This is a genomic window from Rhizobium sp. CSW-27 (assembly GCF_018760785.1).
Classification (GTDB): domain Bacteria; phylum Pseudomonadota; class Alphaproteobacteria; order Rhizobiales; family Rhizobiaceae; genus Neorhizobium.
In genome coordinates this window covers 112,959-335,392 of record NZ_JAHHZO010000004.1, presented here as the reverse complement: position 1 = coordinate 335,392, position 222,434 = coordinate 112,959, and the positions used below count along the sequence as shown (strand labels likewise).

The 222,434-nt window shown below is 63.3% G+C and carries 237 protein-coding genes, 6 tRNA genes, 1 pseudogene and 1 riboswitch (2 of these 245 cut by a window edge); of the genes and pseudogenes, 162 read left to right on the top strand and 82 right to left on the bottom strand.

Features of this window, described 5'->3' with window-relative positions:
- The 13 genes from argS to KLP42_RS10625 all read left to right on the top strand — a co-directional run.
- Positions 1-387 carry the 3' portion of an arginine--tRNA ligase gene (gene argS, locus KLP42_RS10685; RefSeq protein ID WP_215566534.1) on the top strand. Its footprint begins 1,371 nt before the window's first position, so the window shows 387 of its 1,758 coding nt (coding positions 1,372-1,758); its start codon lies off the left edge, out of view; its stop codon occupies positions 385-387.
- A 68-nt stretch (positions 388-455) separates the two neighbouring features.
- A complete protein-coding gene (locus KLP42_RS10680) occupies positions 456-3,569 on the top strand; it encodes an SPOR domain-containing protein (protein ID WP_215566532.1) in 3,114 nt (1,037 codons plus the stop codon).
- A 118-nt stretch (positions 3,570-3,687) separates the two neighbouring features.
- Positions 3,688-4,704 (top strand): beta-N-acetylhexosaminidase, encoded by a 1,017-nt coding sequence (gene nagZ, locus KLP42_RS10675; RefSeq protein WP_215566530.1) that lies wholly within the window; start codon positions 3,688-3,690, stop codon positions 4,702-4,704.
- A gap of 62 nt (positions 4,705-4,766) precedes the next feature.
- Positions 4,767-5,594 (top strand): segregation and condensation protein A, encoded by an 828-nt coding sequence (locus tag KLP42_RS10670; RefSeq protein ID WP_215566528.1) that lies wholly within the window; start codon positions 4,767-4,769, stop codon positions 5,592-5,594.
- 39 nt (positions 5,595-5,633) lie between these two features.
- Positions 5,634-6,317: an SMC-Scp complex subunit ScpB gene (gene scpB / locus KLP42_RS10665; RefSeq protein ID WP_215566785.1), complete on the top strand. Its 684-nt coding sequence runs from the start codon at positions 5,634-5,636 to the stop codon at positions 6,315-6,317.
- A gap of 44 nt (positions 6,318-6,361) precedes the next feature.
- Positions 6,362-7,465 (top strand): ABC transporter ATP-binding protein, encoded by a 1,104-nt coding sequence (locus tag KLP42_RS10660; protein WP_215566526.1) that lies wholly within the window; start codon positions 6,362-6,364, stop codon positions 7,463-7,465.
- Between the two features lie 42 nt (positions 7,466-7,507).
- Positions 7,508-7,708 (top strand): twin-arginine translocase TatA/TatE family subunit, encoded by a 201-nt coding sequence (locus KLP42_RS10655; protein ID WP_215566524.1) that lies wholly within the window; start codon positions 7,508-7,510, stop codon positions 7,706-7,708.
- 50 nt (positions 7,709-7,758) lie between these two features.
- On the top strand, positions 7,759-8,550 hold the full coding sequence (tatB, locus tag KLP42_RS10650) for a Sec-independent protein translocase protein TatB (protein WP_215566522.1): 792 nt from the start codon (positions 7,759-7,761) through the stop codon (positions 8,548-8,550).
- Positions 8,547-9,377: a twin-arginine translocase subunit TatC gene (tatC, locus tag KLP42_RS10645; RefSeq protein WP_215566520.1), complete on the top strand. Its 831-nt coding sequence runs from the start codon at positions 8,547-8,549 to the stop codon at positions 9,375-9,377. Before tatB ends, tatC begins: the two co-directional genes overlap by 4 nt.
- Before the next feature lie 95 nt (positions 9,378-9,472).
- Positions 9,473-10,756, top strand: coding sequence for a serine--tRNA ligase (gene serS / locus KLP42_RS10640; RefSeq protein WP_215566518.1), 1,284 nt, complete (start codon positions 9,473-9,475; stop codon positions 10,754-10,756).
- Between the two features lie 7 nt (positions 10,757-10,763).
- On the top strand, positions 10,764-11,531 hold the full coding sequence (surE, locus tag KLP42_RS10635) for a 5'/3'-nucleotidase SurE (protein WP_215566516.1): 768 nt from the start codon (positions 10,764-10,766) through the stop codon (positions 11,529-11,531).
- 8 nt (positions 11,532-11,539) lie between these two features.
- Positions 11,540-12,181 (top strand): protein-L-isoaspartate(D-aspartate) O-methyltransferase, encoded by a 642-nt coding sequence (locus KLP42_RS10630; RefSeq protein WP_215566784.1) that lies wholly within the window; start codon positions 11,540-11,542, stop codon positions 12,179-12,181.
- 193 nt (positions 12,182-12,374) lie between these two features.
- Positions 12,375-13,928: a M23 family metallopeptidase gene (locus KLP42_RS10625; RefSeq protein ID WP_215566783.1), complete on the top strand. Its 1,554-nt coding sequence runs from the start codon at positions 12,375-12,377 to the stop codon at positions 13,926-13,928.
- Between the two features lie 98 nt (positions 13,929-14,026).
- Here the strand turns inward: KLP42_RS10625 and KLP42_RS10620 are convergent, their stop codons facing one another.
- Positions 14,027-14,899, bottom strand: a complete 873-nt coding sequence (locus KLP42_RS10620; protein ID WP_215566514.1) for an ATP-binding protein — start codon at positions 14,897-14,899, stop codon at positions 14,027-14,029.
- A gap of 200 nt (positions 14,900-15,099) precedes the next feature.
- Here KLP42_RS10620 and yajC point away from each other — a divergent pair, with 200 nt between their 5' ends.
- From yajC to KLP42_RS10595, 5 genes are all read left to right on the top strand, one after another.
- Entirely contained in the window at positions 15,100-15,450 is a 351-nt protein-coding gene (gene yajC / locus KLP42_RS10615; protein ID WP_215566512.1) for a preprotein translocase subunit YajC, read from the top strand.
- A gap of 67 nt (positions 15,451-15,517) precedes the next feature.
- A complete protein-coding gene (gene secDF, locus KLP42_RS10610; protein WP_215566510.1) occupies positions 15,518-18,085 on the top strand; it encodes a protein translocase subunit SecDF in 2,568 nt (855 codons plus the stop codon).
- Positions 18,086-18,107: 22 nt separating this feature from the next.
- Positions 18,108-18,473 carry an Mth938-like domain-containing protein gene (locus KLP42_RS10605; RefSeq protein WP_215566781.1) on the top strand — a complete coding sequence of 122 codons (366 nt, stop codon included), beginning with the start codon at positions 18,108-18,110 and terminating at the stop codon, positions 18,471-18,473.
- Positions 18,474-18,498: 25 nt separating this feature from the next.
- Positions 18,499-19,350 carry a phytoene/squalene synthase family protein gene (locus KLP42_RS10600; RefSeq protein ID WP_215566508.1) on the top strand — a complete coding sequence of 284 codons (852 nt, stop codon included), beginning with the start codon at positions 18,499-18,501 and terminating at the stop codon, positions 19,348-19,350.
- A 189-nt stretch (positions 19,351-19,539) separates the two neighbouring features.
- Positions 19,540-20,004: a hypothetical protein gene (locus tag KLP42_RS10595; protein WP_215566506.1), complete on the top strand. Its 465-nt coding sequence runs from the start codon at positions 19,540-19,542 to the stop codon at positions 20,002-20,004.
- Here the strand turns inward: KLP42_RS10595 and trmFO are convergent.
- The 4 genes from trmFO to KLP42_RS10575 all read right to left on the bottom strand — a co-directional run bounded on the left by trmFO (position 19,969) and on the right by KLP42_RS10575 (position 23,914).
- Positions 19,969-21,426 (bottom strand): methylenetetrahydrofolate--tRNA-(uracil(54)-C(5))-methyltransferase (FADH(2)-oxidizing) TrmFO, encoded by a 1,458-nt coding sequence (trmFO, locus tag KLP42_RS10590; protein WP_215566504.1) that lies wholly within the window; start codon positions 21,424-21,426, stop codon positions 19,969-19,971. The genes KLP42_RS10595 and trmFO overlap by 36 nt on opposite strands.
- A 77-nt stretch (positions 21,427-21,503) precedes the next feature.
- Positions 21,504-21,896 carry a VOC family protein gene (locus KLP42_RS10585; RefSeq protein WP_215566502.1) on the bottom strand — a complete coding sequence of 131 codons (393 nt, stop codon included), beginning with the start codon at positions 21,894-21,896 and terminating at the stop codon, positions 21,504-21,506.
- A 36-nt stretch (positions 21,897-21,932) separates the two neighbouring features.
- Positions 21,933-22,571: a glutathione S-transferase family protein gene (locus KLP42_RS10580; RefSeq protein ID WP_215566779.1), complete on the bottom strand. Its 639-nt coding sequence runs from the start codon at positions 22,569-22,571 to the stop codon at positions 21,933-21,935.
- Between the two features lie 128 nt (positions 22,572-22,699).
- The gene (locus KLP42_RS10575) at positions 22,700-23,914 is read right to left on the bottom strand and encodes an NADP-dependent isocitrate dehydrogenase (RefSeq protein ID WP_215566500.1); all 1,215 of its coding nucleotides are present in this window, start codon (positions 23,912-23,914) and stop codon (positions 22,700-22,702) included.
- 174 nt (positions 23,915-24,088) lie between these two features.
- Here KLP42_RS10575 and KLP42_RS10570 point away from each other — a divergent pair, with 174 nt between their 5' ends.
- The 9 genes from KLP42_RS10570 to KLP42_RS10530 all read left to right on the top strand — a co-directional run bounded on the left by KLP42_RS10570 (position 24,089) and on the right by KLP42_RS10530 (position 33,000).
- Entirely contained in the window at positions 24,089-24,619 is a 531-nt protein-coding gene (locus tag KLP42_RS10570; RefSeq protein ID WP_215566499.1) for a hypothetical protein, read from the top strand.
- Positions 24,620-24,687: 68 nt separating this feature from the next.
- Positions 24,688-26,685, top strand: coding sequence for an FUSC family protein (locus tag KLP42_RS10565; RefSeq protein WP_215566497.1), 1,998 nt, complete (start codon positions 24,688-24,690; stop codon positions 26,683-26,685).
- Positions 26,686-26,750: 65 nt separating this feature from the next.
- Positions 26,751-27,593 (top strand): RNA methyltransferase, encoded by an 843-nt coding sequence (locus KLP42_RS10560; RefSeq protein WP_215566495.1) that lies wholly within the window; start codon positions 26,751-26,753, stop codon positions 27,591-27,593.
- Positions 27,565-28,377, top strand: a complete 813-nt coding sequence (gene murI / locus KLP42_RS10555) for a glutamate racemase (protein ID WP_215566493.1) — start codon at positions 27,565-27,567, stop codon at positions 28,375-28,377. Before KLP42_RS10560 ends, murI begins: the two co-directional genes overlap by 29 nt.
- A gap of 405 nt (positions 28,378-28,782) precedes the next feature.
- A complete protein-coding gene (locus KLP42_RS10550; RefSeq protein ID WP_215566491.1) occupies positions 28,783-29,022 on the top strand; it encodes a hypothetical protein in 240 nt (79 codons plus the stop codon).
- A gap of 165 nt (positions 29,023-29,187) precedes the next feature.
- Positions 29,188-29,601 (top strand): GNAT family N-acetyltransferase, encoded by a 414-nt coding sequence (locus KLP42_RS10545; protein WP_252192899.1) that lies wholly within the window; start codon positions 29,188-29,190, stop codon positions 29,599-29,601.
- Positions 29,602-29,665: 64 nt separating this feature from the next.
- The gene (locus KLP42_RS10540) at positions 29,666-30,301 is read left to right on the top strand and encodes a LysE family translocator (RefSeq protein ID WP_215566488.1); all 636 of its coding nucleotides are present in this window, start codon (positions 29,666-29,668) and stop codon (positions 30,299-30,301) included.
- A gap of 119 nt (positions 30,302-30,420) precedes the next feature.
- Positions 30,421-31,947, top strand: coding sequence for a helicase HerA domain-containing protein (locus KLP42_RS10535; protein WP_215566486.1), 1,527 nt, complete (start codon positions 30,421-30,423; stop codon positions 31,945-31,947).
- A gap of 114 nt (positions 31,948-32,061) precedes the next feature.
- A complete protein-coding gene (locus KLP42_RS10530; RefSeq protein WP_215566484.1) occupies positions 32,062-33,000 on the top strand; it encodes an alpha/beta hydrolase in 939 nt (312 codons plus the stop codon).
- 25 nt (positions 33,001-33,025) lie between these two features.
- Here KLP42_RS10530 and pepT read toward each other — a convergent pair whose 3' ends face one another.
- The gene (gene pepT / locus KLP42_RS10525; RefSeq protein WP_215566482.1) at positions 33,026-34,267 is read right to left on the bottom strand and encodes a peptidase T; all 1,242 of its coding nucleotides are present in this window, start codon (positions 34,265-34,267) and stop codon (positions 33,026-33,028) included.
- Positions 34,268-34,389: 122 nt separating this feature from the next.
- Positions 34,390-35,382: a TerC family protein gene (locus tag KLP42_RS10520; RefSeq protein WP_215566480.1), complete on the bottom strand. Its 993-nt coding sequence runs from the start codon at positions 35,380-35,382 to the stop codon at positions 34,390-34,392.
- Positions 35,383-35,807: 425 nt separating this feature from the next.
- Between KLP42_RS10520 and rpsD the strand changes: the two genes are divergently transcribed.
- Entirely contained in the window at positions 35,808-36,425 is a 618-nt protein-coding gene (gene rpsD / locus KLP42_RS10515) for a 30S ribosomal protein S4 (protein ID WP_142881056.1), read from the top strand.
- Positions 36,426-36,497: 72 nt separating this feature from the next.
- Here the strand turns inward: rpsD and sthA are convergent, their stop codons facing one another.
- From sthA to KLP42_RS10490, 5 genes are all read right to left on the bottom strand, one after another.
- Positions 36,498-37,997 (bottom strand): Si-specific NAD(P)(+) transhydrogenase, encoded by a 1,500-nt coding sequence (gene sthA / locus KLP42_RS10510; RefSeq protein ID WP_215566478.1) that lies wholly within the window; start codon positions 37,995-37,997, stop codon positions 36,498-36,500.
- Between the two features lie 184 nt (positions 37,998-38,181).
- Positions 38,182-39,024, bottom strand: a complete 843-nt coding sequence (gene radC / locus KLP42_RS10505) for a RadC family protein (RefSeq protein ID WP_215566476.1) — start codon at positions 39,022-39,024, stop codon at positions 38,182-38,184.
- Positions 39,025-39,027: 3 nt separating this feature from the next.
- The gene (gene map / locus KLP42_RS10500; protein ID WP_215566474.1) at positions 39,028-39,867 is read right to left on the bottom strand and encodes a type I methionyl aminopeptidase; all 840 of its coding nucleotides are present in this window, start codon (positions 39,865-39,867) and stop codon (positions 39,028-39,030) included.
- Between the two features lie 30 nt (positions 39,868-39,897).
- Positions 39,898-40,614, bottom strand: coding sequence for a DNA/RNA nuclease SfsA (sfsA, locus tag KLP42_RS10495; RefSeq protein WP_215566472.1), 717 nt, complete (start codon positions 40,612-40,614; stop codon positions 39,898-39,900).
- Between the two features lie 18 nt (positions 40,615-40,632).
- The gene (locus tag KLP42_RS10490) at positions 40,633-42,474 is read right to left on the bottom strand and encodes a PHA/PHB synthase family protein (RefSeq protein ID WP_215566470.1); all 1,842 of its coding nucleotides are present in this window, start codon (positions 42,472-42,474) and stop codon (positions 40,633-40,635) included.
- A gap of 133 nt (positions 42,475-42,607) precedes the next feature.
- Between KLP42_RS10490 and KLP42_RS26905 the strand changes: the two genes are divergently transcribed.
- The 5 genes from KLP42_RS26905 (at position 42,608) to recJ (ending at position 48,240) form a co-directional block, all read left to right on the top strand.
- A complete protein-coding gene (locus KLP42_RS26905) occupies positions 42,608-43,006 on the top strand; it encodes an SHOCT domain-containing protein (protein WP_252192897.1) in 399 nt (132 codons plus the stop codon).
- A 96-nt stretch (positions 43,007-43,102) separates the two neighbouring features.
- Positions 43,103-44,326 carry an LL-diaminopimelate aminotransferase gene (locus tag KLP42_RS10480; RefSeq protein ID WP_215566777.1) on the top strand — a complete coding sequence of 408 codons (1,224 nt, stop codon included), beginning with the start codon at positions 43,103-43,105 and terminating at the stop codon, positions 44,324-44,326.
- 57 nt (positions 44,327-44,383) lie between these two features.
- A complete protein-coding gene (locus tag KLP42_RS10475; RefSeq protein WP_215566468.1) occupies positions 44,384-45,703 on the top strand; it encodes a homoserine dehydrogenase in 1,320 nt (439 codons plus the stop codon).
- A 107-nt stretch (positions 45,704-45,810) separates the two neighbouring features.
- Complete coding sequence (locus KLP42_RS10470) at positions 45,811-46,032, top strand: hypothetical protein (RefSeq protein WP_215566466.1); 222 nt, start codon at positions 45,811-45,813, stop codon at positions 46,030-46,032.
- Positions 46,033-46,437: 405 nt separating this feature from the next.
- The gene (gene recJ / locus KLP42_RS10465; RefSeq protein ID WP_215566464.1) at positions 46,438-48,240 is read left to right on the top strand and encodes a single-stranded-DNA-specific exonuclease RecJ; all 1,803 of its coding nucleotides are present in this window, start codon (positions 46,438-46,440) and stop codon (positions 48,238-48,240) included.
- A 133-nt stretch (positions 48,241-48,373) separates the two neighbouring features.
- On the opposite strand, the gene KLP42_RS10460 is transcribed toward recJ, so the two are convergent.
- The 5 genes from KLP42_RS10460 to gloA form a co-directional block, all read right to left on the bottom strand.
- A tRNA-Glu gene (locus KLP42_RS10460) sits at positions 48,374-48,448 on the bottom strand.
- Positions 48,449-48,653: 205 nt separating this feature from the next.
- Positions 48,654-48,728, bottom strand: a tRNA-Glu gene (locus tag KLP42_RS10455).
- A gap of 169 nt (positions 48,729-48,897) precedes the next feature.
- Positions 48,898-48,972: transfer RNA gene (locus KLP42_RS10450), tRNA-Glu, on the bottom strand.
- A 173-nt stretch (positions 48,973-49,145) separates the two neighbouring features.
- Positions 49,146-49,712 (bottom strand): hypothetical protein, encoded by a 567-nt coding sequence (locus KLP42_RS10445; protein WP_215566462.1) that lies wholly within the window; start codon positions 49,710-49,712, stop codon positions 49,146-49,148.
- Positions 49,713-49,875: 163 nt separating this feature from the next.
- The gene (gloA, locus tag KLP42_RS10440; RefSeq protein WP_215566460.1) at positions 49,876-50,316 is read right to left on the bottom strand and encodes a lactoylglutathione lyase; all 441 of its coding nucleotides are present in this window, start codon (positions 50,314-50,316) and stop codon (positions 49,876-49,878) included.
- Positions 50,317-50,527: 211 nt separating this feature from the next.
- On the opposite strand from gloA, the gene KLP42_RS10435 reads away from it, so the two are divergent.
- The 5 genes from KLP42_RS10435 to KLP42_RS10415 all read left to right on the top strand — a co-directional run bounded on the left by KLP42_RS10435 (position 50,528) and on the right by KLP42_RS10415 (position 52,332).
- Positions 50,528-51,106, top strand: a complete 579-nt coding sequence (locus KLP42_RS10435; RefSeq protein ID WP_215566457.1) for a cold-shock protein — start codon at positions 50,528-50,530, stop codon at positions 51,104-51,106.
- Complete coding sequence (locus tag KLP42_RS10430) at positions 51,106-51,582, top strand: DUF192 domain-containing protein (protein WP_215566455.1); 477 nt, start codon at positions 51,106-51,108, stop codon at positions 51,580-51,582. Before KLP42_RS10435 ends, KLP42_RS10430 begins: the two co-directional genes overlap by 1 nt.
- 146 nt (positions 51,583-51,728) lie before the next feature.
- A tRNA-Pro gene (locus tag KLP42_RS10425) sits at positions 51,729-51,805 on the top strand.
- A gap of 126 nt (positions 51,806-51,931) precedes the next feature.
- Positions 51,932-52,237: an ETC complex I subunit gene (locus KLP42_RS10420; RefSeq protein ID WP_215566453.1), complete on the top strand. Its 306-nt coding sequence runs from the start codon at positions 51,932-51,934 to the stop codon at positions 52,235-52,237.
- Between the two features lie 18 nt (positions 52,238-52,255).
- Positions 52,256-52,332, top strand: a tRNA-Arg gene (locus KLP42_RS10415).
- Between the two features lie 61 nt (positions 52,333-52,393).
- On the opposite strand, the gene KLP42_RS10410 is transcribed toward KLP42_RS10415, so the two are convergent.
- The 10 genes from KLP42_RS10410 to KLP42_RS10365 all read right to left on the bottom strand — a co-directional run bounded on the left by KLP42_RS10410 (position 52,394) and on the right by KLP42_RS10365 (position 57,079).
- Positions 52,394-53,431, bottom strand: a complete 1,038-nt coding sequence (locus tag KLP42_RS10410; protein WP_353844856.1) for a site-specific integrase — start codon at positions 53,429-53,431, stop codon at positions 52,394-52,396.
- Entirely contained in the window at positions 53,428-53,604 is a 177-nt protein-coding gene (locus KLP42_RS10405) for a hypothetical protein (RefSeq protein ID WP_215566451.1), read from the bottom strand. The genes KLP42_RS10410 and KLP42_RS10405 overlap by 4 nt, the downstream gene beginning before the upstream one ends.
- Complete coding sequence (locus KLP42_RS10400; protein ID WP_215566449.1) at positions 53,601-53,939, bottom strand: HNH endonuclease signature motif containing protein; 339 nt, start codon at positions 53,937-53,939, stop codon at positions 53,601-53,603. Before KLP42_RS10400 ends, KLP42_RS10405 begins: the two co-directional genes overlap by 4 nt.
- Positions 53,936-54,214, bottom strand: coding sequence for a hypothetical protein (locus tag KLP42_RS10395; RefSeq protein WP_215566446.1), 279 nt, complete (start codon positions 54,212-54,214; stop codon positions 53,936-53,938). The genes KLP42_RS10400 and KLP42_RS10395 overlap by 4 nt, the downstream gene beginning before the upstream one ends.
- A gap of 31 nt (positions 54,215-54,245) precedes the next feature.
- Positions 54,246-54,779 carry a hypothetical protein gene (locus tag KLP42_RS10390; RefSeq protein WP_215566444.1) on the bottom strand — a complete coding sequence of 178 codons (534 nt, stop codon included), beginning with the start codon at positions 54,777-54,779 and terminating at the stop codon, positions 54,246-54,248.
- Positions 54,779-55,945: a DNA polymerase III subunit beta gene (locus tag KLP42_RS10385; protein WP_215566442.1), complete on the bottom strand. Its 1,167-nt coding sequence runs from the start codon at positions 55,943-55,945 to the stop codon at positions 54,779-54,781. Before KLP42_RS10385 ends, KLP42_RS10390 begins: the two co-directional genes overlap by 1 nt.
- A gap of 17 nt (positions 55,946-55,962) precedes the next feature.
- Positions 55,963-56,127 (bottom strand): hypothetical protein, encoded by a 165-nt coding sequence (locus tag KLP42_RS10380; protein WP_215566440.1) that lies wholly within the window; start codon positions 56,125-56,127, stop codon positions 55,963-55,965.
- Positions 56,120-56,281, bottom strand: coding sequence for a hypothetical protein (locus KLP42_RS10375; protein WP_215566438.1), 162 nt, complete (start codon positions 56,279-56,281; stop codon positions 56,120-56,122). Before KLP42_RS10375 ends, KLP42_RS10380 begins: the two co-directional genes overlap by 8 nt.
- Positions 56,274-56,468 (bottom strand): hypothetical protein, encoded by a 195-nt coding sequence (locus KLP42_RS10370; RefSeq protein ID WP_215566436.1) that lies wholly within the window; start codon positions 56,466-56,468, stop codon positions 56,274-56,276. Before KLP42_RS10370 ends, KLP42_RS10375 begins: the two co-directional genes overlap by 8 nt.
- Positions 56,469-56,701: 233 nt before the next feature.
- Entirely contained in the window at positions 56,702-57,079 is a 378-nt protein-coding gene (locus tag KLP42_RS10365; RefSeq protein ID WP_215566434.1) for a hypothetical protein, read from the bottom strand.
- Here KLP42_RS10365 and KLP42_RS10360 point away from each other — a divergent pair.
- Positions 57,041-57,592 (top strand): hypothetical protein, encoded by a 552-nt coding sequence (locus tag KLP42_RS10360; protein WP_215566432.1) that lies wholly within the window; start codon positions 57,041-57,043, stop codon positions 57,590-57,592. The two genes, KLP42_RS10365 and KLP42_RS10360, sit on opposite strands and share 39 nt — an antisense overlap.
- Before the next feature lie 82 nt (positions 57,593-57,674).
- Here KLP42_RS10360 and KLP42_RS10355 read toward each other — a convergent pair whose 3' ends face one another.
- From KLP42_RS10355 to KLP42_RS10345, 3 genes are all read right to left on the bottom strand, one after another.
- Positions 57,675-57,866, bottom strand: a complete 192-nt coding sequence (locus tag KLP42_RS10355; protein WP_215566430.1) for a hypothetical protein — start codon at positions 57,864-57,866, stop codon at positions 57,675-57,677.
- 79 nt (positions 57,867-57,945) lie between these two features.
- Entirely contained in the window at positions 57,946-58,203 is a 258-nt protein-coding gene (locus tag KLP42_RS10350) for an Acb2/Tad1 domain-containing protein (RefSeq protein WP_215566427.1), read from the bottom strand.
- Between the two features lie 586 nt (positions 58,204-58,789).
- Positions 58,790-59,512, bottom strand: a complete 723-nt coding sequence (locus KLP42_RS10345) for a LexA family transcriptional regulator (protein WP_215566425.1) — start codon at positions 59,510-59,512, stop codon at positions 58,790-58,792.
- An 81-nt stretch (positions 59,513-59,593) separates the two neighbouring features.
- Here KLP42_RS10345 and KLP42_RS10340 point away from each other — a divergent pair, with 81 nt between their 5' ends.
- Entirely contained in the window at positions 59,594-59,815 is a 222-nt protein-coding gene (locus tag KLP42_RS10340) for a hypothetical protein (RefSeq protein WP_215566423.1), read from the top strand.
- A 14-nt stretch (positions 59,816-59,829) separates the two neighbouring features.
- On the opposite strand, the gene KLP42_RS10335 is transcribed toward KLP42_RS10340, so the two are convergent.
- On the bottom strand, positions 59,830-60,078 hold the full coding sequence (locus KLP42_RS10335; protein ID WP_215566421.1) for a hypothetical protein: 249 nt from the start codon (positions 60,076-60,078) through the stop codon (positions 59,830-59,832).
- A gap of 47 nt (positions 60,079-60,125) precedes the next feature.
- On the opposite strand from KLP42_RS10335, the gene KLP42_RS10330 reads away from it, so the two are divergent.
- A complete protein-coding gene (locus KLP42_RS10330; protein WP_215566420.1) occupies positions 60,126-60,491 on the top strand; it encodes a hypothetical protein in 366 nt (121 codons plus the stop codon).
- Here KLP42_RS10330 and KLP42_RS10325 read toward each other — a convergent pair.
- The gene (locus KLP42_RS10325) at positions 60,454-60,762 is read right to left on the bottom strand and encodes a hypothetical protein (protein ID WP_215566417.1); all 309 of its coding nucleotides are present in this window, start codon (positions 60,760-60,762) and stop codon (positions 60,454-60,456) included. The genes KLP42_RS10330 and KLP42_RS10325 overlap by 38 nt on opposite strands.
- Positions 60,763-61,070: 308 nt before the next feature.
- On the opposite strand from KLP42_RS10325, the gene KLP42_RS10320 reads away from it, so the two are divergent.
- The 35 genes and pseudogenes from KLP42_RS10320 (at position 61,071) to KLP42_RS10155 (ending at position 91,559) form a co-directional block, all read left to right on the top strand.
- Positions 61,071-61,565, top strand: coding sequence for a phage regulatory CII family protein (locus tag KLP42_RS10320; RefSeq protein WP_353844855.1), 495 nt, complete (start codon positions 61,071-61,073; stop codon positions 61,563-61,565).
- A 3-nt stretch (positions 61,566-61,568) separates the two neighbouring features.
- A complete protein-coding gene (locus KLP42_RS10315; RefSeq protein WP_215566415.1) occupies positions 61,569-61,898 on the top strand; it encodes a hypothetical protein in 330 nt (109 codons plus the stop codon).
- 86 nt (positions 61,899-61,984) lie between these two features.
- Positions 61,985-62,242: a DUF2312 domain-containing protein gene (locus KLP42_RS26900; RefSeq protein WP_353844865.1), complete on the top strand. Its 258-nt coding sequence runs from the start codon at positions 61,985-61,987 to the stop codon at positions 62,240-62,242.
- A gap of 12 nt (positions 62,243-62,254) precedes the next feature.
- Positions 62,255-63,793, top strand: coding sequence for an MT-A70 family methyltransferase (locus tag KLP42_RS10305; protein ID WP_215566412.1), 1,539 nt, complete (start codon positions 62,255-62,257; stop codon positions 63,791-63,793).
- Positions 63,793-64,023, top strand: coding sequence for a hypothetical protein (locus KLP42_RS10300; RefSeq protein ID WP_215566410.1), 231 nt, complete (start codon positions 63,793-63,795; stop codon positions 64,021-64,023). The genes KLP42_RS10305 and KLP42_RS10300 overlap by 1 nt, the downstream gene beginning before the upstream one ends.
- Positions 64,020-65,816, top strand: a complete 1,797-nt coding sequence (locus tag KLP42_RS10295; protein WP_215566408.1) for a DNA cytosine methyltransferase — start codon at positions 64,020-64,022, stop codon at positions 65,814-65,816. The genes KLP42_RS10300 and KLP42_RS10295 overlap by 4 nt, the downstream gene beginning before the upstream one ends.
- The gene (locus KLP42_RS10290) at positions 65,813-67,012 is read left to right on the top strand and encodes a helix-turn-helix domain-containing protein (protein WP_215566406.1); all 1,200 of its coding nucleotides are present in this window, start codon (positions 65,813-65,815) and stop codon (positions 67,010-67,012) included. The genes KLP42_RS10295 and KLP42_RS10290 overlap by 4 nt, the downstream gene beginning before the upstream one ends.
- Positions 66,999-67,625, top strand: coding sequence for a transcription termination/antitermination protein NusG (gene nusG, locus KLP42_RS10285; RefSeq protein WP_215566404.1), 627 nt, complete (start codon positions 66,999-67,001; stop codon positions 67,623-67,625). Before KLP42_RS10290 ends, nusG begins: the two co-directional genes overlap by 14 nt.
- Positions 67,626-67,900: 275 nt before the next feature.
- Entirely contained in the window at positions 67,901-68,152 is a 252-nt protein-coding gene (locus tag KLP42_RS10280; protein ID WP_215566402.1) for a hypothetical protein, read from the top strand.
- Positions 68,153-68,166: 14 nt separating this feature from the next.
- Positions 68,167-68,580 carry a hypothetical protein gene (locus tag KLP42_RS10275; protein ID WP_215566400.1) on the top strand — a complete coding sequence of 138 codons (414 nt, stop codon included), beginning with the start codon at positions 68,167-68,169 and terminating at the stop codon, positions 68,578-68,580.
- Between the two features lie 109 nt (positions 68,581-68,689).
- A complete protein-coding gene (locus tag KLP42_RS10270) occupies positions 68,690-69,307 on the top strand; it encodes a phage terminase small subunit P27 family (protein WP_215566398.1) in 618 nt (205 codons plus the stop codon).
- 109 nt (positions 69,308-69,416) lie between these two features.
- Positions 69,417-71,078 carry a terminase large subunit gene (locus KLP42_RS10265; protein WP_215566396.1) on the top strand — a complete coding sequence of 554 codons (1,662 nt, stop codon included), beginning with the start codon at positions 69,417-69,419 and terminating at the stop codon, positions 71,076-71,078.
- Complete coding sequence (locus KLP42_RS10260; RefSeq protein WP_215566394.1) at positions 71,075-72,334, top strand: phage portal protein; 1,260 nt, start codon at positions 71,075-71,077, stop codon at positions 72,332-72,334. Before KLP42_RS10265 ends, KLP42_RS10260 begins: the two co-directional genes overlap by 4 nt.
- Entirely contained in the window at positions 72,331-73,026 is a 696-nt protein-coding gene (locus KLP42_RS10255; protein ID WP_215566392.1) for an HK97 family phage prohead protease, read from the top strand. Before KLP42_RS10260 ends, KLP42_RS10255 begins: the two co-directional genes overlap by 4 nt.
- A gap of 22 nt (positions 73,027-73,048) precedes the next feature.
- Positions 73,049-74,359 (top strand): phage major capsid protein, encoded by a 1,311-nt coding sequence (locus tag KLP42_RS10250; RefSeq protein ID WP_502941289.1) that lies wholly within the window; start codon positions 73,049-73,051, stop codon positions 74,357-74,359.
- A 62-nt stretch (positions 74,360-74,421) separates the two neighbouring features.
- On the top strand, positions 74,422-74,646 hold the full coding sequence (locus KLP42_RS10245; RefSeq protein WP_215566390.1) for a hypothetical protein: 225 nt from the start codon (positions 74,422-74,424) through the stop codon (positions 74,644-74,646).
- Between the two features lie 30 nt (positions 74,647-74,676).
- Positions 74,677-75,048: a hypothetical protein gene (locus KLP42_RS10240; RefSeq protein ID WP_215566388.1), complete on the top strand. Its 372-nt coding sequence runs from the start codon at positions 74,677-74,679 to the stop codon at positions 75,046-75,048.
- An 8-nt stretch (positions 75,049-75,056) separates the two neighbouring features.
- Positions 75,057-75,665 carry a hypothetical protein gene (locus tag KLP42_RS10235; protein ID WP_215566386.1) on the top strand — a complete coding sequence of 203 codons (609 nt, stop codon included), beginning with the start codon at positions 75,057-75,059 and terminating at the stop codon, positions 75,663-75,665.
- A complete protein-coding gene (locus tag KLP42_RS10230) occupies positions 75,662-75,988 on the top strand; it encodes a hypothetical protein (RefSeq protein ID WP_215566385.1) in 327 nt (108 codons plus the stop codon). Before KLP42_RS10235 ends, KLP42_RS10230 begins: the two co-directional genes overlap by 4 nt.
- Positions 75,988-76,698: a hypothetical protein gene (locus tag KLP42_RS10225; RefSeq protein WP_215566383.1), complete on the top strand. Its 711-nt coding sequence runs from the start codon at positions 75,988-75,990 to the stop codon at positions 76,696-76,698. The genes KLP42_RS10230 and KLP42_RS10225 overlap by 1 nt, the downstream gene beginning before the upstream one ends.
- Positions 76,699-76,707: 9 nt before the next feature.
- On the top strand, positions 76,708-77,160 hold the full coding sequence (locus KLP42_RS10220) for a DUF4128 domain-containing protein (RefSeq protein WP_215566381.1): 453 nt from the start codon (positions 76,708-76,710) through the stop codon (positions 77,158-77,160).
- A 57-nt stretch (positions 77,161-77,217) separates the two neighbouring features.
- Positions 77,218-78,447 (top strand): phage tail tube protein, encoded by a 1,230-nt coding sequence (locus tag KLP42_RS10215; protein WP_215566379.1) that lies wholly within the window; start codon positions 77,218-77,220, stop codon positions 78,445-78,447.
- A gap of 20 nt (positions 78,448-78,467) precedes the next feature.
- On the top strand, positions 78,468-78,683 hold the full coding sequence (locus KLP42_RS10210; RefSeq protein WP_215566377.1) for a hypothetical protein: 216 nt from the start codon (positions 78,468-78,470) through the stop codon (positions 78,681-78,683).
- Positions 78,684-78,775: 92 nt separating this feature from the next.
- Positions 78,776-79,207, top strand: coding sequence for a hypothetical protein (locus KLP42_RS10205; RefSeq protein WP_215566376.1), 432 nt, complete (start codon positions 78,776-78,778; stop codon positions 79,205-79,207).
- A complete protein-coding gene (locus KLP42_RS27395) occupies positions 79,207-79,551 on the top strand; it encodes a phage tail assembly chaperone (RefSeq protein WP_215566374.1) in 345 nt (114 codons plus the stop codon). The genes KLP42_RS10205 and KLP42_RS27395 overlap by 1 nt, the downstream gene beginning before the upstream one ends.
- A gap of 48 nt (positions 79,552-79,599) precedes the next feature.
- Positions 79,600-80,322: pseudogene (locus KLP42_RS27390) on the top strand (phage tail length tape measure family protein); the annotation flags it as partial.
- 543 nt (positions 80,323-80,865) lie between these two features.
- A complete protein-coding gene (locus tag KLP42_RS26890) occupies positions 80,866-82,989 on the top strand; it encodes a C40 family peptidase (RefSeq protein ID WP_252192895.1) in 2,124 nt (707 codons plus the stop codon).
- Positions 82,986-83,408 carry a hypothetical protein gene (locus KLP42_RS10190; protein ID WP_215566370.1) on the top strand — a complete coding sequence of 141 codons (423 nt, stop codon included), beginning with the start codon at positions 82,986-82,988 and terminating at the stop codon, positions 83,406-83,408. Before KLP42_RS26890 ends, KLP42_RS10190 begins: the two co-directional genes overlap by 4 nt.
- A gap of 41 nt (positions 83,409-83,449) precedes the next feature.
- A complete protein-coding gene (locus KLP42_RS10185) occupies positions 83,450-83,929 on the top strand; it encodes a hypothetical protein (RefSeq protein ID WP_252192894.1) in 480 nt (159 codons plus the stop codon).
- Positions 83,926-84,348, top strand: a complete 423-nt coding sequence (locus KLP42_RS10180) for a C40 family peptidase (RefSeq protein ID WP_215566366.1) — start codon at positions 83,926-83,928, stop codon at positions 84,346-84,348. Before KLP42_RS10185 ends, KLP42_RS10180 begins: the two co-directional genes overlap by 4 nt.
- Complete coding sequence (locus KLP42_RS10175) at positions 84,348-87,716, top strand: TipJ family phage tail tip protein (RefSeq protein WP_215566364.1); 3,369 nt, start codon at positions 84,348-84,350, stop codon at positions 87,714-87,716. The genes KLP42_RS10180 and KLP42_RS10175 overlap by 1 nt, the downstream gene beginning before the upstream one ends.
- Positions 87,717-87,725: 9 nt before the next feature.
- A complete protein-coding gene (locus KLP42_RS10170; RefSeq protein WP_215566362.1) occupies positions 87,726-89,912 on the top strand; it encodes a hypothetical protein in 2,187 nt (728 codons plus the stop codon).
- Positions 89,913-89,935: 23 nt separating this feature from the next.
- Positions 89,936-90,211: a hypothetical protein gene (locus KLP42_RS10165; protein ID WP_215566360.1), complete on the top strand. Its 276-nt coding sequence runs from the start codon at positions 89,936-89,938 to the stop codon at positions 90,209-90,211.
- Entirely contained in the window at positions 90,208-91,215 is a 1,008-nt protein-coding gene (locus KLP42_RS10160; RefSeq protein WP_215566358.1) for a hypothetical protein, read from the top strand. The genes KLP42_RS10165 and KLP42_RS10160 overlap by 4 nt, the downstream gene beginning before the upstream one ends.
- Entirely contained in the window at positions 91,215-91,559 is a 345-nt protein-coding gene (locus tag KLP42_RS10155; RefSeq protein WP_215566356.1) for a hypothetical protein, read from the top strand. The genes KLP42_RS10160 and KLP42_RS10155 overlap by 1 nt, the downstream gene beginning before the upstream one ends.
- On the opposite strand, the gene KLP42_RS10150 is transcribed toward KLP42_RS10155, so the two are convergent.
- Positions 91,548-92,141 (bottom strand): hypothetical protein, encoded by a 594-nt coding sequence (locus tag KLP42_RS10150; protein WP_215566354.1) that lies wholly within the window; start codon positions 92,139-92,141, stop codon positions 91,548-91,550. The two genes, KLP42_RS10155 and KLP42_RS10150, sit on opposite strands and share 12 nt — an antisense overlap.
- Positions 92,142-92,253: 112 nt before the next feature.
- Here KLP42_RS10150 and KLP42_RS10145 point away from each other — a divergent pair, with 112 nt between their 5' ends.
- Genes KLP42_RS10145 through KLP42_RS10130 form a run of 4 tightly spaced genes read left to right on the top strand, consistent with a single transcriptional unit; the run spans position 92,254 to position 94,067 of the window.
- On the top strand, positions 92,254-92,967 hold the full coding sequence (locus KLP42_RS10145) for a peptidoglycan-binding protein (RefSeq protein WP_215566352.1): 714 nt from the start codon (positions 92,254-92,256) through the stop codon (positions 92,965-92,967).
- A 49-nt stretch (positions 92,968-93,016) separates the two neighbouring features.
- Complete coding sequence (locus tag KLP42_RS10140; protein ID WP_215566350.1) at positions 93,017-93,340, top strand: cell wall anchor protein; 324 nt, start codon at positions 93,017-93,019, stop codon at positions 93,338-93,340.
- A 25-nt stretch (positions 93,341-93,365) separates the two neighbouring features.
- Positions 93,366-93,722, top strand: a complete 357-nt coding sequence (locus KLP42_RS10135) for a hypothetical protein (RefSeq protein ID WP_215566348.1) — start codon at positions 93,366-93,368, stop codon at positions 93,720-93,722.
- Positions 93,723-93,740: 18 nt separating this feature from the next.
- The gene (locus tag KLP42_RS10130; protein ID WP_215566346.1) at positions 93,741-94,067 is read left to right on the top strand and encodes a phage holin family protein; all 327 of its coding nucleotides are present in this window, start codon (positions 93,741-93,743) and stop codon (positions 94,065-94,067) included.
- 6 nt (positions 94,068-94,073) lie between these two features.
- Here KLP42_RS10130 and KLP42_RS27130 read toward each other — a convergent pair whose 3' ends face one another.
- The gene (locus KLP42_RS27130; protein ID WP_286675455.1) at positions 94,074-94,208 is read right to left on the bottom strand and encodes a hypothetical protein; all 135 of its coding nucleotides are present in this window, start codon (positions 94,206-94,208) and stop codon (positions 94,074-94,076) included.
- A 187-nt stretch (positions 94,209-94,395) separates the two neighbouring features.
- Here KLP42_RS27130 and KLP42_RS10125 point away from each other — a divergent pair, with 187 nt between their 5' ends.
- The 3 genes from KLP42_RS10125 (at position 94,396) to KLP42_RS10115 (ending at position 96,167) form a co-directional block, all read left to right on the top strand.
- Complete coding sequence (locus KLP42_RS10125; protein WP_215566345.1) at positions 94,396-94,755, top strand: hypothetical protein; 360 nt, start codon at positions 94,396-94,398, stop codon at positions 94,753-94,755.
- A complete protein-coding gene (locus tag KLP42_RS10120; protein ID WP_215566343.1) occupies positions 94,752-95,240 on the top strand; it encodes a hypothetical protein in 489 nt (162 codons plus the stop codon). Before KLP42_RS10125 ends, KLP42_RS10120 begins: the two co-directional genes overlap by 4 nt.
- A 357-nt stretch (positions 95,241-95,597) precedes the next feature.
- Positions 95,598-96,167 carry an RES family NAD+ phosphorylase gene (locus KLP42_RS10115; protein WP_215566341.1) on the top strand — a complete coding sequence of 190 codons (570 nt, stop codon included), beginning with the start codon at positions 95,598-95,600 and terminating at the stop codon, positions 96,165-96,167.
- Between the two features lie 107 nt (positions 96,168-96,274).
- Here the strand turns inward: KLP42_RS10115 and KLP42_RS10110 are convergent, their stop codons facing one another.
- The 3 genes from KLP42_RS10110 to KLP42_RS10105 form a co-directional block, all read right to left on the bottom strand.
- Entirely contained in the window at positions 96,275-96,520 is a 246-nt protein-coding gene (locus tag KLP42_RS10110) for a DUF982 domain-containing protein (protein WP_215566339.1), read from the bottom strand.
- A 238-nt stretch (positions 96,521-96,758) separates the two neighbouring features.
- Positions 96,759-96,887: a hypothetical protein gene (locus KLP42_RS27125; RefSeq protein WP_286675454.1), complete on the bottom strand. Its 129-nt coding sequence runs from the start codon at positions 96,885-96,887 to the stop codon at positions 96,759-96,761.
- Positions 96,888-97,053: 166 nt separating this feature from the next.
- Positions 97,054-97,386 carry a hypothetical protein gene (locus KLP42_RS10105; RefSeq protein ID WP_215566337.1) on the bottom strand — a complete coding sequence of 111 codons (333 nt, stop codon included), beginning with the start codon at positions 97,384-97,386 and terminating at the stop codon, positions 97,054-97,056.
- A 709-nt stretch (positions 97,387-98,095) separates the two neighbouring features.
- Here KLP42_RS10105 and KLP42_RS10100 point away from each other — a divergent pair.
- The gene (locus KLP42_RS10100; RefSeq protein WP_215566335.1) at positions 98,096-98,746 is read left to right on the top strand and encodes a hypothetical protein; all 651 of its coding nucleotides are present in this window, start codon (positions 98,096-98,098) and stop codon (positions 98,744-98,746) included.
- A 119-nt stretch (positions 98,747-98,865) separates the two neighbouring features.
- Here the strand turns inward: KLP42_RS10100 and KLP42_RS10095 are convergent, their stop codons facing one another.
- The 4 genes from KLP42_RS10095 to KLP42_RS10080 all read right to left on the bottom strand — a co-directional run bounded on the left by KLP42_RS10095 (position 98,866) and on the right by KLP42_RS10080 (position 103,164).
- Positions 98,866-99,645, bottom strand: coding sequence for an amino acid ABC transporter ATP-binding protein (locus KLP42_RS10095; protein WP_286675453.1), 780 nt, complete (start codon positions 99,643-99,645; stop codon positions 98,866-98,868).
- 18 nt (positions 99,646-99,663) lie between these two features.
- The gene (locus KLP42_RS10090) at positions 99,664-100,818 is read right to left on the bottom strand and encodes an amino acid ABC transporter permease (RefSeq protein ID WP_215566334.1); all 1,155 of its coding nucleotides are present in this window, start codon (positions 100,816-100,818) and stop codon (positions 99,664-99,666) included.
- A gap of 1 nt (position 100,819) precedes the next feature.
- Positions 100,820-102,022, bottom strand: coding sequence for an amino acid ABC transporter permease (locus tag KLP42_RS10085; protein ID WP_215566332.1), 1,203 nt, complete (start codon positions 102,020-102,022; stop codon positions 100,820-100,822).
- 119 nt (positions 102,023-102,141) lie between these two features.
- On the bottom strand, positions 102,142-103,164 hold the full coding sequence (locus KLP42_RS10080; RefSeq protein ID WP_215566330.1) for an amino acid ABC transporter substrate-binding protein: 1,023 nt from the start codon (positions 103,162-103,164) through the stop codon (positions 102,142-102,144).
- 362 nt (positions 103,165-103,526) lie between these two features.
- Here KLP42_RS10080 and KLP42_RS10075 point away from each other — a divergent pair, with 362 nt between their 5' ends.
- A complete protein-coding gene (locus KLP42_RS10075; RefSeq protein ID WP_215566328.1) occupies positions 103,527-104,720 on the top strand; it encodes a cystathionine beta-lyase in 1,194 nt (397 codons plus the stop codon).
- On the opposite strand, the gene KLP42_RS10070 is transcribed toward KLP42_RS10075, so the two are convergent.
- Positions 104,721-105,887, bottom strand: a complete 1,167-nt coding sequence (locus KLP42_RS10070) for an FAD-dependent monooxygenase (RefSeq protein WP_215566326.1) — start codon at positions 105,885-105,887, stop codon at positions 104,721-104,723.
- Positions 105,888-105,901: 14 nt separating this feature from the next.
- Positions 105,902-106,150: a zinc-finger domain-containing protein gene (locus KLP42_RS10065; protein ID WP_215566324.1), complete on the bottom strand. Its 249-nt coding sequence runs from the start codon at positions 106,148-106,150 to the stop codon at positions 105,902-105,904.
- Between the two features lie 186 nt (positions 106,151-106,336).
- On the opposite strand from KLP42_RS10065, the gene KLP42_RS10060 reads away from it, so the two are divergent.
- The 8 genes from KLP42_RS10060 to KLP42_RS10025 all read left to right on the top strand — a co-directional run bounded on the left by KLP42_RS10060 (position 106,337) and on the right by KLP42_RS10025 (position 113,304).
- Entirely contained in the window at positions 106,337-107,122 is a 786-nt protein-coding gene (locus KLP42_RS10060; protein WP_215566321.1) for an alpha/beta fold hydrolase, read from the top strand.
- Between the two features lie 83 nt (positions 107,123-107,205).
- Complete coding sequence (gene cysE / locus KLP42_RS10055; protein WP_215566319.1) at positions 107,206-108,030, top strand: serine O-acetyltransferase; 825 nt, start codon at positions 107,206-107,208, stop codon at positions 108,028-108,030.
- Between the two features lie 177 nt (positions 108,031-108,207).
- Positions 108,208-108,411: a DUF3126 family protein gene (locus KLP42_RS10050; RefSeq protein ID WP_142881027.1), complete on the top strand. Its 204-nt coding sequence runs from the start codon at positions 108,208-108,210 to the stop codon at positions 108,409-108,411.
- Positions 108,412-108,620: 209 nt separating this feature from the next.
- Positions 108,621-108,971: a phasin family protein gene (locus tag KLP42_RS10045; protein ID WP_215566317.1), complete on the top strand. Its 351-nt coding sequence runs from the start codon at positions 108,621-108,623 to the stop codon at positions 108,969-108,971.
- Between the two features lie 258 nt (positions 108,972-109,229).
- Positions 109,230-109,583 carry an ATP-dependent Clp protease adapter ClpS gene (gene clpS, locus KLP42_RS10040; protein ID WP_215566315.1) on the top strand — a complete coding sequence of 118 codons (354 nt, stop codon included), beginning with the start codon at positions 109,230-109,232 and terminating at the stop codon, positions 109,581-109,583.
- A gap of 9 nt (positions 109,584-109,592) precedes the next feature.
- Positions 109,593-112,106, top strand: a complete 2,514-nt coding sequence (gene clpA / locus KLP42_RS10035) for an ATP-dependent Clp protease ATP-binding subunit ClpA (RefSeq protein ID WP_215566313.1) — start codon at positions 109,593-109,595, stop codon at positions 112,104-112,106.
- A gap of 92 nt (positions 112,107-112,198) precedes the next feature.
- Positions 112,199-112,972, top strand: a complete 774-nt coding sequence (locus KLP42_RS10030) for an AzlC family ABC transporter permease (protein WP_215566311.1) — start codon at positions 112,199-112,201, stop codon at positions 112,970-112,972.
- Complete coding sequence (locus KLP42_RS10025; RefSeq protein WP_215566309.1) at positions 112,969-113,304, top strand: AzlD domain-containing protein; 336 nt, start codon at positions 112,969-112,971, stop codon at positions 113,302-113,304. Before KLP42_RS10030 ends, KLP42_RS10025 begins: the two co-directional genes overlap by 4 nt.
- A gap of 24 nt (positions 113,305-113,328) precedes the next feature.
- Here KLP42_RS10025 and KLP42_RS10020 read toward each other — a convergent pair whose 3' ends face one another.
- From KLP42_RS10020 to KLP42_RS10000, 5 genes are all read right to left on the bottom strand, one after another.
- Positions 113,329-114,459, bottom strand: coding sequence for a GGDEF domain-containing protein (locus tag KLP42_RS10020; protein WP_215566307.1), 1,131 nt, complete (start codon positions 114,457-114,459; stop codon positions 113,329-113,331).
- A 150-nt stretch (positions 114,460-114,609) separates the two neighbouring features.
- Positions 114,610-115,035, bottom strand: coding sequence for an HIT family protein (locus KLP42_RS10015; protein ID WP_215566305.1), 426 nt, complete (start codon positions 115,033-115,035; stop codon positions 114,610-114,612).
- Positions 115,036-115,065: 30 nt separating this feature from the next.
- The gene (locus KLP42_RS10010) at positions 115,066-116,253 is read right to left on the bottom strand and encodes a GNAT family N-acetyltransferase (RefSeq protein WP_215566303.1); all 1,188 of its coding nucleotides are present in this window, start codon (positions 116,251-116,253) and stop codon (positions 115,066-115,068) included.
- Positions 116,250-116,987: a glycerophosphodiester phosphodiesterase gene (locus KLP42_RS10005; RefSeq protein ID WP_215566300.1), complete on the bottom strand. Its 738-nt coding sequence runs from the start codon at positions 116,985-116,987 to the stop codon at positions 116,250-116,252. The genes KLP42_RS10010 and KLP42_RS10005 overlap by 4 nt, the downstream gene beginning before the upstream one ends.
- The gene (locus KLP42_RS10000) at positions 116,984-117,454 is read right to left on the bottom strand and encodes a RidA family protein (RefSeq protein WP_215566298.1); all 471 of its coding nucleotides are present in this window, start codon (positions 117,452-117,454) and stop codon (positions 116,984-116,986) included. The genes KLP42_RS10005 and KLP42_RS10000 overlap by 4 nt, the downstream gene beginning before the upstream one ends.
- A 112-nt stretch (positions 117,455-117,566) precedes the next feature.
- Between KLP42_RS10000 and KLP42_RS09995 the strand changes: the two genes are divergently transcribed.
- The 14 genes from KLP42_RS09995 to lpxB all read left to right on the top strand — a co-directional run bounded on the left by KLP42_RS09995 (position 117,567) and on the right by lpxB (position 131,771).
- Positions 117,567-118,400 carry a cell envelope integrity EipB family protein gene (locus KLP42_RS09995; RefSeq protein ID WP_215566296.1) on the top strand — a complete coding sequence of 278 codons (834 nt, stop codon included), beginning with the start codon at positions 117,567-117,569 and terminating at the stop codon, positions 118,398-118,400.
- Between the two features lie 247 nt (positions 118,401-118,647).
- A complete protein-coding gene (gene rpsB, locus KLP42_RS09990; protein ID WP_215566294.1) occupies positions 118,648-119,415 on the top strand; it encodes a 30S ribosomal protein S2 in 768 nt (255 codons plus the stop codon).
- A gap of 232 nt (positions 119,416-119,647) precedes the next feature.
- On the top strand, positions 119,648-120,574 hold the full coding sequence (gene tsf / locus KLP42_RS09985; RefSeq protein WP_215566291.1) for a translation elongation factor Ts: 927 nt from the start codon (positions 119,648-119,650) through the stop codon (positions 120,572-120,574).
- A gap of 100 nt (positions 120,575-120,674) precedes the next feature.
- On the top strand, positions 120,675-121,400 hold the full coding sequence (pyrH, locus tag KLP42_RS09980; RefSeq protein ID WP_215566288.1) for a UMP kinase: 726 nt from the start codon (positions 120,675-120,677) through the stop codon (positions 121,398-121,400).
- A gap of 49 nt (positions 121,401-121,449) precedes the next feature.
- On the top strand, positions 121,450-122,010 hold the full coding sequence (gene frr / locus KLP42_RS09975) for a ribosome recycling factor (RefSeq protein ID WP_215566287.1): 561 nt from the start codon (positions 121,450-121,452) through the stop codon (positions 122,008-122,010).
- Between the two features lie 48 nt (positions 122,011-122,058).
- Positions 122,059-122,808 carry an isoprenyl transferase gene (locus KLP42_RS09970; protein WP_215566285.1) on the top strand — a complete coding sequence of 250 codons (750 nt, stop codon included), beginning with the start codon at positions 122,059-122,061 and terminating at the stop codon, positions 122,806-122,808.
- Positions 122,808-123,641 (top strand): phosphatidate cytidylyltransferase, encoded by an 834-nt coding sequence (locus KLP42_RS09965; protein WP_215566283.1) that lies wholly within the window; start codon positions 122,808-122,810, stop codon positions 123,639-123,641. The genes KLP42_RS09970 and KLP42_RS09965 overlap by 1 nt, the downstream gene beginning before the upstream one ends.
- Positions 123,642-123,665: 24 nt before the next feature.
- Complete coding sequence (rseP, locus tag KLP42_RS09960) at positions 123,666-124,790, top strand: RIP metalloprotease RseP (protein WP_215566281.1); 1,125 nt, start codon at positions 123,666-123,668, stop codon at positions 124,788-124,790.
- A 190-nt stretch (positions 124,791-124,980) separates the two neighbouring features.
- The gene (gene bamA, locus KLP42_RS09955; protein ID WP_215566280.1) at positions 124,981-127,302 is read left to right on the top strand and encodes an outer membrane protein assembly factor BamA; all 2,322 of its coding nucleotides are present in this window, start codon (positions 124,981-124,983) and stop codon (positions 127,300-127,302) included.
- A 50-nt stretch (positions 127,303-127,352) separates the two neighbouring features.
- Positions 127,353-128,414: a UDP-3-O-(3-hydroxymyristoyl)glucosamine N-acyltransferase gene (lpxD, locus tag KLP42_RS09950; RefSeq protein ID WP_215566768.1), complete on the top strand. Its 1,062-nt coding sequence runs from the start codon at positions 127,353-127,355 to the stop codon at positions 128,412-128,414.
- Entirely contained in the window at positions 128,407-128,874 is a 468-nt protein-coding gene (gene fabZ, locus KLP42_RS09945; protein WP_215566278.1) for a 3-hydroxyacyl-ACP dehydratase FabZ, read from the top strand. Before lpxD ends, fabZ begins: the two co-directional genes overlap by 8 nt.
- The gene (gene lpxA / locus KLP42_RS09940; protein ID WP_215566276.1) at positions 128,871-129,686 is read left to right on the top strand and encodes an acyl-ACP--UDP-N-acetylglucosamine O-acyltransferase; all 816 of its coding nucleotides are present in this window, start codon (positions 128,871-128,873) and stop codon (positions 129,684-129,686) included. The genes fabZ and lpxA overlap by 4 nt, the downstream gene beginning before the upstream one ends.
- Positions 129,687-129,690: 4 nt before the next feature.
- Entirely contained in the window at positions 129,691-130,575 is an 885-nt protein-coding gene (locus KLP42_RS09935; RefSeq protein ID WP_215566274.1) for an LpxI family protein, read from the top strand.
- Positions 130,575-131,771 carry a lipid-A-disaccharide synthase gene (gene lpxB / locus KLP42_RS09930; protein ID WP_215566273.1) on the top strand — a complete coding sequence of 399 codons (1,197 nt, stop codon included), beginning with the start codon at positions 130,575-130,577 and terminating at the stop codon, positions 131,769-131,771. Before KLP42_RS09935 ends, lpxB begins: the two co-directional genes overlap by 1 nt.
- Here lpxB and KLP42_RS09925 read toward each other — a convergent pair.
- Together KLP42_RS09925 and gltA are read right to left on the bottom strand one after the other, a co-directional pair.
- Entirely contained in the window at positions 131,744-132,127 is a 384-nt protein-coding gene (locus tag KLP42_RS09925) for a nuclear transport factor 2 family protein (RefSeq protein ID WP_215566271.1), read from the bottom strand. The two genes, lpxB and KLP42_RS09925, sit on opposite strands and share 28 nt — an antisense overlap.
- A 154-nt stretch (positions 132,128-132,281) precedes the next feature.
- Positions 132,282-133,571: a citrate synthase gene (gltA, locus tag KLP42_RS09920; protein WP_215566269.1), complete on the bottom strand. Its 1,290-nt coding sequence runs from the start codon at positions 133,569-133,571 to the stop codon at positions 132,282-132,284.
- A gap of 441 nt (positions 133,572-134,012) precedes the next feature.
- Here gltA and KLP42_RS09915 point away from each other — a divergent pair, with 441 nt between their 5' ends.
- Together KLP42_RS09915 and KLP42_RS26885 are read left to right on the top strand one after the other, a co-directional pair.
- Positions 134,013-135,941, top strand: coding sequence for a ComEC/Rec2 family competence protein (locus KLP42_RS09915; RefSeq protein ID WP_353844851.1), 1,929 nt, complete (start codon positions 134,013-134,015; stop codon positions 135,939-135,941).
- Positions 135,942-136,131: 190 nt separating this feature from the next.
- A complete protein-coding gene (locus tag KLP42_RS26885) occupies positions 136,132-136,437 on the top strand; it encodes a hypothetical protein (RefSeq protein WP_252192892.1) in 306 nt (101 codons plus the stop codon).
- On the opposite strand, the gene lexA is transcribed toward KLP42_RS26885, so the two are convergent.
- Entirely contained in the window at positions 136,418-137,137 is a 720-nt protein-coding gene (gene lexA / locus KLP42_RS09910) for a transcriptional repressor LexA (RefSeq protein ID WP_215566268.1), read from the bottom strand. The genes KLP42_RS26885 and lexA overlap by 20 nt on opposite strands.
- Positions 137,138-137,388: 251 nt before the next feature.
- Between lexA and KLP42_RS09905 the strand changes: the two genes are divergently transcribed.
- Complete coding sequence (locus KLP42_RS09905; RefSeq protein WP_502941288.1) at positions 137,389-138,072, top strand: hypothetical protein; 684 nt, start codon at positions 137,389-137,391, stop codon at positions 138,070-138,072.
- Between the two features lie 126 nt (positions 138,073-138,198).
- On the top strand, positions 138,199-139,044 hold the full coding sequence (gene kdsA / locus KLP42_RS09900; protein WP_215566266.1) for a 3-deoxy-8-phosphooctulonate synthase: 846 nt from the start codon (positions 138,199-138,201) through the stop codon (positions 139,042-139,044).
- Positions 139,045-139,129: 85 nt separating this feature from the next.
- Here kdsA and KLP42_RS09895 read toward each other — a convergent pair whose 3' ends face one another.
- Positions 139,130-140,947: a methyl-accepting chemotaxis protein gene (locus tag KLP42_RS09895; protein WP_215566264.1), complete on the bottom strand. Its 1,818-nt coding sequence runs from the start codon at positions 140,945-140,947 to the stop codon at positions 139,130-139,132.
- 302 nt (positions 140,948-141,249) lie between these two features.
- Here KLP42_RS09895 and eno point away from each other — a divergent pair, with 302 nt between their 5' ends.
- From eno to lipA, 10 genes are all read left to right on the top strand, one after another.
- Positions 141,250-142,524: a phosphopyruvate hydratase gene (gene eno / locus KLP42_RS09890; protein ID WP_215566262.1), complete on the top strand. Its 1,275-nt coding sequence runs from the start codon at positions 141,250-141,252 to the stop codon at positions 142,522-142,524.
- 157 nt (positions 142,525-142,681) lie between these two features.
- Entirely contained in the window at positions 142,682-142,999 is a 318-nt protein-coding gene (locus KLP42_RS09885) for an FtsB family cell division protein (RefSeq protein ID WP_215566260.1), read from the top strand.
- Between the two features lie 145 nt (positions 143,000-143,144).
- Positions 143,145-144,185 (top strand): pyruvate dehydrogenase (acetyl-transferring) E1 component subunit alpha, encoded by a 1,041-nt coding sequence (gene pdhA, locus KLP42_RS09880; protein ID WP_215566258.1) that lies wholly within the window; start codon positions 143,145-143,147, stop codon positions 144,183-144,185.
- Between the two features lie 15 nt (positions 144,186-144,200).
- Complete coding sequence (locus KLP42_RS09875; protein ID WP_215566256.1) at positions 144,201-145,622, top strand: pyruvate dehydrogenase complex E1 component subunit beta; 1,422 nt, start codon at positions 144,201-144,203, stop codon at positions 145,620-145,622.
- Positions 145,623-145,637: 15 nt separating this feature from the next.
- Positions 145,638-146,981 (top strand): pyruvate dehydrogenase complex dihydrolipoamide acetyltransferase, encoded by a 1,344-nt coding sequence (locus KLP42_RS09870; protein ID WP_215566254.1) that lies wholly within the window; start codon positions 145,638-145,640, stop codon positions 146,979-146,981.
- Positions 146,982-147,043: 62 nt separating this feature from the next.
- Entirely contained in the window at positions 147,044-147,682 is a 639-nt protein-coding gene (locus KLP42_RS09865; protein WP_215566252.1) for an SGNH/GDSL hydrolase family protein, read from the top strand.
- A gap of 89 nt (positions 147,683-147,771) precedes the next feature.
- Entirely contained in the window at positions 147,772-148,038 is a 267-nt protein-coding gene (locus tag KLP42_RS09860) for an HP1242/YdcH family protein (protein WP_215566250.1), read from the top strand.
- Between the two features lie 89 nt (positions 148,039-148,127).
- Complete coding sequence (lpdA, locus tag KLP42_RS09855; protein ID WP_215566248.1) at positions 148,128-149,573, top strand: dihydrolipoyl dehydrogenase; 1,446 nt, start codon at positions 148,128-148,130, stop codon at positions 149,571-149,573.
- 243 nt (positions 149,574-149,816) lie between these two features.
- A complete protein-coding gene (locus tag KLP42_RS09850) occupies positions 149,817-150,065 on the top strand; it encodes a GlsB/YeaQ/YmgE family stress response membrane protein (RefSeq protein WP_215566246.1) in 249 nt (82 codons plus the stop codon).
- A 36-nt stretch (positions 150,066-150,101) separates the two neighbouring features.
- Complete coding sequence (gene lipA, locus KLP42_RS09845) at positions 150,102-151,079, top strand: lipoyl synthase (protein ID WP_215566245.1); 978 nt, start codon at positions 150,102-150,104, stop codon at positions 151,077-151,079.
- Positions 151,080-151,091: 12 nt separating this feature from the next.
- Here the strand turns inward: lipA and KLP42_RS09840 are convergent, their stop codons facing one another.
- The gene (locus tag KLP42_RS09840; RefSeq protein WP_215566242.1) at positions 151,092-151,259 is read right to left on the bottom strand and encodes a hypothetical protein; all 168 of its coding nucleotides are present in this window, start codon (positions 151,257-151,259) and stop codon (positions 151,092-151,094) included.
- A gap of 207 nt (positions 151,260-151,466) precedes the next feature.
- Between KLP42_RS09840 and KLP42_RS09835 the strand changes: the two genes are divergently transcribed.
- Entirely contained in the window at positions 151,467-151,910 is a 444-nt protein-coding gene (locus KLP42_RS09835; protein ID WP_215566240.1) for a type II toxin-antitoxin system RatA family toxin, read from the top strand.
- On the opposite strand, the gene KLP42_RS09830 is transcribed toward KLP42_RS09835, so the two are convergent.
- Entirely contained in the window at positions 151,901-152,401 is a 501-nt protein-coding gene (locus KLP42_RS09830; protein WP_215566237.1) for a CinA family protein, read from the bottom strand. The genes KLP42_RS09835 and KLP42_RS09830 overlap by 10 nt on opposite strands.
- Positions 152,398-153,591 (bottom strand): bifunctional 2-C-methyl-D-erythritol 4-phosphate cytidylyltransferase/2-C-methyl-D-erythritol 2,4-cyclodiphosphate synthase, encoded by a 1,194-nt coding sequence (locus KLP42_RS09825; RefSeq protein WP_215566235.1) that lies wholly within the window; start codon positions 153,589-153,591, stop codon positions 152,398-152,400. The genes KLP42_RS09830 and KLP42_RS09825 overlap by 4 nt, the downstream gene beginning before the upstream one ends.
- 195 nt (positions 153,592-153,786) lie before the next feature.
- Here KLP42_RS09825 and dusB point away from each other — a divergent pair, with 195 nt between their 5' ends.
- From dusB to hflX, 8 genes are all read left to right on the top strand, one after another.
- Positions 153,787-154,809, top strand: a complete 1,023-nt coding sequence (gene dusB, locus KLP42_RS09820; protein WP_215566233.1) for a tRNA dihydrouridine synthase DusB — start codon at positions 153,787-153,789, stop codon at positions 154,807-154,809.
- A complete protein-coding gene (locus tag KLP42_RS09815) occupies positions 154,806-155,957 on the top strand; it encodes a two-component system sensor histidine kinase NtrB (protein WP_215566231.1) in 1,152 nt (383 codons plus the stop codon). The genes dusB and KLP42_RS09815 overlap by 4 nt, the downstream gene beginning before the upstream one ends.
- Positions 155,954-157,405 (top strand): nitrogen regulation protein NR(I), encoded by a 1,452-nt coding sequence (gene ntrC, locus KLP42_RS09810; protein ID WP_215566229.1) that lies wholly within the window; start codon positions 155,954-155,956, stop codon positions 157,403-157,405. The genes KLP42_RS09815 and ntrC overlap by 4 nt, the downstream gene beginning before the upstream one ends.
- A 193-nt stretch (positions 157,406-157,598) precedes the next feature.
- On the top strand, positions 157,599-159,869 hold the full coding sequence (locus tag KLP42_RS09805) for a sensor histidine kinase NtrY-like (RefSeq protein WP_215566227.1): 2,271 nt from the start codon (positions 157,599-157,601) through the stop codon (positions 159,867-159,869).
- Positions 159,859-161,223: a nitrogen assimilation response regulator NtrX gene (gene ntrX, locus KLP42_RS09800; protein WP_215566225.1), complete on the top strand. Its 1,365-nt coding sequence runs from the start codon at positions 159,859-159,861 to the stop codon at positions 161,221-161,223. The genes KLP42_RS09805 and ntrX overlap by 11 nt, the downstream gene beginning before the upstream one ends.
- A 51-nt stretch (positions 161,224-161,274) precedes the next feature.
- Positions 161,275-162,651, top strand: coding sequence for a Trk system potassium transporter TrkA (gene trkA, locus KLP42_RS09795; protein ID WP_215566222.1), 1,377 nt, complete (start codon positions 161,275-161,277; stop codon positions 162,649-162,651).
- Positions 162,652-163,002: 351 nt separating this feature from the next.
- Positions 163,003-163,245 carry an RNA chaperone Hfq gene (gene hfq / locus KLP42_RS09790; RefSeq protein ID WP_037155370.1) on the top strand — a complete coding sequence of 81 codons (243 nt, stop codon included), beginning with the start codon at positions 163,003-163,005 and terminating at the stop codon, positions 163,243-163,245.
- Positions 163,246-163,474: 229 nt separating this feature from the next.
- A complete protein-coding gene (gene hflX, locus KLP42_RS09785) occupies positions 163,475-164,836 on the top strand; it encodes a GTPase HflX (RefSeq protein ID WP_215566220.1) in 1,362 nt (453 codons plus the stop codon).
- A gap of 25 nt (positions 164,837-164,861) precedes the next feature.
- On the opposite strand, the gene KLP42_RS09780 is transcribed toward hflX, so the two are convergent.
- The 3 genes from KLP42_RS09780 to KLP42_RS09770 are packed head-to-tail and all read right to left on the bottom strand — an operon-like array spanning position 164,862 to position 166,932.
- Complete coding sequence (locus KLP42_RS09780; RefSeq protein WP_252192891.1) at positions 164,862-165,506, bottom strand: adenylate kinase family protein; 645 nt, start codon at positions 165,504-165,506, stop codon at positions 164,862-164,864.
- Positions 165,490-166,320: a nucleoside triphosphate pyrophosphohydrolase gene (gene mazG, locus KLP42_RS09775; RefSeq protein WP_215566218.1), complete on the bottom strand. Its 831-nt coding sequence runs from the start codon at positions 166,318-166,320 to the stop codon at positions 165,490-165,492. Before mazG ends, KLP42_RS09780 begins: the two co-directional genes overlap by 17 nt.
- Positions 166,321-166,344: 24 nt before the next feature.
- Complete coding sequence (locus KLP42_RS09770; protein WP_215566212.1) at positions 166,345-166,932, bottom strand: deaminase; 588 nt, start codon at positions 166,930-166,932, stop codon at positions 166,345-166,347.
- Positions 166,933-167,222: 290 nt separating this feature from the next.
- On the opposite strand from KLP42_RS09770, the gene KLP42_RS09765 reads away from it, so the two are divergent.
- The 4 genes from KLP42_RS09765 to KLP42_RS09750 all read left to right on the top strand — a co-directional run bounded on the left by KLP42_RS09765 (position 167,223) and on the right by KLP42_RS09750 (position 170,692).
- On the top strand, positions 167,223-167,537 hold the full coding sequence (locus tag KLP42_RS09765) for a DUF2849 domain-containing protein (protein WP_215566211.1): 315 nt from the start codon (positions 167,223-167,225) through the stop codon (positions 167,535-167,537).
- Between the two features lie 8 nt (positions 167,538-167,545).
- Positions 167,546-169,216, top strand: a complete 1,671-nt coding sequence (locus KLP42_RS09760; RefSeq protein ID WP_215566209.1) for a nitrite/sulfite reductase — start codon at positions 167,546-167,548, stop codon at positions 169,214-169,216.
- Between the two features lie 17 nt (positions 169,217-169,233).
- Entirely contained in the window at positions 169,234-169,737 is a 504-nt protein-coding gene (locus KLP42_RS09755) for a DUF934 domain-containing protein (protein ID WP_215566207.1), read from the top strand.
- Positions 169,738-169,867: 130 nt separating this feature from the next.
- Entirely contained in the window at positions 169,868-170,692 is an 825-nt protein-coding gene (locus KLP42_RS09750; protein WP_215566205.1) for a ferredoxin--NADP reductase, read from the top strand.
- A gap of 64 nt (positions 170,693-170,756) precedes the next feature.
- On the opposite strand, the gene KLP42_RS09745 is transcribed toward KLP42_RS09750, so the two are convergent.
- A complete protein-coding gene (locus tag KLP42_RS09745) occupies positions 170,757-171,371 on the bottom strand; it encodes a LysE family translocator (protein ID WP_215566762.1) in 615 nt (204 codons plus the stop codon).
- Between the two features lie 302 nt (positions 171,372-171,673).
- On the opposite strand from KLP42_RS09745, the gene KLP42_RS09740 reads away from it, so the two are divergent.
- Positions 171,674-172,018, top strand: a complete 345-nt coding sequence (locus KLP42_RS09740; RefSeq protein ID WP_215566203.1) for a hypothetical protein — start codon at positions 171,674-171,676, stop codon at positions 172,016-172,018.
- Positions 172,019-172,115: 97 nt separating this feature from the next.
- On the opposite strand, the gene KLP42_RS09735 is transcribed toward KLP42_RS09740, so the two are convergent.
- From KLP42_RS09735 to gcvT, 4 genes are all read right to left on the bottom strand, one after another.
- A complete protein-coding gene (locus KLP42_RS09735; RefSeq protein ID WP_215566201.1) occupies positions 172,116-172,451 on the bottom strand; it encodes a flagellar basal body protein in 336 nt (111 codons plus the stop codon).
- A 286-nt stretch (positions 172,452-172,737) separates the two neighbouring features.
- Positions 172,738-175,602 carry an aminomethyl-transferring glycine dehydrogenase gene (gcvP, locus tag KLP42_RS09730; protein ID WP_215566198.1) on the bottom strand — a complete coding sequence of 955 codons (2,865 nt, stop codon included), beginning with the start codon at positions 175,600-175,602 and terminating at the stop codon, positions 172,738-172,740.
- Positions 175,602-175,964: a glycine cleavage system protein GcvH gene (gcvH, locus tag KLP42_RS09725; protein ID WP_215566195.1), complete on the bottom strand. Its 363-nt coding sequence runs from the start codon at positions 175,962-175,964 to the stop codon at positions 175,602-175,604. Before gcvH ends, gcvP begins: the two co-directional genes overlap by 1 nt.
- A gap of 237 nt (positions 175,965-176,201) precedes the next feature.
- Complete coding sequence (gene gcvT, locus KLP42_RS09720) at positions 176,202-177,338, bottom strand: glycine cleavage system aminomethyltransferase GcvT (RefSeq protein ID WP_252192890.1); 1,137 nt, start codon at positions 177,336-177,338, stop codon at positions 176,202-176,204.
- A gap of 155 nt (positions 177,339-177,493) precedes the next feature.
- Positions 177,494-177,581: riboswitch (glycine riboswitch) on the bottom strand.
- Between the two features lie 164 nt (positions 177,582-177,745).
- Here gcvT and KLP42_RS09715 point away from each other — a divergent pair.
- Entirely contained in the window at positions 177,746-178,123 is a 378-nt protein-coding gene (locus KLP42_RS09715; RefSeq protein WP_215566192.1) for a hypothetical protein, read from the top strand.
- Between the two features lie 77 nt (positions 178,124-178,200).
- Positions 178,201-179,271, top strand: coding sequence for a copper chaperone PCu(A)C domain-containing protein (locus KLP42_RS09710; protein ID WP_215566190.1), 1,071 nt, complete (start codon positions 178,201-178,203; stop codon positions 179,269-179,271).
- A 45-nt stretch (positions 179,272-179,316) separates the two neighbouring features.
- Here the strand turns inward: KLP42_RS09710 and KLP42_RS09705 are convergent, their stop codons facing one another.
- Positions 179,317-179,589, bottom strand: a complete 273-nt coding sequence (locus KLP42_RS09705) for a hypothetical protein (RefSeq protein ID WP_215566188.1) — start codon at positions 179,587-179,589, stop codon at positions 179,317-179,319.
- A gap of 109 nt (positions 179,590-179,698) precedes the next feature.
- Here KLP42_RS09705 and crcB point away from each other — a divergent pair, with 109 nt between their 5' ends.
- From crcB to KLP42_RS09675, 6 genes are all read left to right on the top strand, one after another.
- Positions 179,699-180,076, top strand: coding sequence for a fluoride efflux transporter CrcB (gene crcB, locus KLP42_RS09700; protein WP_215566186.1), 378 nt, complete (start codon positions 179,699-179,701; stop codon positions 180,074-180,076).
- Between the two features lie 99 nt (positions 180,077-180,175).
- Positions 180,176-181,171, top strand: a complete 996-nt coding sequence (locus tag KLP42_RS09695; RefSeq protein WP_215566184.1) for an RluA family pseudouridine synthase — start codon at positions 180,176-180,178, stop codon at positions 181,169-181,171.
- Positions 181,168-181,821, top strand: a complete 654-nt coding sequence (locus KLP42_RS09690; RefSeq protein WP_215566182.1) for an HAD-IA family hydrolase — start codon at positions 181,168-181,170, stop codon at positions 181,819-181,821. The genes KLP42_RS09695 and KLP42_RS09690 overlap by 4 nt, the downstream gene beginning before the upstream one ends.
- 10 nt (positions 181,822-181,831) lie before the next feature.
- Positions 181,832-182,614 (top strand): ATP12 family chaperone protein, encoded by a 783-nt coding sequence (locus KLP42_RS09685; RefSeq protein WP_215566180.1) that lies wholly within the window; start codon positions 181,832-181,834, stop codon positions 182,612-182,614.
- A gap of 59 nt (positions 182,615-182,673) precedes the next feature.
- Positions 182,674-183,162, top strand: coding sequence for a hypothetical protein (locus KLP42_RS09680; protein ID WP_215566178.1), 489 nt, complete (start codon positions 182,674-182,676; stop codon positions 183,160-183,162).
- Positions 183,163-183,344: 182 nt separating this feature from the next.
- The gene (locus KLP42_RS09675) at positions 183,345-183,737 is read left to right on the top strand and encodes a DoxX family protein (protein ID WP_502941287.1); all 393 of its coding nucleotides are present in this window, start codon (positions 183,345-183,347) and stop codon (positions 183,735-183,737) included.
- 70 nt (positions 183,738-183,807) lie between these two features.
- On the opposite strand, the gene sugE is transcribed toward KLP42_RS09675, so the two are convergent.
- From sugE to lipB, 8 genes are all read right to left on the bottom strand, one after another.
- Positions 183,808-184,122, bottom strand: a complete 315-nt coding sequence (gene sugE, locus KLP42_RS09670; protein ID WP_215566174.1) for a quaternary ammonium compound efflux SMR transporter SugE — start codon at positions 184,120-184,122, stop codon at positions 183,808-183,810.
- A 145-nt stretch (positions 184,123-184,267) separates the two neighbouring features.
- On the bottom strand, positions 184,268-185,101 hold the full coding sequence (fghA, locus tag KLP42_RS09665) for an S-formylglutathione hydrolase (protein WP_215566172.1): 834 nt from the start codon (positions 185,099-185,101) through the stop codon (positions 184,268-184,270).
- A gap of 46 nt (positions 185,102-185,147) precedes the next feature.
- Positions 185,148-185,810: a DUF1345 domain-containing protein gene (locus tag KLP42_RS09660; protein WP_215566171.1), complete on the bottom strand. Its 663-nt coding sequence runs from the start codon at positions 185,808-185,810 to the stop codon at positions 185,148-185,150.
- A complete protein-coding gene (locus tag KLP42_RS09655) occupies positions 185,807-186,280 on the bottom strand; it encodes a YaiI/YqxD family protein (RefSeq protein WP_215566169.1) in 474 nt (157 codons plus the stop codon). Before KLP42_RS09655 ends, KLP42_RS09660 begins: the two co-directional genes overlap by 4 nt.
- Before the next feature lie 36 nt (positions 186,281-186,316).
- Positions 186,317-187,564: a methyltransferase domain-containing protein gene (locus KLP42_RS09650; protein ID WP_215566167.1), complete on the bottom strand. Its 1,248-nt coding sequence runs from the start codon at positions 187,562-187,564 to the stop codon at positions 186,317-186,319.
- Positions 187,565-187,675: 111 nt separating this feature from the next.
- Complete coding sequence (locus tag KLP42_RS09645; RefSeq protein WP_215566165.1) at positions 187,676-188,803, bottom strand: S-(hydroxymethyl)glutathione dehydrogenase/class III alcohol dehydrogenase; 1,128 nt, start codon at positions 188,801-188,803, stop codon at positions 187,676-187,678.
- Between the two features lie 124 nt (positions 188,804-188,927).
- Positions 188,928-189,857 carry a DMT family transporter gene (locus KLP42_RS09640; RefSeq protein ID WP_215566163.1) on the bottom strand — a complete coding sequence of 310 codons (930 nt, stop codon included), beginning with the start codon at positions 189,855-189,857 and terminating at the stop codon, positions 188,928-188,930.
- An 84-nt stretch (positions 189,858-189,941) separates the two neighbouring features.
- A complete protein-coding gene (gene lipB / locus KLP42_RS09635; protein WP_215566161.1) occupies positions 189,942-190,664 on the bottom strand; it encodes a lipoyl(octanoyl) transferase LipB in 723 nt (240 codons plus the stop codon).
- Between the two features lie 186 nt (positions 190,665-190,850).
- Between lipB and KLP42_RS09630 the strand changes: the two genes are divergently transcribed.
- The 13 genes from KLP42_RS09630 (at position 190,851) to KLP42_RS09575 (ending at position 206,912) form a co-directional block, all read left to right on the top strand.
- Positions 190,851-190,935: transfer RNA gene (locus KLP42_RS09630), tRNA-Leu, on the top strand.
- A gap of 346 nt (positions 190,936-191,281) precedes the next feature.
- Complete coding sequence (locus KLP42_RS09625; RefSeq protein ID WP_215566159.1) at positions 191,282-192,463, top strand: isochorismate synthase; 1,182 nt, start codon at positions 191,282-191,284, stop codon at positions 192,461-192,463.
- Positions 192,460-194,094 carry a (2,3-dihydroxybenzoyl)adenylate synthase gene (locus KLP42_RS09620; RefSeq protein WP_215566157.1) on the top strand — a complete coding sequence of 545 codons (1,635 nt, stop codon included), beginning with the start codon at positions 192,460-192,462 and terminating at the stop codon, positions 194,092-194,094. The genes KLP42_RS09625 and KLP42_RS09620 overlap by 4 nt, the downstream gene beginning before the upstream one ends.
- 5 nt (positions 194,095-194,099) lie before the next feature.
- Positions 194,100-194,738 carry an isochorismatase family protein gene (locus KLP42_RS09615; RefSeq protein WP_252192889.1) on the top strand — a complete coding sequence of 213 codons (639 nt, stop codon included), beginning with the start codon at positions 194,100-194,102 and terminating at the stop codon, positions 194,736-194,738.
- A 12-nt stretch (positions 194,739-194,750) separates the two neighbouring features.
- Positions 194,751-194,987 carry a phosphopantetheine-binding protein gene (locus KLP42_RS26880; RefSeq protein ID WP_252192888.1) on the top strand — a complete coding sequence of 79 codons (237 nt, stop codon included), beginning with the start codon at positions 194,751-194,753 and terminating at the stop codon, positions 194,985-194,987.
- 7 nt (positions 194,988-194,994) lie between these two features.
- Positions 194,995-198,933, top strand: coding sequence for a non-ribosomal peptide synthetase (locus KLP42_RS09610; protein ID WP_252192887.1), 3,939 nt, complete (start codon positions 194,995-194,997; stop codon positions 198,931-198,933).
- Positions 198,934-198,937: 4 nt separating this feature from the next.
- Positions 198,938-199,714 carry a 2,3-dihydro-2,3-dihydroxybenzoate dehydrogenase gene (locus tag KLP42_RS09605; protein ID WP_215566155.1) on the top strand — a complete coding sequence of 259 codons (777 nt, stop codon included), beginning with the start codon at positions 198,938-198,940 and terminating at the stop codon, positions 199,712-199,714.
- Positions 199,715-199,831: 117 nt separating this feature from the next.
- Entirely contained in the window at positions 199,832-201,250 is a 1,419-nt protein-coding gene (locus tag KLP42_RS09600; RefSeq protein ID WP_215566152.1) for a YncE family protein, read from the top strand.
- A 387-nt stretch (positions 201,251-201,637) separates the two neighbouring features.
- Positions 201,638-203,914: a TonB-dependent receptor gene (locus KLP42_RS09595; RefSeq protein WP_215566150.1), complete on the top strand. Its 2,277-nt coding sequence runs from the start codon at positions 201,638-201,640 to the stop codon at positions 203,912-203,914.
- 110 nt (positions 203,915-204,024) lie between these two features.
- Complete coding sequence (locus KLP42_RS09590; RefSeq protein WP_215566148.1) at positions 204,025-204,711, top strand: Fe2+-dependent dioxygenase; 687 nt, start codon at positions 204,025-204,027, stop codon at positions 204,709-204,711.
- On the top strand, positions 204,711-205,370 hold the full coding sequence (locus tag KLP42_RS09585; protein ID WP_215566146.1) for a tetratricopeptide repeat protein: 660 nt from the start codon (positions 204,711-204,713) through the stop codon (positions 205,368-205,370). The genes KLP42_RS09590 and KLP42_RS09585 overlap by 1 nt, the downstream gene beginning before the upstream one ends.
- Positions 205,367-206,443 (top strand): alpha-hydroxy acid oxidase, encoded by a 1,077-nt coding sequence (locus tag KLP42_RS09580; RefSeq protein WP_215566144.1) that lies wholly within the window; start codon positions 205,367-205,369, stop codon positions 206,441-206,443. Before KLP42_RS09585 ends, KLP42_RS09580 begins: the two co-directional genes overlap by 4 nt.
- A 40-nt stretch (positions 206,444-206,483) precedes the next feature.
- Positions 206,484-206,912 (top strand): OsmC family protein, encoded by a 429-nt coding sequence (locus KLP42_RS09575; protein WP_215566143.1) that lies wholly within the window; start codon positions 206,484-206,486, stop codon positions 206,910-206,912.
- 15 nt (positions 206,913-206,927) lie between these two features.
- On the opposite strand, the gene KLP42_RS09570 is transcribed toward KLP42_RS09575, so the two are convergent.
- A complete protein-coding gene (locus tag KLP42_RS09570) occupies positions 206,928-207,425 on the bottom strand; it encodes a BON domain-containing protein (protein ID WP_215566141.1) in 498 nt (165 codons plus the stop codon).
- Between the two features lie 109 nt (positions 207,426-207,534).
- Positions 207,535-208,029 (bottom strand): peptide deformylase, encoded by a 495-nt coding sequence (locus KLP42_RS09565; protein ID WP_215566139.1) that lies wholly within the window; start codon positions 208,027-208,029, stop codon positions 207,535-207,537.
- A 192-nt stretch (positions 208,030-208,221) separates the two neighbouring features.
- On the opposite strand from KLP42_RS09565, the gene mgtE reads away from it, so the two are divergent.
- Together mgtE and KLP42_RS09555 are read left to right on the top strand one after the other, a co-directional pair.
- Positions 208,222-209,637 carry a magnesium transporter gene (gene mgtE, locus KLP42_RS09560; protein WP_215566137.1) on the top strand — a complete coding sequence of 472 codons (1,416 nt, stop codon included), beginning with the start codon at positions 208,222-208,224 and terminating at the stop codon, positions 209,635-209,637.
- A 92-nt stretch (positions 209,638-209,729) separates the two neighbouring features.
- Entirely contained in the window at positions 209,730-210,131 is a 402-nt protein-coding gene (locus tag KLP42_RS09555; RefSeq protein ID WP_215566135.1) for a MerR family transcriptional regulator, read from the top strand.
- A 30-nt stretch (positions 210,132-210,161) separates the two neighbouring features.
- Here the strand turns inward: KLP42_RS09555 and KLP42_RS09550 are convergent, their stop codons facing one another.
- Together KLP42_RS09550 and KLP42_RS09545 are read right to left on the bottom strand one after the other, a co-directional pair.
- Complete coding sequence (locus KLP42_RS09550; RefSeq protein ID WP_215566758.1) at positions 210,162-211,154, bottom strand: acetyltransferase domain-containing protein; 993 nt, start codon at positions 211,152-211,154, stop codon at positions 210,162-210,164.
- Between the two features lie 23 nt (positions 211,155-211,177).
- Positions 211,178-211,870, bottom strand: coding sequence for a DUF599 domain-containing protein (locus tag KLP42_RS09545; RefSeq protein WP_215566133.1), 693 nt, complete (start codon positions 211,868-211,870; stop codon positions 211,178-211,180).
- Between the two features lie 527 nt (positions 211,871-212,397).
- Here KLP42_RS09545 and KLP42_RS09540 point away from each other — a divergent pair.
- Positions 212,398-213,795: an L-serine ammonia-lyase gene (locus KLP42_RS09540; RefSeq protein WP_215566131.1), complete on the top strand. Its 1,398-nt coding sequence runs from the start codon at positions 212,398-212,400 to the stop codon at positions 213,793-213,795.
- 63 nt (positions 213,796-213,858) lie between these two features.
- Positions 213,859-214,296, top strand: coding sequence for a DUF1489 family protein (locus tag KLP42_RS09535; RefSeq protein ID WP_215566129.1), 438 nt, complete (start codon positions 213,859-213,861; stop codon positions 214,294-214,296).
- A 132-nt stretch (positions 214,297-214,428) separates the two neighbouring features.
- On the opposite strand, the gene KLP42_RS09530 is transcribed toward KLP42_RS09535, so the two are convergent.
- The 5 genes from KLP42_RS09530 to KLP42_RS09510 form a co-directional block, all read right to left on the bottom strand.
- Positions 214,429-214,698 carry a hypothetical protein gene (locus KLP42_RS09530; RefSeq protein WP_215566127.1) on the bottom strand — a complete coding sequence of 90 codons (270 nt, stop codon included), beginning with the start codon at positions 214,696-214,698 and terminating at the stop codon, positions 214,429-214,431.
- An 87-nt stretch (positions 214,699-214,785) separates the two neighbouring features.
- On the bottom strand, positions 214,786-216,165 hold the full coding sequence (locus KLP42_RS09525) for a D-alanyl-D-alanine carboxypeptidase (RefSeq protein WP_215566756.1): 1,380 nt from the start codon (positions 216,163-216,165) through the stop codon (positions 214,786-214,788).
- Between the two features lie 455 nt (positions 216,166-216,620).
- The gene (locus KLP42_RS09520; protein ID WP_215566126.1) at positions 216,621-217,229 is read right to left on the bottom strand and encodes a transglutaminase-like cysteine peptidase; all 609 of its coding nucleotides are present in this window, start codon (positions 217,227-217,229) and stop codon (positions 216,621-216,623) included.
- A 500-nt stretch (positions 217,230-217,729) separates the two neighbouring features.
- Positions 217,730-218,335 (bottom strand): PilZ domain-containing protein, encoded by a 606-nt coding sequence (locus KLP42_RS09515; RefSeq protein ID WP_215566121.1) that lies wholly within the window; start codon positions 218,333-218,335, stop codon positions 217,730-217,732.
- 176 nt (positions 218,336-218,511) lie between these two features.
- Positions 218,512-220,437 carry an acid phosphatase gene (locus KLP42_RS09510; protein ID WP_215566119.1) on the bottom strand — a complete coding sequence of 642 codons (1,926 nt, stop codon included), beginning with the start codon at positions 220,435-220,437 and terminating at the stop codon, positions 218,512-218,514.
- Between the two features lie 382 nt (positions 220,438-220,819).
- On the opposite strand from KLP42_RS09510, the gene KLP42_RS09505 reads away from it, so the two are divergent.
- Both KLP42_RS09505 and KLP42_RS09500 read left to right on the top strand, forming a co-directional pair.
- Complete coding sequence (locus KLP42_RS09505; protein WP_215566755.1) at positions 220,820-221,545, top strand: rhomboid family intramembrane serine protease; 726 nt, start codon at positions 220,820-220,822, stop codon at positions 221,543-221,545.
- Between the two features lie 130 nt (positions 221,546-221,675).
- Complete coding sequence (locus KLP42_RS09500) at positions 221,676-222,110, top strand: CBS domain-containing protein (RefSeq protein WP_215566117.1); 435 nt, start codon at positions 221,676-221,678, stop codon at positions 222,108-222,110.
- A 20-nt stretch (positions 222,111-222,130) separates the two neighbouring features.
- Here the strand turns inward: KLP42_RS09500 and KLP42_RS09495 are convergent, their stop codons facing one another.
- Positions 222,131-222,434, bottom strand: partial view of a patatin-like phospholipase family protein gene (locus KLP42_RS09495; RefSeq protein ID WP_215566115.1) — the 3' portion only. 653 nt of this gene lie beyond the right edge of the window; 304 of the gene's 957 nt are visible here — the last part of the coding sequence; the start codon falls outside the window, past its right edge; the stop codon is at positions 222,131-222,133.

Here is a 222,434-nt window from a genome sequence, read left to right as displayed (position 1 = left end):
CATGCCCGCTGCATGTCGGTGTTCCGGCAGGCGCAGGAAGCCTTCCCGGATCTCGACCTCGAATCGGTCGATTTCGCCGAGACCGTTGCGGAGATCACCGATCCGGCCGAATTGCAGCTGATTGCCAAACTTGCCGAATATCCGCGCCTGATCGAGGCTTCCGCCCAGTCGCAGGAGCCGCACCGGCTTGCATTTTACCTTTATGATCTGGCAAGCTCCTTCCATGCGCATTGGAATAAGGGCAAGGACAATCCGGAGTTACGGTTTGTTAAGGATAACGACCGAAAATCCAGCATTGCCAGACTTGGGTTGGTGCGCGCTGTCGCGTCCGTCTTGAAATCGGGGCTTGCTATCACCGGCACGGCCGCACCCGACGAGATGCGATAACATCGCCACCATTTTCCCACAAAGCGCTGGCAGGTGCTTTTGTTAGCGTTAGGTGAGTGGACGAGGGAATGGCAGACAACAGCGTTGCACCTGGCCGTATGAGCGGACCGGACTTTTTTGCCGATGACGATCCGCTGGCGGAGCTTGCCCGCATCGCTGGGTATGACGAGCGGCCTGAGCCGCGTTCGGCGTCACGTCGGGAGCCGGCCTTCAACCTGGAGGATGAGCTTCTTCGCGCCTTCGAAAGCTATGATTCGCCCCGGCTCGATCCGGTGGAGGATTTTTCGCTGACGCGGGCGCCTGAGCCGGAGCCGGCTTTCGAGCCGTCTCTGCCGGTCGAGGCGTTACGGACCGAGCCGCGCCCGGAACAGCCATCTCCGCGGCGTCTCATCGAGCCCGATCCGTTTGCTGAGCCCGATCCGTTTCCGGCCGTGCCGTCGTCCGGGCAGGGGCTGAGTGCGCCGGTTTCCCGTGCCGTCGAACATGGTCCTGCGGACTGGCGCGGCGTCTCTTCGGCGACCGAGGCGGCCGACCTTGCCGACGAAGCCCGTTTTGATGCCTCGATTGAGCCATCTGCGTCCTATGGGCAGGATGTGTCCTTCGCTGCGCCCCAGGTCTATTCCCCGTCCTTCCCGGAGCCGGATCTGTCGCCGCGTTCCGCGCCGATGCCCTCCATGGAGCCGGACTTCGAGATGGATCTCATCTCGGAACTGGAAACGTCGCTTGCGCCGGTCGCAGCGCCGTCAGGTCGCAAGACGCATACGCGTCCGCCGGCAAAGCCCTATGAGCCGGGCTTCCGCATGCCGCTGACGAATTTCGTGCGGGCTTCCGAGCCGGTGCGCGAGCCCGTTGCGCCGGTCGTGCCGGACACTGCGAATGCCGTCGATCCCTTCGAAGGCGTTGCCGACGTGCCTGGGCGTGCGCCTGACCGGGCCGTTTCCGTCCGGCCGGTTGCCCGGATGCCGGTGGAGGAACCCTACCTGCCGCCGGTCGCCGACATACCGGCGCCGCCGCAGAACCAGGCGGTGGAAGATTTTTCGCTCCAGGATCTGCCCTCCGTTGCGGCACGCTTTTCACCGATCGAGGACGATGTTCCGCAGCCCGCACGTGCCGAGCCTGCTTCGCGGGATATCGTTTCCGCCGCACCGGCTGGCGTGACGCAGGGCAGACCCGCGCCGGCGCTGTCCGGGCGGGAGGAGCCGGAGATCGACCTGATGCAGGATGTCGATTTCGAGCTGACGCTGGACGATCTGGACCTGGATTTCTCCGACATCCTGCCCTTCGACGATCGTGTGACGGCGCCGCAGCCGCCGGCCGCAGCATCTGCTGCGGCTGTGGAGCGGCCTGCGCCGGTCGCAAGGCCCGCCGAGCCTGTTGCTGTTCGCGCCGAGGATCGGGTGGAGCGTGCCGCCGCGCCCGCCGCACGGCCTGCCGCGCCCCCGGTTGTGCCGGTGGAGGCCTTCGATGCGCGCCCGGCGACCGCCGGTGCCGTTGCAAGGTCCGCGCCGGAGGTGTCGACACTAGGCCCGACGATCCCTGCCTTCCTGATGAATGCGCGTTCGGCGTCTGCCGTGGCCGAACCGGAACTGCGCAAGCCGCGGCCGGTTGAGCCGGAAGAGGCCGCGCCTGCGGGCGATGCCTTCGACCCGGCGCTGTTTGCGGAAACCGATGACGTGATCGAGACCGTTCCTGATCTCCATGTGCCGGAACTGCCGGCGCATGAACCGGAACAGCCGGTGCCGCCGCATTCGGATTTCGACCTGCATCTTGATTCGGAACTGGCCTCGCTGATCGACCAGCCCGCGCAGCCGAAGGCGCCAGCCGTTTCGCGGTCCCGTGCAACCGCGACGGTTGCCGTGGCGCAGGCACCGGCCCAGCCGGCGGCTGCCATTGCGCCGGCGCCGAAGCAGGAACTGTCCGGCCGCGAGTTCGAGGATTTCGAAAAGGCGCTGGAGGAAGACTTCCGGCGCGCCATGGCGCAGACCATGCAGCCGACGCCGTCCGCCGAGGAAGACGACGAGGAACCATACGACGTCTATCCGGTCGAGACGCGCCGGCGCGCACCGCGCTGGCTGCTGCCGGCTTCCGCTGCCGGCTTCCTCGTGATTGTCGGCGTCTCGGGTTATGTCTGGTATGCCGGCGACACCGGCAAGCTCGGCACCGATGGCGCGCCGGTGATCATCGCGGCCGATACGGAGGCGGTGAAGGTCGTACCGGAAAATCCGGGCGGCAAGACCGTGCCGAACCAGGACAAGGCCGTCTATGACCGCGTGGCCAGCGGCGCCTTGCACGATCCGAAGCAGCCTTCGCTGATTTCCTCGGAAGAGCAGCCAATGGACGTGGTGCAGAAGACGCTGATGCCGGACAATCTGCCGCTGCAGGGTGAAGAGGACGGTGCGGAGACCGCATCCGCCGAGCAACCCGCAACCGATACGCAGGATCCGCGCCTGCTGCCGCAGCAGGGCCACAATGGCGAGCAGGCCGCTGGCGGTGCAGACCAGCTGGCCGTGATGCCGCGCCGGGTCAAGACGATGATCGTGCGTCCTGACGGCACTCTCGTGGAACAGGTGACCGATACCGTTCCGCAGCAGCCCGCCGCCAAGGTTGCCGCAGCCCCTGCGCTGGCCGAACCGGTGGCTGCTGCCCCCGTTGCCGGCATTGCCCAGCCGCAGCCGGGTGCTGCGGCCGACATGGCGGGCGTCGACGTTGCCAAGGCAACGCCGCTGACCGGCACCGCTCCCGCCGAGACCGCGCCGGCAGCCGAGGTTACGGCAGGCGTGCCGCAGCCCGGCGTTCCGGTGCCGACAGCGCGTCCGTCCGTGCAGCCGGTCAAGGTCGTCGCCTCCGTCAGCGACCAGGGCGCTGTGCGGCCGAACCCGGCACCGCAGGCCCAGGCGCCTGCCGCGGCCGCCGCTCCGGCCGCCTCGGCGATGGCCGGCGGTTATTATATTCAGATCGCATCGCTGCCCAGCGAAGCCGATGCGCAGAAGTCCTACAGCAATCTGTCCAGCAAGTATGCGAGCCTGATCGGTGGGCGGCCGCATGATATCGCCCGCGCCGACGTGCCGGGCAAGGGCACCTATTACCGCGTCCGCATCGCCGCCGGCTCATCGCGCGACGAGGCTGTCGCTCTGTGCGAGAGCTATCGTGCCGCCGGCGGAACCTGCCTGATCGCCCGCTGATCAGGCAGGCGGCAGTCCGGACACCAGACAAAACGGGGCCCTTGTGCCCCGTTTTTCATGAACGTGAAGGCTCCCATCCGGGGCTACAGACATCATCCGTCGGGGGAATGATCCGAGCATGCGCCAGTCCAAATCCATGATCCTCGGATGCGCCGGTCTTGTGCCGAGCGCAGAGGAAAAGGCACTTTACCGCAGCGAGCAGCCCTGGGGCTTCATCCTGTTTGCCCGCAACCTCTCCGAGCCGCAGCAGATCCGCGATCTGGTTGCCGAACTGCGCGACTGTGTCGGCCGTCCCGATGCGCCGGTGCTGATCGACCAGGAGGGCGGTCGGGTGCAGCGCATTCGGCCGCCGCATGTGGAGGCCTACCCGCCGGCCGCGCGTCTTGGCGAGATCTATGCCGCCGATCGTGGCGCGGGCCTGCGGGCCGCCTGGCTGATGTCGCGCCTGCATGCCTTCGACCTGACAAGGCTCGGCATCACCGTCGACTGCCTGCCGGTCCTCGATGTGCTCATCGAGGGCGCGACACAGGCCATCGGCAACCGCTCCTATGGCAGCGATCCCGCCATGGTGACGGCGCTCGGCACGGCGGCGGCGGAGGGGCTGAAGGCCGGCGGCATGCTGCCTGTCATGAAGCACATGCCGGGCCACGGCCGCGCGATGGCCGATTCGCATCACGACCTGCCGGTGGTCAGCGCCAGCCGGGCGGAGCTGGAGGCGCAGGATTTCGCGCCCTTTCGCGCCCTGCGCAACGAACTGATGGGCATGAGCGCGCATATTCTCTTCACCGAGATCGATGCCGAGCGCCCCGCCACCACCTCGCCGACCGTCATCGGGGACATCATTCGCGGGCATATCGGCTTTGACGGGCTGCTCATCTCCGACGACAGTTCGATGAATGCGCTGAAGGGCACCATCGGCGAGCGCGCCTCCGACATTCTGGCGGGCGGCTGCGATATTGTCTTGCATTGCAACGGCCTGATGGAGGAAATGAAGGCGGTGGTGGAACGGGTTCCGGAACTTTCGGGCCGGGCGCTCGAGCGGGCAAGGGCCGTGGAAGCGGCCTTCCCGGTGGCGGACGACACCAATGAAGAGGCGGCGCGGGCCGAATTCCGGGCTCTGCTCGGCGGGGTCTGAGCGCGGCCGGCGGGGCAGCGCGGGACGTCGGGACAGCGCGGTCAGCACAGGCGGGGCAGCACATGGCCGGTGACATATCACAGTCTGCCACTCCGATGGACAGGCTCTGGCAGGACAGCGAGGCGCGCGGCACCACCGAGCCGGCGCTGGTCATCGATGTCGGCGGCTTCGAAGGTCCTCTCGATCTTCTGCTGCATCTTGCCCGTACACAGAAGGTCGATCTGGCCCGCATTTCCGTGCTGGCGCTGGCCGAGCAATATCTGCAATTCGTCGAAAGCGCACGCCGGGTTCGCATCGAGCTTGCCGCCGACTATCTGGTGATGGCGGCCTGGCTCGCCTATCTCAAATCCAAGCTGCTGATCCCGCAGCAGGTGCGGCAGGACGATGGTCCGACGGGCGAGGAAATGGCGGCGACGCTGGCCTTCCGCCTGAAACGGCTGGAGGCGATGCGCGAGGCGGCAACGCGGCTCGTCAATCGCAACCGGCTCGGCCGCGACGTGTTTGCGCGTGGCGCGCCGGAGCATATTCCCGAGCGCAATGGCGCAAGCTTCGAGGCAAATCTCTACGATCTCCTGCATGCCTATGCCAATCTGCGCCAGCGGCAGGCGGTCACCCAGGTCACTATCGAGCGGCGCAAGGTGTGGTCGCTGGTGGAAGCGCGCGAGCTTCTGACGACCATGCTCGGCGAGATCAGCGACTGGACGGCGCTGCAGCATTATCTGCTGGATTACCTGCCGCCGGCAGACCGGGTGACGGCGACCGCCAGCGCTTTTGCCGCCTCGCTGGAACTGGTGCGGGAAGGCAAGCTGGAAATCCGCCAGGAGGGAGCCTTCCAGGCGATTTACATGCGTCGCGGTCCGGGGCGCCCCGGCGGCGCGACCGGCGAATAGGAGAGGGGCGTGCAGGTTTCTCACGAGCAGGATGATGTCATGGCCGGGGAGCGCGAGCCGGTGCGGGCGGCGCTGGATCTGGAGGCGGAGCGGATTGCCGAGGCGCTTGTCTTTGCATCCGCCGAACCGGTCTCTGAAGCCTTCCTGCTGGAGCGCCTGCCGCGCGGCGTGGATGTGCGCGCCGTGATGGCACGGCTGGTGCGGCTTTATGCCGGGCGCGGCGTCAACCTTGTCCGCGTCGAGGATCGCTGGGCCTTCCGCACCGCCGCCGACCTTTCTTTCGTCATCCGTCGCGACGAGACCGAGAGCCGGAAGCTGTCGCGCGCGGCGCTGGAGGTGCTTGCCATCATCGCCTATCACCAGCCGGTCACGCGCGCCGAGATCGAGGAGATCCGCGGCGTGCAGACTTCGCGCGGCACGCTGGACGTGCTGATGGAGGCGGGCTGGGTACGCTTTCGCGGGCGCCGGCGTACGCCCGGCCGCCCGGTCACGCTCGGCACCACGCCGCGCTTTCTCGACCATTTCGGCCTGGAAGAAATCCGCGACCTGCCGGGTCTGGAGGAGTTGAAGGGGGCGGGTCTGTTGTCCGGGCGCATCCCGCCGGACTTCCGCATTCCGGTACCGGTCTCGGCCGATGATCTGTCGGAAGACGAGGATCCGATCACCCAGCTCGATCTGGAGGAGCTTGGCCTCTTGACTCCCGGGGGCGGAGAAGGGGAATAGCACATTCATCTTTGCAAGGACGGCATGACGAAGGCCCCAGGTTCATGAACGACATCGCGCCCGAAGGGTCGCCGACATCCCTGCGCCGTCCGGCCGGCGTGACCTTTGCGGCAAGCCTTGCCTTCGAGAATATCCGCCACAGCTATCACGGCAGGGAAACCATCCGCGATATCTCGCTGGAGGCGCGGCCGGGCGAGGTTCTCTGTCTGCTCGGCCCGTCTGGTTCGGGCAAGACGACGCTGCTGCGCATTGCCGCCGGCATCGAGGCGCAGACCGGTGGCCGCGTGCTGATCGACGGGCGGGAGGTGGCCGGGCCGGAGCTGTTCGTGCCGCCGGAAAAGCGCGGTGTCGGGCTGATGTTTCAGGATTACGCCCTCTTTCCGCATCTGAGCGTGCTGGACAATGTGCGCTTCGGTCTCACCGCCATGCCGGCAAAAGCCGCGCATGCCGAGGCCATGGTGGCGCTGGAGCGGGTGGGCCTTGCCCATTACGCGGCAAAATATCCGCATGCGCTCTCCGGAGGCGAGCAGCAGCGCGTGGCGCTGGCCCGGGCCCTTGCCCCGCGTCCCGGCGTCCTGCTGATGGACGAGCCGTTCAGCGGCCTTGATTCGCGGCTCAAGGACACGATCCGCGCCGACACGCTGGACGTTCTGCGGCAGTCGCGCGCCACCGCGATCGTGGTGACGCATGATGCGGAGGAGGCGATGCGCATGGGCGACCGTATCGCGCTGCTGAACCATGGCCGTCTGGTGCAGCTTGGCCGTTCACAGGATCTCTACCGCCGGCCGCAATCGCTGTTTGCCGCGGCCTTCTTCTCGGAAATCAACCGCCTGGACGGCCGGGTGCGCGGCGGTGCCGTGCAGACGCCGCTGGGGCGCGGCGATGCAGGCGCCCTGCCGGATGGCACGGCGGTCGATGTGGCGGTGCGGATCTCGCAGGTCATGGTCTGCGAATCGGGCGGTCCGGTCAACGCGCGCATCCTCACGCGCCGCTTTCTCGGCGTGGTGGAACTGCTGACGCTGGCGGTCGACGGGCTGGATGAGCCGCTGAGGGCACGCATCCGGGCGGACCAGTTGCCCGACGGTCTCACAGACGTGACCATAAAGGTTTCGGACGGCGATATTTTGGTGTTTGAAAAACAGGCCTAAACCGCTTACATCGGCAGGAACGCGCAATCACGGAGTGGAGTCATGGGTTCTTTTAGCATCTGGCACTGGCTGATCGTTCTGGTCATCGTGCTTATCTTCTTCGGGCGCGGCAAGATCCCGGACCTGATGGGTGACGTGGCCAAGGGTATCAAAAGCTTCAAGAAGGGTATGGCGGACGAGGACGAGACGCCGCCCGCGACCACGACGAAGACCGTGGACCACAAGCCGGAAGAAACCAAGTAAGCATCCGGTGCCGCGCCCCGGCGGGGCGCGTCTCCCGAGGAGCGTCATACATGCTGGACATCGGCTGGACCGAACTCTTAGTCATCGCGGTCGTTCTGATCGTCGTCGTCGGGCCGAAGGATCTGCCGCCGATGCTGCGTGCGTTCGGCAAGATGACCGCCAACCTGCGCAAGATGGCGGGTGATTTCCGCACGCAGTTCGACCAGGCCCTGCGCGAGGCCGACATGGACGATGTGCGCCAGACGATCACAGACGTCCAGCGCTTCCATCCGGCCAATGCCCTGCGCGAGGCGATCAATCCGCTCCGCGACATGGGCAACGAGATCCGCAACGACCTGCAGAAGGCGACCACGCTTCCCGCCGCCGGAGCGGCAGCCGCAACGGATGGCGGCGAAGAGGGCCTCGAACAGCTTCTGCCGACCTCCGACCTGTCGCTGCCCGACACACCGCCCGCATCGCTGGCGCCCGCCCAGTCCCAGAATGCGCCTGTGGCAGCGGCACCGGCCCAGCCAGCGTCCAGCGCGGCAGCGGTTCCCGCCCCGGCGTCTGCACCGTCTGCTTCGGCCGCATCTGCCGCACCGGCTCCATCGCCCGCGCCCGCACAATCCGTCCCGGCCGACGGTTCCGCACCGGCGGCGACTGCGGCCGTAAAGACGCCGCGTGCCCCCCGCAAGCCGAAGGCGCCGGCCGTGGCCGAGCCTGTGGCGGCGGCAAAGCCCGCAACCCGCCGCCCGCGCGCCGCCAAGCCTGCGGCTGCCGAACCGGCCGCCGAGACCGTGGCTGCCGCAAAGCCTGCCGCGCGCCCGCGCAAGAAGCCTGCCACGCCCAAGGATAATGCATGAACGGCGACATCGACGACAAGCCTCAGCCGCTCATCGAGCATCTGATGGAACTGCGCACGCGGCTCATCTGGTCGCTGGTGGCGTTTTTTGCAGCCTTCCTGGTGTGCTTCTTCTTTGCCAAGCAGCTCTTCAACCTGCTCGTGATTCCCTACAAGTGGGCGGTCGTCTGGGCAGGTCTCGACGTGGCAAAATCCGAACTGATCTATACCGCGCCGCAGGAATTCTTCTTCACGCAGGTGAAGGTCGCGATGTTCGGCGCGCTGGTCATTGCATTTCCGATCATCGCCTCGCAGCTTTACAAGTTCGTGGCACCCGGTCTCTACAAGAACGAGCGTGCCGCCTTCCTGCCCTTCCTGGTGGCATCGCCCCTGCTGTTTCTGCTGGGGGGCGCGCTGGTCTATTTCTTCTTCACGCCGATGGTGATGTGGTTCTTCCTCGCCATGCAGCAGAAGCCGGGCGAGGGCGAGGTGGCGATCTCGCTGATGCCGAAGGTTTCGGAATATCTCTCGCTGATCATGACGCTGGTGATGTCCTTCGGCCTGGTGTTCCAGCTGCCGGTGGTGACCACGCTGCTTGCCCGCGTCGGCCTGCTGACCAGCACCTGGCTGGCGGAAAAGCGCAAGTTCGCCATCGTCATCGCCTTCGTCGTGGCCGCCGTTCTGACGCCGCCGGATCCGATGTCCCAGATCGGTCTTGCGCTGCCGACGATCCTTCTCTACGAGGTCTCCATCTACGCCGCTCGACTCGTGGAGAGAAAGCGCGCGAGTGACGCTGCCTCCCAGCCGGATGGCAGTTCCTCCGCCGTCAGCCCGTCCGACGAGGCGTAGCATCCGTTCCGGCAGAACTGGATGTCCCGGCCGGAGCAAACCCTTTCGGCCGGGCCCATCCTCTCGGCCTCAACCGCAGGCGATCTGGAACGACGATGCTCGATATCAAGTGGATACGTGAGAACCCCGCTGCCCTCGACGAGGCGCTGAAGAAGCGCGGTGCCGAACCGCAGGCGGAAGCGATCATTGCGCTCGACGAGACGCGCCGCTCCGTCATCCAGACGCTTCAGGACATGCAGTCCCGCCGCAATGCCGCCTCCAGGGAGATTGGCGCCGCCATGGCGCAGAAGAACCTGGAGCTGGCCGAAAGACTGAAGGCCGAGGTGGCAAGCCTCAAGGACGAGATGCCGCTGCTCGAGCAGAAGGAACGCGAGGCGATTGCCGCGCTCGACGATGTCTTGTCGCGCATCCCGAACATTCCGCTCGATGACGTGCCGGTCGGCAAGGACGAGCATGACAATGTCGTTGCCCGCATCGTTGGCGAAAAGCCCCGCTGGAACCATCCGGCCAAGGAGCATTTCGACATCGGCGAAGCGCTCGGCATGATGGATTTCGACCGGGCCGCAAAGCTTTCCGGCTCGCGCTTCACCGTGCTGACCGGCCAGCTGGCAAAGCTGGAGCGCGCGCTCGGCCAGTTCATGATCGATCTGCACACCAGCGAACACGGCTATACGGAAGTCTCCTCGCCGCTGATGGTGCGCGACGAGGCCATGTATGGCACCGGCCAGCTGCCGAAGTTCGCCGAGGACCTGTTCCGGACCACCGATGGCCGCTGGCTGATCCCCACGGCAGAAGTGACGCTGACCAATCTGGTCTCCCAGGAAATCCTGGAGCAGGAACAGCTTCCGCTACGCTTTACCGCGCTGACGCCGTCCTTCCGTTCGGAGGCAGGCTCTGCCGGCCGCGATACGCGCGGCATGTTGCGCCAGCACCAGTTCTGGAAGTGTGAACTCGTCTCGATCACCGATGCGGAGAGCTCGATTGCCGAGCACGAGCGGATGACGGCCTGTGCGGAAGAGGTGCTGAAGCGTCTCGGCCTGCATTTCCGCACCATGACGCTCTGCACCGGCGACATGGGGTTCGGTGCCCGCAAGACTTATGACCTCGAGGTCTGGCTGCCGGGGCAGAACACCTATCGCGAAATCTCCTCCTGCTCTGTCTGCGGGGATTTCCAGGCGCGGCGCATGAATGCGCGCTACCGTGTCAAGGAGGAGAAGGCGCCGCGCTTCGTGCATACGCTGAACGGGTCCGGCACCGCTGTCGGCCGCTGCCTGATCGCCGTTCTCGAAAACTATCTGAACGAGGATGGTTCCGTCACCATTCCGGACGCGCTTTTGCCCTATATGGGAGGTCTGACGAAGATCGAACGGAGCGCGTGAGGGAACAATGCGGATCCTGCTCACCAATGATGACGGCATTCATGCCGAGGGGCTGGCGGTGCTGGAACGCATCGCCCGCACTCTTTCCGACGATGTTTGGGTCGTCGCACCGGAAACCGACCAGAGCGGCCTTGCCCATTCGCTGACGCTGTCTGAACCCTTGCGCCTGCGCGAGATCGGCGACCGGCATTTTGCGCTGCGCGGCACGCCGACGGACTGCGTGATCATGGGCATCCGCCATGTGCTTGACCGCAAGCCTGACCTTATCCTGTCGGGCGTCAATGCGGGCTCCAACATTGCCGATGACGTGACCTATTCCGGCACCATAGCGGGCGCCATCGAGGGCACCCTTCAGGGGATCCGTTCGCTGGCGCTCAGCCAGGCCGTGCTTTACGAGGACGGCAAGCGCAGCCTGCCCTGGGCAACGGTGGAAGCCCATGCACCCGACCTGATCCGCAGGCTGATTGCGCTCGATCTGCCCGAGGGCACCTTCCTCAACCTCAATTTTCCGCCCTGCGCTGCCGGGGCGGTTACGGGTGTCTCAGTTACGGCGCAGGGCAAGACGGATTTCGCCATCGTGGTGGATGAGCGGCAGGACGGGCGCGGCAATCCTTATTTCTGGCTGCGATTCGGCAATCGCACCGGACAGTTCTCGCCCGGCACCGATATTCATGCGCTGCGCGACAACCGCATTGCGGTGACGCCGCTGAAGCTGGATCTGACGGACCATGCGATGCTCGTTGCCGTGGAACAGACCTTGGGAGCAGGTGCTTGAAGCCAGGCATGATCGAGAAGGAAGGGTTTGCTGCCCTGGTGCTGCGCCTGCGGGCCCAGGGCGTAACCGATCTCGACCTTCTGACCGCAATCGAGCAGACGCCGCGCAGCCAGTTCGTTCCGCCGCAATTCGTCTCCGATGCCTATTCCAGCCGGACCATTCCGATCGAATGCGGCTCCTTCATGGAGGGGGCGGATCTGGCCGCGCGGCTACTGGCGCAGTTGCAGGTGAAGCCCGGCCATCGGGTGCTCGATATCGGCACGGGCAGCGGCTTCACTGCCGCTGTGATGGGCCGCATTGCCGAGCGGGTGCTGTCGCTGGAGCGGTTCCGGACCCTGGTCAAGGCGGCGCAGGGGCGGCTTGAAGCGCTCGGCATGCGCAATGTGATCATCCGCCAGGCCGATGGCAGCAATGGCTTGCAGGGGGAGGGGACCTTCGACCGCATTCTGGTGACGGCCGCTTTCGAGGCCATCCCGCGCTTCTATGCCGAACAGCTCGTGCATGGCGGATCGATGATCGCCCCGCTGATGACCGGGGAAGACAGCTGCATGATGATCCGGCTGACCAAGGTCGGCAGCCGGTTCGAGCGGGAGGATCTGTTTCCCGCTCCCTACCTGCCGCTCGTCTCGCATATCGCCGTGCATCTTTAGGACGCCTGGCCCCAAGACCGGATGCTGATCAGCAGTCATGGTTAGCAATTTGCCAAAAAAATGAAGCGCCCCGGCGCACCTTAACCCAACGGTAAGACTAACGGTCTTTAATGGATCACGAAATTAGTCGTGTCAGTTGGGTCGAGTCATGCGTTTGAAGAGTTCGTCAATGATGAGAAAATCGGTCACGCGGATGGCGGTGGCTGCTTTTCTGGCGAGTGCGGCAACGGGATGCAGTTCCGACGCCACCCGCTTTTCCGGTCTCTTTCCTGGAAGCGATGAGATGACGACAGCCTCGATTCCCCAGAGGCAGGGCTCTGGCGCCTATGGCGCCGCTCCGGTTCCGAGCGATGATGTCGGCGGAGGGTCGCCGGCCTATCCGCAGAGCGCGCCCTCCTATGGTCAGTCCTATCCTGCGCAGCAGCAGGGCGGTTACGCCGCGGCCGCCATGTCGCCGGCCCGCAGTGCTGCCGCGCCGGTGACGGTGCAGCGCGCCGAGCTGGCCCCGCCGAGCGGCGCGGTCAGCCAGTCGAGCCTGCCGCCGGTCGATGAGCCGCAGACGCAGCAGGAGGCGATGGCGCAGCCCATGCCGGCATCCGCTTCGCCGTCGTCCGCCGGCGCCCGCAAGATGGCCGCCGCCAACGATGACGGTCTGGTGACGGGCACGACAGGTCCCGGCTGGTCCACGTCCAATGCGCCGCGTGTCACGCTGCGGCCGGGCGAATCGGCCAAGACGCTGTCGCAGCGCTATGGCGTGCCGGAACGCGAGATCCTCAGGGCGAATGGCGGCGCACTGACGCCCGGCCAGAATGTCATCATTCCGACCTATGCCCAGCGTCCCAACGCTGCCAGGGTTGCCTCGGCAACGGGCGACCTGCCGAATGGCGGCGATGTTCCGACGCCGGCGCGCCAGCAGGGCGACAAGGTGGCCGTGCTTCCTTCCGCCGGTGCCGCACGTGACAAGGCGCAATCCGATGCCGCCGGCAAGCTGACGCCGCCGGCGGGCGGAGAGCCCGTGCCGCCGAAGGGGGGCTCCTATGTGGTCAAGCCGGGTGATACGCTGAGCAAGATCGCCCGCGCCACCAATACGCCGATCGATCGCCTGAAGGCGGAAAACGGCCTGTCGGATGGTCAGATCCGCGTCGGCCAGACGCTGAAGGTGGGCGCTGGTGCCGGTCAGTCGGATGCTGTCCAGACGGCCTCTGTGCCACACAACAATGCGTCTCCTGCGAAGGTGCAGGCCGCTGCCGCCGTCACCTCCGAGCCGGCGGCCGCCAAGGCACCGGAAAAGCCGGCCGCGACGCAGACCGCGAGCCTTTCCGATGTCGAAAGCAAGTCGGATGTCAGCACGCCGGCGCCTTCGTCGACCGGCATCAGCAAGTATCGCTGGCCGGCCACGGGTGCGGTGATTGCCGCCTTCGGCGCCAATGTCGATGGCAACCGCAATGACGGCATCGACATTTCCGTGCCGGAAGGCACGCCGATCAAGGCAGCAGAAAACGGCGTCGTGATCTACGCCGGCAATGGCCTGAAGCAGCTCGGCAATACGGTGCTGGTGCGCCATGACGACGGCAAGGTCACCGTCTACGGCCATGCCGCCTCGATCAGCGTGTCGCGCGGCCAGAAGGTGCAGCGCGGCCAGACGATTGCGCTTTCGGGCATGAGCGGCGATGCCAAGCGTCCGCAGGTGCACTTCGAGGTGCGCAAGGACGCAACCCCGGTCAACCCGATGACGTTCCTCGAATAGTATTGCGTAATGGGGAATGCGAGAAAGCCCGGCATCGTCCGGGCTTTCGTCGTTGTGGCGATGCAAGGCGGGGTGCTGGCTTCCGGTATCGATGGCTGTCAGCTGCGTGGCAGCGGCTTGCGCAGGCGCCCGGCCAGATCCTGGATATACTGCCAGGCAACGCGCCCGGAACGACCGCCGCGCGTCGTGGCCCATTCCAGCGCCTCGTGATGCAGCCTGTCGCGGTCGAGGCCGAGGGCGAAATGCTCCGCATAGCCGTCGATCATGGCCAGATAGTCATCCTGATTGCACTTGTGGAAGCCGAGCCACAGGCCGAAACGATCCGACAGCGACACCTTTTCCTCGACCGCCTCGGACGGATTGATCGCCGTCGACTGCTCGTTTTCAAGCATATGTCGCGGCAGGAGGTGGCGGCGGTTGGAAGTTGCATAGAACAGCACGTTTTCCGGTCGCCCCTCGATGCCGCCATCGAGCGCTGCCTTCAGCGACTTGTAGGCGGTGTCGTCATGATCGAAGGACAGGTCGTCGCAGAACACGATGACGCGATGGCCGGAGGATTTCAGAAGGTCGAGCAGGGCGGGCAGGGTGGAGATGTCCTCGCGGTGCACCTCGACCAGTTTCAGGCTGGCGCCGGTTGCCGCCTTGACGTCGGCATGCACGGCCTTGACCAGCGACGACTTGCCCATGCCGCGTGCGCCCCACAGCAGCACATTGTTTGCCTCGAAGCCCTCGGCAAAGCGCAGCGTGTTTTCATGCAGAATGTCGCGAACGTGATCGACGCCGCGGATGAGTTTCAGCGCGACGCGGTTGGGGCGGGCCACCGGCTGAAGATACTGGTTGGCCGGCATCCAGACGAAGCAGTCGGCGGCACTCCAGTCGTTGACCGCCGGCGCAGGCCCGGCCAGTCGTTCCAGGGCATCCGCCAGACGACGGACTTCGGCGAGCAGTTCGGCGGTGGCGTCCATGGACATCCTCTCCTTCGTGGTGCGGCAAAGGCCCGGTCTTCATCTTTTCGTGGCGGGTAGCATGGCGTTTTGGCGGCCGAAAGGGTAAGAGGCCTGAATTCGGTACGCCCCCGCCGCCGTTTCTGTTGCAATCACCCCGATCGCGACTATATTCCGGCGGCTTGAAGCGGGGGGTGCCTCCGTATCCGTCTATCCGGGAGTTCTCGATGTTCATTACCGAAGCATTCGCCCAGGCCAATGGCGCCGCTGCTGGCGGCTCTGCCTTTGGCTCCGGCCTTGAAATGCTTTTCCTCTTCGCGCCGCTGATGGTGGTCTGGTACTTCTTCCTGATCCGGCCGCAGCGCCAGCAGATGAAGAAGCGTCAGGAAACGCTCTCCAATATTCGCCGCGGCGACCAGGTCGTGTTGGGCGGCGGCATTTCCGGCAAGGTGACCAAGGTCATCGACGACAACGAACTGGAAGTGGAAATCGCCGAAGGCGTGAAGATCCGCGCCGTTCGCACCTACATCGCGGAAGTTCGCGTCAAGGGTGAGCCGGTCAAGACCGAGAACGCCTGACCCATCTGCGGGGAGGGCGCCCGGCTGGCGGGTGCCTCCCTGATCCTGCCAGAATATCGAGAGCGCAATGCTATACTTCTCCCGCTGGAAGACACTTTTCATCTGGTTCGTCATCGTCGTGAGCGCCCTTGTCGCGGCACCGAATCTGGTCAGCAACGAGCAGTTGGCAAAGCTCCCGGGCTGGTTTCCGACGAAGAAGGTGACGCTCGGCCTCGACCTGCAGGGCGGCTCGCACATCATGCTGAAGGTTGAGCGCGCCGATATCGTCAAGGAGCGCCTCGAAACCGTGGTTGGCGATGTGCGCAATGCCTTGCGCGAAGCCAATGTGCGCTATACCGGCCTGACGGGCACGGGTCAGCAGATTCAGGTGCGTATCACCGATACGGGCCAGCTGCAGGCGGCCAAGGATGCGCTGAACCCGCTTCTGCAGCCGGTCTCGGCCGGCACCTTCGGCGGCTCGGTCACCGAAGTGTCGCTGGAGGATGAAGGCAACGGGCTTCTGCGCCTGACGCTGACCGATGCGGGCATCAGCTATCGCCTCTCGTCTGCCGTCACGCAGTCGATCGAGGTCGTGCGTCGCCGCGTCGACGAACTCGGCACCACCGAACCGCTGATCCAGCGGCAGGGCGATGATCGGATCATCGTGCAGGTTCCGGGGCTGCAGGACCCGCAGCGCCTGAAGGCCCTGCTGAATCAGACGGCAAAGCTTTCCTTCCATCTGGTCGATACCTCTATGCCGGCACAGGAGGCCCTGAACGGCCGTCCACCGGCAAGTTCCGAAATCCTCTATTCCACCGACGATCCGGCCGTTCCCTACCTGGTCGAGCGGCGTGCGCTGGTCTCGGGCGAAAACCTGGTGGATGCCCAGGCGAGCTTCAACCAGCAGACCAACGAACCGGTCGTCACCTTCCGCTTCGATTCGCGCGGCGCCCAGCGCTTTGCCCAGGCGACGCAGCAGAATGTCGGGCGTCCCTTCGCCATCGTTCTGGATGACCAGGTGATCTCTGCCCCGGTGATCCGCGAGCCGATCATTGGCGGTTCCGGCCAGATCTCCGGCAATTTCACCGTTCAGGGCGCCAACGATCTGGCCGTGCTGCTGCGCGCCGGTGCGCTGCCGGCAACGCTGACCGTGGTTGAGGAGCGGACCGTCGGTCCGGGCCTCGGCGCGGATTCGATCCGTGCCGGTGTGGTTGCCAGCATCATCGGCGCGGTTGCCGTGGCCGGCTTCATGTTCGCCTTCTACGGCTTCTTCGGCCTGCTCGCCAACGTGGCGCTTGCCGTCAACATCGTGATGATCCTTGCTGTTCTGACGCTGATCGGCTCGACGCTGACCCTGCCGGGCATTGCGGGCATCGTGCTGACCATGGGCATGGCGGTCGATTCGAACGTTCTGATCTACGAGCGCATCCGCGAGGAAGTGAAGAGCGGGCGTTCGTTGCTGCCGGCGATCGACAGCGGCTTCCGGCGCGCCTTCGGTACGATCATCGACGCCAACCTGACGACGCTGATTGCCGCCGTGGTTCTGTTCTATCTCGGTTCCGGTCCTGTGCGCGGCTTCGCCGTGACGCTGGCGATCGGTATCGTCACCACCGTCTTTACCGCCTTCACCTTCACCAGCTGGATGTTCTCGCTGTGGGTCAAGCGCGCCAAGCCGAAGGCGCTGCCCAAGGGCATCCGCACTGGCATCTTCGATGGTCGCGGCCTGCCGTTCATGTCGATCCGCCGCTACAACTTCTCTGCAGCGGCCGTGTTGTCGATTGTCTCGCTGGTCGGTTTCGTCGGCGTCGGCATGAATCTCGGCATCGATTTCCGCGGCGGCTCGATCATAGAACTGAAGGCGCGCGAGGGTGATGCCAACATCGCCGATATCCGCGCGCGTCTCGACCAGTTGAACCTCGGCGATGTCCAGGCCCAGGGTTTTGGCTCGCCGCAGGAGGTTCTGGTGCGCGTCCAGGCGCAGGATGGCGGCGAGAATGCCGAACAGTCGGCGCTGGAACGCATCCGCAACGATCTCGAGAAGGATTACGACTTCCGCCGTGTCGAGGTGGTCGGTCCCTCGGTCTCGAGCGAACTGACCTACAGCGCCACGTTCGGGGTCGGAATCGCACTGCTGTTCATCCTCATCTACATCTGGTTCCGCTTCGAATGGCAGTTCGCCATCGGCGCAATCATCGCCACCATGCATGACGTGATCCTGACGCTTGGCCTCTTCGTGCTGACGGGGATCGAGTTCAACCTGACCAGCATCGCGGCCATCCTCACCATCGTCGGCTATTCGTTGAACGATACGGTCGTCGTCTATGACCGCATGCGTGAAAATCTGCGGCGTTACAAGAAGATGCCGCTGCAGGAGGTGATCGACATCTCGATCAACCAGACCCTCTCGCGTACGGTGCTGACCGCCGTGACGACGCTGATCGCGCTGGCGGCCCTCTACATCTTCGGCGGCGAGGTGATCCGTTCCTTCACCTTCGCCATGCTGTTCGGTGTCGCGGTCGGTACCTTCTCGTCGATCTACATTGCGGCCCCCGTGCTGATCGGCTTCAAGCTGCGGACGGATACCTTCGGCAGCGAAGACGACAAGAAGGCCAAGGCGACGGACAAGGGCTTGCCGGCCGGCAAGCCCGGCGTGTGAGGCCTTGAGCCGCGCAATCGACATGCGCGACGCCCATTTTCCGGGGCGCGCGCCCATCGACGCCTATGGCAATGGTGGCTTCCGCTTTGCCGACATGTCGCATCGCGGCTCGCTGATCTGCCTGCCCGCCGGCATTTATGCCTGGGACATGGCGGAAGGCGACCCGCTGACGGTCGAGGCCTTCGCGCGCGTGCTTGATGCGGAAGGCGTCGAATTCCTGCTGGTCGGCACCGGTCGCGACATCCGCCCGCTGCCCGCACCGCTGAAGGCCGCGCTCCGTGCACGTGGAATTTCGTCCGACCCGATGGGAACCGGGGCGGCCATCCGGACGTACAACATCATGCTCGGCGAATCGCGGCCGGTGGCCGCGGCCCTGATTGCCGTCTGAACCGAATTTGTGCGGAGGGAAGGCCGTGACGGCTGCTGCCGGCGACCATTGGGATATCTGCCTGTCGACCTTGCGCGAGACGGATCGTGACCGTTATCTCGCCTGTCTGCTGTCGCCGCAGGAAAAGCGGGGCGCACTCGGCGCGCTTTATGCCTTCAATGCCGAGATTGCCCGTGTGCGCGAGGTGGTGCAGCAGCCGCTTGCCGGCGAGATCCGCCTGCAATGGTGGCGTGATCTGCTGACGGGTACAGCGAGCGGCGACGCTGGCGGTAATCCGCTCGCCGTCGCTCTGATCGAGACGGTGGAGCGCTACAGCCTGCCACGCCAGAGCCTGATCGACCTGATCGACGCCCGCATCTTCGATCTCTATGACGATCCGATGCCCGATCGCAATGCGCTGGAGGGCTATGCGGGCGAGACTGCCTCGGCCCTCATTCAACTGGCCGGTCTGGTGCTCGATGCGCCGGCAGCAATGCGACAGGCCGAAGCCGCCGGCCATGCCGGCGTTGCCCAGGCGATTTCCGGCCTGCTTCTGCTGCTGCCGCAGCACCGGCGCCGTGGCCAGGTCTATGTGCCGCAGGATATCCTGTCTGCCACCGGCCTCGATCGCGACGCTTTTCTGGGCGACGAGAAGGGGGAGAATGCGGCGCATGCCGTCGGGGCGCTAGCCGCCCTGGGGCTTGAACACCTCGGCAAGGCGCGCAGGGCGGAACTGCCGCCCGGTCTTCTGCCGGCATTCCTGCCGGTTGCACTGGCCGCACCGGTTCTGAAGCGGACCGAGACCAGGCCGCAAGATGCGCTGGCGGGGCGGCTGCAGCGGCCGCAATGGCGTCGTCAGCTCTCCATGCTGAAAATGCTGGCACTGAAGCGCCTCTGATCCGGCAGGCCGTGCCACCTGCTGCTGCCGCACTTTTTTGCGTCACCTGCATTTCCCGCCTGCGGCGATCGGTCCGGGCGGTTGAGACGCCAGGGCGCGTCGGTTCCGTGTGACGGTCACGTTCGGGCAAGCCTCGTCGGCTAGATGGCGGGGGCGGCGAGAGGTGCCGTCTGCAGGGGAGAATTCCGTGTGAGTCTGGTCGTCTGGGCAATCATATTCGGACTGGTCATCCTGACCGCCTATTACACCACGCGCATGGCAAGGGAACGCGAGGAACTGGACCGGCACGATCCGGGGCTGGCCATCCTCGAATTCGGCCGTGCCTATCCGACCGAAGCAATCCGCAGCCTGCACGAGACCGAGGACGGCAATGCGATCTTCGTGCGCCTGCACGACAACAAGGCCGGTGTCATGCGCAATGGCGGTTCGCATTACGCCTGCCATCTCATCGAACCGGGGCGAGCCCAGGTGACGCCCATGTCGAACGGGCGCGGTTTGACGATCGACTTTCTCGATGCGCCGACCCAGAGCGGAAGCTTCGTGTTCTCCACCGCCGCGGAGGCGGCCGAAGTGTCGCTGTGGCTGCTCGGCAATTATCTGACGCGCGAGCAGATGCAGCTAGACGGCGTCCGTGGCCAGGGCGGCAGCGTCTGAGGCATCCTCCGGCGCCGGAAGGCCGAGCCAGGCGGCGCAATCGCCGAGTGCCCGGCGCGCCAGAAGCTGGCGCTTCATCACCGTCTTGTCCTTGCCCCGGAAGCGCTTGACGCCCTCCGGCTTGACGATCGAGCCGGGCTCCAGTTCCGGAAAGAGGCCGAAATTGATGTTCATCGGCTGGAAGGAACGCTTGCCGGGTTCGTCGTCGGAGACCAGATGGCCGCCGGTGATGTGGTTCAGGAGCGATCCGAGCGCCGTGGTCGCCGGCGGCAGCGAGGGTGCCTCGCCCCTGGCTTCCGCCGCAGCGAAGCGACCGGCCAGCAGGCCAATGGCCGCACTTTCCACATAGCCCTCGCAGCCGGTGATCTGTCCGGCAAAGCGCAGGCCCGGGCGCGACTTCAGCGTCAGACTCCGGTCGAGCAGGGTCGGCGAATGGATGTAGGTGTTGCGGTGCAGGCCGCCGAGCCGTGCGAATTCGGCATTCTGCAGGCCGGGGATCATGCGGAAGATTTCCGCCTGCGCGCCATATTTCAGCTTCGTCTGGAAACCGACCATGTTGTAGAGCGTGCCGAGCGCATTGTCCTGCCGCAGTTGCACGACGGCATAGGCCTTGACGGTCGGGTTATGGGCATTGGTGAGGCCCATCGGCTTCATGGGTCCGTGGCGCAGCGTTTCGCGGCCGCGCTCGGCCATCACCTCGATCGGCAGGCAACCATCGAAATAGGGCGTGCCTTCCCATTCCTTGAAGCCGACCGTGTCACCAGCGATCAGGGCATCGACGAAGGCGTCATACTGTTCCCTGTCGAGCGGGCAGTTGATGTAGTCCTTGCCCGTGCCGCCGGGACCGACCTTGTCATAGCGCGACTGATACCAGCAGATCGACATGTCGATAGAGTCACGATGGACGATCGGCGCGATGGCATCGAAGAACGCGAGCGCATCCTCGCCGGTTTCCGCCTGGATGGCGGCGGCGAGCGTGGCCGAGGTCAGCGGGCCTGTCGCGACGATGGAGAGGCCCCAGTCCTGCGGCGGCAGGCCCTGCACTTCTTCCCGCACCACGCTGATCAGCGGATGGCTGGAAATCGCCCTGGTGACGGCATCGGAGAAGCCGTCGCGATCGACGGCAAGCGCGCCGCCGGCCGGCACCTGGTGGCGATCGGCACAGGCCATGATCAGCGAGCCGGCGAGGCGCATTTCCGCATGGATGACGCCGACTGCATTGGCGGTGGCATCGTCGGAGCGGAAGGAATTGGAGCAGACCAGTTCGGCAAGGTGGTCGGTCTTGTGCGCATCCGTGCCGCGCACGCCGCGCATTTCATGCAGGATGACGGGGGTGCCGGCTTCGGCCAGCTGCCAGGCGGCTTCGGAACCGGCAAGGCCGCCGCCAATGACGTGAACGGGATTTGAGGTAATCTGGGTCATGGGCGGCTCAATATCATGAGCCGCCCGCGGGTCCAACATCAAAGGCGCTTGTCCGCCACGCCGCGGTGCGGGATCGATCACCCCGCCATTGGCGTGCACAGTTCGACCAGCAGCCCGTCCGGGCAGCGCAGATAGGACACCACCTGGCCCCAGGGCCTTTCGGTGGGCGGCGACAGTTCGCGGGCACCGCATGCGATGGCATGCGCGTGTGCGGCGGCAACATCCTCGGTCACGAGCGCGATTTCCATCCCGAGCGGCTGCGGGGATGCGTGGGCAGAGACATGACCGCCCGGAAAATTGGCCTCGCCCAGGTCCTCTGCCGCAAAGGCCAGCGTTGTTTCCCCGCTCTCCAGCTCGCCATAGGTGCCGCTTTCGTGCAGGAATCGCGTCGCGAAGCCGAAGGCATCGCCGAAAAAGGCCAGCGACTGCGGCACGTCCGGGACATAGGTGATGGTGTAGCCGAATTTCACGGGGGCTTCTCCTGTCAACCGGTGACGTGTCGTATTTCAGCCCTGCGGCGCGGCAGCGAGATCCGCCGCAAGCGCGTCATCGAGCTGCGTGGCGCGCAGATGGGCCGGCCGCGATCCGAGGCGCGCAACATAGGCCTCGAAGGCGGGACGCCTTTCGATGCTGCCGAACTGCATGCCCCACATCAGATGCGAGCCGAGATAGACGTCTGCAGCCGTGAAACGCTCGCCGGCTACGTAGGCGGTGTCGGCAAGCGCCTGTTCCAGCGTATCGAGAACGAGTTCATAGGAGCCGTAGCCGACCATGCGCTGCTTCTCTTCCGGCACGATGAAGCCGAGCGTGCGGTTGCTGACCGCGGTCTCCAGCGGTCCGGCGGCGAAGAACATCCAGCGGTAATAGGCGGCCCGTTCCGCATCCGTCTGCGGGTAGAGGCCCGCATCGCGGAAGGTGTCCGCCAGATAGGCAATGATGCCGGCGCATTCGGTTACCACAAGGTCTCCGTGGCGAAGTGCCGGAACCTTACCCATCGGATTGATCGCACGGTAGTCCGCGCTTTTCATCTGCGGCCCATAGGCGACCACATGTGCCTCGTAGGGCTGGCTGATCTCCTCCAGCATCCAGCGGACAATGCGACCGCGCGACATGGGGTGGGTGTATAGCGTGAGCTTTGACATGATATTCCTCGAGCGTTTGTTCTGTTTATGTTCTTATTTTGCCGTGATGACGTCCCGATGACAAGTCCGTGCGCTCAAAGAAAAACCCGGCCGCAGGGCGACCGGGTTTCATGTGACGGAAGGCCGTCAGATCAGGCAGCCATTGCGGCGCGCAGGTTCTCGTCCACCTTGTCGAGGAAGGCGGTGGTGGAGAGCCACGGCTGATCCGGACCGATGAGCAGTGCGAGGTCCTTGGTCATGTAGCCGGCCTCGACGGTATCGATGCATACCTTCTCGAGCGTCGTTGCGAACTTTGCGAGTTCGGCATTGTCGTCAAGCTTCGCGCGATGGGCAAGGCCACGCGTCCAGGCGAAGATCGAGGCGATCGAGTTGGTCGAGGTTTCCTGACCCTTCTGGTGCTGGCGGTAGTGACGCGTCACCGTGCCGTGGGCGGCTTCGGCTTCAACCGTGCGGCCATCGGGCGACAAGAGAACCGAGGTCATCAGGCCGAGCGAGCCGAAGCCCTGCGCAACCGTGTCGGACTGCACGTCGCCGTCGTAGTTCTTGCAGGCCCAGACATAGCCACCGGACCACTTCAGAGCGGAAGCGACCATGTCGTCGATCAGGCGGTGTTCGTAGACGATGCCGATCTCGTCGAACTTCGCCTTGAACTCGTTCTGGTAGACTTCTTCGAAGATGTCCTTGAAGCGACCGTCATAGGCCTTCAGGATGGTGTTCTTGGTCGACAGGTAGACCGGCCACTTGCGCATCAGGCCGTACATCATCGAGGCGCGGGCGAATTCGCGGATCGATTCGTCGAGGTTGTACATGGCAAGTGCCACACCGGCGCCCGGTGCGTTGTAGACTTCCTTTTCGATCACTTCGCCGTCTTCGCCGACGAACTTGATGGTCAGCTTGCCCTTGCCCGGGAACTTGAAGTCGGTTGCCTTGTACTGGTCGCCGAAGGCGTGACGGCCGACAACGATCGGCTTGGTCCAGCCGGGAACCAGGCGCGGCACGTTCTTGCAGATGATCGGCTCGCGGAAGATGACGCCGCCGAGGATGTTGCGGATCGTGCCGTTCGGGCTCTTCCACATTTCCTTGAGGTTGAATTCCTTGACGCGGGCTTCGTCCGGCGTGATCGTCGCGCACTTGATGCCGACGCCGTGCTTCTTGATGGCGTGCGCTGCATCGACGGTCACCTGGTCATTGGTGGCGTCGCGGTTTTCCACCGAGAGGTCGTAGTATTCGATCTGAAGATCAAGGTAGGGCAGGATCAGCTTTTCCTTGATGAACTGCCAGATGATGCGGGTCATCTCGTCGCCGTCGAGATCGACGACCGGGTTGGCAACCTTGATCTTGTTCATGTATCAGCCTCTTCGATGAACGGGGCTTGCCGCCCCGGCTTAGGTGGACAGAAGTCTCGTGCGCTATAGCACCGCGGAGCCGGAACGCAAAGCGCCGCCAGAACAATTGCCATTGCCAAATCGATTGAGGGGGATAATCTCCCGCAACGTTGCCAGACAAGGATTATTGCCGCCATGCGGACCGTGCCGCTCGCCTTGCTTTTCGCTTGCTTTTCCACCTTTGCCAGCGCCGCCGACGCCACCGATCCGGTGCGCCAGGTGATGGACATGACGAAGGCCAACTGGGAAAGCGTCGATGCGGACTGGAAATACATTTTCGACCCGGAGCCGCTGGCGAAGCTGTTCAGCAAGCGCTTCCAGGCCGCCTACAAGGAAGCCGCCAAGCACCCCGCCTACGAAACGGAAAACAACCAGCCGGGCGACCCCTTCGGCTATGACGTGGTGACGGATTCCCAGGACGGTTGCCCGCTGCAGAACATCACCATTGCCGCCGGTCAGCCGAACGGCGCGGTGACGCCGGTCAAGGTCACGTTCAAGTTGTGGACCTGCATCGACCAGGCCGACATCAAGGATTCCGTCAACGAAGTGGATTTCGACATCGTCACCGAAGGCGGCAGGCCGGTGATCGACGACATCCACCGGGTGAGCGAGGGCGAACGCGATTCCGTGCTGGCGGAAATGCAGGACATCGCCAAGGGCCAGTAAGGGCGCCAGACGGTTTCGCCGCGTCGCGGGGCCGTTCCTCGTGAAGCAGACGCAATCAGGGCGTTCCCATGGCAGCCAAACCAAATCTCATCGACTGGATACATTCCGTAGATCCGGCGCTGTCACGCGCCCGGATGGGTGCGCGCGTCACACTGTCGATCGCCATTTCCGTCGGCCTGCTGGTGCTGGTGCATCTGCATCTTCTGGCGCTTGCGCCGATTGCCTTCGGGCTGGCGATCATCCTGTCGATCGAAGGCGGCGTTGCCGTGCGCGATACGACGCCGCGCGGCCAGCTGCTGACCCGCGCGCTGGGCGCGTTTGCCGCGCTTGCCAGCATGTCGAGTGCGATTGCACTTGAGGAACATCGCTACCTCTCCGACATCACCTTCCTGCTGATCGTCTTCCTGGCCAGCCTGGCGCGCGTTTATGGGCCGCGCGGCTTTGCCGTCGGCATGTTTGCCTTCACCTCCTATTTCATCAGTGCCTATCTGAACCCGGATTACCATCAACTGCCGGGGGCGGCGCTTGCGCTGCTGGTCGCGGTGCTGGTGTCGCATGGCGTGCGCAGTTTCCTGCTGCCCGACAATCGCGGCCGCGACCTGCTGGAGGCGATGATTGCCATGCAGGGCCGCGCCAACGACATCCTCGTGCGGCTGGCGCTTCTGGCCCGCGAGCATGTGACGACGGACGAGGACCGTGCGGAATTGATGCAATTGCAGGAGCGGCTGAAGGAAGTCTCGCTGATGGCCGAGGGGCTGCTGCCGCGCAATGCGGACGGCATGCTCGATGAAAGCGATGCGGCCGTCATGGATGTGGCGGCAGTCATCTTCGACCTGCATCTGGGCACCGAAAGCGCCGTTGTGCTCAGCGTCTACAACACCGCCCCGTTCGGTCTGGTGCATGCGGTACTGGAGGGCAAGGACGAGGCGGTCGATCACTGGCTCGAACTGCGCGACGACACGCCCGACAAGCACCTTCGCGAAACGATCAATGCCTTCACCCTGCTGCATCGCATTCGCAGCCGCTTTGCCCGCGTGATCGAGGAGGGCATGCGTGACCAATTCCGCCGGCTGGCGCCGCCTGCGCCAGACCGGTCTGTCGCCCGCGCGGATTTTTCGCTGAAGAACCCGGTGGTGCGTGCCGCGCTGCAGATCACCATCGCCTCCGGCATCGCCATGGTCTTCGGCTTCATGCTGTCGCGCGAGCGCTGGTTCTGGGCGGTGCTGACGGCCTTCCTGGTGTTCACCAACACAAAGTCGCGCGGCGACACCGCCATCCGCGCCCTGCAGCGCTCCGTCGGCACCATGCTCGGCATCGCGGCCGGCCTCTGTCTTGCCTCGCTGATCCAGGGCAACATGGTGGCAAGCGTGGTGGCTGCCGCAATCGCGATCTTCTGCGCCTTCTATGCGCTGCAGGCCTCCTATGCGGTGATGACCTTCTTCGTGTCCATCGTCATCTGCGTTGTCTATGGCCTGATCGGTTCGCTGACGACCGAACTGCTGATCCTGCGCGTGGAGGAGACGCTGATCGGCGCGGTGGCGGGCACCGCCGTTGCCTTCGTGGTGTTTCCGGCGCGCACCCGCGAGACGCTGGAAGGAGCGCTGGACCGCTGGTACGATGCGCTGGCCCAGCTTCTGGAGGCAGCGCGTGCCGGTGCGTCCGGCAATGACCTGATGGAGCGTTCCCGCCAGCTGGATCTCGCCTATCGTGATCTGGCCCAGGCGGCACGGCCGATCGGCACCTCATGGTCGATCGTCACCAAGCCCGGCCATGTGCGCCAGACGCTTGCCGTCTTCCTCGGCTGCACCTACTGGGCGCGCATGTTCGCCCGCGGTCAGGCCCTGCCGCAGCATGCGATGCCGCCGGAGGAGGGGCAGGCGGTCCCGACCCTGCTGGAGAAGGTTGCCACCGCGCGCAGCCTTGCCGGCGAACCCTTCTACCGGGCCTCGAAGGCGCGTCGCCAGAACCTCGATCACCTGCCCACCCATCATCTGGGCGCCCGGCAGGGGCTGGACATGATCGGCATTCTGCTCGCCCGCCTGGCCCCGCCCCGTCGCGCGGCCTGAGGCCGGACTTGCGCGGGGAAGCCGGGGGCGATATTGCCGCGCGACAAGTATTGGACGGGATCATCATGGCAGGAACCAACAGCGAGCGCGAACTCTTGACGGAAGGCCCGGCGATCATTCTCGTCGAGCCGCAGCTTGGCGAAAACATCGGCATGGTGGCCCGCGCCATGGCGAATTTCGGCCTTTCCGAACTGCGCCTCGTCAATCCGCGCGACGGCTGGCCGAGCGAGAAGGCGCAGGCCGCTGCCGCCAAGGCCGATCACGTCATCGAGGCGACGAAGGTCTTCGCGACGCTGGAGGAGGCGGTTGCCGATCTCAACTTCGTCTATGCCACCACGGCCCGCCAGCGCGACGGCTTCAAGGAGGTGCGCGCGCCTGTGACGGCGGCGGCGACGCTGCGCCGGCGCTTCGTCGCCGGAGAAAAGACCGGCATCCTGTTTGGTCGCGAGCGCTGGGGACTGACCAATGAGGAAGTGGCGCTGGCCGACGAGATCGTCACCTTCCCGGTCAACCCGGCCTTCGCCTCGCTCAACATCGCCCAGGCCGTGCTGCTGATGTCCTATGAATGGATGAAGAGCGGCATGGAGGATCTTGCCGCGACGCCCTTCCAGGCGGTGGACCAGCGGCCGGCCACCAAGGAGCAGCTGTTCGGTTTCTTCGAGCAGATCGAGGAAGCGCTCGATTCGCGCAATTATTTCCATCCGCCCACAAAAGTGCCGAAGATGATCGACAATCTTCGCGCCGTCTTGTCCCGGCCGGGCTTCACGGAGCCGGAAATCAGCGTGCTGCGCGGCGTGATCGCCTCGCTCGACGGTTTCCAGCGCCGCTGGCCGAAGGGACAGAAGCCGAAGACGGGCGGCGAGGGAAGTGACGGGGACGATGAAGGTGGCGACAACGGCGGGGCATGAGCTGAAACCGGTTCTCGTCTTCGATTCCGGCATCGGTGGTCTGACCGTCCTGCGCGAGGCGCGGGTTCTGATGCCGGAACGCGGCTTCATCTACGTGGCCGATGATGCCGGCTTTCCCTATGGCGGCTGGGAGGAGGAGGGCTTGAAGGCCCGCATCCTTGCGCTGTTCGCCGATCTCCTCACCCGCTACAGCCCGCAGCTTTGCATCATTGCCTGCAACACCGCCTTCACGCTGGCAGGGGCCGATCTGAGGGCAGCCTTTCCCGACATGACCTTCGTCGGCACGGTGCCGGCGATCAAGCCGGCGGCGGAGCGCACCCGGTCCGGCCTCGTCTCGGTGCTGGCCACGCCCGGCACCGTCAGACGCGCCTATACCCGCGATCTCATCCAGTCCTTCGCCTCCCAATGCCATGTCCGGCTGGTCGGTTCGGAGAACCTGGCGCGCATGGCGGAGGCCTATATCCGCGGCGAGAGCCTCGACGATGTCGCCGTGCGGGCGGAAATCGCGCCCTGTTTCGTGGAAAGGGACGGTGCGCGCACGGATATCGTGGTGCTGGCCTGCACGCACTATCCCTTCATGGCCAATATGTTCCGCCGGCTTGCCCCCTGGCCGGTGGACTGGCTCGATCCCGCCGAGGCAATCGCCCGGCAGGCACGCCGGCTTGTGCCGCCGGCCGAGGGCGGGAGCCAGCCCGGCAATGCCGATTTCGCCGTCTTCACCTCGAATGATCCTGATTTCCCCACCCGTCGGCTGATGCAGGGATTCGGCCTGCGCATGCCCTGAGCGGCCGCGCGCGTCGCGGCCTGCGTCACTGTGGCGCGTCGGCAACAAGGAAGACCATTTTTCTGCACACTGCAGATTGCAGTCTTGTCGAGTCGATGAGCCTGTGTCAGGTTCCCTGTGTCCGCAATTCTCAAGGAAAGGAGGCATGTCATGACCGATTTTATCGCCACTATGTGCCTCGCCGGCGGATATATGACGACCCGTGCCCAGGTTCTTTCCGGCACATTCGACGGTCGATTCATTCAGGTCGATCTGGCCTGATTTCTCAGCCACTTGGCACTTAAACCTCAACCCGTTTGACGCATTGCTGATCCGTGTCCACGTCCTTGTGACGTGACCCGTTTTGCCATGCGTTTTCCGACCCGCAAAGGACCCGTTGCCGAGACGCAGCGGGAATGAAGACTCATGTCCAAAGAACACTCTTTGGTTGCAGACGCTGTCGGCAATCTGCATCGCGAGCACGGTTTCTGGAGCGTCGCAGCCGCACTGGCCGCTTCGGTTCTCCGGGAACGGCGCAAGGCCAATGACCTGAAGCATTTCTCCGACCGGATGCTGCTCGACATCGGCGTTCCCGAAAACCAGCTGTCCAGGGAGCATCGGATGATCAAGGAGCCGATGGTCTACTGGCTGGGGTTCCGGCTGTGACCCGCGCGCCTCCGTAAGGGAGGCGGTTCTCTGGCCGGCCATGATCAAGGCCGGTCACAAGGCATCAATGCCTTCCGCCCTTCTGGGCGGGAGGTTTTCCGCATTGGTCGACAGACAAGGAACGCCATGTCCAACTTTAACATCAGACGCCTCGGTGCCGATGACATGGCGCAGGCTTCGGTCGTTCACCGGGCGGCGTTCAATGCCGCTTTGCCCTGGCTCGCCGATCTGCACACGCCGGTGGAAGATCACGCTTTTTGGCGGGAGCATCTTCTCGTCACCTGCACCATCTGGGGGGCCACGGAGGGGCCGCATCTGCTGGGCGTCATTGCCGTGCGGCCGGGCTGGATCGAACAGCTTTATGTGCGCCCCGAGGCGCAGGGAAAGGGCATAGGCTCCGCCCTGTTGGCCAGGGCGAGGGAAGGGCAGACGATCCTCGATCTCTGGACCTTCCAGGCCAATGCGCCTGCCCGTCGCTTCTACGAGACGCATGGTTTCGTCGCGGTTGAGCAAACCGACGGGCGGACCAATGAAGAGCGGGAGCCGGATGTACGTTACCGTTGGATTGTCCCTTCCTGATGCCGCTTGCCAAGCACTGGAATGCGTGGCTTGCTTACCCTTTGAACACGAAAGGAATGCGCCGATGCCGATTGAAAACTGGCTTGCCTTTGTTGCCGCCTCTGCCGTCATGCTGGCAATTCCGGGGCCGACCATCCTGCTTGTCATCTCCTACGCGCTGTCGCACGGGCGCAAGGTGGCGGCGGCGACGGTGGCAGGCGTGGCGCTGGGGGATTTTACGGCGATGACCGCCTCCATGCTCGGGCTCGGCGCCCTTCTGGCGGCGTCGGCTTCCGCCTTCACGGTGCTGAAATGGATCGGCGCGGCCTATCTGATCTACCTCGGCATCAAGCTGTGGCGTTCGCCGGTCGGTGCTGTGGGCGATGTCGATGCGGCCACGGAGACCGACGAGCCGGCGACGCGCATTTTCCTGCATACCTATGTGGTGACGGCGCTGAACCCGAAGAGCATCGTGTTCTTCGTGGCCTTCCTGCCGCAGTTCTTCGATCTCACGCATCCGCTGCCGATGCAGATGGTGATTCTCGAGGTCACCTTTCTGGTGCTCGCTACGCTCAATGCTGCCCTTTACGGCCTTCTGGCCTCCATGGCGCGCGAGACGGTGCGCAAGCCGCAGGTGCGCCGCATCGTCAACCGCACGGGCGGCTCGCTGATGATCGGCGCCGGCCTGCTGGCTGCCGGATATCGTCGGGCTGCCGGCTGATTGCCTGTTGATCACGCTCCTTTGGGGCGCGCAGAATCGCGGATGATCTGCTAGAGCACTGCCGGATGAGCGGGGAAGAGCCCCGTCCGACGGATCATGTGCATGAGAGGTTCAAGGCCGTGCAGGTAGGCATCGATATGGGAACTGTGTCCGGCGGGCAGCCGGCCAAGCTCGATATCGAAGAGCTTCTGGCCACCCGTCTTCTGGTGCAGGGCAATTCGGGTTCCGGCAAGTCGCATCTTCTGCGGCGGCTGCTGGAGCAGTCGGCACCGTGGGTGCAGCAGGTGATCATCGATCCGGAAGGGGATTTCGTCACGCTGGCCGACAAGTATGGCCATGTCGTCGTCGATGGCGAGCGCACGGAAGCCGAACTGATCGGCATCGCAACCCGCATCCGCCAGCACCGGGTATCCTGCGTGCTGACGTTGGAAGGGCTCGATCTGGAAGAGCAGATGCGCGCCGCCGGCACCTTCCTCAACGGCCTCTTCGATGCCGACCGCGAATACTGGTATCCCGTGCTGGTGGTGGTGGACGAGGCGCAGATGTTTGCGCCCTCCGTCGGCGGCGATGTGTCGGAAGACGCCCGCAAGCTGTCGCTCGGCGCGATGACCAATCTGATGTGCCGTGGCCGAAAGCGCGGCCTTGCCGGCGTGATTGCCACGCAGCGCCTGGCCAAGCTTGCCAAGAACGTGGCGGCCGAAGCCTCCAATTTCCTGATGGGTCGTACCTTTCTCGATATCGACATGGCACGTGCCGCCGACCTGCTCGGCATGGATCGCCGCCAGGCGGAAATGTTCCGCGACCTGAAGCGCGGCAATTTCGTCGCCCTCGGGCCGGCCCTGTCGCGTCGGCCGCTGCCGATCGTCATCGGTGCGGTCGAAACCTCGGCGCGCTCCTCGTCGCCGAAGCTGATGCCGCTTCCCGATGCGCCGCAGGATGTGGAAGACCTGATCTTCACGCCCGATCCGGAGGAATTCACCCGGCCGATCGTGCGCCGCGCCCCGCCTGCGCCGCGGCCGACGACGGATATTCTCGCCGAACTGTCCCGCTCGACGCCCTCCGTCAGCGCAGCGCCGCAGGAACCGAGCCGCCCTGCCCAGCCGGAGCTTTCGCCGGAAGAGCGGGAGGAGCGGCTGGCGGCTGTGCTGTCCGAGATCATCGACGATCCGCAGGCCACCTATCGCACCGATTCGGTGCTGTACCAGGATTTTCTCGTGCGCGCCCGCATGCGCCGCCTGCCCGGACCGCCGATGTCCATGGGGGAATTCCGCCGCCGGCTGGCGATCTCACGGGCCGGAGTAGACGAGGAAACGGCCGCGACCCCCGGTTGGCAGACGGCGCTGGAGCTTTCCGCCCGTGTCTCGGACGATCTGCAGGGTGTGTTCCTGCTGATGGCCAAGGCGGCGCTGACGGGCGAGCCCTGCCCGTCCGACATGCGCATCGCCAAGGCCTATGGCACGCATTCGGCACGTCGCGCGCGCCGTCTTCTCGGCTATTTCGAGGAGCAGAATCTTATCGTGGTGCATTCCGACTTTTCCGGCAAGCGCATCGTCGCCTTCCCGGATCTAGACGTGCAGACCGCTCCGGGCGCTCCGGATGCCACCGATGACGAACCGGTGCGGCCGGATCGTTTCGCTGCGGAATAGGACAGCAGTTCGGGCGGCCGGCCGAAAGGGGCGCCCTCCGTGACAGCTGCAGGCGATTTGTCGCCGGCACGAGCAGAAAGGCTGGAGCAGATGCAGAGCGGGCGTCGGCATTTGATGGCCCTGCTGGGGGCGGCCGCGCTCTTCCCGCGCCTTGCCGCCGCGGCCGGCGATCCGGGCGCACCGGATCACCCCCTGCTTCCCCCTGATGATATTCTGCTGTGGCCCAAGGCACCGCCGGGCGGCGGCGGACCTTCGGGCGTCCGGCAGGTGGATCGACGCGGCGCTGTCTCCAACATCGCCGAGCCGGACCTGCGGACGCTGCGACCAGCACGCGCGAACGGTACCGCGGTTCTGATCACCGCCGGCGGAGGTTACCGGGTCATCCAGCAGCGCAAGGAGGCGGAGGTCGCGGCCCGCTGGATGACGCAGCGCGGCGTGACCGCCTTCATTCTGAGTTATCGACTGCCGGACGAAGGCTGGAGGGTGGGGCCACTCGCACCGCTTCAGGATGCCCTTCGGGCGCTTCGCCTGATTCGCGCGTCGGCTGGCCCGCTTGGTCTTGACCCGACCCGTATCGGCTGCCTGGGCTTTTCCGCCGGCGGCCATCTTGCTGGGCTTGCCGCCACCCGGTTTGCCGAAGATGCCTATGCGCCGGTCGATGAGGCCGATCAGCTCCCGGCGCGCCCCGATTTTGCCGTTCTCGCCTATCCGGTGATTACCCTGAAACCGCCCTATGATCACACATCCGCGCGGCGGCGTCTGATCGGACGCAGGCCGCAGCCGGGCGCGGCGGATCGCTGGTCGGTGGAAACACATGTCCCACCCGATGCGCCGCCCTTCTTTCTGGTGCAGGCGCGCGACGACGAGATTGCGAGCGTCCAGAACTCGCTGCTGATGCAGCAGGCCTGCGATCAGGCCGGCATTCCCGTGGAGTTGAGGCTGTTCGATGAAGGCGGCCACGGCTTTGCCATGGGGCAGGGCCGCCGTCAGGAGGTGAACTGGACCCCGGCGCTTGAGGCGTGGATGCGCGGCCGAGGCTTTCTGCCGCCCTGACCGCCAGCACTGCCGCATGGGCGTGTCAGGCGCGCTCTTCCCACACCTTCACCAGTTCCACGATGGCTTTCACCGCCGTTTCCATGTCCTGAACGCTGATCCATTCCAGCGGCGAGTGATAGGCGTGGCCACCGGTGAAGATGTTGGGGCAGGGCAGGCCCATGAAGGAGAGGCGGGCGCCGTCGGTTCCGCCGCGAATGCTGGTGATCTTCGGCTCGAGGCCGATGCGGCGGGTGGCCTCCAGCAGATTGTCCATCACCTCCGGATGACGGTCGAGCACGATCTTCATGTTGCGATACTGCTGCCGCACCGTGAAGGTGAAGGTCGAGCCGGGATAGGTTGCCATCACCTGTTCGGTGATCGCCTTCAGCAGGTCTTCCTTGTCGGTCAGCCCCTGTTCCTCGAAATCGCGGATGATGAAGCTGATCTGCGCGCCCTCCATCGAGCCGCTGATGCCGACGGGATGGATGAAGCCCTGGTGCCCTTCGGTCGTCTCCGGCGCCTGGTCCTTCGGCAGCCGGGCGACGATCTCGGCGGCGATCTTGATGGCATTCTCCATCTTGTCCTTGGCGGTGCCGGGATGGATGGCGACGCCCTTGATGCTGATGGTCACGCCATCGGCGGAAAAGTTCTCGTTCTCGATCTCGCCGATGGTGGAGCCATCGAGCGTGTAGCCGAAGGCGGCGCCAAGCTTGGCAAGGTCCACCTTGTCGGCGCCGCGACCGATCTCCTCGTCGGTGGTGAACAGGATCTTCACCGGCCCGTGCGGGATCTCCGGATGGCGGACGAGGACCTGCGCGGCGGTCATGATCTCGGCAACGCCCGCCTTGTCATCGGCGCCGAGCAGCGTCGTGCCGTCGGTGGTGACGATGTCATGGCCGATCTGGTTCTTCAGTTCCGGATGTTCCGCCACGCGAATCACCTGGGTGGTGTCGCCGACGAGGCGAATGTCGCCGCCCTGATAATTGCGGACCAGTTGCGGTTTGACACCGGTGCCGGAAAAGTCCGGTGCCGTATCCATGTGCGCGCAGAAGCAGATGGCCGGAACCGCCTTGTCGCTCGTCGCGGCAATGGTCGCATAGACATTGCCGTGCTCGTCGAGATGCGCATCGGCAAGTCCCAGCGCCTTCAGCTCCTGCTCGAGCACGCGTCCGAGGTTCTTCTGCTTTTCCGTGGAGGGCTGGGCAGAGGAGGTCGGGTCGGACTGCGTGTCGATGACAACATAACGCAGGAAGCGATCGAGAACGGTGTCGGTGGGAAGAGACATGGGCGCGCATCCGATTCTGGCTGACGTGAGGGCCGACTGTAGCGCGCTCGACGGGTGGCGGAAATGCCGGATGCGACAACCGCGCCGGTTTGTCCGGCGCGGCGATCAGATGGAGGATGCCGTTATTCGGCTGGCTTGGTCAGCTGCGTGTTGCCGTTGCGGGTCGCCCAGAGCGAGCCGAAGATGCCGGCCGCCAGGATGCCGAGCGTGACCGAAAGCGACACCACAGGCGGGATCTTGGCAAGGCCCAGCATGTCGGCCAGGAAGATCTTCGAGCCGATGAAGATCAGCACGACGGACAGCGCATACTTCAGGTAGGCGAAGCGGTGGATGAGGGCCGACAGCGCGAAATAGAGGGCGCGCAGTCCAAGGATGGCGAAGATGTTGGAAGTGTAGACGATGTAGGGGTCCGTGGTGATCGCGAAGATGGCCGGGATCGAATCGACGGCGAAGATGACATCGGCGAGTTCCACCATCACCAGCGCCAGGAAGAGCGGCGTGATGAAGGTCTTCAGCTTGCCGGTCTTTTCGTCGGCTTCACGCACCACGAACTTTTCGCCGCGCAAACCATCGGTCACCGGCAGCTTGCGCCGCAGGAATTTCAGCACCGGGTTTGAGGCGACGTCATACTCCTTGTCGGCCGTCAGCAGCATCTTGATGCCGGTCACGATCAGGAAGGCCGCAAAGAGATAGAGAACCCAGTTGTAGTTCTCGACGATGGCGGCACCGGCGGCAATCATCACGCCACGCAGGACGATGACGCCGAGGATGCCCCAGAGCAGCACGCGGTGCTGGTAGGCGCGCGGAATCGAGAAGTAGGTGAAGATCATGGCGATGACGAAGATATTGTCCATCGCGAGGCTCTTCTCGACTACGAAGCCGGTCAGATATTCCAGACCGGCCTGTTCACCGCTCTGGAACCAGATCCAGCCGCCGAAGGCAAGGCCAAGGGCAATGTAGAAGGCGGAAAGGGCAAAACTCTCCTTGATGCCGATCTCGCGGCTGTCCTTGTGAAGGACGCCGAGATCAAGCGCGAGGAGAACGAGAACAACGGCGACAAAGGTAAGCCACATCCAGACGGGCTTGCCGAGGAGGTCGAGGAACAGAAAATCCATGACGGCTCTTTCGAAGCCGGATCAAAGTTGACTGGAAAAGCACCGACATCACGGTCGATCCGGCGATACACGTCAGAGGGGCCCGGTGCTGAGACGCCAGATGGGAAGCCACAATTTCGCCTTCAAGAGCGCAACATGAAAAAAATGTAAGGTGACATCGCGGCGGGCGGCATCGTCGTTAACGCGGCCTTGATCCACGGCTCCTTCCTGGGCGATGTTGACAATTCCATGACTTCCCCCTAAAGACCGCGCCAACGCCGGGTGGAAACGCCCGGTGTTTCATTTGACATGTCCCGTGGTTGTCTCCGGACGCTCCGTGAGAAACCTGTCAGAGCCGCCGCAAGGTTCGGGCTCTTAGGAGGGCGTGTTTCCTCGGGTCCGGTCTGGAAGCAGCCCGGTCGTTGTTTGTTTGAGAAGGAAATACGATGAGCAAGCGCGCGTCGTCCAAGTACAAAATCGATCGCCGTATGGGCGAAAACATCTGGGGCCGTCCGAAGTCCCCGGTCAACCGTCGCGAATACGGCCCGGGCCAGCACGGCCAGCGCCGCAAGGGCAAGCTTTCCGACTTCGGCGTGCAGCTGCGCGCCAAGCAGAAGCTGAAGGGCTACTACGGCGATATCCGCGAGAAGCAGTTCCGCGCCATCTATGACGAAGCCAACCGTCGCAAGGGCGACACCGGCGAAAACCTGATCGGCCTGCTCGAATCGCGCCTGGACGCCATCGTCTACCGCGCCAAGTTCGTGCCGACCGTCTGGGCTGCCCGCCAGTTCGTCAACCACGGCCACGTCACCGTCAACGGTGTGCGCGTCAACATCGGTTCGTACCGCTGCAAGGCTGGCGACGTGATCGAAGTGCGCCAGAAGTCCAAGCAGCTGGTCACGGTTCTGGAATCGGTTCAGCTCGCCGAGCGTGACGTTCCGGACTATATCGAAGTCGACCACAACAAGATGGTTGCCACCTTTGCCCGCGTACCGTCGCTCTCCGACGTTCCGTACCCGGTCATCATGGAACCGAACCTGGTCGTCGAATTCTATTCGCGTTGATCGATACGAGAAAGGCGGCCCGAGAGCCGCCTTTTTCATGTGTCATCTGTTCTGCCGGATCTGCAAGCCGCCTCAGTTCGAGGCGGCTTTTTTCTTGGGCTCGGCCAGCGGCAGCGGCTCGGCATTGGCCGTCGCGACATCCGTCGACTGACCCGTTGCCACCGGCGCTTCCTTCGGGCCTTCGCCCATGCGGTTCCAGGCATCGAGGCCGGCAATCTTGTAGGCTTCGGCAAGCGTCGGATAGTTGAAGGTGTTTTCCACGAAATACTCGACCGTGCCCTTCAGGTTCAGCACCGCCTGGCCGATATGAACGAGCTCCGTCGCGCCTTCGCCGACAATATGCACGCCGAGCAGGCGACGCGTCTTCAGTGAGAAGATCATCTTCAGCAGGCCGGTGTCGAGGCCCATGATGTGACCGCGCGAGGTTTCGCGGAAATGCGCGATGCCGGTCTCGTAGGGAATGCCGCGCTGGATGACCTCTTCCTCGCTGAGGCCGCAGGTGGAAATCTCCGGGACGGCATAGATGCCATACGGGAAATATTGCGGCGGCTCGCTGGCGGGAGCGCCGACCGCATGGCGGGCGGCGATGCGGCCCTGTTCCATCGATGTGGAGGCAAGGCTCGGAAAGCCGACGACGTCGCCTGCGGCATAGATATGCGGCACGGCGGTCTGGAAGGTTTCCGGATCAATCTTCAGGCGGCCGCGGCTATCGGCCTCGAGTCCGGCGGCGGCAAGGTTCAGGGTGTCGGTGGCGCCGACGCGGCCAGCGGCGAAGAGCACCATTTCCGCCTGCAGCGAACGGCCGCTCTTCAGCGTGACGCGGCATTTGCCGGTATTTTCCTCCCGCACGACGGTATCCACCGTCTGTCCGAAGATCAGCTTCATGTTACGGTCGCGCAACTGGTAGGCAAAATCCTCGACGATCTCCTTGTCGATGAAATCGAGCATGCTGTCGCGCGGTTCCACCACCGTCACCTGCGTATCGAGCGCGCTGAAGATCGTCGCATATTCGATGCCGATGACGCCGGCGCCGACGACGATCAGCGAGCGCGGCACGCGCTTGATTTCCAGAAGCTCGTCGCTGTCGATGATCGCCTCGCCGTCGAACGGGATATGGCCGGGGCGATAGGGCCGGGTACCGACGGCGAGCAGGATGGAGGCTGCCGTGGTGCGCAGGATCTCGCCATCCGCCTTCTCGATCTCCAGCGTGTTGGGATCGACGAATTTCGCACGGCCGCGCATCAGCTGCACGCGGTTGCGGGCGAACTGGTGCTCCAGAACCTCCACCTCGTGATCCAGTGTGATCAGCAGGCGGCGGCGCAGGTCATCGGCGCTGATGTCCTGCTTGACGCGGTAGGAGCGGCCATAGAAGCCGCGCTCGCGCCAACCGGTGAGGTTCAGCGCCGTCTCGCGCAGCGTCTTGGACGGTATGGTGCCGGTGTGAACGGATACGCCGCCGACCCGACGGCCCTGCTCCACGACGAGAACCTTCTTCTCCAGCTTGGCAGCCTGGATTGCCGCGCGCCGACCGGCCGGCCCGCTGCCGATGACGATGAGATCGTAATGATGCATGGATGTGCCTCGTCTTGGGATGAGATGCCTATTGCACCGCAACACGTGATGTCGGTCAAATGATAACGTCGATTTCTGACCAATTTCTCATCGGTCTGCGACGTTCCCGCAAAAATGCGGGAATGCGACTAAAGCCGCGTATGGTCGGGCCGATGCGCTGCACAAAATCGCGGGCAGGCGGGCTTCAGATCAGCCGCAGGCCGCGGAAGCTGACATGCCCGTCCTTGCCGATGATGATGTGATCGTGAACGGTAATTCCGAGCGGCTTTGCCGTGTCGATGATCGTCTTCGTCATGTCGATATCGGCACGCGAGGGCGTGGGATCGCCGGAGGGATGGTTGTGCACGAGAATGATGGCGGTGGCCGACAGCTCCAGCGCCCGGCGCACCACCTCGCGCGGATAGACGGGCGTATGGTCCACCGTGCCGCGCCCCTGCACCTCGTCGGCGATCAGCGCATTGCGCTTGTCGAGGAACAGGATGCGGAACTGCTCGCGCGCCTCATAGGCCATGGCGGCATGGCAGTAATCGATCACGGACGACCAGGAGGACAGCACCTGCTTGCCGCGCAGTTCGCTCTTGAGGATACGCTGGCCGACCGAGGCGATCAGCTTCAGATCCAGCGCCACGCTTTCACCGACGCCCTTCACCTCCTGCAGCAGCCCTGCTTCGGCACCGAACACGCCGGCCAGATTGCCGAAGCGATCGATCAGCGCTTTGGCGATCGGCTTGGTGTCGCGACGCGGGATCAGCCGGAACAGCAGGAGTTCGAGGATCTCGTAATCGGCAAGTGCGGTGTCGCCATGCTCGCGGTAGCGATTGCGCAGCCGGTCGCGGTGGCCGTGATAATGCGCCGGCGGTTCCTCCACCTTCACGGGGCGCGACTTCTTCACATTGCCCGGCTTCGGAGCCTGTTCGGCAAAGAAGCCGCGCTCGTCGGGAAACAGAAAGTCGTCTTGTGCCTCTGCCTCCGCCCTCTCGTCGGATCCGTCAGACGTCTTGGAGGAAGGCAGAGGCGGTTGCGGCATGGATTACCCTTTGAGCGGCGCAAGACCCGGACGGTCGAGACCGCCCGGTGACAGGGTGAAGATCTCGCAGCCGGTGGCGGTGACGCCGACGGCATGCTCGTACTGCGCCGAAAGCGAGCGGTCACGGGTCACCGCCGTCCAGCCATCGGAGAGCACCTTCACATGCGGCTTGCCAAGATTGATCATCGGCTCGATGGTGAAGATCATGCCTTCGCGCAGTTCCGGACCTTCCTCCGGCGTGCCGTAGTGCAGAATGTTCGGGCTGTCGTGGAACAGGCGACCGACGCCGTGGCCGCAGAAATCCCGTACCACCGAACAGCGTTCCTTTTCGGCATAGCTCTGGATGGCGGCGCCGATCGCGCCGGTGCGCACGCCCGGTTTCACGGCGGCGATGCCGCGCATCAGGCATTCATGGGTCACTTCAAGCAGGCGCTCCGCGGCGCGCTTGATCTGGCCGACGGGATACATACGGCTGGAATCACCGTGCCAGCCATCGAGAATATAGGTGACGTCGATGTTGACGATGTCGCCCTCGCGCAGCGGCTTGTCGTCCGGCATCCCGTGGCAGACGACGTGGTTCAACGAGGTGCAGACCGAATACTTGTAGCCGCGATAATTCAGCGTCGCGGGCAGGGCGCCGTGGTCCATGCCGAATTCGAAGACGAAGCGGTCGATGGCATTGGTGGTGACGCCGGGCTTGACCATGGCGGCCAGTTCGTCCAGGCAGCGCGCCGTCAGCTGACAGGCCCGGCGCATCCCGGCAAAATCCTCGCCGGTATTGTAGAGCCGGATTGCTCCCGTGTTCTTCTTCGGCGCTGAGGCCGCCTCGATATAAGTCACCATGGATTCACTTTCGTCTCGGACAGGTTGTTTTTAACCAGCCGGTCCGTCTTCGTCTATCGGGATTGGCCTATCGGGGCGGATTCCCTGCGGGGAAACGGCGCAGGACACCGCATAGGCCTCCACGCCGCGGGCTCTCGCCCGGCGAAAGGCCGCGTCATAGGCCGGATCCAGTTCCTCGCAGATGCGAAGACGGGCGCAGTCGCCGCGCTGGATCACATAAAGCATCGCCGCCCGGTGTCCGGTCGCCACCATCTCCGCCAGTTCGTCCAGATGCTTTGCGCCACGGCTCGTCACCGAATCGGGAAATTCCGCAAGGCCCGGATGCCGCCTGTAATGGACGTTCTTCACCTCGACATAGGCCGGCGGAAGCATCTCATCCAGCAGCAGCAGGTCGATGCGGGAGTTCTGGCCATAGCGCTGTTCGCGCTTCAGCGTGGTGTAGCCGGCAAGTTCGGGAATCAGTCCGCCGGCAATCGCCTCTTCCGCCAGCCGGTTCGGCAGGCCGGTATTGATGCCGACCAGCGTATCATCCGCCTCGACCATTTCCAGCATGTGGCGATATTTGCGGCTCGGGCTGTCATGTTCGGACAGGAAGATGCGTGAACCGGGTGCCGTCAGGCCGCGCATCGAGCCGGTATTGGGGCAGGAGCCGGTGATGGCCGTGCCATCCTCCAGGATGGCATCGAAGAGGAAGCGCTTGTACCGGCTGACAAGGCGTGCCGGCACCAGCGGCGGATCGAACTGCATGCGGTGGAACCCTCAGCCTCAGCTGCGCACCAGCACATAGGTGCCCGGTGCCTCGCAAAGCGGGGCGGCCCCCTTGGCGCCTGGCTGTCTGGCTGCGACGCGATCGGCGTTGCGGGCCTCGATCCAGGCCTGCCAGTGCGGCCACCAGGAGCCCGGCGTCTCGTGCGCGCCGGCTACCCAGTCCTCCAGCGTGCCGACGGCCGGGCCATTGGTCCAGTACTGGTACTTCTTCTTGTCCGGCGGGTTGACGACGCCGGCAATGTGGCCGGAGCCGCTCAGGACGAAATCCACCTGACCGCCGAAGAAGCGGCAGCCGGCAAACACCGAGCGGGCCGGGGCGATGTGGTCCTCGCGGGCGGCGAGATTGTAGATCGGGATCTTCACGTCCGCGAGGTTCACCTTCTGGCCGAACAGGGTCATTTCCCCCTTGCTCAGCCGGTTCTCCAGATAGCAGTGGCGCAGATAGAAGGCGTGGTTGGCCGGCGTCATGCGGGTGGAATCGGAATTCCAGTAGAGCAGGTCGAAGGCCATGGGTTCGCGGCCCTTGAGGTAGTTGCTGACCACATAGGGCCAGATCAGCTCGGAGGCGCGCAGCATGTTGAAGGCGCTCGCCATCTTGGAGCCGGCCAGATAGCCGGTCGCCTTCATCTGGCTTTCGAGTGCGTCGAGCTGTTCCTCGTCTACGAAGACCTTGAGATCGCCGGCATGCACGAAATCCACCTGGGTGGTGAGGAAGGTGGCGGATTTGACCCGCTTGTCGCCGCGGCTGGCGTGGATGGCAAGCGTTGCTGCAAGCAGCGTGCCGCCAACGCAGTAGCCGATCAGGTTGATGTCCTGTTCGCCGGTTGCCTCCTCGACGGCAGACAGGGCGAAGTCGATGCCTTCCTGGCTGTAGGTCTCCCAGGTCATGTCTGCGTGGCGTTCATCCGGATTGACCCAGGAGATCACGAAGACCGTATGCCCCTGGTCGACGCACCACTTGATGAAGCTCTTTTCGGGGCCAAGATCGAGAATGTAGAACTTGTTGATCCATGGCGGCACGATGAGCAGAGGGCGCTTGAACACGGTTTCCGTTGTCGGCGCATACTGGATGACCTCGCAGACGGCGCTGCGGGCCACCACTTTGCCGGGCGTCAGCGCCAGGTTCTGTCCGACCGCGAATTTCTGGTAATCGGTCTGGCGCAGGCGAAGCTCGCCGCGGCCGGCAGCAATATCCTCCGAGAGCATCTTCATGCCCTGCACCAGATTGGCGCCGTCGGTGGACACGATCTCTCGGTAGACCTCGGGATTGGTGAGGGCGAAATTGGCGGGCGAGATGGCCGCCGTCATCTGCCGCACGTAAAAGGCGGCCTTGTGACGGGTGTGATCGTCGAGACCTTCCGCCTTCTCCACCATCTTTTCCGCCCATTCGGCCGTGACCAGATAGATCTGCCGCAACAGGGCGAAGAAGGGATTCTTGCGCCACTCCTCGTCGGCAAAGCGCTTGTCCTTGCGCAGCGTGTCCGGCTCGCCCGGATCGCCTTCGCCGGACAGGCGGTTCAGCGTGCGCATCCAGATGCCCATATAGGCCTGCAGCAGCAGACCCTGCGCCTCCAGAGTGCGCTGCGGCTCCGACATCCAGTATTCGATGACCTTTGAGAGCGTCTTGATCATGTCTGCGACAGGATCGATCGTGTCGACCACTTCGCCGCGTTCGCGCGGTGCCAGCCATTCGCTGGCCGCCTTGCCGAGGTTTTCCGCCGCCTTCGCCAGATTGACCGCCAGCTTCTGCGGGTCCCTGACGATATAGGCTTCCAGTGACTTGGGATCGAAACCCGCGTAGTCGCCACCGGCCGTTCCGGTCTTCTCCCTCGCATCCATGGCGATCCGCTCCCCCCGCTTCTACCCTGCTTGTTCGTTGTTTTGGTTTTTACATTGTGCCCGAAACCGAATACAAGTGCCAGCAAGACAGGCCCGATATGGGTCATTTTTGAAGCAGAATAGGGTTGCATCAATGGTAGGACTGGCGCCGGGCCTCAAGCGTTTGCCGGGGATCATCGCGATCATGGCGGTGCCGCTCCTTCTGGCCGGCTGCAAGACCTTCGCCCTTGACGACGGCGTTTCGAACGCCGCACCGAAGGCCGTGGTGGTGGGGCCGCAGGATGCACCGGCGCCGGTGGCGCTGACCAAGAAGGACACGGGAACCTATCCGACCTTCAGTGCGCCGCTGACGGCCGCCAATACGCAGATCGGCGATGCCGAGGCGACAACCTCGGAAACGCAGCTTTCGCGCCTTGCCGCCGCCCGCGCCTCGGGCGCCATGAGCGAGGCGGAGTATCAGCGCCGCATCGCCGAATTGCGCCGTCTGGCCGCCCAGCATGCGACCGATACCGAGAGCCAGATCGCCAATTAGCGCTTGCGTTCGACCGGTTTTGGACGCAAAGCAACGGCGTTGGGAGGCGCAGGTTGTGCATCCCACGGGCCCTGGATTTTCCCCGCGAGGATCATGATGGAAGAGTTTCACAAAGTCCGCAGACTGCCGCCCTATGTTTTCGAACAGGTCAACCGTTTGAAAGCCAGCGCGCGAGCGGCGGGCGCGGACATCATCGATCTCGGCATGGGCAATCCCGACCTTCCGACCAACAAGTTCATCGTGGACAAGCTGGTCGAGACGGTGCAGCGGCCCGATACGCATGGCTATTCCTCATCGAAGGGCATTCCCGGCCTTCGTCGCGCCCAGGCCGCCTATTATGCCCGCCGCTTCGGCGTGAAGCTCAATCCGGACACCCAGGTCGTCGCGACGCTGGGGTCCAAGGAAGGCTTTGCCAACATGGCGCAGGCGATCACGGCGCCCGGCGACGTGGTGCTGTGCCCGAATCCTTCCTATCCGATCCACGCCTTCGGCTTCCTGATGGTCGGCGGTGTCATCCGCTCGATTCCCGTCGAGCCGAACGAAGAGTTCTTCCGGGCACTCGAACGCGCCGTGGCGCACTCGATACCCAAGCCGATCGCGATGATCCTCTGCTACCCGTCGAACCCGACGGCGACGGTGGTGGAACTCGATTTCTACAAGGACGTGGTGGCCTTCGCGAAGAAGCACGGCATCTTCGTGCTGTCGGACCTCGCCTATTCGGAAATCTATTTCGACGGCAAACCGACGCCCTCCATCCTGCAGGTGCCGGGTGCGATGGATGTGGCTGTGGAATTCACCTCCATGTCCAAGACCTTCTCCATGGCCGGCTGGCGCATGGGCTTTGCGGTCGGCAATGACCGGCTGATCTCGGCGCTGACGCGGGTGAAGTCCTATCTCGACTACGGCGCCTTCACGCCGATCCAGGTGGCGGCGACCGCAGCGCTCAACGATCCCGACATCGAGCAGCACATCGACGAGGTCCGCCAGACCTACAAGCGCCGTCGTGACGTGATGGTGGAAAGCTTCGGCCGCGCCGGCTGGGACATTCCGCCGCCGGCCGCCTCGATGTTCGCCTGGGTTCCGATCCCGGAAAAGTTCCGTCCGCTCGGTTCGCTGGAATTTTCCAAGCTGCTGATCGAAAAGGCCGATGTTGCGGTGGCGCCCGGCATCGGGTTTGGCGAGCACGGGGATGATTACGTGCGCATCGCGCTGGTGGAGAACGAGCACCGCATCCGCCAGGCGGCGCGCAACATCAAGCGGTTCCTCGGCACCGCTGACGATACGCTGCACAATGTGATTTCGCTCAACGCACATCGCTAGGATTTTTCATCTCGGGCGGCGTTCTGCCGCCTGCTTTTTCTCGACAGGAATTGACGCATGGCAGACGCCCTCAAAATCGGTATTGCGGGTCTGGGCACCGTTGGCGCATCGCTGGCACGCATTCTCGTTTCGCGTGCCAATGAACTGGCCATCACCTGCGGTCGTCCCATCACCATTGCTGCTGTTTCCGCGCGTGACCGCAGCCGCGATCGCGGCGTCGATCTCTCCGGCGCCGTCTGGTTCGAAACACCCGAGGCGATGGCCGAGACAGCCGATATCGATGTCTTCGTCGAACTGATCGGCGGAGCCGAGGGGCCGGCCGAGCGCGCGGTGCGGATCGCTCTTTCCCGCGGCCTGCATGTGGTGACCGCCAACAAGGCGCTTCTGGCTCGCCATGGCGTGGAACTCGCGCGCACCGCCGAGGAAAAGGGCGTTCTTCTCAATTTCGAGGCGGCGGTTGCCGGCGGCATCCCGGTCATCAAGGCGCTGCGCGAATCGCTGACCGGCAACACGGTCAGCCGCGTCTACGGCATCATGAACGGCACCTGCAATTACATCCTGACCCGGATGGAGAAGGAGGGGCTGACCTTCGAGGCCTGCCTGAAGGAAGCGCAGCGCCTGGGTTATGCCGAGGCCGATCCGACCTTCGACATCGAGGGCAACGATACTGCCCACAAGCTTGCCATCCTGACGACGCTGGCCTTCGGTACCGAAATCGCCGCTGACGAGATCTATCTCGAAGGCATTTCGAACATCTCGATCGAGGATATCCATGCGGCGGCCGAGCTTGGCTATCGCATCAAGCTTCTCGGCGTTGCCCAGCGCACCGAGAGCGGCATCGAGCAGCGCGTGCACCCCACCATGGTGCCGCATGATTCGGTGATCGCCCAGGTGGATGGTGTCACCAACGCCGTGGCAATCGAATCCGATATTCTCGGCGAACTGCTGATGGTCGGCCCTGGTGCCGGCGGCAATGCCACCGCCTCGGCCGTGCTCGGCGATATCGCCGACATTGCCAAGAGTCGCCCCGGCGCGCAGCGCGTGCCGGTTCTCGGCACGCCGGCCGAAAATCTCGCGCCCTATCGCAAGGCGCAGATGCAGAGCCACGAGGGGGGCTATTTCATCCGCCTGACCGTGCTGGACCGGGCAGGCGTCTTCGCCAGTGTCGCAACGCAGATGGCGCAGAACGGCATCTCGCTGGAATCCATCGTGCAGCGCGCCAATGGCGGCGCGCCGACCGATGCCAAGACGATCATTCTCGTGACCCACGCCACCTCGGAGGATTCCGTGCGCAGGGCGGTCGCCGGCATCAAATCCGGCAGCTACCTTGCCGGCGAGCCGCAGGTCATCCGCATCGAGCGGCCGAAGGCGCTTTGAGCGGGCAAAGAGCGGCTTGCGTGCCTCACGCGGCCTGCAAGCTGGTCACAGGCTGATTTTGGGCGTAGACTTGCCTTCGTACTCATGAGCGAAGGGAGGCGCCTGTGATGTCCATCATTCCATTTCCGTCGAGAGCGACAGGAGACACCGAGCTGAAGGCCGATCCGGAGGATCGCCTCCTGGTGGCCCGGCCCCAGGCAGGAGGCGTCGTCGCGGGCGTCGAAGACGATGAGGCCGATGGTGATCCCGACCGTCACTGGGGTGTCGCCATGGCGCTGGCAAGCTGGCCGCTCTGCCTCGGCGCGTCTGCCGTGCTGGCCGTCATCTGAGCGGAGCAAGATGCCGCCCATCATGGCGGCAGATCCGCAATGGTACTTCAGACGTGCTTCGTAAGCCCGGAGCATTTCCGGGCTTGCGAAGCATTGTGCCGGAGCAGGTCTTCGGCAGGGCAGGGGCGAGTGGCGCTCGGCATGCCCAGAGGCCGGGTCCGGGTCGGTTGCCTCTGATTCTGGCGGATAGCCCGACCCGATCGGATTGGCTGAAAAGGGCCGCCTGGTCGTCCGTCCGGCGTGATGATTCGCCGCCTGATCGGGGAGCGGGGTTGCGACACGCGCCCGCCGAATGGCTTCCTTCACCGGTCGGGCCAACTGAATGCTTCAATCTGGCCCGGAAACGCTCTAGAAGGCGGTGCATGACTGTCCATGCACGACCGCAGCGTCCGAAAGCCCATCGCCATGTCCGAACCGGTTGATCCCGTCTCCCGCGCCTTTCTCGGCGTGGAACGTTCCGTCAGCGGTCAGCGCTGGGTGTCGCGGCTCGATCAGGCCGGACAGAACCGTGCGCTCGCAATGGCGCAGGTGCATGGCATTCCCGAACTGATCGCCCGCGTGCTGGCCGGTCGCGGTGTGACGCTGGACGAGGCGCCGGGCTTTCTCGATCCGACGATCCGCAGCCTGATGCCGGAGCCCTATTCGCTGATCGATTGCGAGAAGGCCGCCACGCGGCTGGCAGATTCCGTGGCCCGGCGGGAAAAGGTGGCCATCTTCGGCGATTACGACGTCGACGGTGCGGCATCCTCGGCTCTGCTGTCGCGCTTCCTGCACCATTTCGGTGTCGAGGCGCAGATCTACATTCCCGACCGCATCTTCGAAGGCTACGGCCCGAATGCCGCGGCGCTGCGTCAGCTGATTGCCGGCGGCGCGCAGCTGATCGTTACCGTCGATTGCGGTTCGACCAGCCATGAGGCGCTGGCCGCTGCGGCCGAGGAGCGCTGCGACGTGGTGGTCATCGACCATCACCAGATGGGGCACGAGCTGCCGCCCTGCCAGGCACTCGTCAACCCGAACCGGCACGACGATCTGTCGGGGCAGGGACATCTCTGTGCGGCGGGTGTCGTCTTCATCGTGCTTGTCGCCACGGCCCGCCTGCTGCGCGAGCGGGGCGACGACCGGGCAAAGGCGCTCGATCTGCTGGGACTGCTGGATCTGGTGGCGCTTGCCACGGTCTGCGATGTGGTGCCGCTGAAGGGGCTGAACCGTGCCTATGTGGTGAAGGGCCTGCTGACGGCACGCCACATGGGCAATGCCGGGCTTGCCGCCCTGTTTCGCAAGGCCGGCCTTGCCGGCCCGGTGACGCCCTATCACCTGGGCTTCCTGGTCGGTCCCCGCATCAATGCGGGCGGGCGAATCGGGGATGCCGCGCTCGGCAGCCGGTTGCTGACCATGGATGATCCGGCGGTGGCCGATTCGATAGCCGCGCAGCTCGACGACCTGAATCGCGAGCGGCAGGCCATGGAAGCCGCCATGCTTCTGGAGGCGGAAGCCGAGGTGATTGCCGAATACGGCACCGGCGAAAATGCGGCGGTGATCGTCACTGCCCGAGAGAACTGGCATCCGGGGATTGTCGGCCTGCTCGCGGCGCGGCTGAAGGAAAAGTTCAAGCGGCCGGCCTTTGCCATCGCTTTCGATTCCTCGGGACGCGGCACCGGGTCGGGGCGGTCGATTCCCGGCTTCGACATGGGGCGCATGGTGCGCGCCGCCGTCGATGAAGGCCTGCTGCTCAAGGGCGGCGGACACGCCATGGCGGCAGGCCTCACCGTGGAACGCTCCAAGCTCGGGCTGCTGCGCGCCCATTTTGAGGCGGTGGCCCAGAAGACCGTGCCGGATCTTGTTGCCAATCACATGCTGAAGATCGACGGTGCGCTGGCGGCCTCCGGTGCGACGCTCGCCCTGATCGACCAGATGGAGCAGGCAGGGCCCTATGGCTCGGGCCACAGCCAGCCTGTCTTTGCCCTGCCTGCGCATCGAATCACCGATTCGCGACTGATCGGCACTGCGCATGTGAAGGTTGTACTGCAAGGGATGGACGGCAGCCGGCTGGATGCCATTGCATTCCGTGCCGCCGACACGCCGCTCGGCCAGTTGCTCCTGTCGTCGCGCGGCGCCGCGCTGCATCTCGCCGGCTCGCTGGGCGCCGATCACTGGCAGGGCAGCCGACGCATCCAGCTGCGCATTCTGGACGCAGCCAGGGCCGTCTGAAACCGCCGGGCCGAAGGAACATGGCCGTCAGAAGATCCAGTCTCGGAGTGTCCAGCGGGTAGATACGAAGGCACGCAACGGGCTTTTCAGCCGAGATCAGCGTCCTTGCCGTCAATGTCCTGGAAGAGTGAAGTGGCACGCCCTAGGGGAGTCGAACCCCTCTTCCCAGAATGAAAATCTGGTGTCCTAACCGATAGACGAAGGGCGCGTGCGCTTCGTTGTGTGGCGCCCTTATAGGCGGGAGCCGATTGTCATGCAAGCGTCAAATTCGCATCCGGGGCGTGGAAACTGTAAAAAAATCGTGGTCGACGGCGATCTGTGGAAAACCAGAAAACTGTTCAGAAACAAGCGTCTGTGCCGGCTCGTTCATAAGCGACGTTAAGTTCATCTAAGAGGGAGGATGAATGTGGAAGTGGCACGCCCTAGGGGAGTCGAACCCCTCTTCCCAGAATGAAAATCTGGTGTCCTAACCGATAGACGAAGGGCGCGTGCGCTTCGTTGTGGCGCCCTTATAAGCGGAGTTTTTTCGCATGCAAGCGAAAAATTGCGTCAAACGACATCTTTTTCAGGGCTGTGGATTGAGCGCCGGCGCGACAGCACAGGACGCGCGATGTCCGTATCTGAGCAAGCCTGCAGGGAGGGAGAAAAAGATGGAAGTGGCACGCCCTAGGGGAGTCGAACCCCTCTTCCCAGAATGAAAATCTGGTGTCCTAACCGATAGACGAAGGGCGCGTGCGCTTCGTTGTGTGGCGCCCTTATAGGCGGCGGATTTGGCGGAGGCAAGCGTCATTTTGCAAAAATGACACAAAATTTGGAGGCGCCGGCCTGCTGCCTGTGGACAAGGAAAAGCTGCGCCTTATCAAAAGATTAACCGGCGGCGTTGACTCAATCTGGCAGCCGGCGGATCACCACAGTCCATCGCCGCTGCCCGTTGCGGATTGGGCAGCCGGCACTGCCTGGGCGCTGAAGACGCTGCCGGCCATGGGATTGATGCGGCCGACGGGAAGGACCGGCTGGGCCATGCCGGCGGTGGGTCCGGTCGCAGCAACAGGCGGTTCCGCGACCGAGTAGAGGCTGCTGCTGCCTGCCCGCACCGCCGTCGGCTGGTTGACCAGGGCGGCGAGATCGGTGGTCGCCTGGGGTGCCGTTTCCGCCGGCGGTATCGCGGCCTGCGTTTCGGCCGGCTCCGGCGGTCGGTAGGCGCGGCTTCGACGGCGCGGCGTGCCATCGGCAGAGATCACCATCGGATCGACATAGGCTGTGGCGGCTGTCTGAGCGGCAGCGCCGCTGGCGGTTGCCGTCTTCCTTTCCGGCGCGCTCGGCGCAGTCGCAGGATCCGGCTTGGCCGAAGCACTGACTGCCGGCCTGGCCTTTGCCAGCAGATTGACGCAGCCGGACAGGCCAAGGCCGAGGCTCATCAGGGTGAGCACGGTGCAGGACAGCCGGAGGGCTTTGAGGCTTGGGTATCGCATGCGGCATGGTCTCGGTGGATCGTCTGTGGGACCGAAAATGCCTGGGTAAGCCTGCGTCAGGCTTATGGCGGGTGGCCGGGCGGGCATGCCGCGCAAACACAAAGACGCCGGCGCGGGTGAGGCGCCGGCGTCTTCTGGCCAGACTGGCTGAAGGCCTGCGGGATTACCAGCTGCCGGTGTTCGGCATCGAGGCCCAGGGTTCGGCCGGCTCCAGTGCCGGGCCTTTCTGCAGCAGCTCGATGGAAATGCCGTCCGGCGAACGGACGAAAGCCATGTTGCCATCGCGCGGCGGACGGTTGATGGTGACGCCGAGATCCATCAGCCGCTGGCAGGTGTCATAGATATTGTCCACCTCATAGGCGAGATGGCCGAAATTGCGGCCGCCGGTATAGTCTTCCGGATCCCAGTTGTAGGTCAGCTCGAGAAGCGGCGCGCGCAGGGTTTCGCCGGCCTCCGCATCCTCGTCGGCGGCGAGGAAGATCAGCGTGAAGCGACCCTTGTCGTTTTCGATGCGGCGGACTTCCTTCAGTCCGAAAATGCGGGTGTAGAAATCAAGCGAGGCATCGAGGTCCTTGACCCGGACCATGGTGTGCAGATAGCGCATGGATGGCTTTCCTCCTGATCGTGCGCTCCCGGTAATGCCGGGCGCTGCTGGGATATGCAGCACTGGTCAGCCTCAGGCAAGGCGTTTACCCTATAAAGAAAGGGATAACACGTGAGCAGGGTCTTGCGCTGGACGAACGGCGCAATGTTAACATATCCTCTAAGAATCAGTTAACCGATCGACCGTGACGCGTAATCCAGGGGCTGACAGTATGGCGGACAGAATGTCATCGAAGGACGTTGCGAGTTTCGAGGAACTCGGCGGCGAGCCGGTAGAACTGATCGAGATCACCGGCGTGGTGAAGTGGTTCGACGTTGCCAAGGGGTTCGGTTTCATCGTGCCGGACAACGGCATGCAGGACGTGCTTCTGCATGTGACCTGCCTGCGCAGGGACGGCTACCAGACGATTCTCGAGGGCACTCGCATTGTTGCGCTGATCCAGCGTCGCGACCGCGGCTATCAGGCCTTCCGCATCCTTTCCATGGACCAGTCGACGGCGGTGCATCCTTCGCAGATGCCGCCGGTGCGCACCCATGTTCAGGTGACGCCGACCAGTGGGCTGGAGCGGGCGCTGGTGAAGTGGTTCAATCGCACCAAGGGCTTCGGCTTCCTGACGCGCGGCGAGGGAACCGAGGACATCTTCATTCACATGGAGACCCTGCGGCGCTTCGGCCTGACGGAACTGCGGCCGGGCCAGGTCGTGCTGGTACGCTTCGGTTATGGCGACAAAGGCCTTATGGCTGCCGAAATTCACCCCGATGGTCCGAGCGTTCTGCCAAGGGCTCATTGATGCGTATTGTTGCGAAGACTCTTGTTGCGAGCGCCATGATGGCGCTCTTTGCGTTTCTGGCCACTGTCGCCGCAGCCCAGGTGCGGTTCGACAGCGAGCCGCTGTCGATTCTGACCTTTTCCGGCGGACGACAGGATTTCACCGTGGAACTGGCGCTGGATGCCGAGCAGCGTCAGCAGGGGCTGATGTATCGCACCGAAATGGCCGAGGATCACGGCATGCTGTTCGATTTCGGTGACTCTCGTGCGGTGGCGATGTGGATGCGCAACACGCTCATTCCGCTCGACATGCTGTTCATCGACGCCAGGGGGCGCATCGTGAATATCCATCAGGGTGCCGTGCCCCTGTCGGAGACGATCATTCCCTCCGGTGGTCCGGTCAAATATGTGCTGGAACTGAAGGGCGGGGTCGTGGCAAAGCGCGGCATCGCGATCGGCGATCTGGTGGACAGCGCGCAGATCGCCCGGGGAAATTGAGGCATGCGGATTCCGCCCCGATTCGTTGTGGCGTTCGAGGGGGCGGAAACGCCGGTGCCAGCCTTTCCAGGGACTTGCCGGAACGGGCACGATTTTGCAGTTGCGGCCAAAACGGGAACCGTGTATCTGCCTTGTCATCGTTGGTACGGAGTGTAGCGCAGTCTGGTAGCGCATCTGGTTTGGGACCAGAGGGTCGGGAGTTCGAATCTCTCCACTCCGACCATCGCTGCCGAAAGCGACCGATCCACCTTCGGCAGGTTTGCAGCTGCCTTGCGGCATGTGCGGCCTCGCACGGGTGATACAAGACTTTCGGCGCGTGAAATTTGCGCCTAAGGGAGCGTTGAGACGTATGACGGCCAAGATTTTCCGCCCCGCAAAGACCGCGATGCAGTCTGGCAAGGCCAAGACCCATCTCTGGGTTCTGGAGTTCGACCAGGAAGAGCCGCGTCGCATCGATCCCATCCTGGGTTATACCTCCTCGAGCGACATGAAGCAGCAGGTTCGCCTTACCTTCGAATCGCTCGAACAGGCCAAGGCCTATGCGGAGCGCAACGGCATCGAATATCGCGTGATCATGCCGAAGGAAGCTGCACGACAGACGGTGTCCTACAGCGACAATTTCCGCTTCAACCGCCTTCAGCCCTGGACGCACTGATCCGGGCTTTACCATTTTGGCCCCTTAGCTCAACTGGATAGAGCAACTGCCTTCTAAGCAGTAGGTCGCAGGTTCGAGTCCTGCAGGGGTCGCCAAATCATACCTTAATGAATTGATTTTGCTTAAGGTGCGACCGACCGGGGAACAGGGTACGACTTAAAGTCTGTTCGACAGACGTTCTGCCGCACCTCTCGCAAGGCGCTTTTTGTCGGCTTCGCGCGTGTACAGTTCGGCCATCGCAAGCCGGCTCCAGCCGAACATTGCCATCAGTTCATGCGCCGTCGCGCCTTCGTCGGCAGCGATCGTTGCGCCTGCCTTTCTGAGGCCGTGCGCCCGGCAGTGGTCGGGAAGTCCCGCCGCCTTGCACTGCTTGGCAAACCAGTTGCCGAAGCTGGCGGCGGACGCGAAGGGCTTGCCGCGCTCGGTCGTCAGGAAAGCGAGATCTCCTGTCGCCGTCAGGTCTATCGATTCCTGCAGCGTTCGAAATACCGTCAGATGAACCCATTGGCCGGTCTTCTGGGTGCGCAACGATATGACGCTGTCGCGCATATGCTGCCGCCCGACCACGACGGCGTCGCTTCTACGAAGCCCGAGGAACAGGAGGATGTCGATAGCGAGGCGAGCTCGCGTGCCGACAGGATGGTGGGCGCGATAGCGCTCCACCTCGTCCACCGTCCAGGCGTGAAATCCTTCCGAGCGGACTTTTACCTTTGAAATGCCGGCTGCGGGGCTGACTTCGTAGAAGCCAGCCTCCGTTGCCCAGCGGAACAGGTGACTCATAGTCTTGAGATAGTTATTGGCAGCATTGGGCTTGCCCGCGCGCCGATCCAGGCCAGCCTTGATCTTGGCCCTGTTCAGGTCACCGTATGGTCCGTTGGCATTGCGCGGATCGTCCAGGATCTGCTTCAGGATGTTGTCGCGCTGGCGCCGTGTGGATGGCTGCAGTTCCGCAAATGCGGCGCTGCGCTTATACTGGTCCACCAGCCACTGGAATGTTCCGGTCTTCGGTTTTCTCGGGTCCGGCTGAACGGCATTGCCGGACAGTGCTTTCTCATAGGCCGCGTTGAACGCGTCGGAACCATAGGGCTCCGGCAGGCGCACGCGCTTGCCGCCTCTCTTGAAGTACCAAACGTATTTTCCGTGCCTAGTCTTCTCACGGGACAGGTAGGGTTTGCGCGGCATGTCGTCCTTCACAGGTGGAAATCCTCGTAAGGCTCGACCTTGTTCTCTTTCTGTGCAACCGAAATCTCCGGAGAAATGCCGATCCGTCGTCCGTCTATCTCAATCCAGACGGTTACGTTCTTCGTTTTTGCAACATCGGCCATGCGCCTGAGATCCGCGGCCTTCACCAGTGCAGATTTCGTCATGGCGAAACCTCCTCACATTTCATTCGCTTTGCCTGCTCGCGGCGGATCGCATTGCGCTTGCGGGTGACGAGCTCCAGATGGTCGGGGTGGGGGCGTACGCACAACCGGTTGCGGCAGACGTGGTCAATCTCCTTCTTCCCCGGAATGTAACCGTGTTCGTTGGTCCACATCACCAGGTGCACCGCGACAGTCTGGCCGCCGAGTGCCATGCGCGGGTAGCCGGCGCCTCTTCCTTCCGTGCCTGATGTTGGTCCGGTCCAGACCCAGCAGCCGGTCGTCTCGTCGATCGAGACGCGCGCCATGATGCGGGCCCGGATCTCGTCGCGCCTGCTCATTTCGGCGTCCTCGGCCATACGGGTCCGAAATCGACGACCACGCTGCGGACAGCTTCTTCCGAGCCGACAAAGACGGGCGGCTGTTCGCCGCTCATCAAAACGGAGAGGTAGACGCGGCCCGTGCGGTTGACCTCCGCAAGCTCCTCCGGAGAAAGCTGCCAGCAGGACACACAGGTATGGATGTTGCGGAAAATGAACATGTCCTGCACATTTTCGGCGCCCTCAGGTGCGTGCATGATGGCATTCGCGCCCTCGAAATATTGCGGACTTCCCATCAACTCTTCTCCTGATCCTGCCTGGTATCCATCACTGCGCCCTCCACGCTTCGAAATCGGCCCGCATGTCGCGCCAGCGCCCGGCCGCGTCCGGGCTTTTATTGAGCTCGGATCGGGACGCGATGGCGAGCGCCTCGCGCACGCAGGTTTTCACGCTGTCCGCATCCTCCGCCTGCAGTCCGTGGCGCTCGACGAGGTAGCGGATGAAAATCGGCTCCTGGCACTTCATGGCGCATTCGGCGGCGTAATCAGCCGGCTTCGCGGCGGCGTCAGTTCTCGGAGGGGCGGGCGGCTGCGTGGCGAGCTCGCGGATGCGCTGGAATGCCTGCCCCAGCAGACCCAGCAGGAAGCCTACGTCATCATGGGCGCTCAGCAAGAAATCGCGGTCCTGATAGCTGCAGTCTTCCGTCAGGACGGCAATGACAACAGGCTCAGTACCCGGTGCGAGCCGGACGGAAATGCGTTCAGCACGACGCGGCATGGCGACCAGAGCCCAGTCGGTGCTGGCGTCCATATGCCGTGCGCGGATGCGGGAAAGACGCGCCTGGTCCGCCCTTGATGCCATCAGGCCGCCTCCGACCCTGCGGACATTGCCCAACGCACCACCATCGGGCCGAGCGCCATCATGGTGAGCGGATCGGATGGCGCTCGCAAAATGGCCGGTGCCTTGGCTGGTCCGATGATGAACTCAATGTCATCGCCGTTGATCTTTTCCAGCGCGGCGCGAAGATTGGCTCCATTGAACCCCTGTCGGATGGAGCCGTCTGCTTCCGCTTCCGCCTCATCCTGCGCCTCGTCGCCGCTGGTGTGCTGGAGATAGAGCGACACGGCGCGCGGTGTGACATCGATCGAAAGGCCATTGGACTTGTCGGCGTTGAGCGTCAGGACGCGCGTGACGGAGGCGGCGAGTGCGGCCGCGCTGATGCGGACGGTCACGCCCTCCGCGCTCGGCTCGATCACGCGATAGGGCAGGAACTGGCCTTCGCAAAGCTTGGTGATCAGCTGCGCATTGCCGGCGCAAACGCGCAAGCGCTCCTCACTGATATCAAGCTCGACATCCTCGCTGCGCTCCAGAATCTGGCAGATCGGCTTGATCGCCTCGTTCGGAACGGTGATCGACGGCACGCCGTCAAGTTCCTGGTCGAATTCGTTCGGGGGGATCATGCGAAGGGCCAGCTTCCCGCCATTCGAGGCGACCACGGCAAGGCCGTCCTCGCGCGGATCGAGGTGCACGCCACAATAGGCAAAACGCTGCGGGTTGGTTTCCGCCGCCCATTCGACGGTCTTCAAGGCGCGCAAAAGGGTTGGCGCATTGAGCGACAGTTGCACTGCATCTTGCGGTGTCAGCATGCTGGGGAAATCTCGCCCCGGCAACACCTGCAGGCGCGTCCGATACTTTCCGGCGCGAAGCTCGACGCCTTCCAACCGACCCATGCTCTTGCGGGGGCTGACCACAAAAGGAAGATCCGGGCCATTGCGCACCACATCGATCAGCGCGCGGCCGGGGCAGGCCAGCGGCTCGAACCGCTCGCCGATCTCTGCGGCAAATACTGCCGAGATTTCCTGGCCGAGATTGCTGGCCGTCAGCTGCGCCCTGCCGTCCTGGGTTCGGCTGATCAGGATATGGGTGAGGATCGGGATCTTGGACCCATGGTCCACCACATCCTTGACGACGGACAGGGCGGCCGCCAGCGCGGACTTCTCGGCAGTGAACAGGGTGTCGTCAGCCATGGCAGGCCTCAGCGACATCATCGCGGCATCTGTCTGCCAGCCGCATTTCCGATACGGGGGGGGCGCAGATCAAAGCTATCGCCAAAGATATCGTAGAGGCGTTGCAGCAGTTCGCCGCGGCTTTCGCCATCGGCAACCGCACGATACAGCTGCTGAACGTCTTCACGGGATACGTCAAGCATGATGGATCTCCCAAGGGCCGGAGTTTTCAGGACCGTCATCGCGCTCGTCGTAGCGGATGCGGTTATAGGCAATGACGACCAGCAGGCAGGACAATGCCCATACAGCGCCGACGCACAGCAGCCAGATAAGCAGGGTGAGCGCCGCATCAGACATAATGGCGATCTCCCCGCGTCTCGCGCAGCAGGCGCGCCAGTTGCTCGGCGTGGAATGCCTCGCGGCGTGCTTCATCTTCCAGCCGGCGTCGCTCATGGGGTGACAGCCCTGCGATCTGCCAATGCACCAAGATGCAGAGGCAAACGAGGGTGATCATCCACGGAATGAAAGGCAGAAGCGTCTCCATGGTCACGCCACCTTCATTGCCAGCAGAGCAAGAATTGCTGCGACTATGAGCAGGAACCGGCCGATGCAGACGGCCAAGAAGACCGCAGGTGATGCGGCCCGTCGGGGCGGGATGGCAAGAGGACGCATGAATGGTCCGAATGGTTTGGCATTGCGATGCATGAAGACAACCTCCATCCGTTTGTGATGCCGCTGCGGGAATAGGGGCCCAGCGGCAATGCCAAGCGGATCCGTTCACGCGTCGATCTGCGGCGCATGCTGCGGTTGCGTTGTTGGCCCAGAGTTCAGTCCGTCTGTGCCGGTGGATAAGTCGTCGGGAAATTTGCAATTCGGTCTGATATCGCTGAGAATCAGCCGGTGCGTGGCGACCGTCACGAAGTCGCCACGCACCTTCACCCCCAAGTGCACATACCACCAGAGGATGATTTCAATGACAGACAAGAAGCCAAGCCCGCCTCCGGCACCGAGGCCATCACCACAGCAGGGAACACGTGACGGCGGATCCGGAAAAACGGGTGGCATCACCAAGGGCGCCGGAAACCAGCCCCCACCGCCCAGAAAAGGAAAATGAAGATGGATGCTCCCGACGATGACTGCGCTGATGCCGTCCACGGTCTGCGCCACACGGCGCTGCGCAATGCGCTGTATCATGTGGCAAGGCGTGGCTGGCTGGATGGTATTTCGCGCATCCTGAACCTGGCGGTCATCGTTGGCGGCACCGCTTATGCGGCAGACATTGCCAAGGGCAATACAAACGCTACGCTGCTGCTTGGAATGATCACGGCGGTCATCGGCGCGCTGCAGCTGGTCTTCGACTTCGGCGGCAGGGCGCGTGACCACCAGCTTCTGCAGAAGCGCTATTACGACGTGCTGGCCGCCATCGAGGAGAACCGCGCTCCGAACCTCGACGACTGCGCCCGATGGAAGGCGGAACTGACCCGCATCTACGCAGACGAACCACCGACCCTGCGCGCGCTCGATGCCATTGCCGACAACCAGGCCACAGCCGCCATCATGGGCGCACGAAAGCCACGCCTGCATGTGACCTTCTACGAAAGCATGACGAGACACATCTTCATGCATAATTCTGGCACCTTCCACGTAAATGAGGGTTGGCAGGACTGAAGTTTTCGATCTCTGGAAACTCCATCCGTTTGTGATGCCGCTGCGGGGAGGAGGTCGCAGCGGCAATGCCAAGCGGACCCGTTCAGGCGGCGGGACGCTCGGACATCTCGGCAAAGAGCTCGGCGGCGCGGGCAATGTTTTCGTCGCACAGCTGTTCGGCCGTGTAGCCCAGCTGGCGGAAATCGGCCCTGGTCAAGGACTGGCCGCGCTCGCGCTGGATCTGCGCCAGTTCAAGCGGGATGTTGCGGACGAGTTTGGGGCGGATGACTTTCATGTATGGCTCCTTGGTTTTGGGGAGATCTGTTTGTGATGCCGCTGCCAGATGCTGCAGCGGCAATGCCAAGCAGATTCGGTCAGGTGGTAACGTGCTTGATGGCCCACATCACCGCTTCCTCAATGCGTTCGGCAGCGATGTTGAGCTCACGGTCAAACCGGACGATGGCGGCGGCCTGCGACGCCATTCCCAATGCGGCCGTGTCCGCCACATCGGTGTTGACCATCTGCGGCGGGGTCCGGAGTTCATCGATCAGCGCGAGAAACTCGCGGCCCTTGGCCTCAATGGCCCTCACATGCCATCGCTCGGACTGTGTCATGGTGTTCGTCGTTTGCATGCCTCTCTCCTCAGTTGCAGAGTGCAGAAGATCACCGCCACCCCATCAGGGGTGGGCGCCGGGGTTGGGCGAGGGGTGGCGGTGCTTCGCGTTTTCACCAGGTGGCGGGGGTGACAACCAGGTGATGAGATTGAAGGTACATATCGTACCCAACGCTGTCAATCGCGAAAGGTATAAATAATACCCAGCGCACCGGCTGGCATTCCTCACGTGAGAGGATGCGAACTAGGTCGAAGGCGCTGCGTATGGTGATTTAGAAAGAGGTTGCCCGTTAAGGGCGATCTATCTAGCGTGCAATCTCGTCAGGTGTGCTCGCGGAGAGGCTAAACATGCACGTTGTAATAAGGGTGATTGGGGGCCTCATGATTGCGGCCGGATCTTACCAGGCAATCATGTTTTCGCCTTCGTTTGGGCTGGGGGCATTTTCGGCAATCTATGTCGGGCTTTCCACTTGCATTGCGGGTGTACTTGTTTATGGCCTCGGCGAGGGCCTTAAGTACCTGCAAGAGATCCGTGATGAAGCGCGAAGACACACGGACCTAGCTGAGAAAGTCTTCTATGATCGATGAACTAGTCAAGGTGCGTGCTACGGCTTACGAATAATCCAGAGAACCTTGCCGATAACCTGAATATCTTCGCCATCTGCAGCGCGATACAGCCTTATTGGCTCTTGATGGGCTGGGTCTGTGCTTTCCGGCCATAACTCGTATCCATCGGCAGCCTTCCTTACACGTTTGGCTGTGCGCTCCACCATTTGCCCGCCATAGCGTCGCCGCTCAACGATCGCCAGATCTCCATCCTCAATGTCCACATGCGCTGCAATGATATTGAGGCAAACAAGTCGTTCGCCGTGCTGGGCAATCTTGTTCAGGCAGTTACCTTCAATCGATAACGCGAATTGCCATTCAATGGGATAGGTTCCGGTGGAAGGAACGTAATCTATGTCGTCGTACCCAAAATCCATGTCTTCAACGCTTAGCCAGCTATTTGCGGCAACCTTCCCGGTAACGGGTATCATTCCGATCGGAGCACTGGATAACACCAAGCCCGATGCGGGTTGATCTGACTGCGGACCAGAACCCTCTCCGGTTTGCAGCCATGCGGTTGTCACACCAAAAGCTTGCGCATATCGCTTTGCAATTGCAATTCCAAACCCGTTTCGGCCGGACTCGTGCGCTTTGTATGTGTTCACATTCCATGAGAAACGTGCGGCCGCTTTCTCTGCGCTTGAATAACCGGCCGCTTGACGGGCTTCGACAAGCCGCTCCGCACGCGCAAATTTCTCAAAATTTTCGTTTGGCTTCAACATGTTAAGAATAATACCGATATAAAGGGTACAAGTCATATCCGATGAGGTTGACAAAAAGGGTATGAATTGTACCCTTTCGCTATGACGCACGCCGACCTAATCGACAAATGGCTGACGCTTTCCGACTTCGCCGATGACATCGGCGTCGCTTACGGGACGGCTAAAGCTATGCGCAGGCGGAACTCTATTCCGTCGGAGTATTGGTTGGCTGCAGTGCAGGGCGCCGAAAGCCGAGGCTTTGATTGCGTCACGCTTAAGGCCCTTGCCGCAGCGGTTGCCAAACAGCCCGAGGTCGCCCAATGAGCGCCCTCCCGCCCTCAATACCCCAGCGATTCCACGATGCCATCGACGGCATCCTGTGCGCCGGCCACGTAAGTGGTGAACAGCGCGCCGTCGAACTGGTCCTGCCGTGCCTCCGCCAGCCGGGTTGGCATAGTGAGCAGCCGGTTCAAGACCTGCTCCTTGTGGGGGTGGGTTTCCAGAATGGCGGTGATGGCCGCCTGCAGAATGTCGATGCGAGCGAGCAGCGCGGTGTTCGCGGTTTGCGTGCTTTCGTCATCCGTCATTTGCGTCTCCGATTTTCCGTTGTCGTTTCCATTCCAGGGAGATCCCCATGCAGATCAAAAAGCGGCTGCTCAAAATTGGATGCCGTTCTGTTCGTGCTGCCGCTCTTCGCTCTATCGGAGCGGGGTTCCGGCGATACAGGAAAAATCTTGAAGACGGGCCTGCTGAGCGTGCAGCACTGGAGAAATGGGAGAAGCGTTGGCGGTTTTACGAAGCCTGCAAGCTGCCGAACGGCGCGGAAAACGACGCCGAGATTGTGCGGCTCGGCGCCGAATGCGGCTTTTCCGCAAAGGAAAGCCTTGCCATGGCCAATCATGGTCTTTGGATCGTTCCTGGGCCGGACGGCACGATCGCCAGATTTTACAGAAGCAGCCGCATCAATGCTGCTGCGGCGACGGACCCTCAGCTGCAGTAACCAAATCAAGAATCGTGTCGATGGTGATCTGGAGCACATCATCGGTTGCGCTCCATTGTCGCGCCGTCTGCGTGTCGTCGGGCGTCCGCAACAACTTGATCGTCTTGATTTTTTCTATGGTCGCGGCCGGCTGCGCACTGGCTGTAACAAGGCAGGCGATGACGGCCTGGAAGACCGCTGCCTGACTGTTCATCTTGTCGATGCGCGCATGGGCCCGCTCGATCTGTCCTTTCAGCGCTGCGATCTCGGAATCTCGAAAATCTTCGCTCATCTGGATTGCTCCTCTGGTTTGATTTGCAACCAACAGAAGAGCATGGGGCATGGTGCCCCGCAAGCCCGGCGGGCACGGACCACCCGTCGGGCTTTTTTCCTTCTTCCGCAGCCAGCGGACCGCCTGCGGGCGGCTGCGGATGGCCGCCGGGGCGGTCGCCTCCGTTCCGGCGGCACTGGCTTGCCTGGTGTGCTTGGCCTCGCATGCGGCCCTCCTGATTCGTTGGCGCATGCGTAGCGGCTGAGGCCGCCCGCTTCATGGAATCCTTTCGATCCCGTTTTTCCTTGACCATGTCTCAGGGGGCTTTCGTGCGTTCTCTTCGCAGCATTCTCGATGAAGATATTCTCAGCCTCAAGGGCGCAACCGACGCCTGCCTGAAGCTGGGCGGGGGCGTGACCTCCTTTGCGCAGCTGACGCGCGTCAGCGTCTCCGTTCTGTCCCGATATGCCGATTGCCGCAACTGCGATCCCGATGATCGCGAGGGCAATTTCGAGCGGCTCATACCCGTCGATGTGGCGGTTGAGGCCGACCGGCGGGCGGGCAAGCCGCTGATCACGGAAGAGATGGCGCGGCAGCTGGGCTACCGGCTGGAGCCGGCGCTCGCTTCTGCCGTGCCTGCGCGTCGCATCACCGATGGCGACATTCTGGACATGATGCAGGAGGCGGCGGACGTGGTGCGGGAACTGCGCGCCGCGCGGGCCGATGGCCGCATCGATTCCGCCGATCGCAAGCGCGTGCGCACCGAGATCCGCGAGTTGCAGCGCGAGCTTGAAGAAATCCTCGTCAACCTGGCGGAGGGCTGAGCGATGACAAAGGCTCCAGTCAGGACGGTCGGGATCGCGCTGACCGTGACCGAAAAGGCCAAGGCGAACCTGGACCGGCAGGCTGCAGCACGCGGCATTCCCTCTTCGCGCTGGGCTTCGCAGATCTTTGACATCGGCTTCGCGGCCGTCTGCGCGCGCGAGAAGAGCATGCCGATTTCCGATGCCGATCTGGATGCGATCTGCGGCGCGACGCTGCTGCTCTGGTCGCGCGGCGAATGGGACACGGCGGCGATTGCTGCCGGCCTCGGCGTGCCGGAGGCGACCGTGGCGCGCATCCTGGATGGCTGGCGCGAATACCGGAGGGGCGGATGAGCGAGGATTTCGACCCCGATTTCTCGCCGTTTGCGGTTGCTGGCACGGCGGCCGATGCAGAGCGGGCGCGCAAGGCGGGCCGGGCCGTGGGCGCGGACGGAACCGAGGGCACCGTGGCCGCCAGCCAGCTGCGCGGCTTCGTGGACCGCATCGAGCAGCTGGAAGCCCAGAAGCAGGAGATTGCCGACCTGATCAAGGACGTGTTCGGCGAGGCCAAGGCGACCGGCTTCGACGCCAAGGCGCTGCGCAAGGTGATTGCGCTGCGGAAGAAGGACGAGGATGAGCGGGCTTATGAGCGGGAGACACTGGATCTCTATCTCGCCGCGCTCGGGATGATGGGCTGACGGGAGCTTTCCATGACGACGAAGACACCGCCCGCCGGAGAGCGGGCACGCGCCATTCTTGATGCCGTGCGGCGCGACGGAAGCTTTACCTGCACCAAGGAAAGCGAGGTGCAGGCCTGCCGGAGGCTGAACGCCAAGGGGCTGCTGAACCGCGACCCGAAGAATGGCAACCTGTTCACGCTGAGCGCACGCGCAAAGGCAATGAACCCGAACGGCAAGATCGCCTCGAACCCGCCAAGCGGTGCACGCGTGGCTGTGCGGCGGCTGATCGACAGCATCGACATCGGCACCCGGCTGCGGCCAATCGATCCGCATCGGGTGGAGGCGCTCAAGCCTTCGATCCTGGAGCTTGGTCTGCGCACGCCGATCAGCGTGTTCGGCCGCCCTGACGATGCGCGCGTTCTTCTTTCGGCCGGCGGGCACAGACTGCAGGTGATGCGAGAGCTTGGCGAAAGCTGGATCGACTGTTTCCACGAGGACGGCGATGCGCTGGATGCCGAATTGTGGGAGATCGACGAGAACCTGGTGCGCGCCGAACTGACGGCAGCAGACCGGGCCTTGTTCATTCATCGCCGCAAGGAAATCTACCTGCTGCGGCACCCGGAAACGGGGCAGGGTGGTGACCGCCGATCAAAACGACAGGATGTCGTTTTGAATGATCCGTCACGCGCCTTTTCCGTTGCAACCGCCGAAGCGACCGGCCGCGACCGGCGCACCATCGAACGCGATGCATCGCGCGGCGCGAAGATCGCGGAAATGGCGCTGCATCTCATTCGCGGCACCCGGCTCGACAGCGGCGCGTTTCTTGATCGGCTAAAGCAGGTCAGCGAGGAGCACCAGGTGCTCTATGTGAAGGCTGCCCTCGACGAAGAAAAGCGCAAGGCGGCCGACGTGAAGGAAGGGCGCAAGCGGCTGGCCGAGGTGCGCCATGCGGTACGCCTGACGCATATGGCCCATGTGATCGACAATGGTGCAGCGACGAGCGGGCAGGTGCGCCAGAAGTTTCCGATTCTCTATGCCGACCCGCCCTGGAAGTTCCGCCCCTATTCCGATGTGACGGGCGGGGACCGCAGCGCGGAAAACCATTATCCCACCATGACGACGGACGAGATCGTGGCGCTGTTCGACGAGATCGGCGCACCCGCCAAGCCGGATTCGGTGCTGTTTCTCTGGGCGACCAATCCCATGCTTCCGGACGCGCTGCGCGTGATGGCGGCATGGGGTTTTGCCTATGTGCATCACTGGATCTGGGACAAGGCGATTGCCGGCAATGGCTACTGGGGCAGGGACCGCCACGAACTGCTGCTGATCGGCAAGCGTGGCCGTCCTGTGGCGCCGCTGATGGGGACGCAGCCGGAAACGGTGCACCGGGAGGCGAAGACAGACCACAGCGTCAAGCCGGCCTTCTTCGCCGATACCATCGACCGGCTGTTTCCGGGCATTCCGAAGCTGGAAATGTTCGCGCGTTCCGGTCGACCCGGCTGGACCAGCTGGGGGCATCAGGCGCCCGCCGCACCGCAGGACCATGCGGCAGAAAGCGAGGTGGCGTGATGGACGCGCGCACCTTCCAGAACCGCGCGCGCTTTCTTGCCGCGCGCCAAGCCTGCCCGAAATGCGGGGCGACCGCGCTGGAGCGGCATGACGGCTTCGTGCGCTTCGAATGCGCCGCCGCCTTCGGCATCGATGCCAACGCGAGGATCTCCTGTGTCTATCCGTGCCCGGAGGCGAGCATGCTGACGGCCAAGCTCTGGAATGCGCAGACGGCGGAGGATGGGCGATGAATACCCACGTCGGAAGCCTGTTTGCGGGTGTTGCGATCACGGCCTTGGCTGCGATCGGCCCGGATCGGCCGATCATCATCGACAGCTTTGCAGGTGGTGGCGGTGCCTCGACCGGCATCGAGCAAGCGCTTGGTCGCTCGCCGGATTATGCCATCAACCACAATGAGTGGGCGCTAAGACTGCATGAAGTGAACCATCCGGACACGATCCATCTTTCGGAAAACGTCTACAAGATCGACCCGCTCGATCACCTGCGGGGCAAGCATATCGGGCTCGCCTGGTTCTCGCCGGATTGCAAGCATTTCTCCAAGGCCAAGGGCGGCAAGCCCGTGGAACGCAACATCCGCGACCTGTGCTGGATCATTCCCGGCTGGATCGAGCGCATTCAGCAAAGCGGCGGCAAGGTCGATGTCGTCATCATGGAGAACGTCGAGGAGTTCAAGGATTACGGTCCGCTGATCGAAACGCCGCGTGGCCTGATGCCGGACCCGAAGCGCAAGGGCGAAAACTACCGCAAATGGCGTGCTGCGATCCGCAGGCTTGGCGGGCGGATGCAGAGCCGCGAACTGCGTGGCTACCAGTATGGCGCGCCGACAATCCGCAAGCGCCTTTTCATCATCATCCGCTTCGATGGTAAGCCCATCGTCTGGCCGGAGCCGACGCACGGTCGGCCGGACGATCCGGATGTGATTGCAGGTCGCAAGCAGCCTTGGCCGATCATAGGTGATTATATCGACTACAGCATTCCATGCCCGTCGATCTTCGATGACAGCCAGACCATCAAGGCGCTTTACGGGATCAACGCCAAGCGCCCGCTGGCCAAAAACTCGGAGGCCCGCATTGCCCGCGGCTTCGATCGGTTCGTTCTGAAAGCCAAGCGCCCATACCTCGTCAACCTTACCCATGGCGGCCGTGTCGAAGATCTTAATGAACCGGCCCGTGTCATTACAGCTGCCCATCGCGGGGAAAAGGCGTTGATTGCTCCTGTGCTGACTTATGCGCAACAGGGCGGCGCCAACCGCTCGATGCGGGAGCCATCACACACCATTACAGCCAGCGGCAAGGACCAGAACGCTGTGATGTGCGCCTTCATGGCACAGCACAACAACGACAGCCGACGCATTGGTGGCGTCAACCCTGGCCGCCCCATGGATGCGCCAGCCTCGACGCTCACGCAGACCGGTAGCCACCAGCAGCTGACGGCAGCCTACATCGCGCGCGATTTCGGCACATCGACAGGCCATGCCTTGGATAGGCCCTGCGGAACGGTGATGCCGGATGGACAGGGCAAGACGCGCCTGGTGATGCCCTGCCTGCAGTCCTACTACGAGACCGGGGAGGGATCGCGCACGGACGAACCGATGCGGACGGCGACCACAAAGCCGCGTCATGCGCACATCGAGGCGGCCGTTGATGTGCCTCCGTTTACGGAAGCGCAGGCAGCCCGTGCCCGGCAGGTGGCCGATTTCCTGCGGGCGCATGGTGTGTGGGATGATCGGGAATTCGTGACGCTCGATATCGATGGCATCTGCTTCGTCGTCGTGGACATCGGCATGCGGATGCTGACGCCTCGCGAGCTCTACAACGCGCAGGGTTTCCCGCCCGATTACCGCATTGACGGCTATTTCGACGCGAACCGCCTCGACGATGACGGAGCGCCGACCTGGGTGCCTTTCTCCAAGGAGGTTCAGGTCTCCTGTGTTGGCAACAGCGTGTGCCCGCCAGTTGCCAAGGCGCTTGTCGCGGCGAACTGCAACCATCTGGCTGTCGAGAAAGTGCAGGTGGCGGCATGAGCCACGATGCGAGGTTCTCGATCATTCCTGGCTGGATCATCACCGATCCACGTCTCAAGCCGCGCTCCCTGCAGGTTCTGTGCCTGCTGGGCCGCCATACGGACAAGCACGGCTGGTGCCGCCGCAGTCAGGTAAAAATGGCCGATCAACTGGGCTGCGCACGCTCCACCGTGCAGGCGGCGATTGATCAGCTTTGCGACATGGGCGTTGTGCAAAAGCACATTGAGGAAAGCCGGGACGGGCGTGACAGTGCGCATTCCTACCGGGTGATTTACGACGCGCCACCGCCCTCCGGCTATGCATTCGATGCATGGGCAGAGGAGGATTCTCAGGAAATTAATCCTGTATCCGAGGCTGAAACAGCCACCCCCCCTGCCGATATATCGGCACCCCCTGCCGGTCCAGAACCGGCACCCCCTGCCGGTCCAGAACCGGCACCTATTAACGACCCTTACTTAACGACCCCTGATAAACCTGAGAGAGAGGGCGCGGGTGCGCGATCTCCGGAAGATAGGAAAAAGATCATTCGTGAGTTTGACCTGTGGCTTCCCACATGGCCGACCTATCCGAACGGCAGCAGGGATGCGGCGCTGAGCCGCTGGATGGACCTGACGCCGCAGCAGAGGGCGGACTGCATCGCCAAGACGCCAGTCTTCGTTGCTGCCGTGAGGCAGCGCAAGGCCGGAAACTTCACCTATCCGGCCGTCTACCTGCGGGAAAGGGCGTGGGAGCGGCTCGACAATCCACGAGATGAGATCGGGCCTCCCACGACGCATGCGCCGTTCTCCAAGCCGTGGATGGCTGCGCTGCTTGCCGAGGTATCACGGCCCATGGCGACCAAATGGCCCGTCATGACGGCATTCCAGCGGCTGAAGGCGAGCGAGAGCGCCGAAGCGGCCCGTCTGGTGGAGATGGAGCGCCGCACCAAGTACGGCTGGCCAAAGGCGACAGCGATGCTGTCCGATCCGAAGCCGATATCCATTCCGGCGCACCTCGTCTGCGCTTCCGACGCGTTCGGACCCGTGAAGCCTGACAGCGATCTGGCTGACCGCTGGAAGGCGATGTTCGAGAGGAACGGATGGCCGTGGTCAACGGCGGGCGTGAACATGCTGCAGCTTCCGGCTGGAGAGCCGGACGAGGCGATGGCGCAGTTTCAGGCACGGATAAACGAGGTGCGAGGCGATGATGCAGCATAGGGTGATGATCGGGCAGCAAATCGGCATTGCGCGTGACGGCGAATCAGAGCGGCAGCACCGGCTTTCACGGCTTCGGATGGTGGCTGAATCATCGTGTGAACGGCGCTGGTTTGCTGTTCGTGTGATGACAGGCCGTGAGACGGCTGTGGAAAAACAGCTTCTCGACATGGCAATCGAGGCTCTTGTTCCTATGCGAAAAGGCCCTGATTTGCGCCGCAGACACCGCGTCATTCCAGGCAGCATGATCCCGGTTATCCATGGATACGTGCTGGTCAACATGCCGGCTGATGGCGTCCTTCTGGCTGGCCTTTCCGGTCTGGAGCATGTCATTTCCGTGGTCGGAGGCTATGAAACTCCAATGCCGATTACGGCAGAAGAAGTCAGGCGTTTCAAGGCGATGGCAGATCAGGGAGCCTATGACTGGAGTGCACCGACGGGGAAATCATTCCGCTCCGGTGACGTGGTGAGGATATACGATGGCCCGTTTGTCGGGTTTGCTGGCGAGGTGATCTCCTGCCGCAGTGACGGACGAGGCGACGTGGTGCTGGTGCTGGACATGCTGGGTGGAAAGGTGCCGGTCACGGTGCCTCTTGCAATCTGCGAAAAGCTGTGAGAGCAATTTGAACACTGGATGATCTGATGATCCTGAAGTGAGCCTCTGAAAACGCCTAGACAGCGGGGAGCAATCCCGAGGTCGGTACGCCGGTCAGACCCAGCCCTGACGATGCCACATGATGGCAGATGCGATTCAGGGCCAGTGCGTGAGCTATGACATCGATCCAGAACTGCAGAATTCCATTTTGATTGTCAGCAATGAGCAGGCGGCCGATAGGTCGCCTTTTCGCGTCTATGGGTATGGGCAATTGTGCCCATACAAGGAGAAGACGCATGAGCGCACCCTCAGTAAGAGCGAAGTTCTTTGTTTCGGATATTCGCCATTCGGAAGTGCCTGGCGCTGATCCGTATGCATTGGTGACCTTAATGCCGGTGTACGGATCTTATGGTGACGGCAAGGACAACGAAAGCTGGTCTCGCTGGACACCGTCCGGTCAGGTTCAGATGAGCATCACCAACCCGAAGGCCATTGATGCTTTTGAAAAGGGCAAGGCCTACTACCTCGACTTCACGCCGGTTGAGTAACGAGTGAGGGCGGAATGGCAACCAAACCAAAAGCCTTCCGCCCTTGTCACTTGCCTTCGGCAGAGGAGCGGGAACGGGCATATGATCGGCATCGCGACCAGAGCAGGCCGGGCCGAGAGTTCTACAAGACCCACCGATGGCAGCGTGAGCGCGCCGATTTTCTGAACGAACCTGAGAACCAGTTATGTCGGCGCTGTATGGCTGCTGGTCTGTTGAATGCCGGTCAATTGCGAAAGGACGGCACGCCGCAGACCGATCCGCGCCGCATGCATCTGGTGGTGCACCACACTGTTAGGCATCGCGGCAACCCGGAGATCTTCTGGGACCGGTCGAAGTGGGAAGCCCTCTGCCCGGATCACCACGATATCGACGCGCAGGCCGAGGAGCGTGCGGCAGGCCGGGGGGGAGGTCGCAAGTTCACCCCCTAGAGGGTCCAGACCGGTGGGTGTGCGTTTGTGTGTGGCCGCGAAATTGGCCGATTATTTTTTTCCGGCGTGAGAACGCTTTTCCATGGCTCCAAGGAAGGAGGGTGAAACGATGCGCGGTCGCAAACCCGACACGCCAGAGCAGCAGGCCGAGAAGGGCGCGCCCGGAAAGCGGATGTCGCAGGACCGGGTCAAGGCCGAGCGGCAGAAGGCGCCGCAGCCTGTGGCGATCGGCAAGGTGAAGCCGCCGAAGTGGCTCAAGAAGAGCCGTAAGGCGACGGAGGTCTGGAACGACCTCGCGCCGAAGCTGGAGCGCCTGAACCTCCTGTCTGAGCTCGATGCCGGACCGCTTGCCCGGTACTGCCGTTACGTCGTCGAGTGGATCGCGGCGGATCTTGCCGTCCAGCAGGAGGGGACTTGGTTCCTTGCCAAGGATACCAACGGTAACGAGACGAAGAAGCGGCATCCCGCCTGGCAGGCGGTGCAGGATATCGAGAAGATGCTGCGCGACCTGGAGGCAACCTTCGGCATGCGGCCCGACGCGCGCTACAAGATCATGCGCGACCAGGCTGCAGCGCGTGGGCTTGGAGCGCTTGGCGATCTGTTCGGCGACCAGCCGGGCCATCAGGCGGCATCGACGACGCAGCCGGATGCTGGGCACCCGCAGACGGATGACATCGTCGGCATTCTTGCCGGCTTCGACTCGCCTCCGCCCGGCGCGCTGAACTGAGCGGATGGACAGCGTTTCAGCCGTGGCCGTGCAGGCGTCAGCCGGCCGGTGCCTTTGGCCGGAGCCTGACTGGGTCAAGGATGCTGCCGACGGTCAGGGATGGGCGTGGGTGCGGATCGCCTGGGAGCGGTGCGCGCGGGTAGAGGGCGCCTGGTACGATGCCGCCAAAGCGGACGCGGCCGTTGCGCTCTTCCCTCGCGTGTTCCGCCTGACGGATGACCGCTTTGCCGGCAAACCGTTCATGCCGGCTTTCTGGCAGGCCTGCATCATCCGGCTGCTCGTCGGCTGGAAAGCGCCGATGGAAATCATCGATGAGCAGACCGGCCAGCCGATGACGGTGCATGTGCGGATCTTCCGGAGGCTGATGCTCTGGGTGCCGCGCAAGAACGGCAAGAGCGAGTTCCTGGCGGCGCTGTCGCTGCTGTTCTTCATCCTGGATGGTGTCGTCGGCGGGCAGGGCTATGTCTTTGCGCGCGACACCGACCAGGCTGCCATCATCTTCAACAAGATGAAGGCCATGATCAGCATGGCGCCGGGCCTGTCCGACGCGCAGCTGTTCAAGAAGTCGATCTACCTGCCGAAGATCCGGGCGCTGTTCGAGCTCCTGTCCGGCAAGCCCGAAGGCAAGCACGGCAAATCGCCGACGGTCATTACCGGCGACGAGATGCACGAATGGGAAACGCCGGATCTGGCGAACTTCCTGCGGCAGGGCACCGGCACCAGACTGCAGCCGATCGAACTTTACGCGTCCACGGCTGGCGTGAAGTCGAACCGGACGGGATGGGATCTCTGGGAGGAAAGTCAGAGCATCCTTGAAGGGAGGACGGATGATCCGACCACGCTTGTCGTCATCTTCGCGCTCGATCCGGACGACGACTGGGCCGACGAGAAGAACTGGAAGAAGGCAAATCCGTCGCTCGGGATCTCGCCGACCGTGCAGTTCCTCCGGCGCGAGGCGGCGATTGCAGCGGACAATCCGCGCGCAGAAGCGCATTTCCGCTGCTACCACGCCAACCAGTGGATCGACGCGGTCGTTCGCTGGCTGAACATGAAGCGCTGGGATGCCTGCTCTTCGAACAAGGATGCATGGCGTGGCTGGGCGAAAGGCGAAGGGCTTGAAGGTCGGCGATGCTTTGCCGCCATCGACGTGTCGTCGAACGAGGACATTACGGCGCGCCTGTTGGCCTTTCCTCCGGACGACACGACGGATCGCTGGGTTTTGTCAGCGAGGTTCTGGGTTCCGGAAGGCGTGGTTGCACGACGCACCAGGCAGGACCGCGTGTCCTACGAAAAGTGGGTTTCCCTGGTCGGGGGAGCCGCTGCGCTGGAGCAGACCCCCGGCGATTACGTCGATCAGGATTACATCCGCAATGCGCTTTACGAGGATCTGGAGCGCCACGATGTGGCGCTGATCGGCTACGACCCGTGGAATGCCACGAAGCTCTACACCGACATGGTGAAGGACGGCGTGGATGCGGAACTCTTCCGTCCGATGCGGCAGGGCATACCGACACTCGGCGAACCGACCAAGCTGTTTGAGCGGCTGGTGATGGCGGGGAAGGTCGATCATGGCGGCCATCCTGTCCTGCGCTGGATGGCGGGCAACACCGCCGTGAAGTTCGACGACAACCTGAACTATGCGCCGACCAAGAAGAAGAGCGCGGAAAAGATCGACGGCATCGTGGCGAGCGTCATGGCGGTCGGCCTCTCGATGGCGGCTGAGGATGACGGAATGAGTGGCTTCTTCGAAAGCCTTGCGGAGGCACAGTGAAGATACTTCGGAAGATGGCCGGCTTCTTCGTTCAGCGGCTCAGCATCGCCAGCCCTGCAGGGTGGTATCCGGACGGCGCGCGCAGCGAGACAGGGGAGACCGTCAGCAGCGACAGTATTCTGGCGCTGTCGGCCGTCTGGGCCTGCGTCAACCTGCTGTGCGGAACGATCGCCAGCCTGCCGGTGATGGTCTACCGCACCGACGCAAACGGGGACAGGATTGTCGCCAAGGACCACCCGCTCTATCGGCTGCTGCATGACAGCCCGAACTATGACCAGACGGCCGTCGATTTCTGGGAGTTCGTCATTTCCTCGCTGGAGCTCTGGGGGAATGCCTATGCCCGGATCGAGCGTACTGCCACGCGTACTGGCACTCGCATCGTCTCGTTGGTTCCTGTCTCGCCGAGGATCGTCTCCGTCCGTCGCACCGAGGCGGGGGCGCTGGAGTACAAATGGACGAAGGATGGCAGATCCTATGTCGAGACAGATGCCACGATGCTGCATATCCGTGGCTTCGGGGGTGATCCGCTCGGCGGCCTGTCCACCCTGCATTTCGGGCGGGAATCCTTCGGCCTGGCGCAAGCCATCAACCGGTCGGCTGCGGCCACCTTCCGCAACGGGTTGCGGCCGTTCTTCCAGCTGGTGTTCGACAAGTGGCTGACGCCGGAACAGCGCGATCTTGCCGAAAAGAAGCTGCTGGAGCGCTATGCGGGCGCCGTCAATTCCGGCCGGCCTTACATTTCCGAGGGCGGCGCCAAGCTGGAAGCGCTGTCGATCAAGCCGGAAGATGCGCAGATGCTGCAGTCTCGTGCTTTCTCGGTGGAGGAGGTCTGCCGGTTCTTCGGTGTCCCGCCCTTCCTGATTGGCCACAACGAGAAATCGAGCGGCTATCCGACCAGCCTGGAGCAGCAGGTGCTGACGTTCCAGAAGTTCACATTGCGGCGCCGCCTGAAGCGCATCGAGCAGGCGCTCGAAAAGCAGCTTCTGACACCTGCGGATCGTGCAAACGGCATCACCATCGAGATCAACCTCGATGGCCTGTTGCGCGGTGACAGCGCCGCCCGCTCCCGGTTCTACCAGGTGATGACGGGCATTGGCGCGATGACGATCAACGAGGTCCGCAAGCTGGAAAACATGCCGCCCGTCGACGGCGGCGACGTGCCGAGGATGCAGATGCAGAATCGGCCGATCACGGAAATTGACGCAGAGGCGATCCGCCAGCTGATCGCGGAGCAGCAACAGGGGCAATCGGCATGACGATCTTTTCTCGCATGGATCTCGTGAAATCCGCAGATGACATGGTCAAGGCTGGCCCGGCGCTGGCCATCAAGTCCATCACCGACAATGGTGAGTTCGAAGGCTATGGCAGCACCTTCGGCGGTGAACCGGATGCCTATGGCGACGTGATCGCGCCTGGTGCCTATACCGAATCTCTGAAGAGCGGCATGCCGAAAATGTTCTGGCAGCACGATCCGTCCAGGCCCATCGGCAAGTGGACCAAGGCTGTCGAGGATGACCGGGGCCTCTTCCTGCAGGGCAAGCTGAACATGGATGTCCAGCAGGCGCGCGAGGCCTATGCCCTGATCAAGAGCGGCGACATCGACGGGCTGTCGATCGGCTATCGCATCCGGGAATATTCCGTCGATACCGATACCGGCGTCTGGACGCTGGAAAAGATCGACCTGCGCGAGGTCTCGATCGTGTCGATCGGCGCCAACGACAATGCAACCATTACCAGCGTGAAGGCAGCCAAGCAGCTGCACCAGCTGACGGACAGACTGAAGGCCGGGGACCGGCTGACAGAACGGGAGTTCGAGGTCTGGCTCAAGGGATTGGGCTTCTCGAATTCGCAGGCGGAGCGTGCCGCGCGTCTCCACCTGAAGGGGCAGAGGGACTCTGCCGAAGCGGAAAAAGCAACCGCGTTCATGCAGGCATTGCTGCGCGGGTAACCCAAGCCAACAGGACAGAGCCATGAGAATGAAGCACCACTTGCTGGCCAATGCCAGCATCCTGGGCGCGATGACGCCCAATGAGCGCAAGGCTGGACGTTATCTGCGCGATGGCACCGGCCATCCGCCGACCAAGACGGCGGAGCAGCTGGCCACCGAAGTCAAGGGCATGATCGACACCGCCGTGGACAAGGTGAAGGCGATCGCCGAAGAGGCGCTCGGCAAGGCCAAGTCCGGCGAGGCGCTGACCAATTCGCTGAAGGAAAAGGCGGATGGCGCGCTCATCGACATGAACGCGCTGAAGGAGCAGCTTGCCGAGATCGAGCAGAAGATGGCGCGCGGTCCGGGCAACGGCGCCACGCCGGAAAAGTCCTTCGGTGAGCAGTTTGTCGAAAGCGACGGGTTCAAGGCCTGGAAGGAAACCGGCTTCTCCAAGAATGCGCGCGGCGCGGATCTGAAGGTGAAGGCCACGCTGACCTCCGCCACGACGAGCTCCGTCGGTTCCGTCGGTGACGCCATCGCTCCGACGCGGCTTGCCGGCATCCAGGAGCTTCCGCAGCGTCGCATGACGGTGCGCAGCCTGTTCACGCCGGGCCAGATGGGCGGCAATACCATCGAGTACGTCAAGGAAACCGGCTTCACGAACGGCGCCGACACGGTGGCGGAAGGTGCGGCAAAGCCCTCGTCCGACATCACGCTGGACCTGATGACCACCTCGGCCAAGGTCATCGCGCACTGGATGAAGGCCTCCAAGCAGGTCCTGGACGACATCCCGCAGCTGCGTTCCATGATCGACGCCCGCCTGGACTACGGTCTGGCGCTGAAGGAAGAGCAGCAGCTGCTGTCCGGCGACAATACCGGGCAGAACCTCTACGGGATCATTCCGCAGGCATCGGCCTATTCGGCTCCGATCTCGATTGCAGACCAGACCATGCTGGATGTTCTGCGCCTTGCAATGCTGCAGGCGGCGCTGGCGGAATACCCGGCGACCGGCCACGTGCTGAACCCGATCGACTGGGCAATGATCGAAACGATGAAGGACGGCATTGGCCGCTACATCATCGGCAATCCGCAAGGTTCGACCGCGCCGACGCTGTGGCGTCTGCCTGTCGTCGATACGCAGGCCATTGGTGTTCGCAAGTTCCTGACCGGCGCCTTCCGGCAGGGTGCCCAGCTGTTCGATCGCTGGGAGTCGCGCATCGAGGTCGGCTACGTCAACGACGACTTCACGAAGAACCTCGTGACGATCCTTGGCGAAGAGCGCCTTGCGCTTGCCGTCTACCGTCCGGAGGCCTTCGTCTACGGCGATTTCGACGTGGCCCTGGCCGCCTGAGGCTGATCGCATCGACGGGCGGGCACTTCGATCGCCCGCCCTTTCTCCAGAGGGAGATCCCCATGGCAGATGAACAGGAATGGAAGGTGCTGCGCGCCCATGACGGCGACCGTTGGTATGCGGAAGGCGAAACGCGCATCGGCACCACGGCCGACCTCGGCCATCTCGCACCCCGCACACTGGAGCGTATCGGACCGGCCAAGGCCGCCGCCACGCTTCGCAACAAGGCTGCTCCGCCGCTGGAAAACAAGTCTTCCACAAACGGCAGCACCCGCAAGCCACGATAACGGGCCACCGGTCCACGAAGGGAAAAGACGATGAAGCGTTTCAAGGTTAACATCACCACCGCAGCCGACGGCTCGGCGGTAGCCTATACGCCCCGGTTCTCGGGCAAGATCCACCAGATCGAGTATGTGAAGCCGGGATCTGGCGGCTTCGACAACGGGGTGGATTTCACGGTGACCGGCGAGGCGACCGGCATCAGCCTCTGGGCACAGAACGATGTCAATGCATCGGCCGTGGTGGCGCCGCGCATGCCGACGCATTCGCAGGCCGGTGTCGCCTCGCTCTATGCCTCCGGCGGCACGGCGGTTCAGGCGCCGATCGGGCTTGCCAATGATCGCGTCAAGATCGCCATCGCCTCCGGCGGCAACGCCAAGACCGGCGCCTTTCACATCGTCGTCGATTGAGGCTGCCGATGAGCATCCGGGTCATCGTGCCGCCTGATCCTCTTGTCGAACCGGAGGACGTTGGCGGTGGCACCAATGCGGAGATCATGATTGCCGCCGTGACGGCTGCGATCGATGGCCCGGATGGCTGGCTTGGCCGTGCGCTTGGCCCGCAGACGCTTGAGCTCGGGCTCGATCTGTGGCCATGCCGGACACTTCGCCTGCCGTATCCGCCGCTGATTGCGGTGGAGGGCGTCTACTACACGGACGTGAATGGCGACGAGCAGGAAGTTGCCCTTGATGTCTGGGGCAATACGGCCGCTCACGTCTGGTTCAAGCAGTCATGGGCGATGCCTGCTCTTGCGGAGATACCGGACGCCGTGCGCATCCGCTATCGCGCCGGCTATGATGGCGTTTCCGTCATGGATGGCGGCACGGGCGCCGTGCCGCCGCAGGTAAGGCAGGCCATCATCCTGTCTGTCCAGCACCTGCGGTCGATTGGCGCGGAAAACCTGTTCCTGCGGGCCGAGGAGGTCGAAGGCGTCGGCCGCACCGAATATACGGTCTCGGAACAGGCGGGGCGGATCATCGAGGCGGCCTGCGAACGCTTGCTGTTCGGCCTCAAGGTGTTTGCATGACGCCCGATAACGCCATTGCCATCCTCGATCGCGCGCTTGCCCGCAATGGCCAGACGGTTTCCCTGCGGCGGGGCAACAGCGCCGCAGGCGAACAGGTAATGCAGGCCTTTGTGCGTGGTGTCACGGCCGACGAGGTGGTTGGCACCATCACGCAGTCGCACAAGAAGGTGACGATCTCTCCCAGCGGACTGCAGGGGGCCGATCTGCCGGCGGTGGGTGCCCGCGTGGTCGTCGATGGCGTGCCGCGCGCCATCGAGATTGCCCCGGAGGTGATCCGCATGAATGACGTGGTGGTGCGCATCAACATTCTGGTGAAGGGCTGATGGCGCGGCGCGTCCTGTCCATCGGCGAGACCGTCCGCGTCCTGAAGCAGGATACGGAAGATGCGACCCGGGATCTGCTGGTTCGCACGGCAAAGCGGGAGCACGCCAAGGTGATGGCGGCCGATCCCAAGCCGCAGGCTTTCGTCCGGATCGTCGATGGCGTGCTCGGTGCGCCGGAAGAGCGCGCGCGGCCGGATGGCGTGATCGTCTACCAGTACCAGCGGTTTGACGAAATCGTGCAGTTCGCCATGGAAACGCTGTTCGACCTGTCACCGGTTCTCTCCGGCGACTACCGCAATGCCCACATGATCACCATCGACGGTGTTCCGGCTACCGGCCTGAAGGACTGGAAGCCGGGATCCGAGATCACGATCCTCAACCCTTTGCCATACAGCCGCAAGATTGAAGTCGGCTCGATGACGATGCGGGTGGCGGGGTCGGACAAGGTCTACCAGCAGGCGCGGCGCATCGTGATGGGGCGCTTCGGCAATGTGGCAAGCATCCAGTTTACCTATCGGGCTTTCATCGGCGGCAACAGCATCAACCAGGCCAAGGCGCCGTCATCCGGGAAATCCTGGTGGCTTGGTCACGACGGCGAGGCGCGTGCCGCTTCGGGCGTGGTCGAAAGCAGGATTGCCCGCACCCATGGCGCCACCGCCCACAATCAGCGCGACGTGCGGTTTCCGGCGCTGGTCATCACAGAACGGTAAGAGGGCACCATGGCGAGCTATGCAGGCGCGGAAGCGGCGATCCGTGCACGTCTGGAGGCCGGCTGGCTGACGACGCGCGTCACCTTCCAGAACGAAGATCCGGCCGCGCCGTGGCCGCCGGTCAATAGTCAGGGCGAACTGCAGCCATGGGCCAACCTGGAGATCGAATGCATCGGCAGCGAAATCGTGGGGCAGGGGCAGCCCGGCAATCACGTCTACCGTTATGACGGGCTGATCATGGTGCATGTCTTCACGCCACGGGGCAGCGGCACGGCGCTCGGCAAGGAATATGCGGTCGCAATCGGCGAGATCTTCCGCCGCAAGAAATTCTACGAGGATGCGCCCGGCTGCTACGTGCGCACCGAAGATCCCTATCCGGCGGGCGGCGCCAGCCGCTCCGATGACGGAAACTGGTTCGGCACGACCATGACGTGTCCGTTCGTCTACTGGCATCGCGGCTGAGGCCGTCATCATCAACATCAACCCGCCTCGATGCGGATATGACTGAGGAGCGCTCTGATGAGCTATTCTGAGAACTGGAATGGATATGTGGCCCTCAAGCAGCAGTCGGCGAAAGGGGCGCAGGCCAGCGGAACCGACGGACTGGTCCTGTGGACCACAGGCGGGCAGGGCGGCCAGCTGACCAAGCAGGCCGTGCAGTCGCAGCTGGTGCGGCGCGACGGCCAGCAGCAGCGGGGCCGGCATGGCTCGCGCCGCACCACCGGCACCTATGCCAGCGAACTGGGGCTCGGTCGCGCCGATCCGATCCTGGAGGCGCTGATGCGCAACAGCTGGTCGTCCGCCGATCTGGCGATCACGCAGGCTGCGATGACCAGCGTGACGACCGGCGCGAACACCATCGTGGCGGCGGCCGGCAGCTGGATCACGCAGGGGCTGCGCGTCGGTGACGTGGTGCGCGCCACGGGCCTGCCGGATGCGGCAAACAACAACCGCAATCTGCGCATCACGGGGCTGACCGCCACCACGATCACCACGGCCGAAACGCTGACGGCCAATGCCTCGCCCGATACCACCTTCACCATCACGCGGCCGGGCCGGGTGCTGATCAACGGCGGGGCCGGCGCGCTGACGAAATCCTATTTCACCATCGAGGAGCACGAATACGATCTCGACGCCTCGGAAGTCTTTACCGACTGCCGCTGGTCGCGCTTCACGCTGCGCATGAACGCCGACGGCCTGCTGGACTGCGAATATGGCTGGACCGGAACCGGTGCGCTCGACGTCAAGGAAGGGTCTGCGGCTCCGCACTTCACCAGCCCTGTCGAGCCGACCTCCGATTCGCTTGCGGCGTCTGAAGCGGTGCTGCGCTTCGGGTCCGGCGACGAACTGGACCTGACGAGCTTCGATATGACGCTCGATCTGCAGGCCTCGGCACCTTCGGTGATCAGCCCGACCAAGCTTTCGCCCGATGTGTTCCTCGGCACCATGCAGCTGTCGATGAACCTGACGGTGTTGCGCAAGGATCTGCAGGCGCTCGCCGATCTCAGCGCGGAAACCCAGCTTTCGCTGCACCTTCTGGCGCAGGAGGGCGAGGCCGCGCCGGCCGACTTCGTGTCGTTCGTGGTGTCCAATTTCACGCTGGGCAGCGTCGCCAAGTCGGCGCTCAGCAAGACCGGCGGCGCCCGGACCGTGACGCTCGGCATCCCCGCCGATCTCGTCGGCAAGGATACGCGCGGCGGCGCCTTCGACCCCACCACCCTGAAAATTCAGGTCAGCAACGCGACCTGACGAACCGGAAAGGATTTCCCATGGCAACCAGCCACGAACAGGCCGTTCGCGATGCCGCGACCGCGCTGCATGAGGCCATCGCCGAAGCCTGTGCGGCAGGCCTGCACATCACCTGGCCGCGCTCCGTGCACGGCCTTCCCACGCTGGCGATCAGCCAGTCCGCCGTGCTTGCACCCGAACCGCAGGCGCCGGCCGAGGTGGCGGGAGAAGTGAAGACAAAGGCCGGCAAGGCCTGACGAGATCGGCGCCGACACGCCGATGAAGATTGCGCGCAATGGCGGGAGGGGATGTCGGCCCCTCCCGCTTCTTAACCGACAAGGAACACCACATGAGCAATGTCATCGATATTTCCGCACATCTGCCGATGGAGACCGCAACGGTGCAGATCAAGGCGCCGGATGGATCGGACATGGGCTGGAGCGTCACACTCGCTGGCCCCACGCATCCGAAGACCGTGGCGCTGAATGATCTTATCGCTGATCGGAACCTGAAGAAAAGCCGCGACATCGAAGCATCCCAGATCAACAGGAAGCCCTATGAGCCACCTGTTATTTCACCCGGTCAGATGCGCCGCGAAGCTGCATCCGACATGGCTGCTCGGATCATTGACTGGACGCCGATCCAAGTGAATGGCGAGGTCTATGATGTCTCGCGTGCAGCAGAGCTTCTGGTTCTGCCTGGCATGGAATTCGCGGTTGCGCAGATCCTCGAAGCAATCACTGTCGAAAAGCTTTTTACGAGGCGCTCCGCCAGCGCCTGATGGCCTATGCGGAGCGTGCCTTCGCGCTCGCGGCGGTGGGTGATGAAGGCGTCTCCCTCCGCGCGCAGCTGGAAGGCCAGCTGAAGCGGACGAAGAAGCCGCAACGGCGGGCGGAAATCGAGGCGGAACTAACCCTGCCGCCTTTTCCGCAAACTTTGGCGCATATCTGGCAGGCCTATCATCGCCTGCGGGCGCGCACGGCCGCAGGCTTCTCCGGGCCTCGGCCGATCACCTGGCCCGACATCGAGGCCTTTCTTCGACAATCCGGCATGCGCTTCTCGCCCTGGGAAATCGAGATCCTTGAGGCGCTGGACGATGCCTTCCTGACGGCCGTCAAAACCTAGGCGGCCGTCTGTTCCTGTCACTTTGCCGCGCTTGCAGGAGCCGCCGTCATGGCCAATGAGCAGAGAGTTGTCGAGCTTGTGATCGATGCCAGCGGCACGATTACAGGGATGAAGCTTGCGGAAAACGCTTTCGACCACTTCGGACAACGCGCTCCGGACATTCTGGAAAAGGTAAGGCAGAAACTGGACGAACAGGCCGTTTCGTTTGGGGCAAAAATGCCGAAGTCCCTTGCCGGTATCGAATCCGGTATCGAGAGGCTTCAAGCTAAGTACGACCCGCTCCTTGCGCAAAACAAGCGGTTCGAGCGCGAAATGCTCTATAGTCTTGATCTCGTCGGCAAGGCGGTCATGACGGGTGTCGTCAATGAGCAGCAGGCCAATTCGATCATCTCCAGCATCAGGCAGGAGCAGATCAAGAAGAATAACCAGCTGCGTGACTCGCTGCTGGGTGTCAACAATGCGATGAAGGCGCAGGTTGCCGCGAACGAAAACGTGCGGGGCCATGCAGGTAGCTTCGATACGACAAACGTTGCCTATCAGTTTCAGGATATTGCGGTGACGGCGTTCGGCGGCATGAATCCGTTGATGATCGGCCTCCAGCAGGGCACGCAGTTGTCTAGTGTCATTGCAGGAATGGAAAAGCCTGTGTCAGGTCTGGCGGCGGCATTTATGTCGCTTCTCAGCCCTGTTTCTCTTGTGACAATCGGTCTGACGGCGGGCGCTGCGGCTCTGATCCAGTATTTTGCCAACTGGAAATCCGGTTCTGACGGCATGTCTGCGACCTTGAAGGAGCATGCAGACCTTATTCGGCGCGTTGCTTCTGGATGGGGTGATGCGGTCCCTCAGGTCAAGTCCTACGCAGATGAGCTGGATCGTGCGCAAAAGATAAAAGACCGTTTGGCCGCTGGAAGCGCTGGCGCAAAAAACAGCCTGGAAAATGCTGATCCTTTGCTCAAGCGGCTTGCTGAGCCATATGCTGCTGCGCGCCGTGAATTGGTCGGCGCTGGTGCGGATGCAGATCCGCTGCTTCGGACATTCACGTCTTCAATGTCTGATCTGCAATCCAAGCTACTGGAGGGAAGTGCCACAACCGATGATCTCAGCAGCGCGCAGCGCAAGCTTGCGGAGGTGGTTGATCAGTTCGGCTCTCCAGCACTCAAGAGATTTTCCGAACGATTTTCGCAGCTTGCGCCTGAAATCAGGGCCGCAACGGTTGAGGCCGATAAATTCAGGCGTGAGGCTTCCGGTGTTCTGACTGAAGTCTGGCCGCGTCAAGGAACATATGATGGCGTAGACCGCTCTCCTGACGGTCGGATGCAGAACATTCAATTACCGCTCAATGTTCCCGTCCCAACGCCGCGTCCTTCGCGCGGGCTGGATGTCGATCGTGAATTTCTCGACAGACTGGAAATCGAAAACCGACGTCGCATGCAGGCGGCCGATCTCGCCTCGATGCGGGCGCGCTCGCCGATTGAGCTTGCGGAGGCGGCAGCCGCGCGCGAGCGGGCAGCCATCAACTTCGGCGAAAGCGATGCGTCGCGCGAAAGCCGCATCAGCCTTGCCTCCAGCCGCGCGCGGACGGAAGCCGAATACCGGCTGTCCGAAGCGCAAAAGGAGCGGGCGCGGTCGCTGCTGGAAACGGTTGCCACGCAGCAGCTGGAACTGACGATGATCGGCCGCACGCGCGGCGAGGTGGTTGCCCTGCAGGCGGCCTACGGCCTGACGGCCCAGCTGCGGGCCGATGCTGCCCGCAACAACATTGCCGTTGATGAGCGCGAACTGCAGATGATCCGCGACAAGGCGGCCGAGCTCGGTCGTATCGCCGATCTCTCCGCACGCGCCAGCCTGCGCAACGACGTGCTGTTCGAGCGTGCCCAGATGCAGCGCTCCGCCGAAGACCAGGCGGTTGGCGCGCGGCTGCGGGGCGCCGGCCTTTCGGTGGATTTCGGGACGCAGGAAGCGCAGATCATCCGAGAGAACATCCGCATGGGCGAGCTTCGCGCTGGCGTGCGCGGCTTCTTCTCGGATTTTCAGGACGGGTTGTTGCGGGGCGACAAGTTCGGCGCGACGCTGGCGAACTCCATTTCGCGCGCGCTGTCCAATCTGGCGACGCGCTATACCGATCGCGCCTTCGACAGCTTCACCAATTCGCTGATCGGCAGCCCGCTCGGCCGCAGCATGTCGTCCATCGACGATGTGCTGTTGCGCCGCATCGACGGCAGTCCGTCGATCTACGGCAACGTGGCCAATTCCCCTTTGTATGGCGGAGCCTATGCGGGTGGCGGAATTTCTGCCTTCACGTCCTCCGCCGTGGACCGCGCCATGGGCCTGCTCGGGCAGACGGAAACGGGCAGTTCGGCCTCGATCAACGGGTTCCTGCGTCAGGGTGGCGTTGATATCGATGCGGCCCGCACCGCCTGGTGCGCGGGTTTTGTGAACTCGGCGCTGCAGCAGGTCGGCGTGGACGGCACGGGATCTCTGGTCGCCAATTCCTTCCAGACCTGGGGCCGGTCTGTCGATCCGACACAGGCGCTGCGCGGTGATGTGCTGCTGCAGTCGCGCGGGCTGGGGCGCAATGCGCTGGGCGGCCATGTAGGTTTTGCCACGGGCGCGTCACGGATGATGGATGGCCAGCTGCAGCTGCAGATGCTGTCCGGCAACCAGAATGATTCTGTGATGACCAGCTGGATCAACGCCAATCAGCTGCAGGTTCGCCGTGCAACGGAAGCGGCCACGTCGCTGGGACGGCTCGCCTCGTCGTCTGGTATCGCAACCCAGAACCTCGGCATTCTCGGCAATGGCGTCGGCCAGCTGGGCAACAGCCTGAGCCAGATCGGCAATATCGCGGCAACCGGTGGCGCCGGGACGGGCGGCGGCCTGTGGTCGTCCATTCTGGGCGGCTTTGGCCGCATGTTCGGCGGGATATCGCCCACCAGTTCGCTGTGGTCTGCCAATACCACGCTCGGTTCGTTCCTGATCCGCGGCTATTCCAGTGGCGGTCCAACGGGCGGTTCAGATCCTGGCCGTGTGGCGGGTCTTGTGCACGAAAAGGAATATGTGTTCGACGCAGCGACGACGGCACTGATCGGCGTGCACAATCTGGACGCCCTGCGGCACATGGCGCGCTTCGGCGGCAAGACCGGCTTCGATGACGGCGGCTATGTGATGCCAAACCATGTCTGGCGACAGGCTGCGGCTTCCGTTGCTGCCTCCGAGCGCATGAGCGCACCGGCTCCCGCGCCGCGCGTCAGCGTCAACATCATCAACAATGCCGGCGTCAGCGTCGAGACGCGCGAGACGACCGATGAATATGGCGGCCAGCAGATCGAATTCGTCCTGTCCGAACAGGTCGGGCAGGCGCTGACCAAGCGCGGCGGCGCTGCGGCCGATGCACTCGAAAAGCAGTTCGGCGTGCGCCGGAAGGGGCCGCGTCGATGACGGTTGCCGTCTGGCCTTCCGAACTGCCGCCGCCGGAGCAGCAGGGCTACAAGAAGACCGCGCAGGATCCGCGCCAGAAGCGGGCGGGGGATATCGGCCCTGCCGGCTATCGCCGTCGCTTCTCCGGCGTGGCGCGGCCGGTGTCGCTGTCGTTTCTGCTCGATCGTGGACAAAAAGCGCGCTTCGACCGGTTCTACGAGGAGGAAACAGGCTTCGGCACGATCTCCTTCGATATGCCGGACCCGACGACGGATGGCTGGCCGGCACTCGACAGCAATGGGGAGCAGATGCTGGACAGCGAGGGGCGACCGATGCTGTTGACGCGCATCTGGCGTTGCAAGTTCGCGGACGGCGCCCCGGAGGAAACTGTCGTCGATACGCAGTTCCGTGTCACGTTTTCCATTCTGGTGATGCCATGAGGCGGTTATCGCTCAACGCGCGCGCTGCGCAGGATGCCGATATGACCGGGGAGGTCTATGTCGCGCTGTTCTACGTCGAGCATCCGTTGCTGGAGAGTCCGATCCGGCTTTCGACGGACTGGACAGAGCGGCTTTCGGATGATCCGGAAATCTACGGCACCCGCTCCACCTGGATGACCGAAGATCCGGAGGCGGACCCGTTCTATTTCGTGGTGGCGTCCACGGATCTGCCGTCGGACATCGACGATACGCCAGCCTCCGGCAATATCGTGCTCGACAACATCGATCCGGAAATTGCCCGCCTGCTGCGCAGCTTCACGGATCGCGCCACCATTCATATGGCTGTCGTTCTGGCCGAGACGCCCGACATGGTGGAGGCGGAATACCGGGACATGTCCATCCTGTCCGCCGACATCACCTCCGGAGAGGTGGTCATCTCCTTTTCGCGCGAGGATGTGGAGCTTGAATATTACCCATGCGACCGGATGACCAAGGACCGCTTTCCGGGGCTGCACCGATGAGCGCGGCACACTGGGCAAGCGCCTATGTCGGCATACCCTATGCCGAGTTCGGTCACGACGAGCAGGGCTGCAACTGCTGGGGGCTGGTGGTGCTGGTCTATGGCGCTGCGTTCGGCATCCGCCTGCCGACCTATCACGGTTGCTATGCCTCGATCGAGGAGCGGCGGGAAATTGCCGGGCTGCTCGACAATGAGCGCGGCTCCCCAAGCTGGCGGCGTGTCACGGAAGCGCGGCCCGGTGATGTTGCGGTGTTCCGGCGCGGCGCGCTGGAAACGCATGTCGGGCTGGTGATCGATCCGGGGCGCATGCTGCACGTCACCGCCGACGACCAGTCGAAAATCGAAAGCTACACGACCGGCGCCTGGAAGCACCGGCTGACCGGCATTTACCGCCACACAGACAGGATAGATCATCCCTGATGCCACCGATTGCCGTGACACACGTTCCCGTGCCCGACACCGTGCCGGTGCTGGCCGCGCCGCTGATCGATCCGGGCGCGCGCCGCGTTGAGCTCGATCTTCCGGCCGGTCTGACGATTGCAGAGATCATCCAGCGTGCGCTGCCCAAGGCCACACTCGACGACATCAGGCATATGCGCGTGGTCCTGTTGTCGGATGCGGGTTGCGCGGCTGTAGAGCCTGCCCACTGGACCAGGGTGCGACCCAAGCCCGGCGTGCGGGTGGTGATCCGCATCGTGCCGGGAAAGAATGCCTTGCGCTCGATCCTGCAGATCGTCGTCTCAATCGCGGCGGTGGCCCTCGGGCAATATTGGGCGGCCGGGTTCTTCGCGGCCGGCACGACCGGCTTTGCCATTACCTCGGCATTGATCGGAATCGGCGTTTCCGTCCTTGGCAATCTGCTGATCAATGCCCTGATCCCGCCGCAGACGCCAAAGGACCGTAACGGCAATCCGACCTATTCGATTACCGGATGGCGCAACCGGCAGGAGCCGAACGGCGTGCTTCCCGATGTGGCCGGAAAAATCCGGTTTGCGCCGCCGTTTGTCGCGCCGCCCTATTCGGAAATTGTCGGCGACGTGCAGTACCTGCGCTGCATCCTGGGGCTCGGAATCGGACCGGTCACGATTTCCGGCATCCAGGTTGGCGACACGGCGCTGACCGAATACGACGAGTTTCAGGTGGAGACGCGCGAGGGTCTGTCCACGGATGCACCGATCTCGCTCTATCCCAGTCAGGTTGTCGAGGAAAGCGTGGGTGCCGAACTGGCGCGGCCGCTCCCACGCAATGATATCGGCGAGGTGATCTCGGGGCCGGCCAAGGAAACGCCCGTGATCCGCACCACGGGGCCGGACGCCAGTGGCGCCTCGATCATCCTAGGCTTCTCGGCGGGCCTCGGCCGCGTGGACAACGACGGCAACGTTAAAACCGTCACGGTGGCATTCCGCATTCGCCAGCGGCCGGCAGGTGCTGGCGACGATGCATGGCAGACGGTAGAAACGCTGTCGATCACGTCCAGCAAGCTGGAGGGATTCTTCCGGCAATACACCTGGAACTTCGCAACGCGCGGCCGATACGAAATCGAAGTGACGCGCATGACCGACGAGACCACCAGCACGCAGGTGCAGAGCCGGTCTTCCTGGGTGGCGCTGCAGACGCTGCGGCCGGAATATCCCCTGAACATCGCCAAGCCGATGGCGCTGATCGGGCTTCGGATCAAGGCGACCTACCAGATCAACGGGCAGCTGGATAACGTCAACGCACTCGCCTCGCGCCGATGCCTCGACTACGACCACACGACGGGTACATGGATCGAGCGCGAGACCAGCAATCCGGCTTCGATCTACCGGCTGGCGCTGCAGTCCGCAGCCAATCCGCGACCCGTGAGTGATGCGGGCCTTGACCTCGGCCAGCTGGAGGACTGGCACGATTTCTGCCGGCTGAAGGGCCTGAAATACGACCGCGTGCATGAGGAGGAGAATGCGCAGCTGCGGGACGTGCTGACGCAGATTGCCTCGGCCGGCCGCGCTCTGCCGCGCCATGACGGCGTGCGCTGGGGCGTGGTGATCGACCGGCCGCAGACACTGGCGGTGGATCACATCAACAGCCGCAACAGCTGGCAGTTCAAGGCCAGCAGAACCTATATCGACCCGCCGCATGCCTTCCGCGTGTCCTTCCAGGATGCCACGAACGATTACAAGCCGGCGGAACGGATCGTACCGTGGCCGGGCCATTCCGGCGCGATCACCAAGACGGAAGCGCTGGAACTACCGGGAAAGACCGATCCTGCCGAAATCTGGCGCGAGGCGCGGCGACGCATGTACGAAGCAATCTACCGCGCCGATGTCTATACCTGTTTGCAGGATGGTCTGGTGCGTGTGGCGACGCGCGGTGACCTGGTGATGCTCAATACGGATGTGCTGGAGCGCATGCAGTCGTCCGCGCGCGTCAAGTCCGTCATGGGGCGCGCGATTGAACTGGACAACGATGTCTCGATGCTGGCGGGACAGAGCTATGCCATGCGCTTCCGGGTCTTCGCCGATGAGAGTGATACGATCGGCTACAGCGTCGTGCGTGCCATCGTCACGCAGCCGGGGCAGCACCGTCTGGTTCTGCTCGATGCCGTGGGCACGCAACTGCCGGCCGTGGGAGACCTGGTGCAGTTCGGTCCGGCGCTGGCGGAGAGTTTCCCGGTTGTCGTGACAAGGGTGGAGGCGGGCAGGGATTTCACGTCCACCTTCCGCATGGTGGATGCAGCGCCCATCATCGACGAATTGACCGACGAAGAAGTGCCGCCCGCCTGGACCGGGCGCGTGGGCGCCGAGATCGACAGTGGCGATATCCTGCCGCCCGCGCCGGTCTTTACCTCGGTGCGCACGGGTGTTTCCGGGGCAGGCGAGGCTGGCTCCTTCATCGCGACGCTTGTGCCCGGATCCGGTGCTGTGGTGACGGCAAAATACAGACTGCAACACCGCCTGTCCGGCGCCTCCGTCTGGACAACGGTCGAATTTCCGGCGGCTGATGGGGGGATCACTGTCGGGGGATATGTCACGGGCAACCCGGTTCAGATGCGAGCGGCCGCCATTGCGCCGGACGGGACGGTTGGCAATTACACGACCGTGATCACCGTCACGATCGGCGCGACGGATGCGGCACTGCCTGCGGCCATCGATGATGCGAGCGTCAGTACCGCCGCCTTCCTGGGCAGCGCAGCCATCATCTTTTCCACTTCGGCCGACAGTGCCACGACGCAGGTCAGGGTCTATCGCTCTACCAATTCGACGCTCGATTCCGGCGATCCTGTCGTGGCGACCCTCGATGTCACGCCATCCCGCTCCTATACCGTACTGGACGGCGATACGACGCGCGTGACGCTGTTGCCGAATGGCAGCTTTGGCGATGCCAGTGCCTGGAGCCTTGGGACAGGCTGGAGCATTGCCGATGGCCTGGCAACGCATGCGCCGGGGACGGCGTCCTCCATCGTCGATAGTGTGTCGATGGTTGCCGGGAAATATTATCGGCTTGCGTTCCGGGTGCTCGATCTCGTGGCCGGGACGCTGACGCCGCAGCTGCAGGGCGGATCTGCCGTCAGCGGCGTCGCCCGCTCCGCAAACGGACTTTATTCCGACAGGCTTCTGGCAGCGGGCGGCAGCACGGCTCTCGGCTTCCTCGCCTCGTCCGCCTTCGAAGGCTCGCTCGACGATGTCGTGCTTTTCGAGGAGACGGCGACATGCCTGTCGGCCGGCACCCATTACTATTTCATTCAACCCCTCAACGCTGACGGCGTGGGCGGCCCTGTGTCCGGCCCGCACCCCGTCGTCATCCGATAGGAGATCCAGATGGCAGATGGCATTCGTTCCACAGACTACCCCCTGAAAAGCTCGGCCGTTGACGTGCTGGTGAATGCCGCCGATGGCAGTGGCCGCATGCTGGTGACCACGCTCGCCACCCAGCTCGCCGCCAGCGGCGCGCTGGGCGCCACGCTCGATGCATTGGCCCTGCTGGTTTCCGCCGACTATGCGCGTGTTTCGAAAACGTCCCTGGACGCAGTCCTCGGGGCCACCGTCGGAGAGACCGGCATCGTCCTCGTCGGCGCCGATCGCGGCGTCTACGAGCGGCAGGCGGGGGGCTGGGTAAAGGTCGCCGGTCTGCCGACCGACACCGGACAGGCGGCGGCCGAGGCGGCGGCGGCGGCAGCGGATGCCGATCGGATCGTGGCACAGGCGGCCGCCTCCGAGGCGCTGGCGCATCGCACGGCCATCGAGGCGACCGAGGATCGCATCGAGGCCTCGACAGCGATCATCACCAATCACCGTGGCAACTGGGTGACAGGCACTGCCTATGCGGTGCGCGATACCGTGATGCAGGGCGGCGTGCAGTACATCTGCACGGTGGCGCACACGGCCGGGACTTTTGCCACTGACCTGGCATCGCCGAAATGGCAGATCTACCAGGGCGCCGCCGTCGCCGATCTCGCCAGCCAGTCCAGCACGGCGCTGGGTGCCGGCATGATCGGTTATGCAAGGCAAGGGACCACGGTTGCATCCCGGCTGGACGGCGTGTCGCTGCTGGAGGGCAAGCATAATCTGAGGGATTTCTACAAGGCTCTCTACGCCTACAACGCGGGGACCACTCCCACGGCCTCCCCATCAGGCTTTATCGGGATCGGCTACTACGGCGACAGCGTCTCGCCGCACGTCTGGTCGCCTTTCCTGCTCCAGCTTTTTACAGCAATCCAGCAGGGCGCCGTCATCGGCGGCACGAGCCTCAACGTCTCAGGTCCGACGCAGACGCTGACGGGGACATATTTCAACTCCGGTCTCGGCAGTTTGCCGATCGACCAGAGCCGGCCAGATGGTGGAGGTGCTGGGTATGTTGATTTCACGTATCTGCCGAATGGCGGCCATGTCGAGCTTTCGAGCGGCGCGACCCTCACCGTTGACATGGGACAGGCCAACGGCTTTGCCACAATGCGCATGTATTTTGCCAAGGGGCCGGGCATGGGCAGCGTGAGCGTCGAGTTGCGCAACCGTGATTCGAACGCGCTCTATGAAACGCAGACTCTTGACCTTTCTGATACGGCGCTCGGCGGAGCCAAGATCCAGTTCACGGCCGATCCCACGATCAAATACAAGATGGTGGCGACCGCGACGGGAAAGGTCGTCGTGTTGTCGTCCTATTGCGGCGGTTTCCGGGCTTACGGCATCGTGCCGCTTGGCTTCGGCCGGGGCGGCAGCACGCTTGCCAACAACGGCTATTCGTCTGATGCCATCCTCGCCTACCTGATGAACGAGTTTAACTGCAAACTGATGTTTGTGCAGGCCAAGGAGGAGAATGCGGCGGTAAACATCCCGGCGATGTTCACCCGTTTCGCCAGCCTGCCGGCGTGCTCCCTGCTGGTGATCGGCTCTCTGCCCGACGTGACCTCCGAAGCGTCCCAGCTGGCGATCCAGAAGATTTGGCGCGACAATGCCATGGCCAATTACGCGGCCTATTTCGACGGGTACAGGGCCTGCCGTTCCTACACCGAGCTGCAGCGCCTTGGCTGGATCACTGACGGCACGCATCCGCTCGATCCCGCCAACCGGTTCGTGTCGCAGCTGCTGCACGACGAGCTGGGTATCCTGACGACCTTCGGGACGCGCGTGCATCGCGACGTCGACTGCGCAGCCGTCAAGGCGAACGTCTTCCGCATTACGGGGCCCGGCTATCAGGGCGGATCGGCGCCGACAATCGATTTCGCACAGGCCTATGGCGGCGGCGACCCCAGCCGGGCGGTCCTTCGGTTCATCCGCGACCTGTGGTTTGGCGACCCGACGGCCGCCAACGTCATGCGCCTCTCCCAGTACGGCAACTTCGGCCTGGACATTTCCGACAAGGATGGGGCCGGAATGGGCCTGCGGCTCGGCTATCTACTGGAACTACGCAATCAGGCCGTCACCACAACTCCCCCATCCTCCAGCACCCCGACAGGGTACATAAGGGTGGGCATCAACGGCACACAGCGCAGCATCCCCTACTACTGAGCAGCTCAGATATCGGAGCCCCCATGACCCTTCGCATCAACAGCACCGCCGAAAGCGCCGATGGCACCTCTTTCAGCCCGGCGGATGATTTTACGGTCCAGGCGCAATTCGATCCCGCCTCGAAAGCTGTCGTCCAGATCGAGGCGCAGGCCGACGCCACCGCACCATGGCTGCGCATTGGCGTCATGACACGCGCAACGCATCCGCCTCTGATGACCTTTCGCAAAGTGCCGTTCGTGCGGATCACCATGCGCGGGAACACCGCAGGTCTGACGGTCAAAGCCTGGACGGACGCGTGATGTTTGCACAGCCATGGCAACTATCGCTGAGGCTTGACTCATCATTGGGCATGGGCGGTGATCAGGATGGCAGCGCCTATACGCCCGTCATTAACGTCCAGTCCGGCAGCGGATACGCCGGCTCGGTCTACGCGGCATCCCTGGCCGGTGGGCAATGGCATGCGGACGGCGTGGCGATTGCCGGCGCAACGGGGCAAACCTGGGCCATGCTGTCCCGATACGAGGGGCAGGCGATCACCTACCGCAAGGGGCGCAAAACGAGTGCGCCCATCGAAATGTGGGTGCCCACCGATACCGTGCAGACGATTCCCATGTGGGTCGATTTTTCCCGATCCGATCTGGTAACCCTCAACGGTTCAGCCATCTCGGCGGTAGCCGGTGTCGGCGGGCGCATGTCCTTTGCGCAGACCGTGGGGGCAAGGCAACCGGCGCTTCTGGCGGGCGGCCTCGGCGGGCTTGCATGCGCAAATCCGGATGGATCGGACGATTGCCTGGTTGGCAACCTTGCCTCTGCCATTGTGACGCCATGCTCGATCTGGACTGCGCTCGACGCCTATATCAGCGGGCGAGGCGATGCCAATATCTATCGGCAGGGTGTCAGCAGCGGTGCGGTCGGATACCGAGTGAGCGGCGGACCGAACTGGGCGATTTACGGGGGCTCGGGCGGGTTCAACTCGACCGACGCCTACACCGCCGGTCCCGCCATCCGTATGGATTATTACAACGGCCCGTCCAGCGCCATCGGCCGTGCCGGCATCATCTATTCAGGCGGTGCGGCAGGTACGGGCGTTGCGGCCGGCAACGACTTCGGGCTTTTCAGCAACGGCGCAAACGGGGCCATGAATGCAGCCCTGCGCTGTGGCGAGATTCTGGCGGTATCCGGTGCTCTCTCCACCGCCGCCCGCCAGCGTCTGGAGGGCTATCTGCACCTGAAATGGGGTATGGCCGCGCAACTGGCTGCTGATCATCCCTATCGGACACCCCAATCCATGAGGCTGCAATAATGCGTTATCTGGTTTTCCCCGATCTGGCGTCGGCGGCCGCAGCGGTCGCCCTGATCGATGATCGCGGACGGGACTGTTACGAGGAGGCAGGCTACACGATCCGGGCGGATGGTGCGGTCATTGGTCGCCGTGATGGTGTCGATGATCCGGCCGGCGTGACCGTGACCTGGGATGTGCCACGCCAGATCCTTGATGGCCGATGGATCGTCTCGCATCCGGAAAACCATCCGATGGCAGAGTATGTGCTTAAGGATGGTCGGCGTGTTCTGGACGCGGTGATGGTTGACATTACGGCCCCGGCAGCAGAGGCGAACGAGGGGTGGTGGTCCGCGTCAACGCTTTAACAGCGCCTCCGCTTCTTCAACCATTTTCCCCATGTACGCGTGCAGCAGATCTACCACCGTAATGATATTATTCGGGTCAATTGGTTGCCCAAGATGGCTACGTGGAGCAGGATAATTTTTGCCGGAGTCTGTTACCTCAATCAGGCCCCACCTGTTGATGGCAACAAAGCCGCGAGGATCAATTGGCCGTCCGTTTCCATCTTTGACGTCGAGAGTAATTTCCCCGTTTTGACCGACCCAAAAGGAATTGATCCACCCGCCACCTTGATCGCTGGCCGTCAAGACTATTGCTTTTGATGGCGCGGCAATGGGTGCAATGCCATGCGTATCCGCGTTCCTGGCATGATGGGCGTATCTGAGTAGTTCATCTTTTTTTCTCTCAGTACGTTTCCTGCCCCACCATTGTTGGGACTTGCCGGAAGCGCCGCCGTCAAGCTTATTGTAAATGCGGCCGCATCGCGTGAGGATATCCTCCCAAGAACGTAAAGCGTCAATATCCGAAACAGCATTGCGTAACTCCACTCTGGCAAGCTTCAGAACGGAGTACTCGTGCCTAGCTGCCTCATAATTACTTTCTTTCACATGCTGCCCCTCAATTCAGATGCGTAATTCTAATTGTGAAGTAACCGATCAGTAAAGGCACTAGGGCGGCCAAAAGCGGCAACGTTTGCCATTCACCAAAAGGATTCCCAGAATGACCTACGAACAGTGGCTGCAAAGCCGGCTGACGGCGCATGGCTTTGCCTGCGGCGCCATAGACGGAGTGATCGGGTCGGCAACCATTGCCGCCCTGAAGGCCTTCCAGAAATCCCGCGGCCTGCCGGAAACCGGCCGTGCCGACACGGCGACGGTGGACCGGCTGCGGATGACCTCCGGTTCGTCAGCTTCCAGCCCATCATCGCGCCTGCAGACATCTGTGACGGCCGCCGCCGCGACCGGGCGCAACACCTGGCCAAAGCAGGATGACTGCATGTCCTTCTATGGTGCTGTCGGTTCACGCCAGACGACGATTGATCTGCCCTATTCGATGGTTCTCGCCTGGGATCGTGCCATCCGCGTCCGCAAGATGACGCTGCACGAGGTGGTGGCCGCATCGGCCATGCGCGTCCTCCATCAGGTTGCCGAGATTTATACCGAGCGCGAACGGGCCGATCTCGGCCTCGATGTGTTCGGCGGCTCGCTCAACGTGCGGCGCATGCGCGGCGGCTCCGCCTATTCCATGCACAGCTGGGGGATCGCGATCGACTTCGATCCGGAGCGCAACGGACTGCAGGTCAAAGCGCCGGCCGCCCGCCTGTCGCATCCGGATGCCGTGCCCTTCTGGGAAGCCTGGGAAGCCGAGGGCTGGATCTCGCTCGGCCGCGCCCGTGACTTTGACTGGATGCACGTCCAGGCCGCGCGCCTCTAGGCGCCCTGTTTTTACTGCGTACCCACAAAACCCGCAAAAGGAAGAAGACATGAAACGCACCGCGATGCTCGCGGCGGCGGCCCTTGCGCTGTCCGCCTGTTCCACCACGACTGGATCTCTGGACGCCACGATCCGTGACGGCCTCATCCGGACATGTCCGCTGATCGAAACCGGCTATGCCGCCTTCACGGTCGCAACAGCGTCCGGTGACATCAGGGAAACGACAATCCGCAAGGTGGATGCGGCCTATGCCGGCGTCAAGGTCATGTGCGCCGCGCCGGCCGAGGTGACAGCGGCCGATGCGCTGGTTCGCGCCGCCGCTGCCTACGCCACGATCTCTGCCGCCCTCAAGGAAGCCAAGGCCGGGCGCTGAGCGGCCCGGCGACAAGGAGCATGACATGACTGACACCAGCAAGACCGTCCAGAGTCTGATTGTCCAAAGTGTGGCGGATGCCGTGCAGCGGCCCGACGTGCCGGCCGAGAGCGGCGCCGTGCAGCCGATCGTGGCGGCCGTCGCGCAATCCCTTGCGCCCGTGCTGGCACATTCCGCCAATACCGAGCCGTGGTATCAGAGCCGCGTGACGATCGGGGCCATTGTCTCGATCATGATCCCGCTGCTCGGTGCGCTCGGGATCTCCTCCGATGTCATCGATGCCGATCAGCTGACGGCCATTCTTGTGGCGGCGGGATCGCTGGTGGGCGGCCTTCTCACGCTCTACGGCCGCTGGTCTGCAAAGCGTCCGATCGGCAACTGACGCGGCGAAGGGCAGGGGATGAGTGAGAACTACAAGACGTTTGCCGAAATGATCGACGCCTGGCTTGGCGGAGCGGGCCTGACGTTGATTGGCTCCATTGTGGGGCGGGCAATGTGGCATGTGCAGCAGGCTCGAAAGGGCCTCAGGCGCTTCTTCGGCCCGGAAATCCTCTGGGAACTGCCCATCGCCATCGGCATGGCGATGATCGGAGAGGGCGTGGCGGCCTGGCTTGACTTGGTGCAGCCGACATCGACAGGGCTGATCGCCGCGCTTGCTTATCTCGGCCCGCGTGGGACCGAGGTGCTGTTCATGCGGTGGTTCGGACGGAAGATTGCAGGGGAGTAGCTGGCGTCAGTGCAGCTGGCGGCGGGGCTGCTGCGCTTCTTGCAACGCCATGGTGATCAGGTAGATCATCATGGCGTTGTCCATGTTCTTGGCGATGGTCAATGCCTCCTGAAGTTTGGTGATCAGCACGGCGCTGTTCATTATCCATATCCTCCCTGGGCTGAATTTCCGGATGGCCAAATGTATCAGGACAGGCACAATACGTCTTTATGGATAAAATGTGAGAAGTATTCCGAAGTTTTTCTGTAAGCTTCGGTTAAGCTTGGTGTTGCAATATAGCGTCGGCGATGAAATGTAGATGCAGGTATGGGGCGACTCGGGTTGAACTTTGCGCTACTTTCATTATCTGTTTCGTGTCGTCATGTGCGCAACGACGGGATTGACGCGCTTTTTGGGTTTGGCTGCCCTTATCGGTGGGCTCGTCGCGGACATGCCGGAAGCAGGCGGCGATGAAGCTTTTCAAGAGGCCCGATCCAACGTCGGCCGAATGATTGGCTTCCTGTCTTACATTGTGCGAAATCACGGCTTATTCATTTGCGTCATGATGGCGCTGATTGCTGGCATGATGTACCATCATGACACGGTAAAGCGTGACAGCCGCGCGCGTTACGAGAAACAAAAAGAAGAACGAAGCGTTAAGGGAGGCAGGCGGCGCAAGGTCGCCTCCAGGAAAAAACGGGGCAAATGATGGATCAGGCATATGTGATCATGCTGATTTCGGCGCTTGTCATCGTCGTCTATTTCTATGTGAAAGCTCGGCTGGTGGAGTTTCTGGAGCCATTCCGCATGGAGCTCTTACGGCGAGCGGAGTGGCTGTCGCACCGCGCCGACCTGACGGACCATGATAGGCTTCTTATCGAGTTCGCAATTGACCACGCTTACAGCCGCCGTGTGGGTTGGGCGCTTGCGCTCGGGCTTTTTCCGTTTTCGCTTCGTACCCTGAGGAAGCCGAGGCGCAGCGAAGCGATGGCTCGGCCGTACAACAAAGACATGAACGCGTTCGTCAGGCTGTTCGCCGCATGCGTGGTGTGTGCAAGCCCGCTTTCCATGCTGGTTTTCTGCATGTCGTTTTTGGCATCTTTGATTGTGCGCGGATCTGTTCAGCGAGCCATGGAATTGGTTCTTTCCAAGCAGTCTGCTCACGCTGACCACGAACATCGTCTCGCGCATTGAGGTCACTCTGTCTTCAAAAGAAACCCGGCTTGCCACCCCGCTAGGCAAGCCGGGTTTTTGTGCGGGCGGGTTAGTGAAGACGTGGTGTGAAATGCGCTTTCGGCGCGTGTTCGCCCCGCCCTGCAGTACGACTTTGATTTCCGAATTCGCATATAAAAACAATGGGGCTACATTCTGTCTTACCATGCAATAATGCTTTGAGTTTATTTAAATATCCTACCTCTGCAGGGGTCGCCAAGGTTTTTTGCGGGCCGGGCAGCCGTACCGTTTCGTTCAGGATATCTCGTCCGGCACTGGCAACATCCTCCGACACCGGTTTGTGAATGCCACAGCCGCCTGGTTTTGACGGAGACGCGTATGCCGTTTGCACCCTGGCCGCATGTCCAGACGATGGAAAGGCTGGGCGATCTGTTCAGTATCACCGGGCAATTCTTTCGTTCTGTCCTTTCAGATTATGTCGATCAGGTCCTCTCTCCGCCGGTCAATCAGAACGCAGGCCGCTACCATCGACCCGGGCAAGCCATCCTCTACACGAGTGCAACGCCAGAGTGGTCAATCATCGCCGTTTCGGGATATATGCGGCAGGACAATCGACCGCGCGTCGTTGTCCCCTTGTTCGTCGAGAACGCATTGGTGGTGGACCAGCGTGATGAAGAGACCTGTCTCAGGCTTGGCATTGATCGGGAACTCTCCAACAAGTCCTGGTTGAAGGCGTTGGAAAACGGGCGAGAACCAGCCTCCTGGCGCAATTCCGATGCAGCGCGGGCAAGTGGTGCGGACGGTCTCATCGACAGGTCGAGAATGATTCCAGACGGCTGGCACTTGAATTTGTTCCGCTGGAACGAGATGGGAGGGCCGAAAGTGACGGTTTGCGGAGATCCCATCGATATTCAACTGTCGCCAGACGGCCCTCAATGGGGATTGTGATTTCGCTCAACGCATCCGGCGGATCGGAAATCTCATTGTCATGGCGACAAAGCTGAACGGGCGCGGTTTCAGCGCATGAACCTGTCGGAGGCGGCATTCGGCGCCATTCATCCCTGAAGAAGGATGCCCGCTTCTTCGGCGGCGGCCACGAAGGCCTCGCGGGCCGCGTCGTGTGTCTGGCGGCCGGCATCGACGGCGGCGATCACGAGAAGAGCATGATCGAGTGCCGGGCCCTCGTCCAGCGGCCAGTCCTCGATCATGGCCCAGGCCGCGGCCTGGGTGGTGTCTATCACGATCGTTTCCGGCGGTTCGCCGAGCGTCAGCGTAACGGGCTTTTTCCAGGACGTGCTCATGGATGGCTTTCATGTAATGTTGCGCTGCGGATCTGCGCGAAGTCCGTGGCGCCGGAAAATCGGTGCGCGTCGGACCCGCAGTTCTGTCTGCGATCTAGCGCAAATCGGCCAAAGAGGCGAGCAAATTCAGGGACGCGACAGTGCCCAGGCCATTTACGCCGTCAACAACACGCCTTGCCGTGGGCCTGCCGCCGAGCGTTTGAAAAATCTGGGGACGGGGTGGTGTCTGAAGTCGCACTCAGCGATTGATCCGCTCCAGCTGAAGCGGCGCATGGGCGTGGCGATTTTCAGCATACTGAACGACGACCGGAAGTGTGATGGTGAAAAGCACCAGCCCGAGAATGAATGCCGTTCCCTGCATCGCCATGGCACACCCTCACAATTCATCGAAGCATGTTTGATACGCGTTAAGGGTGATTGTGACGAAAAAGTGTCCGGTCGTACAGCGGAATCTGCTGCGTTCCGCCGGCTTTGTGCGAATTTCCGCCGCGATGCCCGGGTTTCCTCTTGAAGTGCACGGCAGTTGGGATTATCTACCGCCCATCACCCGTATCGATGGCTTCCTGCTGCGGCCCTGCCGCGCGTTCGAAGCTGTCCGGGTCTGAAAGGGCGCTCCCCGAAAGGGTCGAGCGCCCTTTCTCTTTGGATGTCTCGGCATTGCCGCGGGCACCGGTACCAGTGGTCAGACGCGCGCGATAGCGCAGGCGAACGGCGGCCTGCCGGGCCTGCAATTGTGCCAGAAAGCCGTCGCGGACATCGCTCAGGCTCAGCGTTCCGCTGACCCAGCCGTCGATCAGCGTCAGAAAATGCGGATCGTCTGCAAGAGGCGTTCCGCGCCGGTTGGACCGCTCGATCACCCGTTCCACGATTCGGCGTCGCGTTTCCTCGTTCATGTCCGGCCTTCGGCGTCATGTCTGAAGCCCTCCCGCCAGGAGGCTGGCCGGACGACTCACTGAATTTCAGGGAAAATCCTGATGCAGACGGAATGCGGCGGCTTCGAGTCGCTGTCAGCGGATCAATGAGAATGATGGGCAAACCCGGCTGCAGGCTTACCAGAATCCAGTCTGTCGCCAGTAGATCATCGCGGCCGTCAACGTCAGGCCCGTGGCAATGCGCAGCCCGAGGCGTGCCAGCGTGACCCCGCTTCTTGTCGGGGCGGGCAGAATTGCGTCAGACCGGGAGGAGGATTTGGCGGGCTCGAAAGGCAAGGAGGTCATCGTCATTCGATCTCGTTCATTGCACCGAAAGGCAGGCATTCTGCCTGCCATTCTCACTGTCCGTCGCGTTCCTTGTCTGAGACTTGCGTCGCGGCCGCACTGCTCAGGGTTGCGGTGCGGCAACAGCAAGGTAACGTAGGGATGATATGGTTCAGTTATTGCTGTTTCAAGGTTTTCTTATCATAAAAGGCGTGGCAGAATCCCTCAAGATTTGTTGCATTTTGAAACTTTCCACATCTGTGCGTCGATAGTGGATTGTTGTGGGTCATTTTTGACAGTGAAATGCGTTGGAGGTGGTTCAAATTGAAACGTCCTGGCGGGCCGGGGAGGGGGCGAAGCCGGGGAAGAAGGAGCGATCATGTTCAGACGCTGTGTTGCTGCCTTGCTGGCAGCCTGTTTGCACGGCTCCGTTGCCTGGGCACAGACGGCGGACAGCCTGCTGATCTGGGCCCCCGTCAAGAACTCCGACACGTCCTATGCCGCGCGGTTCGGCTTTCGCGTGCCGGGCTGGTCCTTTGCCTCGGCGGGCGTTGAACTTGGCGTGAATGCCGCCAGCCTTGGCGGAACCTTTGCGGTGCCGATCAATCTGTGGGGAAAGCTCACCGCGCAGTCGCTGCAATCGCCGGCCGTGCAGTTTCGTCGCGACATCGATATGCGGATGAATGCCGAAACCGGCAGCGCCGCGGCGCAGCTGAGCGAGCGGCGCCAGATGATCCTCAGTGAGGATCTGGACCTGTCCCTGAGCCGGCATCTTGCGCTCAGCTATGATGTGCCGGGCGATGGATGGAGCGGGCTGGAGGTGCAGCAATCGCTCAAGCTCTCCTCGCGCGAGACGGCAACCTCGCTCGCGATCCGCACGAGGGCGGTCGACAGCTTCCGGCGGCTTGGCGCGGGCCTCAGCCTCGAACAGAAGTTCGGCAGGGCCTTGCGGCTGAGCGGGGAACTGAGCCGCACCGCCGACGATACGACGGTTCGCCGGGTCGACCTGCGCTACCAGGTGCGCTGGTAGGCCGAAACGACGTCGGCGGATGCGTCGCCGCGAAAGGGATGCGGCTGCTGGGTGTCCGGGATGCGCAAAGGGGCGCCAGCGGCGCCCCTCGCAAAGAGTCAAACGGATTTCGTCCGGGCTCAGTGCAGGATCTGGCTCAGGAACAGCTTGGTACGCTCGTGCTGCGGATTGTCGAAGAATTCGGCCGGCGAGTTCTGCTCGACGATCTGTCCCTGGTCCATGAAGATCACGCGGTTCGCGACCTGGCGGGCAAAGCCCATCTCGTGGGTCACGCACAGCATGGTCATGCCCTCTTCGGCAAGGCTCACCATGGTGTCGAGAACTTCCTTGACCATTTCCGGGTCGAGTGCCGAGGTCGGTTCGTCGAACAGCATGATCTTCGGCTTCATGCACAGCGACCGGGCGATCGCCACGCGCTGCTGCTGGCCGCCGGAGAGCTGGCCCGGATACTTGTGCGCCTGTTCGGGGATCTTGACGCGCTGCAGATAGTGCATCGCGATCTCCTCGGCTTCCTTCTTCGGCATCTTGCGAACCCAGATGGGCGCCAGCGTGCAGTTTTCCAGGATCGTCAGGTGCGGGAAGAGGTTGAAGTGCTGGAACACCATGCCGACCTCGCGGCGCACTTCGTCGATCTTCTTCAGGTCGTTGGTCAGCTCGATCCCATCGACGACGATCTTGCCCGACTGGTGCTCTTCCAGGCGGTTGATGCAGCGGATCATCGTCGACTTGCCGGAACCGGAAGGGCCGGCAATGACGATGCGTTCGCCGCGCATGACGGTGAGGTTCACGTCGCGGAGCACGTGGAAATCGCCGTACCACTTGTTCATGCCGGTAATCTGGATGGCCACATCGGTGCTCGATACCGTCATGGCCTGCGGCTGCGTATTCGTTGCAGACATGAGTTTATCCTTATCCTTTTATCGCTTGTGGCCGGTGTCGAGATGGCGCTCCATGAACAGGGAGTAGCGCGACATGGCAAAGCAGAAGATCCAGAAGACAAAACCGGCAAACACGTAACCGGTGATCGGCGTGACAGGCGTCGACCAGTTTGCATCCGACTGGTTGAGCGTGACGATGCCGAGCAGGTCGAACATGCCGATGATGTAGACCAGCGAGGTGTCCTTGAAGAGACCGATGAAGGTGTTGACGATGCCCGGAATGACGAGCTTGATCGCCTGCGGCAGGATGACGAGACGCATCTTCTGCCAGTAGCTGAGGCCGAGCGAATCGGCGCCTTCGAACTGGCCCTTGGGCATGGCCTGCAGACCGCCGCGGATGACTTCCGCCATGTAGGCGGACGAGAACAGCGACACGCCGATGAGGGCGCGCAGCAGCTTGTCGAAGGTCCAGCCATCCGGCAGGAACAGCGGCAGCATGACGCTTGCCATGAACAGGACGGTGATCAGCGGAATGCCGCGGATGATCTCGATGAAGAGAACGCACAGCATCTTGATGACCGGCATGTTCGAGCGGCGGCCAAGCGCCAGCAGGATGCCGAAGGGAAGCGAGACGGTGATCCCGAAGAAGGAGAGGATCAGCGTCACCATCAGGCCGCCCCAGAGCTGGGTTTCCACCGGCTCCAGACCAAGACCGCCGCCGAGCAGGAAGAAGGAAACGAACGGCAGGATGATGAAGAGAGCCAGTGCGTTCCAGCCCTTGTAGGGCGCCTTCGGCATCAGCATCGGAATGAGCAGGACGACGAACATCGCCATGACCAGCAGCGGGCGCCAGTAGAGGTCGGAAGGGTAGCGCCCGAAGATGAACTGCTCGAACTTCGCCGAGACGAAGGCCCAGCAGGCGCCGGACTGGCCGTCCGGCAGGATGCCGCCCTGCGAGATCGTGGCGCAGGCCTTGCGGTCCACGCCGGTCCAGGAGGCGTCGATGAACAGCCACTGGATGATGCCGGGCAGGGTATAGGCAAGCAGCGCGATGGCGGCGAGCGTCAGGATGGTATCCTTGACGGAGGCGAAAAGGTTCGCCCGCAGCCAGTGGATGACGCCCACTTCGCTCGCCGGGGCGGGCTTGGGCGGCGCCATTTCCTGGCGGACATAGGAGAAGTCGGTAAGGGCCATCTTATCTCTCCACCAGTGCCATCTTGGCGTTGAACCAGTTCATGAACATTGCCGTGGTCACCGACAGCGACAGGTAGATGACGAGCCACAGCGCGACGATTTCCACGGCCTGGCCGGTCTGGTTCAGCATGGTGCCGCCGACGGCAACCACGTCGGCAAAGCCGACCGCAACGGCGAGCGAGGAGTTCTTCGTCAGGTTGAGGAACTGGCTGGTCAGCGGCGGAATGATGATGCGCATCGCCTGCGGAATGATGACGAGGCGGGTGGTGACGCCAGGCCGCAGGCCAAGCGCGCTTGCCGCTTCCGTCTGCCCCTTTGCCACCGCCATGATGCCGCCGCGCACGATTTCGGCGATGAAGGACGCGGTGTAGAAGGACAGTGCCAGAAACAGCGAAATGAATTCCGGACCGACCGTGCTGCCACCCGTGAGGTTGAAGCGGCCGGCAACGGGGTAATCGAAGCTGATGGGCGAGCCGAGTGCCAGGAAGGTGAGGGCAGGCAGGCCGATGATCAGGCCGATGGCGGTCCAGCCGGAGCGGAACTGCTGGCCGGTGCGGGCCTGGCGCGCGCGCGCCCAGCGGAAGATCACGATGGAGGCGACAATGGCGACGACAAGCGCCACGCCCACCATCCACGCACCATTGCCCCACAGGGCCTTCGGGAAGAACAGGCCGCGGTTGTTCAGATAGGAGGCCAGCGGCAGCGCGATGGAATCGCGGGCCTGCGGCAGGACGGCAATCACGCCCTTGTACCAGAACAGGATGACCAGCAGGGGCGGGATGTTGCGAAAGATCTCGACATAGACCTGGGCCAGACGCGCGATCAGCCAGTTCTTCGACAGGCGGGCGATACCGACGACGAAACCGATGATGGAGGCCGTGATGATGCCGAAAAACGCCACCTGCAGCGTGTTGAGCAGGCCAACCAGCAGGGCGCGGCCATAGGTGGAATCGCTGCTGTAGGGCACCAGCGTCTGGGCGATGTCAAAGCCGGCACGTCCTTCGAGGAAGCCGAAGCCCGAGGCGATGTTTGCCTTTTCAAGGTTGTGGATGGTGTTCTGCGTCACGGTCCAGACGAACAGCGCGACGAGTGCCACGGTCAGGATCTGATAGAAGATGCCACGAACCTTGGGGTCGTAGATGAGCGATGATGTTGATGATCGTTGAGATTCCGGTTTTGCCAAACTCAGCGCGAAGCCTGCCATCGGCGCCTTTCCCTCTTTTCATGCTCGTTAGAGCTCGTTTTTGCCCGTATCGGGTTCTTTTATACGTAGAAAGGCGGAGTATCCCCCGCCTTTCCTGTGTTTCGAGGCTCGAAAGGCGGTTAGCGGATCGGCGGGGCGTACTGCAGGCCGCCCTTGTTCCACAGGGCGTTCAGGCCGCGCTCGATCTTGATCGGGGTTTCCGGACCGAGGTTGCGGGCGAAGACTTCGCCGTAATTGCCCACGTTCTTGATGATGTTGTAGGCCCAGTCGTTGGTCAGGCCGAGATCAGTACCGATCTTGGTGCCTTCTTCGGAACCCAGCATGCGCTTGATGTCCGGGCCGCCGCTGGCCTTCATCTCGTCGACGTTCTTGGAGGTGATGCCGAGTTCTTCGGCGTTGACCATCGCATAGTGAACCCAGCTGACCACGTCGAACCACTGGTCGTCACCCTGGCGCACGGCCGGGCCGAGCGGCTCCTTGGAGATGACTTCCGGCAGAACCATGTTCTCGTCCGGGTTCTTCATCTTCAGGCGGATGGCATAGAGGCCGGACTGGTCGGTGGTGTAGACGTCGCAACGGCCGGCGTCATAGGCGCTGGTCGCGTCGGCTTCCTTTTCGAACACAACCGGGTTGTACTGCAGGTTGTTGGCCTTGAAGTAGTCGGCGAGGTTGAGCTCGGTGGTGGTGCCCTGCTGGACGCAGACGGCGGCGCCGGACAGTTCCAGGGCCGACTTCACGTTCAGGCTCTTCTTCACCATGAAGCCCTGGCCGTCATAATAGTTGACGGTGCGGAAGTTGAAGCCGAGCGAGGTGTCGCGGCTGATCGTCCAGGTGGTGTTGCGGGTCAGAACGTCCACTTCGCCGGACTGCAGGGCCGGGAAACGGTCCTTGGAGGAGAGTGCAACGAACTTCGCCTTGGTGGGGTCGCCGAACACGGCTGCAGCGATGCCGCGGCAGTAATCGACGTCGATACCGGACCAGTCGCCCTTGTCGTTCGGGTTCGAGAAGCCGGGGATACCCTGGCTGACGCCGCAGGTGACAACGCCCTTTGCCTTCACGTCGGCGAGCGTGGCAGCGGATGCAGCCGAGGCAGCGCCAAGGACTGCCGCGCCAATCGCGGCTGACAGAATCGTCTTTTTCATTTTCCCAACCTTTGTCTGTTGTTCTTTATCGCCCCAAAGTCTCGCTCCACCATGCCGATCGGGCATCGGGGCAAGACCGCTCGCGTAAGGCCTCCCAAACGAGCTGTCCTTATCACAGTCGCAAATGTGGGCAGGGGTCAAGTCTTGCACTTTAAATTAGCGCCTTAAATCTGACAAATTGCGGTGAGTTGGTGATATATTAGGCAATCCATGAGATTTTGTGCAGTTCGTGCCTATTGTGGTGACAGGCAGATCTGATGTTGTTGCATGGCTGCGGAATCGAACCATGCGGCCAGGGCTTGACCCTCCCGAAGCTTGGCTTCAAAAATCCGGCTTTGCACAACACGAAAGCCTGACATTCCATGAAAGACAAAGATTCCCTGCTGGCCGGCGCGGGCGACAATACCCGCCTTGCCCATCTCGGCCACGACCCGATGAGCTATCACGGCTTCGTCAATCCGCCGGTCGTGCATGCCTCGACCGTGCTGTTTCCCGATTGCAAGACGATGGAAGGGCGCGGGCAGAAATACACCTATGGCACGCGCGGGACGCCGACCACGGACGCCCTGTGCGACGCGCTCAACGAACTGGAGGGGGCGGCGGGAACCATTCTCGTGCCGTCGGGTCTGGCGGCGATCACCGTGCCGTTCCTCGCCTATCTGTCCGCCGGCGACCATGCGCTCATCGTCGATTCGGTCTATTCTCCCTGCCGCCATTTCTGCGACACCATGCTGACCCGTCTCGGGGTCGAGGTGGAATATTACGATCCAGAAATCGGCGCCGGCATCGAGGCGCTGATCCGGCCGAACACCAGGCTCGTCCATACCGAGGCACCCGGCTCCAACACCTTCGAAATGCAGGATATCCGGGTCATCGCCGAGGCGGCTCACCGCCATGACTGCGTGGTGACCATGGACAATACCTGGGCGACGCCGCTCTATTTCCGCCCGCTGGATTTCGGAGTCGACGTGTCGATCCATGCGACGACCAAGTATCCGTCCGGCCATTCGGATATCATCATGGGCTCGGTCTCGGCCAATGCGAAACACTGGCCGCGTCTGCACGAGGCGCAGATCACGCTCGGCACCTGCGGTGCCCCGGACGACAGCTACCAGATCCTGCGCGGCCTGCGCACCATGGGCGTGCGGCTGGCGCATCACCAGAACAGCGCGCTGGAGATCGCCCGCTGGCTCGAGGGGCGCGATGACGTGGCGCGCGTCCTGCATCCGGCGCTCGAGAGCTTTCCGGGCCACGCGATCTGGAAGCGCGACTTCAAGGGGGCGAGTGGCGTGTTTTCCTTCGTGCTGAAGGCCGAGGGGGCGGAGCATGCCCGCGCGAAGGCGCATGCGCTGCTCGATACGCTGGCCCTCTTCGGGCTCGGCTATTCCTGGGGCGGTTACGAAAGCCTCGCGGTCAAGGTCAACCTGTCCGATCGCCGGATCCGCAAGGCGCCGGCCGAAGGCCCGGTCATTCGCCTGCAGATCGGCCTGGAGGATGTCGCCGATCTCCGCAAGGATCTGGAGGCCGGTTTTGCCGCGGCGGCGGCGATCGCCTGATCAGGCGGTCGCATCGTAGCCGTAGAGCCAGTCAAGGTCCGCCGCAAGCGCCTGCGGCGGACGAAAGGCCAGCACCAGGTCTCGGCCAACCCGCAAGGGGCCGCGCACATGATAGGCGAAGCGGTTGAAGGTGCCGCGGGAACGAACGCGCGCCGCTCTTGCCTTGCGCACCCTCTCATAATCGGCAAGCGCCTGCGGCACCGATGCCGCGGTGGAAAGCCGTGTGGCAAGATCCCACCCATCCTCGATTGCCATGGCCGCGCCCTGTGCCGCAAACGGCATCATCGCATGGGCGGCATCGCCGACCAGCACCGTATCGCGACCATTCTGCCATGCGCCGTCGCTGACCTGATAGAGTGGCCAGAACCGTCCGGAGTCCATTGACTTCAGCAGCGAGAGGATCTGCGGGTTCCAGCCGCGGAACTGCTGCAGCAGCAACCGCTTCTGCTCGATGCTGGCCGTCGCTTCCCAGATTTCTCCCGGGTTGAGGCCAGCGGCAATCGCCACGATGTTGAAGCCGCCGATTTCCCGCAAGGGATAGCAGACGAGGTGGCAGGAGGGGCCCAGATAGGCCGTCACCGCATCGGGCTGCAGAAAGGCGGGGGCATCGGCCATCGCGATGGTGAAGCGCCAGGCGACATTGCGCGAGAAGTCCGGTTCGGGCGCCGCGGAAATCCCGTCGCGGGTGCTCGACCACACGCCGTCGGCGCCGACGATGACGTCAGGCTCCTCGCCGGCAAGCGCGGCAAGTGCGGCGCGGTCGTGATGGTCGATCCGCTTTCCGAGGTGAAGCGCGCAGTTGGGCTCGGCCATGACAGCGTCCAGCAGCACGCGCTGCAGCGTGCTGCGGTGCGCGACCCCATAGGGCGCGCGCCAGCGTTCGCGGGCAAAGCGCCCGGCCGGCACATGGGCGAGGCGCCCGAGCGAGCGGCCGGACACCAGGGCGATGCGCTCCGGTTCGGTCCACTCCCTTTCCAGCGCCGGCAGCACGCCGAGACGTGCCAGGATCCGGCTGGCATTCGGCGAGATCTGCAGTCCGGCGCCGACCTCGGCCAGATAGGGTGCCTGTTCGATCACGTGGCAGCGAATGCCACGCTTCGACAGCGCCAGGGCGGTGGTCAGGCCCGCCATACCGGCGCCAATGATCGCGGCATTGCGTATGGACATGGGAATGCGCCCGATCAGGCGGCCTTGACGTGGAAGGTGCAGCCGGGCGGATTGGTCTCGCCCGCCTTCAGCGCCGGATTATAGCGATAGAGCGTCGAGCAGTAGGAGCAGATCTTTTCGTTGTCGTCGCCCATGTCGATGTAGATATGGGGGTGATCGAACGGCACGTTGGCCCCGGTGCACATGAACTCCTTGACGCCTACCTCGATGAGGCGGTGTCCGGCGTCGTTCTGGAAATGGGGAATACCGTGGTGACCGGCCATGTTTGCACTCCATGCTGTTCGTTGGCGCCGGGCCTGCATGTCGCCCGGGCGTTGGCGCGAACCTTACAGATTGCCCGCGCGAAAGTGTAGGGGTAAACGGGGCGGCGCATGGGGATTTTCGCCGCAGGGCGGTTCATGCGGCCGCTCTCTTCGCTTATGGTCCCACCTCGACAAGGACATCCTGCCATGAACCTGAACCCGCCCGTCTTCTCCACTTTTTCCCATCAGGGCCTGTCGCTCGCCTATTTCGACGAGGGTGAGCCTGCGGGCGCGCCGGTGCTTCTCGTGCACGGCTTTGCCTCGACCGCCAATGTGAACTGGGTCTATCCGGGCTGGCTGAAGACACTGTCGGAGGCCGGCTACCGGGTGATCGCGCTCGACAATCGCGGCCATGGCGCCAGCGACAAGCCGAAGGAGGCCGAGGCCTACCGTCCGGCGGTGATGGCCGAGGATGTGGTGGCGCTGCTCGATCATCTGGGCCTGCCGGATGCGCACCTGATGGGCTATTCGATGGGCGCGCGCATCTCGACCTTCGCCGCGCTTGCCCATCCGCACCGGGTTCGTTCGCTGGTGCTCGGCGGGCTCGGCATCGGGCTGACCGACGGCGTCGGTGACTGGGATCCGATCGCCGATGCGCTGCTCGCTCCCTCGCTCGATGCGGTGACGCATGAACGCGGCCGCATGTTCCGTGCCTTTGCCGACCAGACGAAGAGCGATCGCGAGGCGCTGGCCGCCTGCATCCGCGGCTCGCGCGATCTGGTGGCGCGCGAGGATATGCGCCGGCTCGACGTGCCGACCCTGATCGGCGTCGGCACCAAGGATGACATCGCCGGCTCGCCGCAGGAACTTGCGGCGCTGATGCCCGATGCACGCGCGCTCGACATTCCCAACCGCGACCACATGCTGGCAGTCGGCGACCGGGTCTTCAAGGCGGCGGTGCTGGACTTCTACCGCGAGATCGCCGCCGGTTGAGGCCGGCCGCGATTTTCACCGCCATTGGTGTTTGCGCAAGATTGTTCTATATATGGTCTCTCCCGTAAACGAGGGTAACTGCCATGGCGGCACGCACTGACATTCGCCCGATGGAGCCGGTTGCTTCCGTCGATCCGATCTGGGACACCCTGCGCCAGGAAGCGCGGGCAGGGGCCGAGCGCGATCCGCTGCTGGCCGCCTTCCTCTATTCGACGGTGCTGAACCATCGCTCGCTGGAGGACTGCGTGATCCATCGCATCTGCGAGCGGCTGGATCACCCGGACCTGCAGGCCGTGCTCTTGCGCCAGACCTTCGAGGAAATGCTCGACGACTGGCCGGAATGGGGTTCTATCCTCAGGGTCGACATCCAGGCCTATTACGATCGCGATCCGGCCTGCATGCGTTTTCTGGAGCCGGTACTGTATTTCAAGGGCTTCCATGCCATCCAGACGCACCGCCTGGCGCACTGGCTGATGCAGCGTGGCCGCCGCGACTTTGCCATGTACCTGCAGAGCCGCGCCTCCAGCGTGTTCCAGACGGACATCAATCCGGCCGCGCGCATCGGCAAGGGCATCTTCCTTGACCACGCCACCGGTTTCGTGGTCGGCGAAACGGCGGTGATCGGCGACAATGTCTCCATCCTGCACGGGGTGACGCTGGGCGGCACGGGCAAGGAGGGGGCGGATCGCCATCCGAAGATCGGCAATGGCGTGCTGATCGGGGCCGGTGCCAAGATTCTCGGCAATATCCAGATCGGCAACTGCTCGCGCGTGGCAGCCGGTTCCGTGGTGCTGAAGCCGGTTCCGCCCAAGACAACCGTTGCCGGCGTGCCGGCCAAGGTGGTGGGAGAGGCCGGGTGTTCGGAACCCTCGCGCCTGATGGACCAGATGCTGCGCTCCGAAGATTGAGATCGGCGTCGCGGGACGCCATGTCCGGCGACCCTGGTCCGGCGCCCTTCGGCCGAGTCCTTGCTGGCGCGGTGCGGGCAGGGCAGCCATGCGGGGATGACGGCCGGACGTCCTTTACTTTCGCCGTTATCCCGTGGCAAAAGCCCCCGCAACGAGAACACTGACGGAGAGACACCAGTGAAAGCCGACGAAATCAAGAAGCTCGACGCCTATTTCAAACGGGTCTTCAACCCTTCGATGAGCGTCAAGGCTCGCCCCCGCAAGGACGATTCGGCCGAAGTCTATGCGGGTGACGAATTCCTCGGCGTTGTCTACGTCGATGATGAGGATGAAGAGCGTTCCTACAACTTCTCGATGGCGATCCTCGACGTGGATCTCTGATCCTTGCGGACATCTCCAGTTTGCTGATTGCGGCGGGTGCTCTTGGAGACCCGCCGTTTTTCATGGGTTTCCCGCAAAGGTTGATCATCCGGCTGCGGCATTGCGTCCAAACATGCCATTTCGCAAGTGCGTCACAGTTTCTTGCCTTGACTTTCGCAGTGCAAAAATATTCCATCAGCAATTGCGAATTCACCCTCAGGAGGCGGACAATGTTCAACTTCGACGAAATGAGCCGGAAGAACAAGGAAGCGTTCGACACCGTGCTGCGCAGCTATTCCGAGATGGCCAAGGGGTTCCAGGCAATTGCTGCCGAAGCCGGCGACTACTCCAAGAAGTCCTTCGAGGAGATGACGGGCTTCATGGAACAGATGATGACCGTGAAGAGCATCGAAGGACTTTACGAGCTCCAGACCAAATACGCCAAGAACTCCTACGAGAGCTTCGTGGCCGAAGCCACCAAGCTCGGCAACATGTATACCGATCTCGCCAAGACGGCCTACAAGCCCTACGAAGCGCCGGTGGCCCGTGCGACCGCCGTGGTGACCTCCGCGGCCGCCTGACGCAGCGGAAACGCCGTTTCCAACATCCGGTATTCCTCTCGAACCGGTTGCGCCTGCCGCGCGACCGGTTTTTTATTCGTATGCGCCTTTCGTCGCACGCGAATTTGCCTGTCCAGTCCCCCGCCGCAACGAATAGTGATTGCGCGCGGCCGCAAGGGGCTTAAAATCAGCCTCAGGCGAACTAGATATGTGCATCTGATGTCCGGCTCCGGCTGATCGTTCGGACGAGGCTTCGGACAGTTGGGGATTGAAAGAAAGATGATCGCGTTGCCGATCTATATGCAAGACGGGAAGGATGGACTGGGAGACAGCGGCAATCGCGGCACCTCGGTGATCACGCGCACCAAGGCGAAGACGAAGAAGCCGAACCTCTACCGCGTCCTTCTGCTGAATGACGATTACACGCCGATGGACTTCGTCATTCACATTCTGGAGCGTTTTTTCCAGAAGGACCGCGAAGCGGCCACCCGTATCATGCTGCACGTTCACAATCACGGGGTCGGCGAATGCGGGATCTTTACGTACGAGGTCGCTGAGACCAAGGTGAGCCAGGTCATGGATTTTGCCCGCCAGCACCAGCACCCGCTGCAATGTGTCATGGAAAAAAAGTGAGGACCGCACGTGCCAACATTTTCGCCTAGTCTTGAAAAGGCGCTGCATCAGGCACTGACCTTCGCCAATGAGCGGCACCACGAATATGCGACGCTGGAGCACCTGCTTCTGGCGCTGATCGACGATTCCGATGCGGCCGCCGTGATGGGGGCCTGCAATGTCGACCTTGAAGCCCTTCGCAAGACGGTTTCCGATTATGTCGACAATGAGCTTGCCAATCTCGTCACCGGTTACGACGAGGATTCCAAACCCACCTCCGGCTTCCAGCGCGTCATCCAGCGCGCCGTCATCCACGTGCAGTCCTCCGGTCGTGAGGAAGTCACGGGGGCGAATGTTCTGGTGGCGATCTTCGCCGAACGCGAAAGCCATGCGGCCTATTTCCTGCAGGAGCAGGAAATGACCCGTTACGACGCGGTGAACTACATCTCGCACGGCATCGGCAAACGTCCGGGCTCGTCGCAGGTGCGCCCGCCGCGCGGCGCCGATGACGGTGAGGCCGATGCCAAGCCCTCCTCGCGGGAGCAGGAAGACGGTTCGGCCAAGAAGCCGCAGGACGCGCTCAAGGCCTATTGCGTCAATCTGAACGACAAGGCCCGCGACGGGCGCATCGATCCGCTGATCGGCCGCCACGACGAGGTGAACCGCACCATCCAGGTGCTGTGCCGCCGTTCCAAGAACAATCCGCTCTATGTGGGCGATCCCGGCGTCGGCAAGACGGCGATCGCCGAAGGGCTTGCCAAGCGCATCGTCGAAGGCAAGGTGCCGGAAGCGCTGGCGGATGCGACGATCTTCTCGCTCGACATGGGCACGCTGCTTGCGGGTACCCGCTATCGCGGCGATTTCGAGGAGCGTCTGAAGCAGGTCGTCAAGGAGCTCGAGGAGTATCCGGGCGCCGTGCTGTTCATCGACGAGATCCATACCGTGATCGGCGCCGGTGCGACCTCCGGCGGTGCGATGGATGCGTCCAATCTGCTGAAGCCGGCGCTCTCCTCCGGAGCGATTCGCTGCATCGGCTCGACAACCTACAAGGAATACCGCCAGTTCTTCGAAAAGGACCGGGCGCTGGTGCGTCGCTTCCAGAAGATCGACGTCAACGAGCCGTCCATCGATGATGCCATCGAGATCATGAAGGGCCTGAAGCCCTATTTCGAGGAGTATCACAAGCTTCGCTATACCAACGAGGCGATCAAGTCGGCCGTCGAACTCTCGGCGCGCTATATTTCCGACCGCAAGCTGCCGGACAAGGCGATCGACGTGATCGACGAGACCGGTGCGGCGCAGATGCTGCTGCCGGCCTCCAAGCGCCGCAAGCTGATCACCGAGAAGGAGATCGAGGTCACGATCGCCACCATGGCCCGCATTCCGCCGAAGACGGTTTCCAAGGATGACGAGATGGTTCTCGCCAATCTGGAAAAGGAACTGCGCTCCGTCGTCTACGGTCAGGACAAGGCGATCGAGGCTTTGGCAACCGCGATCAAGCTGGCGCGGGCCGGCCTTCGCGAACCGAACAAGCCGATCGGCTCCTACGTCTTCTCCGGCCCGACCGGTGTCGGCAAGACGGAGGTGGCCAAGCAGCTTGCCTCGTCACTCGGCGTCGAACTCTTGCGCTTCGACATGTCGGAATACATGGAGCGGCATACGGTCTCCCGTCTGCTCGGCGCGCCTCCCGGCTATGTCGGTTTCGACCAGGGCGGCCTCCTGACCGACCAGGTGGACCAGCATCCGCATTCGGTCGTGCTGCTCGACGAAATCGAAAAGGCGCATCCGGACATCTACAACATCCTGTTGCAGGTGATGGACCATGGCTCGCTGACGGATCATAACGGCAAGAAGATCGATTTCCGCAACGTGATCCTGATCATGACGACCAATGCGGGTGCCGCCGAAATGGCCAAGGCCGCCATCGGCTTCGGCTCGTCCAAGCGCACCGGTGAAGACGAGGAGGCGATCAATCGCCTGTTCACGCCGGAATTCCGCAACCGCCTCGACGCGATCATTCCGTTCGCGCCGCTGCCGACCGAGGTCATTCATCAGGTGGTGCAGAAGTTCGTCATGCAGCTGGAAACCCAGCTCTCCGAACGAAATGTCACCTTCGACCTGCATCAGGATGCCATCGCATGGCTGGCCGAGAAGGGCTATGACGAGCGGATGGGCGCACGTCCGCTGTCGCGCGTCATCCAGGAGCACATCAAGAAGCCGCTCGCCAACGAGATCCTGTTCGGGGCGCTGCGCAAGGGCGGCGTCGTGCGGGTGACCGTCGGCAAGAAGGATGATGGCCAGGATGGCCTGCTTCTCGAATCGATCCCGGAAGCCGCACCGGTGAAGCCGAAGCCGGAGGCCGAGGTGGAAGAGGTCGAGGAAGAGGTCAAGGCCAAGGCGAAGCCGGAAAAGGGCAAGCCCGGCAAGTCTGCCGGCAGCCGCGAAAAGCCGGCCAAGGCGGAAGCCGAAAGCGATATCCTGACCGAAGAGCCGCAGAAGCCGCGCAAGGGCTCGACGGTTCCGCGCGTGCCCAAGAAGAAATAGGGCGCTCTGCCCGAGATGACGTGCCGGGGCTTGTGTCCCGGCACCTTTCGTTGTGCCGGTCGGTTCCGAGCGGCTTTCCCCCGGACTGACCGATGTCTTCTGCCTCCCTCGACGCGCGCTCGAATCTTGCCTGGTTCCTCACCGGGATGCGCGGCATTACCTCGCTGCCGGCCCTGATTCTGATGACCTCCTTCGTCGGCTTCAGCGCCTTTGCGCTCGAATCCGGCATTACCCGCGATCAGGCGGTGTTCATGACGCTGGCTGTCTGGGCGCTGCCGGCCAAGATGATCCTGATCGGCAGCATGGCCGGTGGCGCACCGCTGGCGGCCTGCTTCCTCGCCGTGACGCTGTCATCGATCCGCATGATGCCGATGGTCGCCTCCATCATGCCGGACATGAAGAGCGAGAGGAGCCCGACGTGGCTTCTGCTGTTTCTTTCGCATTTCGTCGCCATCACCTCCTGGGTGTTTGCGATCCAGCATCTCGAAAACGTCCCGCGCGAGCGGCGCACGGCCTATTTTGGCGGCTTTGCGATCACGCTGACGCTGGTCAATGCGGTGATCGTCGGGGTCTGCTACGGCATCGTGGCGCAGTTTCCGCCTTTGGTGTCCGGTGCGCTGTTCATGATGACGCCGGTCTATTTCTTTGCCTCGATCTGGTCGAGTGCGCGCCATTCGGTCGTGCGCCTGGCCTTCGTCGTCGGCGTGGTCATGGGGCCAGCCATGGCGCTGGTCGATCCGGAATTCGACATCGTCTATGCAGGCCTCGGCGGCGGCACGCTGGCCTATCTGCTCGACCGCTTTGTCATCCGCCGGGTAGGGCGCAGGGCGCTCTCCCGCCCGGCCTCGCCGGAGGATGTGCCATGATGGAGAATGGCTGGTGGGTCTATGTCGTGATCATCGTGGCCGGCTGGCTGGCAACCGACATGTGGCGCTGGCTGGGCGTCCTTGTCGGCAATCGGCTCGATGAGGATTCGGAAGCCCTGCAATGGGTAAGGGCGGTCGCGACAGCGCTGGTGATGGCGGTCACGTCCAAGCTGGTCTTCTTCCCGACGGGGACGCTCGCCGATTCGCCGCTCTGGCTCAGGCTCGGCGCCCTCGGCATCGGCTTCCTCGCCTTCCTGCTGGCCGGCCAGCGGGTCATCGTCTGCGTGGTAGTGTCGATCTCGCTGCTGATTGCCGGTTTGGCGCTGCTTTGACAGAAGCGCGGCCGGCAAGGTGGTTCAGGCCACCTGCGTGACGTGAAGGTCGGAAAATTCCACCGATCCGCGGCCCTTGCGCTTGGCTTCGTAGAGCGCCTGATCGGCGGCGGCGACCAACCGTTGCGGAGTGTCGGCCGGATCATCTGTCACGGCCACGCCGATGCTGGCGCCGATGATGACATCCTCACCCTGTACACTGTAGGGCATCTGCAGGCTGGCGACGATGCGGCGCGCCAGCCGGCCCGCCTCCAGCGGGGAGGAAAGCCGCGGCTGCACCACGAGAAATTCGTCGCCGCCCCGCCGTGCCGCGACGGCTTCGAGCGGCAGAAGCTCGCTCAGGCGACGGGCCACCTCCACCAGAATGGCATCGCCCGCCGCATGGCCGAAGGTGTCGTTGGCGGCCTTGAAATGGTCGAGGTCGATGAAATGCACCGCAACGGACGCGCCGGGACGGACCTCCTGGGCCATGAAAAGGCGCTGCAGTTCGCGATCCACGGTGAAGCGGTTGGCAAGCCCTGTCAGCGCATCGCTGCCGGCCAGTGCAGCAAGCTCGGCACGGGTGATCAGCGCTTCGAAGGTGAGGCGATAGGTGGTCTGGATCAACTGGATGCTGGCGAGCGACATCATCAGCAGGAACAGGCCGAGCAGCTTGTGCAAGAGCACCGGGTGAAACAGCAGCACGACGATGTAGGGCAGGGCGGCGAGCTGCGTGCAGGCAATGGCAAGGCGCGGCCGCACCGCCAGCCGCGACAGCACGCCCGTGCAGTAGCTGACCAGGAACACGGCGGAAAACAGCTGCGCTTCCTCCGGGCCGCCAAGAAAGGTGTAAGCGCCGATTGCGGCAACCAGCAGGGAGAACAGCAGGCTGCCGGTAAAATGCGCCCTTTCCCAGAACCGCACGCTGCGGCGCGCGCGGAAGCGCCGATAGGCGCGGTCGATGGCGAAGCGCAGGCCGGCAATCAGCAGTGCAAGAACCGCGAAGGCCGCGAAGACGTCATCCCCGGCCGTTCGGGCGACAAGACTGCAGAAGAACGCCGCGGCAAAGCCGATGAACACCACGTTGAAGGTGGAGGCGTACAGCTGGTCCACCAGTTCGGCCTTGATCGGCGCTTCCCGGTCGATCCGGGCCGGTTTCTTGCGATGGGACGTCATGCGGCCGCCTGAAGGAACGAAGGTCGCCGGTTGCTGAATCCAGGCCTGCGACGCAGGGATGATGCGCTCAACCAAGCATGATCTTCTATGGAGAAAACGTAAACAGTAACGGTCAGCGTCGCGTGAACCGGCCGGTCTGCGCCGTGGGGGTCACAGCGCGTCCCGCACCTTGCGTGCGTGCTCCGCCAGCACCGCATGATCCTCCATCTTGCCCGTGTGCGGCTTCAGCGGCTCGCCCTCGCGGCGCGGGATGACGTGGAAATGCAGGTGGAAGACGGTCTGCCCGGCGGCAGGTTCGTTGAACTGGGCGATGAACACGCCATCCGCCTCGAAAGCCTCCTTTGCCGCCACCGCCAGCTTCTGTACCACCGGGATGAGGCGGGCGAGAACGGCCGGGTCTGCATCCAGCAGATTGCGCGACCCGGTTTTCGGGATCACCAGCAGATGGCCGGGCGCCTGCGGCATCACATCCATGAAGGCCAGCGTGTGCTCGTCCTCATACACTTTGTGGCAGGGGATCTCGCCCTTGAGGATTTTGCCGAAGATGTTGTTTTCGTCGTAGGCCTGCACGCTCATCGTTTGCTCGCTCCCCTGCTGTGTCGTTTGTCAGTCATGGTCCTGCCGCTCTCCCTTGCGGAAGGGACTGTGTTCGGTCAAGACCTCGCCGGTATATTCCACCTGCCGCCGTTCCTGGTCCAGATAATCGGCAACCGCGCGGCGCAGGCCGGGATGGGCGATGTAATGCGCCGAATGGGTGGTGATGGGCAGATAGCCGCGTGCCAGCTTGTGCTCGCCCTGGGCGCCGGCTTCCACGCGGGCAAGACCTTTTTCCAGCGCAAAATCGATGGCCTGGTGGTAGCAGACCTCGAAATGCAGGAAGGGGTGATCCTCGATGCAGCCCCAGTGGCGGCCGAACAGGGCCTCTTCGCCGATGAAGTTGATCGCGCCTGCCACATAACGTCCGTCGCGCTTTGCCATGACGAGCAGGATGTCCTCGGCCATGCGTTCGCCGATCAGCGAATAGAATCGACGGTTGAGATAGGGGCGACCCCATTTGCGGCTGCCGGTATCCATGTAGAAGGCGAAGAACTGGTCCCAGATATCCTCGGTCAGGTCGCGCCCCGTCAGCCAGTCGATGCTGAGGCCGCCTTCCAGGGCGGCGCGGCGCTCCTTGCGCAGGTTCTTGCGCTTGGAGGAGGAGAGTTCCGCCAGGAAGGCCTCGTGATTGGCATAGCCCTTGTTCAGGAAATGGAACTGCTGGTCCGTGCGATGCAGGAAGCCGGCTTCCTCGAAAGCCTCCACCTCCGCCTCCGGCAGGAAGGTGACGTGCGCGGAGGAAACGCCCGTCTGGCGTGTGACTTCCGCAAGACCGGCGGCCAGCGTCTGTTGCCATGCGGCCCGCTCCATGCCGGAGCGTGTCAGCAGGCGGGGGCCGGTCGCCGGCGTGAAGGGAATGGCGCACTGGATCTTCGGATAGTAGCGGCCGCCGGCGCGCTCGAAGGCATCCGCCCAGCCATGGTCGAAGACATATTCGCCCTGGCTGTGGCTCTTCAGATAGCCGGGCACTGCGGCGAGCAGCCGGCCGTCGGCATCCTCAAGCAGAAGATGGTGGCCAAGCCAGCCGGTCTTTGCCGTCGCCGAGCCGGATTCCTCCAGCGCGGAGAGGAAGGCATGCGACAGGAAGGGATTGTAGGCCACCTCACCCCCGCGCCGCGTTCCCGAAAGTGCCGACCAGCTGTCGGGGCTGATCGCGGAGAAGGACTTTTCGACGCGGAGGGTGAGTTTTTCGGTCATGCGGCGGATGGTGTGCTTTCTCTCGGGTCGAAACCCTCGAAGGTCATCTGGTCTGCATGAGTATAGGTATGGGCGCGTGCCTTTTCATCCCTCACCGTCCAGGTAATCACCGGAATGCCGCGGCTCTTCTGCGCATCGATGAAGCTGTTGGGCAGATGCGCCCAGTGATAGGAGATGAAATCGAGACCGAGCTGCATGGCCTCGTCGTGGCGGAAGAATTCCTCCGGCGTATCGCCCATGGCCGTCAGCCCGACGGGATAGGGGGAGCCGGCGCGCTTCAGGTCCTTCAGCAGGTGATGGTCAAAACTCATCAGCGCCACCTTGCCCTGATAGCCTTCCAGCTGCTCCAGCACGGTCTCGGCAAAGCCTTCGTCCTCTTCGGCACTCTGGCCCTTCAGTTCGATGACGAGCGGCACCTTGCCCTTCACCAGATCGAGCAGCTGGCGCAGTTTCGGCACGCGGTCGGCGGTGCCGCCAACGGTCAGCAGCCCGAGTTCGGCGGAGGTGCGTTCGCGCACCTTGCCGGAAATGCCGCACAGCCTGTCCAGCACGTCGTCATGGAAGACGACCGGTTCGCTGTCCGAGGCCAGTTGAAGGTCGCATTCGATGGCAAAGCCGGCATCCACGGCGCGCGAAAAGGCCGAGAGCGTGTTTTCCCACACGGCGTGGTTCATGTCGTGATAACCGCGATGGGCGACCGGCAGGTCCTTGATCCAGATGGCATCCGTGCTCATGCGTCGACGTCCAGGATGGCGTCGACTTCGACGGCGGCGTTGAAGGGCAGGGCAGCCATGCCGACGGCGGCACGCGCATGCTTGCCGGCATCGCCGAGCACATTGGCGATCAGGTTCGAGGCGCCGTTCATCACGAGATGTTGTTCCACGAAGCCGGGGGCCGAGGCGATGAAACCGTTCAGCTTCAGCACCCGGCGTACCTTGCCCAGATCGCCGCCAAGCGCTGCCTTCACCTGCGCCAGAATGTTGATGGCGCACAGTTCCGCTGCGCGCTGACCGGTTGCGACGTCCACATCGGCGCCGACAAGCCCGGTGATTGCCACCTTTCCTGCTTCCATCGGCAACTGGCCGGAAATGTACAGCGTGCTGCCGCTCAGCGTGTAGGGCACGTAATTGGCCGCCGGGGCCGCGGCCACGGGCAATTCTATTCCCATCTCCCTGAGGCGGCTTTCGATCGCTTCCGACATTTCATTCTCCGCTTTGATTGTAAAATTGACTCGATTCCGTCACACATGACGCTAAGCATCACTCGATGGCGTTCTTATAACATTGGCCATCGAGTCCCATAGGAGTTTGTGGATGTTGCGACAGAGCCTTGCGAGCGTCCTCATGGCAGGCAGCCTGCTTGCCGCCGTCAGTCCTGCCCGTGCCGGCATGGAGGGCGCGCGCACGCTCATCCCGCACCGCGCGGTCTACGACCTGAAGCTGAAGGACGTGTCGGAGCGTTCCGGGATCGAGGGCATGTATGGCCGCATGGTCTACGAGTTCACCGGCTCGGCCTGCGCCGGTTACACCACCCATTTCCGTTTCGTCACCCGCGTCGATACCGGCGAGGACATGCGCCTGACGGATCAGCAGACAACCACATTCGAGAACCTGAAGGCCGGCAGCTTCCGCTTCGACACGAAATCCTTCACCGACGACAAGCTGGACAGGCAGGTGACGGGCGAGGCGAGCGACGAGGCGACCGGCATCAAGGTGGCGCTGGCCAAGCCCGATGCGCGGCAGGTGGAGCTGACCCCGGCACAGTTTCCGACCGAGCACATGCTGGAGGTGATCGACAATGCCCGCAAGGGCAAGCGGTTCTTCGAGGAGCGGCTGTTCGACGGTTCCGAGGACGGCGACCAGAGCCTGCTGACCACCACCGTGATCGGCAAGCAGCAGATGCCCGCCGCCGACGATGCAGATGCCGGCAATGCCGGCGAATTTGCCGGACAGCCCTACTGGCCGGTGACGATCGCCTACTACGACGAGGACCAGAAGACCGATTCGGTGCCGATCTACCGTATGTCCTTCAAGCTCTACGAGAACGGCATCACGCGTGACCTGACGATGGATTACGGCGACTTCGTACTGTCCGGCACGCTCTCCAAGCTGGAGGTGCTGGGCACTCCGGCGAGCAATTGTCCCTGAATAAGGGGAGGTCCGCATCCTGTTGGCGGCCTGTCGAGCGCCTTAGTCCTTCGTTTTGATCTGTCCGGCGCAGGGACTTAATTGTGGCGAAGGACTTGCTTTTCCGGGCCAATGCAATTATGCGCAGCCCATTCCACACGTGAAGCTTGGGATTGACCGGGAGAAATCCGGTCCGTTCCGCCGGTGGTTGCCCCAGGGGCAACTGTTCGCTTTGCGGGGGTTGAACCGGAAACAAGGAGAAAAAGGCATGGCATTGCCTGATTTCAGCATGCGTCAGCTTCTGGAAGCTGGCGTTCACTTCGGCCACCAGACGCACCGCTGGAACCCGAAGATGAAGCCGTACATCTTCGGCGATCGTAACAACATCCACATCATCGACCTCGCTCAGACGGTTCCGATGCTGTCGCGCGCCCTGCAGGTCATTTCCGATACGGTTGCCCGTGGCGGTCGCGTCCTGTTCGTCGGCACCAAGCGTCAGGCATCCGAACTGATCGCCGACAGCGCGAAGCGTTCGGCCCAGTACTACGTCAACTCCCGCTGGCTCGGCGGCATGCTGACGAACTGGAAGACGATTTCGAACTCGATCCAGCGTCTGCGCAAGCTCGACGAAATTCTCGCTTCGGAAGCCCAGGGTTTCACGAAGAAGGAACGCCTGAACCTCGAGCGCGAGCGCGAGAAGCTGGACAAGGCCCTCGGCGGTATCCGCGACATGGGCGGCACGCCGGACCTGATGTTCATCATCGACACCAACAAGGAAAAGATCGCCATCGATGAAGCCAAGCGCCTGGGCATCCCGGTCGTTGCCATCATCGACTCGAACTGCGATCCGGACCTGATCGACTATCCGATCCCGGGCAACGACGACGCCTCGCGCGCCATCGCCCTCTATTGCGACCTGGTTGCCCGCGCTGCCATCGACGGCATCGCCCGCCAGCAGGGCGCTTCGGGCCGCGACATCGGCGCCATGGCCGAAGCCCCGATCGAGCCGGCTCTTTCCGAAGAGACCGAAGCCTGATTGGCCGGGGAGGGCGCCGTCCTCCCCTGACCGTTTCGGGGGCCGCCTGCGGTGGTCCCCGGATGCCAAGGCGTCCGACGCCGGCGAAAACAGCGTTTCGCCACCAGATGCGTGATACCGCGCGGACGTCCATTCATCACGCTGTCATACTTCCGGGTACATTCGTGCCCCAAACGGGCGCCGGCCCTTGCGATTCCGGCAGGCGCACCCCCTGATTGGACAAGAGGCAAACATGAGCGAAATCACAGCCGCAATGGTGAAGGAACTGCGCGAAAAGACCGGCGCAGGCATGATGGACTGCAAGAAGGCGCTCGCCGAGACCAATGGCGACATGGAAGCCGCGATCGACTGGCTGCGCGCCAAGGGCATCGCCAAGGCCGACAAGAAGTCCGGCCGCACGGCTGCCGAAGGCCTCGTCGGCATCGCATCCGCCGGCACCAGCGCTGTCGTCGTCGAAGTCAACTCCGAAACCGACTTCGTTGCCCGTAACGATGCATTCCAGGATCTCGTCCGCGGCGTTGCCTCGGTTGCGCTGTCCACCGAAGGTTCCGTCGAAGCCATCAGCGCCGCCGCCTATCCGGCCACCGGCAAGTCGGTCACCGACACCATCAAGGATGCCATCGCCACCATCGGCGAGAACATGACGCTGCGTCGCGCCGCCAAGCTTTCCGTCGAGGACGGCGTGGTCGCCACCTACATCCACAATGCCGCTGCCGATGGTCTCGGCAAGCTCGGCGTGCTCGTTGCCCTGAAGTCCACCGGCAACAAGGATGCGCTGAACGCCATCGGCCGTCAGGTCGCCATGCACATCGCTGCCACCAACCCGCTCGCCGTTCGCGCCGAGGAAGTGGATGCAGCGGTTGCCGAACGCGAGCGCAACGTGTTCATCGAACAGTCGCGCGCTTCGGGCAAGCCGGACAACATCATCGAGAAGATGGTCGATGGCCGCATGCGCAAGTTCTTCGAGGAAGTGGCCCTTCTCTCGCAGGCCTTCGTCATCAACCCGGACCTGACCGTTGCTGCCGCTCTGAAGGAAGCCGAAAAGGAAATCGGCGCTCCGGTCGAGATCACCGGCATGGTTCGTCTCCTGCTCGGCGAAGGTGTCGAGAAGGAAGAAACCGATTTTGCTGCCGAAGTTGCTGCAGCCGTCAAGCATTGATTCTCATTCGAGAATTCTTGGGTAAAGAAGAGGGGCGTCGCGTGACAACGCGGCGCCCTTCGTGTATCGGGCTTTCGGTGCGATCCTCGAAGGAGTTTCCATGTCATCCTCCACCCCCGTCTACAAACGTGTGCTGCTGAAAGTCTCCGGCGAGGCTTTGATGGGCAGCCAGGGCTTCGGCATCGATGTTGCCGTGGCCGACCGTATCGCCTCCGATATTGCCGAGGCACGCCGCATGGGTGTGGAAGTGGGTGTCGTCGTCGGCGGCGGCAACATCTTTCGCGGCGTGGCTGTTGCCTCCAAGGGCGGCGACCGCGTGACCGGCGACCACATGGGCATGCTGGCGACCGTGATCAATGCGCTGGCGCTTGCCACCTCGCTGCGCAAGCTCGACATCGACACGGTGGTTCTCTCCGCCATCGCGATGCCGGAGATCTGTGAAAGCTTCTCGCAGCGCCAGGCGCTGCACCACATGGACCAGGGCCGCGTGGTGATCTTCGCCGGCGGCACGGGTAATCCCTTCTTCACGACGGACTCCGCCGGCGCCCTTCGGGCGGCCGAAATCGGTGCCCAGGCGATCTTCAAGGGTACGCAGGTTGACGGAATCTATTCCGCAGACCCCAAGAAGGACCCCGATGCGACACGCTTCGAGCGGCTGACCCACAGCGAGGTTCTCGAAAAGGGGCTTGCGGTGATGGACGTGGCCGCCGTGGCGCTGGCGCGCGAAAATTCCATTCCGATCATCGTCTTCTCCATTCACGAGAAGGGCGGGTTCGGAGCAATCTTGACTGGCGGTGGCCTCAAGACCATCGTGACCGACAATTGAGGCGGGGCGCGTCGCCTTGCGCCCCTGCAGTTCCACAATGGAGTAGAAGATGAGCGGAGCCATCGATCTCAATGACATCAAGCGGCGCATGGACGGCGCCATCACCGCGTTCAAGAACGATATCGCGTCGCTGCGCACGGGTCGCGCCTCGGCCAACGTTCTCGATCCGGTGATGGTGGAAGCCTATGGATCGCGCGTGCCGCTGAACCAGGTGGCCAACGTGACCGTGCCGGAACCCCGCATGCTCGGCGTCTCCGTCTGGGACAAGTCGATGGTCAATGCCGTCGATCGCGGCATCCGTGAGGCCAATCTCGGCCTCAACCCGATCATCGACGGCCAGAATCTGCGCATTCCGCTGCCGGAACTCAACGAAGAGCGCCGCAAGTCGCTGGTCAAGGTCGCGCATGATTATGCCGAAAAGGCCAAGGTCGCCATCCGCCACGTCCGTCGCGACGGCATGGATGCCCTGAAAAAGGCCGAGAAGGACGGCAGCATCGGCCAGGACGACAGCCGCGTCCAGTCCGACAAGGTCCAGAAGATGACGGACGAGACGATTTCTGACGTCGATCGCTTGCTTGCGGAGAAGGAAAAGGAAATCATGCAGGTCTGACGGACCTGCCTGACGATTTATCCTTCAACGCGAACAAACGGATGCTCCATGGCAAGTGGTGAACTTCTCTCCCCTCCCAGACATGTCGCGATCATCATGGATGGCAACGGACGCTGGGCGAACGAAAGGGGTTTGCCGCGCACCGTGGGGCATAGCAAGGGCGTTGAAGCCGTGCGGCGCACGGTGGAGGCGGCCGCCGATTTCGGCATCGAGTATCTGACGCTGTTTGCCTTCTCCTCGGAGAACTGGAGCCGGCCGGAAGAGGAGGTTTCGGTGCTGATGGGGCTTTTGCGTCGCTTCATCCGCCGGGATCTTGCCGAGCTGCATCGCTCCAACGTGCGCATCCGCGTGATCGGCGAGCGCGACGGGTTGCAGGGCGACATCCTGCCGCTTCTGCTGGAGGCGGAGGATACCACCCGCAACAATACCGGCCTCACCCTGATCATCGCCTTCAACTACGGTGCGCGCGACGAACTGGCCCGCGCCATGCGGCGCCTTGCGCGCGAGGTGGAGGCCGGCCGCATGGCGGCGGCCGACATCACGCCTGCCACCATCACCAGCCATCTCGATACCGCCGGCATTCCCGATCCGGATCTGATCATTCGCACCAGCGGCGAGGAGCGGCTGTCGAACTTCCTGCTCTGGCAGGCAGCCTATTCCGAATTCGTCTTCGTGCCGGAATACTGGCCGGACTTCGACCGAGACCTGTTCCTGAAGGCGCTGCGCAGCTTTGCCGAGCGCGACCGGCGCTTCGGCGGGCTTTCGGCTGCCAAGGCGGCCGCTGCGGTGGCGGGCTGATGTCGGTCGAACTGAGGCAGCGAATCCTGTCCGCCATCGTGATGGCAGCGGTAACGCTGGCGGCCACCTGGACGGGCGGCCTTGCCTTTCGGGCGCTCGCGGCCCTGATCGCCGTGCTGGTCTATTACGAGTGGTCACGCATGACCCGGCTTGCCGAGCGGGATTTTCGCGGCAATGCGCTGGGCTGGCTGGCGGTTGCCTCGGTGGCCGCCAACCTCGTGCTGGGCGACGAAGGCATGGGAACGCCGATTGCCGGCGGCTTCGTCGTGACGGCCATCCTGCTGATGCTGGTGCGCGGCGGCACGGGCTGGCTGCCGGGGGGCATTGCCTATGCAAGCTTCAGCGGTATTTCGCTTGCGGCGATCCGCGGTGCCGACCAGCCGGGCTTCGTGGCCATGCTGTTCGTCTTTTCGGTGGTCTGGGCCACCGATATCCTGGCCTATTTCGTCGGACGTCGCCTGAAGGGGCCGAAGCTTGCGCCGAGGATTTCGCCCGGCAAGACCTGGTCGGGCGCCGTGGGCGGCACCGTATCCGGAGTTGCCGCGGGCAGCCTCCTGTCGCTTGCCTTCTTCCCGTCGCTATCGCTGCGCACGGCTTTCATCGCGCTGGCACTGTCTGTTGCAAGCCAGATCGGCGACCTCTTCGAATCTTTCATCAAGCGTCGGTTCGGCGTCAAGGATTCCAGCCATCTGATTCCCGGTCATGGCGGGGTGATGGATCGTGTCGACGGTCTCGTTTTTGCCGGTTTCGCAGCATTTCTTCTTGCAATCATGCATGCGGCATGGTCCGAAGATGGTGGAACGTCGGTTGCGGCGGTCCTGTTCGGGCTCTAGGTGCCGGAAGGGTAGGCTGAAGAGATGTTGGCAGCGGCAGGGGTCATTACCGGCTATATCATTCCATTTATCCTGGTCCTCTCGCTGCTCGTCTTCGTGCACGAAATGGGCCACTACCTGGTCGGGCGCTGGAGCGGCATTCGTGTCACGGCGTTCTCGATCGGATTCGGCCCCGAGCTTGTCGGCGTGACCGACAGCCATGGCACGCGCTGGAAGCTCTCCCTCATTCCGCTCGGCGGCTATGTGAAGTTCTACGGCGACGAGGATGCCGCCAGCCGGCCGGGCACTGCGCAACTGGACGGCATGACTGCGGCCGAGAGATCGCAGACGCTGGCCGGCGCCAAGCTCTGGAAGCGCGCCGCCACCGTTGCCGCCGGCCCCATCGCCAACTTCCTGCTGGCCATCGCCATCTTCGCCGTTCTGTTTGGCGTCTATGGCCGCATGATTGCCGATCCGGTGGTTTCGGAAGTGCGTCCCGACAGCGCAGCGGCAGAAGCTGGCCTGCAGCCGGGCGATCGTCTGATGGCACTCGACGGCACGAAGATCCGCACCTTCGACGATGTGCGCCGCTATGTCAGCATCCGTCCCGAATCGCGGATCGTGGTGACGGTGGAGCGGGATGGCCGGGAGATGGACATTCCCGTCGTGCCGCGCCGGTCGGAAATCACCGACCAGTTCGGCAACAAGATCGAAATGGGGCTTATCGGCATCGTCACGAACGAGCAGAGCGGCAATTTCCGTCATGTTACCTATACGCCTCTGGAGGCTGTGCAGCAGGGCGTGATCGAGACCGGTCAGATCATTTCCGGCACCTTCCGTTACCTCGGGAATCTGGTCACCGGGCGCATGAAGGCAGACCAGCTGGGCGGACCGGTGCGCGTGGCGCAGGCCTCCGGCCAGATGGCGACGCTCGGGATTGCCGCAGTCATCCAGTTGGCCGCCGTGCTGTCGGTTTCCATTGGATTGCTCAACCTGATGCCGGTTCCGGTGCTGGACGGCGGGCATCTTGTGTTCTATGCCATTGAGGCTGTACGGGGAAAGCCTTTGGGAGCAGGGGCGCAGGAGGTTGCCTTCCGCATCGGTCTGGCCATGGTTCTGAGCCTGATGGTCTTTGCCACTTGGAACGATATCAGCAATCTGATCGGTTAAAGAAGTCTGTTGTAAACCAACTGTTTACCTTAATTTCAGGTGTTCGTTGCGATTGGGTCACGGCTTGGAAGGAAGTAAACAGAAATTAACAGGATGCCTTGCTTGTAGGGCAAAAGCAGGTAAAACGACACACGTGGCCGGAGTCGGGCCTGGCTCGCCGAGGGACAACGGGAAAAGGTAAGTATTGAAAATGAAAGCTGGTTCAAAGTTTTTGAACGCAGTATCGGCGTTTGCGCTGTCTGCTGGTGTTGTTGCGTCTGGAGCCGGTGTTGTCGTTGTCGCTTCTCCGCTGTCTGCCGAAGCTGCGGTGGTGCAGCGAATCGACGTTCGTGGCGCCCAGCGCGCCGGTGCGGCGGCCGTGCGCTCCAATATTACCATCCGTCCCGGGGTGAATTTCTCGAATTCGGACATCGATGAGTCGGTCAAGAGGCTTTACGCCACCGGTTATTTCTCCGACGTGAAGATCGCGGTGTCGGGCGGCACGCTCGTCGTGACCGTCGATGAGAGCCAGCTCGTCAATCAGGTCGTCTTCAACGGCAACCGCAAGATCAAGGACGACAAGCTGCAGGGCATCGTCACGACGCAGCCGCTCGGCCCCTATAGCGATGCCATGGTGAAGGCTGATATCGAGCGGATCCGCGAGGCCTACAAGCAGATCGGTCGCAGCGACGTGCAGATCACCACCCAGACCGTTCCCGTCGGTCAGGGCCGTGTCAATCTGGCTTTCGTGATCAACGAAGGTGACCGCACCAAGATTTCCGACATCAAGTTCATCGGCAACAGCGCTTACAGCAGCAGCCGTCTGCACGATGTTCTGGTCACCAAGGAGAGCGGCCCGCTGTCCTTCCTGACCCGCAAGGACGTCTACACCGAAGACAAGATGAAGGCGGACGAGGAAGCTCTCCGCAAGTTCTACTACGATCACGGCTATCCGGACTTCCGCATCGTTTCGTCCGATGCCGTTCTGAACGAGGCCAAGAACGAATATACGCTGACTTTCTCCGTCGAGGAGGGGCCGCGCTACCGGTTCGGTGACGTTACCGTCGATTCGACCGTGCAGGGGCTCGATGCCTCGGCGCTGAAGAATGTGGTCGAGACCAAGTCCGGCGACGTCTACAAGGCGAGCGACGTGCAGAAGTCGATCGAGGCGATCCAGAAGAAGGTTGCCGAGGCCGGCTATCCGTTTGCCCGCGTCACGCCGCGTGGCGATCGCAATTTCCAGACCAATACGATCGGCGTTTCCTATCTTGTGGACCAGGGCGAGCGTGCCTATGTCGAGCGCATCGACATTCGCGGCAATACCCGCACCCGTGACTATGTCATTCGCCGCGAATTCGACATGAGCGAAGGCGATGCCTTCAACCAGCTGATGATCACGCGCGCCAAGCGTCGTCTTGAAGCGCTCGGCTATTTCTCGAAGGTCAACATCACCACGCAGCAGGGATCCGCTCCCGACCGTGTCGTGATCGTCGTGGACGTCGAGGATCAGTCGACCGGTGCCTTCGGTATCGGCGTCGGCTATGCGGCCGATGACGGTGTCGTGCTGGAAGCCTCGATCGAGGAGAAGAACTTCCTTGGTCGTGGTCAGTACATCCGCGTGGCGGCCGGTGGCGGTCTCGATGATGCCCGCACCTACTCGCTGAACTTCACCGAGCCCTATTTCCTGGGCTATCGTCTGGCGGCCGGCTTTGACGTGTTCAAGAGCCAGACGTCGTCCAACGATTACTACGATTACAACGAACAGGGCTTCACGCTGCGTGTGACGGCGCCGATCACCGAGGATCTGGCGACGACCTTCCGCTATACCTACAAGGAAATCAGCTACGACGGCACGGATGACTGGCAGGCCAACCTGTCGCAGCCGTTCCAGGATCTGGTCCGCGGTGGCGACTATGTCCAGTCGTCGATCTCGCAGACGCTCACCTACAACACGCTCGACAGCATGACGCTGCCGCGCGAGGGTATCTACGCCACAGTCACGCATGAATTTGCCGGCCTCGGCGGTGACTCCGAATACTACAAGATCTATGGCCGTGCGCGCTATTTCCAGCTTCTGTCTGACGAACTGGACATGATCGGCCAGGTCGCGGTCGGTGCTGGCCATGTGGTTGCCACGGGCGATCACCTGAACGTATTCGACCAGTTCACCTTCGGCGGACGTCAGGTTCGCGGCTTCAAGAACGATGGTATCGGTCCGCGTGTCGGCAGCGATGCCATCGGCGGCACGACCTACTTCAACGCTTCGGCCGAAGTGTCGGTGCCGATGCCGGCCCTGCCGCAGGATGCAGGTCTTCGTGCCAACCTGTTTGCCGATGCCGGTACGCTCTACGGCAATGATGTCCCGGTCTCCAGCGGGCTCCAGTCTGACAACTCCATCCGCGCTTCGGTCGGTATGGGCGTTACATGGGCGTCGCCGTTCGGTGCCTTGCGCTTCGATTATGCCGTACCGGTCGCCAAGGAAGACTACGACAGGGAACAGCGTTTCCGCTTCAGCATGGCCAACCAGTTCTGATATCTGGCATCCAGAACGCGAACTGGAATACTGTTCTGGAGCACAGGGCAATGGACAACAACGACTTCTTTCCGCCGCATGATGGCGTGAAGCTGCGCGAGCTTGCTTCGCATCTTGGGGTGGAGCTTCTCGACCAGACGAAAGGGGAGCGCCTTGTGCGCTCCATTTCGCCTGTTTCAAGGGCGGGCGACGGCGACGTCTGCTACATCCTCTCGCGAAAGTACCGCGACGAACTCAAAAGCTGCAATGCAACGGCAATCATCTGTGAGCCGGCCCTGCAATCGCTTGTTCCCCCGCATATCGCGATCCTGTCGACGCCCAAGCCGCATGCGGCCTTCGCGCGTGCTGGTGCGCTTCTGCATCCGAAGGCGATGCGTGTCGTGCCTACGGTTGCGGGCGAGGGCATTTCTCCGGCGGCTTACATCGATCCCACCGCGCGTCTCGAAGAGGGCGTGACGGTCGAGCCGATGGCGGTGATCGGCGCGCATGCGGAAATCGGTACAGGCACCCGCATCGGCGCCGGCGCGGTGATCGGCGCCGACGTGCGGATCGGCCGCAACTGTTGCGTGGCGGCAGGGGCTTCCGTCATCTGCGCCTTGATCGGCAATGGCGTCATCATCCACAATGGCGCGCGCATCGGCCAGGATGGCTTCGGCTTTGCCCCCGGTCCGGCCGGCATGTTGAAAATGGTCCAGATCGGCCGCGTGATCATCCAGGACAATGTCGAGATCGGTGCCAACACCACGATCGATCGCGGTGCTATGGACGATACCGTGATCGGTGAAGGCACGAAAATCGACAACCAGGTCCAGGTTGCCCACAATGTGCGGATCGGCCGGCATTGCGCTTTTGCCAGCGGTGTTGGTATAGCGGGATCGACGCGGATCGGTGATGGCGTGCAGATCGGTGGCGCAACCGGCGTTAACGGACATATCACGATCGGGGATGGTGCGCAGATCGGCGCCGCCTCGGCGGTGGTGGGTTCCGTGCCGGCAGGCGCCCGTTACGGCGGCCATCCGGCACGTCCCATGCAGGACTATCTGCGCGACATGGCCGAGAGCTTGGCTCGGTCCGACGAAAGGGCCAGAAAAAGAGGAAAAAGGAATGGCTGACCAGGAAAAGGCATCGCTCGACTCCGTCGACATCATGGAGATCATGAAGCTTTTGCCGCATCGGTATCCCTTCCTGCTGGTTGACCGGATCATCGAGATCAACAGCGACGAGAGCGCCATCGGCATCAAGAACGTGACGGCGAACGAACCGCACTTCACCGGCCATTTTCCGGTGCGCCCCATCATGCCGGGCGTGCTGCTGATCGAGGGCATGGCCCAGACGGCCGGTGCCATCTGCGCGCGCAAGCAGGGCGAGACAGGCAATCTGGTCTACTTCATGACCATCGACAATGCGCGCTTCCGTCGTCCGGTGGTGCCCGGTGATCGTGTTGAATATCACGTCACCAAGCTCAAGCAGCGCGGCAATATCTGGAAGTTCCATTGCGATGCCAAGGTGGATGGTAGTCTTGTCGCCGAAGCCGATATCGGCGCCATGATCCGCCAGAAGGACGAGGCATGAGCACGATCGCCGCCAGCGCCCGCATTCATCCGCTTGCCGTCGTTGAAGAGGGTGCCGTCATCGGTGAGAACGTCGTCGTCGGTCCCTTCTGCCGCATTGGCGCGCGCGTCGTGCTGCATGACGATGTGGAGGTGATCTCCAATGCCGTCGTCACGGGCATGACCGAGGTGGGCAAGGGCAGCCGCATCTTTCCGATGGCGGTGATCGGTGGCGTGTCGCAAAGCCTGCACGAGGCGGGCGAAGATTCCCGCCTGGTGATCGGCGAACGCTGCACCATGCGCGAAGGCGTGACGATGAACATGGGCACGGTCGGCGGCGGTGGCATCACCAGTGTCGGCAATGATTGCCTGTTCCTGGCCAATTCGCATGTCGCGCATGATTGCCGGCTCGGCAACGGCATCATTCTGTCCAACAATGTCATGCTGGCGGGCCATGTGCGGGTCGATGACCGCGCCATCCTGAGCGGCGGCTGTGCCGTGCACCAGTTCAGCCGCATCGGGCGACAGGCTTTTGTCGGTGGCCTTTCTGCGGTCAATTACGATGTCATCCCCTATGGCATGCTGAACGGCAATCCCGGCCTTCTCGGCGGGCTGAATGTGGTCGGCATGACGCGCGCCGGCATCGACCGCGCCGTGATCCATCAGGTGCGCAAGGCCTACAAGGCGATCTTCGAGGGCGAAGGGGCGATCCGTCCCAAGGCCGCGGCCATCCGGGACGACTATCTCGATTGCCCGGAGGCGCTGGAGGTCATCGACTTCATTCTGGCCGACAGCGACCGGGCGATTTCCTCGCCCTATCGCGGGAAGGCGTAAGGCCGTGGGCTCCTCTCCCGTTCGCGACCGGACGGGACGTCTGGCAATCATCGCAGGGCATGGCTTTTTGCCGCTGCATGTGGCGCAAGCCGCACGCGCCGCCGGTGACGAGCCCTTTGTCGTCTGCCTTCGGGATGAGGCGGACCGCGACTTTTCCGACTTTGATCATGCTGTCGCCGGCGTTGGCGATCAGGTGCGCATCCAGAGGCTTTTCAGGGAACGGGATGTCCGGCGGGTGGTGATGTCCGGCGGCGTGCGCCGCCGGCCGGAATGGCGCCAGATCCGCCCGACGCTGTCGACGCTCATCAAGTTGCCGCAGGCGCTGAAGACGCTGCTTGCCGGCGGCGATGATGCCGTTCTGCGCATGGTGATCAGCCTGTTCGAAGGTATGGGCTGCCGGGTCGTCGGCGTGCACGAGATCCTGCCCGGTCTTCTGGCCGATATAGGCACGCTTGGTCGCCATCAGCCGGATGCGGACGACCGGCGCGATATCGCTCGCGGAGCAGAAGCGGCACGGCTTCTGGGGCAGCTTGACGTCGGACAGGGCGCCGTCAGCGTCGGCGGGCGGATCGTGGCGCTGGAGGGCGTCGAGGGAACCGACGCGATGTTGCAGCGCGTCGGTGAACTTCGCACGGCCGGGCGCGTTTCAAGACGCAGACGCGGCGCGCTGGTCAAGCTGTGCAAGCCGCAGCAGGACATGCGCGCGGATCTGCCCACCATCGGTCCGTCGACCATCCACGCCATCGTTGCTGCCGGGCTCGGCGGCATTGCGGTGGAGGCGGGGCGGGCGTTGATCGTGGAGCGCGAGGCGATGCTGCAGGCTGCGGACGAGGCTGGCGTATTCATCTGCGGCATCGATGCCGGCCTGCCGGGACAGGGGATCGGGTGATGAGCGAGCGGGTTCTGAAGATCGGCGTGATTGCCGGTGAAGTGTCCGGGGATCTTCTGGGCGGCGATCTGGTGGCGCATCTGAAACGCGCATGGCCAGGGCCGGTCCGGCTTGTCGGTGTGGGGGGCGAGGCTCTGGAGGCAGAGGGACTGCGCTCCCTGTTCGATTTTTCCGAACTTTCCATCATGGGGCTGACGCAGGTGCTGAAGCGCCTGCCGCAACTGATGCGGCGCATCCGCCAGGCCGCCGATGCCATCATAGCCGAACGTCCCGATGTATTGATCATCATCGACAGCCCGGACTTTACCCATCGCGTCGCAAGGCGCGTGCGCAGGGCACTGCCGGACCTGCCGGTGGTCGATTATGTGTGCCCGAGCGTCTGGGCCTGGAAGGAATATCGGGCGACGGCGATGCTTGCCTATGTCGATCAGGTTCTGGCCATCCTGCCTTTCGAACCGGAGGCGATGCAGCGGCTCGGCGGTCCGAAGACGGATTTCATCGGTCACCGGCTGACGGCGGATCCGGATGTTTTGCGCGTGCGTGCCCGGCGGGCGGCGCGCGGTCTGCCGGATGCCGATGACGGTCGCACGATCGTCATCCTGCCGGGGTCGCGCTCCACCGAGATCCGGATACTGATGCCGGCGCTGGAAGAGACGGTCAAGCTGATCGCCGAGCGCAACGGAGGCCGCGTCCGTTTCCTTTTGCCTACCGTGCCGCGGCAGGAGGCACTGGTGCGCAGCCTTACCGCCAACTGGGCCATCAAGCCGCAGATCACCATTGGCTCCGAGGGCAAGTGGCAGGCCTTTGCAGAGTGCGACATGGCGTTGGCAGCATCCGGCACTGTGACGCTGGAACTTGCGCTCTGCGGTGTGCCCACGGTTTCCATCTACAAGGTGGACTGGCTGATGAAACTGATGCTGTCGCGCATCAAAATCTGGTCCGCCGCATTGCCGAACCTGATTGCCGACCAGCCGGTACTGCCGGAACACATCAATGACCTGGTGCGTCCCGGTTATCTCGCCCGCTGGGCAGACTGCCTGAGCGCCGATACACCGCAACGCCGCGCCATGCTCGCGGGATTTGATACCGTCTGGGAACGGCTGGCCACCAGCGTTCCGCCGGGAGAGGCGGGTGCCGGCCTTGTGCTGGAACTTCTCGCGCGGCGTGGTCAGAGGGCGGGCACCACCGTTCCCTGATGGAACAGCATCTGCCAGCGCCCGTCGATCCGCTTCCAGATCGAGCTTCGAAGGGTTGTGCGAGCCGTGCCTGTTCGTGTCTGGGAGCGATCGATCTTGTAGGTGACGAGCGCAACATCCTGAGCGAGGTCGGTCACGACAAAGTCGAATGCCTGGAGCCGTCGCTCGTCCGCTGAGGGCGTTTCCGCTGCAAGCGCCGAAATCGTCTGCGCCTTGTTGAAAATGCGTCCCGAACTGCCGAATTCAACGAAATCCTCGGCCAGCAGTGCCGCGACCTGCTGTCGGTCGCCGCGCGTGGCCGGTTCATGCAGGCTTCGTTCGAGCGCAATCAGTGTCTCGGCCGTTTCCTGGTCCACCTGCAAACCTCCCTGCGCTCCGACATGCCTGCCGTGCGGCAGTGTATGACCTTGCGGGGCAGATGCAAATGGCCGGACAAGGGAACCCGGTCCACGAAAAAAAAAGCCCGCGGCGCGAGGCTGCGGACTTTCTCACAGGGCCAGAGGCCTTCGATCAGCGCTTGGAGACCGGCACGTAATCGCGCTTGGCAGCGCCCGTGTAGAGCTGGCGCGGGCGACCGATGCGCTGCTGCGGGTCTTCAATCATTTCGGCCCACTGGGCAATCCAGCCGACGGTGCGGGCGAGAGCGAAGAGCACCGTGAACATGGTGGTGGGGAAGCCCATCGCCTTCAGCGTGATGCCGGAATAGAAGTCGATGTTCGGATAGAGCTTCTTCTCGATGAAGTACTCGTCCGTCAGGGCGATCTTTTCCAGTTCCATGGCGACCTGCAGCAGCGGGTCGTCCTTGTGGCCGAGTTCGCCCAGAACCTCATGCGTGGTCTTCTGCATGATCTTGGCGCGCGGGTCGTAGTTCTTGTAGACGCGGTGACCGAAGCCCATCAGACGGAACGGGTCGTTCTTGTCCTTGGCGCGGGCGATATATTCCGGAATGCGGTCTGGCGTGCCGATTTCCATCAGCATGTTGAGCGCTGCTTCATTGGCGCCGCCATGTGCCGGGCCCCAGAGGCAGGCAATGCCGGCCGCGATGCAGGCGAACGGATTGGCGCCGGAAGAGCCGGCGAGGCGCACCGTCGAGGTGGAGGCGTTCTGCTCGTGATCGGCATGCAGGATGAAGATGCGGTCCATGGCGCGCGCCAGAACCGGGTTCACCTTGTATTCTTCGCACGGCACGGCAAAGCACATGCGCAGGAAGTTCGAGGCGTAATCCAGATTGTTCTGCGGGTAAACGAAGGGCTGGCCGATATGGTACTTGTAGGCCATGGCGGCGATCGTCGGCATCTTGGCGATCATGCGCAGCGAAGCGACCATGCGCTGGTGAGGATCGGTGATGTCGGTCGAGTCGTGATAGAAGGCCGACAGCGCGCCGACCGTGCCGACCATGACGGCCATCGGATGGGCGTCGCGGCGAAAGCCGGTGAAGAAGCGGCTCATCTGCTCGTGCACCATGGTGTGGTGCGTGACGCGGTGGTCGAAATCCTTCTTCTGTGCGGCGGTCGGCAGTTCGCCGTAAAGCAGCAGGTAGCAGGTTTCCAGGAAGTCACCATGCTCCGCCAGCTGCTCGATCGGGTAGCCGCGATGCAGGAGGACGCCCTCGTCGCCGTCGATGAAGGTGATCTTGGATTCGCAGGAAGCGGTCGAGGTGAAGCCGGGGTCGTAGGTGAAGGCGCCGGTGTGCTTGTAAAGCGAACCGATATCGATCACGTCAGGCCCGATCGTTCCCTTCTTCACCGGAAGGTCGACCTTCTTCTCTCCCAATCCAAGATGTGCGCTTGTGTCCGTCATACTGATCCTCCGATGGGCGGAAAGGCGCTGAAAGCGCCAGATGAGTGAAGCCTCTGAAAGTAGCTATATGATCTGATGCGTGCTGCCAAGCACTTGCCGCGGGTAATTGTGCAGCGCGAAATCTGTGACTTCACTCGGGTTTCCCGCTTTTGTTTCTCCGGTTTTGCCGGTTCACCGCGTTTCAATCGATCCAATCGAGGCTGGCCGTGTTCTGCCGCGGAAAGCGGCAATTGACCGGCGCAGATAAACAGGTTCAGGTTGTATTTCGGTTAAGGACGGGCGCCGTTTGGCGGAGGGTGCGTGGCGGAAGCGGAAACCCCGGCGGGCGAATCAGCGCGGGAGGTCGAGGCCTTCCGGCCCCGCTTCCCGCGGGCCCTACCGCTGCGCAAAGGGGCAGGGCGGGTTGGAGCGCCATTGCTGTGGGATGCCTCCGACGAAAGGGTGTCAATATCGCGTGAACAGCCGCAGAGGCTGGCCTGGTGGCAGCGGCTTGCGGCGGAAGAGAGCGCCTATGGACGCGGTTTCCTGTTGCTGCCGGTTCTTGTCGGCCTCGGTGCGATTCTCTGGTTCTGCGCGGCCAAACCGCCGCCGGCCTGGATATCCTGGACAGGCCCGCCACTTCTTGCCGCCGGCTGGCTTGCTGGCTGTTATGGCCACGCTGCATGGCGCGGCGTGCTGCTTGCTGCGGGTCTCGCATCGTGCGGGGCGGGTCTTGCCCATCTGCAGACGCTGCGTCATGCGACGCTGATCCTGGATGCTCCGGTGACGACGCGCATGCTCGGTGTGGTGGAGCGCCGGGAAGCGGTCTCCGGCGGACGCTGGCGCTACACGGTTCGGGTCAGCCGCACGGCTGAACCGGCGTTGTCGCGTCCCCCTGAGCGCGTCGTGGTGCTGTGGCGGGCGCGCCATGAGCCACTTCCGACCGGAACGCAGGTGGAGGGCCGCGTCAGATTGTCGCCGCCCTCCGGCCCGGCATTACCCGGGCTGCTGGATTTCGCTTTCCCCGCCTATTTCGAAGGAATCGGCGCCGTCGGCTTCTTTTATGGCGCGCCGCAGATCCTGGGCATGGATACGGCGTCCGGCGGACTGACCGCCGCCCTCGTGGGAACGCTCTTCGACCTGCGCGCCGCCATCGGCCAGCGGATCCGCGACGTGGTCGGCGGGGATGCCGGCGCCTTCGCTGCTGCCATCGTGACGGACGAGCGGCGCGCCATCTCGCAGGAGACTGTCGAGGCGCTCCGGCTTTCGGGCCTTGCGCATATTGTTGCCATCTCCGGGCTCAACATGGCGCTGGCGGCCGGCATTTCCTTTGTCGGCCTGCGTGCCGCGCTCAGCCTGTTTCCCGGCCTGGCCCAATGCATGCCGATCAAGAAGATCGCGGCCACCGGCGCGCTGCTGATGGTGACGGCCTACTACCTGATTTCCGGTTTCGGTGTTTCGGCGGAGCGTGCCTACATCATGATGTTCATCATGCTGGTGGCCGTGCTGTGCGATCGACCTTCGATCAGTCTTCACAATATCGCACTGTCGGCCCTGGTCATTCTCGTCCTGAGTCCCTCGGCCGTGCTGGGAGCCAGCTTTCAGATGTCGTTTGCCGCCACCACGGCGCTCGTGGCTGGCTATGAGGTGTGGATGCGCCGCCATTCCGGCGAACAGCATGCCGTTCTGGCGGCTGCTGACCCGCTTCTCGCCCGGCTTGCAGGGCCGGTGATCGGCTTTGCTGCGGGCGTGCTCGTCACATCGCTGATCGGCATGCTGTCGACGGCCATCTTTTCGCTCGCTCATTTCCATCGTCTGGCTGCCTATGGGCTTGCCGGCAACCTGGCCGCCATGCCGCTGATTTCGCTGGTGGTGATGCCCGCCGGACTGATCGGCATGCTGCTGATGCCCTTCGGTCTCGAAGCGCCTTTTCTCAAGCTGATGGGCTGGGCGCTGGAACTGGTGATCGCGATCGCCACCACCGTGGCGGGGTGGGGTGGCGAGGTTGCGACGGGACGCCCGCCCCCGGCCTTCCTGCCGCTGGCGGCGCTCGGGTTCCTGCTGCTGATGATCCTGCGCAGCCGGTTGCGCCTCGTCGGGCTGTTCTTCCTTCTGGCGGCCCTTGTCCTCTTCGCCTGGACGGGGGGCGGGCGGCCGCCGGATCTGCTGGTGGCGGAGGATGGAACGCTGGTCGCCCTGCTGGATGGCCGCCAGGCGGCGACCAATCGGCGCAGCCCCAGCGATTTCATCTATCGGCAATGGCAGGACGCCCTGCGCCTTGAGGCGACCAGCGGACCGGAGATCCTTCGCAAGGGGAAGGTGCATGAGCGCCCGTCCCCGCCGGAATGGGCGCGTGAAGCCGTGACGGTCACCCCCCCCGCAAAAGCCTGACCCGTCGGCCGTGCGTTCCATGACGACAGGCAATGAAAGGCAAGGCACGCAGGAGGCGATATCGCCCATAGAGGCCCGCCGGGCGATCGAAGAGCTCCGCCTGCGGGCGCGGGCGACAACCGGACGCTTCCAATGCCATCAAGGCCTGGCCTGTCTAGGCCTGTCCCGGAGCGGGGTAACGGTCATCGCGATGGACGACGGTCGTCACGCGGGTGCGGCCTGTGATCTCGCCGATATCGTCATTGCCGCGCAAGCGAGGTTTGCCGAATGCCGTTCCGGTGCGCTGATGCTGAACGGGCAAACCCTGCGCCGCACCGGCGCACTGGAACTGAATTTCAACGGCAGCCGCGATCCGGCCAACTGGCGGGCGGCTGCCGCACATAACGCTCTTCTGCGTCCCTGGGACCTGCACCGCAGCTATGACTGGCGAAGCCGGCGCTTCGATGACGTCTTGCCCGATGCCGTACGCCGGCTGATCAGTGGTAGCGGCGGATAAGCCCGACCAGCTTGCCCTGGATCTTGACCCGGTCCGGTCCGAAGATCCGGGTCTCATAGGCCTGATTGGCCGCCTCGAGCGCGATGGAGGCACCCTTGCGGCGGAACCGCTTGAGGGTCGCCTCTTCGTCATCCACCAGCGCGACGATGATATCCCCCGGATTGGCGGTACTGCCATTGCGGATGATCACCGTGTCGCCATCCAGAATGCCGGCCTCGATCATCGAATCGCCCTTCACCTCAAGCGCATAATGCTCTCCGGTGCCCAGCATCTCGATCGGTACGGCGATAGAATGGGTGTTGTTCTGGATGGCCGAGATGGGCACGCCCGCAGCAATGCGGCCCATCACGGGAACAGTCGCGGTTCCTGTATATTCTTCGACGGGGGCAGGCGGGGCGGCGGGCCTTGCTGGCGGCGTCTTGCCAAGGCTGCCCTCGATGACGCTGGGCGAAAAGCCACGCCGCGGCTGGGCCGGCGGCGCGTAGGACTCGGGCAGCTTGATCACCTCCAGCGCACGGGCCCGATTGGGCAGGCGCCGGATGAAACCGCGCTCTTCAAGCGCCGTGATCAGCCGGTGGATCCCCGACTTCGACGCCAGATCGAGCGCATCCTTCATTTCGTCGAAGGAGGGCGGCACACCGGACTCCTTCATGCGTTCATGAATGAACAGAAGCAGTTCCTGTTGTTTGCGTGTCAGCATGTGGCAACCCCGAGCCCGAAACAAAGACAGAACAGACCCTATCTGTTCCGTATGTGTTCCGCAAGCCCCCAAAAATGGCACTTTTCGGGGGCTTGCTGTGCCGGCGCCGGGGGGCGTCTCAACGCAATATGGCTGCCACTCAAGCCGCCGCCACAGATTCGGCGGGAATCAGTGGAAGCTGCCGGGCGGGGTTGATGCGGTGCACAAAAGGCCATCCCGGGGGATGGCCATTTCAGCCGGGAGCGTTCATCATGCGCATGTTGATTTCATCCATCCTGCCTGCTGCCATATCCATGTCTTTCTCCCTTCCTGCCTCTGCGGCGGCGCCCGCCTGGCCCGATACGCCGGTCATGCGGGTGGAAGCGCTGGCGCTCTTGCAGACGCTGAATGCCGAGTTGCTCAGCCATGACAGCGCGACTCTGACGCTCGATCGCTGGTGTGCCGTGCACCATCTGGCCGAGGGCGAGAAGATCGTTGCGGAGCGGGTGAAAGGCGCGGACAAGCCGGCTTCGGAAGAGGTTCGCCGCCTGTTGAAGGTGTCGGCGCAGACGCCGCTTGCCTATCGTCACGTGCGGCTGAAATGTGGTGCGCATGTGCTGTCGGAGGCAGACAACTGGTATGTGCCGGCCCTGTTGACGCCTCAGATGAACCGGATGCTGGAGACCACCGATACCGCTTTTGGTCGCGTGGTGCAGCCATTGCAGTTCCAGCGCCACACGGTGTCGGCCGAACTTTTGTGGCAGCCGCTTCCCCCGGGCTGGGAAACGGATGCTGCAATACCTGCCGACACATCCGCCAGCCTGGTCGTTCCCGAGGCGCTGCTGCGCCACCATGCCTATCTGGCAACGCCCTCCGGCACGCCGTTCAGCGTGGTGGTGGAGACCTATATGAAGGGCGTGCTCGGTTTCGCGGCCCGCGACGTGACGGCGCGCTGACCGTCGAGCCGCCGGTCGCGGACGGTCCTGCGGGTGACAGGAAACCCTCCGGCTGGTATGAGCGCGGACAAACAGCCCGCATCCGGATGTGCCGGATGCAGGTTTCACCGTATTTTGGGATCGATCATGTCAGTCACAGCCAATGCAGTGGTATCCGTCGGCGAAGGTGCAAGCCGCGTCCAGTTCTCCAACAGCGGCCGCCTGTCGCTGATCTGCGGCCCCTGCCAGATGGAAAGCCGCGAGCACGCCTTCATGATGGCCGGCGCCATCAAGGAGATCTGCGACCGGCTGGGCATCGGCCTTGTCTACAAGTCCTCCTTCGACAAGGCCAATCGCACCTCGATTGCCGGCAGGCGCGGCATTGGCCTCGACAAGGCCATGGAGGTGTTCGCCGACCTGAAGAAGGAGTTCGGTTTTCCGGTGCTGACCGACATTCACACCGAGGAGCAGTGCGCGATTGTTGCGGAAACGGTCGACATCCTGCAGATTCCGGCCTTTCTCTGCCGCCAGACCGATCTGCTGGTGGCGGCGGCCCGGACGGGCCGGGTGATCAACGTCAAGAAGGGACAGTTCCTCGCCCCCTGGGACATGCGCAACGTGCTGGCCAAGTTTACCGAAAGCGGCAATCCCAACGTGCTGCTATGCGAGCGCGGAGCCTCCTTCGGCTACAATACGCTGGTGTCCGATATGCGCTCGCTTCCGATCATGGCGGCGATGGGTGCGCCCGTTATCTTCGATGCCACGCATTCCGTGCAGCAGCCGGGCGGGCAGGGTGCTTCGACCGGCGGCCAGCGCGAATTCGTCGAAACCCTGGCGCGCGCAGCAGTTGCCGTCGGCGTGGCCGGCCTCTTCATTGAGGCGCATGACGATCCCGACAATGCTCCGTCCGACGGCCCGAACATGGTGCGCCTGTCGGATCTGGAGCGGCTTCTGGAAAAGCTTCTGGCATTCGACGCCGTTGCCAAAGGCTGAGCATGTGCCGGCTGAAAACGGCGAGGCCGGAATGACGAAAGGGGCGGCTGCAGCCCCTTTTTGATGCCGGATCAAGGTGCGGCAGTCAGGATGTGCGGCGGAGGCCGGGCGGCGGAAGGGCCGCCTTTGTGCGAAAGCGGGCAAGCTGGTTTCCGAGGTCCCTCGCACAGGTGTCGAGATCGCGGCAGGCGGCGCTCGCTTCTTCCGCCATGGCGGCATTCTGCTGCGTCACCTGATCCATCTGGCCGACCGCCTCGCTGACCTCGCCGAGGGCGCGCGACTGTTCGCCGGCGGCCCGGACGATCGCATCGATCAGCGTGCCGACCTGCTCCATCTGGTGCTCCATGGCGATCAGTGCCTCGCCGGTGCGATTGACAAGGTCGACGCCGATGCCAACCTGGGTGTTGGATGTGTCGATCAACTGGCGGATCTCGCGCGCCGCGGTGGCGGAGCGCCCGGCCAGTTCGCGTACTTCCATGGCCACCACGGCAAATCCCTTGCCGGCCTCGCCGGCACGGGCGGCCTCGACACCGGCATTCAGCGCCAGCAGATTGGTCTGGAAGGCAATCTCATCGATCACGCCGATGATCTGGCGGATCTGTGTGGATGACTCCTCGATCTTGTCCATGGCGGCGACAGCATCGCGGACGATAGTGGTGGAGCGTTCCGCGCCCTGGCGGGTTTCGGCCATCTGGCTGTCGGCCCGCCGGGCTCGCTCGGTGGTGGAGCGCAGCGCGACGGTAATCTGGCTGAGGGCGGAAGCCGCCTCTTCCTGGGAGGCAGCCTGGGTTTCGGTCCGCCGCGACAGTTCGCTGGTTCCGGTGGAAATGTCGGATACGCCGGACTGCACTGTCCACATGGTCACGGAAATGCTGGCGAGTGCCTGTTCCAGCGACTGGACACTGTCATTGAACTGCGTGCGCAGCATCTCGTAGTCGGGCGCGAATCGGTCGGAAATCCGGACGGTCAGGTCACCGCGGGAAAGTGCCTCCAGGCTGGCGGCAAGCGTGGCAATGACGCTGGCGCGCGCGGCGTCTTCACCCGCCTTGCGCGCCATCTCGTTCCGCTCCGTTTCGATGGCCTGTTCGCGCTCCTGCTCCTGACGCTTGCGCGCGGCGATGCGTTCCAGCGCGTTTTCACGGAACACGGTGACGGCGCCGGCCATTTCACCGATTTCGTCCGCACGCTGATCGAAGGGTACCGGCTGGCTGTAATCCCCCTTCGCGAGAATGCTCATGTAATCGCGCATGCCGGTCAGCGGGCGAACGGCTCGGCGGTGCAGCAGGAAGAGCCCGACGCCGAGCAGCAGCAGCGCGCCGCCTGCCGCAGATAGCGAAACCGTGGTCAGGCGGGCGGTTTCCGACGCCGCCTGCGTTTCGGCTGCCGCGAGGAAAGCATTGGCTCGCGATACCAGTTGCAGTACCGCGGCCTGGTGCCGTTCGAAGGCGGTCTTCAGCGCCACCGTCGCCTCCCGCAGGTCCTGTGCATCGTTGTCGGTGACCGCATGGGCATAGCGATCCGCGATGATCTGCCAGAAGGAATCGGCGGTCGGCTCCACCTGTTCCTTCAACTGCGCCTGCAGGTCGGCGGCAAGACCTGTCGCCGGCCAGTAAGTCTTGCGCTCGTCATAGGCCTTCTTCAGCTCGGCGATCTTTGCGAGATTGGTGCGCGCTGCATCGGGATGATAGGCGCCTTCGGTTGCCAGCAGGTAGGATTCCACCACGAAAAGCGGTGGCGGAAGGATGTCGGCGACGAGATCCTTGCCATAGACGATCTGCTGATAGACGGGACCGTTTACCCTCAGGCGATCGAAGGCGTAGGTCTGCAGCGCAATCGCCAGCGTGACGCCGGTTCCCACAAGCAGGCCGAAAAGCGTCAGGCTTCTCGCTATCGTCAGTTTCATTGTGCGCCGCCTCCCGGCCGACAGGCGAAAGCTGGTTGTTCCGCCTGTCGCGCGGGCCTCGCCACCCAATAACTCACTCGAAATGAATTACTTTTTTGATAAAGGACAGTGCAGGGTTTTGGCCCGAAAAACTGGAGTGGCCAATCCTGCGCCGGTCAGCTCCAGGCGTGCGCCGGCATCCTTCCTTCGGCGCATCATCTGTTGCTCGCCGACGGAACTGTCATGCTCCTGCCATTGTATTTTCCGTACCTTTGGATAAGACAGGCAGTGATTTCCACCGCACGTACCAGCAGGAAAAGCCCATGACAGCCATCACCGATATTATCGCGCGCGAAATTCTCGACAGCCGAGGCAATCCGACCGTCGAGGTCGATGTTCACCTCGAAGACGGAAGCATGGGCCGGGCGGCCGTGCCGTCGGGCGCCTCCACCGGCGCGCATGAGGCCGTCGAGCTGCGCGATGGCGGCAAGCGCTATCACGGCAAGGGCGTCGAGAAGGCGGTGGAAGCCGTCAACGGCGAGATCTTCGATGCGATCGGCGGCCACGATGCCGAGAACCAGATCCTGATCGACAATCTGATGTGCCAGCTGGACGGCACGCCGAACAAGTCGCGTCTCGGCGCCAATGCCATTCTCGGCGTGTCGCTGGCGGTTGCCAAGGCTGCCGCCGAATCGGCCGGTCTGCCGCTGTTCCGCTATGTCGGCGGCCCGAACGCCCGCCTGCTGCCGGTGCCGATGATGAACATCATCAATGGCGGCGCCCATGCCGATAACCCGATCGACTTCCAGGAATTCATGATCATGCCGGTCGGTGCGGAAAGCATCCGTGACGCCGTGCGCATGGGTTCGGAAGTCTTCCATGTTCTCAAGAAGGAACTGGCGGCCGGTGGTCACAACACGAACGTGGGCGATGAAGGCGGTTTCGCACCCGGCCTCAACAGCGCGCCGGAAGCCCTGGACTTCATCATGAAGTCTATCGAAAAGGCCGGCTACCGTCCGGGCGACGACATCCAGCTGGCGCTCGATTGCGCCTCGACGGAATTCTTCAAGGACGGCAAGTACGTCATGGAAGGCGAAGGCCGCACGCTGGAGCCGGAAGCCATGGCGGATTACCTCGCCGAACTCGCCGCCAAGTATCCGATCATCTCGATCGAAGACGGCATGGCGGAAGACGACTGGGCCGGCTGGAAGTACCTGACCGACAAGATCGGCTCGAAGGTTCAGTTGGTTGGCGACGACCTGTTCGTCACCAATTCAGCCCGCCTGCGCGACGGCATCAAGATGGGCGTTGCCAATTCCATCCTCGTCAAGGTCAACCAGATCGGTTCGCTGACGGAAACGCTCGACGCCGTCGAGACCGCACACAAGGCTGCCTACACCGCCGTCATGTCGCACCGTTCGGGTGAAACCGAAGATGCAACGATCGCGGACCTCGCCGTTGCGACCAATTGCGGCCAGATCAAGACCGGCTCGCTGTCGCGCTCCGACCGGATTGCCAAGTACAACCAGCTTATCCGCATCGAGGAACTGCTCGGTCCGCAGGCGAGCTATGCCGGCCGTTCGATCATGAAGGGCTGATCGGTCCTCAAGGGTTGCAGGATGACGGGAGGGCGGTGCCGGATGCGGCGCCGCCCTTTTTGCTGTGCGACGGTGTGCGCGCAAAAATGGTCAACGATTGCTTAATCAAGTTCTGCCAATCTGAACCGACGTAATGCGTTGCAGGGCACAATCTCGCATGTGGACGAGACATCACAAAGAACGGAAACTGGGTCGTCTGATCCTCCCCGCCATCACGGCCGCCTTCCTTTCCTATTTCGGCTATCATTCCGTCCATGGTGATCTCGGGCTGATCGCCACGGAAAAATTCGAGCGCATGCGTCTTGAAAGGGCGGCGGAACTGGCCAAGTTGGTCCACAAGCGACAGGCGCTGGAGCGGCAGGTGCAGTTGCTGAGCGATGGTTCGCTGGAAAAGGACATGCTGGATGAAACCGCGCGTTATCAGCTGAACGTATCGCGCGACGATGAAATCGTGATCTTCAACAACTATTTCTAAATTAACTGAACTTCGGTTAATTCAGTTTTTTCCCTGAAATTTCATGGTCTTGATTATCATGTGAGCCATGCATTTATGGCATTGCTGGGGCGAACATTCTTGCCTATGGTACGCATAACCAATCAAGCACGCAGGGAGGTTATGAATGGCGCCGAAGCAAGCCGCGTCCGCCGCCGGTCGCAAGACGGCAGCGAAGCCTGCAAAATCCAATGGTGGTGCAATCGCGGAATTCGACAAGGCCGAGGAACTCAAGGCCTATCGCGAAATGCTCCTCATTCGCCGTTTCGAGGAAAAGGCCGGCCAGCTTTATGGCATGGGTTTCATCGGCGGTTTCTGTCACCTTTACATCGGTCAGGAAGCTGTCGTCGTCGGCATGCAGATGGCGCTGAAGGAAGGCGATCAGGTCATTACCGGTTATCGTGACCACGGTCACATGCTCGCCTGCGGCATGAGTGCGCGCGGCGTCATGGCCGAGCTTACCGGTCGTCGCGGCGGTCTTTCCAAGGGGAAGGGCGGCTCGATGCACATGTTCTCCAAGGAAAAGCATTTCTACGGCGGCCACGGCATCGTTGGTGCCCAGGTCTCGCTCGGCACCGGTCTTGGCTTTGCCAACAAGTATCGCGGCAATGACAATGTCTCGCTCGCCTATTTCGGTGACGGTGCGGCCAACCAGGGCCAGGTCTATGAAAGCTTCAACATGGCGCAGCTGTGGAAGCTCCCGGTCATCTACGTGATCGAGAACAACCGCTACGCCATGGGTACCGCCGTATCTCGCGCTTCCGCCCAGACGGATTTCTCGCAGCGCGGCGCCTCCTTCGGCATCCCGGGCATGCAGGTCGACGGTATGGATGTGCGTGCGGTCAAGGCTGCGGCCGACGAGGCTGTCGCGCATTGCCGCTCCGGCAAGGGTCCGATCATCCTCGAAATGCTGACCTATCGCTACCGTGGTCACTCGATGTCCGACCCGGCGAAGTATCGCTCCAAGGATGAAGTGCAGAAGATGCGCTCCGAACATGATCCGATCGAGCAGGTGCGTCTGCGTCTGGTGGAGAAGGGCTGGGCCTCCGAAGACGAGTTGAAGGCCATCGACAAGGATGTCCGCGACGTCGTGGCCGACTCGGCCGATTTCGCCCAGAACGATCCGGAGCCGGATGTATCCGAGCTCTACACCGACATTCTGCTCTAATCGGGGAGGGAACCCATGCCGATCAATATTCTCATGCCCGCCCTCTCTCCGACCATGGAAGAAGGCACGCTGTCCAAGTGGCTGAAGAAGGAAGGTGACACGGTCACCTCCGGCGACGTGATCGCCGAAATCGAAACCGACAAGGCGACCATGGAAGTGGAAGCCGTCGATGAAGGTGTCATCGGCAAGCTGCTGATCGATGCCGGCACCGAGAACGTCAAGGTCAATACGCCGATCGCCATCCTGCTGCAGGAAGGCGAAAGCGCGGATGCGATGTCTGCCGCGCCGGCAGCCGCACCGAAGGCCGATGCCGATACCCCGGCGGCAACCTCCGATTCTGCCGGTGGCAAGGCGCGCGAAGCCAGCGATGAACCCGGTTCGTCGGCCGATCACAAGGTTCCGGCCCAGCCGAAGACCGAGGTCTCCTCCGATCCGGACATTCCGGCCGGTACCGAGATGGTGACGATGACGGTGCGTGAAGCACTGCGCGACGCCATGGCCGAAGAAATGCGCCGCGATCCGGACGTCTTCGTCATGGGTGAAGAGGTTGCCGAATACCAGGGCGCCTACAAGATCACCCAGGGTCTGCTGCAGGAATTCGGTGCGCAGCGCGTCATCGACACTCCGATCACCGAACACGGCTTTGCCGGTGTCGGCGTCGGTGCGGCCATGGCCGGCCTGAAGCCGATCGTCGAGTTCATGACCTTCAACTTCGCCATGCAGGCGATCGACCAGATCATCAACTCGGCCGCCAAGACGCTCTACATGTCGGGCGGCCAGATGGGCGCACCGATGGTGTTCCGCGGTCCGAACGGTGCGGCTGCCCGCGTGGCGGCCCAGCACAGCCAGGATTACGGCGCGTGGTACAGCCACATTCCGGGTCTCAAGGTCATCCAGCCTTACACGGCTGCCGATGCCAAGGGCCTTCTGAAGGCGGCGATCCGCGACCCGAACCCGGTCATCTTCCTGGAAAACGAAATCCTCTACGGCCAGTCCTTCGAAGTGCCGAAGATGGATGATTTCGTGCTGCCGATCGGCAAGGCGCGCATTCATCGCGCTGGCAAGGACGTGACGATGGTTTCCTGGGGCATCGGCATGACCTATGCGGTCAAGGCTGTTGCCGAGCTGGAACAGGCCGGCATCGATGTCGAACTGATCGACCTGCGCACGCTGCGTCCGATGGACCTGCCGGCCGTGATCGAGTCGGTGAAGAAGACCGGCCGTCTGGTGACGGTGGAAGAAGGCTTCCCGCAGTCGTCCGTCGGCGATTTCATCGCCAACTCGGTGCAGCGCGAGGCGTTCGACTATCTCGATGCCCCGGTCATCACGATCGCCGGCAAGGATGTGCCGATGCCGTATGCGGCCAATCTCGAAAAGCTCGCTCTGCCGAATGTCGGCGAAGTGGTCCAGGCCGTCAAAGCCGTCTGCTACAAGTAACGGGAGGGCAGGCTCATGCCGATCAACATCACCATGCCCGCCCTCTCTCCCACGATGGAAGAGGGCAATCTCGCCAAGTGGCTCGTCAAGGAAGGCGACACGGTCAAGTCCGGCGATGTGATCGCCGAGATCGAGACCGACAAGGCCACGATGGAAGTGGAAGCCGTCGATGAAGGCGTCGTTGCCAAGATCGTCGTTCCCGCCGGCACCGAGGCCGTCAAGGTCAACGCGCTGATCGCGATTCTCGCCGCCGATGGTGAGGATGTGGCGGCCGCTGCCGCCGGCGGCGGTTCGGCCGCACCGGCACCGAAGGCGGACGCTGCACCGGCTCCGGCCAAGGCGGAGGCCGCGCCTGCCGCGTCCGCTGCACCGGCTGGCGCGCCTGCCGTTCAACCGGCTCCGGCTGCGACCACTGGCGACCGTGTCTTCTCCTCGCCGCTGGCCCGTCGCGTGGCGAAGGAAGCCGGCATCGACATTGCCAAGGTATCGGGCTCCGGTCCGAAGGGCCGTGTCGTGAAGTCGGACGTCGAAAAGGCCGTGGCTGGCGGTTCGGCAAAGGCCGCACCCGTGGCTGCCGCACCGGCCCCTGCTGCCGCACCGGCACCGGCTCTTGCCAAGGGTCCGTCGGACGAGGCCGTGCTCAAGCTGTTCGAGCAGGGTTCCTACGAACTCGTGCCGCATGATGGCATGCGCAAGACGATCGCCAAGCGCCTGCAGGAAAGCAAGCAGACCATCCCGCACTTCTACGTTTCGGTGGATTGCGAGCTGGATGCGCTGCTGGCCCTGCGTGCCCAGCTCAATGCGGCTGCCCCTGAAAAGGATGGCAAGCCGGCCTACAAGCTTTCGGTCAACGACATGGTGATCAAGGCTCTGGCGCTCGCGCTGCGCGATGTTCCGGATGCCAACGTCTCCTGGACCGACAGCGCCATGGTCAAGCATAAGCATTCCGATGTCGGCGTTGCCGTATCGATCCCGGGCGGCCTGATCACCCCGATCATTCGCAAGGCCGAGACGAAGAGCCTGTCGGCCATCTCCAACGAGATGAAGGACTATGGCAAGCGCGCCAAGGAACGCAAGCTGAAGCCGGAAGAGTATCAGGGCGGCACGACGGCCGTGTCCAACATGGGCATGATGGGCGTCAAGAACTTCGCCGCCGTGGTCAATCCGCCGCATGCCACCATTCTGGCGGTCGGTGCCGGCGAGGAGCGCGTGGTCGTGAAGAAGGGCGAGATGAAGATCGCCAATGTCATGACCGTCACGCTGTCGACCGATCACCGCGCCGTCGATGGCGCGCTGGGAGCCGAACTGCTCGGCGCCTTCAAGCGCTACATCGAAAACCCGATGGGTATGCTGGTCTGACGGGATGAGGAGGGGCGGTGCGAGCCGCCTCTCTGCGTCTTTCTCCGGGAGGTGGGCCGTACATGAAAACCGTTCTCGCTTATGGCGACAGTCTGACCTGGGGCTATGATCCGGTGTCGCGTAGTCGCCACGCCTATGAGGACCGCTGGACCAGCGTGCTTCAGAAGGCGCTGGGGCACGGGGTCAGGGTGATTGCAGAGGGATTGAACGGCCGGACCACCGCCTATGACGATCATCTGGGCGATGCCGAGCGCAACGGGGTGAAGCTGCTGCCGAGCCTCCTTGCCACCCACAAGCCGCTCGATCTCGTCGTCATCATGCTGGGCACAAATGATCTGAAGCGCGGCATCCAGGGCACGGCGATCGGCGCCACCAACGGCGTCAAGCGGCTGGTGAAGCTGGTGAAGCATCACGACTGGGGGTTCGACTTCGAGGCGCCGGACGTGCTGATCGTCTCGCCGCCGCCAATCTGCGAGACGGCGGATGCCTTGTTCGGTCCGCAGTTCAATCACTCGGTCGGGGAAGGCGCCATGCTGGCCAGCATGTATCGCGACGCGGCCGACGAACTGGGCTGCGGCTTCTTCGATGCAGGCTCGGTCGCCCTCACGACGCGGCTCGACGGCATCCATCTGGATGCGGACAATACCCGCGCGATCGGCCGTGGCATCGAGCCTGTGGTGCGCATGATGCTTGGCCTGTGAGGCCGCGCAAAAGTTTGATCAGGGTCAAGGAGGACACGCAGACGGTGAGAGTAGCATGACAACCGAAGTCAAAAGACGGAGGGAAGGTCATGTCGAATACCCCACACCATCTCGCGGAGGAATTTCCGGAGCATCTGGTCAAGATGCGCCACCTGCGCGAGACGGACGGTCACTTTCACCGGATCGCAACCCAGTACGAGGACGTCAACCATCGCATCCATCGGGCCGAGACGGATCTTGAACCCTGCGATGACGTCCGTATGGCGGGCATGCGCAAAGAGCGCCTGGCCCTGAAGGATGAAATACACGGGATGTTGATGCGGGCGGAGCCGCTGGCCGAGGAGGCCGAAGTCTAGAGGATCCGCCACCGCTTCCACTCCCGAGAAGAACGGAAGACGACGGCCGAGCGCCGGTTCGACAAATTCTTGAAGGAGTGGAAGCGCCCATGGCTCAATCCTACGACGTCATCATCATCGGTTCCGGCCCCGGCGGCTATGTAACCGCCATTCGCGCCGCGCAGCTGGGGCTCAAGACCGCCATCGTGGAGCGCGAGCATCTGGGTGGCATCTGCCTCAACTGGGGCTGCATCCCGACCAAGGCGCTGCTGCGCTCGGCCGAGATCCTCGACCATGCCAATCATGCCAAGGCTTACGGCCTGACTCTGAACGGCACCATGACCGCCGATGTGAAGGATGTCGTCGCCCGCTCGCGTGGCGTGTCCGCCCGTCTCAACGGCGGCGTCGCTTTCCTGATGAAGAAAAACAAGGTCGACGTGATCTGGGGTGAGGCAAAGCTCACCAAGCCCGGCGAGATCGTCGTCGGCCCGTCATCGAAGCCGGCCGTGCAGCCGCAGAACCCGGTTCCGAAGGGCGTGCTGGGCGAGGGCACCTACACCGCCAAGCATATCATCGTCGCGACCGGTGCGCGTCCGCGCGCGCTGCCCGGCATCGAGCCGGATGGCAAGCTGATCTGGACCTATTTCGAGGCCATGAAGCCGGACTTCATGCCGAAGTCGATCGTCGTCATGGGCTCCGGCGCCATCGGCATCGAATTTGCCTCCTTCTACCGTTCGATGGGCGTTGACGTCACCGTCATCGAGCTGATGCCGAACATCATGCCGGTCGAAGACGTGGAAATCTCCACCTTCGCTCGCAAGCAGCTTGAAAAGCGCGGCCTGAAGATCATCACCGAAGCCAAGGTCTCCAAGGTCGAGAAGGGTGCGAACTCGATCACCGCCCATGTCGAGACCAAGGATGGCAAGGTGCAGCAGATTACGGCGGATCGCCTGATCTCGGCTGTCGGCGTGCAGGGCAATATCGAAAATCTCGGCCTGGAAGCGCTGGGCGTCAAGACCGATCGCGGCTGCATCGTCATCGATGGCTATGGCAAGACCAACGTGCCGGGCCTCTACGCAATCGGCGACGTGGCCGGCCCGCCGATGCTGGCCCACAAGGCCGAGCACGAGGGTGTCATCTGCGTCGAGAAAATCGCCGGCGTGCCGGGCGTGCATCCGATGGACAAGGCCAAGATCCCGGGCTGCACCTATTGCAACCCGCAGGTCGCCTCCGTCGGTCTGACGGAAGCCAAGGCGAAGGAGCAGGGCCGCGAGATCCGCGTGGGCCGCTACAACTTCAACGCCAACGGCAAGGCGATCGCGCTCGGTGAAGACCAGGGCATGATCAAGACGATCTTCGACAAGAAGACCGGCGAACTGATCGGCGCCCACATGGTCGGTGCGGAAGTCACCGAACTCATCCAGGGTTTCGTCGTCGCCATGAACCTTGAGACGACCGAGGAGGAGTTGATGCACACCATCTTCCCGCATCCGACGCTCTCGGAAATGATGAAGGAAAGCGTGCTCGACGCCTATGGCCGGGTGCTGAACGCCTGATTTTGCCGATCAGCCCTTCTGCGCCGCGGGGCGGGAAGGGGTTCTCGGCTGACGGCACGCAGGCTGGGTGAGAGGCCGCAACGACATCCCTTCTCCCCTCGGGGAGAAGGTGTCCCGAAGGGCCGGATGAGGGGGGCTGCCGCAACATGGCGCCCAACGTGGCGCCGGCGCAAAGCCGCTGATGTCGCATTGCGTCTCGCCCTTGTCGGGACCATATGAGTGTCCGAAAACGGAAGGACGGTCATGGAAGGTTTGGGTTTCTTCGGCACCATCATCGTCGGCGGTCTCGCCGGCTGGCTGGCAGGCATGTTGATGGATCTGCGCTTCGGCGTGTTCATGAACATCGTTATCGGCGTGGTGGGGGCAGCGCTTGCCACGGCGGTTCTGGAACGCGCCGGCATCTGGGTCGAGCCCGGTGCCTGGGGCGGTCTGGTCAGCGGTTTCCTTGGCGCGTGCGCTCTGTTATTTGTCGCCAAACTCGTAAGACGCTAATCCGCCGGCTGGAGGCGGTTTGAAAGCAGGTTAGTCATGGTCACAATCCTCGATCGGATGTCGTCCCCGGACGATGCAAAGCGCGTCCGGCATCCGGAAAAGGCGCATCGTCCCGATACGGAAGTGATGCGCAAACCGGAGTGGATCCGCGTCAAGGCGCCGACCTCGAAGGGATATCAGGAAACGCGCGAGCTGGTGCGCAGCCACAAGCTGGTCACCGTCTGCGAGGAAGCCGGCTGCCCGAACATCGGCGAGTGCTGGGACAAGAAGCACGCCACCTTCATGATCATGGGCGAGATCTGTACGCGCGCCTGTGCCTTCTGCAACGTGGCGACCGGCAAACCGAACGCTCTTGACCAGGACGAGCCGGAAAACGTCGCCAAGGCCGTGCGCCAGATGGGCCTCAGCCATGTCGTCATCACCTCTGTCGACCGCGACGATCTGGAGGATGGCGGTGCCGAGCACTTCGAGAAGGTGATCTGGGCGATCCGCGCCGCGTCGCCTTCCACGACGATCGAGATCCTGACGCCGGATTTCCTGAAGAAGCCAGGTGCGCTGGAGCGTGTCGTGGCGGCCAAGCCCGATGTCTTCAATCACAACATGGAAACGGTTGCCGGCAATTACCTCACGGTTCGCCCCGGTGCGCGCTATTTCCATTCCATCCGCCTGCTGCAGCGGGTGAAGGAACTGGACCCGACCATGTTCACCAAGTCCGGCATCATGGTCGGCCTCGGCGAGGAGCGTAACGAGGTGCTTCAGCTGATGGATGACCTGCGCACCGCCGACGTGGACTTCCTGACCATCGGCCAGTACCTGCAGCCGACGCGCAAGCACCACAAGGTGGAAAAGTTCGTCACGCCGGAGGAGTTCAAGTCCTACGAGACTGTGGCCTATACCAAGGGCTTCCTGATGGTGTCGTCCAGCCCGCTCACCCGCTCGTCGCATCACGCCGGCGACGATTTCGCCCGGCTGAAAGCTGCGCGCGAGAAGAAGCTTCTGGCTGCCGCCGAGTAAGGGGCGGCAGCGCTATTTGGAAATCGCCTGGCCGCGCTTTTTATCCCGCAGCTCGAAACGGTGGCTGCGGGCCTCCGCCTTTGCCATCTCGACGAGATAGACCAGCATCGGCAGCTGGTTCATGTCCGCAAGTTGCCGTGCCGATTCCAGCAGCCGCATGATCTGGGTAAAGTCGTCCATTGTCCTGTCTGTGGGGCTTTTGTCAGGGCTAATCTGCATGCTGCTTTTACGCGAAAATGCGTCATGATCGATAAATCAGGGGTTCGTGAATTACAATTCTTGGGGATAAAGGTTAATTTCACATTAGGCTTGCCCGTGATTGGACCTTGCCCTGCTCGCGACCAACTGTCACTTGCCAAGCCGCCCGCCCGCCATTAGCTCAATTCCATGCCAAAGTTCGAAAATCATCGCCCCGTTCGCCATTCTCCGGAAGACATGTTTGCCCTTGTGGCCGATGTCGAGAAGTATCCGCAGTTCCTGCCGCTCTGCGAGGGGCTGAGCGTGCGCTCGCGCAGGGAGCGGGACGGCAAGACCCTGCTGATTGCCGACATGACCGTCGGCTACAAGGCGATCCGCGAGACCTTCACCACGCAGGTGCTGCTGAATCCGGCGGAACTGACCATCGACGTGAAATATATCGAAGGTCCGTTCAAATATCTGGACAATCGCTGGACCTTTTCGCCGGCGCCCGAGGGCTGCGTCGTCAATTTCTTCATCGACTACGAGTTCAAGAGCCGCATCCTGGGCGCCGTGATGGGCTCGATGTTCGACCGCGCCTTCCGCATGTTCGCCGAAGCCTTTGAGGCGCGGGCGGACAAGATCTACGCCTGAACAAGGTCCGCCAGCAGCGCCAGTGCCGTGCGGACGGTGGCGGTGCGGACGCCGTCACGGCCGAGATCGCCATAGCGCATCTCGCGATGGAAAAGCCTTCCATCGCGACTCATCGCGGCCAGATGCACGAGCCCCACCGGCTTGTCGGTCGAACCGCCGCCCGGTCCCGCAATGCCGGTGACGGCAATGGCGGAGTGGGCGCGTGAGCGAAACAGTGCACCACGCGCCATCTGCAGCGCGGTTTCTCGCGACACGGCGCCGAAATGATCCAGCGTCGTCGGCATCACGCCGAGCAGATCCGTCTTTGCTTCGTTGCTGTAGGTGACGAAGCCGCGATCCACGACGGCGGACGAGCCGGCGATTTCTGTCAGAACCCCGGCAATCAGCCCGCCGGTGCAGGATTCCGCGGTGGCAATCCGCTTGCCCTCGGCGGCATAGAGCCGGACGATGGCCGCGGCGCTTTCGAGCATGTCCGGGGCGAAGGCGCTCATGCCAGCACTCCATAGACGACGGTGGCGGTGGCGATGGCGGCGATGCCTTCCTTGCGGCCGATGAAGCCGATCTTCTCGTTGGTGGTTGCCTTCACCGAACACCGCTCGCGCGAAATGCCGAGGATTTCCGACAGGTTCTGGCACATGGTTTCACGGTGCGGGGCGATTTTCGGTGCTTCCGCGATCAGCGAAATGTCGGCATTGGTGATCACGCCGCCGCGCTTGCGCACCACATCCGCGGCATGGGCGAGGAAGATGCGGGAGGCGGCGCCCTTCCACTGCGGATCGGAGGGCGGAAAGTGGTCGCCGATATCGCCGGCACCGCAGGTGGCCAGCAGCGCGTCGGTCAGCGCATGCAGTGCCACATCGGCATCGGAATGTCCGCTGAGGCGCTGGTCATGCGCAATGAAGACGCCGCACAGCGTCACGCCGTCGCCCGGCACCAGTTGGTGCACGTCATAGCCGTTTCCGGTGCGCACGTCCGGCAATGCCGCCTGCCTGCTCAGCTTTTCGTCGGCCATGGCAATGTCTCTCCTGATCGTCAGCTTGATGTTGTCCGCAGCGCCTTCCACCAGCGAGACGGCATGCCCTGCCCATTCGGCAATCGCGGCATCGTCGGTAAAATCGTCGCGCGCTGCGGCAGCCGCCTTGTCATGGGCGGCGAGAATGGCGGCAAGACCGAAGCTCTGCGGCGTCTGGGCGGCAAACAGGCCGGCGCGCGACACCGTTTCCTGCACGGTGCCATTCCCGCCGATGCGCTTCAGCGTATCGGTGACGGCAAGCGCCGGCAGCACGGCGGCATGGCCCGCCTCGAGCATCGCGGCAATGCGCTCCAGCAGCGGATGATCGACGAAGGGGCGTGCCGCATCATGGATCATCACATGCGTGGCGTCGGTGTCCGCAAGCACGCGCAGGCCCGCAAGGACCGACTGCTGACGTGTGGCGCCGCCATGCGTGGTGAGAACGCGCCCGGCCCCCGCAAGTCCGGCGCTGGCGGCGGCAAACAGGGCCTCGTCGTCCGGATGGATCACCGCCACTACGGGTCCGGCCTTTTCCCAGGTGAGAAAGGCGCGCAGCGTGTGGCGGATGACCGGCTCGCCGCCGATCCTGCGATATTGCTTCGGGCCTTCCGCAGCCGCGCCGGCCCGTTCCCCGCGCCCTGCTGCCACGATAACGATGCCGATTTTCATGAAACTGCCTGTCAGGATCGCTTATTCGGTTGATGACGTGCTCAGTTTGCGGCCAGGGGATGGACTTCGCATGTTGACAGCGCAGAACTATAGACTCAAAACGCCCTTTTCCAGCACGTCGCCCAGAAATAACGCAGTTTGGGAATAGCACTTGGCAAATGCACAAACTGTGAATAAAAATAGTGCAGAGCTCGCATGTGCCCGAAAGATCATCATTTGAGTCCCATCAGTCTCGCCAGCCCCTTCTGCATCGGTTCCGTGGCCATCCGCAACCGCGTTGTGCTTGCGCCGATGTCGGGCGTGACCGATCTGCCGTTCCGTCAGCTGGCCTGGCGCTACGGGGCAGGTCTGGTCGTGACCGAAATGGTGGCAAGCCGCGAGCTGGCGCATAACCGCGGCGAATCCTGGGAGCGGCTGAAGGGTACTGGCATCCGGCCGCACATGGTGCAGCTTGCGGGGCGCGAGGCGCACTGGATGGCGGAGGCTGCCCGGATTGCCGAAGCCAATGGCGCAGACATCATTGATATCAACATGGGCTGTCCGGCCAAGAAGGTGACGGGCGGCTATTCCGGCTCGGCGTTGATGCGCGATCCCGATCATGCGCTGTCGCTGATCGAGGCGGTCGTTGCCGCAGTCAGGGTACCGGTCACTGTCAAGATGCGGCTCGGCTGGGACGACCAGTCGCTCAACGCGCCGCAGATCGCCGCGCGCGCCGAAGCGGCCGGCGTCGCTCTCGTGACGGTGCATGGCCGCACGCGCCAGCAGTTCTACGAGGGGCGCGCCGACTGGGATGCGATCCGCCGCGTGCGCGAGGTCCTGTCGATCCCGCTGATTGCCAATGGTGACGTGGAAACGCTTGCCGATGCGCAGGAGATCCTGCGACGGTCGGGCGCGGATGCGGTCATGCTCGGCCGCGGTGCGCAGGGACGTCCCTGGCATCCGGGCGTGCTGGCCGGCAGAGGTCACCCATCCTCCACGGAGATGGCGGCGGTGGCGTGCGAACATTATGAGTTGATGCTCGGCTTCTATGGTCGCGAGGCCGGCCTGCGCCATGCCCGCAAGCATGTCGGCTGGTATCTGGACCGCTTCGCACCTCACATGGCGGCGGAGCGAAAGGCAGGATTGATGACTGAAAAGGATCCGGACATGGTGCTCCGCGTTCTGGGCGAGGAACTGGCGGCGTATCGCAGCCATGCAGGCAGCAGGGAGGCGGCATGAGCAAGGCGTCGCAGGAGACGGCGGCAGGCAATGCGCTTGCCATGGCCGTTCTGAATTCGGTGCAGAACCCGGTGATTCTCGTCAACGAGGCCGGCGTGATCGCCTTTGCCAACTGGGAGGCGGAAGCCTTTTTCGGGGCAAGTGCGTCACATCTGGCGCGCAACAAGATCTCCACCTTCATTCCCTTCGGCAGCCCGCTTCTCGCGCTGATCGACCAGGTGCGCGAGCGCCGCGCGCCCGTCAACGAGTATCGGGTGGATCTGTCTTCGCCGCGGCTTGGCCAGGAAAAGCTCGTCGATCTCTACGTGGCGCCGGTGGTCAGCGAGCCGGGCTCCGTCGTCGTGGTGTTTCAGGAGCGCAGCATGGCCGACAAGATCGACCGTCAGCTGACGCACAGGGCGGCGGCGCGCTCCGTTACCGGCCTTGCCTCCATGCTGGCGCATGAGATCAAGAATCCGTTGTCCGGCATTCGCGGTGCTGCGCAGCTGCTGGAAACCTCCGTGGCCGACGAGGATCGGGCGCTGACCCGGCTGATCTGCGACGAGACCGACCGCATCGTCTCGCTGGTCGACCGGATGGAGGTGTTTTCAGACGAGCGGCCGGTGGATCGCCTGCCGCTCAACATCCATTCGGTCCTCGATCATGTGAAGGCGGTGGCCAAGGCCGGCTTTGCCCGCGACATCAAGATCCTCGAGAACTACGACCCGTCGCTGCCGCCGGTCTTTGCCAATCGTGACCAGCTGGTGCAGGTGTTCCTCAACCTGATCAAGAATGCCGCGGAAGCCATCGGCGACCAGCAGGACGGCGAGATCATGCTGACGACAGCCTATCGTCCCGGCATCCGCCTGTCCGTGGCCGGAACCCGCGAGAAAATCTCGCTGCCGCTGGAGTTCTGCGTGATCGACAACGGACCCGGCGTGCCGAGCGATCTCCTGCCGCATCTCTTCGACCCCTTCATCACCACCAAGACCAATGGCTCGGGCCTTGGGCTGGCGCTCGTCGCCAAGATCATCGGCGCCCATGGCGGCATCGTCGAATGCGACAGCCAGGCGCGCCGCACGATTTTCCGCGTATTGATGCCCATGCACAAGGATGATGGTTCCCAGGATGAGAACCGCCCCTTGAACACGACAGGAAGCCTGAAATGACCGCTACGATCCTTGTCGCCGACGACGACGCGGCTATCCGCACCGTGTTGAACCAGGCCTTGACCCGCGCCGGTTATGACGTGCGCATCACGTCGAATGCCGCCACGCTCTGGCGCTGGATTTCAGCGGGCGAGGGTGATCTGGTGGTGACCGATGTGGTGATGCCGGACGAGAACGCGTTCGACCTTCTGCCGCGCATCAAGAAGGCAAGGCCGGAGCTTCCGGTGCTGGTGATGAGTGCGCAGAACACCTTCATGACGGCCATCAAGGCCTCGGAGAAGGGCGCTTACGACTATCTGCCGAAGCCGTTCGACCTGACGGAGCTGATCGCCATCATCGGCCGGGCGCTGGCCGAGCCGAAGCGCAAGCCGGCCAAGCTGGACGACGACATGCAGGACGGCATGCCGCTGGTCGGCCGCTCGGCTGCCATGCAGGAAATCTATCGCGTTCTCGCCCGCCTGATGCAGACGGACCTGACGCTGATGATCACCGGCGAATCGGGCACCGGCAAGGAACTTGTGGCCCGCGCGCTGCACGATTACGGCAAGCGCCGCAACGGCCCGTTCGTTGCGATCAACATGGCGGCCATTCCGCGCGACCTGATCGAATCGGAACTGTTCGGTCACGAGAAGGGCGCGTTCACCGGCGCGCAGAACCGCTCCACCGGCCGCTTCGAGCAGGCAGAGGGCGGCACGTTGTTCCTCGATGAAATCGGCGACATGCCGATGGATGCGCAGACCAGGCTTCTGCGCGTGCTGCAGCAGGGCGAATATACCACCGTCGGCGGCCGCACGCCGATCCGCACCGACGTGCGCATCGTGGCGGCCACCAACAAGGACCTGAAGCAGCTGATCAATCAGGGTCTGTTCCGGGAGGACCTGTATTATCGCCTGAACGTTGTGCCGCTGCGCCTGCCGCCGCTGCGCGATCGCGCCGAGGACATTCCCGATCTCGTGCGCCATTTTATGCAGATGGGCGAGAAGGAAGGGCTCGATGCCAAGCGTTTCGACAACGAGGCGCTCGACATCATGAAGGCCTATGCCTGGCCGGGCAATGTGCGCGAACTGGAGAACCTCGTGCGCCGCCTGATGGCGCTCTATCCGCAGGATGTGATCACCCGCGAGATCATCGACCAGGAACTGCGCTCCGACGTTCCGGACAGTCCGATCGACAAGATGGGTGCCCGCAGCGGCAACCTCACCATCGCCCAGGCAGTGGAGGAGAACATGCGCACCTATTTCGCCAGCTTCGGCGATGCGCTGCCGCCGCCCGGCCTTTATGACCGCGTGCTGACCGAAATGGAATATCCGCTGATTCTCGCGGCGCTTACCGCCACCCGCGGCAATCAGATCAAGGCTGCCGATCTGCTCGGCCTGAACCGCAACACGCTGCGCAAGAAGATCCGCGAACTCGGCGTCTCGGTCTATCGCAGCTCCCGCGGTGCATGAGCGGTTGCTGCTTGACACCTGATGCAGCTTCGTTGCATTTTCGCCACAATGTGTTGCTCAGTGGTCACGTCAACCTTGGGTGAGTGCGATGCGCCGGTTCTCCGGCACCTGAACGGGTGAAGCGCGTCCGCCACCGGTTGAGCGATCATCGTGCATGACCCCTGAACCGTTCAGGGCTGGGAGTGAATTTCGCATGAATGAAGGCGTGGCGACGACCGTCGGAGAAGATCCGGCGACGTTGGTGCAGGATCGGCGGGCGTCCTTTGCCCTTCCGGGCCTGCTGCTGGCGGGCGGCGCATTGCTGTGCGCCATCGCGACCCTGTTCGTTCTTCTCGGACTGACGCCGGTTGCGCCGACTTCGCAGGTGGTCATCACCTCGGCCGTTCTCAACGCGCTGTTCGTGCTCGGGCTGATGTATCTCATCGGCCGCGAGGTGGGGCGTCTGCTCAAGGCGAGGCGGCGGGGCAGGGCGGCGGCCAGGCTGCATGTGCGGATCGTGGTCCTGTTCTCCATTGTCGCCATCACGCCGGCGGTGCTGGTGGCGATCTTTGCCAGCATCACCCTGAACGTCGGGCTGGACCGCTGGTTTTCGCTGCGCACGCAGTCGATCGTGCAGTCCTCGCTCGACGTGGCGCAGGCCTACATGCTCGAGAATGCCAGCTACCTGCAGGGTCAGACCGTTTCGATGGCCAATGATCTGGAGCGCAACCGGGCGATGTTCTATCTGGACCGCACAGGTTTCGTCGATCTGATGACGCGTCAGGCGCGCGGACGCGGCCTGCTGGGCGCCTTCCTGGTGCGTGAGGATGGCGCGGCAATCGCCCAGGCCGACATCAAGACGGATCGTCCGCTGCCGGCCATTCCGAAGGATGCTCTGGCAAGCTCGGCCGCCGGGCAGCCCACGCTGATCCCGCCGGGCGTGACGAACCTCGTTGGCGCCATCATCAAGCTCGACGCGCTGCCGGGCGCCTTCCTCTATACGATCCGCGCCGTCGACCCCAAGGTCATGGGCGCCATGCGGCTGATGGAAGACAACCGCGCCGAATACAAGGCGATGGAGGCCGGTCGTGCCAGCCTGCAACTGGCCTTTGCCGTGCTTTATCTCGGCTTTGCTCTCATCGTGCTGCTGGCCTCGATCTGGACCGCGATTGCCGTTGCCGACCGGATCGTCCGTCCCATTCGCCTGCTGATCAGCGCCGCCGACAGCGTGGCGGCCGGCAATCTGTCGGTCGTGGTGCCGGTGCGTGCCGCCGATGGCGATGTGGGCAACCTGTCGCGCACCTTCAACAAGATGATTTCGCAGATCCGCAGTCAGCGTGACGAGATCCTGGTGGCCAAGGACGAGGTGGATGACCGTCGCCGTTTCATCGAGGCGGTGCTGTCCGGCGTCACGGCTGCCGTGATCGGCGTCGAGGACGATCACCGCATCTCCATCGTCAACCCTTCCGCCGAGGAACTGCTTGGGCTTGACGCCGAGGCTTTGCTCGGGCGTTCGCTGGCGGAGATCGTGCCGGAGGTCGATCAGGTGCTGAAAGAGGCGACGGGGCGTGCCCGCGGTGATCTGCGCAAGGAGGTCAACCTCATGCGGGGCGGCAAGGAGCGGACGCTTTCCGTGCAGGTGACGCGCGAGGAGCAGCGCAATTCGGCCGAATCCTACGTCATCACGCTGGATGACATCACCGATCTGGTGATCGCGCAGCGTTCAACCGCCTGGGCGGATGTGGCGCGGCGCATCGCCCACGAGATCAAGAATCCGCTGACGCCGATCCAGCTGTCCGCCGAGCGCCTCAAGCGGCGCTATGGCCGGCAGATCGACGAGAGCGACCGCGCCGTCTTCGACCAGTGTACCGATACGATCGTGCGGCAGGTCGGCGATATCGGCCGCATGGTGGACGAGTTTTCCGCCTTCGCCCGCATGCCGAAGCCCGCCAAGGAGCGGGCCGATCTGCGCGACATCCTGCGCGATGCCATCTTCCTGAGGGAAATGGGGGCGAGCCACGTGCAGTTCCAGCGCGAGCTGGGGGAGGCGTCGCTGGAGGGCCTGTTCGATTCGCGCATGCTGGGACAGGCCTTCGGCAACCTGATCAAGAATGCGGTGGAATCGATCGAGGCCGTGCCGGCCGACGAGGCGCGTGATGGCCAGCGGGTCCTGGTGCGGGCAGCCTTCGATGCGGCACGCGATCAGTTTCGCGTCGATGTGATCGACAATGGCCGCGGTCTGCCGGTGGAAAACCGTCACCGCATTCTGGAACCTTACATGACGATGCGCGAAAAGGGGACGGGGCTCGGTCTCGCCATCGTCAAGAAGATCATCGAGGAACATGGCGGGCAGCTGGAACTGCATGATGCACCCGCCGATTTCGATCATGGCAAGGGCGCCATGATCCGGGTGATCCTGCCGCATCCTCCCGCTGCGGCAGCGCCCGAAACCGGTAATGACAAGGAAGTGGCACATGGCGTCTGATATTCTGGTTGTGGATGACGAGGCCGACATCCGCGAGATCGTTTCGGGCATTCTGTCGGACGAGGGGCACGAAACCCGCACTGCCCATGACAGCGACAGCGCGCTGGCGGCCATTTCAGACCGCGTGCCGCGTCTTGTGTTTCTGGACATCTGGATGCAGGGCAGCCGGCTCGACGGGCTGGCGCTGCTCGACGAGATCAAGGCACGCCATCCGGACCTGCCGGTGGTGATGATTTCCGGTCACGGCAATATCGAGACGGCCGTTTCCGCCATCAAGCGCGGTGCCTTCGACTTCATCGAAAAGCCGTTCAAGGCGGATCGGCTGATCCTGATCGCCGAGCGGGCGCTGGAAAACTCCAAGCTGCGTCGCGAGGTGACGGAACTGAAGCGTCGCACCGGCGATGCGGTGGAACTGATCGGCACCTCGGTGGCCATTTCCCAGCTGCGCCAGACGATCGACAAGGTTTCGCCCACCAACAGCCGCATCATGATTCTAGGACCCTCCGGTTCCGGCAAGGAGCTGGTGGCGCGGATGATCCATCGCCGTTCCTCGCGCGCCGGTGGCCCCTTCGTGGCGCTCAACGCCGCCACGATCACGCCCGAGCGAATGGAAATCGCCCTGTTCGGTACGGAGGGAGGTCCCGGCCAGCCGCGCAAGATCGGCGCCCTGGAAGAGGCCCATCGCGGCATTCTCTATCTCGACGAAGTGGGTGAAATGCCGCGCGAGACGCAGAACAAGATCCTGCGCGTTCTGGTGGACCAGCAGTTCGAGCGCGTCGGCGGCTCCAAGCGGGTGAAGGTGGACGTTCGCATCATCTCATCGACCGCCTACAATCTGGAAAACCTGATCAGCGAGGGGATCTTCCGCGAGGATCTGTATCACCGGCTGGCGGTCGTGCCGATCAAGGTGCCGTCGCTGGCGGAGCGGCGCGAGGACATTCCCTTCCTGGTCGATCTCTACATGCGCCAGATTTCCGAACAGACCGGCATCCGCCAGCGCAAGATCGGCGACGACGCCATGGCGGTGCTGCAGGCGCATGACTGGCCGGGCAATATCCGCCAGCTGCGCAACAATATCGAACGGCTGATGATTCTCGCCCGCACCGACGGTCCCGACTCGCCGATCACCGCCGACATGCTGCCGACCGATCTTGCCGACATGCTGCCGAAGATTTCCGGCAAGGGCGATCATCACATCATGACGTTGCCCCTGCGCGAGGCGCGCGAGATGTTCGAGCGCGACTATCTCGTTGCGCAGATCAACCGTTTCGGCGGCAACATTTCCCGCACGGCCGAGTTTGTCGGCATGGAACGGTCCGCCCTGCATCGGAAGTTGAAGTCGCTCGGCGTCTGATATGCTATCAGGACTCGCCGTGCGGCTTGGCGCGGCCATGAAGGGGGCGTCATGAAGGTCATTATTTGCGGGGCGGGACAGGTGGGCTACGGCATTGCCGAGCGTCTGTCCCAGGAAGACAACGAGGTGTCGGTCATCGATACCTCGGCAGCCCTGATCAACGGCATCACCGACACGCTGGACGTGCGCGGCTATGTGGGGCACGGCGCCCATCCGGACGTTCTGGCCAAGGCCGGTGCCGAGCAGGCCGACATGATCATTGCGGTGACGCTGTATGACGAGGTCAACATCGTGGCCTGTGAGGTGGCGCATGCGCTGTTCAGCGTGCCCACCAAGATCGCCCGCATCCGCTCGCAAAGCTATCTGCTGCCGGAATATGCCGATCTCTTCAGCAGCAAGAACATGTCCATCGATGTGACGATCTCGCCGGAGATCGAGGTGGGCAAGATGGTGCTGCGCCGCATCTCCTTTCCCGGCGCGACCGATGTGGCGCGCTTTGCCGAGGACCAGATCGCCATGGTGGCGATCGAGTGCATGGAAGACTGCCCGGTCATCAACACGCCGCTCGAGCAACTGAGCCAGCTTTTCCCCGATCTTGTCGCCACCGTGGTCGGCATCCATCGGCAGGGTCGCCTGACGGTGCCGCGCTCCGCCGACCAGCTGCAGGCGGGAGACCTGGCCTATGTCATCTGCCAGCGCGACCACACGCGCCGCACGCTCGGCCTGTTCGGTCACGAGGAGCAGGAGGCGGCGCGTATCGTGATCGCCGGCGGCGGCAATATCGGCAATTACGTCGCCCGCCGCATCGAGGAGATGCAGCCGAAGACGCGCATCAAGATCATCGAGAATGATCGCGAGCGGGCCGTGGCGATTTCGGAGCAGCTGCGCCATGCCATCGTGCTGCATGGTTCCGCGCTCGACCAGAGCATTCTGCAGCAGGCCGATATCCAGGACGCCGACCTGATGGTGACGCTGACCAACAATGACCAGGCGAACATCCTCGGCGCGGTGATGGCCAAGGCGCTCGGCTGCAAGTCCAATCTGGTTCTGGTCAATTCCTCCTCGCTCGGCGAGGTGACGCGCTCGCTCAACATCGATTCGCTGATCAATCCGCGTGCCGTGACGATTTCCCGCGTGCTGCAGCATGTGCGCAAGGGCCGCATCCGCTCGGTCTATGCCGTGCAGAACGGCGCCGCCGAGGTGATCGAGGCCGAAGCGCTGGAGACATCGCCGCTGGTCGGGCGGCCCTTCCGCGAGCTGGACATGCCGCGCGGCATCCGCATCGGCGCCATCCTGCGCAATGGCCAGGTCATCCGCCCGAATGGCGAAACCAAGATCCGGGCGAAGGATCGCGTGGTGCTGTTTGCCACTGCCCAGGCGGTGCGCGATGTGGAGCAGCTGTTCCGGGTGTCAATCCAGTATTTCTGAGGCTTGCGCCTTCCGGCTGGTTCTCGCCAGACTGATTCTGGAGTTGACTTGTCGACAATGCCTGCAATTGCCTGTGGATGCCGGGCGGCAGGCGAAGGAAACCAGGGCGCTGTCCGATGCCTGCGGTTGCCTCAGAAAGCTGTCGAAAGCGCTTTGAAAGGCCTCCGGAGGCTGCCTCGCAGCCAGCCCAAGCGGTTCTTTGGAATGGTTTATTCGGCGTTGCGGAAAAGACGGCGATTTGATAACCAGTCATGCGGGCGTCGGAGACAGGAGAGGGTTTCCGGTTCGTCCTTCCACGCGTGATCATTCCCGGCGATCCTGCCGGCAACAAAGAAAGAAAGAAGCGGCGCCATGGCGGAACGTTCTCAGAATCTTCAGGACCTGTTTCTCAACACGGTTCGGAAGCAAAAAATTTCCCTGACCATCTTTTTGATCAATGGTGTCAAGTTGACGGGGGTCGTCACCTCCTTCGATAATTTCTGCGTGCTGCTGCGCAGGGACGGGCATTCGCAGCTCGTCTACAAGCACGCCATCTCGACCATCATGCCGGGACAGCCGATGCAGATGTTCGAAAGCGAGGAAAACGCAGCCTGATTGTCCGGCACCTCTGCGGATTTCAAGGGCTGGCGGTTGAATTGCGTCTCTGATCGCCCCATCTTGGCGCGATCAGAAATTTCCGCGCATCGTGTCGATCCGCGCCTGCCTGCCGCAAGCCCGCATGGGGCGACCGGCGGTACGGCATTGTGGGGTTTGCGTTGCGTCATCCTGAAGGACCACGGCAATCAGCATTCGCGATATCAGCAATGAATCCCTCGTTCCCGACATGGAGAAGCGGCGCGACGATATGCGCGCCGTCGTGCTCGTGCCGGTCCTCAAGCAGAACCGTCCGGCGCGTGCGCCGCAGGGCGATGCCGCACCGGCCGCCGTGCGCCGTTCGGATGAAAGCCGGCTCGAAGAGGCGGTGGGCCTTGCCCGCGCCATCGACCTGACGATCGCCGAGGGGCTGATCGTGCCGGTCGGCCAGCCGCGGCCGGCAACCCTGATCGGCACCGGCAAGATCGAGGAGATCAAGGCGCTGCTCGACGAGCAGGATGCGGGTCTCGTGATTGTCGATCATCCGCTGACGCCGGTACAGCAGCGCAATCTGGAAAAGGAATGGAACGCCAAGGTCATCGACCGCACGGGCCTCATTCTGGAGATTTTCGGTCGCCGCGCCTCCACCAAGGAGGGCACGCTGCAGGTCGATCTTGCCCATCTCAATTACCAGAAGGGCCGTCTGGTTCGCAGCTGGACCCATCTGGAGCGTCAGCGCGGTGGGGCTGGCTTCATGGGCGGTCCCGGCGAAACGCAGATCGAAGCGGACCGGCGCCTGCTGCAGGATCGGATCGTGCGGCTCGAGCGGGAACTGGAGCAGGTGGTGCGCACCCGCCAGCTGCACCGTGCCAAGCGTCGCAAGGTGCCGCATCCGATCGTGGCACTGGTCGGCTATACCAATGCCGGCAAGTCGACCCTGTTCAACCGCATCACCGGCGCCGGCGTGCTGGCCGAGGACATGCTGTTTGCCACGCTCGATCCGACGCTGCGCCGCCTGAAACTGCCGCATGGCCGCACCGTGATCGTCTCCGATACCGTTGGCTTCATTTCCGATCTGCCGACGCATCTGGTCGCCGCCTTCCGCGCCACGCTGGAAGAGGTGCTGGAAGCGGATCTCATCCTGCATGTGCGCGATATGTCCGATCCGGACAATGCCGCTCAGTCGGCCGATGTGTTGCGCATCCTCGATGACCTCGGCATCGACGAGAAGGAGCGTGACGAGCGCATTCTCGAAGTGTGGAACAAGATCGACCGTCTGGCACCGGAGGCGCATGATGCCGTGGCGGAAAAGGCGGTGGGGCGCAGCAACGTGATGGCTGTTTCGGCCATCACGGGCGAGGGCGTCGATGCACTGATGGCGGAGATCGCCCGGCGTCTTTCCGGTGTCGTCACCGAAACCACCATCGTGCTGCCGCCGGAGAAGCTCTCGCTGATTTCCTGGGTCTACCAGAATGCCATGGTCGACCAGCGTGAGGACCGCGAGGATGGCTCCGTTGCCTTCGACCTGCGTCTGTCCGAGGAGCAGGCGAATGCGCTGGAACGCAAGCTCGGCGTGATGCCGGTGCGCGAGAAGGAAGACTGGGAACGCTAGGGCCGCAAGCGCGGCGAGTGGCGCCTTAGGCTCCGCCGACAGCGACGTCTCCGCCGATATGGTCGAGAACGGTCTCCAGCAGATCCGGTTGCTCGGCGTCGAGGATCGGGACATCGTGCTGCCGGGCGCTTGCCTGCAGATCGGCGCTGTCACGCAGCGACCGGTCGATGAACCGATCGATGATCATGCGCCTCGACCGGTCCTGTTCCCGATAGGCGGAGGTCGCATGCATCCGCTGAACCAGCCGTTCCGGCGACAGGTGCAGCAGGAAGGCTGCAAGCTCCGTTGAACGAAGGCTTGTGGTCCGCTCCGGCCGCAGCGCAGAGCCTTCGAGGATCAGTGTTTCCTGCCGGGCGGCCGTCGAAGCCAGGCGCTGGGTGATCAGCGGCCACATGTTGTCGTGATGCACCTTCAGAAACCAGTGAATGGTCTCGGGCGACAGACCGGCATAGAACTCGGCCACCTGCGGGCGCGGGTCAGGCCAGGGGCGCCCCGGATGGCGCGCCATGTCGTCCGTCGATCCCACCGGCCATTGAAGCCGCGCGGCCAGCCGGGCGGCAAGCGTTGACTTGCCGACATGCGAGGTTCCACCAATCAGGATCTGGCGCAGACCCATGGCATTGCCGCCTTTCCGCTCCGCCTGAAGCGAATCTTCAGTCGTTGTGTTCAAACCGTTTCGCGGCCTGCCAAAGTTCTTCCATCCGATCCAGTGATGCCGCTTCAAGTGAAGCATTCGCTTCCTGAAGAGATTTTTCTATATAGTTGAATCGGCGTCGGAATTTTGTATTGGTGCCGCGCAGGGCCTGCTCCGGATCTGCTTTCAAGTGGCGGCCTATATTGACCAGCGCGAAGATCAGGTCGCCGAGTTCGTCCTTGACCTTCTCCGGTGCGCCCGCCTTCAGCGCCTCGCGCAGTTCGGCGATTTCCTCCTCGATCTTGTCGAGGATCGGCTCTGCCTCCGACCAGTCGAAACCGACCTTGGCGGCCCGCTCCTGCAGTTTGAGTGCCTCGGTGAGCGCCGGCTGGCTGCGCTGGACGGAACCGAGGAAGCCGGCCTTAAAATCCTCCGCAATGCCGCGGCGCGCCCGCCGTTCGGCCCGTTCGCGTTTTTCGACCGCCTTGATCTCGTCCCACTGCACCTTCACCGCCTCCGGCGTCGAGACATCGGAGCGGGCAAAGACATGCGGATGGCGGCGGATCATCTTGGTCATCACCGCCTCCACTACGTCGCCGAACGAAAATTCGCCCGCTTCGGAGGCCATCTGCGCGTGGAACACCACCTGGAAAAGCAGGTCGCCCAGTTCGTCCTTCAGGTCGTCGAGATCCTTGCGCTCGATGGCATCCGCCACCTCGTAGGCTTCTTCGATCGTATAGGGCTTGATCGTCTCGAAACTCTGCTCGACATCCCAGGGGCAGCCGGTTTCTGGGTGGCGCAGCGCCGCCATCAGGTCGAGCAGGCGCGCGATATCCTTGGAGGGTTCCATCCTCGTTCCTTTTCGGGTTTCGCGTCAGTTGAGCGGAATCTTGTTGTCCGTCTTGCTCGCCTGGTAAGTGTCCGACAGCGCGTTGTAGCGCGTCTTGATCTCGGCGATGCGTGCCTTCAGCGCCTCGCGGGTGGCGGGCTCCTCCGTCTCCGCCAGATCGGCAATGGCAAAGGAATTCCAGAAGGCGTTCTTCCGGCGATAGCCGCCGGGCTCCAGGGCGAACACCTCTTTCAGGATCTTCAGATCGTGCGGAATGGCAAAGGCATCGCGCGAATCCTCGTGGCTGAAGAAGTAGTAGAAATTGTCGAAGCCCGCCCAGGTGATCGCCGACATGCACATGGTGCAGGGTTCGTGCGTCGAGAGGAAGATGAGGTCCTTCGTGTCCGGCACCTCGCCCATCTCGTAGAAACGTTTCAGCGTGTGCACCTCGCCATGCCAGAGCGGGTTTTCCAGCTCGTTGTTCGTTTCGGCCAGGACCAGAGAGAGGTCCGACTTGCGCAGGATCGCTGCCCCGAACACCTTGTTGCCGGCTGCGACGCCGCGCGCCGTTAGCGGAATGATATCGTTCTCGATCACGTCCAGCAGACGTTCGGCAATGCTGTGGGTGCTCACGAGCAGTCTTCCTCTAAACCTGTTTCCTTGCGAGACCTTAAGCCGTGTGTGCGGCGCGGGAAATCCCGTTTCTGCGCGCGGGGCAAGTCATGTGTGGATGACGTCGGCGCCGGTGGCAGGCGGGTGCATTTTCTCCCTCGTCCGGCAATGCGGGAACAGAAATACCGCAGCCGCAACGAGGAAGGATTGCCGTTTCTTCAAGCGGGGGATTGGCTCTGACATAATGGCCGCGACTTCATGCATGGGTCGGGCGGGCGCTCCGATCCGCGACGGACAGGGATGACAAGGCCATGACAGACAAGGTTCTGACCGCCAACCGGTTGACCGACGGCATCGCCGTCTGGCTGAACGCCAGCGGTGAATGGACGGAGCGGCTGCAGGATGCGCTGGTCGCCCGTCACGCGGAGGCCGAAGCCTCGCTGGAAGCCATCGGCAAGCGCGATTTTTCCGCCAATCTCGTTGTTGACGTGAATGTCATCGAGGTGGAAGAGGTCGCCGGCCAGATCCGGCCGCTGCGCCTGCGCGAGCGCATTCGCGCCGCCGGCCCGACTATGGATTATGCCAGCGGTTATGCCCCCGCTGATCCCGCCTTCATCGCAGCCTGAGGAATTTCATGTACCGCTACGACGAGTTCGACCACGCCTTCGTGTCCGCCCGCGTGGAACAGTTTCGCGACCAGGTGGCACGTCGCCTGTCCGGCGAACTGGCCGAGGATGCCTTCAAGCCGCTGCGCCTGATGAACGGCGTTTATCTTCAGCTGCATGCCTATATGCTGCGGGTTGCCATTCCCTATGGCACGCTGAACTCCAGGCAGATGCGCATGCTGGCCCATATCGCCCGCAAATATGACCGTGGTTACGGCCATTTCACCACGCGCCAGAACATCCAGTACAACTGGCCGAAACTGTCGGACACGCCGGACATCCTGGCGGAACTTGCATCCGTCGAGATGCATGCGCTGCAGACCTCCGGCAACTGTATTCGTAACGTCACGGCCGACCACTTTGCCGGTGCGGCCGCCGATGAAGTGGCCGACCCGCGCCCCTACGCGGAAATCCTGCGCCAGTGGTCCTCCGTGCATCCGGAATTCTCCTTCCTGCCGCGCAAGTTCAAGATCGCCGTGACGGGTGCCGAGCGCGACCGCGCCGCGATCCAGGTGCATGACATCGGCCTGCATCTGAAAAAGAACGAGGAAGGTGAGATCGGTTTTGCCGTTTATGTCGGTGGTGGCCAGGGTCGCACGCCGATGGTGGCGAAGAAGATCCGCGACTTCCTGCCGGAGGAGGATCTGCTCTCCTACACGACCGCCATCATGCGCGTGTACAACCTGCATGGCCGGCGCGACAACAAATACAAGGCACGCATCAAGATCCTCGTGCATGAAACAGGCACGGAAGAGCTGGCTCGTCAGGTGGAGGAAGAGTTCGCCCACCTGCAGGGCACCGAACTGAAGCTGCCGGATGCCGACATTCAGGCGATCACGGCTTATTTCGCACCGCCGGCGCTTGCCGAACGGCCGGAAGGCTGGGCGCAGCTCGCCGGCTGGAAGAAGGCGGACGAGGGATTTGCCCGTTGGGTGGAGCAGAATGTCCAGCCGCACAAGCATCCGGACTATGGCATGGTGACGATTTCGCTGAAGCCGATCGGCGGTATTCCGGGCGATGCGACCGACGTGCAGATGGAAGCGATTGCCGATATCGCCGAAGAGTATGCCTTCGACGAGATCCGTATCAGCCATGAGCAGAACGTCATCCTGCCGCATGTGGCGCTGGCCGACCTGGAGCCGGTCTACCGCGCGCTCGTCGCGCAGAGGCTTGCAACCGCCAATGCTGGCTTGATTACCGATATCATTGCCTGTCCCGGCTTGGACTATTGCGCGCTCGCCAATGCGCGCTCGATCCCGGTGGCACAGGCGATCTCCTCGCGCTTCGGCTCTGCCGCACGCCAGGCGGAGATCGGCGAGCTGAAGATCAAGATCTCCGGCTGTATCAATGCCTGCGGCCATCACCATGTCGGCCATATCGGCCTGCTCGGCGTCGAAAAGAAGGGTGCCGAGCTCTACCAGATCACGCTCGGCGGTTCGGCGGATGAAAACACCTCGATCGGCGAAATCATCGGCCGCGGTTTCGAGCCGGACAAGGTGACGGATGCTGTCGAGAAGGTGGTCGATACCTACCTCGGTCTTCGCCTGTCGAAGGAGGAAACCTTCCTGGATGCCTATCGCCGTGTCGGGCCGCAGCCGTTCAAGGATGCGCTCTACGGCGAAGCGGCAAAGGCAGCCTGAGGGCAGGGGATAAAGACATGACACGCATCTGGAAAGAAACCGGTTTCGTCGAGAACGACCCTTGGGTGATCGAGACGGATGAGAAGAAGGCCGAAGGCGAGGAACGCCCGCTGCTCTCCATCGATCAACTGATCGAGCTTGCCGATACCAGCAACGAAGTGGGCTTCGGCGTTGTGGTCAAACCGGCTGACGATGTCCGTCGGCTGGAGCCTTATCTTTACCGCCTGGAACTGGTGGCTGTCGAGTTCCCAGCCTTCAACGATGGCCGTGGTTTCAGCCATGCTTCGCTCCTGCGCGACCGGCTAAGCTACAAGAACGAGCTGCGCGCTGTCGGCGACGTTCTGATCGACCAGGTGCCGCTGATGCTGCGCTGCGGTTTCGACAGCTTCGCCGTAACCAATGCCACGGCACTGAAGCGGCTTTCGGAAAACCGGCTGCCCGGCATTTCCGTGCACTACCAGCCGACGGCCCGCACGGCAGCGGCGGGCGAGGCCTATAGCTGGCGCCGCCGGTCGGCCTGATGAAAAGCTGAGTACGAAAAGCATATTTTTCCAGCGCATCCGCGGCATATGAACGCGGATGCCTTCAAATGTGCGTGCGCATGGTATATTTCGCGGACGCAACCACACCGAACGAGACGAGACGACCGGCATGAACGTTTCCGCCAAGACCGAAGATTTTGCCCCGAAGGCGCCTGCAGCCATTCCGGACGGCGTCTATGCCGAGACCGTTCTTTCGGTTGAGCATTACACCGATCGTCTGTTCCGTTTTCGCATGACGCGCCCGGCCGGTTACCGTTTCCGCTCCGGCGAATTTGCGATGATCGGCCTGATGGTCGGCGAGAAGCCGATCTACCGTGCCTATTCGATTGCAAGCCCTTCTTGGGACGAGGAACTCGAATTCTTCTCGATCAAGGTGCCGGATGGTCCGCTGACCTCGCACCTGCAGAAGATCAAGCCGGGCGACACGGTTCTGATGCGCAAGAAGCCGACGGGCACGCTGGTGCTGGATGCACTGACGCCGGGCAAGCGGCTCTACATGTTCTCCACTGGCACCGGCATTGCCCCCTTTGCCAGCCTGATCCGCGACCCGGAAACTTACGAAAAATTCGAGGAAGTGATCCTCACCCATACCTGCCGCGAGGTGGCGGAGCTGAAATACGGCTTCGACCTGATGGAAGAGATCCGCAACCACGAATTCCTGGCCGAGATCGTCGGCGATAAGCTGAAGCATTATCCGACCGTGACGCGTGAGGACTATCCCTTCCAGGGCCGCATCACCGACCTGATGGAAAGCGGCAAGCTCTACACCGATCTCGGCGTGCCGCCGCTCGACCCGGCCATCGATCGCGGCATGATCTGCGGCTCCTCGGCTATGCTGAAGGACACCAAGGAATTGCTGGAAAAGGCAGGTCTCACCGAAGGCGCCAACAACAAGCCGGCCGAATTCGTTATTGAGCGGGCTTTCGTGGGATAAAATAGGTCCGGCGGGCTGCAGAGGTCCGCCAGGTCTTGCCCATGTGTTCCTGATCCTCAGATGATCAGTTGCGGGTGGCGATTGCGGCAGCGGCCCCGCCAAGGGCGATGGCTCCGAACCGGTTGGTGAGCCGTATGGCCCGAGGGGTCCGCAACAGAAGCCGCGCCTTGTGGGCGAGGAAGATCCAGGCGAGGTCAATCGCTGCCAGTGTCACGAGCGTGACCATGGCAAGGACGGCCCATTCCCGCAGACCCGTGGTCGACAGGTCGATCAGGGATGGAAGAAGGGCGAGGTAGAAGACGGCAATCTTCGGATTGCCCAGCGTGAGCGCCATGCCTGCACCGAACATTGACCAGGGCGAGGTGCGGTGGGGAAGATCATCACCGCTCGCGTCTGCCGGCTTTTGCCACATCTTGAACGCCAGCCAGCAGAGATAGGCCACGCCAAGCCATTTCAGGATGTGGAAACCCAGCTGGAAAGTCTGCGCCACAGCGGTTAACCCGGCCATTGCCATGGAGAGCCAGACGACTTCACCGATCCACATGGCGGCAACGAAAGGGATGACGTCGCGCCAGCCACTGGTCATCACTCGGGAAACGAGTGCGGCGATGCTCGGGCCGGGAGTGCCTGCATTGAGGAGCAGAGCTCCGGCGAAAATGGCGACCGACCACGAGTCCATTGGCATACTCAGAGAGGTTGATAGGTTTGGCAACTTATAGCGCAAGAATGAGCTTTGCGTCAGCTGCCGAGGTGAGCTGCTGAAGTCGGAAGACCAAGGCTGACGGAAGGCGTCAACAGCACGCCGGCCGAATTCATCGTCGAACGCCCCGAGCGTGAAGCCAGCGCCGGGCGCGGTCGCGACATTCACCCCGCCATCCCGTCCCAGACTTCCGACGTAAAATCCCAGCCGTATAGCGGCCGCTTGCGACCTGCATTTCGCTCATGCAAGGCTCCTGCCTCGTTCGATCGGAGATGACCTCAATGCGCGCTGCCGCCTTTTTGCTCTCGACCCTGATGGGGGCGAGCCTTTCGCTGTTGCCTCTCGTTGCCAAGGCCGATGAGGAACTTGTGCTGGAGAACAAGACGGAGGGAATGATCATTCGTTTCACCGTGCGCCCGACCGAGGGCAAGGGGCAGAAGGTGGAGCTGTTGAAGAAGCGCGGTCTGGCGGCCGGAAAATCGCGCACACTCGTCGTGCCGACCGATGGAAAGACCTGCCTCTATACGATCCTCGTCGAGTTCGAAGCGCCCGACTATCAGCAGGGATATGAGAATGTCAGCGACAAGCTCAATGTCTGTGAAGTGGGTACCTATACGCTCGAATAGCGTTCGAGGAGTGCTCCCCCGCATCCTTCATCTCAGCGTGCGCCGCGCGCGTCTTTCCGGGCAAGGCGACCGCAACGCGGCGGTCGGCTCGCTGTGATCAGTCTCGCCGGATGGTGCCCAGCACCTGCCACAGGTCGGCCCCCGTTTCGAAGACGGTTGCATTGGCCTTGAAGGCGATGGGGGCCTCCACCAGCGCCAGCATGTCCTGCACCGGTGCGGCATCCGGAGCTGTCGTCGACTGCGTCACATGCGCGGCCACGCCGCCGACCGGTGCGTTGGCGGCCTGCCCGGCACCTTCGGCGGAAAACTGGGTGGAGAGGCGGGAATAGCCGGGGGTATCGGCATTGGCGATATTGTTTGCCGTGGCGGAAAGCCGCTTAAGCTGTGCCTGCATGCCCGACAATGCGGTATTGCTCACAGCGCTCAATGTCATCCTTCCCCACCTCTCCGGGCAAATATGCCTGGGATGGGAGTATAGCGGCATGCACAGGCCTGTCTTGCTGTCTGCAGCAGCAGGCTTGACGAAGGGTAAAGCGCGGCCATGACACAGTTGTTGAATCCCGCCTTCCGGCAGTCTCCTGTCCGGCGGCGGCACGCCCTCGCCGGTGCCCCTCATCCCGCCGGCGCCTGCGGCGCCCGATATTGGTTCCTGACATGAAAACGCTCCCCCTGCCGGGCAGGGAGAGCGGTGCGGGGCGGTCATGCCGGCAGTTCGAAGATTATTCTGCCGCCTGCGCATAATCCTCCATCGGCGGGCAGGTGCAGACGAGGTTGCGGTCGCCATAGACATTATCGATGCGGTTGACGGGAGACCAGTATTTATCGACACGGAAGGAGCCCGGCGGGAAGCAGGCCTGTTCTCGGCTGTAGGGCCGCGTCCATTCCCCGACGAGATCCTCGACCGTGTGCGGGGCGTTCTTGAGCGGGTTGTTCTCCCGGTCCATCTTGCCCTCCTCGATCTGGCGCGCTTCCTCGCGGATCGCAAGCATGGCATCGCAGAAGCGGTCGATCTCGGCCTTGGTTTCCGATTCGGTCGGCTCGATCATCAGCGTGCCGGCGACCGGCCAGCTCATGGTCGGGGCGTGGAAACCGCAGTCGATCAGGCGCTTGGCGACATCATCCACCGTGACGCCGGCCGACGCCGCCAGCGGGCGGGTGTCGATGATGCACTCATGCGCCACGCGTCCGGCTGCGGACTTGTAGAGCACGTCATAGCTGCCTGCGAGGCGGGCGGCGATGTAGTTGGCGTTGAGGATCGCAACCTTCGTTGCCTGGGTCAGGCCTTCGCCACCCATCATCAGGCAGTAGGACCACGAGATCGGCAGGATCGACGGCGATCCGAACGGGGCGGCCGAAACCGCACCCTCACGTCCATCGCATTCCGGATGACCGGGCAGGTAAGGGGCGAGATGCGCCTTGACGCCGATCGGTCCCATGCCGGGGCCGCCGCCGCCATGCGGAATGCAGAAGGTCTTGTGCAGGTTGAGGTGGGATACGTCGGAGCCGATATCGCCCGGACGCGACAGGCCCACCATGGCGTTCATGTTCGCACCGTCGAGATAAACCTGGCCACCATGCTGATGGGTGATGGCGCAGATCTCGCTGACGGTTTCTTCGAACACACCATGCGTGGACGGGTAGGTCACCATGCAGGCGGCAAGGTTGGCCGAATACTGTTCCGCCTTGGCGCGGAAATCGTCGAGATCGACGTCGCCGTTTTCCTTCGCCTTCACCGGTACGACTTTCATGCCGACCATCTGGGCAGAGGCCGGGTTGGTGCCATGCGCGGAGGTGGGGATGAGGCAGACATCGCGGTGCGTGTCGCCACGCGCGATGTGGTAGTTGCGGATGGTCAGAAGCCCCGCATATTCCCCTTGCGCGCCGGAGTTCGGCTGCATGGAGAAGGCATCATAACCGGTGATCTGGCAGAGTTTGGCCGACAGATCCTCGATCATCTCCCTGTAGCCTGCAGCCTGTTCGGCCGGGGCAAAGGGATGCATGTCGGAAAATTCCGGCCAGGTGATCGGCAGCATTTCCGCGGTGGCATTGAGCTTCATGGTGCAGGAGCCAAGCGGGATCATCGCCCGGTCTAGCGCCAGATCGCGGTCCGACAGCCGGCGGATATAGCGGGTCATCTCGCTTTCCGCGCGGTTCATGTGGAAGATCGGATGCGTCATATAGGCGGACGTTCGCAGCAGATCCTTCGGCAGGCGATAATCTGCCGCGAAATCCGAGACCTTGAAATTGCCGCCGAAGGCGCGCCAGACGGCTTCGAGCGTCACCGGCCGTGTGCGTTCATCCAGCGACATGCCGATCTTCGTTGTGCCCACCTTGCGCAGGTTCACACCTTCGGCAACGGCGGCGCGCAGGATGAGGCCCTGCATGTGGCCGACCTCGACGGTGATCGTGTCGAAGAAGGTTTCCGGCTCCACCGTGTAACCGAGCTTTTCCAGGCCCTTGGCCATCAGCACGGCCTTCTTGTGCACCTGCTGGGCAATCGCCTTCAGGCCCTCCGGTCCGTGGAAGACACCGTACATGGAAGCCATGACGGCGAGCAGAACCTGCGCTGTGCAGATGTTCGAGGTCGCCTTTTCGCGGCGGATATGCTGTTCGCGGGTCTGCAGGCTGAGGCGATAGGCGCGGTTGCCGCGCGCATCGACCGAGACGCCGACGAGACGCCCGGGCATCGAGCGTTTGTGCGCATCCTTGACCGCCATGAAGGCCGCATGCGGACCGCCGTAACCCATGGGCACGCCGAAACGTTGGGAAGAGCCGATGGCAATATCGGCACCCATTTCGCCGGGCGACTTCAGAAGCGTCAGCGCCAGAAGGTCGGCGGCGACGGCAGCCACCGCGCCGGTCTGGTGCAGGCGGGCGATCAGGCCGGAAAAATCATGCGCCTGGCCATGCGTGCCGGGATACTGGAAGATGGCGCCGAAGACATCGACCGGGTCCAGATCGGTGAACGGATTGCCGACAACGACCGACCAGCCGAGCGGGGCGGCGCGGGTTTCGATCAGCGCGATCGTCTGCGGGTGGCAGGCGGCGTCGACGAAGAAGGCGGTCGCCTTGGACTTTGCCTGGCGCTGGCAGAGCGCCATGGCTTCGGCGGCAGCGGTTGCCTCATCGAGCAGCGAGGCATTGGCGACGTCGAGACCGGTCAGGTCGCAGATCATCGTCTGGAAGTTCAGGAGCGCTTCCAGGCGGCCTTGGGAAATTTCCGGTTGGTAGGGCGTGTAGGCCGTATACCAGGCCGGATTTTCCAGGATGTTGCGCTGGATGACCGGCGGCGTGATGGTGCCGTAATAGCCCTGGCCGATCAGCGAGGTGAGCGGCTGGTTCTTGTTGGCCGTTTCGCGCAGGCGGTCGAGCGCCTCCCGTTCGGTGAGCGCCGCACCCCAGGCGAGCGGCTCGCGCTGGCGAATGGAGGCGGGAACGGTCGCATCGATGAGGGCATCGAGCGAGCGGTAGCCGATCACCTTCAGCATCTCCGCCATTTCGGAGGGCGAGGGGCCGATATGACGCCGGTTGGCAAAGTCATAGGGCTGGTAGTCGGTGAAATGGAAATCGCGGGTGTCGGACATCAGCCAATCAGCTCCTTGTAGGCGGCTTCATCCAGCAGCTCGTCGGCATCGGCGACGTTGGCTAGCTTCAGCTTGAAGAACCAGCCCTTGCCCTGCGGATCGGAATTGACGAGCGCCGGATCGGCGGTGATTGCATCGTTGATCTCAACGATTTCGCCGGCCAGCGGACAATAGACGTCGGAGGCCGCCTTGACGCTTTCGACGGTGGCGGCTTCGCCGTTCTTGTCGAAGGTGGCGCCGACCTCCGGCAGTTCGACGAACACCAGATCACCCAGCTGGTCAGCGGCGTGCTGGGTAATACCGACGATCGCTACATCGCCCTCGAGCTTCAGCCATTCGTGTTCAGCGGTGAATTTCAGCATGACTTTGAGTCCTCTCTGAAGGAAATTGGGAATTCGTTTGAAGCAGGGAACAAGCACGCTCCCCTCTGGCCTGCCGGCCATCTCCCCCACAGGTTGGGAGAGCGGATCGGCGCGCCCATTTCCCAACTCATCAACGCCGGTGAAAGGCGAGAGGCTGCTGGCTGCTGATCTCCCCCCTTGTGGGGGAGATGGCCGGCAGGCCAGAGGGGGACTTGGGCTGGCAGGACCATCATTTGGTTACCGCTTGTAGGTCGGCGTGATGAAGGGCAGGGCGGCGACCGTGACGGGCAGATACTTGCCGCGCACTTCCGCAAACACCTGTGTTCCGGCGCTGGCAAAGGCGGTGGGTACATAACCCATGGCAACCGGACCCTCGACCGACGGACCAAAGGTGCCGGACGTCACTTCGCCGATTTCCTTTGCACCATCCGCATCGGCAAAAAGCTTGGCGTGCGCACGCACCGGTGCCTTGCCCTCCGGCTTCAGGCCGACGCGGCGGCGTTCGGTGCCGTTGGCGAGTTGCCCCAGGATGCGGTCCGCGCCCGGAAACCCGCCTTCGCGCTCGCCGCCGGCCTTGCGGGCCTTCTGGATCGCCCAGTCGAGCGAGGCCTCGATCGGTGAGGTCGTCGTGTCGATATCGTTGCCGTAGAGGCAGAGGCCGGCTTCGAGCCGCAGCGAATCGCGCGCGCCGAGCCCGATCGCTTCGCAAGCCTCGTGCGCCAGCAGTGCGCGTGCCAGTTTCTCGGCCTTGGCCGCCGGAACGGAGACTTCGTAGCCGTCTTCGCCGGAATAACCGGATCGGGAGACGATGCATGCCGCGCCGGCGAGCGCCACATCGCGCACGTCCATGAACTTCATGGCGGCGACCTCGGGGGCGAGCGTCGCGAGCACGGTTTCCGCCGCCGGTCCCTGCAGCGCGATCAGGGCGCGGTCATCGAGAAGCGTGACGGAACAGCCGGCAAGATGCGCCTGCATATGGGCGAGGTCTGCCGCCTTGCAGGCCGCGTTGACGACGACGAGCAGGTGGTCACCGCGATTGGTAATCATCAGATCGTCGAGGATGCCGCCGTTTTCGTCGGTGAAGAAGCCGTAACGCTGGCGGCCTTCCTTCAGGCCGAGGATGTCGACCGGGACCAGCTTTTCGAGCGCTGCGGCCGCATCGGCATAGGCGCCCGAATCGGCCTTCACGATCACCTGGCCCATATGGGAAACGTCGAACAGGCCGGCCCTGGTGCGGGTGTGGAGATGCTCCTTCAGCACGCCCGCCGCATATTGCACCGGCATGTCATAGCCGGCAAAAGGCACCATGCGGGCGCCGAGCGACAGATGAAGGGAATGGAGAGGGGTGGTCAGCAATTGGCCGGTATCGGTCAAGAAAACCTCCAGGTCATGTACGGCGCGCGGCCGCACGGGCTCAGTATCTGGCGCGCGAACGCACCGTTTCATGAGCCCCCTCTGTCCTTCGCGCCTGAGATTGTTATCCCTTCGGCGAGCCCCTCGCGTGGAAAAGGCTTCTCTCCAGAGTCCTGCAGGTCCCGCTGGTCCTTTTGCCTGAGAGTTTCCGGGGCGGTTGCTCCTTCGGCGCCGCACTGAAGCGGTTTCTCCCAGCGGGGTCGCGCTCATTATGGGGGAGCCCCCCTGCTTGGCAAGAGGCAAATGTCGCAGGCAACACGAATTTTGTCGCCCTGCACAAAGAGTTGGCACAATGGTCGCGCCCGCGACAATCCGGCTTTTGCGCCAGGCTTCGATCTGGGCTATGGAACATCGCAACGGAGAGAGACATGACCGTAGGCCGCGATTCCTGGCAGAAGATCCTGCGCATTGCCTGCGCCATGGTCTTCCTGTCGCTCGGCCTTGCCCACCATGCGCCGGTTGCCGCCGAGGTCCGGATCGACCAGACGGAGGCCTACCGCCTGCCGGATGGCACCTTTGCCTCGCTCTGCACCGGTTATGGCGATGACTGGTCGCACCTGAAGCCGGTGCGCTGCGAAGTCTGCATGCTGTGCGCCTCCCTTCTTCTGCCGCCGCCGGATGATCAGGCCTGGCTGGTCTCTGAAACCGTTTCGCTGGTCAATCCGCCGGTCGAACGGCCCGCGGTTGCCGGCAGCCTGTCCATTCCCGCGCCAAGATCCCGGGCGCCGCCCGTTGCTTCTGCCTGATTGCTTCCATTCATCGCAGCCAACGGAATGTCGAGCGGCTTGATCGGCTGAGGCCTCGCCGCTCAAGGGAGAATACCATGAACACGACGAGACTGATGACCGGCGCGGCCCTTGCCACCCTGATGATGGCGGGCAGCGCCTTTGCCCATGTGACGCTGGCCAATGGCCCGGCCAAGCCCGATTCCTACGTCGTCATCCAGCTGCAGGTGCCGCATGGCTGCAGCGGCAAGGCGACGAACGAGGTCCGCGTCACGCTGCCGGAAGGTTTTTACGGCGCCAAGCCCCAGCCGAAGGCCGGCTGGGATCTCGAGATCATCAAGGGCGACTATGCCAAACCCTATGACAATCACGGCAGCAAGGTGACCTCCGGGCCGGTCGAGATCCGCTGGAAGAATGGCAGCCTGCCGGACGACAACTACGACATCTTCATGATGCAGGGAAAACTCGCCGGCGTGCCCGATGGCGCAGCCCTGCCGTTCAAGACCATTCAGGTCTGCGGTGACGATACCGAGAAGTGGGACGAAGTGGCCGCCCCCGGCACCGATCCGCATTCCCTGAAGGACCCGGCGCCGCTGCTGAAGGTCTCCGCTGGCGGCGACAAGGCTGCCGGCGACGGCATGGATCACGCCGGGATGGACCACAGTGGCATGGATCATGCGGGAATGGACCATGGCAGCATGGGACACGGCGCGATGAACCAGGCGGCCAGGCCGGACGCTGGCGATGCCGCTTCCGGCGAGATGAAGGCCGTCAGCGCCGGTTCGCTCTCCATTGCCCATGGCTATCTGAAGGCCATGCTGCCCGGCCAGCCCGTCGGCGGCGGCTACATCACCATCACCAACAGCGGCAAGGAGGCGGATCGCCTGGTTTCCGCCGAAACGCCGCGCTCCGCCATGGTTGAACTGCACGAGATGGCGATGAACGGCGATGTCATGGTCATGCGTCCGCTGGAAAAGGGCATCGAGATCCCGGCTGGCGAAACGGTGGAACTGAAGCCGGGCGGCCTGCACCTGATGTTCATGAAGGTCCGCCAGCCCTTCAAGCAGGGCGAAACGGTGCCGGTGACCTTCACCTTTGAAAAGGCGGGCAAGGTGGAGACGCTGCTGCCGGTCGCTGCCGCCGGCCCGGGCGGCCACCAGCACAACTGATCCACAAGACAACGGTGCCGGGTCCTGGCCCGGCACCTGTTTGCTTCAGATTTCCTCGTAGGCATCCCGCGCCTGCTGCAGGCTCGCCTGTTCCTGCGGTTGATGTTGGCGGCTTGTGGTCACGTCAAAGCCGATGGTAACGGCCGGAATGAGGCCTGCCACACTGCCGGCATCGGCGCCTGCCTTGCGCAATTCGTTACGCTCCACGTCGACCCGTGCATCCTTGACCTTGTCGGCGGTCGCCACACGGCGCGCGGGCTTGGCCGCGTCCATCGCATAGGCGGCCGTTACGGCCGAAACGGAAAGCACCTGTGTCATCGCACACATCTCCTTGAATGTGACAGGATATGCGTGCAGCTCTTGGCCCGGCATTAAGCATTTCGTTAGAATGCGAATGAATGACAGTTTTGGAGAACGGAATTCGCTGATGGTCAATCTTCTGCTTGTGGCGTTCGGCGGCGCCGTCGGTTCGGTCTGCCGCTATCTGACCGGCATCCTGATGACGCGCCTGCTCGGAATGGCCTTTCCCTGGGGAACGCTGACGGTGAACGTCGTCGGCTCGTTTGCCATCGGTTTCCTGACCGAGCTGGTGGCGCGCAAACTGAATGCCTCGATGGAAATGCGCCTCCTGATCGTGGTCGGTTTCCTCGGCGGTTTCACCACCTTCTCCTCGTTTTCGCTGGATACGCTCGCGCTTTATGAACGCGGCGCAACGGCGGCGGCGCTCGCCTACATCCTCGTCAGCGTCACGGTCTCGCTGCTGGCCACCTTCGGCGGGCTTGCCGTCGGGCGCGCCGTTCTGTGACGGCTGCTGCAGGATTTCCTCTTTCCCTTCCGGCGTGAAATCATCTAAAGGCTGGGGCAAAGGCCCGTTCGAGGGCCAATCCAGACAGAAAGAGAATTCATGGCAGGCATCGAGCATATCCGCGTCGAGGCGGACGAAGCCGGCATGCGCGTCGACCGCTGGTTCAAGGTGCACTATCCGGGCCTCGGCTTCGGCGCGCTGCAGAAGCTGCTGCGCTCCGGGCAGATCCGGGTTGATGGCGGGCGCGTCAAGTCCGACAGCCGGGTGCAGCCCGGCCAGATGGTGCGCGTGCCGCCGATGGACGTCGATGCGCGCGGGCCGAAGGCGGGACCGATCGCCGGCAAGGATCTGAAGCATGGCGACGATGCGGAGCTTCTGGCCCGCATGCTGCTGCACGAGGACGACAAGGTCTTTGTGCTGAACAAGCCGGCGGGCCTTGCCGTGCAGGGCGGTTCCGGCGTGACGCGGCATATCGACAAGATGCTGGACGCCTGGGTCAACCAGAAAGGCGAGAAGCCGCGCCTGGTGCATCGCCTCGACCGCGACACCTCCGGCGTTCTGGTGATTGCACGCACCCGCGGTGCAGCGCAGAAGCTGACGGCGGCCTTTCGCGAGCGCGACACCAAGAAGACCTACTGGTCGCTGGTCAAGGGCGTGCCGCGCAAGCACGAGGACAAGGTCTCCACCTGGCTCGTCAAGGAACAGACCCCGGATGGCGACCGCATGCGCATTGCACGGCACGGCGAGGAGGGGGCGGACCACGCCGTCTCCTTCTACCGCGTGATCGAGACGGCGGCACAGCGCCTCGCCTGGCTGGAGATGGAGCCGTATACCGGGCGCACCCATCAGTTGCGCGTGCATGCGCTGCATCTCGGGCATCCGATCATCGGCGACCCCAAATATTTCGACGAGGATCCGAACTGGGACTTTCCGGGCGGCATGCAGAAGCGGCTGCATCTGCATGCGCGCCACATCGACATTCCACATCCCTCCGGCGGTCGGCTGAAGGTGACGGCGCCGCTGCCGCCGCACATGGTGCAGAGCTGGAACCTTCTGGGCTTTGACCAGACACTTGGCGACAGGGACGATCAATGAAGCTGGTTCTCTTCGATTGCGACGGAACGCTGGTCGACAGCGTGGCACTGATCCACGAAACCATGCGCCGCACCTTCCGGCATTTCGACAAGCCGGAGCCCTCGCTTGCGGCAACAAAATCGATCATCGGCCTGACGCTCGACATCGCCATTGCCCGTATCGAGGGCAAGGCGCATGCGGATGAGGAAGCCGTCCGCATGATGGCCTATTACAAGTCGCTGTTTTCCGTGGTGCGCAGCGACCTGAACTACCGCGAGCCGCTGTTTGATGGCATCCAGGCGGTGATGGATTCGATCGGTCCGCGCGAGGATCTTCTGATCGGCGCCGTTACCGGCAAGTCGCGTCGCGGCCTCGACATGATCCTCGACACGCATGGCTTCCGGCCGTTCTTCGTCGTCAGCCGCACCGCCGATGATTGTCCCTCGAAACCGCATCCGGCGATGGTGACGGAATGCTGCGACGAAACGGGCATGCGGCCGGAGGACACCCTTGTCATCGGCGACGCCATCTACGATATGCAGATGGCTAAGGCGGCAGGTGCCACCGCCATCGGCGTGTCCTGGGGCTATGCCTCCGTCTCCGACCTGCGTGACGCCGGTGCCGACGCGATCGTCGATCATCCGCTCGAGCTGCTGCGCCATATCGGCTGAGGATTATTGCATGCGAGACCTGTTTGACCTGCCCGAGGGGCTGAGCCACCCCGATCCCACGCGCCGCGCGCAGATCCAGATGAAGAAGCCCCTGCCGAAGCGCTTCTATGCCGAGACCAGCATTGCCGCCGGTGTCGAAGGGCACGCCATCCAGCTGGACGGCCGCCCGATCAAGACGCCGGCCAAGAATGCCCTCACGGTGCCGACAGCGGCGCTTGCCGAACTGATCCGGGCGGAATGGGCAGCGCAGGGCGAGGTGATCGACCCGGCCAGCATGCCGGTGACGCGTCTCGTCAACACCGCGATCGATGGCGTTGCCGCTGCGAGCGAAGCGGTGTTCGAGGAAATCCTGCGTTTTGCCGGCAGCGACATGCTCTGCTACCGGGCCGAGGCGCCGGCGGAACTGGTGGCGCGCCAGTCCGAGGCCTGGGATCCGGTGCTGGACTGGGCGGCGGCAACGCTTGGTGCCCGCTTCATCCTGATCGAGGGGATCATGCCGCAGGAACAGCCGCCGGAAGCCATTGCCGCGCTGTCGCTGGCCCTCAGGCGCCATGCCACGCCGCTGGAGCTTGCGGCCCTGCATACCGTGACGACGCTGACGGGCTCGGCGCTTCTGGCCATCGCCTTTGCCGAAGGCTTTCGTGATGCCGATGCGATCTGGTCTCTTGCGCACCTGGATGAGGACTGGACCAACGAGCATTGGGGCGCCGACGCCGAGGCTGAAGCGCGCCGGGCCAAGCGTCTGGTGGAAATGCAGGCAGCCGTGGCCGTTTTTGCGTCACTGCACGCCTGAATTTAACGCTCTTCTAACCCTGTTTTCAGATCATCGGGGAAACATCTCTCCGGTGATCCATGCTGTCGCGGCCTTTTCGTCTCTCGCTTCTTCTGATCTGCTGGGCGCTGCTCGGCAGCTTCCGCATGCCCGCGGACGAGAAGCAGGCGGAAACGCTACTCTACGACGTGCGTGCGGCCTTCGTGTCCGCACGGGCCGATGTTTCTCCCAATCTGCTGTCTGCCACCGACCGGCTGGTGGACGAGGCGATCCGCGCCACGTTTCGGCAGGAAGCGTTGCCGCGCACCATTTTGACCATCCGCATCACCGACACCGGCTATCTGCCGCTGATCATCGGCGCGCGGTTCCGGGCACGGGTAACGGTGGAGGCGGTGTCGGTCGTGACAGGCGAGAAGGTGGCGGCCGGAAGTTTTGCCGTCTCCACCTTCGCGCTTGATTCCTTCCAGGCGGACAGGCGGCTGGCGGAGCGGATCGCCGAGCGCGTGGCGCAGGATTTCCGCCTGCAGGATACGGTGCCCTCCACGCTCGCCACCGCGCTCTTTCCGTGACCGGCTCGCGAGACCTCTTGGTATCGGACGGAGCTGCCGAGTCCTCCGCGTGATGTGCTGCGGCAATTTGCATCAGACAATCAAGCGGATGTGATGGGGCGGGAGTGCAGTTGATTGTTCTTTGCTGCGGTGCAGCGATAACCCTTCAGCGTCAAATTTCCAGCAGGAGAGGGTTTTTGTTCATGTCTGAACGTCTCGAAGCATTCCAGCCTTACGCACTCGCCGCCCTTCGCATCATGTCCGGGCTCTTGTTCCTGGCACATGGCACGATGAAGCTGTTTGCCTTCCCCGGACCGCAGCCGGGTGCGGGTGACACGCTGTCGACGCTGTTCCTGGTCGGCGCCCTGATCGAACTGATCGGAGGCGCGCTGGTTGCGGTCGGCTTCTTCACCCGGCCCGCCGCCTTCATCATGTCCGGCCAGATGGCGGTGGCCTATTTCATGTTCCACTTTCCGAAGAGCTTCTTCCCGTCGCTGAACGGCGGTGATGCGGCCGTGCTTTACTGCTTCATCTTCCTGTTCCTGGTCTTCTCGGGTGCTGGTGCTCTGTCGGTGGACAACCGCGAAAAGGCCTGATCAGCCCCCGCAATACCCTGCCACGACAAGCCCTCGCACCGCGCCTGGTGCGAGGGCTTTCTGCTGCCGGTCAGCCGGCGAGCTTCAGCCCGACGAGACCGGTAAGGATGAGGCCGATGCAGGCAAGCCGAAGCGGCGTCGCCGGATCGCCGAAGAGGACGATGCCGAGCGTGACGGCCCCCAGCGTGCCGATTCCGGTCCAGATCGCATAGGCGGTGCCGACCGGAAGATCGCGAAGCGCAAGGCCGAGCAGGCCGATGCTGGCCACCATGCAGGCGAGCGTCGCAAGCGATGGACCGAGACGACTGAAACCCTCGGTATGTTTGAGGCCGATGGCCCAGCCGGTTTCCAGAATGCCGGCAAGGATGAGAAGAAACCAGGCCATGAAATGCTCCCTGAACGAGAGGCAGGGGCGTCCCCGCCGGTCATCCGCACCGGGAGCGGCCGGTGCACGCGGTCGTCCGCGTGCACCTGATGTGGGACATCGCTTGCGCCGATCAAGACCTTTCGACCCAAACGTCGTTTAACGCTTACGAAAGGCGCTCCGCATGCCAGCGCAGATGGTCGTCCATGAAGGTGGATATGAAATAGTAGGAGTGGTCGTAGCGCTCATGCAGGCGCAGCGTCAGCGCGATGTCGGTCCCCTTGATCGCCTCCTCGAACAGCCAGGGCCGCAATCCCGTCTCCAGGAAGCCGTCGGCCTTGCCCTGGTCGATGAGGAATTCCGGGAAGCGTGCGCCGTCGCGAACCAGGGCGCAGGCATCATAGGCCCGCCAGGCGGCCTTGTCGGCACCGAGATATTTTTCGAAGGCGGGCGCCGACCAGTCGGCGGTCGAAGGTTCGACGATCGGGGCAAAGGCCGAGCAGCTGCGGAAGCGCTCCGGGTTCTTCAGCGCGATGGTCATGGCGCCGTGGCCCCCCATGGAGTGGCCGAAAATGCCCTGGCGGCGCATGTCGACGCGAAAATGCTCGGCGACCAGCGCCGGCAGTTCCTCGGTCACATAGGTGTACATCCGGTAGTGATCCGCCCATGGCTTTTCGGTGGCGTCCAGATAGAAGCCGGCGCCCTTGCCCATCTGCCAGTTGGTTTTCTCGTCGGCCACGTCGTCGCCGCGCGGGCTGGTGTCGGGGCAGACGATGATCAGCCCGAGTTCGGCGGCAAGCCGCCGGTATTCCCCCTTTTCCATCACGTTGGCATGGGTGCAGGTGAGGCCGGAAAGATACCACAGCACCGGACGCGGCTCGGAAATTGCCTGGGGCGGCACGAAGACCGCAAAGGTCATGTCGCACTGGCAGGACTGCGATTCGTGCTGGAATACGCCCTGCATGCCGCCGAAAGCGGTGTTCTGCGAGAGGATCTTCATCGGGCTGTTCTCCTTGGACACTCTGTTCTGGATCGGAAAATCGGGACTAGCCGGCAAGCGACACCACGGCATTGACGGCCGCGGCCACCAGCACGGTGTTGAAGAAGAAGGCCAGCAGCGCATGGGCAAGATTGATGCGCCGCATGGCCGTTGTGGTGATGGCAACGTCTGAGGTCTGAGCCGTCATGCCGATCACCAGCGCGAAATAGAGGAAGTCATAGCCGGCCGGCTCCCTGGTTTCCGGAAAGGTCAGTCCGCCCTGCAGGGTCAGGCCGCCGGCGCCGTCCTCCACCCGCCGCCAGTAGTGGTGTGCGTAATGCATGGCGAACATGGTGTGGATGGTCAGCCAGCCGCCGATGACCGAGGCGAAGGCGACGACCACCTCGAACAGGCTCGGATCATGCGATCGGTTCAGGGCATTGAACAGCGCGCCGACCGAGGCGACGACGGCAAGCAGCGTGACGACGAGAATGGTGTAGGCCGGCGCGTCATCGCGTTCGCGGCTGGTCTTCAGTCGGTTGACGGTGAGATGCGGCATGCGCCGTGACATGGCGCCGAGATAAACGAGAAAGAACAGGATGGCGGACAGTTCGATCGCGACGCCGGGTGCCAGGAACAGCAGGACCGGCAGCGAGACGAGGCCGGCAAGACCTGCCATGTAGAATGGGCTTTGCCGGCGATGTCGCCAGCTGTTGGGCCGTTCGCTCATGCGGGCTGTCCTGCGTCCGGATCTCCGGCTGCCGGTCTGGCGCGCCGGCACAGGCGGTCGAGCGTCGACAGGAAGTTCGAACGGTCGCGTGGCGTGAAGGCCGGATTGTAGCCCTTGCTTTCGCCCGTCTCGCGCAGATGGGCGCCGAGATCGCGCATGGCGCTCGCCATGCCGATATTGGCCTCATCGAACATGCGGCCGCCTGGGCCGGTGACGAGGGCGCCCCGCGCCACGCAGCGCGCGGCAAGCGGCACGTCTGCCGTCACGACGATGTCGCCCGCGCCGGCCCTCTCCGCGATCCAGTCATCGGCCGCATCGAAGGCGCCGGAGACGATGACGTTCTTCACCATGGGGTCCCGCGACGGGCGCAGACCGGAATTGGCGACGAAGGTCACCTCGATCGCATGTCGCTCGGCGACTCTGAGGATTTCCGGCTTCACCGGGCAGGCATCGGCATCCACATAGATCAAGGGGCAGTTCTCTCGTGACTTGTCGGATAGGCTCGCTTACCAGTTCAGCCGGCGGATGTCGCCATTGAAGCAGGTGCCTTCGGCCTCTGCGATGAAATCCAGCTGTGGCGGCAGGAAGGGGCGAAGCGCGCCAAGCGCCGGCAGCGGCGTGCCTTCCGTCCAGGCCGGCAGGCTGCGCTTTTCCAGGCAGAGACATAACTCGCCATGGCTGACCAGCAGGCCTGCCTCCCGGCAATCGAAACCGGCCAGCACCAGATGGTGGAGCAGCAGGCCACCCGTCCACAGCGTCAGATCGCCGCCGAGCAGCGGGAAGCGCAGCGTCGGCACGGCGATGAGCAGCCATCCGCCTTCGGCCAGTACCGCGTTCAGATCGCGCAGGAAGCGGTGCGGATTTGCCTCGCGCTGCAGGACATGGCAGGCGAGAACCGCATCGAACGGATCTGTTGGGCTCTGCGGATCGTGCGGAAAGGCGGTATGGGTGACCTCCGGCACGCCGGCGTCCGGCGCATTGGCGGCGTGCGCTGCGCTCACAGCCTTGCCGGCGGAAAGCAGATGGGGGAGGCGCGCCTGCAAGCCGGGGCCGATGTCGAGAACACGCCGTTTCTCCGGATGGTCGATCAGCCGGGCGAGCAGCGGCGCGCCGGGCAGTCCGCGCAGAGCCGGGGGCAAGGGCAGCGGATCACTCTCCGGCACGTCGTCCGGCGACAGCAGCGCAAGCTTCGATTTCAGCATGCGGTTTTCCATCTGCAGCCGCTGCAGAACCTGCTGGGTCATCTGCTTTAGCCGGTCGATCTGCGCCTGCTGTGCAAGCGAGACGGAATCGGCCTGGGCTGACGGCGCAGGGCGCGGCGGCGGGGGCTCCGCTGTCATGGCACGACGGATGCGTTCGCTGATCGGAAAGGAAACGATGGGCGGCGGGCTGCCGATGGCCGGTTCCGCCACCACCTGCGTCGGGTCGACCGGCATGGATGCGGTCTGGTTGGCGCGTGGGGCACCATGGCTGCGGCCGGAAAAGACGAAGGAGAAATGACCGTCGCAGGCGCGTTCGGCGGCATCATCGATGCGGATCGTGGCATGCAGCCCGTCGACGGAGGCGACACCCGCACGCCAGCCGCGCGCGCCCTGCGTGTCGATCAGATGAACCATGCCACCCTCGACGTCGAGCAGCGGCGGCTGGAAGACGATCAGATAATGGCCTGCGCCCTTGTGGCTGACCTGAAAGCCCTGTCCCTGCAGGATGCTGCCATCCGCCTTGACCGAGCCCGATATGATACGATCCGCCATGTCTTCCCCCGCCGTGCCGCCCGGCTGCCTCTCATCAAAAAGGGCGCCCGCGGGCGCCCTCGATTTCTGTCTGGACGCGCTTTTGCAAAAGCGCGCGTCCGGCGCCGTGTCTCAGTATAGCACGACGGAGCGGATGCTTTCACCCGAATGCATCAGTTCGAAACCCTTGTTAATGTCTTCGAGCGGCATGGTGTGGGTGATCATCGGATCGATCTCGATCTTGCCTTCCATGTACCAGTCGACGATCTTCGGCACATCGGTGCGGCCGCGCGCGCCGCCGAAGGCGGTGCCCATCCAGGTGCGGCCGGTCACCAGCTGGAAGGGACGGGTCGAGATTTCCTGGCCGGCACCGGCGACACCGATGATGACCGACTTGCCCCAGCCGCGATGCGAGGCTTCCAGCGCCTGGCGCATCACGCGGGTATTGCCCGTGCAGTCGAAGGTGTAGTCGGCGCCGCCAATCTGATCGGCGCCGCGCTTGGTCATGTTGACGAGGAACGGCACGAGATCGTCGCCGACCTCCTTCGGATTGACGAAGTGGGTCATGCCGAAGCGTTCGCCCCAGGCCTTCTTCTCATTGTTGAGATCGACGCCGATGATCATGTCGGCGCCGGCGAGGCGGAGGCCCTGGATGACGTTGAGGCCGATGCCGCCGAGACCGAAGACGATGGCGGTCGAGCCCATCTCCACCTTGGCGGTGTTGATAACGGCACCGATTCCGGTCGTCACGCCGCAGCCGATATAGCAGATCTTGTCGAAGGGGGCGTCCGGATTGACCTTGGCGACGGCAATCTCCGGCAGCACCGTGTAGTTGGCGAAGGTGGAGCAGCCCATGTAGTGATGGATCTTGTCCTTGCCGATCGAGAAGCGCGAGGTGCCGTCCGGCATCAGGCCCTGGCCCTGTGTGGATCGGATCGCCGTGCACAGATTGGTCTTGCGCGACAGACAGGAGGGGCATTCGCGGCATTCCGGCGTGTAGAGCGGAATCACGTGATCGCCCTTCTTCACCGAGGTGACGCCCGGCCCCACATCGACGACAATGCCGGCACCCTCGTGGCCAAGGATTGCCGGGAACAGGCCTTCCGGATCGGCACCCGACAGCGTGAAGTCGTCGGTGTGGCAGATGCCGGTGGCCTTGACCTCGACCAGCACTTCGCCGGCGCGCGGACCTTCCAGCTGCACGGTCATGATTTCGAGCGGTTTGCCGGCCTGAACGGCAACAGCGGCGCGGACGTCCATGTGCTTTCTCCCTGATTGCTTGATTCCGGGACCGGTTGTGGCATGCACGGCCACGGGGCTCAACCCTGAAAGCGGCAGGCACCGGTCTCAGGCCGCCCTCTCAAGTTCTCTCTCAAGCCCTCTCTCAGGCCGGCGTCTCGGCCATGCGGTTCTGCCGCTGCTCGCGCCAGATGATGAAGAGACCGGAGGCGACGATGATGGCGATGCCGAGCCATTTCGACGGCGTCGGAAAATCGGCAAACAGCAGGTAGCCCAGCACGGTCGCCGAGATGATCTCGAAATACTGGAAGGGGGCGAGCAGGGAGACGGAGGCCATGCGGAAGCAGCGCACGACGAGCAGGTGCACATAGCCGGAGAGCGATCCGAGTATGAGCAGCAGCACGACGCCAAGCCCGGAGCCCGGCAGCGACATGTGGAAATCGTCCACCCCGGCCATATGCCCCGCCACCAGCACCACGCCCATGAACAGCGTACCGCCGACGCCGGACATCATCTGCATGGTCAGCGGCGAATCGCCATCGCCGAGCGCGCGGTTAAGAAAGAGATAGAGCGTGAAGAGCGCCGCGCAGGCGACCGGCAGCAGCGAGGTCCAGCCGAAAAGGGCAAAGCTCGGCTGGATGACGATCATCGCCCCGCCGAAACCGACGAGGATGGCCAGCCAGCGCCGCCAGCCGACCCTTTCGCCAAGGAAGAGGGCCGACAGGATCGTCAGCATGAAGGGCTCGACAAAATAGATGGCGAAGACATCGGCGAGCGGCATGTACTTCACGGCGGTGAAGAACATCAGGCTGGCACCGGCATGCAGCGCGCCGCGCAGCATGTTCATCCATGGACGCTTCACCTTACCAAAGCCGCCGACCGTGCGGAAGAACAGCGGTGCCAGCACGACGAGCTGCACGAAGAAGCGGTAGAAGGTCACCTGTCCCGGCGACATGGTCTCGAAGGTTGCCATGTACTTTGCAATGGCATCCATCATCGGCAGCACGATCATGCAGAAGGCCATCAGCGCCATGCCTTTGACGGAGGTTTCGGCAGAGGCGGGGGCTTGCGGCATGAGCGGGATTCCTGTGATGCCCTTTTCAACCACAGGACGGCCCGCGCTTACAAGCCTTGTCCGCCGCCGGCGCGCATTTCCGGCTCAGCGGCCTTCATTTGTCGTCGGGCCAAACACCGCCTCGAAGGCCTCCCGCAGCCGCATGTCGACATCCGGCATCATCACCGGCAGGCCGAGATCCATCAGACTGGTGACGCCATAGGCCGAAATTCCGCACGGCACGATGCCCGTAAAATGTGCGAGATCCGGATCGACATTGAGCGACAGGCCGTGGAAGCTCACCCAGCGGCGCAGTCGGATGCCCAGCGCGGCAATCTTGTCTTCGGCCTGGGTTCCATCCGGCAGCAGCGGCTTTTCGGGACGACGCACCCACACGCCGACACGGTCCTCGCGCCGCTCGCCGCGCACGTTCATCGAATCGAGACAGCGGATGATCACTTCTTCCAGCGCCGCCACATAGGCGCGCACATCCTGCCTCCGGCGCTTGAGGTCCAGCATCACATAGGCCACCCGCTGCCCGGGGCCATGATAGGTGTATTCGCCGCCGCGACCGGTGGCAAAGACGGGGAATCGGTCGGGCTCGATCAGGTCGGCGGCATTGGCGCTGGTGCCGGCGGTATAGAGCGGCGGATGTTCCAGCAGCCAGACGAGTTCATCCGCACGTCCATCGGCAATTGCCGCCACTTCCGCCTCCATCACCGAGAGTGCCTCCTCGTAGGGCACCAGGGAATCGGAAATCCGCCAGCGCACGGGCGCAGAGCCGTCTGCGGCGAACATGGTGTGATCGAGATCGGTGCGGGTCAGCATGGCATTTTCTCTTTAAATGGAATGGCGGCGGACTATCCACAGGCGGAAAGCCCGCAAATGCGGGATTTCCCTATATAGGAATTTCTCGCGCGATTTTATCTTTCAAAAAACTGTCACGGCACACTTGCGCCGGGGAAAACGCTTTGCTAGATGCTCCCTCGCCGACGCAAGACGGCCTACCACGATGCGGTCGTGGCGGAATTGGTAGACGCGCAGCGTTGAGGTCGCTGTGGGGCAACCCGTGGAAGTTCGAGTCTTCTCGACCGCACCAAACAAACCCGGCGAAAGCCGGGTTTTTTGTTTTCTGGCAAACAGTTGCAAGAAAAACTTGATGCTTCGGTTCAGCCCGTACCGAGGCCATTCCAGCCGCTTCGACCTTTGCCTTACGTGTAGCCTCCAACGCTCGGTCGCATCGTTACGCGCCGCCCTTCGATGATCGGTACAGTGCCGATCCGGTGCGGCGGCGGGCCGGTGGACGTTGCGGATAGAAGTTGACAATTTCACTCATATTCGTAGTTATGCGCCGCGTCACGCATTTCGATGCGGCGCTCGCCGGCATGGTCTCCAGGGGCCTTGCGGCGGGGCGCCCGGTTGCGCACTGCCAAAAGGAGGCCGCAATGGCTGATGAGTCTCCCCGCCCGAGGGCTGCCGGCCCCAACCCATCCCATCAATTCCGTCTGGTCTCGCCGAATTTTTCGGTGGAGACGCAGGGTCTGCTGAAGCCGCTCGAGCCGGGACCGCTGGCGAGCCTTGCGCTGCGTGCCGGGCGATTCTTCGCGGCACTGCAGAGTGGTCCGGCGCTGCTGGTGGGTGCCGTTCCCTTCGATGTCACGGCCGAGGATTGCCTGTTTCAGCCGGAGCGTCTCGGCGCGGTCGATGGGGCTGCCGTGCCCGAAGCACCGGCCGGGTCGCGCTGGCTGGTTCGCCCGCAACCGGATGCCGCAGCCTATGCCGATTGCGTCGCGCAGTGCCTCGACCTGATGGAACGCGGACAGGGCCAGGTGGACGGCATCACCAAGGCGGTGCTGTCGCGCAGCCTTCTGCTCGAATCGGACCAGCCGATCTCGGTGGCGCGATTGATGCGCCGTCTGGCGCAGGACCCGACGGTCACCCTGTTTCGAACGCCGCTTCCCGCCCGTGACGGTCTGGTGCCGGTGATGGTGGGTGCCACGCCGGAACTGCTGGTTTCCAAGCGGGGCGATCGTGTTGTCTCGCATCCGCTGGCCGGCTCCGCCCGCCGCTCTGCCGATCCCTCGCTTGACCGCCAGGCGGGCCGTGATCTTCTGAATTCCGAAAAGGACCAGCGCGAGCATCGCGTCGTCACCGAATCGATTCTCGACGTGCTGTCTCCCTATTGCCTCGAACTGGGGGCACCGGATGGGACCACGCTGCGCGCCACCGCCAGCATGCTGCATCTCGGCACCCGCATCGTCGGCCGGCTGAGAGATGCGGAAACGCCGGTGGCCGAACTGCTGGCGCTGCTGCATCCCACGCCAGCGGTCTGCGGCATGCCGCGCCCGTCTGCCGCGGCAGCGATCCGGCGGCTCGAAACCTATGATCGCGGCTTTTATGCCGGCGCCGTCGGCTGGATCGATGGCCGCCAGGATGGCGACTGGTACGTGACCATTCGCTGCGCGAAAATCGCCGGGCGGCAGGCGCGTGTCTTTGCCGGCGCTGGCATCGTTCCGGGCTCCGATCCGCAGAAGGAAACCCAGGAAACCTCCGCCAAGTTCCAGGCCATGCTGAATGCACTCGGCATCGACGAACATGGCCGCCCGCTTCAGGAGAATGCCGCATGATGCCGTTGGTGCAGCCCTTTCCGCCGGACTTTGCCGAACGCTACCGCAAGGCCGGCTACTGGCGCGGCGAGACCTTTCCCGCCCTGCTGCGCGAACGCGCCGTCCGCTTTGCGGGTCGCACCGCCGTTGTCGGTGGCGAGCAGCGCTGGAGCTATGCCGAGCTTCTCGCCCGGGCGGAGACCGCCGCCTCGGGTTTCCTGAAGCTTGGCCTGATGCCCGGCGACCGTGTGGTCGTGCAACTGCCGAACCTGCCGGAATTCTTTTCCGTCGTCTTCGGCCTTTTTCTGGCGCGCCTCGTTCCCGTCTATGCGCTGCCCGCGCACCGGCAGACGGAAGTGGTGCATTTCCTGCGTCGTTCAGACGCCGTGGCCTATGTGATTGCCGCAAGCCATGACGGCTTCGATTATCGCGACCTTGCCCGCGCCGTGCGCGAGGAGGCGCCCGCGCTGTCCCATGTGGTGGTGGTCGGAGAGGCGCAGGAGTTCACCCCCTTTGCCGGTTTCGCGCGCGACGGGGAGGTTGTCTTTTCCGAGCCTGATCCCTCGGATGTCGCCTTCCTGCAGATTTCTGGCGGCAGCACCGGGCTATCCAAGCTCATCCCGCGCACCCATGACGACTACATCTATTCCTTCCGGGCCAGCGCCGAGATCTGCGGGCTGACCGAGGACAGCGTCTACATGGTGGCGCTGCCGGCCGCCCATAACTTTCCGATGAGTTCGCCAGGTTATTTCGGCGCCTTCTATGTCGGCGCAACCGTTGTGCTGGCGCCGTCGCCCAGCCCGGAAACCGCTTTTCCGCTGATCGCGCGCGAAAAGGTGACGATCACCGGCCTAGTGCCGCCGCTGGCGCTGCTGTGGCTGCAGGCGGCGCCGAATGCCAGGCATGACCTTACGAGCCTGCAGGTGCTGCAGGTGGGCGGGGCGAAGTTCATGCCGGAATCGGCGCGGCGCGTCCGACCCGTGCTGGGTTGCACCCTGCAGCAGGTGTTCGGCATGGCCGAGGGGCTTGTGAACTACACCCGTCTCGATGATCCGGAAGAGATCATCGTGGAAACGCAGGGACGGCCGATCAGCGCTGACGACGAGGTGCTGATCGTTGACGACCAGGGCCAGCCGGTCCCGGATGGTGAAGCAGGCAATCTGCTGACCCGCGGCCCCTATACGATCCGCGCCTATCATAACGATGCCGGCGCCAACCAGCGCTCCTTCACCGAGGACGGCTTCTACCGCACCGGCGACGTGGTGAAGCGCGTGGCGGGCGGCTACCTCGTTGTGCAGGGTCGCGCCAGCGATCACATCAACCGGGCCGGCGAGAAGATTTCCGCCGATGAGGTCGAGGATCATCTGCTGGCGCATCCGAACGTGTTCGATGCCGCCGTTGTTTCGATTCCCGATGCCTTCCTTGGCGAGCGCATCTGCGCCTTCGTCATCCCGCAGGGCGAAAAGCCGAAGGCACCGGCGCTGAAGGCCTTTATGCGCAGCCGCAAGGTCGCGGATTTCAAGGTGCCGGACCAGATCGTCTTCGTCGATGCCTTCGACCTGACGGCCGTGGGCAAGGTCAGCCGCAAGGAACTGAGGGCCCGCCTCAGGGCACAGTTCCTTGCAGACGAACAGAAGAATGCAGGACACTGAAACCGATGGCCTTGCCGAAAATCCCGCCCTATGCGCTGCCGACTGCAGAGGAACTGCCGAAGCCGAAAGGCCCGTGGCTGCTGGAACCGCAGCGTGCGGCGCTGCTGATCCATGACATGCAGAATTATTTCGTCGGTGCCTTCACGCCGGATGCCGCGCCCATCGTGCCGGCCACGGCCAATATCGCGCGTCTTGCCGCACAGGCCCGCGCGCTCGGCATTCCGGTGTTCTACACGGCGCAGAACGGCGATCAGGACCGGCGCGATCGCGGCCTGCAGGCCGATCTGTGGGGGCCCGGCATGACCTCGGCACCGGAGCATCAGGCCATCATCGCGGAACTTGCGCCGCAGCCGGAGGATTTCCTACTGGTCAAGCATCGCTACAGCGCCTTCCAGCGATCGAACCTCGAGACCATGATGCGCGCCCGCGGCCGTGACCAGCTGATCGTGACCGGCATCTATGCGCATATCGGCTGCATGATGACGGCTGCCGAGGCCTTTCAGCGTGACATCGAAGCCTTCTTCGCAGCCGATGCCCTGGCCGATTTTTCCCGTGCGGAGCATGACATGGCGATCACCTGGGTGGCGGGCCGCTGCGGCGTGCCGATGACCACGCATGCCATTCTTGCCCGCCTTGCCCCTTGAGGAGCCCCGCCCATGACCATCACCCTTGAGCGCATGCGCGCCGACGTGGCCGCCATGATTCACGAACAGCCGCAGGATATCGGCCTCGACGACAACCTGATGGATCTCGGTCTCGATTCCATGCGGCTGATGAACCTGATCCTCGCCTGGCAGGAAGCCGGGGTCGATCTGGATTTCGGCGAGTTCGCCGAGGAGTTCTCGCTTGCCGGCTGGTGGCGCGCCATCGAGGCCAAACGGGCCAGGGGATGATGGAGGGATGGCGGAGCGGGAAATGACGGGCACGGCGATGAGCGCAAGGACGCCAATGCGGCTGGTTGATATCGGCGAAGCCGCGCCCGGCCGGGATGCATGGCCGTTGACCGAGGCCCAGCTGGGGCTCTGGTATGTTCAGCGGATCGATCCGGGCAATCCAATCCTCAATGCCAGCCAATATGTGGAACTGCGCGGCCCGCTCGACATCCGTCTGTTCTGCCGCGCTTTTGACCGCATGGCGGAGGAGGCCGACAGCCTCTCGCTGGTGTTTGCAGAAACCGCCTTCGGGCCGCGCCAGCGCCTCGATGCGGCAACGCGTCCGCGATTGCAGATCGTCGATCTGACGGCGCAGCCTGATCCTGTTGCCGCGGCTCGGTCGGCCATGGTGCTCGATACGGCAACGCCGGTCGATCTGGCCAGGGGGCCGGTCTCCGCCTTCACGCTTTACCGGCTGGGGGCCGAGCACTTCTTCTGGTACGAGCGGATCCATCATCTCGCCATCGATGGTTATGGCATCGTGCTGGTGACGAACCGCGTCGGCGAGATCTATTCGGCCCTGAAGGCAGGGATCGAGCCGGGGCCGGCCTTTGCGCCTCTCTCGCAGGCGCTTGCGGAAGATGCCGCCTATCTCTGCGGCGAGCGGCGCACACAGGACCATGCCTTCTGGATGACGGAACTTTCCGGCCTGCCGGAGGTGGCAAGCCTTGCCAGCGGCCGCGCGGTCTCCGGTGCGAGCTTCCATCGACAGACAGTCCATCTGCCCGCTGCATTGTTTCGGCAGCTGACGGGCCGCGCCGATGCCCTGAAGGTGACCTGGCCGGACCTTCTGACGGTGCTGGTGGCGAGCTATTGCCGCCGCTTCGCCGCCGTGCCGGAAGCGGTGATCGGCCTGCCCTTCATGGGGCGGCTGGGCAGCAAGGCGGCGCGCGTGCCCTGTACGCTGATGAATGTTCTGCCGGTGCGGTTCGCGGACATGGAAGACGCGCCGCTTGCCGAGGTTGCGGTGCAAGGCGCGAAGAAGCTGATGGCCTGCCGGCGGCATGGGCGCTATCGCAGCGAACAGCTGCGTCGCGATCTTGGCCTGATCGGTGGCCAGCGGCGGCTGTTCGGTCCGCTGATCAATGTGCAGCCGTTCGACATGCCGCCGGTCTTTGCCGGCCTCGATGTTGCCCTGCACATTCTCGGCGCCGGAGCCGTCGACGACATCACCTTTACCTTCCGCGGCGATGCCAAAGCGAGCCTGATGATGGAGGTGGACTGTAATCCGGCGCTCTACGGTGCTGACGACACTGCAGCGCATGCCGAGCGGCTGGTCGCCTATCTCGAGGGTGCGCTCGTTGCCGAACGGCTGGCCGATGTGCCGCTTGCAAGCCCTGCCGAAATTCGCCGTTACGTCCGGGATGCGAACGCGACCGCCCATCCGGTGCCCGACGTCACCCTGGTCGACCTCATCGAGGCGACGATGCGCAGCGCGCCTGATGCACCGGCCGTTTCCTTCGAGGGCAGGGTGCTGACCTATGCGGAGCTTGAGCGGCAAAGCCGGGCACTGGCAGAGCAGCTGGCGTGCCGGGGAGCCGGGCCGGATCGGCTGGTGGCCGTGGCGCTGCCGCGTTCGCTCGATCTCGTCGTGGCGCTCTTTGCGATTGTCCGGGCGGGGGCCGCCTATCTGCCGCTCGATCCCCGGCATCCGCGTGAGCGCATTCAGCGCATTCTGGCCTCTGCTCGGCCGGTGGCGATCCTTGCCGGTCTTGCCGAGCAGGATCTCTTCGACGCTGACACCCTGCACCCCGGGGACTGGACGCGGGAGCCATCCGGCGCCACTCTCCCGGTGCCGCAGCCGGTCCATCTCGCCTATGTGATCTATACCTCTGGTTCCACCGGTGAGCCGAAGGGGGTGATGATCGAGCACCGCGCCATCGTCAACCGGCTGGAATGGATGCGCAGCCATTACAGTTTCGGGCCGCAGGATCGCATCCTGCAGAAGACGCCGGCCACCTTCGATGTGTCGGTCTGGGAATTCTTCCTGCCGGCGCTGTGCGGCGCCACGCTGGTGGTTGCGCCTCCGGAGGCGCATCGCGACCCGCAGGCGATGGCCCGGCTGATCCGTGCCGAGGCGATAACAACGCTGCATTTCGTGCCCTCCATGTTGTCCGCTTTCCTGGCTGCGCCGGAATCCGAAGGGCTTTCCGTTGCGCGGGTATTTTGCAGCGGCGAGGAGCTGACGCCCGACCAGCGCGACCGCTTTCATGCGCGCATCAGGGGCGAACTGCACAATCTCTATGGGCCGACCGAGGCTGCGGTCGATGTGAGCTACTGGCCGGCGACGTCTGAGGACCGGTCGGCGCCGCTGCCGATCGGATGGCCCGTCTGGAACACCAGCCTTATGGTGCTGGACGAGGGGCTGCAGCCGGTTCCGCCGGGTGTGGCGGGTCATCTGTTCCTTGGCGGCGTGCAGCTTGCCCGTGGCTATCTCGGGCGGCCGGATCTGACCGCCGACCGCTTTCTGCCTGATCCCTTCCGCCCGGATGGCCGCCTCTACCGCACCGGCGATCTCGCCCGCCTGCGGCCGGATGGCGCCGTTGTCTTCCTCGGCCGCTCCGACCATCAGGTCAAGATCCGCGGCCTGCGCATCGAACTCGGCGAGATCGAGGCGGCGCTGATGGCTTCCGGCCTGCTGCGGGAGGCCGTGGTGATGGCCCGTGCGGACCGCGCCGGCGACCGGCGCATCGTCGCCTATGCGGTGGCGACGGCCGCGCTTGATGTCGAAGCGTTGCGTCTGGCGGTTGCGCGACGTCTGCCTGACTACATGGTGCCCTCCGCCTTCGTTATCCTCGATGCCCTGCCGGTCACCGCCAATGGCAAGCTCGATCGCGCGGCATTGCCGGCGCCGGTGATCGAAGGCGGGCAGGGACGGCCGGCGGAAACCGCAAGCGAGCGGTTGCTCGCCCGCCTTTACCGCGACCTGCTGGCTCTCGACAGCCTGCCGGATGTGGAGGGCGATTTCTTCTCGCTCGGCGGCGATTCGCTCTCGGCGGTGCATCTGGTGCTGCGCATCAAGGAGGAAACGGGCCTCGACCCGGGACTCGGTGCCGTGTTCGAACAGCCGACGATCGCCGGACTTGCCGCCGTGCTCGATCGCGCCGGGATCGATCACGGGCTCGGGCCGATCATCCGGCTTGCGGAAGGCGAGGCGGCTCGCGCGCCGCTGTTCCTCATCCATCCGGCCGGCGGCATCGCCTGGGGCTACCGGCATCTGGCGCGGGCGCTGGGCGGGCAGCGCACCGTCTACGGAGTGCAGTCGCCGGCACTCGATCCCGATGTGGCGCTGCCGGACAGTCTGGAGGTGCTGGCGACAGCCTATGTCGACCGGATCGTCGAGACCTATCCTTCCGGTCCCTGGCATGTGGCCGGCTGGTCGGTCGGCGGCATTCTCGCCCAGGCCATGGCGGCGGAGCTGGAGGCACGCGGGCTTGCTGCCGGCATGATCGCCATGCTGGACAGCTATCCTTGCGAATGCTGGCGCGCCGAGCCGGAGCCGGACGAGACGGCGGCGCTGCTGGCCATTGCCGGCCATGATCCGCTCGCGCATCCGGATCTGACCACCCGCGCTGCAATCACCGCCTTCCTGCGCCAGGGCGGCAGTCCGCTTGGCAGCCTGCCGGATGCGGCGCTCGACGGCGTCATCCGGGTGGTGCTGGATACCAACCGGCTGGTGCGCGGCCATTATCACCGGCGCTTCGGTGGCACGGTGGTCCATGTCCGCGCCGCTCTCGATCATCAGGACAGGGATCTGACGCCCGGTCTGTGGGCTCCGCATGTCGGGGCGATCGACCGGGTGGATGTGCCCTTCCTGCATCCTCAGCTCACCTCGCCCGCCGCGACCGCGGAGATTGCGCCGCAACTGGCGCGCCGGCTCGCTGCCTTCGACACGGAAAAGGATTGAACTCATGCGTCTGACGGGGATCGAGGGAAAGATTGCGCTGGTGACCGGCGCCGGCGGCGGCATCGGCCGCGCCCTGGTCGATCTGCTGGCCGAATGCGGCGCCCGCGTGCTGGCCACCGATCATAGCGAAGCCATGCTTGCGGTTCATGCGTCGCAGGATGGGCAGAAGGTTCGCCGTGAGGTGCTTGACGTGCGCGACAGCGCGGCCGTCGATCGCCTTGTTGCGGATACGGAAGCGGATTGGGGACCGATCGATCTCGGCGTCAATGTCGCGGGCATCCTGTCCACCACCACCGTGGTTGAGACACAGGACGCCGTCTGGCGCAATGTGTTTGCCGTCAACACCGACGGTGTCTTCCATGTCTCGCGGGCGCTGGCGCGGGTGATGAGCCCGCGCCAGCGCGGCGTGATCGTCACCGTCAGCTCCAATGCGGCCGGCGTGCCGCGCCATGCCATGGCGGCCTATGCCGCTTCCAAGGCTGCCACCACCATGTTTACCCGCTGCCTCGGGCTGGAACTCGCGCCGCTCGGCATCCGCTGCAACATTGTTGCCCCTGGTTCGACGCTGACGCCGATGCAGACCGGCATGTGGGCAGACGAGCGCGGCGCCGAGCGGGTGATTGCCGGCGTGCCGGAACAGTTCAAGGCGGGCATTCCGTTGCAGAAACTGGCGACACCGGAGGATGTGGCGCAATCGGTCGTCTTCCTGCTGTCGGATCAGGCAGGACACATCACCATGGCCGATCTTTATGTCGATGGCGGCGCCACCCTGCGGGCCTGAGGCGGCGCGGCATGCTGGAAATTTAACTTGAGAAAATAAATCATCATATATAGGGCTGTCAGCCGGCTGTGCTGCCCGAGGCGGCGCAGCCGCCACCCCTGAACCAGGACGAGGACCATGACGCAGCAGATGAAACCGACCGCAGCCTTTCCCCTTTCCATCGGCTTTGCACGCATGGCGCTGATTGCCGGCACCATGGCGCTCGGTCTCGGCAGCGCCCATGCGCAGAGCGCCTTCGACAGCCTCGACAAGGACTACAAGGGGCAGGTGCGGCTGGGCGCGGCGGAACGCGGCCGGCCGCTGAATGCCGGCGGCGAGGTTGCTGTAAACGGGCAGAACTTCAAGCCCGGCCAGAAGGTCCAGCTGCTGCGCGGCACCACGTCGCTCAGCGATTTCACCGCCGATGCCGAGGGCAAGTTCCAGGGCAGGTTCACCCTGCCGGCGGATGCCGTCGTCGGCACGCATCCCCTGATCGTCACGACCGACTCGCCCTATTATGCGGATGTCGTGAAGCTGAAGGTGTCGCCGAAGGTGCCGCTGTCGGGCGAAGACAAGTTCGCCATGACCTCGGAAAAGCCCGGCGCCGGTCTCTATCAGGTCGCCTACAGCCGCAAGAACAACGCGCTCTTCGTCACCTCTGCCAGCGGCCGCCCGCCGGTCAGGAATTCGCAGTTGATCAAGCTCGATCCGCAGACGCTGGCGACCGTTGCCAAGATCACGCCGGCGGAGGCCCCGGCGGAAGGTGAACGGGGCGGCGGCGTGTTCGCGGTCTATGGGATCGGCATCGACGATGCGAACGATACCGTCTGGGTCACCAATACCCGCCAGAACACCGTTGCCGTCTACAGGCAGGCCGACCTGTCGCTGGTGAAGCAGTTCGCGCCCGGCCTTGCCCAGCATGCCCGCGACGTGAAGGTGGACGAGAAGAACGGCAAGGCCTATGTCAGCCAGGTCGGCGTGCCGGAAGTGGCCGTCTTCGATACGAAGACGCTGGAGAAGCTTCCGTCGATCGAGATCGAATCGAAGATGCGCGGCGAGAGGTTCTCCCCCGCCAGCCTCGATTTCGATCCGGCAAGCGGCAAGCTCTTCGTGGTCAGCCTGTCCACCAGCGAAGTGGCCGTGATCGATTCGGCCGCCGGCAAGGTGAGCGCGCTGTTCCCCGTGAAGGGCGGCCTGTCCACCATCGGCATCGCCTATGACGCGGCAGATGACCGCATCTTCGTGGCAGGCCAGGGCAGTGACGACCTTCTCATCCTGGATGGCAAGACCGGCGCATTGCTGCACGACGTCGCGGTGGGAGCGGGTGCGCTGAATGTGGCCTTCGAGCCCGTGTCTAAGACGGCCTATGTGTCGGCGCGCGATGCCGGCACCGTGACGGTGGTGGATGCCGAGGGAAAGATCGTCGCCAACCTTTCCGTCGCGCCCTTTGCCAACCATGTGCTGGCCGATGGCAAGGGTGGTGTATATGCCGTCAACAAGTCGCTGAACCCCGACGATGCCGATGGCGACCGCGTGACGCGCATTCTGCCGCGCTAAGTCCCGTCGCAACGGATACCGGTGGAATTCGATCTGCAATGCCGCGCCGCCCGCGCGGCATTGTTGCGTTCTGGCTGGTGTCGCGTTTAGTCTTAATCGTTTTAAAACAACTGTATATCGGCGCAGGCTGACTCTTTTTGCGACATTGAATCCGGTGCTGTCGCAGCCCGGTGTCGTGGCTCGTGAGGATTTTCTGCAACATACATGAGTATTTTAGTCATGTTAATTTTTGACGTAAAACGGACACATTGACTCCACTTTTGCGGTCCGGTTAGTGGAGTTTTCAAGACAAGTTTGAGCGGTCGAGGGACGCGACCTCTCAAACGGGAGCTGGCAGGGCACGCTGGGTAGCCCTGCAGCTCCGGTCTGGATCCTCAGGAGAATTGAATGTTGCAGGAAAGAACCGTTGTACCGCTTCGGCCGCTGATTTCGGGGGCTGCCGCCACGGCAGGGCTGGCCATGTCGCTCACATCGCTGCCGACGCTTGCGCAGGCTCAGACGACGACGACCGCCAAGCCCAAGCCGCAGGAAGCGGAAGGGGATGAGACCGTGCTGGATCGCGTCGCCGTCGAGGGACAAAGCTCCGGCAACACCAACGGCGCCACCACCGGCATTTCCCGCCTGCCTGCCTCGGTTCGCGAGACGCCGCGCACGATCAATGTGGTTCCGGCCGAGATTATCGAGGAACAGCGCGCCACGACGCTGGAGCAGGCCCTGCGAAATGTGCCGGGCATCACGCTTTCCACCGGCGAAGGTAATGGCGGCCAGAACGGCAGCCAGTTCCGCATTCGCGGCTTCCAGGCCCGCTCCGACGTCTATGTCGACGGTCTCCGCGATTTCGGCGTCTATGCCCGCGACACGTTCAACACGGAAGATATCCAGGTCTTCAAGGGTCCCTCGGGTGACAATTTCGGCGCCGGCAACACGGGCGGCCTGATCAACCAGCAGAGCAAGAAGGCGAAGCTGGAGAACTTCACCAAGATCGACCAGTCGGTCGGCAGCGGCCCGACCTACCGCACCACGCTCGATACCAACTACAAGATCGACGACACGACCGCCATTCGCGTCAACGGGCTGTTTCATAAGCAGGACGTGGCCGATCGCGACCATGTGACCGCCGATCGTCGCGGCGTTGCCATCGATCTCGGCATGGGCATCGACACCGAGACCGAATGGCATCTCAGCTACAGCTACCTGCATGGCGACGGTATTCCGGACTACGGCCAGCCGATGGTGCAGGGCGCTGACGGCATCTACCTGCCGGCGGCAGAATACGGCTTTGATCCGTCGATCTCCTATGTCCGTTCCACCAATCAGGACGTGACGAACAACCACATGCTGGGGTCCAGCCTGAAGAGCGAGGTGAATGACTGGCTGACGCTGACCAATGACACGCGAGTGACCTTCTACAGCCGCGATTTCGGCGGCACGGTTCCGGGGTCCTGCGCCGACAGTTCCACGTCGACCTGCGCAACCGATTTCTTCAGCGGCAACACATCCGCAACCTTTGGTCTCGGGGCCGGCGGAGGCCTGACCTACAAGCAGGACGGCTGGGCGATCCAGAACGTCACTGCGGCGCATATGGATTTTGACACCGGCTCCGTTGCGCACAAGGCTGTCGTCGGACTGGATGTCAGCTACCAGCATGACGAACGCGTCAATGGCTCCTGGACCGGCTGGACTAACCGAAATCGTGAGTCGCTGTTCAACCCGCAATACTATTACAACTTTACGCCGACCTATGATTATGCGGCCAAGCGCACGCTGGAATCGACCAATATCGGCCTGTTCGTCAGCGACCGCGCCTATTTGACCGATACATTCTCGGTGCTGGGCGGCCTGCGCCTCGACTACCTGAAGACCGAGATGACGCAGAGCGGCGCCTTTGCCGATGAATCCGATACCTCGCTCAATCCGTCGATCGGCGTGATCTGGGAGCCGAGCAAGACGGTGGCGCTCTACGCCTCCTTTGCCCGCACCCACAAGCCGGCCTCGACAGACATCGCCGCCCTGACCGGCAACGCATCCGAACTGCCGTCCGAGACGGCGCCGCTCAAGCCGGAAGTGTCCGATACGTTCGAAATCGGTGGCAAGGCGGATTTTCTTGACGGTCGCCTCGGCCTGACGGCCGCCCTGTTCCAGGTGGACAAGGACAATTCCTACAACGAGATCACCGGTCTTCCGGCCGGCGCCGGCGATGCCTCGACCGGACGGCGTGTGCGCGGTGTGGAAATCGGCGTCAGCGGCAAGATCACCGATGCCTGGAGCGTGCTCGCCAACTACGCCTATATGGACAGCGAGATCACGGCCTCCAGCACCGCCGCGCAGATCGGCAAGGAGGCGCCGAACGTCTCGCACCATAACGTCAATCTGTGGACCACCTACACGCTGTTCGACGAGCTTTCGGCCGAACTGCCGGGCAAGGTTACGGTTGGCGGCGGCATCGTCTATGCCAGCTCCTACTGGCTGGATGCCAGCAATGTGCAGAAGATCCCGGAAAGTTTCTCGCTGGATGCCATGGTGGCCTATCAGACCGACAAGTTCCGCATGTCGCTGAACGGCTACAACCTGACCGATCACCAGAACTACCAGTCGGGCATGTCCGGCCGCGCCGTGCCGGCCTCGGGGCCGACCGTGATGTTCAATATCGGCACCACTTTCTGATCAGCGCCATCGAAGGATGGAGAAACAGCCATGCGCCGTGCAGACGGCGCATGGCGCGAACCGTTTTTGTTCCTTGAAGAGGCCGTCCGCGGACGGCATGCGAGAAGACCATGCTCATTCAGGTACCGGATGTTCTCACCGCCGATGAGGTGCGCCACTGCCGTGCCGTTCTGGAGGCGTCGCAGTGGGTGGATGGCCGGGTAACGGCCGGCGACCAGGCGGCGAAGGCAAAGAACAACCTGCAGATCCCGGCGGAAAGCGCCGAGGCGGTGGCGCTGGGCGATCTCATCCTGCAGGCGCTCGGCCGCAACCCCACCTATAATTCCGCGGCACTGCCACTGCGCGTGCTGCCGCCGATGTTCAACCGTTACGATGTCGGCATGACCTTTGGTGCGCATGTCGACAATTCCATCCGAACGGTGCCGGGCACCGGCGGCATGCGCCTGCGCGCCGATGTCTCGACCACGATCTTTCTGTCCGATCCCGGGGATTATGAGGGCGGCGAACTGGTGATCGAGGACACCTTTGGCACGCATGCGGTGAAGCTGCCGGCCGGTCACATGGTCGTCTATCCCGCCTCCAGCCTGCACAGGGTGATGCCGGTGACGCGGGGCAGCCGCTGGGCCAGTTTCTTCTGGGCGCAATCGATGATCAAGGATGATGGCCTGCGTGCCATGCTCTACGATCTCGATGTGTCGATCATCGCGATCCGGGCCGAACTCGGCGACGAGAATCCGGCCGTGCTCGGCCTCGTCAGCCACTATCACAATCTGCTGCGGCGCTGGGCGGAACTCTGATGCCGGGCGAGATGCCACAGGTCGTCGAGGCTCAGCTGGCGCTGGCCCAGATGTATCTCGATCGGGGTGAGGCATCGACGGCGCTCGACTGGCTGCGGTCCGCTGCCCGCAGCGGCGAGCCGCGCGCGCTGAACATGCTGGGCCGGGCCTATGAGCGCGGCTGGGGTACGGTCGCCGATGCGCGCAGCGCCGCCGCCTATTTCCGCCGGGCGGCGGATGGCGGGGATGTCTGGGCGCTTTTCAATCTCGCCGATCTCTATTGTCGCGGCGAAGGCGTCGAGCAGGACGACACCGTCGCCTATGCGCTCTATGCGCAGGCCGCGCGCAAGGGCCTCGCAAAGGCGCTCAACATGCTGGGCCTGTTTCACGAAGAGGGACGCGGTGTGCCGCGCTCGCGTGTGGCGGCACGGCAGTTCTTCGAGGCCGGGGCGGAGGCCGGCGATTGCTGGGCGGCCTTCAATGCCGCCCGTCTGCTGGTCGAAGGCGGCGAGGTGGCGCGCGCTCTGCCGCTCATGGACAAGGCGCTGGAGACCGGTTTCGAGGATTTTCACCGGCATATGGCCGGTCTTCTTCTTGACCATCCCGACCCCCGCCTGCGGGCAATGGCCGTGCGTGCCCGCGCCCTGGCTGGCCGGGCCGGCCGGGAGACCGTGCCGTGATCGTGCCGGAGGACACGGTATCGCTGGCCGATTACGAGCGGCACTTCCGGGCGCGTGCGGCACCGGGTGTTGCCGGTTATGTCACCGGTCCCGCTGCCGATGGACTGACGCAGCGGGCCAACCGGGCCGCCTTCGATCGCCTGCGGCTGATGCCGCGCAGCCTTGTCGACATGCGCGGTGCAAGTGCGGCGCTCTCCCTGTTCGGCCAGGACATGCCCTATCCGATCCTGATCGCGCCGACCGCCTATCACCGGCTTGTGCATGCGCAGGGCGAACGGGCAACGGTGGAGGCGGCGCGCCTGACGCGCACGCCGATGGTGGTCTCCCAGCAGGCCAGCCTGTCGCTGGAGGAGGTGGCAGCGCCTGGCGGTGCGTGTCTGTGGTTCCAGCTCTATCTCAGGCCGCGGCGGGACGAAACGCTGGCGCTGGTGCGGCGCGCCGAAGCGGCCGGCTATCGGGCGCTCGTCGTGACCGTCGATGCGCCGGTCACCGGTATCCGCAACGTCGAACAGCGTGCCGGCTTTGTGCTCCCGCCGCATGTCAGCGCCGTCAACATGGCGGACATGATCGCCACCGAGCCTGTGACGGGGGCCGGCAGCCCGGTGTTTCGCGGCATGCTGGATCACGCCGCCCGCTGGGAGGATATCGCCTGGCTCAGGGAACAGACCCGGCTGCCGCTGCTTCTCAAGGGTATTCTCAATCCGGATGATGCCGATGAGGCCGTCGGCCTCGGCGTCGATGGCATCCTCGTCTCCAATCATGGCGGGCGCACGCTGGATACGCTTCCGGCAACCATAGAGGCGCTGCCGGCCATTGCCAGGCGGCTCCGGGGGCGGGTGCCGGTGCTGCTCGATGGCGGTATCCGGCGGGGTACCGATATCGTCAAGGCGCTTGCGCTCGGCGCACGGGCGGTGCTTGTCGGGCAGCCGGTGCTGCATGCGCTCGGCGTCGGCGGCATGGTGGGGGTCGCCCACATGCTGACGATCCTGCAGACAGAGCTGGAAGTGGCGATGGCATTGACGGGCCGGCCGCGACTCGCCGATATCGACGAGACGGTTCTGTTCGCCACCTGAGGGTGCGGCGGATCGAGTGACGGCTGAAGGGGCACGAAACATGGTCGAGATCAAGATGAAGACGCGCGTCACGGGCGCCACCGCAACCATGGCGGCGCGCGGCCATGCCTCGCTGGTGAGCGAGACGGGCGGTGCGCTGGATGTGACGACCGGCGTTTCCGACCCCGGCTTCAATCCGCTCGACATGCTCTATGCCTCGCTGGCAGCCTGCCTCGTGCTCAGCGTCAAGGGTGCCGTGGTGCAGTTGCACCTGCTCGATGGCTTCGAGAGCGTGACGGCCCATGTAACGGGCGAAAAGGCCCATGAGGGGCCGTCGCGGGTGGCGGCGATCCGGGCCGATATCCGCATTGCCGGCCCCTATACCGAAGAGCAGCGTGCCGAGATCGTCACGCTGGCGAAAAAGCTCTGCACCGTCAGCAACACGCTGTCGGTCCTGCCGGAGATTTCCGTCAGCGCGACGGCGGCCTGAGGCCGCAAGCGGTGCTTAATCGTCGTCGGGAATGAGGCTGTCGATGCCGAGCAACGTCAACTCGTTGACGACGCGGCCAACGCCTGGCACCCGCCGAACCTCCGCCACGATCCGTCGGGCAGTGGCTGCGTCATCCACCTCGCCCTCCAGTGTGACCGTGCTGCCATCGGCGCGCACGTCGATGGTCTCCATTGCAACGATGTCGAGGGCATCGATCGCATCGCTTACCCGCTCCTCCAGATCGTCGCTCTCTTCCATGCCGATGGTTGCGGGCGTGCGGCGGTCGCTCACCGGCTCCTCCAGGCCGGTGCTGTCGGCACTGTCCACCTGGTATCCCTTGTTGCGCTCGCGGTCGAAATTCGCGCTCGGATCGCCATAGGCGGCATTGTCGACGGGGCCTGCGCCCGCACCGGCCGGATCGGCATACGGCCAGCCGTCGTCGATGTTGCGGGTGTCGTAGTCGCGGTAGTCTTCTTCGCGGGAAATGTCGTTGACCGGCTTCTTCGACGCCATCTGTGCCTCCTGATGTTCTGTCAGGCGCATAACGCCGGCGAAGCCGGATGGTTCGCGTTCTGCGGTTGCAGTCGCGCAAAAGTGTGCGGGTGGCTGAGGGCCGGGAGGCTCAGCCGGCCTGCTTCTCATATTTGCGCAGCAGCCTGTCTCGTTTCAGCCGCGACAGACGCCGCGTCCAGAAAATGCCGTCCAGCTGGTCGACTTCGTGCTGGATGCAGGTGGCGAGAAAGCCGTCGGCCTCCGTTTCCTGCCAGCCGCCGTCGAGATCCTGGTAGCGAAGGCGGATACGGCCTGGCCGCTCCACCTCCTCGGTAAATCCCGGCATCGAGACGCTGCCTTCGGTAAAGCGCTGCAGCGGTCCGGAGGCCTCGATGACCGACGGGTTGACGTGGATGAGGACCGGCGCGTGTGGTTCGAGCCGGATGACGGAAACCCTCTGCAGAACCCCGACATGCGGGGCGGTGATGCCGATGCCGGGGGCCGCCAGCATGGTTTCCAGAAGATCGTCGGTCAGGTGACGCAGGGACAAGTCGAACTGTTCGACCGTGGCGGCCGGCATGGCGAGACGAGGATCGGGATAGCGGAGGATCGGTCTGACGGTCACGGCTTCTTCCATCTGGCGTTGCGGATCTACACGGGCGCGCGAAGGTTCCCGCAGGGCGTTCTAGCAGCTTGTCGGCAGTGCGTGCAGTCTTCCGGCACGGCCGTCCTATGCAATTGTTGACATTCGTCTTTTCGCAGCCATTCTGCCATCGGCAGCCAAGGGCGACCGACAGACGTGCAGGCGAGGGCGGGCATGACCAATATCGAAGAGGACCGCGTGCGCCATCATGTCGATGAGACGCATGAGGATATCTACGCGGAAGACGGTTCGGTTCGCAGCGATTTCCTCGCCATGGTCGGCGCGGCGATTGCCGACCGCGACCTGCTGTTCCTGCGTCAGAACGTGGCGAGCCTGCACGAATCGGAACTGGGCGACCTGCTCGAATCGATCCTGCCGGACCAGCGGCTTGCCCTGGTGCGCCTGCTCGGCAACGAATTCGACCTGACGGCCCTGACGGAGGTTGACGAGGCGATCCGTCTCGAGATCGTCGACCAGATGCCGAACGAGCAGATCGCCGCAGCCATTGGCGAACTCGATTCGGACGATGCCGTCTACATTCTGGAAGATCTCGACCAGGAAGACCGGGAAGAGATCCTGGCGCAACTGCCGTTTACCGAGCGGGTGCGCCTGCGCCGGGCGCTGGATTATCCGGAAAGCTCCGCCGGCCGTCGCATGCAGACGGAATTCGTTGCGGTCCCACCGTTCTGGACCGTTGGCCAGACCATCGATTACATGCGCGAGGAAGAGGATCTGCCGGACAGCTTCACGCAGATCTTCGTCATCGATCCGACCTTCAAGCTGCTGGGCGTGGTCGACCTCGACCGAATCCTGCGCACCAAGCGGCAGGTGAAGATCGAAGCGGTGATGCGGGAGACGAATTATCCCATTCCCGCCGACATGGACCAGGAGGAGGCGGCACAGCTTTTCGAGCAGTACGACCTGATCTCTGCCGCCGTGGTGGATGACAACGGCCGCCTCGTCGGCGTGCTGACCATTGATGACGTGGTCGACGTGATCCAGGAGGAGGCGGAAGAGGACATCATGCGCCTCGGCGGGGTCGGCGACGAAGAGCTGTCGGACACGGTGATCGATATCTCGCGCTCGCGCGTGCCCTGGCTGCTCGTCAATCTGCTGACGGCGATCCTGGCTGCCTCGGTGATCGCCCTGTTCGATGCGACGATCCAGCAGATCGTGGCGCTTGCGGTTCTGATGCCGATCGTGGCCGGCATGGGTGGCAATGCTGCCTCGCAGACCATGACGGTCACGGTGCGTGCGCTCGCCACCCGCAATCTCGACATCCACAATGCCTGGCGCGTCGTGCGCCGCGAGGCGGGCGTCGGCCTGCTGAACGGCCTGATTTTCGGCATTCTGATCGGCATTGCCGCGGGCCTCTGGTTCCGCGATCCCAATATCGGCGGCCTGATTGCCTCGGCCATGCTGATCAATATGATGGCGGCGGCCCTTGCCGGGATCATGATCCCGCTGCTGCTCGACAAGATCGGCGCCGATCCGGCGGTGTCCTCCGCCGTCTTCGTGACCACGGTGACCGACGTGACCGGGTTCTTCTCCTTCCTAGGCCTTGCCACCTGGTGGTTTGCGATCGGCTGAGCGCCGGTGCGCAGCCATCGGCGGCCCGCCTGGTCGCCGCATTGTCGCGCAAAATTGACTGTTACGTAAAAGTCAATTAAGTTGCGCGGGTGATGCAGGAAGCTGGCGTGAAAAAATACTATACCATTACCGAACTCACCCGTGAATTCGGCGTGTCGACGCGCACGCTGCGGTTCTACGAGGACGAGGGCCTCATTCACCCGGAACGGCGCGGGCGCACCCGGCTGTTTCGCGCCGCCGACCGGCGCCTGATCCAGGAAATCCTGCGCGGCCGGCGCATCGGATTCACCATTGCCGAGATCCGCGAGATCATCCAGGTCTACAAGGAGCCGCCGGGTGAGATGGGTCAGCTGAAGCTTCTGATGAAGCGCATCGACGAAAAGCGCGACGAGTTGCGCCAGAAGCGCAAGGACATCGACGACACGCTCAACGAACTCGACAATGTCGAGGAGGCCTGCCTGACGCGGCTTGCCGAGATCGGCGTCGGGACCTGATCGCGCCCCGCCTTCTGAAGTCCGGCATTCTCAGCGGCTGAGCATCGTGCATTCGCGTGCGGTGGCCTGCACCTTGTCCTGTCCGGCCGCGTCCAGCCTGCCCTCCAGCATCGGCTGGAACAGCGACTGGGCAATCAGGCGGTCGGGCATGCAGCCACAGAAACGGGTGCACAGGCCCGCCTCGTTGCCGTCATCAAGGCAGGAGCGCTCGCAACTGTGCGTGAAGCTTTCCAGCGGGTCGGGCGCCGGCGGCGGCGCGATCAGCGACGCGAGATAGACGAGACCGATCAGCACCGGCTGGTGCACGAGATAGAAAACGAGGCTGTGGCGCCCGAGACGGCTCAGCGCATTCGGCCGCTGCTGCAGGCGCGCCAGCCGTTCCAGACCGCCATGGGCCCGCAGCAGGCCGGCAACCGCAATGCCGCCCAGGACCGCTGCAATCCAGGGAAAGACCGGCACATAATCATTGGATCGCGGCATGGTGTCGGCAAAACCGATCCAGGCGAGAAGGCGGCTGTCGAACGCCTCGAAGCCAAGCACGCCGGGCATGAGCCAGGTGTTGAGGATCATCAATCCGGCAAGCAAGAGCGCCACCACTGCCGTCAGCACCGCCGGCAGGCGCAGGAAGGCAAGTCCGATCACGCTCGAAACGGCGATGTTGTGCAGGATGCCGAAGAAGATCCATTCCTGCGGCATGGCAATGCGGGTGGCGATGCTGATCAGCGCCGCCGCACCGGCGACCATGGCCAGGCGCTTGCGGAAGGATTGCCAGCGTATGCCGTCGCCATGCGCCAGCATCAGGCTGATGCCGACCAGGAACAGGAAGGAGCCGGCGATCATTCGCGCATAGATCTTCCAGGCCCCGTGCGTCGCGGTGCCGGATTCCAGATAGCCGAAGAATTCCAGATCCCAGGTGAAGTGATAGGAGGCCATCGCAAGGAGGGCCACGCCACGCAGGCTATCGATCACGGCAATGCGAGGGGTGCGGGTGGAAGGGCCCGAGGCGGGCGAGGCGGCATCGATGGAAGACAAGGTGAAACCTGAACTCAGTTGTCGGCGTGGTCCATGATGGCGCGCCGCGCTTCGGAAAAGAACTGGCGCCGGATCAGCACGAAGATCACGAACAGCGTGGATGCCATGAACATATAGGGCCCGATGAACCAGCCGAGATAGCCGATCGACAGAAAAATCGTGCGCAGGCCGGCATTGAAATGGCGTGCGGCGATGACATTCATCCGCACCACCTGATCGGCGGCACGTTCGGCGGCAACCCGATCCGAATTGGTCTCCTGCGTCATGGGCAGCGCACCGAACAGGATGGTGCAATAGTTGAACAGGCGGTAGGACCAGCCGAACTTGAAGAAGGAATAGCCGAACAGCGCCGTCAACCCTACAACCTTCGCCTCGAAGGCGGCCCGCCCGCTATATTCCACGAAGGCGAGGTCGCGAAAGACCGCGTCGACCTGGTCGGTCGCCCCGAGCAGGGCAAAGCAGCCGCCGATGGCGAAGATCGAGGTGGAGGCGAAGAAGGCCGTGCCGTTCTGCAGCCCCGCCATGATCTGCGTGTCGATCATCTTCAGGTCACGCTTCAGGGAATTGTAGATCCACTGGCGCCGACGCTCGGCCATTGCCTGGTTGAGGCTTCGCCGCGGCAGCACGGGTTCGCCACTCGTGAGCCACGAATAGCCGATCCAGAGGATTGCAAACAGGAGCAGGGCAACATAATCGAGCGTAGTCATCTGGCGTCCGCGGCGAATCCGGTGTCTGAGGCATGTCATGCGTCAATTGCAGGCGGATCACAAGCCGCCCTGACGCCGTCCGCTGCCAGTCTGGCGCAAGTCCGGGATGCCACTGTGCAGGCCGATATCGCCGGTTGCGCAGATTGAGGCGAAAAAGTGGTGAACAAGTCCCACTTTGCAGTTGCGAAATGTAAACGTCATTAATATAGGGTTAAGCGTTTCTGCGCACACTTTCCGGTGTTCGCCATTGGAGTCATCATGGAAGACAGCATTCAGAAGTCCTGCTGGGGCGTGACGGTAAAGGCCCTGGCCGGTTTTGCCGGTATTCTCGCACTGGCCTATCTCTTCGGAAGCATCTGACGGGACCGGCACGACCGATCCTCGCCCGCAACGGCAAGCAGCGACGTCGGCAGGACGGCTGCCTGTCGCATCCATTCCATCCCGTGTCGGCCCCCCACCTGACTTTGGCCTTTGACAAGGCTAGGTTTCGTGCGAATTGACCTCAAAGCCTCCGGGATTGCGTGCTCATGTTTCTGTCCGTATTCGACGTCTTCAAGATCGGTGTCGGCCCTTCCAGTTCCCACACCATGGGACCGATGTCGGCTGCCAACCGTTTTCTGGATCTCATCCTGTCCGACGAATGGCCAAGGCCGGCCGGTGCTGCGGTGCGGCATCTGAAGGTCAGCCTGCACGGTTCGCTGGCGTTTACCGGCATCGGGCACGGCACGGGCAGGGCGGTGATCCTCGGCCTGATGGGCGAGGCGCCGGACAGTGTCGATCCTGACCGGATGGAAGAGATGCTGGAAACGGTTGAGCGCCAGGGGCAGGTCACTCCGCCCGGCCATCCGGCCTATCTCTTTCAGCCGAAGGATGATCTGGTCTACGACAGGAAGCTTACGCTTCCAGGCCATGCCAACGGCATGCGCTTTACCGCCCATGACCGCGATGGCCGACTGCTGCTGTCGCGCATCTACTATTCCATCGGCGGCGGCTTTGTGGTGACCGACACCGAGCTGGAGGCCATGCGGGGGGCGCGGGCGAAATCCGTCGACAAGGTGCCCTATCCCTTTGCCACGGCGCGCGAGATGCTGGAGATGGCGCGCGGGTCCGGGCTCGGCATTGCCGCGATGAAGCGGGCCAACGAACTGACGAAGATGAGTGCCGCGGAACTGGACGAGGGGCTCGACCGCATCTGGGCGGCCATGAGCAATTGCATCGACCGTGGCCTCAAGGTGGAAGGCATCATGCCCGGCGGATTGAAGGTGAAGCGCCGCGCCAAGGCGATCCATGACAAGCTGACGGACGAGTGGCGCAGCAACCGGCTGAACCCGTTGCTCGCCAATGACTGGCTGAGCGTCTATGCCATGGCGGTGAACGAGGAGAATGCCGGCGGCGGGCGGGTCGTCACCGCGCCGACCAATGGCGCAGCCGGCGTCATTCCCGCCACCATCCGCTATTTTCTGCATTTTCACGAGGACGCCAACGAGGAGGATATCCGCACCTTCCTGCTGACGGCGGCCGCCATCGGCGGCATCATCAAGCACAATGCCTCGATTTCCGGCGCCGAAGTCGGCTGTCAGGGGGAGGTGGGCTCGGCCGCCGCGATGGCGGCGGCGGGGCTTGCCGCCGTGATGGGCGGCTCTCCGGAACAGATCGAGAATGCCGCCGAGATTGCCCTGGAACATCATCTCGGAATGACCTGCGATCCGGTGGCCGGACTGGTGCAGGTGCCGTGCATCGAGCGCAATGCGCTCGGCGCCGTCAAGGCGGTCACCGCCGCTTCGCTGGCAATCAAGGGAGATGGTACGCATTTCGTTCCGCTCGACGCGGCCATCGAGACCATGCGCCAGACCGGCAACGACATGAGCGAGAAGTACAAGGAAACCTCGACCGGCGGCCTTGCCGTCAACGTGGTCGAATGTTGAGGGCGGGCCCGTCGAGACGGGTTCCGTCTTGACCTTGCCCGCCGAAACCGCTTCAAGCAGGCCATGGCACTTCATCTGATCAAGCTTTGCGTCGGCGCCGATTCGCTCCAGGATCTTCGAGACTGGGTGAGCGAGCGCTGCATCACCGCCATGGCCGCCGGCCTTGCGCCGCACACCACCCATACGACGCGCATGGTGCCGAAACGGGTGGATGAACTGCTGGACGGAGGCTCGCTCTACTGGGTCATCAAGGGGCAGGTGGCGGCCCGCCAGCCGCTTCTCGACATCCAGACCTTCACGGGCGCGGACGGCATCGGCCGCTGCAATCTGGTGCTGGGACCCGAAGTGATCGAAACCGCGCCGCAACCGAAGCGGCCATTCCAGGGCTGGCGCTATTACAAGCAGGAAGACGTACCGCGGGATCTCGGTGCGGTCGGCGAGGATCTGGCTGAAATGCCCGAGCATCTGCGGCGAGAACTCGCCGAGCTTGGGCTGCTCTGACGATAGCCGCCGGTGGTTTCAGCGGCGGCGGAGCACCTTTGGTGGAAGCAGGCTGCCGTCAGCGCAGGGGCAAGCGTTCGGCACTGTCTGAAAGCGCAACAGGACGCAATCTGCGTCCTGCCGTCCATTGCATCAGCGAAGCTTCATGTAGATCGGGGCACGTCCGGAGCGTGCGGAGACATGCAGGTGGATCTGCGCCTCCGGCTGTGAGTGGCGCCAGGCGCGGGCGCCGTGGCACAGCAGCATGCCGACGAGATCGCGCGTGCGCTCCTTCGGCTTGGGGATGCCCATGCCTGCGAGCCGCATCGCGGCCTCGTGCAAAGGGTGCAGTGCACCCTGCATCAGCTTGCCCTTGCTTCCTTCGGGCAGGTGAAACTCGATGTTGTTCTCATTCATCGCCATGACGACCTCGTAACGCAAGACAATCGAGGGGCTGGATTGGGCGGCCTCAGCCACCCGGCCGGGCCGGCTGAGCCGGCCCGGCGGTGATTACTGTTGCGACGCCCAGCACTGGACGCCCTTCTTCTTCAGGGCATTGCAGGCATTGACGGCAGCCTTCTGGTCATCGAAGCCGCCGAAGCGTGCGCGGTAGAGCTGGCTGCCACCGGTATTGACGGCGACCGCGAAGGGCTTGGCGGAGCGCAGTGCATGACCGCCCTTGTCCTTTGCGCCTTCCAGCAGATCCATGGCGCGGTCCTTGCTGTCGGAAACGCCGATCTGGATCACCCAGCCATCCGGCAGCTTCGGCGAGGAGGATGCGCGGGTGGAGGCGGTGGTGACCGAATCGGTGTCGACCGGTGCCTCGTCGCGGGCAGCGACCTGCGGCGCGGGTTCCGGCGCGCGCGTCGGCACGGCAACGGCCGGACGGCTCATTGCCGCAGTCACGGCAGCGGCAGCGCCCTGCGACTTCGGTTCGGCGGCGTAGGCGGAAGCGCCGGCAAGCTTTTCCTGCGGCAGGCGGCCGGTCGGCGCCGGCGCCGTCGTCGGCAGCTCGGCTTCGGCAACGACTTCGGTCACGGCAGCGCGCAGACCGGGTTCCGGCTTGACAGGGACCGGAACGGAGGCGGCGGCCGGCGGCGAAAAGCTGCGCGACTGGGCGATGAGATTGCTCGTTGCACCCTTGGATGCCTTCGGCAGATAGGTGGCAACCAGCTTGCGCATCTGTGCATCGCGGGCAGCCGAACTGCTGCCGCCGAGCACGACGCCGACGATGGAGCGGCCATCGAGTTCCGCAGACGTGGCAAGGTTGAAGCCGGCCGCACGCGTATAGCCGGTCTTGATGCCGTCCACGCCGCGAACCGTGCCAACCAGGCGGTTGTGGTTGCCGATGGTCTGCTTGCCGAACTTGAAGACGCGCGTGGAGAAGTAGCCGTAATACTGCGGGAAGTGCTGGCGCAGTGCGATGCCGAGCCGTGCCTGATCGCGAGCCGTGGTCATCTGTGCGGTGTTCGGCAGGCCGTTGGCGTTGCGGTAGGTGGTGCGCGTCATGCCAAGCGCGCGCGCCTTGGTGGTCATCATCTGCGCAAAACGTTCCTCGGAACCGCCGATCCGTTCGCCGAGCGCCGTCGCCATGTCGTTGGCGGAGCGCGTGACAAGCGCGAGGATGGCCTGTTCGACGGTGGTCGAGCCGCCGGCACGAACGCCGAGCTTCGACGGCGGCTGCGAGGCGGCATGCGCGGAGACAGGCACCGGCGAATCCAGCGTCAGACGGCCGGCCTCAAGCGCTTCGAAGGTGAGGTAAAGCGTCATCATCTTGGTCAGCGAGGCGGGATAGCGAAGGGAATCGGCGTCTTCGCTATAAAGGACCTTGCCAGTCTTCGCATCGACGACGATGCCTGCATATTTTGGATTGGCTGAGGCGGGCTGCATGCCAAACAGCAGCGTCACCATGAACACTACGACTAAACCAGCGACTTTCGTGATCATCGAGGCACCATCCCGTGACGGGGATGTTGTGTTGACCTTATTCAGCACAGCGGCACTCACTCATTGCATGTTATCGTTATCCGGGCGCATCCCGGCAGTATGCGTGTTGCGCACCTTAGGCCGACAGCGTTACCAAGTGGTTTATGATGAACGGCAAGTTACGATTTTTGCCGGCAATTTACCCTTCGATGGCGCGAACCGGAGCAAAGCGGTTCGCCACATGCGTGCCGAAGGCGGCATCAATAAGGAGCCAGAGGATTTTTCCGCGGCATTGGATGGAAGGGCGAGAGTTCCGGACGCAAGGCCGGCAACGAAAACGCGGCCCGGTGGGGCCGCGGCGTCGAGGAAGTCGGCAGGTCTGGCGCGACCGGCCAAAGACTGATCAATGAGTCCGGCCTTTAGCGGCGCACGCTGCTGACGGCGGTGGCGCGCCCGTCCTGCAGACGAACCCACTTGCCGGGATCGTCCGCCGACTGTCGCTTGAGATAGGTGTATTCGGTCTCCGACCAGAGCATCACGCGGTTGCGCATGTTGTCCAGGATGAAATCGCCGCGATCGGTGCGCACTGTCAGCACCGCATGACCTTCGCCATTCGGCTGCAGCACGACGGTCATCAGCAGGTCGGATGGATCGAAACCTTGCTCGATCAGCATCTTGCGTTTCAGCAGCGCGAAGTCCTCGCAGTCGCCGACGGTGCGGGGATAGTCCCAGCGCTCCTCGACGCCGTAGATTTCCTGGTCCGTCATGGGCTGGATCGAGGTGTTGACGGTATAGTTGACGTCGAGGATCTTGCGCCAGCTTTCCTCTGTAAGGATCATCGGGCCGAGATCGCCCGAGGTCTCGACGCATTCGCTCTGATGCGACTGACAGAATTCATAGTGGCCGATCGGCGGATTGGCCTTGCCCGTGATGCGCATGCTGGCGGCAAAGCCGAAGGCGGACTGCGTGGACAGAATCGTGAGGCACAGGGCGGCAAGGCCAGTGCCGATGCTTCTTGCGTGCGACATGCGGGTTCTCTCCTTTGGTGGGAGAACAATGGCATGTCCGGTTTGATCGACCGCGAAATTGCGTAGTAAAAACAACTGCTTGTTTTATTCGAATGCAGGTCGAAAACGCGGAAAATTCGCCTCGAATAATCGTAAAAACGGCGACGATTTCGTCGAAAACTTGATTCGAATACGCCGCAAATTTTCCGGAAATCCGATGGATCGACCGGCAGGGTGCTGATTCCGGATGGTTTTTCGCCGAGCGGGCCGGCAAGGTTCCGGCAGGTGGCGGGCAGGCGCAGCGTGACGATGGCGTCACAAGAGGAGGCCGGAGCCTCTGCCGGCCGGGCACGAGAGGCATGAAAAGCGGTTGCGAAACGGCTTCTGCGTTGCCTTGTCCGGACCAAAAAAATGTTTCGACGCGGGAATTTTTGTCGTGGCCGCCTGGATATCGGAGGGGCAATGCACAAAAGCGGCGGATGCGATCCGCCGCCTCTCGTCCACCAAGCGGACAATCCGGTTCAGAAGAAGCTGCGCAGGCTTTCGCGGGTCTGAACGCTGGCGAATTCGACGGCGACGCCCTCGGCAAAGTGGCGCACCACGCGTCCGCGCAGATGGTTGAGCGAAACGGCCGTGCCGATCGGCGGGCGCACGTCGATGTCGAGCGCTGCGCCGGACAGCGACAGATCCACCAACCGGCAGGGATAGCGCGTACCATCGGCAAGCGTGAGTTCCACCCGCGTGATGCGCGGCGTCAGGCGGTCATGCCGGCGATCCTCGGCAAGGCCCAGTTCATGGCGGTTGGCGAGCCAGGTGAGTTGCGCGGCGAGCTTTTCACGCTTGCGTTCGGTGGCGTTGATCGACATGACGAAGCCGTCATGCGTCAGTTGCAGGACATGGCCTTCGATGCGGCCGAGATGATCCAGATAGGCGATGACGCGCTCGGCCTGGGCCGGGGTTCCCACGCAGGTCAGAACGACATCGCCCGGTGACATTTCCGTTGCCGTGCAAGGATATTCATCGTGGCTGGCCAGCATCAGCCGGCCCGGCATGTTGACCGAGACACGCTGGAACTGGCGCTGCGGCGTGACCTGTGCCGTTGCCGGGGCGTTCTGGGCGGAAAACATCTCTGACTTTCGTGGTTGCATCACCTCCCCGAAAATAGGCCGTCACGTGTTAAGATATGGTTCTGTGCGATGTGCCAGATCTTTGCGCGGCTGTGCAATGCTGTGTGGTCGGGCAACGGCGAACGGCCCGCCAGGGGCGGGCCGTCGCAGAAGCGGATGTCGGGCAGCGGTTTCGCTCAGCCGTCGATGCGGACCGAAAGACGGTCGGCGTTGTAGACCGGCGTCAGCTTGAAGCCGTCAAGCGTGATCTGATCGAACCTGCCGGTGAGGGCTGCGCCGCGGATCAGGGTGATCTCGTCGCCCGCGGTCGGCTTGTATCCCTTCGCCAGAGCGAGGCTGAGGGTGCCGCCCTCGATGGTTACGGACTTGGCGGCCGTCACGCCGTCCTGCTTGCCGGAAAGGGTGATGGCGAGCCCGCCGGTTTTGCGGATGGTGAGATTGCCACCCAGCCAGAGGTCCTTGTCCCCGATGACGGCCCGACCGCCCGACACATAGAGGTCGCCCTTGCCGAAGGCGGTCGGCGAGGCGGCCACCAGTTCGCCAGCCTCCACGACGACGCCCCCGGCAAAGCTGTTGTTGCCGGACAGCGTCAGCTGGCCGCTGCCCTGCTTGGTCAGTCTGCCGGCGCCGGAAATGTCGTTGCGCCAGGTGTCAGCAGCGTTGAAGCCGCCGCTTGCCGCATTCATGGCCACCGTCACATCGCCGTCGAAGGCGCCATAGCCGTCGGCTGCGGCGAACAGATTGAGGCGACCCCAGCCTTCCATGTCGCTCATGATCGGGAAGCCGGAGGCGAGCGCCGTGCTTTTCAGCACCACGCGGCGCTGTTCGGCGGAGAGATAGGGCAGGCGTGTTTCAAGCAGCACCTCCGCGCCCTTCGGCACCACCGCCGGCAGACCCGTCTCGCTGATGGTCGGCAGTCCATAGCTGAAGCGCGGCGCAACAAAGGCGGCGTTTTCCACACGGTCGGCAAAGCGGTCTGCGGTGGCCGGCGCCGAATGGGCAAGCCGCATCAGATCGGCGAAGCCGGTGGAGCCGGTTTCCTTCTGCAGGAAGCTCTGCGTCTGCTGATAGGCCTCCTGCTTCAGGGTGGCATAGTCGGAGCGGTTGAGGTTGTAGGAGACGACGGCCAGCGCCTGCATGCGGCCGCCGATCACGTCAAACGGCTGGTGCATGCCGGCATGAATGCGGTTTTCGCCCATGCGCACGGCGCGGGTGATCATCTCCTGATAACGCTGCGGCACCAGATAGGCCATGACAAGGGCATCGCGCCAGGCCTCGGCGGTGTGGCCGCTGGGGAAGCCGCCGTCGCCTGCCGGCTTGCTGCTCTTGGCCGGCACGAGCTGCGGCACCACGCGCACCTTGTCGCTCCAGCGATAGGGACGGGCATATTTGAAATACCGCTTCGCGGGCTCGGTGGAGCCGTCGGCGCTGCCGGCCTCCACCAGATCGACGGCCTTGCCCATTTCGGCATTGCCCTTGGCGCTTCCGACGCCGCGGTTGTTGCCCTTGTCGTCATATTTGACGGTCGTCGCGTCGGCCGGCATCTCGGTGATCGTCGTCGTCTGCTGTACGCCCTTGCGCCAGGCGGCGGCGAGCGGGCCGAGGCCGTCGCTGATGCTGACATTCTTGCCGCGCCGGTCGTCCAGATAGGCTTCCAGATCGTCATCCGGCGTGTTGGCGGTGGTGGTGCGGATGACGTAATCGAGATTGGCGGCGTGCACCTCCGGATGCTTCATGGTGCCGTCGGTGGCGCTGCGCGGCAGGCCGTCCCAGTCGGATTTCGTGACGGCAGGGCAGCCGTCCTTGGCCGGCGCATCCTGCTCGGCATCGACGAAGGGCGTGCGCGGGGTCCACAGATCGAGGAAGCCGGAGAGCAGGCGTACGCCGGCATTGGTTTGAAGCGTGGCATGGCAGGCATCGCCGCGCTGGTTGGTGGCGCCGAAATCGACATAGGCCGGAACGCCGGCGGGCGGCGGCGCACTATCGGCATGGCCGAGGCCGGCGGGTGCTGCGGGAAGGGCGATGGATTCGGCATGGGCCGGGGTCAACGCGCTTGCCAGCAGGAGGCTGGTGGTGAGGGACAAGAGAACGCGGCGGTTCATGGGGCTTGGTCCTTCCTGGAGCTGCAGGGGGCATGTGTCGGGTGAGGGGAGTGGTTTTTATTCGTCAGGATGCCGAAATAATGCGGGCGCTACCGAAGGCGTCAACACGGGGGCGATTGTCTCCTTCGCTTTGTTGTGCGCTGCGGCATGCCGATTAGAAGAGGCTTGCGACAGTTTTCTGACAGTCGATCGATTTTTTGCGGATTTCAGCCGGTCTCGCCCACTGCCTTGTGATGACGGCCGGGTTTGCGCCCTTCCGCGCCTCATGTATGTCTGACCATCGCAGGAAAAGGACAGGCTCATGGATGATTCCCGTCACACATCGCCGCAGGGCGAGCCGCCGCGCCCGGGCGCGATCGTCGAGGAAGGCGGGGCACACGGCATGCAGGCAGAGCCGCCCCGCTGGCGTCCGCCATCGCAGCCCCTGTTCAACCTGCCGACGCCGCTGACGGTGACGCTCGCCATTCTCGTGCTGCTCTATCTCGTCGACGCATACCTGCTGAACGAGGATGCGCGCAGCCTCGTGCTGTTCGAACTGGCCTTCACGCCGCTGCGCTATGTCTATCCGCTGAGCCAGCAGGGGTTCGAATGGCTGTGGACGCCGGTGACCTATTCGCTGCTGCATGGCAGCATGGAGCACATCGTGTTCAACGCCCTTTGGCTGACCGCCTTCGGGGCGCCGGTGGTGCGCCGCATCGGCGCGGCCCGCTATGTCGCCTTCTGGATCACCGCCGCGGCGGCCTCGGCCTTTTTTCATGCGGCGCTCAACTGGGGACAGCAGACCATGCTGATCGGAGCTTCGGGCGTTGTCTCGGCACTGATGGGAGCAGCCTGCCGCTTCGCCTTTCCGAAGACGGGCGGCGGCATGCGCCGCATGCATGCCCATGTGCTGCCGCGCCAGGGCATCGTTTCGGCTCTGCGGAACCGCACGGTGCTGGTCTTCACGCTGCTGTGGTTCTTCGGCAATGTGCTGATCGCCTTCGGCCTGCCGCTGGTCGGTTCGGACATGGGCGCGATCGCCTGGGATGCGCATATCGGCGGCTTCCTGTTCGGCTACCTGCTGTTCGGCCTGTTCGATCCGTTACCGTCTGAATCAGAAAGTGCTTAAACGTCCCTTTCTGAAGGGATTTCGACTGTTGCAAAGCAGGACGACTGCGCGCACCATCTCCTGACGGAGGGGCGGCCTCGGGTGGGAGTTTGGGGCGGCGCCTCCAGGACACTGGCCATAGGAGGAATGAATGCCTGTTTCCGTCAAGACCATGCTGGACGCCAAGGGGCGCAACGTCATTTCCGTGACGCGCGAAAAGACGATCGCCGAAGTGGCGACCATCCTTCATGAAAATCGCATCGGCGCTGTGGTGGTCACAAGCCTCGAGGGCCGCATCGCCGGCATCTTTACCGAGCGCGACCTTGTGCGCGTCGTGGCGGAAGGTGGCGCTGCGGTGCTGGAAACGCCGGTCTCATCGGCTATGACAACCAGCGTCACCCGCTGCCGCGAGGAGACGACACTCAACGAACTGATGGAAGTGATGAGCAGCGGCCGTTTCCGTCACGTGCCGGTCGAGGACGGCGGCAAGCTCGTCGGCATCATTTCGATCGGTGACATCGTCAAGGCACGCATCCGCGAGGTGGAGGCCGAGAGCGAGCAGATGCTGGCCTATATCGCCGGCTAGGGATCTTCAGGGCGCGCGCCTCAGCTGGCAAAGACTTCCTGCATGCGCTTCAGTTCCGCGATGCGGGCGCGCGCTTCCTGATATCCGCGATCAATGGTCTCGCCGGCCCGGTGAAACTCCGAGAGGCCGATATCGCTGAGGCGCGGATGCAGGGCAAGGTCCGGCGGGTCGCCGGCAAGGCGGGCGCGCGAAATGCGCTCCTGAATGATGTTGAAGGCCTGCACCATCACGCCCGTCATGCCAATATTGGCCTCGCGCACCCGCGTATGCTGGCCCTGCACGATGGGCTGGACGCTGGCGCTGTGCTTGACGACTGCAGAGCGA

Excerpts from the sequence above, each read along its gene's own strand:
- KLP42_RS09540 (WP_215566131.1), top strand. The coding sequence starts at position 212,398 with ATGTTTCTGTCCGTATTCGACGTCTTCAAGATCGGTGTCGGCCCTTCC.
- lpdA (WP_215566248.1), top strand. The coding sequence starts at position 148,128 with ATGGCTCAATCCTACGACGTCATCATCATCGGTTCCGGCCCCGGCGGC.
- KLP42_RS09865 (WP_215566252.1), top strand. The coding sequence starts at position 147,044 with ATGAAAACCGTTCTCGCTTATGGCGACAGTCTGACCTGGGGCTATGAT.
- trmFO (WP_215566504.1), bottom strand. The coding sequence starts at position 21,426 with ATGACCCAGATTACCTCAAATCCCGTTCACGTCATTGGCGGCGGCCTT.
- KLP42_RS10305 (WP_215566412.1), top strand. The coding sequence starts at position 62,255 with ATGACGACGAAGACACCGCCCGCCGGAGAGCGGGCACGCGCCATTCTT.
- gloA (WP_215566460.1), bottom strand. The coding sequence starts at position 50,316 with ATGCGCTATCTGCACACCATGGTCCGGGTCAAGGACCTCGATGCCTCG.
- KLP42_RS09825 (WP_215566235.1), bottom strand. The coding sequence starts at position 153,591 with ATGAAAATCGGCATCGTTATCGTGGCAGCAGGGCGCGGGGAACGGGCC.
- KLP42_RS10000 (WP_215566298.1), bottom strand. The coding sequence starts at position 117,454 with ATGTCGGAAGCGATCGAAAGCCGCCTCAGGGAGATGGGAATAGAATTG.
- KLP42_RS10255 (WP_215566392.1), top strand. The coding sequence starts at position 72,331 with ATGACGATCTTTTCTCGCATGGATCTCGTGAAATCCGCAGATGACATG.
- KLP42_RS09675 (WP_502941287.1), top strand. The coding sequence starts at position 183,345 with ATGTCTGAACGTCTCGAAGCATTCCAGCCTTACGCACTCGCCGCCCTT.
- KLP42_RS09815 (WP_215566231.1), top strand. The coding sequence starts at position 154,806 with ATGAGCAAGGCGTCGCAGGAGACGGCGGCAGGCAATGCGCTTGCCATG.
- KLP42_RS09660 (WP_215566171.1), bottom strand. The coding sequence starts at position 185,810 with ATGAGCGAACGGCCCAACAGCTGGCGACATCGCCGGCAAAGCCCATTC.
- KLP42_RS10345 (WP_215566425.1), bottom strand. The coding sequence starts at position 59,512 with ATGTTGAAGCCAAACGAAAATTTTGAGAAATTTGCGCGTGCGGAGCGG.
- KLP42_RS09500 (WP_215566117.1), top strand. The coding sequence starts at position 221,676 with ATGCCTGTTTCCGTCAAGACCATGCTGGACGCCAAGGGGCGCAACGTC.
- KLP42_RS09600 (WP_215566152.1), top strand. The coding sequence starts at position 199,832 with ATGACGCAGCAGATGAAACCGACCGCAGCCTTTCCCCTTTCCATCGGC.
- KLP42_RS10570 (WP_215566499.1), top strand. The coding sequence starts at position 24,089 with ATGCGGACCGTGCCGCTCGCCTTGCTTTTCGCTTGCTTTTCCACCTTT.
- KLP42_RS09650 (WP_215566167.1), bottom strand. The coding sequence starts at position 187,564 with ATGGCGGATCGTATCATATCGGGCTCGGTCAAGGCGGATGGCAGCATC.
- KLP42_RS09585 (WP_215566146.1), top strand. The coding sequence starts at position 204,711 with ATGCCGGGCGAGATGCCACAGGTCGTCGAGGCTCAGCTGGCGCTGGCC.
- KLP42_RS09710 (WP_215566190.1), top strand. The coding sequence starts at position 178,201 with ATGAACACGACGAGACTGATGACCGGCGCGGCCCTTGCCACCCTGATG.
- KLP42_RS10270 (WP_215566398.1), top strand. The coding sequence starts at position 68,690 with ATGCGCGGTCGCAAACCCGACACGCCAGAGCAGCAGGCCGAGAAGGGC.
- serS (WP_215566518.1), top strand. The coding sequence starts at position 9,473 with ATGCTCGATATCAAGTGGATACGTGAGAACCCCGCTGCCCTCGACGAG.
- fabZ (WP_215566278.1), top strand. The coding sequence starts at position 128,407 with ATGGCTGACCAGGAAAAGGCATCGCTCGACTCCGTCGACATCATGGAG.
- KLP42_RS10475 (WP_215566468.1), top strand. The coding sequence starts at position 44,384 with ATGGCAGACGCCCTCAAAATCGGTATTGCGGGTCTGGGCACCGTTGGC.
- KLP42_RS10110 (WP_215566339.1), bottom strand. The coding sequence starts at position 96,520 with ATGAGCACGTCCTGGAAAAAGCCCGTTACGCTGACGCTCGGCGAACCG.
- KLP42_RS10575 (WP_215566500.1), bottom strand. The coding sequence starts at position 23,914 with ATGAACAAGATCAAGGTTGCCAACCCGGTCGTCGATCTCGACGGCGAC.
- KLP42_RS10095 (WP_286675453.1), bottom strand. The coding sequence starts at position 99,645 with ATGTCTGCAACGAATACGCAGCCGCAGGCCATGACGGTATCGAGCACC.
- KLP42_RS10625 (WP_215566783.1), top strand. The coding sequence starts at position 12,375 with ATGGCGGTGGCTGCTTTTCTGGCGAGTGCGGCAACGGGATGCAGTTCC.
- KLP42_RS09870 (WP_215566254.1), top strand. The coding sequence starts at position 145,638 with ATGCCGATCAACATCACCATGCCCGCCCTCTCTCCCACGATGGAAGAG.
- KLP42_RS09575 (WP_215566143.1), top strand. The coding sequence starts at position 206,484 with ATGGTCGAGATCAAGATGAAGACGCGCGTCACGGGCGCCACCGCAACC.
- frr (WP_215566287.1), top strand. The coding sequence starts at position 121,450 with ATGAGCGGAGCCATCGATCTCAATGACATCAAGCGGCGCATGGACGGC.
- KLP42_RS10605 (WP_215566781.1), top strand. The coding sequence starts at position 18,108 with ATGCGCGACGCCCATTTTCCGGGGCGCGCGCCCATCGACGCCTATGGC.
- KLP42_RS10400 (WP_215566449.1), bottom strand. The coding sequence starts at position 53,939 with ATGAGCAGGCGCGACGAGATCCGGGCCCGCATCATGGCGCGCGTCTCG.
- KLP42_RS10325 (WP_215566417.1), bottom strand. The coding sequence starts at position 60,762 with ATGAGCGAAGATTTTCGAGATTCCGAGATCGCAGCGCTGAAAGGACAG.
- clpS (WP_215566315.1), top strand. The coding sequence starts at position 109,230 with ATGATCGCGTTGCCGATCTATATGCAAGACGGGAAGGATGGACTGGGA.
- KLP42_RS10680 (WP_215566532.1), top strand. The coding sequence starts at position 456 with ATGGCAGACAACAGCGTTGCACCTGGCCGTATGAGCGGACCGGACTTT.
- KLP42_RS10390 (WP_215566444.1), bottom strand. The coding sequence starts at position 54,779 with ATGGCATCAAGGGCGGACCAGGCGCGTCTTTCCCGCATCCGCGCACGG.
- sugE (WP_215566174.1), bottom strand. The coding sequence starts at position 184,122 with ATGGCCTGGTTTCTTCTCATCCTTGCCGGCATTCTGGAAACCGGCTGG.
- KLP42_RS09830 (WP_215566237.1), bottom strand. The coding sequence starts at position 152,401 with ATGAGCGCCTTCGCCCCGGACATGCTCGAAAGCGCCGCGGCCATCGTC.
- KLP42_RS09605 (WP_215566155.1), top strand. The coding sequence starts at position 198,938 with ATGCGTCTGACGGGGATCGAGGGAAAGATTGCGCTGGTGACCGGCGCC.
- KLP42_RS09765 (WP_215566211.1), top strand. The coding sequence starts at position 167,223 with ATGACAGACAAGGTTCTGACCGCCAACCGGTTGACCGACGGCATCGCC.
- KLP42_RS09805 (WP_215566227.1), top strand. The coding sequence starts at position 157,599 with ATGAATGAAGGCGTGGCGACGACCGTCGGAGAAGATCCGGCGACGTTG.
- KLP42_RS10670 (WP_215566528.1), top strand. The coding sequence starts at position 4,767 with ATGGCCGGTGACATATCACAGTCTGCCACTCCGATGGACAGGCTCTGG.
- KLP42_RS10470 (WP_215566466.1), top strand. The coding sequence starts at position 45,811 with ATGTCCATCATTCCATTTCCGTCGAGAGCGACAGGAGACACCGAGCTG.
- tatB (WP_215566522.1), top strand. The coding sequence starts at position 7,759 with ATGCTGGACATCGGCTGGACCGAACTCTTAGTCATCGCGGTCGTTCTG.
- KLP42_RS10245 (WP_215566390.1), top strand. The coding sequence starts at position 74,422 with ATGGCAGATGAACAGGAATGGAAGGTGCTGCGCGCCCATGACGGCGAC.
- KLP42_RS26880 (WP_252192888.1), top strand. The coding sequence starts at position 194,751 with ATGACCATCACCCTTGAGCGCATGCGCGCCGACGTGGCCGCCATGATT.
- KLP42_RS09735 (WP_215566201.1), bottom strand. The coding sequence starts at position 172,451 with ATGACATTGAGCGCTGTGAGCAATACCGCATTGTCGGGCATGCAGGCA.
- KLP42_RS26905 (WP_252192897.1), top strand. The coding sequence starts at position 42,608 with ATGGTAGGACTGGCGCCGGGCCTCAAGCGTTTGCCGGGGATCATCGCG.
- KLP42_RS10030 (WP_215566311.1), top strand. The coding sequence starts at position 112,199 with ATGTCTTCTGCCTCCCTCGACGCGCGCTCGAATCTTGCCTGGTTCCTC.
- ntrX (WP_215566225.1), top strand. The coding sequence starts at position 159,859 with ATGGCGTCTGATATTCTGGTTGTGGATGACGAGGCCGACATCCGCGAG.
- KLP42_RS09905 (WP_502941288.1), top strand. The coding sequence starts at position 137,389 with ATGCGCATGTTGATTTCATCCATCCTGCCTGCTGCCATATCCATGTCT.
- KLP42_RS10215 (WP_215566379.1), top strand. The coding sequence starts at position 77,218 with ATGAGCTATTCTGAGAACTGGAATGGATATGTGGCCCTCAAGCAGCAG.
- pdhA (WP_215566258.1), top strand. The coding sequence starts at position 143,145 with ATGGCGCCGAAGCAAGCCGCGTCCGCCGCCGGTCGCAAGACGGCAGCG.
- KLP42_RS09510 (WP_215566119.1), bottom strand. The coding sequence starts at position 220,437 with ATGAACCGCCGCGTTCTCTTGTCCCTCACCACCAGCCTCCTGCTGGCA.
- KLP42_RS09620 (WP_215566157.1), top strand. The coding sequence starts at position 192,460 with ATGATGCCGTTGGTGCAGCCCTTTCCGCCGGACTTTGCCGAACGCTAC.
- rseP (WP_215566281.1), top strand. The coding sequence starts at position 123,666 with ATGTTGGCAGCGGCAGGGGTCATTACCGGCTATATCATTCCATTTATC.
- KLP42_RS09965 (WP_215566283.1), top strand. The coding sequence starts at position 122,808 with ATGTCGGTCGAACTGAGGCAGCGAATCCTGTCCGCCATCGTGATGGCA.
- KLP42_RS09835 (WP_215566240.1), top strand. The coding sequence starts at position 151,467 with ATGCCAAAGTTCGAAAATCATCGCCCCGTTCGCCATTCTCCGGAAGAC.
- KLP42_RS09520 (WP_215566126.1), bottom strand. The coding sequence starts at position 217,229 with ATGTCGCACGCAAGAAGCATCGGCACTGGCCTTGCCGCCCTGTGCCTC.
- KLP42_RS10015 (WP_215566305.1), bottom strand. The coding sequence starts at position 115,035 with ATGAGCGTGCAGGCCTACGACGAAAACAACATCTTCGGCAAAATCCTC.
- KLP42_RS10120 (WP_215566343.1), top strand. The coding sequence starts at position 94,752 with ATGATGGATCAGGCATATGTGATCATGCTGATTTCGGCGCTTGTCATC.
- KLP42_RS09525 (WP_215566756.1), bottom strand. The coding sequence starts at position 216,165 with ATGCAGCCCGCCTCAGCCAATCCAAAATATGCAGGCATCGTCGTCGAT.
- KLP42_RS10240 (WP_215566388.1), top strand. The coding sequence starts at position 74,677 with ATGAAGCGTTTCAAGGTTAACATCACCACCGCAGCCGACGGCTCGGCG.
- KLP42_RS10335 (WP_215566421.1), bottom strand. The coding sequence starts at position 60,078 with ATGACGGATGACGAAAGCACGCAAACCGCGAACACCGCGCTGCTCGCT.
- KLP42_RS10085 (WP_215566332.1), bottom strand. The coding sequence starts at position 102,022 with ATGGCAGGCTTCGCGCTGAGTTTGGCAAAACCGGAATCTCAACGATCA.
- KLP42_RS10530 (WP_215566484.1), top strand. The coding sequence starts at position 32,062 with ATGGCCCTGCTGGGGGCGGCCGCGCTCTTCCCGCGCCTTGCCGCCGCG.
- nagZ (WP_215566530.1), top strand. The coding sequence starts at position 3,688 with ATGCGCCAGTCCAAATCCATGATCCTCGGATGCGCCGGTCTTGTGCCG.
- KLP42_RS09680 (WP_215566178.1), top strand. The coding sequence starts at position 182,674 with ATGCTGTCGCGGCCTTTTCGTCTCTCGCTTCTTCTGATCTGCTGGGCG.
- KLP42_RS09530 (WP_215566127.1), bottom strand. The coding sequence starts at position 214,698 with ATGGCGATGAATGAGAACAACATCGAGTTTCACCTGCCCGAAGGAAGC.
- gltA (WP_215566269.1), bottom strand. The coding sequence starts at position 133,571 with ATGACGGACACAAGCGCACATCTTGGATTGGGAGAGAAGAAGGTCGAC.
- KLP42_RS09840 (WP_215566242.1), bottom strand. The coding sequence starts at position 151,259 with ATGGACGACTTTACCCAGATCATGCGGCTGCTGGAATCGGCACGGCAA.
- KLP42_RS09590 (WP_215566148.1), top strand. The coding sequence starts at position 204,025 with ATGCTCATTCAGGTACCGGATGTTCTCACCGCCGATGAGGTGCGCCAC.
- KLP42_RS09970 (WP_215566285.1), top strand. The coding sequence starts at position 122,059 with ATGGCAAGTGGTGAACTTCTCTCCCCTCCCAGACATGTCGCGATCATC.
- KLP42_RS10560 (WP_215566495.1), top strand. The coding sequence starts at position 26,751 with ATGGCAGGAACCAACAGCGAGCGCGAACTCTTGACGGAAGGCCCGGCG.
- KLP42_RS10420 (WP_215566453.1), top strand. The coding sequence starts at position 51,932 with ATGACGGCCAAGATTTTCCGCCCCGCAAAGACCGCGATGCAGTCTGGC.
- KLP42_RS10280 (WP_215566402.1), top strand. The coding sequence starts at position 67,901 with ATGAGCGCACCCTCAGTAAGAGCGAAGTTCTTTGTTTCGGATATTCGC.
- recJ (WP_215566464.1), top strand. The coding sequence starts at position 46,438 with ATGTCCGAACCGGTTGATCCCGTCTCCCGCGCCTTTCTCGGCGTGGAA.
- KLP42_RS10075 (WP_215566328.1), top strand. The coding sequence starts at position 103,527 with ATGAAAGACAAAGATTCCCTGCTGGCCGGCGCGGGCGACAATACCCGC.
- KLP42_RS09850 (WP_215566246.1), top strand. The coding sequence starts at position 149,817 with ATGGAAGGTTTGGGTTTCTTCGGCACCATCATCGTCGGCGGTCTCGCC.
- KLP42_RS10190 (WP_215566370.1), top strand. The coding sequence starts at position 82,986 with ATGACGGTTGCCGTCTGGCCTTCCGAACTGCCGCCGCCGGAGCAGCAG.
- eno (WP_215566262.1), top strand. The coding sequence starts at position 141,250 with ATGACAGCCATCACCGATATTATCGCGCGCGAAATTCTCGACAGCCGA.
- KLP42_RS10205 (WP_215566376.1), top strand. The coding sequence starts at position 78,776 with ATGAGCAATGTCATCGATATTTCCGCACATCTGCCGATGGAGACCGCA.
- hflX (WP_215566220.1), top strand. The coding sequence starts at position 163,475 with ATGGAGAAGCGGCGCGACGATATGCGCGCCGTCGTGCTCGTGCCGGTC.
- KLP42_RS10370 (WP_215566436.1), bottom strand. The coding sequence starts at position 56,468 with ATGGAGACGCTTCTGCCTTTCATTCCGTGGATGATCACCCTCGTTTGC.
- rpsB (WP_215566294.1), top strand. The coding sequence starts at position 118,648 with ATGGCATTGCCTGATTTCAGCATGCGTCAGCTTCTGGAAGCTGGCGTT.
- KLP42_RS09685 (WP_215566180.1), top strand. The coding sequence starts at position 181,832 with ATGCGAGACCTGTTTGACCTGCCCGAGGGGCTGAGCCACCCCGATCCC.
- gcvH (WP_215566195.1), bottom strand. The coding sequence starts at position 175,964 with ATGCTGAAATTCACCGCTGAACACGAATGGCTGAAGCTCGAGGGCGAT.
- KLP42_RS09760 (WP_215566209.1), top strand. The coding sequence starts at position 167,546 with ATGTACCGCTACGACGAGTTCGACCACGCCTTCGTGTCCGCCCGCGTG.
- crcB (WP_215566186.1), top strand. The coding sequence starts at position 179,699 with ATGGTCAATCTTCTGCTTGTGGCGTTCGGCGGCGCCGTCGGTTCGGTC.
- KLP42_RS09715 (WP_215566192.1), top strand. The coding sequence starts at position 177,746 with ATGACCGTAGGCCGCGATTCCTGGCAGAAGATCCTGCGCATTGCCTGC.
- KLP42_RS10300 (WP_215566410.1), top strand. The coding sequence starts at position 63,793 with ATGGACGCGCGCACCTTCCAGAACCGCGCGCGCTTTCTTGCCGCGCGC.
- KLP42_RS10655 (WP_215566524.1), top strand. The coding sequence starts at position 7,508 with ATGGGTTCTTTTAGCATCTGGCACTGGCTGATCGTTCTGGTCATCGTG.
- KLP42_RS10435 (WP_215566457.1), top strand. The coding sequence starts at position 50,528 with ATGGCGGACAGAATGTCATCGAAGGACGTTGCGAGTTTCGAGGAACTC.
- KLP42_RS10385 (WP_215566442.1), bottom strand. The coding sequence starts at position 55,945 with ATGGCTGACGACACCCTGTTCACTGCCGAGAAGTCCGCGCTGGCGGCC.
- KLP42_RS09645 (WP_215566165.1), bottom strand. The coding sequence starts at position 188,803 with ATGGACGTCCGCGCCGCTGTTGCCGTTCAGGCCGGCAAACCGCTCGAA.
- KLP42_RS10550 (WP_215566491.1), top strand. The coding sequence starts at position 28,783 with ATGTCCAAAGAACACTCTTTGGTTGCAGACGCTGTCGGCAATCTGCAT.
- KLP42_RS09625 (WP_215566159.1), top strand. The coding sequence starts at position 191,282 with ATGGCTGATGAGTCTCCCCGCCCGAGGGCTGCCGGCCCCAACCCATCC.
- pepT (WP_215566482.1), bottom strand. The coding sequence starts at position 34,267 with ATGTCTCTTCCCACCGACACCGTTCTCGATCGCTTCCTGCGTTATGTT.
- nusG (WP_215566404.1), top strand. The coding sequence starts at position 66,999 with ATGATGCAGCATAGGGTGATGATCGGGCAGCAAATCGGCATTGCGCGT.
- KLP42_RS10045 (WP_215566317.1), top strand. The coding sequence starts at position 108,621 with ATGTTCAACTTCGACGAAATGAGCCGGAAGAACAAGGAAGCGTTCGAC.
- pyrH (WP_215566288.1), top strand. The coding sequence starts at position 120,675 with ATGTCATCCTCCACCCCCGTCTACAAACGTGTGCTGCTGAAAGTCTCC.
- ntrC (WP_215566229.1), top strand. The coding sequence starts at position 155,954 with ATGACCGCTACGATCCTTGTCGCCGACGACGACGCGGCTATCCGCACC.
- KLP42_RS09745 (WP_215566762.1), bottom strand. The coding sequence starts at position 171,371 with ATGGACTCGTGGTCGGTCGCCATTTTCGCCGGAGCTCTGCTCCTCAAT.
- hfq (WP_037155370.1), top strand. The coding sequence starts at position 163,003 with ATGGCGGAACGTTCTCAGAATCTTCAGGACCTGTTTCTCAACACGGTT.
- KLP42_RS10290 (WP_215566406.1), top strand. The coding sequence starts at position 65,813 with ATGAGCCACGATGCGAGGTTCTCGATCATTCCTGGCTGGATCATCACC.
- KLP42_RS10170 (WP_215566362.1), top strand. The coding sequence starts at position 87,726 with ATGGCAGATGGCATTCGTTCCACAGACTACCCCCTGAAAAGCTCGGCC.
- KLP42_RS09615 (WP_252192889.1), top strand. The coding sequence starts at position 194,100 with ATGGCCTTGCCGAAAATCCCGCCCTATGCGCTGCCGACTGCAGAGGAA.
- KLP42_RS09515 (WP_215566121.1), bottom strand. The coding sequence starts at position 218,335 with ATGTTTTCCGCCCAGAACGCCCCGGCAACGGCACAGGTCACGCCGCAG.
- KLP42_RS10620 (WP_215566514.1), bottom strand. The coding sequence starts at position 14,899 with ATGTCCATGGACGCCACCGCCGAACTGCTCGCCGAAGTCCGTCGTCTG.
- map (WP_215566474.1), bottom strand. The coding sequence starts at position 39,867 with ATGGTGACTTATATCGAGGCGGCCTCAGCGCCGAAGAAGAACACGGGA.
- KLP42_RS09860 (WP_215566250.1), top strand. The coding sequence starts at position 147,772 with ATGTCGAATACCCCACACCATCTCGCGGAGGAATTTCCGGAGCATCTG.
- lpxA (WP_215566276.1), top strand. The coding sequence starts at position 128,871 with ATGAGCACGATCGCCGCCAGCGCCCGCATTCATCCGCTTGCCGTCGTT.
- cysE (WP_215566319.1), top strand. The coding sequence starts at position 107,206 with ATGGCGGCACGCACTGACATTCGCCCGATGGAGCCGGTTGCTTCCGTC.
- KLP42_RS10115 (WP_215566341.1), top strand. The coding sequence starts at position 95,598 with ATGCCGTTTGCACCCTGGCCGCATGTCCAGACGATGGAAAGGCTGGGC.
- KLP42_RS10360 (WP_215566432.1), top strand. The coding sequence starts at position 57,041 with ATGGATGCTCCCGACGATGACTGCGCTGATGCCGTCCACGGTCTGCGC.
- KLP42_RS10020 (WP_215566307.1), bottom strand. The coding sequence starts at position 114,459 with ATGACGTCCCATCGCAAGAAACCGGCCCGGATCGACCGGGAAGCGCCG.
- lipB (WP_215566161.1), bottom strand. The coding sequence starts at position 190,664 with ATGCTGACCCGCACCGATCTCGATCACACCATGTTCGCCGCAGACGGC.
- scpB (WP_215566785.1), top strand. The coding sequence starts at position 5,634 with ATGGCCGGGGAGCGCGAGCCGGTGCGGGCGGCGCTGGATCTGGAGGCG.
- fghA (WP_215566172.1), bottom strand. The coding sequence starts at position 185,101 with ATGAAGATCCTCTCGCAGAACACCGCTTTCGGCGGCATGCAGGGCGTA.
- tatC (WP_215566520.1), top strand. The coding sequence starts at position 8,547 with ATGAACGGCGACATCGACGACAAGCCTCAGCCGCTCATCGAGCATCTG.
- KLP42_RS10010 (WP_215566303.1), bottom strand. The coding sequence starts at position 116,253 with ATGACCGAAAAACTCACCCTCCGCGTCGAAAAGTCCTTCTCCGCGATC.
- KLP42_RS10060 (WP_215566321.1), top strand. The coding sequence starts at position 106,337 with ATGAACCTGAACCCGCCCGTCTTCTCCACTTTTTCCCATCAGGGCCTG.
- KLP42_RS10520 (WP_215566480.1), bottom strand. The coding sequence starts at position 35,382 with ATGGATTTTCTGTTCCTCGACCTCCTCGGCAAGCCCGTCTGGATGTGG.
- KLP42_RS09570 (WP_215566141.1), bottom strand. The coding sequence starts at position 207,425 with ATGGCGTCGAAGAAGCCGGTCAACGACATTTCCCGCGAAGAAGACTAC.
- KLP42_RS10225 (WP_215566383.1), top strand. The coding sequence starts at position 75,988 with ATGGCGCGGCGCGTCCTGTCCATCGGCGAGACCGTCCGCGTCCTGAAG.
- KLP42_RS27130 (WP_286675455.1), bottom strand. The coding sequence starts at position 94,208 with ATGAACAGCGCCGTGCTGATCACCAAACTTCAGGAGGCATTGACCATC.
- KLP42_RS09690 (WP_215566182.1), top strand. The coding sequence starts at position 181,168 with ATGAAGCTGGTTCTCTTCGATTGCGACGGAACGCTGGTCGACAGCGTG.
- KLP42_RS09895 (WP_215566264.1), bottom strand. The coding sequence starts at position 140,947 with ATGAAACTGACGATAGCGAGAAGCCTGACGCTTTTCGGCCTGCTTGTG.
- rpsD (WP_142881056.1), top strand. The coding sequence starts at position 35,808 with ATGAGCAAGCGCGCGTCGTCCAAGTACAAAATCGATCGCCGTATGGGC.
- lexA (WP_215566268.1), bottom strand. The coding sequence starts at position 137,137 with ATGCTGACACGCAAACAACAGGAACTGCTTCTGTTCATTCATGAACGC.
- KLP42_RS10230 (WP_215566385.1), top strand. The coding sequence starts at position 75,662 with ATGACGCCCGATAACGCCATTGCCATCCTCGATCGCGCGCTTGCCCGC.
- KLP42_RS10165 (WP_215566360.1), top strand. The coding sequence starts at position 89,936 with ATGACCCTTCGCATCAACAGCACCGCCGAAAGCGCCGATGGCACCTCT.
- KLP42_RS10545 (WP_252192899.1), top strand. The coding sequence starts at position 29,188 with ATGGCGCAGGCTTCGGTCGTTCACCGGGCGGCGTTCAATGCCGCTTTG.
- KLP42_RS10540 (WP_215566488.1), top strand. The coding sequence starts at position 29,666 with ATGCCGATTGAAAACTGGCTTGCCTTTGTTGCCGCCTCTGCCGTCATG.
- KLP42_RS09695 (WP_215566184.1), top strand. The coding sequence starts at position 180,176 with ATGGCAGGCATCGAGCATATCCGCGTCGAGGCGGACGAAGCCGGCATG.
- KLP42_RS10155 (WP_215566356.1), top strand. The coding sequence starts at position 91,215 with ATGCGTTATCTGGTTTTCCCCGATCTGGCGTCGGCGGCCGCAGCGGTC.
- KLP42_RS09875 (WP_215566256.1), top strand. The coding sequence starts at position 144,201 with ATGCCGATCAATATTCTCATGCCCGCCCTCTCTCCGACCATGGAAGAA.
- KLP42_RS10235 (WP_215566386.1), top strand. The coding sequence starts at position 75,057 with ATGAGCATCCGGGTCATCGTGCCGCCTGATCCTCTTGTCGAACCGGAG.
- KLP42_RS10340 (WP_215566423.1), top strand. The coding sequence starts at position 59,594 with ATGACGCACGCCGACCTAATCGACAAATGGCTGACGCTTTCCGACTTC.
- KLP42_RS10210 (WP_215566377.1), top strand. The coding sequence starts at position 78,468 with ATGGCAACCAGCCACGAACAGGCCGTTCGCGATGCCGCGACCGCGCTG.
- KLP42_RS10070 (WP_215566326.1), bottom strand. The coding sequence starts at position 105,887 with ATGTCCATACGCAATGCCGCGATCATTGGCGCCGGTATGGCGGGCCTG.
- KLP42_RS10490 (WP_215566470.1), bottom strand. The coding sequence starts at position 42,474 with ATGGATGCGAGGGAGAAGACCGGAACGGCCGGTGGCGACTACGCGGGT.
- mgtE (WP_215566137.1), top strand. The coding sequence starts at position 208,222 with ATGACCAATATCGAAGAGGACCGCGTGCGCCATCATGTCGATGAGACG.
- lipA (WP_215566245.1), top strand. The coding sequence starts at position 150,102 with ATGGTCACAATCCTCGATCGGATGTCGTCCCCGGACGATGCAAAGCGC.
- KLP42_RS10330 (WP_215566420.1), top strand. The coding sequence starts at position 60,126 with ATGCAGATCAAAAAGCGGCTGCTCAAAATTGGATGCCGTTCTGTTCGT.
- surE (WP_215566516.1), top strand. The coding sequence starts at position 10,764 with ATGCGGATCCTGCTCACCAATGATGACGGCATTCATGCCGAGGGGCTG.
- KLP42_RS27395 (WP_215566374.1), top strand. The coding sequence starts at position 79,207 with ATGGCCTATGCGGAGCGTGCCTTCGCGCTCGCGGCGGTGGGTGATGAA.
- KLP42_RS10145 (WP_215566352.1), top strand. The coding sequence starts at position 92,254 with ATGACCTACGAACAGTGGCTGCAAAGCCGGCTGACGGCGCATGGCTTT.
- KLP42_RS10315 (WP_215566415.1), top strand. The coding sequence starts at position 61,569 with ATGACAAAGGCTCCAGTCAGGACGGTCGGGATCGCGCTGACCGTGACC.
- KLP42_RS10180 (WP_215566366.1), top strand. The coding sequence starts at position 83,926 with ATGAGCGCGGCACACTGGGCAAGCGCCTATGTCGGCATACCCTATGCC.
- KLP42_RS10355 (WP_215566430.1), bottom strand. The coding sequence starts at position 57,866 with ATGAAAGTCATCCGCCCCAAACTCGTCCGCAACATCCCGCTTGAACTG.
- KLP42_RS10445 (WP_215566462.1), bottom strand. The coding sequence starts at position 49,712 with ATGCGATACCCAAGCCTCAAAGCCCTCCGGCTGTCCTGCACCGTGCTC.
- KLP42_RS09740 (WP_215566203.1), top strand. The coding sequence starts at position 171,674 with ATGCGCGCTGCCGCCTTTTTGCTCTCGACCCTGATGGGGGCGAGCCTT.
- yajC (WP_215566512.1), top strand. The coding sequence starts at position 15,100 with ATGTTCATTACCGAAGCATTCGCCCAGGCCAATGGCGCCGCTGCTGGC.
- secDF (WP_215566510.1), top strand. The coding sequence starts at position 15,518 with ATGCTATACTTCTCCCGCTGGAAGACACTTTTCATCTGGTTCGTCATC.
- radC (WP_215566476.1), bottom strand. The coding sequence starts at position 39,024 with ATGCCGCAACCGCCTCTGCCTTCCTCCAAGACGTCTGACGGATCCGAC.
- KLP42_RS10660 (WP_215566526.1), top strand. The coding sequence starts at position 6,362 with ATGAACGACATCGCGCCCGAAGGGTCGCCGACATCCCTGCGCCGTCCG.
- kdsA (WP_215566266.1), top strand. The coding sequence starts at position 138,199 with ATGTCAGTCACAGCCAATGCAGTGGTATCCGTCGGCGAAGGTGCAAGC.
- KLP42_RS10480 (WP_215566777.1), top strand. The coding sequence starts at position 43,103 with ATGGAAGAGTTTCACAAAGTCCGCAGACTGCCGCCCTATGTTTTCGAA.
- KLP42_RS09705 (WP_215566188.1), bottom strand. The coding sequence starts at position 179,589 with ATGACACAGGTGCTTTCCGTTTCGGCCGTAACGGCCGCCTATGCGATG.
- sfsA (WP_215566472.1), bottom strand. The coding sequence starts at position 40,614 with ATGCAGTTCGATCCGCCGCTGGTGCCGGCACGCCTTGTCAGCCGGTAC.
- mazG (WP_215566218.1), bottom strand. The coding sequence starts at position 166,320 with ATGGAACCCTCCAAGGATATCGCGCGCCTGCTCGACCTGATGGCGGCG.
- KLP42_RS09995 (WP_215566296.1), top strand. The coding sequence starts at position 117,567 with ATGTTGCGACAGAGCCTTGCGAGCGTCCTCATGGCAGGCAGCCTGCTT.
- KLP42_RS09640 (WP_215566163.1), bottom strand. The coding sequence starts at position 189,857 with ATGCCGCAAGCCCCCGCCTCTGCCGAAACCTCCGTCAAAGGCATGGCG.
- KLP42_RS10250 (WP_502941289.1), top strand. The coding sequence starts at position 73,049 with ATGAGAATGAAGCACCACTTGCTGGCCAATGCCAGCATCCTGGGCGCG.
- sthA (WP_215566478.1), bottom strand. The coding sequence starts at position 37,997 with ATGCATCATTACGATCTCATCGTCATCGGCAGCGGGCCGGCCGGTCGG.
- KLP42_RS10080 (WP_215566330.1), bottom strand. The coding sequence starts at position 103,164 with ATGAAAAAGACGATTCTGTCAGCCGCGATTGGCGCGGCAGTCCTTGGC.
- KLP42_RS10430 (WP_215566455.1), top strand. The coding sequence starts at position 51,106 with ATGCGTATTGTTGCGAAGACTCTTGTTGCGAGCGCCATGATGGCGCTC.
- KLP42_RS10630 (WP_215566784.1), top strand. The coding sequence starts at position 11,540 with ATGATCGAGAAGGAAGGGTTTGCTGCCCTGGTGCTGCGCCTGCGGGCC.
- tsf (WP_215566291.1), top strand. The coding sequence starts at position 119,648 with ATGAGCGAAATCACAGCCGCAATGGTGAAGGAACTGCGCGAAAAGACC.
- KLP42_RS09505 (WP_215566755.1), top strand. The coding sequence starts at position 220,820 with ATGCAGGCAGAGCCGCCCCGCTGGCGTCCGCCATCGCAGCCCCTGTTC.
- KLP42_RS10065 (WP_215566324.1), bottom strand. The coding sequence starts at position 106,150 with ATGGCCGGTCACCACGGTATTCCCCATTTCCAGAACGACGCCGGACAC.
- KLP42_RS10130 (WP_215566346.1), top strand. The coding sequence starts at position 93,741 with ATGAGTGAGAACTACAAGACGTTTGCCGAAATGATCGACGCCTGGCTT.
- KLP42_RS09750 (WP_215566205.1), top strand. The coding sequence starts at position 169,868 with ATGAACGTTTCCGCCAAGACCGAAGATTTTGCCCCGAAGGCGCCTGCA.
- KLP42_RS09545 (WP_215566133.1), bottom strand. The coding sequence starts at position 211,870 with ATGACTACGCTCGATTATGTTGCCCTGCTCCTGTTTGCAATCCTCTGG.
- KLP42_RS10275 (WP_215566400.1), top strand. The coding sequence starts at position 68,167 with ATGGCAACCAAACCAAAAGCCTTCCGCCCTTGTCACTTGCCTTCGGCA.
- KLP42_RS10380 (WP_215566440.1), bottom strand. The coding sequence starts at position 56,127 with ATGCTTGACGTATCCCGTGAAGACGTTCAGCAGCTGTATCGTGCGGTT.
- bamA (WP_215566280.1), top strand. The coding sequence starts at position 124,981 with ATGAAAGCTGGTTCAAAGTTTTTGAACGCAGTATCGGCGTTTGCGCTG.
- KLP42_RS10375 (WP_215566438.1), bottom strand. The coding sequence starts at position 56,281 with ATGTCTGATGCGGCGCTCACCCTGCTTATCTGGCTGCTGTGCGTCGGC.
- KLP42_RS10405 (WP_215566451.1), bottom strand. The coding sequence starts at position 53,604 with ATGACGAAATCTGCACTGGTGAAGGCCGCGGATCTCAGGCGCATGGCC.
- KLP42_RS09535 (WP_215566129.1), top strand. The coding sequence starts at position 213,859 with ATGGCACTTCATCTGATCAAGCTTTGCGTCGGCGCCGATTCGCTCCAG.
- KLP42_RS26885 (WP_252192892.1), top strand. The coding sequence starts at position 136,132 with ATGGACGACGGTCGTCACGCGGGTGCGGCCTGTGATCTCGCCGATATC.
- KLP42_RS26890 (WP_252192895.1), top strand. The coding sequence starts at position 80,866 with ATGCAGAACATTCAATTACCGCTCAATGTTCCCGTCCCAACGCCGCGT.
- murI (WP_215566493.1), top strand. The coding sequence starts at position 27,565 with ATGAAGGTGGCGACAACGGCGGGGCATGAGCTGAAACCGGTTCTCGTC.
- KLP42_RS27125 (WP_286675454.1), bottom strand. The coding sequence starts at position 96,887 with ATGGCGATGCAGGGAACGGCATTCATTCTCGGGCTGGTGCTTTTCACC.
- KLP42_RS10395 (WP_215566446.1), bottom strand. The coding sequence starts at position 54,214 with ATGGGAAGTCCGCAATATTTCGAGGGCGCGAATGCCATCATGCACGCA.
- KLP42_RS10140 (WP_215566350.1), top strand. The coding sequence starts at position 93,017 with ATGAAACGCACCGCGATGCTCGCGGCGGCGGCCCTTGCGCTGTCCGCC.
- KLP42_RS10025 (WP_215566309.1), top strand. The coding sequence starts at position 112,969 with ATGATGGAGAATGGCTGGTGGGTCTATGTCGTGATCATCGTGGCCGGC.
- KLP42_RS10350 (WP_215566427.1), bottom strand. The coding sequence starts at position 58,203 with ATGCAAACGACGAACACCATGACACAGTCCGAGCGATGGCATGTGAGG.
- KLP42_RS10005 (WP_215566300.1), bottom strand. The coding sequence starts at position 116,987 with ATGAGCACGGATGCCATCTGGATCAAGGACCTGCCGGTCGCCCATCGC.
- KLP42_RS09610 (WP_252192887.1), top strand. The coding sequence starts at position 194,995 with ATGGCGGAGCGGGAAATGACGGGCACGGCGATGAGCGCAAGGACGCCA.
- lpxB (WP_215566273.1), top strand. The coding sequence starts at position 130,575 with ATGAGCGAGCGGGTTCTGAAGATCGGCGTGATTGCCGGTGAAGTGTCC.
- KLP42_RS10185 (WP_252192894.1), top strand. The coding sequence starts at position 83,450 with ATGACCGGGGAGGTCTATGTCGCGCTGTTCTACGTCGAGCATCCGTTG.
- dusB (WP_215566233.1), top strand. The coding sequence starts at position 153,787 with ATGTGCCCGAAAGATCATCATTTGAGTCCCATCAGTCTCGCCAGCCCC.
- KLP42_RS10175 (WP_215566364.1), top strand. The coding sequence starts at position 84,348 with ATGCCACCGATTGCCGTGACACACGTTCCCGTGCCCGACACCGTGCCG.
- KLP42_RS10295 (WP_215566408.1), top strand. The coding sequence starts at position 64,020 with ATGAATACCCACGTCGGAAGCCTGTTTGCGGGTGTTGCGATCACGGCC.
- lpxD (WP_215566768.1), top strand. The coding sequence starts at position 127,353 with ATGGACAACAACGACTTCTTTCCGCCGCATGATGGCGTGAAGCTGCGC.
- trkA (WP_215566222.1), top strand. The coding sequence starts at position 161,275 with ATGAAGGTCATTATTTGCGGGGCGGGACAGGTGGGCTACGGCATTGCC.
- KLP42_RS09595 (WP_215566150.1), top strand. The coding sequence starts at position 201,638 with ATGTTGCAGGAAAGAACCGTTGTACCGCTTCGGCCGCTGATTTCGGGG.
- KLP42_RS09755 (WP_215566207.1), top strand. The coding sequence starts at position 169,234 with ATGACACGCATCTGGAAAGAAACCGGTTTCGTCGAGAACGACCCTTGG.
- KLP42_RS10135 (WP_215566348.1), top strand. The coding sequence starts at position 93,366 with ATGACTGACACCAGCAAGACCGTCCAGAGTCTGATTGTCCAAAGTGTG.
- KLP42_RS09885 (WP_215566260.1), top strand. The coding sequence starts at position 142,682 with ATGTGGACGAGACATCACAAAGAACGGAAACTGGGTCGTCTGATCCTC.
- KLP42_RS09555 (WP_215566135.1), top strand. The coding sequence starts at position 209,730 with ATGCAGGAAGCTGGCGTGAAAAAATACTATACCATTACCGAACTCACC.
- KLP42_RS10100 (WP_215566335.1), top strand. The coding sequence starts at position 98,096 with ATGTTCAGACGCTGTGTTGCTGCCTTGCTGGCAGCCTGTTTGCACGGC.
- gcvP (WP_215566198.1), bottom strand. The coding sequence starts at position 175,602 with ATGTCCGACACCCGCGATTTCCATTTCACCGACTACCAGCCCTATGAC.
- KLP42_RS10220 (WP_215566381.1), top strand. The coding sequence starts at position 76,708 with ATGGCGAGCTATGCAGGCGCGGAAGCGGCGATCCGTGCACGTCTGGAG.
- KLP42_RS10565 (WP_215566497.1), top strand. The coding sequence starts at position 24,688 with ATGGCAGCCAAACCAAATCTCATCGACTGGATACATTCCGTAGATCCG.
- KLP42_RS10090 (WP_215566334.1), bottom strand. The coding sequence starts at position 100,818 with ATGGCCCTTACCGACTTCTCCTATGTCCGCCAGGAAATGGCGCCGCCC.